Consider the following 174,865-nt stretch of genomic DNA (forward strand, 5'->3'; position numbering starts at 1 on the left):
TGGTATCCAACAGCATAGAGTCCCTTTGTTTATTCCTGCCCGGAAAAAATTTAAAGGGTACTCTAGCTCTTTTTTCAATTTATTCAATCTGTTAAACAAAAATATTTTCCTTAGCCTGACGGCTATGGGCGAAGCGCCCGACCTACGTAGGTAAAATCGGATAGAGTATCTCCCATTTTCGGGCAGAACCTATTTATTTTGCCATAGTGCGATATGAGCGCCAGTGGGATCCACGAGGATCGCGAAGTAACCGATTTCACCCACTGGCGTAACCGGCATTTTTACAGTGGCTCCTAATTCAGTGGCTTTTTCCAGTTTATCTTCAAGATCTTCAACCAGGATATATCCCATCCAGTGAGGTGGAATTTCGTTTTGTCTGTCTTTAGGGATTCCCCATATTCCACCCAGATCGTCGCTTCCCGGGATTTTAATAAAGTTATAAACCATATCGCCGGTTACTTGTTCAGTAAACTGCCATCCTAATAATTTTCCATAGAATTCTTTAGCAGCGGATACATCAGGCGTGGCCAGCTCATTCCAGCAGAAATTTCCAACTTGTGGCTTGTCCATTTTTAATCTCCTTATTAGTGAATGGTAATCGATGCAGCAAGGACGAATGGGATAAGTATAGATTGTTTTAAAACTAAAGATTCAATCTTCATCTCGAGCGGAGCGGCTCATTAATTGAAGAACAGCTTGCTGAGGATTGAGTTCCCCCTTCAAGAGACTGTTTACTACAGTACAGATGGGCATTTCTACCTGATGGCGATCTGCTAAAAGGCAAATTTGTGCGGCATTATGCTTGCCTTCCACGACCTGTCCAATAAGTTTTTCCGCTTCTTGTGAGGAAATACCATGCCCCAGATGCAGTCCAAAACGGCGGTTTCGAGACTGGTCATCCGTACAGGTTAATACTAAATCGCCTACACCAGCCAAGCCCATAAAGCTTTCATCACGTGCGCCCAATACCTTGCCAAGACGGCGCATTTCCGTTAGACCTCGAGTGATTAACGCTGCTTTGGCATTGGCGCCAAAATGCAGTCCATCGCTGATTCCGCAGGCAATAGCAAGAACATTTTTAACCGCACCACACAACTGAACACCAATTAAATCATTGCTGAGATAGACGCGCAGATTCTGATGATGCAGAAGGTTTCGAGTGGATTCCTGGTAGGCAATATTATTACCCGCCAGTGTCAGGGCAGTCGGCAGGCTCTGAGCGACTTCTTTTGCAAAGGAAGGACCTGAAATTGCCGCAACTGAAAATTCCTCGCCCCAATGATTGGCGACAATCTGGCTTAGAAATTGATTACTGGATGGATCAAGCCCCTTGGTCAACCAGGCGATGCCTCTTGCGGGTTTGTCAATAAGCTGAATCAATTCAGAAAAAGAATGAGAGGGAACGGCGATAATAACTTCATCAGCCGATGCAGAACATTCATGAAGATTATCAGTGACTTGCAAGCTGTCAGGTAATTTGATGCTGGGCAAATAACGTTGATTGCAGCGAGTGGTCTGCATGGAAGCAACATGCTGCGGGTTACGCGCCCACAGCATGACGTTTCTGCCTGTATTCGCTATATGGATAGCGATTGCGGTTCCCCAGGAACCGGCTCCCAATATAGCAATTGTTTTTTGAACATTCATTATTAATGAGTAGTTTCTGTTTCGTCTGCTTTGGATTTGCTTTGCTCTTCCAGTTGCTGCATATACAGGGCATCAAAATTAATGGGTGCCAGTACCAGCTGAGGGAAGCTGCCGCGGATAACTTGTGAAGTAATTGCTTCGCGGGCATATGGGAAAAGAATACTTGGGCAGAAACTTCCGAGTAAATGACCTAATTGTTCTTTAGGAGCTCCCTGGATAGTAAAAATACCTGCTTGCTTAACTTCAGCCAGAAACGCCGTAGTGTTTTTATTTTTGACAGTAGCAGTCACGGTAAGAACGACTTCATACACGTTTTTTTCTAATTCAGTATTTTCTGTATTCAGATCCAGCGTTAACTCAGGTTCCCATTGTTGCTGGAAAACAGCAGGAGTATTAGGCGTTTCAAAAGAACTGTCTTTCATGTACACCCTTTGAATCATAAATTGAGCTTCGTTCGCTGGATTTGTAGTGGCTTCGTTCATTATTTTTCCTAGTTATTGTAAAAGTTCATTTAGCTTACCCGCATCTTCGAGTGCATATAAATCATCACAGCCGCCGATATGCTGTCCATCAATAAAAATCTGGGGCACCGTTCTGCGTCCACTGCGGGCAATCATTTCATCGCGTTTTCCCGGTTCTTCATCAACGCGGATCTCCTGATAACTGACCTTTTTGCTATCAAGCAATTGCTTGGCTCTTAGACAATAAGGGCAGTAACTGGTGCTATACATAATTATGCTTGCCATAGTTTATTTTCCTTTTACCAGAGGTAAGTCTGCGTTTTGCCATGCACTTATTCCGCCTGCCAGAATCATCGGCGCGGTGAATCCCTGTGCACGCAATTTAGCAGCCAATGCCGTAGATTGTAAACCTTTAGCACAAACCAGGATAATAGGTTTGTCTTTATATTTATCCAGTGATTGCTGTTCAAAGTCCTCTACACTGGCACGTACTGAATTAATAATATGGCCCTTTCGATAAGTTTCAAGATCACGCAGATCAATTACTACCGCATCGTCTCGGTTAATAAAGTGAACAGCCTGTTGCGGCGACACTTCCTTGGCACGTTTTTTCTGCGATTGAATTTCATTAATTAAAATGAGCAGTAAAATGAGAATTAAGCCTAACCATAAAGCCCAGTGATTAACAATAAATTGCCCAAGTTGTCCCATACAATACTCATGATAATTAAAATACTAGGACTGAATTATCCTTAGAATATCCTGCTAACGCAAGTGATTAAAAGCCGCCGCGCGCCATTTCCTGTAATCTTGCAATCCGGTCAGCAGTAGGCGGGTGAGTTGAAAAGAGGGCGGTCAGACGTTGGCTGGTTAATGGATTGACAATAAATAAATTGGCGGTGGTTGGATGTCTTTCTGCCGCAGGAAATTGACCCTGCTGATTGGCCATTTCCAATTTACCCAATGCGCTGGCCAGCCATAAAGGGTGACCGGATAGTTTAGCTCCGCCTATATCGGCCTCGTACTCTCTTGAGCGAGAAACCGCCATTTGAATCAGGCCTGCTGCCATCGGCGCTAAAATCAGCATTAATATCGCGCCGATTGGATTACTTCGCTCTCCATCAGAGTCATGGCCCATTGGTAAAAACATGAACATATTAGCGATACCGCTAATCGCACCTGCCAGGGTAGCGGCAATGACGCTGATTAGTGTATCCCGATGAGTCACGTGAGAAATTTCATGAGCGAGCACCCCTGTCAGTTCTTCCTGACTAAGTCTCGATAATATTCCAGTCGTTACGGCAACGCTGGCATGTTCCGGACTTCGTCCTGTAGCAAAGGCATTGGGTACGGGGGTATCAACTATATAAACTTTGGGTACAGGAATTTGTGCTCGATTGGCAAGTTGGGAGACAATAGAGTAAACCGGATGGCTTTCATCCAGTGGTTGTGCTTTATACATTCGCAATACAATCTGATCTGAAAACCAGTAGGCGCCAAAATTCATAACGACCGCAAAAATCAAGGCAATCATCATGCCGCCATAGCCGCCTAATAAACGGCCAATTACCATGAGAAGGGCTGTTAATGCAGCCAGAAGAATTAAAGTTTTCAAATTATTCATTTTAACCACCATTCCTTGGTATTGAACCGATCTTTTTGCGAGCCTGGCGATTTGAATCTTTATCGTCAGGCTCGCAGTGAAGCGATAAGCGATGAATTGAGCTTCTTATTTATTAATTAGCCATAAATTATCGCTTTTCAAGCTTTATTGTCATAAAAACGCGTTACCTCCGCTAAAGGCTGTCCTACGGCGGCAGAAGGCGATTTGATGGCCAGCACCGCTGCCAGAGTAGTGGCAATGTCTGTTGTATAAACAGGACGAGTAATCGTTTGCGCCTCAAATTGAGCATTCACAAAAAGAAGCGGCACATAACTGTCGTATTGCCAGGGCGTTCCATGATCGACTTTCTGGCCTTCCTGATCTTCACTCAATTGATAAGGAGGCGGCACCAGATAAAGATCGCCTGCGCGGCTTAAATTAGCCATACGAATCACCTTATCGCTAAGCCAGTCGTGTTGAGTATTGGCTAAGGACAGCGCATAAGCCTGAAAGACACCGGGGAAATTGCCCAGTGTTTCAACCAGGGTCGCGTTTACCTGATCAATATCCATACTATGAGAGCGGATGACTTCATGATTGAGATACACATAGGGAGGCATAATCGCTTGCAGCGAGTTAGCAGGCAGCTGGAACCGCTTAAGTAAAGTTTGCTCTATTTTTTGACGTAGTTCACCCTCATTTAAAGCATTGGCCTGTGGCATATGGTGTTCAGAAAGATAGCTTGGCGAGTCACTAACTCCATGATCTGCCGAGAGTACGATTAGAGTATTGGCAAGTCCCACCTGAGCATCAATCGCTTTGAGTAATTTGGCCATCGTCTGGTCAAGGCGTAGCAAATTATCTTCTGACTCCAGACTGTTTGGCCCAAACTCATGACCCACTGCGTCGACAGCAGAGAAACTAATGCCTAAATAATCGACTGTATTGGCCGTTATACCTAATTTTTCTTCTTTAAGCAGGTGAATGGCAAAATCAGCGGTTAATTCATCCGCTTTGGGAGTCATCGATAAAAATTCGTAATATTCCTCATTACCCGGTTCGCCAGTATGGTGCGGGAATCCTTTGCCGAAGTCCTTGGAGGAGCGGTTAGGGAAGCCTGCCGATTTGGCGAAAGTATATTGATTGACTGGTCTACTTAACGACCAGGTTTCATTCTGATCCTGATAATCAGCATTCCAATTGATGACCCACTGCGGGTATTGGGTCAAATAATAACTGCTGCTGACAAAACCGCCATTGCTTCGATCAAACCAATAGGCCTGACCCGCATGGCCAGCAAGAGTGATTGCCGCGCGATCCTTTAAGGAAACGGCGAATGCCTGGCCTTTTTGAGCGAGCACTAATTCATCACTGAGAGTGGAGGCCAGCAATTGGCGCGGGGAACGTCCTGGCAATTCTTTTTTTGTGTGAGAGGTTGGAATAATTTTGCTGTTTAAATCTTCCATGCAATAAACAGACTGACCTGTCTGACGATCGATCCAGTCATTGGCCACAACACCGTGAAGAGCCGGGAAGCTGCCAGTCGCAATAGTCGCGTGACCAACACAGGTTACGGTATGCGCATGGGGGTGATGGGCATTCTGGTAATTGATGCCATGACTCAGCAGGTAGTTAAAACCCTCCGTGCCAAATTTGCTTTTATAGCGTTCCAGCAGGTCCCCTCGAAGCTGATCCACCACAATCTGAACAACCAGCGCAGGTGGTTTGGTTTCTGCCCAGGCGATACTGGTGAGCAGCATCAGGGGTACACTAAGGTATTTCTTCATTTGATTTCCTTTCTGTTGAAGCAAAGCGTCATCCTAAAGCAGAGGCGAAGAGAAATAAAGATTTTTCATCAGAGTTTTTCCTAAACCTGATGTAAAAACAAGAGGTTGTAATTTAGTTAAGTCGTTTAAAGAAAAGTCATGACGAACGGAAATAATTAGTTTACACTGGGTATCGTGAGGAAAGCCCTCACTTTTGGAATATGGAGTTTAAGGAGAAAATTATGGCTTATACAATCCCAAGTTGGACTAAACTTTTAGAGGCTTGGAACGAACAACGTTATCAGATTAAGACCGATAAAACTGTAAATGACATTCAAAGCTTGGAACGCTATGGTTATGTCAAATTCATCGATACCTATATCGAGCATTTGAATAGTATAAGTGTGAATTATGAGGATAATCAAAAAGCTGATATCCTGGCAGGGGTTATGTTAACCGTACGACACGTCATTGGGCAAGAATATCATCATCTGAATCCAAAAGGCGGACTTCTAAACAAAGGCAGTTCCGTGTTTCGTGCTCTTGACGCCATTTTAAAGCCAGAAGATCCTGCTAATCCAATTGATATACAGACATCCTTCAGAGTCTATGACATTGCTCTGGAATCATTTGCCAATGAAGTGTATGAAAAGCCTCTTGAACTTCAGGGTAAAAAACCTGAGCACAAGTTTGTTATCAGAGATGACAGAGAAGGGAAAAAGGAAGACAAGGAAGGAAAACCAGCAGTAATTTTTGATCATATCCAATTTTGTAGCACTCTAATCCTCTTGCAGAGCGATGCCAAGATAAAGAACGATGCCTACCAAAATGATTCAATTAAAAAGGCACATGAAGCTGCGGAAAAGGCAAAGAAAGAAGAAGAAAGAAGAGCCAGAGAAGAAGCGCTGAAAGCAAAAGGCGGCAACTCAGGCTTTTTATCCAGTATCACAGGTGGCGTATCACATATGTTGTTTGGTGGTGGAAAAGCGTCAGCCTCTTCGTCAAAGAGCGCGGTAGCTGAGGAAGAGTTCGTTCCTGAAAGCGGTCCTTCCTGATATACCCCCACAGGTATAGGCTCACTGCTATTAAGTTACGGATATTTTACTATTACATGTAGGTTGGGCCCTTGGCCCAACATTGAGTTCTGTCGTGGCTCAACCCTTTTGTTGGGCCAAGGGCCCAACCTACAATAATTCCTTTACCTAATGGCAATGAGGTATAAGCTGGGCTTCCAAGCCCAGCACATCCTTATTTCTCTATCGGATAACCCGCCATACTCCAGCCGGCAATTCCACCATTGACTGAATATACTTCCTGATAGCCCATTTGCATCAGCGTATCAGCTGCAGCCAGCGACCGGACTCCACCCTGACAGTGCAGATAAATGGGTTCAGCCCTGTCGGCTACTTCGTCAGTAATGCGTGCGGCCAATTCCCCTTTGGGAATGTGAAGGGCTTCTCGAATGCGATAGTTCTGCCACTCATAGTCTTCACGAACATCAATCAGGCAAAGCTTGCTGTTTTTTTCCATCCGTTGTTTTAATTCGTGGACATCGATTGTGGCAATATTATGTTCGTTCATGGCTTTTCTCTCTCAAAGTAGGTCGTGTTAGTGTGGAGTGGTGAATAAACCAGTAAATTGCGGCAGTGATCACGCCGCCAAGCAGCGTCGCAAAAGCCCAGGATGCTGCAGAAACCAGAGCAGGCCGCTGGCCCAACTGATAGAGGCTGCCGGCATCACGGGCTACCGCGCCGGCAAATAACAGATGCAGCAGGGCATTAATTAAAACGAGTAAGTATTGAAAAGTGTCGATTTGTACTGCATATTGTTCTATTAATTGATTAAGCATAATTGTATTGCGTCTATTCGGATGAGTAATCATAACAGAAATGCAGTATCGCTGTCTTTCTCAGGGGTAAGGCAATTCATTGACCCTCTATGCAAATAAATGATTAATGTCTTGCGTCTAAAAACCTGGATGCGCTACGCTTATCGAGTCTATGCAAACAATCTGCTTCTTATTTTAAATAATAATAATTAGAAAAACCTGGCTGTCTCATTAGGCTTGAGTTTAATCGCTGAGGAGTATTCTCATGCATCACTACGATGTACCGGTACCCAGTTTATTTACGGCTCATTGCGGCCCACTGTACCATGTGGAAGAAGTGATACTGAGCCGGATCGCTGATATTGAAGACTGGTTCAGACAACAATGGCGAATGACTCCGCCCCCTCTGACCTCATCTGTTGATCTCAGACATGCCGGTTTCAAGATTGCTCCAGTGGATACCAATTTATTTCCTGCTGGATTCAATAATCTAAATCCTGATTTCTTACCGCTTTGCGTGCAGGCGGCTCAGGCGGTATTAATTGATTATCTGCCGACCTGCAGGCGTATACTGATTCTGCCTGAGAGCCATACGCGTAATCGCTTTTACATGCAAAGCCTGGCTGTTTTGAGAGATATTTTGATGCAGGCAGGATTTAATGTCCGAATTGGCAGTCTGGATCCTGATTTATCCGGTCCTGTTGAAATTGAACTGGAAGGGAATAACAGTTTAGTGATTGAACCCCTGATACGACACGAGGATCGGGTCGGCCTGCATGATTTTGATCCCTGCTTCATTGTATTAAACAATGATCTGTCCACTGGCGTTCCTCCCATCCTCGATGGCATTAAGCAGCGTATACGTCCCACGGCCAAACTCGGTTGGTTTTCGCGTTTAAAATCCAGCCATTTCGGTTTTTTTAATGAGGTTTCGCGCGATTTCTGTGAATTAATCAATCTGGATCCCTGGCTGATTAACCCGTATTTCACCGCGGTGGATGGGATTGATTTTATGGCTCAGGAAGGCCTGGAAAATCTGGCTGCAGCAGCCGATATGCTTTTAAAACAAATTGAGGACAAATACCGAACTTATGGTATTGCCGAAAAGCCATTTCTGGCTGTTAAAGCGGATAATGGTACCTATGGCATGAGCGTTATGATGGTGCATGATGCGAATGAACTGCGTCAGCTGAATCGTAAGCAGCGTACCCGTATGGCGGCTAGTAAAGGAAGCCAGAAAGTTGAGCGTGTCATTTTGCAGGAAGGTGTCTTTTCCTTTGAAACCATGCCCGATGGAGCCGTTGCCGAACCAGTAGTTTATATGATGGGTCAATTTGTAGTCGGTGGTTTTTACCGCGTGCATCAGGGGCGTGGCAGTGATGAAAATCTGAATGCGCCGGGCATGCATTTTGAGCCTTTGGCTTTTTCGCAACCCTGCAACATGCCAAGAGGTGATTTACCACCTGTTGAGTACCCCAACCGTTTTTACGCCTATGGCGTCATCGCACGGTTAGCGGCGCTTGCGGCAGCAAGGGAAATCGCTGCAATTGGAGGCGAATAATGAAGCTGGCTGTTTTGATGGATCCTCTGGATTCAATAAAGGCGTATAAAGATTCTACTGTCGCCATGCTGCAAAGCGCTCAGCAACTGGGATGGGAGTGTTATTATTTTACCCCTGCCGATATTTCCTGCAAACAGGGTCAGGCTTTCGCACAGGTCGCCTCAATCAGGGTAGGGGATGAGCACTCTGGCAACTGGGCGGAGGTGAGTGAAAGAGCCGAGCGCTCGCTCAATGAGTTCAATATTATTCTGATGCGAAAGGATCCTCCTTTCGATATGGAATATATTTATGCGACTTATGCTTTGGAGCTTGCAGAAAAGGCCGGGGTGCTGGTGGCCAATAAGCCGCAAAGTTTACGCGATGCCAATGAGAAATTTTTTACCCTCCAGTTTCCACAATGCTGTCCCTTAACTCTGGTGACCAAAAATATTGACCGCTTGTACCAGTTCTGGGAGCAGCATCAGCAGGTGGTATATAAGCCTCTTGAAGGCATGGGGGGAAATGCCATTTTCCATGTCGATGAAAAAGCCAGTAATTTATCGGTTATCCTTGAGGTGTTGACCCGAGATGAAACAGTAACCATTATGGCACAGCGTTACATTCCGGAAATCAAAACCCTTGGTGATAAACGCATTTTGTTAATTGATGGTTCTCCTGTTCCCTATGCTTTGGCCAGAATTCCTGCAAAGGGGGATATTCGCGGCAATCTGGCTGCAGGGGCCAGAGGTGAAGTAGTCGAGATAAACGACAGAGATCGCTGGATTTGCGAGCAGATTGCGCCGACTCTGCGTGAAAAAGGCCTGTTTTTCGTAGGTATTGACGTGATTGGCGATTATCTGACTGAAATTAATGTAACCAGCCCCACTTGCATCAGAGAAATAATGCAGGTATCTGGTCTGGATATCGCAGGAGAGTATATGCGCTGTCTGGAGAAAAAATTAGCACCATAATCTGGTGCTAATCTTAGATTGAAAGCTGAGCAAACCGGTTTCTATGCTGACACAGCTTTGAGAATGAATGAAAGGAATAATCAGGCTTCAACTGGTGCTGAGTCTTTGTTTCAGTTAAACTATTTGTCTTCAAATTGCTGAGCCTGATATGCGTTCCTTTTCCCGTGAAATTCTGATTACGTTTGCGGTAAAAATTGTCCTTCTGACTGCTTTGTGGTTCTTTTGCTTTCATCACATCGAAAAGCCCCAATCGTTCAAGCAATATCTATTTGGTTCACCGGTGACTATGGAGGCTATCGCAGAACATTAATTCTTTGATCGAACAAGGGCTTTGTTTTTTTAACTTCAGTTACTAAGGTGAGCTATGATTCCTGCCAGTGAAGTTGTCGATTTATCCCGCTTACAATTTGCATTAACCGCGCTTTACCATTTTCTTTTCGTTCCTTTAACTCTCGGATTGTCTTTGCTTTTGGCCATTATGGAAACTGTCTATGTAATGACAGGGCGTGATATCTGGCGTCAAATGGTTAAATATTGGGGGCTGTTATTCGGTATCAATTTTGTGTTGGGAGTGGCCACAGGATTGACGATGGAATTTCAGTTCGGTACCAACTGGGCGTATTACTCTCACTATGTGGGCGATGTGTTTGGCGCTCCTTTAGCGCTGGAAGGGCTAATGGCCTTTTTTCTGGAAGCTACCTTTGTTGGCCTGTTTTTTTTCGGTTGGGATAAATTATCGAAATTTCAGCATATGTGCTGTACCTGGCTTTTGGCTTTAGGAACCAACTTATCGGCGTTATGGATCCTGATTGCGAATGGCTGGATGCAAAATCCGGTTGGCGCCACATTTGACTACCAGACGATGCGTATGGAAGTGAGTGATTTTGCCGAAGTCATGTTTAATCCGGTTGCCCAGGCTAAATTTGTTCATACAATCAGTGCGGGTTATGTAACCGGCGCCATTTTTGTTTTAGCTATCAGCGCTTATTTTATACTGCGCGGGCGCCATATTGATATGGCCAAACGTTCGATGACAGTCGCGGTTTCTTTTGGCCTGGCATCGGCTTTGTCGGTGGTAGTTCTCGGAGACGAGAGTGGGTACGTCGCCAACAGCAATCAGAAAATGAAGCTCGCTGCAATTGAAGCGATGTGGCACACCGAAAAAGCGCCGGCGGGTCTGACGGTTTTCGGTATTCCAAATGAAAAAACACAGACCACCGACTATGGCTTTGAAGTGCCCTATATGCTTGGATTAATCGCCACACGCTCTATTAGTGAGCCTTTGCAGGGTATCTCAGAGTTAATTGATGAAGGAAAACAGAATATTCGTGAGGGAATGCTTGCCTATAAAGCCCTGGCGGTGCTTCAGCAAAACCCGCAGGATAGCCAGGCAAAAGCTGAGTTTGAAGCACATCGTCATGCTTTAGGCTACGGGCTTTTATTGAAAAAATATACGGAAAATGTAAGCGATGCCACGGAAGAGCAGATCAACTCGGCGGCAAATGATCTCAAGCCGAAAGTGATGCCTCTGTTTTTCTCATTTCGCATCATGGTTGCCTGCGGCTTTTTCTTTATTTTACTGTTTGCAATGGGATTTTATTTGTCTATAAAACGCAGGCTGCACACCACTCGCTGGTATCTCCATGTGGCTTTCTGGTCGCTTCCTTTGCCCTGGATTGCCGCTGAACTGGGCTGGATAGTTGCTGAATATGGGCGGCAACCCTGGGTTGTACAGGGAATTTTACCCACCTACATTGCCACCTCGTCAGTCAGCTTTTCTCAAGTAGCGACCTCTCTGGCCGGTTTTATCATTTTTTACACGATACTGGCGATTATTGAGGTTTATTTAATGGTTAAGGCCATACGCCTTGGTCCTGACAGCCTGATACATGGAGAGTAAGATGATTATCGATTACGAAATGCTGCGAGTAATATGGTGGATTCTCTTAGGACTTTTATTAATTGGGTTTGCGGTGATGGATGGCTTCGATTTGGGCGTGGTGATGTGGTTGCCCTGGCTCGCCAAAGACGATACTGAAAAGAGAATCCTGATCAACAGTATTGCTCCAACCTGGGAAGGCAATCAGGTGTGGTTCATTCTGGGGGGCGGGGCGATTTTTGCCGCCTGGCCCGCATTGTATGCGCTATCGTTTTCCGGCTTTTACCTTGCGATGCTGCTGGTGCTGCTCGCATTGATTTTGCGGCCAGTCGGATTTAAATACCGTTCCAAGCTGCCATCAATACGATGGCGAAATAATTGGGACAAGGCGCTTTTTATCGGCGGAGTAGTGCCAGCGCTAATCTTCGGTGTGGCAATGGGAAATGTATTGCAGGGGGTTCCTTTTTATTTTGATACGAGCCTGCGTCCTTTCTACACAGGCACTTTCCTGGAGTTATTAAATCCCTTTGCTTTGTTATGTGGGGTATTGTCGGTCGCCATGCTGGCTATGCATGGAGCGTTTTTCCTGACAGTCAAAACAGCGGGGCCTGTGCAAAACCGTGCAACAGTGGCTGCGCGAGCCAGTGCTATGCTGGTAATTCTTTTATTTGCAGCGGCCGGCGTCTGGATTTACCTGGGAATTGACGGCTATGCGTTGGCGCATCCGATTCCACAGGATGGGCCCTCTAACCCTCTTTATAAAACGGTAGTCAGGCTGCCGGGCGCCTGGTTTTTTAACTATTATCAGAAACCCTGGACCTTGCTTGTTCCTGCTGCCGGGCTGCTATCGGCTTTACTGGCTATCTTATGTTCTAAAAAACAGAAAATAGCTTTTTTATTCAGCGCACTGACTGTTGCATGCATTATTGCTACAGTGGGAGTCAGCATGTTTCCTTTCATTCTGCCTTCTGTCAGCAATCCCTCACAAAGTTTAACGGTATGGGATAGCTCTTCGAGTGCTTTGACTTTAACAATTATGCTGTTTGCGACTCTGATTTTATTGCCGCTGGTTCTTTTATATACGGCCTGGGTTTATCGCGTCCTTAGGGGTAAGGTGACCACAGAAACCGTTAACAATAATTCCGCAATGGGCTATTAGGAGGCATTATGTGGTATTTTTCCTGGATTTTAGGTACAGGTCTGGCCTGCACTTTTGCAGTATTAAACGCGATGTGGCTGGAGTTGCGGGTCAGTGATTCCAAGCAGGCCCTGAATGATATCTGAAAAATGAGGTTCATTAGTCTTCGAGTCGAAGCTTCCTCTCGAAGACTATGCTTACCGGTGGTATAAAATTCAAACAAAGTTTAATTGCCGCCAGGCTTCATAAAGAATAATAGCGACCGAGTTAGAAAGATTTAAGCTGCGGCTGTTTTCCTTCATCGGAATGCGAATGGCACTGTAGCGCTCTCTTAATTCAGCGGGCAAACCACGAGTCTCCGGTCCGAATAGTAATAGATCGTCATCCCGATAGGTAATTTGGTTATAGGGTACACTGCCTTTGGTGGAGCAGGCAAAAATACGCCGACTGCTATTTTGATTAACAAATGCCGTTTCATTCTCATAGTGAATGACATTGGCCCATTCATGGTAATCCAGACCCGCTCGCCGCATGCGCTTGTCATCCATTTCAAAACCAAGAGGATGAATCAGATGCAATTGCGCACCGGTATTGGCGCACAAACGAATAATATTGCCGGTATTGGGAGGAATCTCAGGCTGGTAAAGCGCAATATGCAACATATAAAACTTAGATCAATGAAGATGAATGGCCCAATTCTACCTTATTCATCGACATAATCACTACCCAGTGAGGAATTGCTGCTTATTTCCTCTCCATTTTCTTCAACATACAGAGACTCTGAGTCACCAGTTTGTCCTTGTTCGCCAGTAATTCGATAATTACGGTGCTGTAAGTAAGCGTCGCGGATAAAGGCATATTTGTCCAATGCTTCATCCATAAGCCGTTCAGTTTCGAATAATTGCGAGCGTAGATCAACATATCTCACTCCAATGAGTGTATTGGTCAGAACAGTGCTGTCCAGATAAGGATATGGCGTTAGCAGCGGGTATTCAAACAGCATGCCCATACCATCGCGGAAAGTGCTTGGACCGAGAAATGGAATCACAATATAGGGGGATTCTTTGTTACCCCATTTTGCAAAAGTAAGGCCCAAATCATTACTGTGCGGCGGCAATCCCATTCGGCTGGCAGGGTCAAAAAATCCGGCGATACCCAAGGTGGAGTTAATCAGGAAGCGCCATGTGTCTTTGCCTGCCTGACGTAATTCTCCCTGCAGCAAGTCATTGCCTACTGTTGGAATCATATTCACATTTTCATAGGCATTGTTAATGCTGGCGCGAACAGGTCCTGGTAAAACCGCTTTGTAAAGGCGGGCTGGCGGTTTTAAAAACGTGGCATCAAATGCCATATTGAACTTGTGAGTCTCGCGATTAATGGATTCATAAGGGTCAACAGGATTCGGGCCTTTATGGATACAGGAGGCAAGCAGGAATGAGCTTGCACAAGTCGTTAAAACTGCCATTAAACGCATGATATTTCAATTATTCCGAGTCATGGAAAGTTCATGTTACCACTATCTCTGGATTCGCCACAATATGAAAAAAATTCTAACTCCCCAGGTTGTGGATAAGTTTGATTTTAATTCAATCAAATCGTATCAACGTCATCCTGAACGCAGTGAAGGATCTCCTGAGTCTGGCTCAGTTCTAAGCAGTTTGAGTTCCTTCTCTACACTCAGGAGACGTACCTGGAGAGTTACAAAAAATTTTTAAAAACCCATGACAGAGCATAACCGTCAGCATGCGTCTGATCTCTGGCGAGACATTTCCTTGCTTGCGCATATTAAGGCATCAATAATTCCTGCCTCCCTGTCTGAATGGCCTGCATCGCGCACAATGCTTAAATTGGAAGCGGGCAGAGCCTGATGCAAGGTCAAGGCACCCGATAAAGGGCATACCATGTCATAACGTCCATGGATTATATATGCCGGGATATGACGAAGTTTGCTGGCATTCTTGAGTACCTGATTCTCTTCAATAAAATAGCGATTGTTAATATAATGAGTTTCGAGGGTAGCAAGGGTCAGGGCAAAATGCGGGTCGCTATACTGATCAATCAGGTTTTGATGAGGTTGCAGGCTGCTGCAGCGAGCCAGCCACAGTGTCCAGTTTTTTGCCGCGGACATACGCCCTAATTCATTAAGCCCCTGCAAGCGGCTGGTATAATAAGCGGGCACTTTATCAAGCTGGGTTTCGGGAATGAGATGAGTAAATTCCTGCCAGTAATCGGGATAGATCAAATTAGCGCCCTGACGATAAAACCAGTCAATATCCTGTTGTCTGCCTAAAAAAATACGATGTAACAATAAGCCGCAGATTTGCTGAGGATAGAGTTCGGCATAGAGTAATGCCAATAAACTTCCCCAGCCTCCGCCTGACAAAACAAAGCGCTGAAGCCCCAGGTAATCCCGAATAGCATCGATGTCGTCCAGTAACGACTGTGTCGTGTTGTCGTTAAGCTCAAGATGCGGGGTGGAGCGGCAGCAACCGCGCTGATCGAATAGAATGATGCGATAAACCTGCGGATCAAAAAAGCGCCTGAGATAGGCGTCACCTCCAGCCCCTGGCCCTGGATGCAATACTATAACCGGCAAACCTTCGGGATTTCCTGTTTCCTCAACATACAATACATGAGGGTGCGCAACGGGGAGCTCATGGACATAGTAGGGTTTAATGGGTGGGTATAGGGTATGCATAGTTTTGCTCATCTTCCTTTTTACTAATCATATACTTGTTTATCTGAATTGGAAAACATTCCATAAATATTGCTTTAACTCCACTAAATTTAAGATAATAGCTCATTTTTTGAAGTGGGAGTCATGCATGACGGTAGAAGCATTAACAAAGGGTTTGAACCAAAAACAATATGAAGCCGTCACTGCTGCTTTAAAAAATGTTCTGGTTTTAGCAGGTGCTGGCAGCGGTAAAACTCGAGTACTGGTAAGCCGGATAGCATGGATGGTTTCACATTATAACATGCCCTTTTCCTCTATTCTGGCCGTGACCTTTACGAATAAGGCTGCTGGAGAAATGCGCAGCCGGCTTGCTCAGATTTTTAACAGCCCGGTTCATGGTTTATGGGTAGGTACATTCCACGGGCTCTGTCATCGTATGTTGCGCCGCCATTATGAAAGAGCGCGCCTTCCGGAATCTTTTCATATTCTCGATAGTGATGATCAGGCTCGTCTGCTGAAGCGCGTGATTGCTTCACTTAATCTTGATGAAGAGCAATGGCCAGTAAAGCAGGCTCAATCCTTTATTAACGGTAAAAAAGATGAGGGCCTGCGCCCTTCGCATATCCATGCACAAAGCTATGGGCCTACCCGTACTCTGATTCGCATTTATGAGGCCTATGAGCAAGCCTGTCAGAACGCAGGCGTCATTGATTTTGCCGAGATCCTGCTTAGAACGCATGAATTGCTGCGTAATAATCCGGATATCCTTGAGCACTACCGCCAGCGATTTAACGCCATTCTGGTGGATGAGTTTCAGGACACCAATACCATTCAATATGCCTGGATACGCTTATTAGCCGGTGAGCAGGCAGTGGTTATGGCAGTGGGGGATGATGATCAGTCGATCTATGGCTGGCGGGGGGCGAAAGTTGAAAATATCGCTCAGTTTGTCAGGGATTATCCCAATACGGAAACGATTCGTCTGGAGCAGAATTACCGCTCCACGTCGACCATCCTTGAAGCAGCTAACGCCCTGATTACCAACAACAAGTCTCGAATGGGTAAGGAACTGTGGACAGAAGGGCGAGCTGGTGAAAAGATTGTCGTTTACAGCGCTTTTAATGAGCTGGATGAAGCACGCTTTATCAGTGATCGCATTAGCCTTGCATTGAGCCAGGGACGCAGCGCCGATGAGGTGGCGATTTTGTATCGTTCCAATGCGCAATCCCGTGTTTTGGAGGAAGCACTGCTGCATGCAGGAATTGCTTATCGAATTCATGGGGGGCTGCGCTTTTTTGAACGAGCAGAAATTAAGGATGCCCTGGCTTATATGCGATTGATGGCCAACTCAAACGACGATACCGCGTTTGAGCGAGTGGTTAATTTTCCGACACGCGGCATAGGTGAAAAAACATTGGATGAGCTGCGCCATTTGGCTAAAACAGAGCAAATCTCGCTTTGGCAGGCAGCTGAACTGTTAATTAATAATTCCACACTGACTCAGCGGGCAAGCAGTGCCCTGGCCCGTTTTCTGGATTTAATAAAAGATCTTCAACAGCGAATCGCAGGGCTTGAACTCGATGAACAATTCAATGAAGTCATTAATTTAAGCGGCCTGTATGCTCATTTCGCGAAAGTGAAGGGGGATAAATCTGAATCGCGTCTGGATAACCTGCAGGAGTTAATCAGTGCTGCCAAACAGTTTCGCTATGAGCAGGATGATTATGATGGGGAATTGCCTTTACTGGTGGCGTTTTTAGCTCATGCTTCGCTTGAAGCGGGCGAAATGCAGGCGGCAGAGCATGAGCGTTATGTCCATCTGATGACCCTTCATGCGGCGAAGGGTCTGGAGTTTCCGGTCGTGTTTTTAAGCGGAATGGAGGAAGGAGTTTTTCCCGGTAAGCAGTCTATTGAGGAACCTGGACGGCTCGAGGAAGAAAGAAGACTATGCTATGTTGGGATGACTCGGGCAATGGAAGAGCTTTTTCTGACTTATGCGGAAGTCAGGCGGCAGTATGGTCGTGAAGAGTATCACCGTCCTTCTCGCTTCCTGCGTGAATTACCCTCAGAGCTTTTGCACGAATTAAGGGTAAAAACGCAATTCCAGAAGCCAGTCACTCCCAAAGCCATGACCGCCAGTTTGGCGGAAGATGCCGGATTGCAATTGGGTCAGGCAGTTTCTCATGCCAAATTTGGAACAGGCGTGGTTATTTCTGTGGAAGGAAACGGGGCTCATACGCGTGTACAGGTTAAATTCAAAAGCCATGGAGTAAAATGGCTCGTGCTTGCTTACGCCAATCTGACACCGCAAGAGGTTTAAAATTAACTTGAAATTAAAATCTGCTGATGCTACGGTTCATCCGGAAAATTGAAACGGGTGGCTCCACAGTTCATGTGATGGAGCACCAGCAATGTGGACTATAAATTAAGGGGATTTTCGTGAAATTTTCAGGACTGTTAACAGCTGGCGCATTAATTACTGCAATGTTTTCTCCAATGGCTATGGCAGATAGCAATACCGCAGCAGACACTGCCGCAACCGCTTCCATACCCGACGCGCAAAAGAAAGCGATGGAGCAGGTCATTCATGATTATTTGGTTAATAATCCCGAAGTGTTGATTGAAGCTTCCCAGGCATTGCAGCAAAAACAACAGCAAAACATGCAGCAACAAGCTCAGGCTGCAATTCAAACCAATGCTAACGATTTGTTCAACGACAAATTAACTGTTTTGGGTAATCCCAATGGCAATGTCACCCTGGTTGAATTCTTTGACTATCAGTGTATCCATTGCAAAAAAATGGCGCCTATCGTTGGTGGATTGATACAAAAAGATCCTAATCTGCGTGTTATTTACAAAGAATTTCCTATTTTTGGAAAAAGCTCTGAACAGGCCTCCCGTGCTGCTTTAGCGGCTGCGATGCAGGGCAAATACAAAGCGATGCATGATGCCTTGTTTAATCAGGATCAGAAAGTTACTGATCAAAGCATTAATGATGCGGCGAAGGCGGCTGGTCTGGATATGACCAAGTTTGCTGCGGATATGAATAGTCAAACAGTAACAGATGCTTTGGAAGCGAATCGCCAATTAGCTGAAAAACTGCATTTGATGGGAACACCCGCATTTATCGTTGCATCGACACCCAACGGCAGCTTTAAGGCCGGCAGTGAGCCAGCGTTCATTCCGGGAGCCGCCAGTGAAGAGGCATTGATTGATTTAATTAAGAAAGCGGGAAGCAACTAAGCGTTCTTGCTATTGTTAACCTGTTCTTTTATTAAGGGCAGGCTGACCTATGAAACAATAAATTGATTTATATCAGGGTTGTCCTACGTCTCGCGACTTGTTTTATAGGTATCTACACCTCACCCCCACGCCCTGCGGCTTGTCCGCAGGGTCCAGTGTTTTTCTATGAGATTCCTGGATCCCTCGGACAAGCCGAGGGACGTAGAAGCGAGGAGCAGACTCCGTTTTCAGAGATGTGTAGATACCTATGGACTTTTCGCGCGATCCATGAGTCCGCCTGGTTCCCTGGATTCTGCGACCAAGCGGCAGAATGTAGAAGTCAAGAATTGCTTTAGAAGAACGACTTCTTTTAGTAATGTCATATTTGCTACACTTTGCTGAAACATAGAGTAAATGAGATAAGAATGAATAAACCATCGACTTTCCAGGACATTATTTTGACCTTGCAACAATTCTGGGCCAATCAGGGATGCGTGATATTACAGCCCCTGGACATGGAAGTCGGTGCCGGCACCTTTCATCCAGCGACATTCCTGAGAGCCATTGGCCCGGAGCCCTGGGCTGCGGCCTATGTCCAGCCATCCAGAAGGCCGGCGGACGGGCGCTATGGTGATAATCCCAATCGCGTACAGCATTATTATCAGTTTCAGGTGATTCTGAAGCCGTCTCCACTGGATATTCAGGAAAAGTATCTTGATTCGCTGCGCGCTCTGGGAGTTGATCCCTTAACCCATGATATTCGGTTCGTAGAAGACAATTGGGAGTCTCCTACCTTGGGTGCCTGGGGATTAGGCTGGGAAGTCTGGCAAAATGGGATGGAGGTTTCTCAGTTTACGTACTTCCAGCAGGTGGGCGGCCTAAGCTGTAAACCAGTCACTGGCGAGCTCACTTATGGTCTTGAGCGTATCGCCATGGCAGTTTTAGGCGTAGATAATCTTTTTGATTTGCCCTGGTGCAAGACTCAGGACAAAACAGTGACTTATGGCGATGTGTTTCATCAGAACGAAGTGGAAATGTCAGCCTATAATTTTGAACAAGCTAATGTGGAGGCCTTATTCAGTCAGTTTGATTATTACGAAACTGAAGCTGAAAAATTAATCGCACTGGGCTTGCCTTTACCCGCTTACGAAATGGTTATTAAAGCGTCACATGCCTTTAATTTACTGGATGCGCGACATGCCATTTCGGTGACTGAGCGACAGCGCTATATTCTGCGTGTGCGCCAATTATCAAGGTCGGTTGCACAGGCTTACTATCAGGCACGCGAAGCCCTGGGCTTTCCTTTATTAAAGGTGTAAACATGGTCAATGATTTTTTATTTGAATTGGGTTGTGAAGAGTTGCCTTCCGGCTCTGTTTTGCCTCTGTCTAAAGAACTAGCCTATAACATGAAGGATGCTTTAGAAAAAGCCGAAATTGCTTATGATGAAATTAAATCATTTGCTACGCCAAGGCGCCTTGCTGTCCTGATAAGCAATGTGGCCAAAGAACAGCCCTCTCAAACCTCAGTCAAAAGAGGTCCGGCAGTCGCTGCGGCTTATGATGCGGAGGGTAAATTCACTCCTGCGCTTCTTGGGTTCGCGCGCTCCTGTGGAGTAGACGTTGAACAGCTTAGCCGCAGCAAAACCGATAAGGGCGAATGGTTTGTTTATGAAAGTCATTCACCTGGAGCACCCAGCGAAACTCTACTGCCTGCACTGGTCCAACAGGCACTGGCTAATTTGCCGATACCAAAACCCATGCGCTGGGGAACAGGTGATGATGAATTTTCACGACCTGTTCACTGGGCTGTCATGCTTTGGGGTAAGCAAATCATTAAAGCAAGCATTTTTGGTATGGCGACAGGACGCATCACCTACGGACATCGTTTTCATCATCCCCACGCTGTTCAAATAGACCAGCCTGCCGATTATGAACAAGCTTTACATAGTGCGTCGGTTGTTGCTGACTTTGGCAAACGCCGTCAATTAATAGTTGATCAGATTGAAAAAACAGCAGCAGAGGCCAGAGGAACGGCCATCATGCCTGAAGAGCTGGTGGATGAGGTGACCTCAATTGTTGAATGGCCACAGGCCCTGTTAGCCAGTTTTGATCAGGCTTTTCTGGATGTGCCTCCCGAAGCATTAATCGCTTCTATGCAATCACATCAGAAATGTTTTCCACTAAAGGATGAAAGCCAGCAGTTGATGCCCTTGTTTATTGCAATTTCAAATATTGAAAGCAAAAAGCCGAAGCAGGTGATCACGGGTAATGAAAAGGTTATGCGCGCGCGTTTAAGTGACGCGGCATTCTTTTTTGAGCAGGATAAAAAGCAGACACTTTCCAGACACCTTGATTCACTTTCGAAAGTAATTTTTCAGGCAAAACTGGGTAGTTTGCTCGACAAATCGCTCCGCATTCAAGGGATTATGGAACATCTCATAAAGCCTCTGGGTTTAGACAGAGAACAGGCAATGCGTGCAGCAGAACTTGGCAAGTGTGATTTGATGACCGGTATGGTGGGTGAGTTCCCGGAATTACAGGGCCTTATGGGATACTATTATGCCCGGCATGATGGTGAAAAGCTGGACGTTGCTGTCGCTCTTAATGAACAGTATCTGCCGCGCTTTGCGGGTGATGGTCTTCCTCAGTCTTCTCTTGGCCTAGCCCTGTCTTTGGCTGATCGCCTGGATACCCTGGTCGGAATTTTTGCAATTGGGCAGAAGCCGACTGGTATGAAAGATCCTTTCAAGCTGCGGCGACATGCTTTAGCCATTGTGCGTATGCTGGTGAGTAATAACACCGAGCTTAATCTTTCTGAATTAATTGAGGCCTCAATCAGCGCTTATGGCCGTCTGATTGATGCGAATGAGCCGGCTTTGAAAGAAATTCAAGCCTTTATTCTGGAACGCTTGCATTCCTATTATCAGGCGCAAGCTATAAGCAATGATATCGTGCTGGCTGTTCGTGCCCGCCAGGCTGACAATCTCTATGACTTTGATCAACGAATTCAGGCATTACTGCAATTTATTAACTTGCCCGAAGCGAGTTCACTATCGGCGGCCTGTAAGCGTGTCAGCAATATTCTGCAGCAGCAAAGCAATGATAACCATGTGGATTCCAGCCTGTTTTCCGAAGTTGCTGAGCAGCATCTTTATGCTTCACTTCTCGAAGTTGAGGAACGATCTAAAAGTTGGCAGGAAACTAAAAAATATTCGCTGATATTAAATCAACTAGCCGGTTTAAAAACCGCGGTTGATGCATTTTTTGAGCGAGTGATGGTTATGGTCGACGAGGAAAAAATCAGGGCCAATCGCCTGGCTTTGCTCAGTCGTTTACAGGTACTGCTCCAGAGTGTAGCAGATATTTCGGTATTACAGACGGTATCATGAATAAAGTGATTTTGCTGGATCGGGATGGAATTATTAATTCCGATTCAATCAACTATATTCGCTGCGAGGATGATTTTAATTTCTTGCCAGGCAGCAAAGAGGCTATTGCCAGGTTGACCCGCTCAGGTTATTTGCTGGGTATTGCCACCAATCAGTCCGGCGTAACGCGCGGTTATTACACTGAACAAACGCTGGAGCGGATACATCAGAAAATGCTTGGTGAGCTACAGGCGGTTGGGGGTGAAATAGCTGCCATCGAATATTGCATTCACATGCCGGATGAGGGCTGTTCATGCCGCAAACCAGAGCCTGGTTTATTGCAACGCTTGGCAAAAAGGTTTTCCTGTTCTCTCGAAGGGGTTCCTTTCGTTGGCGACAGAGTATCCGATATCCAGGCAGCAATGGCAGCTGGCGCCACCCCTGTTATGGTGCTATCGCCAATGACTGATCGAGTAGGGCTGATGAATTATCCGGAAGTTCCTGTTTACCACTCCTTGCTGGAATATGTGGAAAGTTTGCAAGGACAGGGATGATTGAAAATTTATCCATTGTCTATGAAAACGATCTGCAGTATTCGCAAGCGGAAGAGTTGTCAAAGCGCTTGAATTTGCCCATCAATTTATCAGCAAAGAACCAGTTGCTTGTCGCCAGCAAGGGTTTATCACTCAAAATTGGTCCTTTTACAGCCCAGCAGGCGAATTTTGATCCTGGCTATTGGCAAGCTCGCAAAAACGAGGGCAAAAAGCAGGGTCTGGTTCGGGCATGCAAACCACAAGCCGGTTTGCACATAATCGATGCCACAGCAGGCTGGGGACGGGATGCGGCTGTCCTTGCTTCTTTTGGAGCCAGCGTTCTGATGCTGGAGCGAAATCCGGTGATTGCGGCATTATTAGAGGATGCCTTAATGCGCCGTGATCAAGTGTCTGAAAATGCCCTCCATTTAACAGTTCTGCACTGCGATGCAATTCATTTTTTGAATGAATTAAAGGAAGAGGAGTATCCTGATATCATTTATATCGATCCCATGCATCCGGTGCGGCAAAAATCAGCGCTGGTAAAAAAAGATTTGCAGGTGCTGCAGCAGCTGATTGGCAGTGATTACGATGCAAATCAGTTATTGCAGATTGCCAGGAAAAGAGTCCGCAATAAAGTGGTTGTAAAATGGCCGCAATCCCTTCCTCCCTTGTTTCCGGCGAATTCTAATATCCCAGGCAAAACCATCCGTTTCGATGTGTATCTTCCAGTTCCCTAAAAACGGTTTGACAAGAAGAGCAATAAAAATGATATAATTGCACGCAATTTGATCATTTAGTATCCCGGCATGACTCCTCAAACCTTAATTGAACTATATATTAAACAAAAAAATAAAGCCCGTTTTTCTACAAGCAAGGTTTTTTTGGAATGCTATGAAAATGCGTTTAGAGAAGCAACTGCTGGCATTGAAATTATAGCCAGTGATGAATTTGCTCCTCCTTTATTTGAAGGTCAGCCTCCAATTCCCTTTGTGCTGTTCAAACCAAAAACTGTCAGTGCTGAGCATCCAGCGCCATTAATTATTCATACACATGGCGGTCCAAATGTATACATGTCAAAGGAAAATCTACATGCTGAAATAGCCTATTTTCTAACGCATGGTTTTGTTGTCGCCTGCCCTAATTATCGAGGGAGTACCGATTATCCAATCGAGGGTAAGGAAAAAGAGGATTGGCTTAAATGGAAGGACTCGGCTAAAGACAAGCATCATATTTATGGACCGCAGGATATTTACGCAGTGACTCAGTACATGCTTTCAATGGGCTTTATCAGTAGTCCTAAGGCAATTCTCAGAGGGGGTAGTTTTGGCTCCTTCATCAATGCGCACTTGTTAGCACAGGTAAAAAAAGGCATTTTTGAAAATCTGTTTAGCGGCGCCCATTTTAGCGGCGGCGTTAAATATCCACATGCCAGTTCGATGCCAACCGATATTCCCATTCTGATAACACATTCAGAAAAAGACGATATTGCTCCCTATTCTGATGCACAAATCTTTATGGAACATTTGTTATTACAGCATTTATCCATTCAGATCGAGAATAGAGATACCGCAGCCCTGCAAACCTATGTCGCCACAAGAGGCGACCATCATATGATTGATCCGGATCTGGGAGTGGGGCTTATTTCTAATCCGACGTCATTAGCAGAACTGACTAGCTACATCAATTATGCTACTTCTTTCGTTCATTCACTAGTTGACGGTAAAACGTTCCAGAATGTAGATTGCTATGATCAATACAAACAATTAATGTCAAACCGTGCTGAAAAACCGGAAGACCAGGCGTATCTGATAGTGAATCAGGCCCGCATTGTTGAAAGATTACGGGCAAGGCCTTTTGCAGAAGAGCTGCCGCAACCGGAACCTGCTCCTGCTGATGAACTCCCTCCAGCTTCACCCTATACACCCACGACAGGCTTGTTAAAACTATATTTGGGTAATAATTACACAGGGAATGTCAAAGCGGATTTCAGCTATTTTTTGAAACATTGTTTCCGGCCCATTAATTGGACAATAACCAAAGAGGTGCTGCCTGATGCGGGTAAACAAATGCTGGAAAACGAACAGTTTGTCGCTCAGATAGTGACCATGATTGAGCGAGAGAAAAGTTTTCTGGCTGAGCATCCGGATTATGTACCGCTTTATCACACCGCTGAATATTCCAGCATGCAACTCTATTGCTTTATTAATTTGTGGATCAAGACCTTGAGGGGAGAATTAACCAATCGTTTATCCACTATCACTGAAATGCGTTTAGTTAATTTTATCAAAAACAGTATTGATAGCATTGATATTTTTCTTCTGAAATGGCGGCGTTTACACAATAATGGCGAGACCTTCAACAATATTTTGGGCGCTCCGGACAGAATAGCCGCTTGTAATCCTTCTACCATCTCCAATTCACACAGTACCGCCTCTTCCTCCCTTTGGTGGTATTTTAAAGCAGCCTATGGGGAGCGTACCCCATTTGATGAACTGTTTGGTGATTTTTTCCGTATATTAGATATTTACTCTCCGCAGCGTTGCGCACGCTATAAACAATTTTTTGAAAGAGCCTATCATGGGTTACAGGGAAAACCGCAGGCTCTGATGCAGCAAATATTCCTCCCTAAAGAACTTGCTCATAAAAAATCGTATATGTGTCAGATATGGGGAGAAGAGTTTTCCCATAATGATATGGAGCTTTCCTCCCCCAACAGCCTTGAGTTATTAAGAAGGGACCCTGGACAATTTGAAATGAAGCTTCGTGAACAGAAGCATGCTTTTCAAAATTTTGGAAATTGTCCTGGATTTGGTGACACAGATAATGGGTTCAACTACGCCGGTTTGCTGCAAAATCGTTGGATGGCCGGTGAGCTTGAAGGCGTAGTGATATATTCACATTTTCGAGATGAACAACAACACCAGGCTTTTGTAGCCGAATTAAGTGAGCTAGTGCTGGAAGACTTTTCCGATTTTCTTGCCAATGCCACCGACTTGCACGACTCAGTGATCCCTGGCTCTTATCAAACCAAGCCTCGGCTTTACGAGGAATGGGGTTTATTTAAGAGGCCTACCCGAGTAAGCGATCATTTATTCTATAAACAACAGCTGCAGCTTTTCAGGGGAGAGGTCGAGAATCCGCAGGGTAAAATATTTGAATTGATTTTCCAGGTTGATAGAGACTCCAAGATTAAAATGCAGGAGCGTTTAAGGCAAACGAATGGCGGCGATCCTGGCAGCAAGCATGTTTTCATTTACTCCCTTTGCCGGTATTTGAAAGGTTATACCTATTATGAACTTCTGGAAGAAATAGCGAAGAAGACAATTCTTGAACCGGAAGAGAATTTGAAGAAAAAATATCCGCCAGACTATTTACGCTTCGCACCAAATAATTACCCATATTTTATGAGCATGGTTCAGCAGTTTAGTACACCGGATGCAGTAGAGGCCTATGATCTCAGTTCCAATGAATATCATGAGTTTTACAAGTTATGCCAGGATAAAATCAGAGGGTTTTCCTATCGTCGTAGTGGTAAAGACGAAAGTGATTTTTTTCTTGAGACTTCCAAAGGTACTTGTTATGCGGTGGACCTATGGGATATGGAATTATGGACTGCTATTGAATGTGCGCAAAGACACGCCAGATTGTGTAAAGAAAGGAATAACGGTCACGATGTTCGGTCGAGAGTGGAACTACTTTACTGATTTTAAAAGAAGACTTAATCGAAGTAGAGTTTTAGTTCTCACATTCTTGAATGTGAGAACTAAAAAGGAAATTATGCAGACATCGCTTTGATACGAGCACTCAGACGGCTTTTAATACGGGCTGCTTTATTTTTATGAATCAGGCCCTTGCCAGCCGCTTTGTCAATAACAGGTTGTGCTTTGGCATAAGCTGCTTTAGCTGCTTCATGGTCACCTGTTTCAACGGCTTTCAGTACATTTTTAACAAAAGTACGGTACATTGAGCGCGCACTGGCATTATGTTGGCGCAATTTAATGTTTTGACGGGCGCGTTTAATTGCTGACTTAATATTTGCCACTTAAAATCTCCACTGAGTAAGACAGCAGCCATTCGTTCTATTCAGGCTACGGACTATATATCAAAAGATGCAGATCATGCACAATGCACTCGATTTTGTCAATATTTATGAAGTTTCAAACAGGGATAATTTTGATATTCCTGAAATGGAGTCTCTCCGGCCTGCATTTGACGAATTAATTTAAGGTCTTTGTGTGCTTATTATAATCACGATGGCAATAATGTGTTATAATGGTGCATTTTGTTTCCCTTAAGTCCAGCATGAAAGTAAAATTTGAGAATTTCCAAAAATACACCATTTCTGTTTCCCTTGATGAGGGGCGGTTGCAGTTTAAGTTGCGCACATCAAGTGAGTCCTTTAGAACCAATGATTACCAGTTAACTGAGTCATTTAAGTCTTTGTCGACTTTTCCGGCTTCTCAGAATAACGAGCAGCTTCTCTGTACATTCATTCAAGAGCAGTTTAAGACGTTGAACCCCAGGCAGGTGGAAGTCGTTGATGTGATGCCTTCAGGGAAAAAAGTCGTTATTGGTGTATCTTATGGCCTGATGGGCGGCGTCACTAGTAACCAGATACTTAAATTGACATTTTCAGGGGTTCAGATGGTTGCTGCTGTGGCAGTGGGGACTTTAAATCCTGTCGCGGGAGCTGTATTAATGAGCTCAGCGACTGGAACTGCCATAAAAGTGCTACAGGATAAAAATTGCAGTACACGTGACTATTTTAAAACAGCTCTGATTAATGGAACTGCGACTCTCGCGGGTGGTGGTCCTGCGGCTCTGGTTGGAGAAGGGTATAAGGCCATAATTTTGGCAGGTGCCTTGAGTCGACCTACTGCAAAAGTCATGGAGGCAGTAGTGGATAATAAGAAGCTGCCTTCTGGGAAAGAATTGATAGGTGAGGTGGTAGTTGGTGGAATTACGAATGTTGTGGGTAATAAAACGTCCGAATGGACCTCGAAGGCATCTCAACTTGTACTGAGTAAATTGATTAATCCTGCCAGCTCAGCGCTCAAAGCGGTTGTTAACCAGTCACTTACCGCCGCGACAGCCGCAACCAGCAGCCAGGTGACTTCAACGCTAACTGAAAACATAATTCTTCAGCAGCCTTTGGGTAAGAACCTCGAGCCTGCTACTCTTGTTGCTACCGCACTGGCTTCAGGAGCTGCAGGTGGTATCCATGCCTATATGAATCATCAGGACAAAAGGGTCAAATTAACCGTGCAGGATGATGATGGCAATGAGCGCGTTCTGTGGAGCGGCAGTGAGCAGGATTATGAGGATTACGACATTGCTGAGAAGGTCAAAGAATGGCAGGAAGTGATGGATCTCGATCAACTGACAGAGAGACTGGCAGAAATAACTGGCGAAAAAAGCTCAGGAAAAAGAAAAGCAGATGATGATGGCGATGAAATATCCCGAGTTAAAAGAGCCAGAGTTGAACCGCTTGTTCCTTTTGAAAAATGGGATGACTCACTGACTGCGGAGAAATTAGTTAAGACCGAGCGGCATGCCGGAGGAGGCATACAGGCTATTGCTCAACGAATGGCTGATACTTTGGCCTGTAAGTTTTGGGGCGGGGATCCTGCCTATCATGATAGCGCTGCAAAAGAAGCGATGCGTGTACAGTTTGAGAAAGATCAGGAGGGTAGTTCAAAAAGGCATGAAAAACGCCTGATCCGCTCGGCAACCCGATACATGGAATCCAATAGAGCTGAACCCGCTGCCAAAGCCTTGCTCGCTCAATACGAATCTCAAAAACCAGTCACTGTACAAACGGTTAAATATTTAAATAGCGTGCCTCAAGCCAACCTCATAGTACAGGTTTTTATAGAGAAAATTGACAAGGAATTCAAAAAAGCCGGGTATTCGCCTCTGAATGGACAACAAAAAACGGAACTAACGATGATTTGCAATCAACATCTGGAAACCACTGCAACTGACAGACAAAGGGATTCTTTTATTAACGCCTGTTTTGCAACAGCGGGAGGTAATTTTCCCCCAAAAGATATTGCGAAGGGCAGAGAAATATTTGCACTGGCTCAGGAAACTGCTGTAAAGATAGGGCGGCGTCAATTTGGCGGTTTAGACGAGGTGAAACAGGAGCGTGTACATAAAAACAGAACCAAGGTCTTAAAGAGTGTGGTAAGAGTGGGCGAACAAGCCGTTAAAGAAGTATTTAAAGGCGGTGTGGGAGTTGGCGTGCAAACGAATGGTCAGGATGTGAAAGCAACGGTTGGAACGGCCAAACAGCCTGATGCCATCCCTGTATATAACTCAGGAGAGAAAGGACAGTTCAGCAAGCAGTTGGATGAGGCAGTCAATAAGCCTGCTCCTGCTCGAGAGCAGCCTGTATCAATGGATATCGAGGAAACAGTGCTTTTACAGAAATCGGCTCTGCCTGCAACATTGCCCTTATCGCTGAAAAGACCGGCTCTTCCTGAAAAAGCAAAGAATACTCCCCCTCAAAAGAAAGTGGCTAAAGAAAAAACAAGCGCTTCTTCGAGCAAAGCTGAACGTACCAAATTGACTATACCTACTAAAGAAAAACAGAAAGAAAAAGATAAGAAAGACAACACACGCTGGCGTGATCCCAAGACGGGTCGATATACCACTGCCCCTCAGAAACAAATTCCAACTGGCGGTATTGGCTTTTTTAATAAACCAGGCCTTAGCATCAGAGACGCTGATAGAACAGCAGCTGTTTCGAACAGTGTTTCCTTTGTGGAGCCTGTGAAGCTGAGCGAAAATATACAAGTGGAATTGACGAAGTCGACCAGTGTGTCGGCTGTCCAGGTCACTACGGAAAGCGGCATACCCTCAGTCAGTGTTGCAGCTTCCACCCGTCTCGAGGTTTTAAAAACCGAGGGTGGCAGCCGCGTGGATTTGTTTACTGGCGATGTCACTGGCAATGTATCCTCTGAGGGGTTTAGTGTGGGTGCCCGGGTTTCTGCGGCAAAAGGACAGACTTTTTTCCGGTCGAAGCCAAGTTGCAATCAGGATACCTGTACAACAGTGACCGTAGTAGGTGAACTGAGCCTTCTCAGCGCGGGAGGAGAAGTGGGATTTTCGAATAAAGAAAATAAAACCAGTGTCAAGCTTGGTGTCGGGGTTGGGCCAATCGGTGCATCCACACAGGTGATTGTTGAAAAAAGCAAAAATTATACGAACGGTTCAGTAGAGGGTCCGGAGATGTCGGATATGATTGTTAAGACAAGAATGAAATAAATTTACCTACGTCCCGTGGTTTGCTCCATGGGTATCTACACATCTCAGAAAACACTGTCTGCTCCTAGTCTCTACGTCCCTCGGACAAGTGTATAGCCGAGGGACGTAGGGGAGTAGGGGTAAAGCCTTAAGTACGTGACATTAGGCCATATAGCTAATTGCAAAATTTACGCAGGTTAATGGTAGTGAGCGTTAGACTCATTTGGTAATTAATGGGATAATCATTCTTTCTTTTAAATCTGAATAATCATGTCTGCGACTGAGATAATGCTTCCAAAACAACAAAGTCTGCTGCGCTCAACCACACTGGTTTCCGTGATGACATTCATTTCAAGAATGACCGGTTTTGCCCGTGATGTGGTCATCGCCCAGCTTTTTGGCGCAGGGGCCGGAATGGACGCCTTTTTTGTAGCGTTTCGGATCCCCAATTTTATGCGGCGCTTATTTGCCGAAGGCGCATTCTCACAAGCTTTTGTTCCGGTTTTGGCTGAATACCAGCAAACTCAGTCCGTTGATGATGTGCGTCTGTTTATCGCGCGCGTTTCAGGCCAATTATCCGCAGTGCTCTCGGTAGTCACTCTAATCGGTATTCTGGCCACGCCGCTGATTATTTTTATTTTTGCTCCCGGTTTTGGAGAGGGGAGTCCGCGCAGTTTGCTGGCTACTGAAATGCTGCGTATTACGTTTCCCTATCTGATGTTAGTTTCGCTAACCGCAATGGCGGGGGCTGTGTTGAATACCTATGGCTATTTTGCCATTCCGGCAATAACCCCGGTTATGTTAAATCTGAGCATGATCCTGGCCGCCTGGTATTTAAGCCCCCTGTTGCCTCAGCCGGTTGTCGCACTGGCCTGGGGAGTATTTATTGCCGGTGTCGCCCAGTTTCTGTTTCAGCTGCCTTTTCTTTATAAAAGAACCTTATTGGTAAGACCCCGTCTGGCGCGAAAGGACGAAGGGGTTAAGCGGGTGATGAAATTAATGATTCCGGCGCTTTTTGGCGTTTCCATTGCCCAGTTAAACTTAATGGTCGACTCAATTTTTGCCTCTTTCTTAAAAGTAGGTTCCGTTTCCTGGCTTTACTACACGGATCGCCTGACTGATTTTCCTCTTGGTGTTTTTGGTGTGGCAATTGCCACGGTTATTTTGCCTCATTTGTCACGCCGGCATGCCGAGCAAAACAATGAACGCTATTCGCGGGCGCTGGACTGGGGATTAAGGCTTATTTTATTAATTGGCTTGCCCGCAGGTATTGGCCTGGCTGTTTTTTCCATGCCAATGATTGCCTGTTGTTTTTCCTATGGCAAATTCAACTTAAATGATCTTCTGCAAACTCAGAAAAGCCTGATTGCATTAGGCAGTGGCGTGCCTGCTTTTATGATGATCAAGGTACTCGCCTCAGGGTTTTATGCTCGTCAGGATATTAAAACGCCGGTAAAAATCGGAGCCATCGCAATGGTGGTTAACAGTATTCTTTGCGCTGTATTGATATGGCCCCTGGCCCATGCAGGCCTGGCGCTTTCTTCGACCCTTGCGGGTTATGTAAATTGCGGATTGCTTATTTTTCTGCTTTTGCGTAAAAAAATTTACCATCCGGCAAAAGCTTGGCTAAAATTTATAATGCAGTTGTTGTTTGCCAATACATTAATTGCCGTTTATCTCTATTATGCCAGTGGCGATGTCCAAACGTGGTTGCATCTTTCATCGGTTATGAGGCTCATGCTGCTGTTCGCTCATGTGGGTGCGGCAATTCTTATTTATTTTTCAGCACTGTATTTAACCGGTGTAAAACCCCGGCAATTTCGCGGACTAACTAAGGAGTAGGCTATGCAGGCAGAATTATTTTATAAACACCAAGGTCAGGATATTGTTCCTGTTTTTCTGCTTGCTAAACAGGATTGGGCCTCGGGAATGCCGGAGCTGATTGCCTCTGAAAGAAACCAGTTTTTTACCCAGCGCTTCAAGGGAAATGCGGGCGATATTTGCATTATTAGCGGCGACAATGGTAAATGTCAGAAAGTTTATCTGGGAGCTGGGGAAGCTAACAATTATTCCCTGTCGCTGGCTATTGCTGCTTCCCGCCTGCCAGAAGGGAATTATCAGCTGCAGCAGGATTTGAGCAATGCAGATATCATTTTCTGGGGATTAGCCCAATATTGCTATGACCGTTATAAAAAGCAGGAAATACAGCCGCGAGTTTTGATACTTAAAGATAATCTGAAGGATATTATTCAGGATGTGGATGCCGCATTTTTAGTCCGAGACCTGATTAATGCACCCACTAACTGTATGGGGCCTGAGGATTTGGCGGATGTTGTAAAAGCGATGGCCACTCGTTATGAAGCAAGTTTTCAGGAGTGGGTTGGTGATGAGCTTCTCACAGCCAATTTTCCTGCCATACATGCAGTGGGAAGAGCCTCTGTTCATCAGCCGCGCTTATTAAACTTAAACTGGGGAAAGGAAGATCATCCCAAGGTTTGTCTGGTTGGAAAAGGAGTTTGTTTTGACAGCGGCGGTCTGGATATTAAACCTTCTAACTTCATGCGTCTGATGAAAAAAGATATGGGTGGAGCAGCGCAAGTGCTAGGTCTGGCTCAGTGGATTATGGATAAGCAACTCCCGGTCAGACTGCAAGTGTTAATCCCCGCTGTAGAAAATGCTATCGGTCCGGACGCCTATCGTCCTGGCGACGTGTTAACGATGAGAAATGGTCTTACTGTGGAAGTGGATAACACTGATGCGGAAGGACGATTAGTTCTTGCTGATGCGCTTGCTCTGGCGGGTGAGGAGAAACCAGAGCTTATCATTGATTTTGCCACCTTAACCGGAGCTGCGAGAACTGCAGTAGGTACCGAGATTTCAGCCTTGTTCTGTAATGACGATGCATTGGCGAATGAGCTCTACGATACGGCAGTGAGGGTCAATGATCCGGTATGGCGTCTGCCGCTTTATGCACCTTACGCGCCTTTGCTGGATTCTTCAATTGCAGATTTATCCAATTGTTCCGCGGCGCCTTATGCCGGAGCAATTGTTGCCGCTTTATTTTTACAACGCTTTATTCCCGCAGACACTCCCTGGCTCCATTTTGATGTGATGGCCTGGAACACTTCCTCCAAACCAGGAAAACCCGAAGGCGGAGAGGCGATGGGTATTCGGGCAGTAGGTGAATATTTGCTTGCACGATTCAGAAGCTCTTGATTAAGCGCTTATAAATTGCAAAGATAGGTCCACGATGAACAGGCAATGCCATGTTCATCACCTATTTGGACCATTCAACGATAAGGATATTAATCTTGAATATCTTGCAAGAAAATCAGTCAGCTATTTCGCAAGCCTCATTTCTGAATGATGAAACGAAAACCAGAGCCAGTGGAAAAACAGCCCGTTTCAGCGCTTTAGATATACAGCGCGGTCTGATTATGATGATGATGGCTTTTTCTCACGGCCGCGAATACATTGGGTCGGATAGTTATTCCAATTATCATATGGATGCTTCTCCTGCATGGAAGGGTGATTTTTGGGTCGATTTTTTCCAGCAAGTGGGTGTATCGTCCATTGTCGCAGGTGGATTCTTTATGATGATGGGCATCGGAATTCACTTTCTATGGCATTCTCGTCTGAAGGAAGGTTACCACCCAAATGAAGTTTGGCGATACTTGCTAACCCGTGGGGCAGTGATGGTAACCGTTCAGTTTACTATCATGGCTTTCTTTGAAACCATTTCCTCCGAGCATTTTTATTTATACGTAGGTGTTCTTTATGCCTTGGGCATATGCATGATGTTAGCGGCTTGTTGCTTAAGATTAATTGAAGCCATAAAACAAACTGCCTGGGGTAAAGCACATTCTGCTATCGAATATTGGCTGCCGTTAATGATTGGCGTCGGAATAATAATTATCAACCAGTTACTGGTGTTTCAGATTCAAGCCTCGGATATTTCTCCCACCTTGGGCAAAATTCTGTTGTTACTAGGGGGAGGCTATGACATTCACGGGATTCATGTGGATTTTGATTTTATGCCCTTTCCCTGGTTCCCTGCAGTCGCCTTTGGACTCATTATTGGCAAGATCATTTCTCGTCGAGATGGGAAAAGCATTAAACTTTTGCAGTGGATAGCATTGGCTTTGCTGGCAAGCTGGTTTTTGATAAAAACTGCCTATTTACAGGGAATATTTTCCTGGGGTGATTATAAGTTACTGGTACCTGGTGAACATCTGGATTGGCGTGCGTATTTCTGCTCCAGTAAATACCCTCCCAGTCTTTCCTATTTCCTTTTTGCCTGGGGCATTAACCTGACAGGAATTCTGCTGTGGCTAAAACTGGAAAACCGTATCGGACACATACCCGTTGTTCTGCAGCCCTTGAAAACCTTTGGCCAATGCGCGTTGTTCTTTTTCATTTGTCATTGGTATCTCTATTATATAATTTCCATACTGTTACCCGCTAAACTCAGCTCGGCAAGTGGACTCCTGGGTTTCTGGCTAATGGGATTAATGCTCATGTATCCTGCCTGTTATTTTTATCGCAATTTCAAAATGACAAAATCCAAAGAGTCCTTATGGAGAATGTTTTAAGCCACAAGCTTAAATGCCGATAGAACTTGTAGTTCGTATGGCTGGACTTTGTCGTCCAGCCTCGATAATAGTTTGCATCTGACGTGAAAAAGCGCATAATAGTTGGTTTTTGACGAAATGAATTAAGCCAATGAAACTGACTGTCGAAAATTTGCTTACTGATGCGATTCACTCCCTGAAAGCCTCTAACATTATCCCACAGGACGTTGAGGTTGAGATTAAAGTAGAACGCAGTAAAGACACTTCACATGGCGATTTTGCCAGCAATCTAGCCTTGATATTGGCAAAGCCCTGCCGTCAGGCTCCTCGTCAGCTAGCCGAGTTATTGATTAAAGCAATAGGCCAACCGGAGAGCATTGCAAAAATTGAAATTGCAGGCCCCGGTTTTATCAATTTTTTTATGCAAAAAGATAGCTTGTCACAGGTGATTGCGACTGTTTTGGAACAGCAGGAACATTATGGTCACAGTGATCTCGGCAAGCAGCAGTCTGTATTAATTGAGTTCGTGTCGGCCAATCCCACGGGGCCTCTGCATGTAGGTCATGGCCGTGGAGCCGCGTTTGGCGCCACGCTGGCGAATCTGCTAAGTGCTGCGGGCTATAAAGTGAGCCGCGAATACTATGTGAATGACGCCGGAAGGCAAATGAATATTCTGGCTGTCAGTGTCTGGTTGAGGTATTTGACGCTGACCGGCGAGACGATTACATTTCCGGCCAACGGTTATCGTGGGGAATATGTTAATGATATTGCTGCTGCAGTATTTGAAGAGCATGGCGATGAATATAGAAAGGCCTGGACTTTAATCAGGGAAAACCTGCCTGCCGATGAGCCCGAAGGCGGTGACAAGGAACTCTATATTGATGCGATTATCGAACGCTGCAAGCAATTACTGGGTCTTGATGGGTTTAAATATTTTCATAAAGCAGCGCTTGATTCTGTTCTGGATGATATTAAAGACGATCTGGAAGACTTTGGTGTTCATTTTGATTGCTGGTTCTCAGAACAGCATCTGCTGGAAGACGGTTCGATTGAAAAAGGGATCCAGGCTTTGAAAGATGCCGGGCACACCTATACCAACGAAGGCGCGCTATGGTTTAAGGCGACCGATTTTGATGATGAGAAGGACAGAGTGTTAGTCCGCGCTAATGGTCAAACGACCTATTTTGCCTCAGATGTTGCATACCACTGGAATAAATATGATCGCGGTTTTGACCGTGTAGTTGATATTTTTGGCGCCGATCATCACGGTTATATTTCTCGAATCCGCGCAGCGGTTAATGCTTTGGGCCATGATGACAGTGCGCTGGATGTGTTACTGGTACAGTTTGCTATTTTATACCGTGGCGGGCATCGTGTTCAGATGTCTACCCGAAGCGGCTCTTTTGTGACTCTGCGTGAGTTGCGAGAAGAGGTGGGTAAGGATGCGGCTCGCTTTTTTTATGTTATGCGTAAACCGGAGCAGCACATGGACTTTGATTTGGATTTGGCCAAATCCCAGTCCAATGATAATCCAGTCTATTACATTCAGTATGCTCACGCGCGCATTAGCAGTGTATTAAGGCAATTAAAGGAAAGAGGTTTAAGCTGGAGCCAGGAAACAGGCCTGGCGAATATTTCAAAACTGACTGAACCTCATGAACTGGCTTTGATGACTTTGATCAGTCGATATCCCGAAGTGATTGCTTCAGCAGCTGCTGTTTGTGAACCGCATCAGATTGCCTATTATCTGCGTGAACTCGCAAACGGGCTTCATAGTTATTACAATGCCGTGACTTTATTGTGTGAACAAGATACTCTACGTTCTACAAGATTGTGTTTATTGACTGCTGTAAGGCAGGTCTTAAGGAATGGTTTACAATTATTGGGCGTATCATGCCCAGAGAGCATGTGATGGCAAAGGATTACGTAAGAAAGCGACAGTCACGACAACGAAGCAATGCGCCCCGTCAATTGCTATTGTTGCTGGCCTCTTTTTTGGGCGGTTATCTTACCGCCACGATTTTCGATTTTACCAGCTTGAGCGCATGGCTGAATAAACATGTGCTTGCTGCTCAGGAAATTCATCCCGAGGCAACAGTACCTGCTAAAAAGGCCGAAGCCCCAAAACCAAAATTTGAGTTTTATACCCTGTTGGCAAAAGATTCCAGTCCTCAGGTATTGGCTAACCGGCCAGGAGCCGGCACACCCCGTGCGATTCCCTCTACAAATACTCTAACCGCGCAACAAGCTGCACAACAGTCTTCTCAGGTAGCCCGCGTATCGACAGCGCCGGCAACTACCGCTAAAACGCCAGCCCCGGCAGCACCACAAGCAGTAACTGTTGCAGAAAGCAAACCAGTGATAGCTCCGGCAGCCAAAAATACGAAAGAGTATTACCTGGTGCAAATTGCTTCCTTCAATCGACGCCCGGATGCTGAACAAGTGAAAGCCAATCTGGTATTAAAAGGGTTTGATGTAATGATAACCTCTGCTCCACAGGGACAGGTTACCTGGTATCGGGTACTTCTTGGTCCCTATCGTTCTAAAGCGCTGGCAGAGAAAGCGCAGGCCGATGTGGCTCGCAGCGAGCATATGAAAGGAATGATTCGCAAAATGGATGCGTAAACCGTTTAGCATGTATTCCTTCGCGAAAGCGAAGGGTTTAATGGAAATGGATAATGTCAGGCCAGGGATGAATCACTTTCTACAAAGGGCAATTCATGACCATTATTTATCAATTTTCTATTCCTGATGTAACCTGTAGTGCCTGCACCCAGCCGATCGAAAACCGTCTGAAAGCGGATTTTAACCCAAAATATGAATATTATGCCGACCCGGCAAGCAAAACGCTTAAAGTGATTGTATGGGAACATAATGAAGAGGATGTTGAGCTGGGCGGCAAGATTTGTGGTTTTCTTGATGAGGAAATGTGTGTTACTTGCAGGTTTATGGAAAGCTATTCTCTAAGTTTTCAAACATTACCCAAAACCGGAACGACAGCGAAGCCTCAATTGCCTGCACTGGAATCAAATATCGAGGACGAAGACCAGAGCACGTTCTGGAAGCAGTTAAAGAATGGCTTAATTTCACACTGGTTTCAGGGCAGTGTGGGGGTTACTGCCGGATTTGTCTTAATGATTCTATGTATTCTTTCAGGCGGACTCCCTCTGGCGGCCATGATTGCAATAGGCGGAATCAGCAGTTTACTGACATTTCTGATAGGCTTTTCAACATTCAAACAGGCTTATCTGGATATTTTCAAATCAAAAAAATTGAGTATGGATACTTTATTTGCAATAAGTACCCTGGTGGTTTTAGTGGTTTCGCTGGCCTCATTTTTTATTCCCTGGTTTTCCATGATGTTTGAAGCGGCCTTATTGATTCTTGGATTCCGTCATATAGGTCAGGCGATTAAAAACTCCCTGACCAGACAGTTAATTACCGCGCAAGCCTTTGAAGATGATCTTCCTGAGTTTGTTCATGTCTATGAAAATGAACAATTGACAGAAAAACCACTGGAAGAGATTGAGAAGGGGGAGATTCTTTGTATTTTTCCAGGAGAGATAATCCCTGTGAATGGAATCTGCCTGACGGAAGGCTGCGAATTTTATACAAGGGAGATCAATGGTTATCCCTTGCCAAAGAAACTCAAACAGGGTACGGAGTTACTTTCAGGAATGCGTCTTACAAAATATCCCTCTCCCTTGATGATGCGGGTCAGTCATACAAAAGCTGAATCGCATCTTGCACATATGGATCATGCTTTAAAGATTGCAGAGATTTCCAAAGCACCGATTCAGCATACAGCAGACAGGCTTATGCAGTATTTCATCCCCTCGGTGTTTGCCATCGCAGCGCTGACTGGTCTTATCATTGGTCTTTTTTTTCCTCCCGTTCTTGCTATTCAATGCGCAGTTTCAGTACTGGTTTCTGCCTGTCCCTGTATTTTGGGCTTAGTTGTTCCTACGGCAATGAAAATAGGAATCCATAAAGCAGCCCAACATGGGGTTCAGTTCAGCAGTCCTGAGGCCCTGGAAACCGCCGCAAGAGTCACTGCAGTCGTTTTTGATCTCCATGGGACTTTAACCACCGGCATTCCGGTAGTAGAAAAAGTACAGTTTCTGGATCCTGTTCTGAATCAGAAGCGCATATTTTCTTATATTGCCGCCCTGGAAAAAAAGGCGGAGCATTTTATAGGTGAGGCCTTGTTTGAGCACACTGCGGCTTTTGGAGAAGAGTATAAGTCTTTGCAGATTGAAGATTTTAATAACAGGGATCACTCGGGAGTCAGCGGGATCATTGACGGGCTTGAGATCTGTATTGGTAATGAAGATTTTATGCGAAAACATAAGGTTGCTGTCGATATTAATCCGAGTGTCCTCGATGATGCGGATTCTGTAGCCTATGTCGCCATTAACGGAAAACTGCAGGTTTATTTTAAACTGGTCGATCCTTTGAGAGAAGATGCATTCCGTACTCTGGAGATTATGAGAGCCAATGGTATCGAAGTATTCATCAGCACTGGTGCCTGTGAAGAAACTGCAAACCGTTACGGTAAACGCCTTAAGATCCCAACTTCTAATATCTGGGCAGGCAGAGTTGCCTTGGCCGATAAAGACAAGGACCATTCTAAATCACAATTAATTAAAGAGTTGAAAGACTTGGGCTATGTCGTGGCAATGGTGGGTGATGCGGCGAATGATTCAGTGGCGGTCACTGATGCTGATTTTGGCGTGGGTGTTCAATCGCAATCCTCTCATGTGCTGACATTGAAAAAAGCGGGCGCTATTATCCAGAGCGGTTCGCTTTTACCCATTGCAACTATTTTTACTGTCGCTCGGCAAACGATGAGTAATATTACTCAAAATCTGTATTTTACTCTGGGTTATAATCTGTTTGCGGTGCTGCTTGCCAGCACTCTATTGATTGCTGCAGGTTTTGTACTCAATCCTGGAATAGGTGCCAGCCTGATGATTTTGCAGATGGGTTTGGTTTTCTGCAATCTTTGGCGCTTCAAAAAACAGTCGATACCCCATTTGGAGTGTTGCGATTCACAGTTTGACAGTCAGAACGACCGCGATTCCTATGCTGATTTACAGCAAATATTTAAACCCAATGATTTGGCTTTGGAAGAGTTGGTTGAGCCAGATGCTGGTGGCCTCAATTTTCATTCATACAAAGGGTATCAGCAGGAAGAGAAAATTAGCGCAGCTGTTGGGAAGGGGATGAGTTGCTGTTAGAAGTGATTACTGGCAGGCGCTGCCACTAAGTTAATGAATTTTTTGCTATTCCTGAGCCTGCGTTGGTGTAAACGTAAGAGAAAATCCCCTCTCCCAAGTTTGGGAGAGGGCTAGGGTGAGGGTTGATTTTTAACCCCCTCTCTCTCTAACTCTCTCCCCTGAGGGGCGAGAGGATTTTGTAGAGTACGAGCTCCGATATGCAACGGAGCTTAACTTAATGACAGTGCTGCTGCCAGGAACATTTATTTATTTCCCTGTTCTTTCATCATCTTTTCCATTCTCCGCTGGGTTTCTTCTTCTGAAACGTCCTCGATATGAGTGCCAATGGACCAGATGTGCCCGAAAGGATCAGTGAAAGTGCAGGTACGATCCCCGTAGAATTGATTTTCTAAAGGACGAGTAATCGTGGCCCCTTCTTTTTCTGCGAGTTTAGCCACTTCATCCACGTTTGGGACATAGACGTATAAGCCGACTGGCGAGCCGCCATAACTTGCAGGGCTTTTGGCCTGGGCTTCTTCGCATTCGTCAGCAAGCATAAATTTGGAATCACCGATACGAAGCTCAGAGTGCATAATGCGGTTGTCGGGACCATCCATACACATGACAACTTCTGCGCCAAGTACCTTTTTATAGAATTCCAAGGCCTGACGCGCCTCTTTGGCAATGAGATAAGGGGTGATGTGATTGTAATCATTTGGTTTATAATTAACGCTAGAAATCATAGCAGCTCCTTTGTCTATGACTGTAATTGGAATTAACATACTAATAGAATTTTCGGTATTTGTCTTATATGAAAAAAATTGAACGTGAATTTTACGCCCGGGATACGACAATTGTGGCACAGGATTTACTGGGAAAATATCTGGTTCGCCACATTGGTAATGAACAGAAAATAGGGCGTATTGTTGAAGTGGAGGCTTATTTGGGGCAGCATGATCTTGCCGCGCACTCTTCAAAAGGCCTGACTCCAAGAACACGTGTCATGTTTGGACCAGCGGGCCATGCCTATGTGTATCTGATTTATGGGATGTATTACTGCACCAATATTGTCACTGAAAGGGAGGGGAAGGGCTGTGGCGTTTTGTTGCGGGCACTCGAGCCCATCAAAAATATCTCAGAGCGTACTCAAGGTCCTGGCTTGTTATCAAAAGCAATGGGGATCACCAAAGAGCATTATGGACAGGATCTCTTAAGCGATCACTTTTATCTTCTGCAGGATGAGCCAGGACAAACCCCATTTTCGATTGTTAAAACACCAAGAATTGGTGTTCATTACGCCAAGGAATGGGCAACCGAATTGCTACGCTTTTACATCAAGGATAATCCCTTTGTTTCAAGAAAGTAACTATCATGAGCTTCGAAAATCCCCGGTTCTGGGATCGCGCTCTTTGTTATCAAGGCGTCCTTCGTCCTGTTCGGTATCCAATTTTTTATCATCGGCTGACTCGACCGCTGTCGGTTCTCCAGTTTCGCTGCTTTTATCGGGAGAGTCTTTAGGTTGATTCATTGCAAAATTCCTCGCTTGTTAATTTTCAAAGCGTCGTCTATCTTTAAATAGTTTTCTTTAATTATAGGATAGACAGAAGCCAGAGCAGTAATTGGACTCAGTCGTTTTATCTCTTCCAGGAAGGAGCAGATAATGAAAACATTGATATCTACAATGATTATTGCTTTCTGGTTTTCAATTTTTGCCTGCACAACGACGGAAACGACTCGCAGGGAAATGTCCGGGGTTGGTCATGAAAGCAGTAAAAATACAAAAACCGAGGGGCATGTGCATTCAGCCCAAGCCGCTATAATCGATGATCCAGGTCAGAAATAGTTCATCTAATATTAAAAATGTTATATTATTGTGCTCATTGATAGATTTATTGGGAAGTCGGTGAGCATTATTAATAAGATTGCGATGGGCCGGATCCCCAAAGCTTATCGCAGTGTAATGGGCTACTATCCTGATGTAATTCTTTATGAATGCAGTCAGAATCAATTTGAAAGCAAGTGGCAGCAATTAGCAAGAGCCAATTATATTTATACAGATGGTTATAAACTGCGCCCTGCGGGACAATGGCGCTACTATTTTGAATCGTTTAAGGGCTGGTTAGGGTTCACTAATCATTGCGATGAACACCTGGTGCAGTTATCACTGCGCAAGTTTGCTTATTATGGTTATTTAAAAGGATATCGGCCTCATGAGACGATAATAAAATACCCTTTGCCTCATCGTTTTCAGCAGTTGGCTTGCCAAAATCGGAGCTCTGAGGTTTCCACTGAATTGCAAAAAGACTTGCTCCTTTATTATCGAAATCACTCCTTTTATTTTCCTCAATTTAGCTCCGGGTGGGGAATATCTCCTCCGTCTTATTTTGGAAAAAGTTTCGCCGATCTGAATTTATGGGATTTAATTCCCAGCCTTGACCCTCAGGATAGTCACATCATTACTCAAACAAGAGAAAATCTTGAGCCTGCCTTTTACCAGCGCTATTCTTTTCTGAATGGCAGTCATTATGCAAAGGCAGTTGCAAAAGATTATCTGGATAAAGCGAAACAGGATAAGCAAAGCCTGTTCTATGGTTTTACTCCTGTTAATTTGTTCATGGAGAATCCAAAGGTTAAAACTCAGAGAAATCTGGAACATGCCTTGTACTATGATCCCGAAATCTACCTGCAGGATTTGGAGATTTATATAGAGTATTTTCTGGAGAAGAAAAATTTCGCCAGTGCCGTTGACCTGATTGTTAAATTGAAAGATCTCAAAAAAGCCTGTGCTTATTTAATCAAACACTTTAGTGCTGACCAACACATGGCCCTGGTGAATGCAGGCAGCATTTTGGCGATTGAATTGGCAAAACATTATCTAAGAGATGCAAGGAATATTGGCAATATTCGGCTGGCAATGAAGCTCGATCCCGAATTAGCTAAAAGAGAACCGGCAGTAGTGTTTCGTGTGCTGGCGGCAGATCAACAATTTGAGGATGCGTATACACTTTATCAGAGATGTTCTGATGGAATTAATTTCGATCGGAATTGCTGTTCACTGGCTTCCACCTATTTTCATCAGGAGTCAGAAAAGAAATTAAAAACAGGTCGTGATTTCAGAGGATCGACTGACTGGGAAAAGGCAGCTTCCCTTTATTCGCAAGCTCTGACAGCCAGCAGAAAGGCTTATGAACTCAATCCGTGCGATGACAGGAATGAGCATTATACCAGTTCAAAACGATTCTATGCCCAAATTCTCGTCGATGCGGATGAAGCCGAAAACACTGATATCTCAAAATGCAAAATTGCTCATATTATTTATGCGATTAAACTGCTCAAATCCTCTCAGCCAACAGACAGCATTGAAAAGGAATATCACCGCAAGGCTCTGGTTAAAGCCCTGATGAGAAAAGTTGATTATTTTTGTGAGCTAATTCGCGTGCCGGCAACCTACTCGGCGAATTTGGATGTTCAGAAAGAACACCTTGCAGAGCATACAAAAAATTTTAAACGGATCCTGGAGTCCTTGAAGGAAATAGTGAATTTATTAGAAGGAACAAAGGACCGGGAGCAGAAACTAATACTGGGAAAAGCGTATTTTCTTTTGGGTGATATTAATTATTTTTTTGATTTAAATGAAAATAATCTGCAATATTTTAGAAAAGCAGTCGATACCGTACCGCTTAATCCTTTTTATAATTTACGCTATTACGAAAGGCTGGTTGTTAAGCAGGAAACCTACAGGGATAAGGGTATTGAAAGGCTTAAAGAGCTGGGATTCGAAGTTTTTGACTGGCTTGACTGGGATAAAGAACGCTGGGATCAAAATTTTCGCATTAGTAATATAAAGCAGATTCATTTGCTTGAAGAAACCGCAAAACCTTCGGGATGGTTCTCCTCTTTTAGTTTTGGCTAGTAAAAAGCAAATCCTCTGCTTTTCAGAGGATAGATTGCCAGTTAAGTGGGCACTCCATCGTCTGGTGCCGGGGGAACTTCAGCAGGTGCGGATGCGGGTGACGGTGGTGACGGAGGCGAACTTCCTGCCAGACTGGATACAACTTCTGAAGAAAAAACACTGGCACCTATAGCCATTTTCGCTCCTGCAAGAGCGTTTAGTGCCACGCCAATAATTCCTGTGGCAGTACTGGCAGCAGCGGAGGCTGCACCTGCAGCAGCCCCCGTTGAGCCGGCAGCTGCGGCTCCAGTGGCGACGGCAGCCACAGCCCCGGCTCCAGCAGCTCCTGCTCCAGCAGCTGCCGGACTCGGTATCCCAAGGCTTACCAGTGCACCGCCGATTGTGACATTACCTGTTACCCCAAACTCCGCACTGGCAAACGCGGTAGCAGCTGAAACCACATTAATAGCAGGGCAATTGATTGTTAAATTAGGCGCTACAATTTGGATGCCTGAGTCATCAAGGATAATCGCGGAACCTCCTACCTGAAGCATGATCATGCCAAGGGCCTGCTGCAATATGACCGGCGATGTATGCATGCTTATCGCCGAGTCGTCTGTGTACCTGAATCCCGTGGTCACGTGCACTGTAAAGGGGCCCAGATACTGAACGGAACCTCCCATAACCGATTTAATATCAATTCCTGTGGTATCTGCAATATGAGCGCCAGTATAACTATGAATGGTTGCTCCCAAATGATAGCTCCCGGTGTATCCTTTTACCGAGGTAATATGGGTTCCTAAGACATGTAAAGCACAATTACCATTAACCTCAGTAACCATGGCATTTCCAATAGAGTTCATTAGATTCTGATCGATATAATTGTATTGGCTCTGATTAATTTGTACGGTTTCATTGCCTTTGACCTGATAGTTTGTATCCTGATGGCAAACCATTGTGGCGTTGCCTTTGACAAAACGGGTGTAATCTTTGTCAACACTAAGGTTTTTACTTTGTTTGATAGTAATATTGGCATCTTTTCCAATATAGGAGTTGGAGTGACTCAGGGTACTTAAATAGTAGCCCATATCCTGTTGGGATTGAAAAATATCATCGGTTCCCAGAACAATGGTGGTATTGTTGTGAGGAGTACGCAGCTTTATCCCCTGAGTTTTTCCTTTCTGTTCATTAATAAAGAAAACGTTTTTCTCTTTAGTTTGCAGTCCCATGTATTGCTGATTATCACTGGCAATCAGATTTCGATGCGTTGAATTATCGATAGCTCCCAACAGAATGGGTAAATCCGGATTACCAAAATGAAAGCCGATAGCGACTTCCATTCCCTTGCGCATGGGCAGACTGAAAGCGTATTTGTCGCCAATATAACTTTCCAGTTTACGAACCCAGCGGGAACCCTTTCCCGGACCATCGTCGCTGATGGCAATGCGAAACTTGTAATGTCCTTTGTCATTGATTTGAACGGTATCTTCGCCTCCTTCATGATCAACGAAACCAGGAAGAACGCCGCTGATACGCGGCAACGGGGTTTGAAGGACGGAACGAAAGGGGATTGCCTTATCGATTGAACGGTAGTCGCAGGAGAAATGATCCTCGGGTGCGTCAATAGCCACTGAATGATAGGAAAAAAACGATTTTTTCTGCGAACCGCTATATTTGGCGTGGATGATCAACATCGGCTTATTTAAATGACCGAGCTTAAAATGCTGGTGTTGTATAAAACTGCCGGGATTGATCAATGCCGCACTGGCGGTGCCATTGAAAATCTCTTTTTGCCACTTGAAGCTCTCGGCGATCTGATTGGCGATGCGCTGATTTTCTTCCTGACTATGAACGTTTTCAGCCCAGTAGACAATTTCTCCGACCCCTTGCGGATCAATGACCGCAGTGGAATCATAAGATTTGGAGGATTGTTGATAATTATAGGATTTAACTTTGACTTCGGCCGGTTGTGAGGTAGTGGAAAATTCAAAATCATAAATCAGATTGGCCATGGGGTCGAATTCACTATCCGTTGTATAGCCGTGATAGAATAATCGATTGATGTCCTTATTCAGTTGTAATGTGGAGTTACTGTCGGTAATCACCAGAACTTCATTATCAGCCGTGTGTTCAAAAAAATAGAATAATCCTTCGTGTTCCATCCAGCGAGTCACAAACTGCCAGTCGAGTTCATTGTACTGGAATACGAATTCGCGTACAGGATGAGAATTCACAAGGTCAAATCGGACATGATTAATATTATTTCTCTGAAAAACATGCCGCAGAATTTCCTCAATTCTTTTTTCGAGATAAACATGGGTGCGTCTGGTTTTTTGCAGGCGAGTCACTTCAGGTTGAATAATCATCTGGTATACATAGTATTCATCGAGACTGTCTGTATGGCTGAAGTAATTGACGCGGCCGTGCAGAGGGCTCTCGGTTCCCGCTTTGGTCGTAAAAGTCATCTTGGCAGGATGATTAATAATTTCATTACCGTGAATGAGACTTTTGGATGCAAGCTCGACACGAAACTCATAAAGTTCTGATACCCCCATCGTCCCTTCAAACTGCAATATTTCGGTGTCACTGCCTTCAAAATGCGGTCCGTGCATTTTGGGCATAAGAATCTGATTTTGCATGCAATTCTCCATAATACGTCATTAACAACAATAGCTATTGAGTTATAGACTGTCAACTGGCTATGGGGGAAGTTGGTAATAAGCCTTGCCAGTAAAGCAGATTGCGGGTGGTTTATCTGTCATCATTAAATGAAGCGGGCTTAAGCGAATGCTTTAATAATCTGGTTTGCTGCTGTTAAATTTTTGAAAAGATTCTGAATTGGCAGAAAAATTAATAATTTGTGCTATGGTTAACTTATAAGTCCACCAGTGGACATTCTTTTTGGAACAATGGAGAGGAAAATGGCACGCAAAGATCAGTCCGTGGCCCCAAAAGAACGGGTCAATATTGTGTACAAGCCCAGCATCGAGGGGGCGGAAGAAATAGTTGAGCTTCCCCTGCGACAGCTGGTGTTAGGTGAATTTACTAATAAACCGTCCAAACTTCCTCTGGAAAAAAGACAGACAGTCAGTATCAACAAAGACAACTTCAATCAGATTTTAAAGCTTCACGATATCAGAATAACCACAAGAGTTCCCAACCGCTTAAGCAATGATAAGAATGATTTTATTCCGCTGGACCTGAAAATTCAGTCTCTGCATGATTTTGAACCTGATCATCTTGTCAAACAGGTTCCAGAGTTAAGAAAGCTGATGGAATTGAGAAATGCTCTCAAATCCCTGAAAGGGCCTTTGGGTAACACTCCGGAATTCAGAAGAAAGCTGGATGCCATTGTTAAAGATCCCGGCTTGCGAGATAAATTATTAAAAGATTTGGGTATCGAAGAGAAAAAAGATCAAAAAGATCACTAATCAACAACCCATTTTTTAGGAGATAATGATGGCTGATATGAAAGAAAATCCGGGCAAGGGCCAGGATAAATCAATAGTTCATGATTTGTTGTCAGGGATTGAAATTTCCCCGGAAGAAGAGCGGTATGAAGTAACCAAAACCGGGATTCGCGCGTTCATCGATCGTATTGTTGAAGAACATCGAACTGATGAAGCGGTGACTTCGGCGATGGTTGATGATGTGATTGCTGATATCGATGCCCAGTTGTCTGTACAAATGGATGAAATCCTGCATAACCCGGAATTTCAGAAGCTTGAATCGGCCTGGCGGTCATTAAAATTCCTGGTTGATCAAACCAACTTTCGTGAAAACAGTCAGGTAGACTTTATTAATGTGACCAAAGAAGAGTTGTTTGAAGATTTTCTGGACTCCCCTGAAATTGTGAAATCAGGCTTGTTCAAACAGGCATATAGCTCAGAGTATGGCCAGTTCGGTGGTAAACCTTATGCTGCCATTATTGGAAATTATACCTTTGGACCTTCACATAAAGATGTGGCCCTGCTTCGTAATATTGCCGCAGTCAGCGCTATGGCGCACGCTCCCTTTATTGCAGCAGCAGGTCCTGAGTTTTTTAATATCAAATCAATGACTGATTTGCCTACATTGAATGATATCGCAGCCATTTTTGAAAGCCCTGTTTATGCGGAGTGGAATGGTTTGCGTGAGTCTGAAGATGCGCGCTATATCGGTTTAACCCTGCCGCGATTCATGCTGCGCATGCCCTATGATGACAGAAGTTATAATCTTCGCACTTTCAACTACAAGGAAGATGTCAGTCATGGTGATGATGGCAGTTTCCTGTGGGGTAATGCGGCATTCGCCTTCGCAGGACGCTTAGCCGACAGTTTTGCCAGATACCGTTGGTGTGTGAACATTATCGGTCCTGAAGGCGGTGGTACGGTTGATAATCTGCCCTGCTATTTCTTTGATGCAATGAAAGAAGTGCAAAGCAAGATTCCCACCGAGCTGTTAATATCAGAGCGACGTGAATTTGAGTTGTCTGAGCAAGGGTTTATCCCATTAACCATGCGGAAAAACAGTAACAATGCCGCTTTTTTCTCTGCTAATTCCATCCAAAAGCCAAAAACCTTTGTCGATGTCAGCGGAAACAAGGAAGCGGAAGCCAATTATAAACTGGGAACTCAATTCCCTTATATGTTTATCATTTGCCGCCTGGCTCACTATTTAAAAGTTATGCAGCGTGAAAAACTGGGTATGCATAAAGAAAGAGTGGACATGGAGCGCGAGCTGAATGAGTGGATTGGCAGTTATGTGGTGGATATGGAAAATCCAGTTGCCGAAGTAAGAGCAAAAAAACCGCTGCGTTTTGCCAAAGTCACAGTGGAAGATGTTGCCGGGGAACCAGGATGGTATAAATCCACTTTAATTGTCAGACCTCATTTTAAATATATGGGCTCCTATATTACTCTACAGTTAGTAGGTAATTTAGAAACCGCCGCTTAAGGAGAAAATGGCTATGCAACAACCGGAACTTAATGTCGTACCCTTGCTGCCGGAAGGCGAAGTGGTACGCACCCAGTATAAGCTGATGGCAAGAATAACAACGACTGCGGCTGGCGTTATCAAGGGCAACAGCTCCGTTAAAGGCTATGAGCAATGGGTACAGGCGGTGGACTTTAAAACATCAACTGTCAGAAATTTCGACGCTCAGGATCAGCTGATTGGTGTTCCTGATGCTAAATTTTTCCGACTGACTACTCTCTGGGATGGCGGTGGTATTGTTCCTTTAACGCAAAGTATTTTCACAGGAGAAGATGTAACGACCTGTGATATTCACTGCCTGCGTTCAGGTCCTCAGGGAGAAGTACAACCTGCTGTGCTGATTACTCTGAGTCAGGCGAAGGTCCTTGAGGTGGATTATGTTTACTCTCATGTGGCAGGCCCCCTGGTGATTGTTGATTTGCATCCTGTATCATTTAAGATAGTTGACAATCTCAATCGTTATGAATTTAGCTGGAACTTAAGCCGATTGTCCCGCGAAGCTTAAAGGCGCGGCCTGATTAACTGAGCCATGCTTAAATCACTGTGACCCGGCTGCCTGCAGCCGGGATTTCTATTTAAGGAGAGCCTTGTGAGAGGGGAGCGTTTAACCGAGCGATTAAGGCGATGGGCCAGAAAAGATTCCAGGTCTCTGGATCAGTCTGAACCTGAAATATTAGTCGAGTCAATAAGAAAACATATCGAGCAAATCCTGTCGACCCGCCAGGGTAATGCGCCGATTGATGACAATTATGGCTTATCTCAGTCTCCTGCCCTTGTTGAAGATTATTCTCTGGCTCGCAAGGAAGAACTGGCAGAGCATTTAAGTCATCTGATTAAAACCTACGAGCCCAGAGTGGCCCAGGTTAGAATAAGCAACCTAATCATTAATCCTGATAAACAGTTAATCACTTGCCATATTGATGGAACCTTAAAAAAACCTTTTGAAGAAATATCGGTTTATTTCACCACGATTCTGACAAGTCATGGTAGAGTAATAGTGAGACTATAGTGTCTGAAATTGATTATTAATCATTTCCCAGGTTTTACATGCTGAAGGATAAGCCATGATTCTCGATTACTACCAATCCGAACTGAGCAAGATAAAAAAACTGGCCAAGGAATTCGCTTCTGCCTATCCTGCTATAGCACCGATGCTGAGGGAGCAGAGCACTGATCCCGATATTGAAAGGCTTCTTGAAGGGGTTGCATTTTTAACCAGCCAAATCCAGATTTTGCTCGATGATAATTTGCCGGATATGGTAGATGATTTAACTCAACTTTTCTTTTCCCAGTATTCCAGAGCCTTGCCCAGCACTTCCATCATCCAGTTTGTTCCCAAACCCAATCTGGGAGAAGCAATCCACGTTAAAAAGGGAACGGAACTGGCCTCAATTCCTATAAATGGTACGCAGTGTCTGTTTCGTACCGTAGTGGATGTTGAGGTTGAACCGGTATTGATTGAACAAATTATATTTAAAGAGTCGCTTCAGGGGGATAGTCTTCTGGAAATCAATTGCCAGCTTTGCGGTGTTACCTTGCAAAACTGGAAAGGCAAAGAACTACGCTTTTTTATAAAACAGCCCTGGGAAGAGGCCTGCAATACATTTTATATGCTGCAGCGCTATGTAAAACGGATTATTTTGCGGGCTGACAATGAAAAAGAGTACATCCTCCCGCTTGAAAATCTGGTTGCCTGCGCTTTGGAGTCAGATGATCCCTTATATCCTCTGGCATTTAAAGACGACAATACGCATTGCATTCTGCATCAATACATTAACCAGCCTTATAAATTTCTGTTCTTTAAATTAAAGGGATTTGAAAAATGGATAAGAGAAACGGATGCCACGAATTTCAGGATTTCGCTCGAGTTTAAAGACATCCCTGTCTGGTTTTCTCCTCCAGAAACAGGCAATCTGATTTTGCATACTGTTCCGATTATTAATCTCTTTGAACACCATGCCGAACCTATTCAACTCGATCATAAAAAGCCCGAGTATCGCGTTATCCCCAGTGATAATGCCGATCAGCATTATCAGATTTATGAAGTAAAGCAGGTGATTGGATATCGCCAGCGTGAAAAAAGACAGATAGTGTATGATCATGTCTTAAATTTTAATGATGAGCTGGATTTAAACAAAAAATATACAATTCATAATCGCCCCTCGATAAGCGGCAACGGGCGAGATATTTATGTTGGCTTCTTTTACAATTTTGGACAGGAGTATCCGGTTGATGAAACCCTTTCAGTGACTTTAACCTGTACCAATGGAGATTTGACTACCCTGCTCGATGAAGGGGATATCACCCGTTTTACTGACAGTTCGCCTGAGAATCTGAGTTTCACCAATATTATACCGCCCTCGTCCAACATTCCGCCGGTTCATAATCAGGCCTTGATCTGGAATTTCCAGTCCTTACTGGTCTTAAATTTTATTCAAATACTGGATAAAAGTTATCTAAAACAAATTGTTAATCTTTATCTTTATGAAAAGGGCGAAAATTATCACCTGAACATGAGCAGAATTCAGGGCGTTGAGGATATTCTGGTGGAAAAGAGCAGGCGTTTGTATCTTGCTGAAATGATTGCCGGCGTAAATATTACATTAGTATGCGAACCGGATCATTTCAAAAGTATTGGGGATATGTATTTGTTTGGCTGTATCCTGGATATTTATTTTTCACAGAACTCACCGATGAATACGTTCACCCAACTGAGTTTAAAAAATTCACGTACTAAAGAGACCTGGAAATGGACACCAAGATTGAACAATCCTCACCAGAAATAGTTAAAAAGCTTTTAGCTCAGCCGAAAACTTTTAATTTTTATCAGGCAATCCGTTTACTCGGTCACGAAATTGAACAGGAAAGGCTGCAAGGAATTCCCGCAAGTCTTGATATCGTTCCCTGGCTAAGCCTTGCTTTTCCTGAAACCGATATTGAAGATATAAAAAAAAATCAGAATAAATATATTTTAACCGCAACTTTTTTAAGTTTGTTTGGTACTACCTCTCCACTGCCAACCTTCTATACAGAGCAGCTTATTCAGGATGAATTTTATGAAATAGGCGAGGTGAAATATTTGCTGAACATTATACATAAGCGATTATACGAGCTGATGTATGGCGTCTGGTCTAAAAACAGGATAATTGAGCAGTTTGTTGAACATCATAACCGGCAAGTAGAGGATGCACTTTTTGGTCTGATTGGGTTGGCGCTTACAGAGGTTAGGGAAAAAATTCCTCATTATCTGCGCCTGTTAAAATATTCCGGACATTGGATTAATACTCATCGCAGTTTGAATGGCTTAAGAAATTTTCTGACTGATTTTTTCAAGGTTCCTATTGAGGTGAAATCCTTTTTTCTTGCCATGCAATCGATCCCCTATGATCAGCGCTGCCATATTGGACATAGCAATAATCAGTTAAATCGTACTGCCTATCTTGGCAGCAGGATTAGAGCTAGCAGTAATAATGTGCTGATTCGCATCGGTCCATTGAATGCTTCCGTATTCCCTACTTTTTTAATCGATAGTCCCAATATTAACTTAATGAAATTATTACTTAAACTGTATGTCCGTGAGCCTTTCAATTACATGATGGAAGTGATTCTTGATCGAGGCTCACTCCAGGGGATGCAATTATCGTCAGGTATGTATCCTTTAGGGGTAGCCAGCTGGCTTGCTCCTGAAAAAGAAATTGAATCCTTCACGGTTAGGTATTGGCTTAATAGCAGGCTGTCATGAGGAAATGCCAGTCTTGGTTCAATCGTTCTGAAAACAGCGGCAGGTAATCATGTTAACCGTCAATTTAAAAGCTTTACTGGAGCGTCTGAATGACTATACCGCTCTGACACTCGAGCAGTCAGTTAATCTATGTATGCAGAAAACGCATCGGGAAGTTACTATTGATCATTGGTTGAGTGAATTACTCTCCAATCCTCGCAGCGATATCAGTCTCATTCTTGAGCAACAAGCCCTGGTGCCAGACAGCATTCGTTTTGATATTCATTCCGGTATTGATAAATTAAAACAGGGGCACAGGGGAAAACCCAGTTTCTCGGTTTCTCTTTTTGACTGGATGCAGGACGCCTGGCTCATCGCAACTTTAGAGCAAAAAGTAGAGAAAATACGTTCAAGCTCTTTGTTATTTGCTTTGATTAAAAAGCACAAACATTATCCCACCCACATTGGAAATGAAATTTTCGAGCTTCTGCCTCTGGAAAGTCTAATGGGTCATTGGCAGGCGGATACAATGGAGTCTGTCGAACGGGATATATCGCAGTTAGGTTTAAATGCGGATTCACCTGAGAATAAATCCCGTCTTGGGGAGTCCCTACAGCAGTTTTGTATCAATTTGACCGAAAAAGCCCGAACCGGACAAATAGATCCAGTGTTCGGGCGAGAACGGGAAATTCAGCAAATGGTTGATATCCTGGGGCGGAGGCGTAAAAATAATCCAATTTTAGTGGGTGACCCTGGGGTCGGGAAAACTGCACTGGCGGAAGGGCTAGCTTTGGAAATCAGCAAGGGGAATGTTCCTGATTTTCTAAAAAATACCAGTATTCTTGCTTTGGATTTAGGCTTGCTGGAAGCTGGCGCGAGTGTAAAGGGCGAGTATGAAAGACGCTTGAAAGCGGTGTTGAAAGAAGTATCCGCCGCCAAATTTCCAATAATCTTATTTATTGACGAAGCGCATACTCTGATTGGTTCAGGGCAACAGCAGGGTGGACTCGATGCTGCCAATATCCTGAAACCGGCTCTTGTTCGCGGCGAATTATGTACTATCGCAGCAACAACCTGGCATGAATACAAGAAGTATTTTGAAAAAGACGCCGCCCTGGCCAGACGATTTCAGCTGATTAAATTACAGCAGCCAGACATCGAGGATACCATTCGTATTTTGCGAGGATTACAGCCGATATATGAAAAAGCGCATGGTGTAAGCGTTCGTTCTGACGCCTTGGAAGCAGCAGCAGAACTGTCTACCCGCTATATTTCCGGACGGCAGCAGCCCGATAAAGCGATTGATCTGATAGATACCGCAGCAGCGAGAGTAAAGATAAATCTGAGTGCGAAACCGGCCGAGGCCAGTGCTATGGAAAATCAAATTGCAGCACTTGAGCAGGAGTTGGGCAGTCTAAGTAAAGATAAAGAACAAGGCCAGTCCATTGATCCTAAAAAATTAAAAGCATTGAAGCAGGAAATTAAAGAGAACACAGCAAGGCTTGATGCAATTCAGAACGATTGGGCGAAGGAGAGTGCTTTAATTAGTGAGCTACTGGCTATTCGTGAAGAGATTTCAAAAAAACCAAAAAAAAGCAGCAGCTTTCAGAAAAGGCAACAGGAGTTGCTCAACACCATGGATGAGCGAAATATCTCCTTGATTGATCATGAGGTTTCACCAGAAGTTGTTGCAAAAGTTGTTTCAGACTGGACCGGCGTGCCTTTAGGTAAATTGCTCAAAAACGAATATTCCGCTCTGCTTACGCTCGAGCAAAGTCTTGAAGAGCAAATCAAAGGCCAGCATGAAGCCCTTGAGGTGATTGCACAACAGTTGAAAGCTGCGAAAACCGGTTTAAGCTCTGTCGACAAGCCTTCCGGTGTTTTTCTACTGGTAGGACCAAGCGGCGTTGGCAAAACTGAAACTGCATTGACCATCGCAGAGCGTGTGTTTGGGGGACGTCAGTATTTAACAACTATTAATATGTCCGAATTTCAGGAAAAACATTCCGTCAGCCGCCTGATAGGATCACCCCCGGGTTATGTGGGATTTGGTGAAGGGGGTATGTTAACAGAGGCGGTGCGCCAGCGTTCGTATTCAGTAGTTCTTCTGGACGAAGTCGAAAAAGCGTCACTGGATGTCATGAATCTGTTTTATCAGGTGTTTGATAAAGGCAGCCTGACTGATGGAGAAGGCGAGGAGGTCAATTTTAAAAATACAGTCATTTTCCTGACCAGCAATTTAGGCAGCGATTTGATTCTTCGCTCTGATAATTTGTCACAGGAGCAATTAACAAAACTAATCTGGCCCATTTTATCCGCGCATTTTCAGCCTGCATTGCTTGCCAGAATGACTGTCGTCGTTTATCGTGCATTGTCGCGGGCAACGCTAAAAGACATCACTCGCCAGAAACTTGAGGCGTTTAAAATGCAACTGGTGCGCACGCATGCCATCAAGCTCCAGTTTAAAGAGGAAATCATTGATTATCTGGTAGACCGTTACAATGAACCTGAGCTAGGGGCAAGAGAAATTGAATTAACCCTGCATGCTAAAATAATGCCTGCCCTGGCGAAATATATTCTTGAGGCAATGACAAATAACAGGGAATTGAATGCCTTAAATCTTGAAATTGTGGACAATGAGATAGTGATAAGGGAATAGCCTGGGAGCAAGTTGCTTGCTATTTCAGATATTCTATTGATATCATTGAGTTGTCTAGCATTACCTGCAAATAATTATAATAAGAAAGGGAATGTCGGTGTTTAAGAAAATATGGTTACTCTCTGTGGTATTGCTAACTGCCTGCACAATGGGCGGCAATACGAAACAACCCCAATTGGCAGATTCCTATCAGGACAATGCTATTCTCATGCGTATTGAGGCTAGTAAAGATCTCAATCTATACAATGATCAGAAACATACGTTGAAGCTTGTAATAATACAGGTAGAAAAAGTTGAGGATGTTCAAAAGCAGTTGATGTCTTCTGATTCGATTGCCAAACTTCTTGATAGCGCTGATGATTCTGAAGACTCCAAGAACAAGGCAGGGGACAAACAAGTTTATATGCATACCCTGTTTATCACCCCCGGCAGCAAGAAGGTGTATACCTTCCCCCGTTTGGCTGGTGCAAGACGAATCATTGTAGTTGCCGGTTATTATGATCTGGTGCCGAACCAGGTGGTGCGAGTATTTGAAATCCCTGTATTTGAAAACTGGAAGCCTGTAACCTTCTGGGAAATGAATCGTAAAATGGGGCGTATAGCTATCTGTTTGATGCTCGGAGCTAAAGGAATTAATTTTACCGACAGCACTTCAAAAGAAACGACCAGTGAATCTTTGAAATAGGATGATCCAAAAATGGTTTGGAAAACAGCAGTTGATTGGGAACATGGACTTTTTTTACAACCACAACATTTTCAATGTTCTGAGTTACATCAACAGTTTTTATTAAATCAGGTAATGCGCTATGTCACTCCTTATTTCTGGGGATTTGCTGAGTTAAAACTGAATCATCAGGCCTTGAAGAATGGCCGTTTTGAAGTGGATAAAATGGCCTTGTTCCTTCCAGGCGGTGAATATGTTGAAGTTGACTCTAACGCGGTTTTTTTACCCCGCTCATTTTTAAAAGACTGGCCCGCCAATTCTGACTCCATGAAAGTCTATGTGGGGGTGAAGGATTTGTCCTTGTCCAAAAAGAATGTGACCCCTGTCAATCAGCTGGAAGACCTGACTGGAGTTACAACCCGCTATATCAGCTATGCCTCAGGTGTTGAAACCGCCGATTTTTATCATCAGGAATCCCAGGCACAGCTTAAAACCTTACAATTCGTTGTTAAATTATTCTGGGAATTTGAACTGGAAAATACCCATAATTATACCTTAATACAAATAGCTGAATTAAAACGCATTGATAATGAAATTAAAAATAACCCGGTATATATCCCTTCCTGCGTTAATATCGCCGCAGCGGAAAATTTGTTTGTAGGCATGAGAGCGATGCTTGAAAATCTGATGGGGGTTCTCAGCCAGCTGGAAAAGTTTAAACTGCCAATTGACTGGTATGCCAGCCATATTGATAAAGCGAATTTCGGGCGTTTGTTTTCTTTGCGATCCCTGCTTCGGAGCGTGCCGGTCTTAAAGCAGTATGTAAAAACGGGTAATGTACATCCCTGGCATTTATTTACCTTGCTTGAAACCATCGCCTGTGAGTTAAGCTATTTTAGTACAGAGGTTAATCTGTTTAGCAGCAGCGAGCAAAATACGACTATTTTACCCGATTACAATCACCAGAATCTTACGGCATGTTTTGCTGCGGTCAGGACTCTGTTACAGAAATTAATTATCACAATCGTAGCTGATCCAGGTCGAATCCACAGAATGACCAAAGAGCATAACTACTATTATGCCGATTTGGGCCCTTATTTTATACGACCAGAGAGAAGATATTACCTGGTCATTTATGCAGAAAATAATCAGGAAGAAGTGGCAAGCGTCGTTAAAGATTCAAGTAAACTCTGTGCCTATTCAGATATTGTTACTTATATTGAATATGCTTTGCCCGGCGTTCCCATTACCAAATTGAGCGCTGCACCAGAAGGTATACCTCGCGGCGCAAGCTGTCTGTATTACAAAATTGATAACCAGTCTTCAATGTGGCTGAAGATAGAGCGTGAATTAAAAGTGGCCTTATACATGGGTAAAGCGCCAATCGATGTTGTCATTGATATAGTTGCTGTGGGAGCATAAATTGAATCTCCAATCATTATTTTATGATTTGTTCCACTATGTGAGCGAATTAAAAGACAGCGAGTTCTCTACGGTCAGCTTTAACGAGTTTAGGGAGGAAGTCCTTATTCGCATCAAAGAGATCCGGAATCGTAGTGGATCACTGGATAAAGATCAGGTGAATACGGCTTTATTTGCTGTAGTCGCATGGATTGATGAGCTAGTACAGAACTCCATGTGGGAAGGAAAAAAAGAGTGGCAGCATCGTTTTTTACAAACTGAATTTTTCAATACCACTGACGCAGGAAAGGAGTTCTTCATTTATTTATCCAAAATTCCGCCAAAGCAGGTAGACTTATTCCGAATTTTTTACCGCTGCCTGACCTTGGGCTTCAGAGGAGAATATCACAGTCCTCTGGATAAACCGGATTTAATCAAATACAAGGCATACGCGTTGGAACATATCACTCCTGATCATGAAATGGTGGATAACGTGGAGCACTTTATCGCGTTTCCTGAGGGATATGAATGCAAGGTCGGTGGAAAAATGCAAGTGGGCCGTTCGCCCTGGAAACGATGGTTCCTATGGCTGATACCCATTCCTGTCTTGCTGTTGATTTATTTCTTTTTCTATTTTGTTATCAACAACACTGTTGATAATTATTTACAAATGATCAAATAACCGAGAGATTAAATGAGGTTAATCGGGCAAACAATTTTCTGGATGGTCACGCTCCTTGTCTTCGGATTTTTATCTACACTTTTAGTTGTAGGTCATGATCTTCCAATCTGGATAGGCCCCCTGATTTTTATAGGGATATCACTGCTTTTTTATCTGCTTACCTCGATGAGTTATGGCTTGGAGAAGTGGTGGAGAAATCGTAAAAATGAGAAGCAGAAGGCTGTAGGTGAAAAGGTCGAGACCGGCGGATTAAGTCTTACTTTGCATAACGCGGTTAACTATATTCATCAAAATTCAGTGGCTGGTGGGGTAAAGCGTTTTTGGCATATGCCCTGGGTCCTTTTCTTCGGTAGCCCCAAAGCCTCACAAATGAATGTGTTCAAACTCCATACTCATTTTAGTGTGGGGGATACCGATGATATTGAATTACAAAGAAACAAAGCAGTGATCCTGGAGGATTACGTCATTTGGTATGTAGATGATACCTTGCTTCAGACCAACACACCCAGAAAAATTGAGCGTCAATGGCAATCATTCCTTGAAACAATCCGAAAAGGTAAAAAGAAACAACCCGCGGTCCAGCAAATCGTAGTGGAAATACCTGCTTCTCTTTTAACAGGGGGTAATAAGGGGGAGTTATCTTTTTATGCCCGCTCACTAAGGGACCGAATTAACCAGGTCAGTAATATCACAGGATATCGTCAACAGATTCTCTTTATTATTACAGAATGCCAGCACCTGGAAGGATTTGACTCCTATGTGCAGATTGTTCCTGAAAATATGTTTAATCAGGCAATGGGTTATGTGGTCGATGATCCGATGCGCAATTCCTCGTCCAGCAAACCTATCCAATATTTAAGTGAGCGCGCACAAGATGTGATTGATATCATCCTGTTTAACCGCGAGAAGCAATTTGATTCCAAAGTATACCGGTTCCCGCTGTCTATTGCCGACTTAAGAGAACAGTATACTGTCTTTAGCGAAATATTTTTTTCAGCAACCTCCTACAGTGAATCCCCGGTGTTGTTGGGTGTTTACATGACAGGAACAATAGTCAATAAAGGAATTGAAGACCAGGCTTTTGCCTATGATTTAATTGACAAAATACAAACACGGCTAATGTGCCCGATGATGCCGCTGAAAAATGAGCTGGCCAGGCAACAACGCCGTGAGTATGTAAGACTTGGGCTTTGGTATTTACTCTGTTTCGGTCTGGCGGGTTATTTGTATTATGTCTACACGCAAACTTCCAAGCGCTTGCTTGATTTGGTTCAGTTATTACCCGCGGAAGAGGTTTATGGAACCAGTCTCGAGGCAAATCTGGTCGAATTCAATGAGTTCCATATTTTAATGAATGCCGTCGATCGTTTTAAAAATCAGTGGCAAATTAAAATTCTTCCTTATCGAGGCGGGCTGGACAGACTATATGATTTTTTTGGTGATCTGTACGTTACGCAATTCAAATCGCATGCCCTGGATATCCTGGATGGCAAAATTCTGAACTTGCTGCGCCAGGGCGATGCAGTTACAGATCGCCAGAAAGCTTATCTGGTGCAAAATATGGTAACGCGGGTAAATGCGGTTCAGGCTAAATTGGGAGGTTCTGATCGACAGGCACTGATGAGTATGCCCAATCCTGAAATCCGGTATCTTGGGTATAGTAATATTTCTGAAGACATACAAAACGCGTTTGGCGTTTTATATAAAGATTATATCTACTGGAACTCCAATACCGAGGGATTACGCCTTGAATCGATAAAATTATTACGCTGGCTTGAAGATTCCCGTTATTTAAATTCCAATTTGCACTGGCTGGTAGAATGGGGAAATACCCGACCAGGGGCTTACAGTATTGGTCTTAATGATTTCTGGCCTGGCAGTATCAGTATCCATGAATATGATGTTCAACCTGCATTTACCATTCAGGGTCATCTGGCAATAGAGCAATTGCTAGAGCAGATTGAATATGCACTGCCTGTTTATATTGACATTTCTCGTCAGGAAAGTAATTTCAAAGTCTGGTACGAAGAAAATCGCGTTAATAAATGGGAACAGTTTTCCTTTGATTTTTCAAAAGGACAGAGAACCCTGGCTTATCAGTTCGAATGGGATCAAACCTTCGATAATATGATGACTCCCAATGGAGTTTATTTCAGTTTGATGGATCGTATTAATAATGAATTTTCTCATAAATTGTCCATTAAAAATCCGCGATGGATTGAGATGATTCATCAATTTGCGGGCTTGCTGAATTACCAATATGAAAGTACTGAAGGTGTACAGCTTAAAGAGCTGTCTAACACGTTGGCAAAATGGGGTGAAGTACTTAATGCACGACCTTCGCAAATCAATCAGCCTGTGCAGACAATAAAAACAACTCAGACCAGTCAGCCAGTGTCCAACGATGCCTCGCCTGATGAAATTAAGGCAGTCAGTAACAAGTTGAGTTTTAACAATCAGGTTGATGCTGCCAAAGCCTTCCTTACCTACCGTGGCTTATTGAGAAGATTGTATGCCAAACCTTTTGTGCAATCGGTTAAAGCCTATGCAAGCGCCAAGAGTTTATATGAAAGCCAATCGAGCCTCAGCCGCGATACTTCTAATGTAATTCAGGCTTATCAGGCATTACTCGGCATTCGTCGTACCCTGGATCATTATGATCAGCTGGATGAAACCAATGCGTTCTGGGTATTGATGCGTGGCCCTCTTGATTTTTATATTGATTATACAAATCGCTATGCGTCTTGTTATATTCAGCAAAAATGGCTGGATGAAGTCTATTTGCGAACAGCGACAATTGAAGGGGAAGACTTAAACGATCTGCTCTTTGGTAAAGCCGGTGTAGTCTATGCCTTCCATGAAAAATACACTAAACCGTTTATCAAGCAGGTAGGCAACAACTTCGTACCCATTTATGTATTAAAACATAAGTTTCCTCTCTCCATTGAGTACTACCAATTCCTGAAGTCAGGATTAAATCTCGATACGGGGGATAACAGCCTGGTTAAAATCAAGAAAGAGCTGGATGCGAAACTGCCCACTGATATTACCATCAGAGCCAAACCAGTTAATTTACAGTTGGGATCAACCGCTTTGCCTTATAAAACAGTACTGAATGTCAAATGCAATGATGATATGGTTTCACTGGAAAACTTCAACTATCCCTCCCAAAGAACAATTCGCAAATGGACTTTGGAGTCTTGTGGACCGGTTGAAATCGATATTTATTTTCCTGCGGCAACCCTAACTATTCAATACGCGGGTAATGACGGTTTCCTTAGATTTTTGCAGGATTATAGTAAAGGCATTGTAACTTATCCGGTAAGTTTATTTCCGGATCAAGCGAAATATTTGAAGGCTAATCGAATCAATGCCATTCATGTTTACTATAGTTTAAGCGGAGCAGACGACGTCACCTGGCAAATTGGACAATATTTATCCGCCCTGAAACAAATCAAGGTTGATAAAGTGAAGTTGGATCAAGTGGTGAAAGTGCCGCGTGTGATTACTGATTGTTGGGAACAAGAGTCATAATATGCTTGAACTTGATCAAATCGCCGGATTAGTCGCCAAGCCTATAACAGATAGTGAACCTGCCGGGGCAAACTGCCAGGACGATGACAAATACATCAGCCTGCGTAATGAAATGCAAAAGCTATCCCGGGCAGGTCAGTCCAGCGGCATTGAGTGGAATACTGTCAGCAACAATTCACTTTATTTGCTGATTGAAAAATCCAAGGATTTTCAGGTTGCATGTTATCTTGCCTATGCTCTTTTTCATCAGTACCAATATCCAGGTCTGAAAGTTGGAGCGAATGTTCTGACCAATATGCTGGAACGATATTGGGATAGTTCTCATCCTCAGGACCGACCTCGTGTTAAGGTTAATTTCTTAAACTGGTATGCTTCCCAGTGTTTTAATTACATTCAATATATTAAGCCTGTCGACAACGTGAAGGATATTCAGCAATCGATAAAATATTTTAACGAAATCAGAGATTTTCTGAGCGAACGGGAACTGGAGTTTGATGCGTTCAGCAATCTGATAGCTACGCTGAATGAGTATCTTCGCCAGTTGGATTTTAAAATGGTTGAACCTCAAAAAGAGGAAAAACCTGTCAAGTTGGAAGATAGCGTCAAAACCATTCAGCAAGATGAGAATCTGCCGCTTGAGCAAGGCTTTCTGACCTTGACTCGGGGAGCCCGCGATTTGATGAAGGCAGATTTGACGCTCCCTTATCCCTATTATTTAAATCGGCTCGCTGCCTGGGGAAGTATTGCCGTACTTCCGGACGTTGAAGATGGTGTAACCGGCATTTCCCCCCCCGATTTTTTTAGTGTAAAAAGAATTAATACGATTCAGGATGGGCATGATCCTCTCGAAGTTTTAAGATTGGTTGAAGAAATTATTCCCGATGAGCCATTCTGGCTTGATCTGCAAATTCTCAGTCTCGATATGTTGAAAAAGCTCGGGGAACGTTACGAAGAGGCATTCGCTGTGGTCAAGCGCGAATTCATTCAGTTTCTCCAGCGTTTTCCTGGTATTGAGAAATTAAAATTCAATAATAATAGTGCCTTTCTAAGTGATTGGGCGCAAGATCAGCTAAACGAATTAAGGACAACAAGTTCCATGAGTTTTACTGATCGAATGAGTCATCTGTCATCGGTTGAACAACAGCAGATTGATGAGATTAAAACTCTTTGCAAAGCATTCAGTAGAAAAAATATAGAACTGGAAATTGTCCAGCTGGAGCAGATAAACAAGCAGGCGATTTCTGAGCGTGTACGTCTGACTGCTTACATGGCGATTTGCGAAGAGTTATTGAAAGCGGGAAATCGAACAATCATCAGGCCTTATTTATTATTCATCCTTGAGATTATTGATAAACATCAGCTGGGAACCTGGGATTCTGTTTTAACACTGGATGCCTTGAGTCTGGTGTATCGGGGGATGAAATCTATTAGAAATAAAATCAGTGATGATTTATTTGAACAGGTTATTCATAGAGTCGCTCGAATTGATTCAAAAATGGTATTGGAATTAAGTAAACTTTAAAAGAGTGCAATGCAAATACTACGTGATCCAACTCACACATTAATCCCTGTTTTTTATCGTCGTGAGAATAAAGATAAGCTGGCTGTGACCCTGATGGCCATGTTCTCCTTCAGCCAACCTAAAGTATTCCTGAGCTTTCAGGAGTTCTGGACCATTGTTAAAAAGAATTTTTCAGACAATGAAATGCTCGATTTCTATCTTCCAAAGCTTAGGGCCGAGTATTTTGTGAAGGGCAGTTGCTTTGCCTATAATCCTGAGACACGTCGATCTGAAGTAGAAGTGATTCTCGACTCGTTTGAAAAGAAGTTACTAGTTTCTGGTGATCGCTACTGGATTATTAATGGCTTGGTAAAGCAAGCATCACAACCCGCTGTATTTCAAATAATGCCCGTATCCTATGAAAATGCATTTGGTGGAGAAGGCAACATTTACAACCCCAGAGGGAAAGGCGACAGGAGTTCCAGTAACTCTGAACAGTCTACTGAACTACCCAATATAGAAATGTCTGATACCCAGTTTATGGATGAGACAGACAAGCCTTTACCGGCTTTGCTTCTACCGTATTCATCTGATTCTCAGGCCAATAATTCAAAGCTGGGAACCTTTGACCGGGAATGGTATGAAAACGAAAGACCGTTTTATCCCAAGAATATTGACTGGACTTATTTTAATCGTGCGCTTCCCGATCAGCAGCGTGAGGGGTATTTTAAAGGGAATGAAAGCTTCATGATCAAAAATATGCATCCAGGTAAAAAATTGCTGACTGGCAATTTGCCCGGTATGCGTACCCGCTGTTTTTACCAATATCAGAATCCAGAAGCAAAACTTGAAGAAATTTCGCTTAATCTCGATACAGTATGGCTTATACCCGAGTTCGAGAAAGGAATTTTAATCTGGCATGGGCAGATTGATTTGATTCAGGGTAAAAAGCCAGCCTTCCTTCATAGTGCTCATGAAGCACTTGATGAACCGAAAAAAACGCTTGATTTTTATTCTAATCGATTAAAAAATCCGACTATCGAACGCCCTGTTCCTGTCTCCCAACCTAAAGAAAAAAGCCCTCCACAGCAGGGTATTGCGGATGATCTCGGCGAACAATTAAAAAAGATACGGATTCAGAAAGAGGAGGACCCTGAAACAACAAAGCTTCGCGTACAGCTGAATACACTTTTGAGCGGATTATCGCCAGGGGCCAAAATGACTGCTGCGAAAGCGTTTTCGAGTCAGATTCCTAAAGATTCAAAATTGAATGGAGCGCAGCCATCTCCGCATGCGACCAGGCAATTATTCGAGTATATTTCCAAATATAAAGAAGAAATTGCCAATGGGAATCATTCCAGTAAGGAGAAACAGCAATTATTGGACGAAGCGGTCATACTGGAAAAACGACTTGGCATGCTTGATTCCACTGGAAAAATGGCGCAGTATCGTCTTGAAACGGCTAGTCCCTCAGTGTACACGCGAGAGGATGTTATCAGGGCTTATCAGGAAAAAACAGATCTTAAATATGAAAACCTGGCCGGGATTGACTTGTCTGAACTGGATTTGTCAGGGATTGACTTGAGGGGCTGTAATTTGAGCCATTGTTTATTAGTCAATACCAAATTAAATAAGGCGAATCTTGAGCAGGCCACTTTAATCGGTACCCGGTTGGATAAATCAGCTTTGCTGGAAGCAAATCTGACTTCTGCTCATATTAAAAATTGCTTATTCTGCAATGTGGAAGGAAGGCTTGCAAATTTTTCAAAAGCTGAATTGGTCGATTGCAAGCTTGAAAACTGCAATTTCCCGCAAATCAATTTTTATTATGCAAAAATTAGCAAATCCAGTTTTGAACAGTGTAAATTAACTCGCTTAAACGCTGAGGGTTTGATAATGACTGAGAGTTCATTAAAAGCCAGCGATTTGAATCAATCCATTTTGAAATACAGTCATTTAGAGCGCTGTATTTTTGACCATATTGAACTATCAGAAGCGGATTGGGCTTACACCGATTGTCGGCATAGCCAAATTGAAGGCATCAGTATCAATCGATTGAAAGCCAAACTAACGGTGATTAGACATTGTAAACTGACTAATTGTCTATTTGATTATTGCGAATTAACCTCTTTGGAACTGACTAATTCTCATTTCGAGAAAAGCAGATTTTTACATTGTGATTTGGAGAAGGCAACATTTGCTGGTACCACGATAATCAATAGCCGAATTGCCCACTCCAATATGAAAAACTGGCGCACCAATGCTGAAACAATCATTAGTAAAACGAAATTTATTAATACAGACTTAAAACAGTCTGCTTTGCTTGGCGGTAATTTTGATAATATTTCCTGGGTAGCCTGCAGCATGGAAGCGATGCAAGTCACTGATAATATTTGGCTTAACTCAGAAATCACTCAATGTAACGCCCGGCAAATACGAGTTTCAGGCAGTGAAATGAAAAGGGTTGATTTTAAAAATACCAATTTGCTTCAGGCAACTTTTGCTCAAAGCCGTTTTATTGAGTCCGAATTTAATCATTCTAATTTATATGGAACAACCTTTAATAGTTGCACATTAATTGACACTCAAAAACAGCATTGTCTTGAACAGCAAAGTTATTTTGACAAAATAGAAGGCTAGTAATGGATTTAGCGCAGTTAAAGAACGCATTGTCAGAACGAAAAGTAATTGAAGATCAGACCTTTGATGGTACTTTAATTACGGAACTGGATATATTCAGACCGATCTTTTTAAACAGTCATTTCAAGAAATGTGTTTTTAAAAATATGAAATTCAAGGCTGCAATTTTTGAGAACTGCCGCTTTGATGAGGTTTATTTCGAGAAAGTCGAGATGACTATCAATACATTCACTGCCTGCACCTTCAACAAGGTCCATGTTGTACATAGTGATTGGAAAAGTGCTGTATTCAACCAGAACAAGATTGATGGTCTAATTATCAGTGACTCCAATCTTGCACTAAGTGATTTCAAGGCAGAGGTATTGGAGAACTGCCAATTCCTTAATAGTGATTTAAGTCAAAGCAGTTTTTCACAATGCCGATTAATTGCTGTACAAATGCAAAATATACAATGGTCGCGTTCAACAGCAACTGAGGCGTCGTTTGAACGTGGAAATTTCTCAAAGGTTGATATGACCGCCTGTAACTTTACCGGTAGCAGGCTTTCCGGTGTACACTTTAAACAATGCAATTTTTTTCACTGCTTACTGATTAAAGCGAAAATTGATAAAGTCGCTTTCCAGGATCCTGCAGATATCCGGCATATCAATTGCCTGCAAGCGACTCTTAACCAGCTCTCACTGGAAAAATTAACTTTTTTTGCTGCTGTTTTTCAGGAAGCGAAACTGACCGCTGTGGATTTTAGCCAGGCCCAATTAAGTACCGCTAACTTTGTCAGTGCAACAATAGAGGATTGTCTTTTTAATCGCTGCCAATTAAACAATGCTAACTTTGAGTCTGCGATTATTAAGGACTGCGATTTTCAACATAGTTCCTTAAATGCTGCCAGGTTTAATTATAGTCAGCTGAGTCATTGCGATTTTTCACAATCGGAAATGAACAGCGCATCCTTACATGACACCAGAGAGCATCAGGTGAACTGGAATATCAAAAGCGGTGAATATATGAAAAAAACCGATCCGGATTTATTAAGAGCAGAGCAGTGGAGCACATGATTTAAGGTTTATGAATAAGATCAAAATGTCTCCCTTCCATGACTTCGAGGAGCGGAGAGTTACTGAGAGGACTGGATTCTTTTATTTTATATCGGCATAAATCCGGACGAGGGGAGCACTATGTTAAAAGAAAATGAAATAATGCGATTGGCCGGTACCGGGGGATGTTATCCCGCTACGATAAAATTTATCGAAGGCGATAATTTTCATTTAAAATTTTCATTCAGCAACTCCACCATTAAAGCAAAAAAAGCGTTTTCCTGCCTGTTGGAGCCCCTGGCTGATGATGAAATCATGGCTTATCTGGGAGAGGAGGAGGTTTATGTTTTAGCGATTTTGAATCGAAGAAGTGAAAATCATGCATGCATTAATATGCAGCATGGGCTTGAAGTTAATGCGTCTTCAATTGGTTTAAATTCCACTGAGCTGGCAATAAATTCTGAAAAAGCCCGCCTGAATTTGCAACACAGCCGACTTGAGGGACAAGAATGCAGTTTTCATTTTGAAAGGTTGAAATTCATTGCCAAAACCATTGAAAAAATCTGCGACACCTTGAATCTGCAGACTATTCGCCTGTTCCAATGGGTAGAGGATTTGGAGCATCAGGTGTTGGGGCGTTTACGAAGCAGGGTAAAAAAGAACTATCGACTGGATTGTGGTGAATTGACCATAATTACGGAAGACGACGCAAAAATAAAGGCGAAACAAATTCATTTAGGATAAATACTATGACTATGGCCTGTATGCTGGGCGGTTCGGTTACAACAACGGGGAATACGGATGTTTGCCTCGTTCCGCCTGAGGTACCAACCCCCTTTCCCAATATGGCGACCTGGACAAACAGTATAGGTTTTGTACCTGAAATTCTGATCATTATGTCGCCAAGTTGCAATATACTGACCTCTATCAGTATCTCCACTGGTGATGAGCCTGGAAAAGAGGGAGGAGTAAAGTCGGGTACCACCCAGGGAGTGTTTCAGCCACTCACAGGTCTGCCGAATGTGTTACTCAATGGATTGCCTGCCTGCAATGTTGGCATAACGAATGGTACGTCCAATACAACCAACACCACATCTATTTATACCATCCCATCACAAACTGTAGTAGTTGCGGCCTAGGCATCAATCCAAGAAGATCACTCTCCCAAGTTGGGAGAGGGCTAAAAGAGGGGTGAGTTTAAACTCAAGGTTTAATCACAGGGCTCTATAAGTTTCTTTTTCGCCGAGCGATAACGCTCTGCCTTTTCAATATCAATATAGCGATCGGTTGTTGCACTTGAACTGTGACCGGCATCATCTCGCACATGTTCCCGCGGCCGTGTTTTAACATCTTCGGAAATACCGGTGTGCCGAAGCCAATGCACGGTGGCCGCTCCTAAACCATCGGCCTCTTCTATAAAATGATCGCGGCGCAGCTTTTCAGCAGCGAGATCAAAGCAAGTCTGGACGAGACGACGGAGGGGGGCAGTGTCGGTCATAGGACCATTACCGCGTATTTTGGGGATCAGAGGCGTATTATCGGCGGGAGTGGGTAAATTGCTTAAACCTAAAAAGCGTCTCCAGCGGCTCAGACTATCCAGCATTGCATCACTTACCGCCACCTGACGCTCTTTGTTACCCTTACCGATAGTTGTAAACCACCAGAACCCATTACTATCCTTGCTGAAATCATTCATGCTGGGAACCCAGCGATCACTTGCGGCAAGCTCTGAAATACGCAAATACATTCCAAAAAGCATACTCAGAATAAAGCGGGTGCGTTCATGTTTTTCAGGATTATCTGCGGCTAAAGTCTCGGCGGCATCGAGAACCGCCTGCCACTGCAAGAGGCTAAGTCTTCTAACCGGCGCATTTTGCTGCCTTTTGCGGATAAATTTGCTTTTCTGGCGGATTAAGGCAACTGGATTGGAAAACAAGTATTCTTCTGCAATTAAGAAATTAAATAAAGTACTTAAAATTGCGAAAATTTCCTGAATAGCACCCTGAGATAATGAGAACTGATTGATAGCAGGTTCATGCCCCTGTTTGCGAGCCAGCTTACTGACAGTTGCTACAAATGGGCGCCATTCGTTATTGGGCTCTCGTTTACCTTCTTTTTCAATGAATCGGGGAACTTTTTTCAGACTAATCCAGCTTGCAGGAGGATGCTGGCAAAATCGTATAAAGGCTTCAATGTCTTCTCGTTTTAATTGCGGCAAGCGGCAATCTCTGACTAACCAGCACCACTGCAAAAGACGCTCAGCTTCTCTCCGATAACTATTAAATGTGCCCAGGCTGCCGCAATAACTTCTTAAAAAATTTAATACATGGATGAAATCGGCATAACAGTCTGGAGAAGGCAGTATGACGTGATCTGAATTCTTACTTAATTGATCCAGGCTATCGAACAGCGGCAACAACAGTTTTTTCATGACTTAAACCCGAAAGCATTCCTGATTTATGTTAACTTAGCGTCAGTCGGCTGGCAATTTGAATTTATGAGTTATCATTGCCTGTTTATCAGGAATTGAGTGCGGGATTTAAAAATGATCTATATATTTGAATCAAAGACAGTTTGAGTTGAATTGGTTCACTTAATCTATGGGTTTTTCAATCAATAAAAAATTAGTTCTCGAATATATTGACCTTAGGAAAAGCAAGCGGTATTATCTGCGCTCTGTCCTAGGACGGGTTTGCGGGGTGTAGCGCAGTCTGGTAGCGCGTCTGCTTTGGGAGCAGAATGTCGGGGGTTCGAATCCCTCCACCCCGACCAATATATTTGCGCCCGTAGCTCATCTGGATAGAGCATCGGCCTTCTAAGCCGAGGGTAGCAGGTTCGAATCCTGCCGGGCGTGCCAGCCTTTGTGCAGTATTCCGATATGGTGAGCGTAGCTCAGTTGGTAGAGCCCCGGGTTGTGATCCCGGTTGTCGTGGGTTCGAGTCCCATCGTTCACCCCATTTAAAACATCAATGAGTCTGAGTTGGTTAAGTAGATTATGCTGAAAAACGGCTATAATATATAGTCGAAACAATTTTTTGGCTATATTCAGAATCCAAAGTCTAAAGATTCGCATCTCGAGTCTTTACAACCAAGTCATACTGTTCGATAATTCCACCCTGTTTTGCGAAAGTGGCGGAACTGGTAGACGCGCTGGATTTAGGTTCCAGTGGGGTAACCCGTGAGAGTTCGAGTCTCTCCTTTCGCACCATTACATGACAAAAATATCCAAGAGGTGACTAGATGCAAATTTCTGTTGAAGCCCTGAATGGTCTGGAGCGTAAGATTACCATTAGCGTACCTACCGAAAAAGTTGAAGATGAGGTCAAATCGCGTTTGCGTGATCTTGCACGTAAAGCCAAAGTTGCCGGTTTTCGACCAGGAAAAGTCCCTATGGATGTAGTCAAGAGCCGCTTCTCAAAAGGTGTACGTGAAGAAGTTGCCCGTGAGATGGTGCAATCAACTCTATATGAAGCCCTGAAAAACAATGAGTTGGTTCCAGCCGGTTCTCCCTATGTTGAGCCAGAAGAGCTCGAAGAAGGTAAAGACTTTAAATTCACCGCAACTTTTGAAGTATTCCCTGAAATTAAAATTACTGAGCTGAACGGCCAGGAAATTGAAATTATCAAGTCAGTGATCAGTGATGCTGATGTTGATGAAATGATTAGCAAGTTACGGGATCAAAACAAAGTTTGGAAAGATGTTTCTCGTGCTGCTGCAGAGGGAGACAAAGTCAGTATCGATTTCAAAGGCTTCATTGATGATCAGCCTTTTGAAGGCGGCAGTGCTGAGAAATATGAAATTGTTCTTGGTTCCGGTTCTATGATTCCTGGTTTTGAACAAGGAATTATTGGCGGCGAAATTGGCAAATCCTTTGATATTAATGTTGCCTTCCCTGAAGACTACGGCCACAAAGAATTAGCCGGCAAAGATGCCGTATTCCAAATCACCATCCATAATGTGTGGGAAGGTGAACAGCCTGCACTGGACGATGCTTTTGCTGAAAAGTTTGGCATTAAGGAAGGCGGTGTCGACGCACTCAAAAAAGACATCCGGGAAAATATGACCCGTGAGCTGGAGCGTCGCGTCAGCGCTACTAATCGTGAGCGTATTTTCAATCAATTGATGTCTGTTAATAGCTTCGATTTACCTGCAGCTCTGATTGATCAGGAAATCGAACATCTTAAACATGATATGTATCATCGCCTTTTTGGGCATGCACATCATGAGAATGAAAAGATTCCTGACTTTCCAAGAGAATTATTTGAAGAGCAAGCCAAACGCCGAGTTCATTTGGGTCTGTTATTCTCAGAATACGTCAAGGCACATGAATTAAAAGCGGATAAAGATCGTGTTGATGCGATGATTGAAAAGTTTGCCAGTGCTTATGAGAACCCGGACGAGTTACGTAACTGGTACCGAAATAGCAAGGAACGTACTGCTGAGGTTGAAGCCCTTGTTATGGAAGAAATGGTTGCAGAAAAAATCAGTGAAAACGCTAAACTCATCGAAAAATCAATGAGCTACGATGAAGTCATGAATCCCAAAAAGGAAAACACAGAGAAAGGAGAGTGATAAATGGCAGGTCATCCCGATAACCTGATTAGAAATGCCAGCGGCCTGGTTCCAATGGTTATTGAGCAAACGTCAAGAGGAGAGCGCTCCTATGATATTTACTCAAGACTTTTGAAAGATCGCATTATTTTTCTATTAGGTGAAGTTGAAGACCATATGGCTAACCTGGTAGTGGCGCAGCTCCTCTTTCTTGAATCAGAGAACCCGGATAAAGATATTTATCTGTATATCAATTCGCCTGGAGGCGTTGTTACAGCTGGCTTGGCAATTTATGACACGATGCAGTTTATTAAACCGGATGTAAGCACTCTCTGTATTGGCCAGGCTGCCAGTGCAGCTGCTTTGTTGCTTTGTGCCGGCGCTGACGGCAAGCGCTTCTGCTTGCCCAATTCCAGGGTAATGATACATCAGCCCTTAGGCGGATACCGTGGTCAGGCGACTGATATCGAAATCCATGCCCGTGAAACGCTGGCTGTACGTGAGCGTTTAAACAGCATCATGGCAAAGCATACCGGCAAAACGCCTGATCAAATCATGCGTGATACGGAAAGGGATAACTTCATGAGTGCGTCTCAAGCCAAAGAATATGGATTAATAGACAAAGTGCTTTACGATCGTAATGCATTTACAACTGCAGAATAATTCAGAGTTCAGGACTCTTGACTCAATGGCCTCTTAAAAAGAGGCCATTATCCACTTGGCTTATTTTTATTGATTGTCTAAAATTTTACTAGGTTCTGTCAATTATCATGTCACAGGCGAAGTTGAGGATAGTCATGCGGAGCACTATACAGGATATAGATAAGAGAGTTTGGCAGCAAAAATTGTTTTGAGGTCAATTCCAATAAATTTAAAATTGCATTCCTTATGAGGAATCGGCACGAGAGGGTTTGTTGATGAGTAAAACCGGTAAAGGTGATGGTGAAAAAGTTTTATATTGCTCATTTTGTGGCAAAAGCCAGCATGAGGTAAAAAAATTAATCGCAGGTCCTTCGGTTTTTGTATGCGATGAATGCGTTGAATTATGTAATGATATTATTCGTGAAGAAACGCAGGAGACAATTGAGGATACCGAAACCCATTTGCCGACACCAAAGGAAATTTCAAAGTTTCTTGATGAATATGTCATAGGGCAGCCTCATGCAAAAAAGGTGCTGTCTGTTGCTGTATATAATCATTACAAGCGTTTGCAGCACAAGCCACAGGATGGTGTTGAGCTGGGTAAAAGTAATATTCTGCTGATAGGCCCGACAGGCAGCGGCAAAACCTTGCTTGCTCAAACACTTGCCCGATTACTCAACGTTCCATTCACCATCGCAGATGCTACTACTTTGACTGAAGCAGGCTATGTAGGTGAAGATGTTGAGAATATTATCCAGAAGTTATTGCAAAAATGCGATTACGACGTGGATAAAGCGCAGCAAGGTATAGTTTACATTGATGAAATTGATAAAATTTCCCGTAAATCAGATAATCCATCGATCACCCGGGATGTCTCTGGCGAAGGGGTACAGCAAGCACTGCTTAAGCTGATTGAAGGTACAATCGCTTCAGTACCGCCGCAGGGTGGGCGCAAACATCCGCAACAGGAATTTTTGCAGGTTGATACGTCCAACATATTGTTCATTTGCGGAGGCGCCTTCGCTGGTCTGGAAAAAGTAATTCGCGATCGAAGCGATAAATCCGGTATCGGCTTTGCCGCACAGCTCAAAAACTCCAAGGATAGTAAAGTCAATGAGAAAATACTGGATGGGCTTGAGTCAGAAGATTTAGTGAAATATGGATTAATACCAGAGTTCGTTGGCCGTCTTCCTGTAGTAACAACACTGCACGAACTGGATGAAGATGCCCTGGTTGATATCCTGACTCGTCCAAAGAATGCTTTAACCAAGCAGTTTCAAGCTTTGTTCAAAATGGAGTCAGTTGAGCTTGAATTTCGTGATGACGCTTTACGGCAAATCGCTAAAAAAGCATTGGAGCGAAAAATTGGTGCTCGTGGTTTAAGAACGATCCTTGAAAATCTTCTTTTAGACACCATGTATGAATTACCGTCACTCGAGGGAATCAAAAAGGTTGTTGTAGACGAGAGTGTAGTCAGCAACACTAATAAACCGCTTATGATTTTTGAAGAGAGAGACGATAAGCACTCTGCTGCTGGTGGTGGAGATTAATTCCTGAGTATGGGGTTGGCAAACGTCAGCTTCATATTTGTCAATTAAGCAGGTTGATGGCATGGTTCATGCTTCAACTTCCTTAATCAATTACGAACCAGGCGGGTAAATACGACCTGATGTTTCAAAAGCTATCTGCTAGCCTGCATTGAATGTTAGTATTAGATTCAGAAGATTTAAATTGTATTTTCCAGCGGTTTGCAAATTCTGCAGGCCAAGGGAATAAACGGATTGTAGTCTGAATAAGGGCTTATTATGTCAAGTGAAAACGAACTGATGCCATCCCCGGAGAATGATGAGTTCTCTTTTCTACCAGTCCTGCCTCTTAGAGATGTCGTAGTGTATCCCCATATGGTGATTCCATTATTTGTCGGGCGGGAAAAATCAATCAAGGCATTGGAAGCTGCAATGGTTGATAACAAACAGATTTTTCTGGTTGCCCAGCGCAAATCATCCAACGATGACCCGTCGCCAGCTGATGTTTACAATATTGGTACCGTTGCGAGTGTCTTACAGCTTCTTAAACTACCCGATGGTACTGTGAAAGTTCTTGTAGAAGGCGAGAAACGTTCACGTGTCAAAGAATATAAGCAAGAACAGGGTTTTCTTGAAGCCCGACTTGAAGAGGTTGAAGAAGTCGTTGGGGAAGTTGATCCTCAGGAAATTGAGATATTAATGCGCTCATTGATGTCACAATTCGAGCAGTATATTAAGTTAAATAAAAAGATACCGCCTGAAGTACTCAGTTCTCTGGCTGGTATTGAAGAGCCGGGCCGCCTGGCAGACACCATTGCTGCTCATCTAACCTTAAAAGTCGATGATAAACAGGATCTTTTAGAAACATTAGTGATTGGCACACGCCTTGAGCGCTTAATGGGAGCAATCGAAGGTGAGATTGATTTGCTGCAGGTTGAAAAACGAGTTCGCGGCCGCGTGAAACGCCAGATGGAAAAAAGCCAAAGAGAGTATTATCTCAATGAGCAGATGAAGGCGATACAAAAAGAATTAGGTGAAATGGGCGAGGAAGGAAGCGAAATAGAGCAGCTTGAAAACTCTATCAAGAAAGCCGGAATGCCCAAAGAAGCCAAAGAAAAATCCTTATCGGAATTGCACAAGTTAAAAATGATGTCGCCTATGTCGGCTGAGGCTACAGTCATTCGCAACTATCTCGACTGGATGCTAAGCGTTCCCTGGAAACGTAAAAATAAAATTCAATTTGACCTGCGCAAAGCTGAAAACTTATTGAATAAAGAACATTATGGTCTTGAGAAGGTCAAAGAGCGCATCATAGAATACCTGGCAGTACAGCAGCGGGTCAAACGAATGAAAGGACCTATTCTTTGTCTGGTTGGACCTCCTGGGGTTGGTAAAACTTCTCTTGGACAGTCGATAGCAAATGCGACAGGAAGAACATTCATCCGTATCGCCCTGGGAGGTGTTCGGGATGAAGCTGAAATCAGAGGGCATCGTCGCACCTATATAGGTTCCATGCCGGGAAAAATCATTCAGAAGCTATGTAAGGCAGGGGTCAAAAATCCACTTATTATGCTTGATGAAGTCGATAAAATGGCAATGGATTTTCGTGGTGATCCCGCTTCCGCCTTGCTGGAAGTGCTTGATCCAGAACAGAATCATACCTTTAGCGATCATTATCTGGAAGTGGATTATGATTTGAGTGATGTGATGTTTATCGCCACCGCTAACTCATTGGAAATACCAGCGCCTTTACTTGACCGGATGGAGGTGATTCGCCTTGCCGGTTATACCGAGGATGAAAAGATAAATATTGCTGAAACCTATCTTGTTCCCAAACAGACTATTCTTAATGGTCTTAAAGAAAGTGAGTTAACTATTAATGAAGGTGCAGTGCGCGAGATAATCCGTCACTATACTCGAGAAGCTGGGGTGCGTAATCTGGAGCGCGATATCGCCAGTATTTGCCGTAAGGTAGTTAAAGATATTCTCAGCAATAAGAAAACAAAAAAAATAACGGTTTCAAAAACCAATATTGAAAAATATCTTGGGGTTAAGAAGTTCCGTTATGGACTTGCTGAGGAGTTTGATCAGGTCGGACAGGTAACTGGCCTGGCCTGGACCAGTGTAGGCGGGGAACTGCTGACAATTGAAGCGTCTATGATGCCTGGTAAAGGAAAAACAACTCATACCGGTCAGTTGGGCGAGGTGATGCAGGAATCGATTCATGCTGCAATGACAGTAGTCAGAAGCAGGGCGAAATCGTTTGGCGTTCCCGATGATTTTTATGATAAGAATGACTTTCATGTGCATGTACCAGAAGGGGCTACTCCAAAGGATGGACCCAGCGCAGGTATTGGAATGTGTACGGCCCTGGTCTCGGTGGTTACTCATATTCCTGTCCGCGCTGATGTTGCTATGACTGGAGAGATTACCCTGCGGGGGCAGGTGCTTCCAATAGGTGGATTGAAAGAGAAGCTCCTGGCAGCTCATCGTGGTGGGATCAAGCATGTCATTATTCCTGAGGAAAATCGCAAGGATCTTGAAGAAATCCCTGATAATGTCCTGAAGAAGTTAAGCATTCATCCTGTGAAGACTATAGAGCAGGTTTTAGAGCTGGCATTGCAGCGTAGTCCCCTTGCTGCAGCACCTGATTCTGAGAATTCAGAAGCCAAAGATGTAGTTTCTGAAAAAACTGCAAAAAAAAATGAAAATAAGGATTTACATACCCATTAATACCGAGTATAGTTCACTCCGTTGTCCGCTACTGGCGGGCAACCCAAGGAAGTGACTGCTTGACTGGGGCATAAGAATCTGATTAAATTCGCCTCATGGAAGGATGAATAACTGATAGGGGAAAAGATGAACAAAACTGAATTGGTAGAAGCAATTGCAAGCGGTTCTGGTGTTACTAAAGCCGACGCTGGACGAGTTCTTGAAGTGTTTATGTCTACCATTATTGATGCACTGAAAAGTGGTGATCAGGTGGTTTTACCAGGATTTGGATCTTTTTCAACTGGTAACCGTTCTGCCCGTGTTGGAAGAAATCCACAAACTGGCGAACAAATTGAGATTAAAGCGTCAAGAGTTGCCAAGTTCAAAGCAGGCAAATCTCTTAAAGAGGCTGTACAAGAAGCGTAAGTTTTCGGGTGCTTAGCTCAGCTGGGAGAGCATCGCCCTTACAAGGCGAGGGTCGCAGGTTCGATCCCTGCAGCACCCACCAAGAATTGGAGTGGTAGTTCAGTTGGTCAGAATACCGGCCTGTCACGCCGGGGGTCGCGGGTTCGAGCCCCGTCCACTCCGCCAAATTAACGCGCCGTATGGCGCGTTTTTTTTATCTGTTTTTAGCGTATTAATTTCTTGTAAACTATCAAAAATGGAACTCCAATAATGTTGCAGAAGCTGAACGAACGTATACAAGGTCTTGTGGCCTGGATAGTTATAATTCTGATTGCCGTAACATTTACATTATTCGGAGTCGACTACTACATGCAATCACACCAGGCTTCTGACGCAGAAGTAACGGTAAATGATCAGCCCATTAGCAAACAAGCTTTTGAACTCAACTACCGACGTGCCCGTCAGCAACGCGATCCGTCCGAAATGTCTACTGAAAGTGATGTGGCATTGAAAAAAGAAGTACTGGACGGGATGGTGATGAATGAAGTTACAGTACAAGCTGCACAGGCCGCTGGCTTTGGAGTCAGTATCGAGCAGGCGAATGCTGCAATTCAGAGTATCCCACAGTTCCAGCAGGACGGTCATTTTTCGGCTGAGCGCTACCAGCAGGCTTTAAGCGGAGCCATGTTTACTCCGGAGTCTTTCCAAAAGGAAGTCCGTCAGGGGATGTTGCTCAATCAGCAGCGTTTTGCTTTTATCGGTACCGCATTTGCCTTGCCCAGCGAAGTGAAGCGTTTTGTGAAGCTATACATGCAAACCAGGGATTACGATTACCTGCAAATTTCTACCAGGCTGTTCATGGATAAATCTCAAATTACCAATGATCAGATAGAGACTTATTATAACAGTCATAAAAAAGAATTTATCGCACCAGAAAAAGTAGTTATTAACTATGTCCGTCTTTCAATGCAGGATGTTCGTAAAAACCTGAAAATTAATGATGAAGAGGTCAAACGCTACTACGAAGAAAACCAGAATAATTTTCTGACCCCCGCTCAGTGGAAGGTAGCCCATATTCTGTTTGCCATCCCCGCGGATTCCTCTGATGAAGCGGCTGAACAGGTTAAACAAAATGCAGAGGAAGCTTACCAGGCACTCCAAAATAATCCAACGCAGTTTTCGCAATGGGTTAAGACAATGTCTGCCGACAAGTTATCAATCAAGAATGAGGGTGTTTTACCCTGGATAGTTGCAGGGCACACCCAGTTCGATAAAGCCCTGTCTGATTTAACGACTCCAGGACAGATCTCAGCTCCCTTTCGCAGCGGAAACGGTTTTGAAATTTTCAAATTAATTGATTACAAACCTGCGCAGTTAAAACCTTTTGAACAAGTCAAAGCGCAGATTGCCGATCAAATGATAACCGAGTTATCACAAGCCCGTTATGCACAATTATTGGAACAACTCACTGACTTAAGCTATCAAAGCCCTGATTCCTTATCGCCTGTTGCTGATGAATTAAAATTGACTATTGAGAAATCTGAGCCATTAACACGGGGCGGAGATGATACCGAAATTGGCAAGAATAAACAGATCGTTAATACTGCGTTTAGCCATGATGTGATGGAGTTGGGGAATAATAGCGAACCAATCCAGTTGGATAGTGATAGTGTGATTGTCTTGCGTGTTAAAAAACATACAGCGGCCAGCGAAAAACCTCTGAATGCGGTTCGCGATGAAATAATCGAACGCCTCGCTTTGGAAAATGCAACGAATAAGGCCAAAGCATTAGGTACTAATCTGTTATCTACCAAGCTGGACTCTTCTGAAGATGAGAAGCTCATCGCCGCAAATCAGTTAAAATGGCAAGAGATTGATAATGCCACTCGTGATACTGACAAAGCCGAAGCAATGATTAATGATCTTGCTTTCAGCCTGGCCAAGCCGAATAGTGTCGATGGTAGAAAATTAATGAATGGTGATTTTGTAATCGTTCGGTTAAAAAAGATTTCTGATGGCAAACTAAAGAATTTGGATAAAGAACAACAAGCCAGTTTGGCGCAGCAAATAGAAGCAAATTATGGATTAATGGATTACGATCTTTATGTCAATCAACTGGTTGCCAAAGCCAAGGTTGACAAACATTAACCTATAAACAATACCCGAGATACGAAACCAGGGAGGAGTATTTTATCTTAGGCTAAAGTTTACTCGCAATGTGAGGTAAGTTTATGGCGGTATTTACCAATAATGATATGGCGAAGTTGTATTTGAATTTATCAGGAGATTACGAGCAACTTAAAAACCACAGCTATCCGCGTTTGAACCAGCAGCAAATTTTCTCTGAGTTGGCCAGACGTGTTTATCAGGCTGTGAATGCACCAAACAGCCCCTGGTATACCCTTCCTCCAGAGGAAAAAAATAAAGTCTTTCGCGTTCTATACTCATTTTGTAATTCCCTTCCTCAATTCGCCAAGTTAGACGATGAATATCGCAGGCATTATTTTAACTACGCAACCTACCCGGTATTTCTGCAAATCAATGTCTATGATCGACACCATAACTACGATTGTTATTATGCACGTCATAATGATTTTCTGTTTACCTGGTTGATGTGGGACGCCATGCTAAATCATCACAACCATCATGGTGGTGTAGATGGATGCTGTGGACATAATCATGACCATGAAAATAATGGTGAAGCATGGGCAATGCTTCTGCTGATATTATTGGCAGTGATTGCTGCAGTATTGACTTTTATTGCGTTATATTACCTGTTGCAAAAAATATGTAGTAATGTTGAGCGTCTTCTTTTTAATGAAGGATGGCTGCAAGCGACTATTTCTTTGGCCAGCATGCTCGCTGGTGCTGCCGTAGGTGCCATTGTAGGTACTTTTTTGTTATCTACTCCCTTAATGTGGCTGGCGTTCACTGCAGGAATTAGCAATCCTATTGGAATAGCAATCACCGGAATCGTTGTAATGACTATTCTCGGAGCTGCAGGGGTTGCTTTTATAAGCAATGCTATTCAAGAGTATTACATTAGTAAAAACAATCCTCATGCCGCTGACCGTGCAGATCCATTCAGGATACGTGCTGAGTTAACTGATGAAGAAGCCAATAAGCTTATCACAAAAGGAATCGATCCCTTCGAAATTACTCAGGCGATTATCGCAGTACGGCATGAAATGGCAGCCCTTGATAAGAAACATTCCGGATCAAATCATAAAAAAATCCCTTCAATCTGGGCGCGATGGTTTACTGAGGCCGGGCGTGAAAGTGACGCGCTTATGAATACTATACGAGATTTGCGCGAGGGACGCTTGATTTATGTGAAAATAGGCGACGACAAAATCAGAAATCTCATGCACCTGCATGGTCTGACTGATGAAGAAAAACTTGATTTAATTAGGAAAGGATTAAACCCTGATTCAGTTGAAAATGCTTTAAAACATGTGTTTGCACAAATTGAGAAGCGAATCGCAGCGTTTCGTGATGACTCTCTCCATTACGCCAAACCGACCCAGGACGATTATTTGCGTGATCAGGATATTTTCCTCGAAAAAATAAGCCGTTTGCGTAATGGTATAGATCGGGTGTTTGAGTTAGATGGGTTCATTTATACTCTGGAGTATCCTCGAATGCACAGTCATCCCGGCGCCTACCATCATGGCTATTCGTCGCAGCAATACACTGATTATTCCAATCAATATCAGTATCAGCACCAACACACGGGCGGAGCTGGTTTCTTTGGTGGTCAGCAACAAGCCCCTCAATATGGTTTACAAGCCTCGAATGAGCCAACGCTTTATGCTTATACTCCTTCTTCTTCCTTGTATCCTAATCTATATGGTGAAGTTGCACCTTCGGCACCGCCAATGGAAGTTCCTCAGAAGTAAAACTTTTAGCTGTTGGTTGGGCTTATGCCCAACTGACCCAGCTTGATAAGGAAGTTGTCACCTATGTCTCTGCAACAAAAGTTCTCAATCTATAGTGAACAATGCCCATCAAGAAATGTCTTTGAAAAAATTAGTGACAAATGGTCAATTTTGATAATTAATTGTCTATTGGATGGAACTTGCCGGTTCGGAGAATTGAAGCGGAAACTTGAGGGGATTTCCCCCAAAATGCTCACTCAGACATTAATCAAATTAGAGCGCCTTGGTTTTGTAGCCAGAGAATCCTTTCCTGTGCTCCCTCTAAAAGTGGAGTATTCATTAACTGCATTGGGGAGTGAATTAGGTAAAATTCTTGGAACTTTAAGGGAGTGGACTGAGTCTAATATGGAGGCAATAATGCTTTCCAGCAGTCAGTTTGATGAAACAAGGAAGCTCTAGCTATTGTTTAAACCATTTAAGCAATGTCTCCTCACCCAAATTATCATAGATATAAGACAAATAATCTGAGAGTTCCCGCTCATAATTGTCGCTGCTTATATTTTCTTCTCCAATGATCGGCTCATGGTGAAAGAAAACACCATTCAGGTATTCATTGCAGAAATGCTGATAATCTTTAGTGAATAAGAGGAAAGTGTGCCACATGTTATCAATATCCGACATTTCCGAATGAATGACACAGGAAAAATTTAATAAATCATTGTTCGGATTCATCTGCTTTTCTGCTTTGTGTTTCAGGCAAAGCCAGATATATTTCATCAATTCTTTCAATGCATCTTCTGCTTGTAAGCTTGCTTCAGGATAGTCTCTGGTGTATCGGGAAATAATTTTATTATTTTTGTAATTGATCAGTACATTCAATTCTGGCATACGCATAATACTCTTCCTTAATTTTGCATGCACCATTTTTTAACATGGTGCATGCGCTATTCCTAGCCAGCACAGGTGCCAGGCCCACACCATCCTTTACTAATATTTGCCAGTTTCGCCTGAATAATCTTATTGATAATAGCTTCCTTCATGGAACTCTCCTGTTTGTTGAAATCGTTATTGAGAGTATAAAAGTCTTATTAATCAGTCAATTAGTTACCAGATGGTAACTAAGCAAGAGGAATCTTAACAGAAGTCGATTCTCTCATCAGCATGTAGTTGGACCCTTGGCCCATAGCCGTCAGGCTAAGAAGTAATGTTATCCCCTCTCCACCGCGCGCAGCGTGGGGGAGAGGGTAGGGTGAGGGGGTTAAAAAATTTATCACGTTAGTGATTCCATCTTGTTGTGGCAATAAACCATAACCACAGAAATAGGATTAATGAATCGCTACGCGACCTGGTTTATAGCCCCCTCACCCTAACCCTCTCCCCCGCTGCGAGCGGTGGAGAGGGGATCAGATATTTTTAGCCTATCGAATGTCTAATCCATGAAGGCCAGCGTTTAACGGCCTGAATGACCTGCTTTATTTTAGGTGAGAAATAATTGTACTGGATTTTATGAATGGCATGTTTAGGTAATAAAAGCCAATAACGGCCCTGATTCTTCATGTGCTCGCCAAGATAAGCGGCTTTCTTACTGGCTCCCCAGTAAATATCGCCTCGTACCAATCCACGAATAGCGCCTCCCGTATCCTGAGCAATCATCAGGCGTTTAAATTGCTTCTGCGGCTCATTTTGTACAGGAACTTTGGTAACCAGCCAGAGGGGAGCGCCCAGCGGAATCCATTGACGATCGATTGCCAGGGAATAACCCGGCGTTAAAGCCATTCCCTGGGCACCCAGTGCCGCTGGTTTTTTCAGGTTCTGGAAAAAGACAAAGGATTTGTTCTGGTGAAGAATTGGGTTTACTTTTCCGGGATTATTTGACAAATAGTGCTTAATAGCTGTCTTGGACGCATTATCTTTATTCATAATGCCTTTTTTGATTAGAACGCTGCCAATTGACGTATAAGGCGCGCCATTTTCCCCTGCATAGCTAAGATAGAGATCTTTACCGTTCTTTAGTCTGACAACAGCAGCTCCTTCAATTTCCAGAAATAAGCGATCTACAGGGCTGTTGATCCAGGCAATAACAGGAGCTTTATGGTTTAAAACCCCTTTATCAATTTGTTCGCGGGTATAAGAAACGCTTCGCTTGGCCGGCATTCCATAAATAGGCGTATTGTAGACTTTAGAGCGAGTCAGGCTGCCTTTAACCTGCGGTGTGTAATAGCCGGTAAAAACACCTTTGCTAGGCTTTTTCTTGCCGAATTCAACAGGATAAAACCATTTTTCAAAAAATTGTCTGGCTTCTTCCTCATAGACATTATTCATGGAGAGCGCGGCTTTACATGCCGGCTGCCAGTCTTCAGCTTTTAGATTAATTTGCTTTGACCCTACTGGATGATCAGGATCTTTTTTCAGAAATGTTTCGCAGGATTTTCTGAAAGCAAACAAGGACTGCTTAACATCCGCTTCCTGCCAGCCTGGCAGCTCGTAATAGGGAATCTGTTTAAGTGTCAGCTGATTAACTACTATTGGGGCAGCGGGTTTTTGATTAACCATCGCTTTGGCCAAAGGCGCTTTGATAAGGGGTAAATGTCCAGAGCTCTTAGTGTATGGTATGGATGGGATTTCGCTTACCAAAGCATTCAGCGATGGAGCTTGCAACTTTTTTTGGGGTAAAAAACCCAGCGCGCTACTAAAAATACCAATGGTGGCGAGAATTATGTAAACTACTTTTCTTTTCATCGGTGTAATTTTACACAATATGGAATTAAATACAACATTTATTTTAAATTGTCTGAATGCTGTGCATAATGCACAGCACCTGGCAGGGGGGAATAATACAATTAACGCAATTACTCTTCGAGATTCGACATGGAAACGGCATGATAACCTGCATCCACATGAATAACTTCGCCTGTAATACCTGAGGAAAGGGAAGACGCTAGAAATGCTGCGGTATTACCCACTTCCTCAGCGGTCACATTCCGCTTTAAAGGCGTTGTATTCGCATAGGCATTCTGCATTTTACGGAAATCTTTAATGCCTGCTGCTGCCAGCGTTTTGATGGGGCCGGCAGAAATCGCATTCACTCGTAAACCGCGGCGTCCCAGGCTTGCAGCGAGATAGCGTACCGAGGCTTCAAGGCTTGCTTTGGCTATGCCCATGACATTGTAATTCGGAACTGCTTTTTCAGCGCCGTAATAGCTGAGTGTGATCACAGAGCCTTCCGTGCCTTCCATCATTGGCAAAGCCGCTTTGGCAAGGCCAATCAGACTATAGGCACTGATATCGTGGGCAATGTGAAACCCTTCACGGTTGCAGGATTCAATAAAATCACCGCTTATCTGATCGGCTGGTGCAAAGGCTACAGAATGAACCAGAATATCCAGTTTATCCCAGTGAGTACCCAATTGTTCAAATACCGCATTCACCTGCATATCATCAGCAACATCACAGGGGAAAGTCAGTTGTGAGTTAAATTCAGCCGCCATTGATTCCACACGACCTTGCAGTTTTTCACTTTGATAAGTAAAGGCAAGTTCCGCGCCTTGTTCATGGAATGCCTTGGCAATTCCATAAGCTATGGAGCGATTACTGGCAAGACCAACGATTAATGCTTTTTTGCCGTTTAAGAAACCCATAAGACTCTCCTTTATTCATTGTTATGCATGGCCAGAAGCTCACGCATTTTTGCCTGAATCATATCAATCGCAATTCGATTTTCACCGCCACGAGGAACAATAATATCGGCATAGCGGCTTGATGGTTCGATAAACTGCAAATACATTGGCCGTACAGTGGTCTCATATTGATGCACCACAGACTCAAAAGAGCGATGACGCTCTACCACATCTCGTTTTAGGCGGCGAGTAAGGCAAACGTCAAGAGGCGTTGACATAAAGATACGAATATCCATAATCTCACGCAGTGCCTTGTCGGAGAATAATAATATGCCTTCGAGAACAATAATGGCGTGCCGGCCGATTGAGCGGGTTTCTGGTAAGCGGAGATGTTTTGAGTGTGAATAAATGGGAATGTTAACAGATTCGCCGCGACGCAACAGTTTTAAATGTTCACAAAGCAAGGCATGATCAAAAGCGTCCGGATGGTCGTAATTGATTTTTTCACGTTCGGCAAAAGGAAGATGACTATTATCTTTGTAATAGGCGTCTTCGGAAATGACGACAACTTGCTGAGAACCGAGTTCGTTAACAATGGTATTTGCAAGCAGGCTTTTACCGGAAGCTGAAGGTCCGGAAATGCCAATAATAATGGGTTGTTTACTCATGATGTCAGGCTTTATAACTTTGGGCCTGATGGTAAGCGTTTATCAATCGAAATTCAATGTTTATAGCTTGAAATTAGTGTATTAATTTTGAGGACTCATAGCTCCGTTTTTATTTTTTTCAACAAAACATACACTGCCCCATTGCCGCCGTCTCTCGCTAAAGCGCTATGAAAAGCAAGGACTTGAGATAGTTGTGGCAGCCAGTAATTAACCAGATTTTTCAATATAGGCTTTTCTCCCCTTAAGCCGCCTTTTCCATGGATAATCAATACACAACGATGACCGGCTAAGGTTTCTTCGCTGATGAAATGAATAAGCGCTTCACGGGCTGAATCCGGGCTCTTGCCATGTAAATCGAGTCTCGCCTGAATGTGGATAAGCCCGGTTTTTAACTCGCGCATCCTTTTTGACGGAATTGGATGAGCCGACCAGGATAAAACAGAATCGCTTTGCAATTCGTCACGATAGGAATCAGATAAAAAAATCGTTGGCCGAGGAGGCTGGGCTGAGGCTGCCCTTTTGGAAACATACGGCAGGGGCTTTGCAGGATGTTCGGCTATTTTGTTCGATTGGCGAAGCGGTGTAACCGATTGCATTGCATTTCTAAATAATGCTTTATCTTCATCGGATAAATTGTCTTCAGCCATACATTAAGCCTCGTAAATATTACTTCTGGAAATCAGCGCGCTTGCCATGTAAAAGCGACCAAGAGTATTCTTAAACCCATCTCTTTAATTATACAGGGTTTATATGACGAATATTAATATTGTTTTGGATCTTGAGCCCTCTGAGCAGAATAACGGTATCCTGAGACGCGGAATTATTGATTTCAATGTTGCTCATCTGGGAGAAAAAGCTCACAACTGCAGTGTGTTTGCGCGTGATGAGAATGAGAATATTATTGGAGGGGCAACTCTCTGGGTGCATAGCGACGCGGCTTACATCGATATTTTGTGGATTGAGGAAGCGTTTCGCCAGCAGCGTATTGGCTCTGCAATCATGAAGGTAGTTGATGATTATGCCAGAAAACAAAAGCTGTCAGCCTTGTTTGTTGATACCTTTGATTTTCAGGCTCTGGATTTTTATTTAAAACAGGGGTTTCAATTAGTGGCCGAGATTAAAGCCTATCTGCTAAAGCATGATCGCTATTATTTACGCAAGGATTTGGCGAATGAGGGGATCTAACCTTGGAGCTAATGTCAACTGAGGAATGGATTCTCGCATTCGCGGGAAGGCATTGTTGCGTAAATAGAACCAAGCAGCCAACCTGTCGTCTTTGCGAACAAAGTGAAGCAATCCAGATCGAAACTTGAACAAAGCAAGGAGCTGGATTGCTTCGCAAACGCTCGCAAAGACGGTTTTTTGTGCACCTATCTTCATTTACGCAACAATGCCTCGCGGGAATGCGAGAATGTTTGTAACCTAGCAGGACATCGCGCGAGTGCTGGAGATTGGGAGAGATTCATTCAGTGCTATCAGAGCCGCGTCTTCTTTGTGTTCTGCTTTATTGTTCTGAGTTTTCATAAACTGCTGGAATACAGGATTATCGGCGGCTTTTTTCCCCAGATAATTACGAATTCTGGGATTAGCTCCCGCATCCACTAAATGTTTGATAACTTCAGTTTTCTTTTTGCCCTGCAAAGCGAGATGAAGAGGCGTATTTCTCTGTTTATTCATGACATCTACTTTTGCTCCTGAGGCAATCAGAAACTCAACGATATCATCCAGGCCCAGGCGCGAGGCATGATGTAGTACGGTCATGTGTTTCTTGTCTCTGATAGAAAGATCGGCGCCTTCACGAATACAGATTTCCAGTAAATCTTTTCGCTTAAGCCGGACAGCATAATGAGCGGCTGTTTCTCCCATATTATCCTGGAAATTCACATCGGAGCCTGCTTTCAATAAAAGACGCATACAGGTGGCTTGCGTTTTAATCACAGCCCAAAGCAAAGCCGAGCGCCCAAAGCGTTCATCGGGTTCATCTAATTCGTCATTGTGAGCTTTTGTTCTCTGAATCAATACTTTTAATTCAAAAACCATACCTTTTGAAGCTGCGCGACGTAAGGCTTCATCTGGATCAGGATACTCTGACTCTCCCCGTTTCAGCAGGCTAACACAAACTCGCAGGTACTTTTGTTCCAGCTCCTGAAGCGCATGTGGGTTGTCCTGGTTTATAAAACCAAGTAATCGGGTAGCTAGACGCCCTTGGGCTGTTGCTACAATTTCGGCGTTTGCCTTTTGCATGACTCGACAGAGTGATGGTTTCTCTATACAGGTTTTAAGATATTTTCTATCCGCTTGCCCAAGAGGTTTTTCTGCAAATAATAGCTCAGCGAATCGAATCATTATTTGACTGGCCTGAGGCGAAGCGCTCAGCCTTAATGCTACTAGCGACTTAAGTGTTTCAAGATAGGAGTCAACAAAATCAGCATTGTGTAGTGTATATTGATAAAATGGCAGTTTTTGATCTACGAACGCTTCCAGAGTGCTCTGGGTACCTGTGGTAACAATCAAATCGCCGGTAGACTGAGACATCAATTGTCTCATCAGTTGGTTTTTCACCGTGGCATGGTGATGAATGACGGCCGGTTCAATATTACCCTGCGCCCATAAAATTTCGTTCATTTTCCCTCGTAGAAACTCGATCTCCTGCGTTGAAAAATCACCTAGTAGCATTAATTGATGCTGACCTGTGATTTCGGTGTAATTCGTAATTGCTTTCCAGCTTGCATTAAAATTATGATTATTTACATAGGCAAAACTATAAGCAGTGTTGGGAATTAAAGCCGCCTGTTCTGCATTTAAAAGAGGCAACTGATCAAGTGGTGTTATTGCGGTGATACCTAGTCTGTCCGGGCCAAGACCTGTGGAGCTGAAGAATTTTTGTGAAGGTGGAAGGTAGAAGAACAATTCAGGCTGGTCTAAATAATTCTGAAAATCAATCTCCTGTGTCATCCATTCTTCGGAGAAATCGGGTGCATTGGGTGCTCCTGCAAAAATGTATTTAGTATCAGGAGAAAATGCTGCGAGCATCAGCTCACCATCTGCCGGCTTACAACGGTTTGCATCAATAAATGCAAGCATGGTATTTTGCTCATCAGTCAGGTCCTCAAGAGCAATAACAAATATCCCTAACTCAGTTAAGTGAGAACCGCACAGCGTTTCGTAGTGATGCAGGTTTTCGCGAGTTGAGGTTAAGACCAGCTGGATGTCCTCCGGATTATTATTTACCAAGGCTTGTTGTAAGCTTTTGGCAATCTGTATCGCCAGCATGTAGTCACCTGCGGCGATAGGACTTTGGCATTGAGCAAAAACGGCAATGAACTTAGACATTGTTTTGAGATTTTAATAAACAGGGCGACAATTTACAGTACAAAGCTTAAGAGAATATTATGTGAAATTGGGGAGAGTTTACTGGATTTTCTGGATCCCGCGAACAAGTCGCGGGACGTAGAGAGTAGGGAACGCAGAGCCTGGGAACTTTTCTTAGAAGTGACATTATCTATTCTTCAAATTAACAGGCAGTTCAATATTTTTTTTATTAACGATCAAATCCCGTATTACCTGGCTATCAAACTCAGGAGGATGATCCCCTTTAATATAAAGATATAAGGCACTGTTAAAAATGGCATTAAAGGTGGTATTTACAATCAGCCATAATCCAATAAAAATCAGAATGAACGCCATGCTATACTCGTTAGCCACTGCCTGAATCTGTGGCTTAAGCAAATTGGCGATGAGGCAAAAGACGGCCACAATAGCGGCTATAATCAGAAAAAGAATGAAATTAACAATCAGGAGCTTGCGCCATCCTTTACCGAGCATTCTGACCGAGTGCTTAATTGCCGTGATCGGCCCGACATTTTCAGCAACCATCACCGGCATGACAAAATAAGTAATCACTGACCAGGAGAATCCGAAAATCGCACTGAGAATATCAGCAACCGTACTATGGCTTCGTTCAAGGTAGTGAAAAAAGGTGGCGATGGTGGCGCTGATTAAAGTCCAACCCAGTAATGGAACCGTTTTTTTCAATGTACTGCCCATTGCCTGGAAAATATTCATCTTGTGACCTTGCAGGCGATGAATCACACAAGTAATTAAAGAAGCATTGAAAAATATGGTGATGAAAGCCAGTAAAAAATAAAAAGCGAGAATAACAATAAAGAACAGAGGTTTTTGGTACTGGTAGAGGTGCATAATATTGTTAAACTCAAAAAATGAACCCACAAACAAACCTGCCACCGCAATAATTACCGCCAGCATGCTGAGAATGGGCAATATAAGCAAGGCCGGGTTTTTCATTAGAAAACGAAAGCAGGATACGAGAAATTGCCAGCCCGCATGAAAACGTTGCGCGTAAGACATAAGCGTTCTCCACTATGAATTGGAATTAAACGGTTTAACTAAGGGAATCAGTAAATGACTGTCATATTCTTCTCCGCCATAAATGCGGCATAAGCCTGTTTGACTCGGTTCATATTTACCCAGTTGGGATAAGAAAATGTTCTGGGAGAAAAACCATTTTCCTCGCAGTTCCAGCCGCAATTGATCACCCTGTTTAAAGAAAGTGGCGGAGGGAAGCAGTGAAAGTTCAGCCAAGACAATCTCGCCTGATTTCAGAAACTGCTGCTCCTCAAAGCGATGTTCCGGTTTCCAGAAAACACTTTCTGTTTTGTCAATTTTACGCAAGGATACTTTTTGCCAGCCTTTGCTCACAATATCAAAGCCAAATCCATAACTTCCTTCAAAGTAAACTTCCTCATCCTGATAAAACTTGCGAATGCCTGCAAAAAGGTTCATATCCTGAGTATCGATCAGCTCTAGCCACAATTTAAGTTTCATCGGGCCAATAATCTGTAAGTCAAAAGGGCAGGTAAAAGTGAATCGCAAGTTATTATCAGGCAGAGAGAAATCCTGATGATTCTTTTCAACGGAAAGATTTTCATTTAAGGTCTGAGTTTCGGGATGCAAATACAAAGGAAGCCATTGGGTGTCAGGCAAAGGCCAGGTATTGTGGTAGCTGGTACTATGTATCTGATCACGGTTTTCACGAACTTCCAGGCGAACACCTGGTGTTGATAGCCAGTTGTTTTCCTTGTCTTTAAGAAAAAAGTCAAAAAAATGCAGCTGAGTTTCAAGTGCTTCATCACTGTAATAACTGGACCATTTACCCCCTCGGTGGGTATACAGCCATTTATGTTTTGACCGAATCTGTTCATACACACGAAATGAGCCATTCGTATGCAGACATTGATCTGAAAAGCTTCCGCAGATAAGCGCAGGCACTTCAATCGCCTTTAGATCAGGTACCCTGGCTTGCCACCAGCTATCTCTTGTAATGCGTTGCATTTGCTGCGTTCGCAGTTCAGGGTTTATCATGTGCGTCCAAAATGCATAAAAGCCATCTTCACGAATTCCGCCCGGGCGTGCCAGGTCTTTATATACATCACTGAATCCCTCCCAGGGGCAAATCGCGGCCAGGTGGGGAGGATGCAAGGCTGCGACCCGATATTGACTCAATGCCAGATAGGAAACGCCGTTTAAACCTATTTTTTGATTGGACCAGGATTGCTCTGCAGCCCATTCGATAAGTTCATAATAGTCCTGCGCTTCGGTATCACTGAGTAAATCAAGTTTTCCCTCTGATTTTCCGGCGCCGCGCATATCCCCATTGATGACTGCATACCCATTTTTGACCCAGAAATCGGGATCGGGGGCTTCCCAGCCAGTTAAAGAGGAGAAATGCAAAGGGCTTGGCTGACGCATGAATCGATAGGCTTTTAGAGGCTTATAACGCCCAAATAATGATTTTTTGGGTAACTGGTCTTTGTCATAGGGATGAAAACAAATCACTACCGGATGCTTTAAATGGTCATTTGGACGATACAGATTAACACTGAGCAAAATCCCGTCTCGCAGACGTATTTTCACGTCCTTATCAATAATCATGGGGATTTTGGGCGCATAGATATCAGTAGGCGGAGAAATAAAATATCGAATCCGTTTTAAAATATAAACCAGTCGAGATTCACTCATGAGGTTTTACTCTGGGGCGCTATATCTTAATGGTTGACTATAAAACGATTTTTTTCAACAAGTAGCCTTGTTTTTACAAGTTTTGACACAAACCAGATTGGCTAAGCCTATATGGGTCTGGTTTGCTCTGATTATACTTAAAAATTCATGACCTCAGGCTGTTTTTTCCATAGGCTTTGCCTGTTCAAACAGCTCTAATTTTCCAAAGTCGCTGACTGTCAGATTCTCCAGGTTATTTTCAAACCACTCAAGATAGGCTTGCGCCTCTTGCTCGTGTTCCAGGCGTAAACGCGAAAGCTGACTGACAATAAAATTTTTCGTCACATAATGGGTGGCCTGATAATATTGTTTGATCACTCCTCGATATTCATCGCTGATTTTGATTTCCAGAGAGGCCTGGCGGTTATCGATTTGTCCGAAAAATCCGCGACTGGACTGAGTGTTACGTACATCAGCAAGACTGTCCTTTTTCATCTGATCTACCTTATTCTATGATGTTCAACTTTTCAGTTTGGACCAATATAAAAGGGCTGACAAGTCCTGAATTGTACTCGGCCGGCTGTTTTCTCAAAATTGGTTTACAATTAACAAAAAGACAGGAAAAACAATCATGAACGAAGTGGATATTTTAAAAATGTTTTACGACGAAATGGTTGCCAGAGGGGTCACTCGCGAACAGGTATTTCTTGACCTTGAAGAAGAGGCTGCCAGCAAATTGAGTGACAAACTTGGAGAGCCCGTCTCAGTAGAAGCGATGCAAAAGCTGGCGGATGCCTGTATCGCCAATGAATGGCTTGAGCGTACTACTATTGATCCCGGTTATAAATTCTTATCGCTGACGGCTGCTGGTTTACAAATTGTATTGAATAATGAATATATCTGAGGAAGCCGCCCGCTTCCTCTACACATTGTGGGTGTTTATTTCGCAATTTGCGCTCCGATACTGGCGAAAATGAGAACGACTTAGTGTTTTAGCCTGCTCCTCATCAACAACCAATTCAATCACGCGTTTGAATTTTGGGAAAAAGCCTGGAATTTCATCGGACAGATTCAGCAAAATATCATGAAACCCCCGCGGCTCCTGCTGATAGCCAATTTGAATAACCGGCGGAGGCTCAGGACCTTCGCCCTGTAGATTGTGAGGAATGAAGCTGTCATCCTTAAAAGTCCACAGCAACTCGTCAAGGCTTTCTGCTTCTTGCCGGTTATTGCAAAAAACAAACACCTGATGACCTCGTAAATAGGCTTTTTCTAACAGACGGCAAGCAAACTGCAAAGCAGCTTGCTTGTCACTGCTGCCTAATAAATAAAAATCAACGCGAACTGGCGACATGGCGTAAGAACTGAATTAATAAAGGAACGGGCCGGCCGGTTGCGATGCGCTTTTTGCCGGAAACCCAGGCCGTGCCTGCGATATCCAAATGCGCCCAGCGGTATTTTTTAGTGAAACGGGAGAGAAAGCAGGCTGCGGTGATGCCTCCGGCGCTTCGGTCAAATGAGGCGTTGATCATATCCGCCAGCGGGCTATCGAGAGCATCCTGATATTCCTCATCGAGAGGCATGCGCCAGCATTTGTCGCCACTTTGTGATGAGGCGGCAATAATTTGTTCTGCCAATGCTTCATCGGAAGTCATAAACCCGGTAGTGATCGTGCCTAATGCAATAACCATCGCACCAGTTAGTGTGGCAATATCAATGACCAGTTCGGGATTAAACTGTTCAGCATAAGTGAGGGCATCCGCCAGTACCAAACGGCCCTCGGCATCAGTATTTAAAATCTCCACGGTTTGCCCGGACATGCTGGTCACAATATCGCCAGGTTTGACAGCGCTGCCGCTTGGCATATTTTCAGCGCTAGCAATTAAACCAATCACATTAATCGGCAGTTTCAGCATTGCACAGGCTTTCAGGGTACCAAGAACACTGGCTGCTCCCGCCATATCGTATTTCATTTCGTCCATTGCATTAGCGGGTTTAATTGACAGTCCGCCAGAGTCGAAAGTAATGCCCTTGCCTACCAGAACAACAGGGGCCTGATTGCCATTGCCATTATAAGCCAGTTCTATAAGGCGAGGCTCTTCAGTACTTCCCTTACTGACGGCCAGCAAGGCACCCATGCCCAGCTCAGTCATTTCGGGAATACCAAGAACACGCGTTTTTATCTGTGAATAGTCTTCGGCCAGTTTCTGAGCCTGCTCTGCCAGGAAGCTGGGAGTGCAGTGATTGGCCGGCAAGTCGGCCAGACGACGGGTTAACCGGATGCCTTCAGCAATTGATTGCGCAGTCGACAATGCAGTATCACTGGTGTTTGGCAGGTAAAAATCAATCGCCTCCAGGCTATGCGGTTTTTTTTGCCGGGTTTTATAATCAGTTAACTGATAGCAAAGGCTGTCCACTGCAAGCAGCATCTGGGTCAGCTGCCAGTCAGCATCCTGTTTGTTAATTGCAGGCAGGGCTATACAGGCTTTTTTGATTTTCTGCTTTAACAGTGCCATTGTGATTTCTTCAACACGTCTTCGCAGTGAAGAGGCTTTAAACTCAGCCTGCTTACCGCAATGCAGCAGCAATAAGGAGCGGCCGTTGATATCGCTTTGCCAGACACTGTCAGCTGCTTCGTTAATTTTAGTCATAAGCCGAGGCAGCAAGGCGAGCAGCTCGGCATCATCGATAGTGGAAAATTCATCGGCTCTGCTTTCCGAAAAAACACCGAGCACCAGGCATTCATCTGACGCATCCTGCAATGATTGGATTAATCCGTAGTTCATTTGACTTCCTATAAGACGCAAAAACTGGTAGTTTACCCAATCTTGGATATCATTCAAATGGTTTTAATTATTCGAGACCAGGCATTAAATTGCAGCCTGCCGCAGAGCAGGAATTCGTCTCAGTAATATGCTTAATTAATATAGAGACCGAAGGTCGTGCTTATATTCCGTTATCTGGCAAAAGAAGTTTTTATTACACTGGCATCACTTACCAGCATTTTAATGCTCATTTTCATGAGTAATCAGTTTGTCCGTTATTTAAATCGCGCTGCCAGCGGGCAAATCCCGATTGTCATCATCATGAAACTGATGATGCTTGAATTACCTAATCTGATGGGATTGCTTCTGCCATTGGGCTTTTACGTAGCACTGCTTGTTGCTTATGGCCGCCTTTACGCGGAGAGTGAAATGACCGTTTTGCAGGCTTGCGGATATGGGAATTCACAATTATTGAAACACAGTTTCATTCTGGCAATTATTGTCACCGTCATTGTCACCGCGCTGACCATGTGGGTGAGTCCTGTAATCGCCACAGAAAGAGGAAAGTTACTGCGTACAACTGGAATACAAACCTTAATCCAGACGATTGTTCCCGGGCGTTTTCGCGGTATTTCCGGCGGCAAGGAAGTGTTTTATGTGGAATCAATGAGCCGTGATCACAGCAAGGCAAAAAATATCTTTCTGGCCAGGCAGGTCATTAAGGATTATCAATTTCAATGGGATATTTTATGGGCAGAGCAAGCCTATGCACAGACCGATCCCGAAACCCTGGAAGATTATTTAGTTTTGCAAAATGGCAGTATTTATCAGGGGCAACCCGGTCATGCGGATTATCAGGTTGCTGAGTTTAAGGAATACAAGGCCAGACTGCCGCATCCTGATATTAAAATTGACAATGACATGCGTACCGCAACGACTGCTTCCTTATTCCCCTGGTTTAATTCCGATCCCAAAAAAGCGGCTGAGCTTCAGTGGCGGATTTCCATACCGCTGATGGTGCTGACATTAACGCTGGTTGCAGTGCCTTTAAGCCGCGTCAATCCGCGTTCGGGGAAATATGCCAAACTCTTACCCGCTATTGTACTCTTTATTATTTATGCCAATTTCATGTTTGTCGCCCGTGACTGGATTGCCGCTGGAAAATTACCGATCTGGGTAGGGATGTGGTGGCTGCATTTGATTGTGGCTGCAATTGGTTTGTTGTTAATCTGGCGAAACAGGGTGAAGCTGGCATGAAATTACTGGATCGCTACATCGCTAAAAATGTTCTGCTGGCTATTGGCCTGGTCACGCTGCTACTCGCGGGTTTGCAAATCTTTATTCTTATGGTCAACCAGCTTGAAGATTTGGGCCGCGGGGATTTCGGAATTATTCAGTCGGCCATTTATGTGTTATTGCAAATGCCTTATCAGGTCTATCTTTTTTTCCCAATGGCAAGCTTATTAGGATCATTGATTGGGCTTGGGGTTATGGCCAACAATCGTGAGCTGGTGGTAATGCGGGCGGCAGGGATGTCGATTGGCCAGATTACAATGGCAGTTCTGAAAGCGTCGCTCATCCTGATTGTTCTGGTCACACTTATTGGCGAAACCATAGTGCCAAAGCTTGCTTACTATGCGAATGATGTCAAAGTGCAGGCCATTAGCGGCGGACAGGCTCTTAGAACCTCTCACGGCGTCTGGCTTCGTTATCAGAATGATTTTATTACCATTGGAACTGTGCAGCAGGATAATACGCTGGTTGATGTGAGACAGTATCATTTCGACGAACATCACCAGATGGTTTTTGCACGTCAAATCTGGACGGTAAAATTTTATGATAATAGCTGGTGGGCAGAGAATATCTCGCAGACCTTGATTAGTAAAGATCATACAGTGATTCAGCATATCGATAAAATGCCCTGGGATGTCGCTGTCAAACCGTCTATTCTCAATGTCAGCAGCAGTGAACCGGATGAGATGACCTTGAAGGAACTCCGGCAATATCTGCGGGCTCAGAAACAAAATCATCAGACGGCATTAAATTACCAACTCGCCTTCTGGCAGCGAATTATTCAGCCTTTCACCACTGTGGTAATGATGATTCTTGCCATTCCCTTTATCTTTGGGCCGCTGCGCTCTTCAACAATGGGGTCAAAATTACTGGCGGGAGCAACTATGGGCTTTGGTTTTCATATCATTAACCGTTTTTTTGGTCCGGTGAGCCAGGTACTCCAATGGCCTCCTGTGGTAGCGGCACTTGGACCAACAGTTTTATTCGCCTTTTTAGGCCTGTATCTGATGAAACGAGTTAGATAATGGTTATTCGTCATTTGATTGAAGCAGTGGCTAATCCATTTTTTTTATTGATTTTATTCTTTGCTTTTTTACTTTATAAACTGGGAAAATCGACTGAGTCACGGCGTCTTTTTATTGGATTTAGTATTTTTTTTATTCTTTTGCTAGTGATAAGCACCGGCTGGTTGCCGCAGTTTCTTACCCAGTCGCTCGAAAAACAATATCCCCCGGTTAAGAAAATTAACCCGGAAGTCCAATGGATAGTGGTGCTTAGCGGCGGACAGACCGAAATCGAAGGCTTACCGCAACAATCCTTACTATATTCGGCCTCGGTCAAACGTGTCCTTGAAGGCTTGCGTTTGTGGCGGCAAAGCGCTTCCATCAATCTGCTGCTCTCAGGCGGGGGCTATGGTCAGGAAAAAGCCGAAGCGTTTCGCATGCGTAAACTCGCATTGCTATATCCAGTGGATACCAGCAGGCTGCAGATAGAAACAGGCTCATTGAATACTGCCGATCAGGCTGCCGCCATAAAAACCTGGGTCAGGGATAAACCCTTTTATCTGGTAACCTCGGCTATTCATATGCCAAGAGCAATGGCACTTTGCAAAGCCCAGGGCTTGCATCCTATTGCCGCACCTACCGATTTTACCTTGTATTGGGGAGATGAGCGCTGGCAAAAAACAATTATCCCAAATGCGCAGAATATGGTGTTTCTCAATATTGCCTTGCATGAACTGATGGGACTGGCCTGGGGGAAGTTCAGAGGTTTATTATAAAAATAAAGATAAGATAGGATCTTTTAACTAAAATCGTTAGAATAGGTCACTCAAACCGTTTTCTAAGTTGTCATGCCAAAACGTACAGATATTAAATCCATTTTGATTCTCGGTGCAGGCCCAATTGTAATCGGTCAGGCTTGTGAATTTGACTACTCAGGTACGCAGGCTGTGCGTGCTTTGAAAGAAGAAGGCTATCGCGTCATTCTTGTTAATTCCAATCCAGCAACCATAATGACCGATCCGGAACTGGCCGATGCAACTTACATTGAACCTGTCCTATGGCCGGAAGTGGCCAAAATTATTGAAAAAGAACGGCCCGATGCACTCTTGCCCACTATGGGTGGTCAGACCGCTTTAAACTGTGCGCTTGATTTGGCGAAACACGGTATCCTCGAAAAATACGCTGTTGAAATGATTGGTGCGACCAAGGAGGCGATTGATCGCGCCGAGGACCGTGACCGTTTTCGTCAGCTGATGAAAAAAATTGGCCTGGAAATGCCAAGATCGGCAATCGCTCATAGCATGGAGGAGGCGATTCAGGTTCAGGCTCAATTAGGTTTTCCAACCATTATCAGACCCTCATTCACTATGGGCGGCAGTGGCGGCGGTATCGCCTACAACCGTGAGGAATTCGAAGAGATTTGTACGCGCGGTCTGGATATGTCGCCTACGCATGAGTTATTACTCGATGAATCCGTTCTCGGCTGGAAAGAATTCGAGATGGAGGTTGTGAGGGACAAAAACGACAATTGCATTATCGTCTGTACTATTGAAAATTTTGATCCAATGGGTGTGCATACCGGGGATTCTATCACTGTCGCTCCTGCGCAAACATTGACCGATAAAGAATACCAGCGTATGCGTGATGCCGCCGTTAAGGTATTAAGGGCGGTGGGTGTGGACACTGGAGGCTCGAATGTCCAGTTTGCCATCAACCCTGAAGACGGCAGAATGCTGATTGTTGAAATGAACCCCCGGGTTTCCAGAAGCTCGGCTCTCGCCTCAAAAGCAACCGGTTTTCCAATTGCTAAAATTGCGGCAAAACTGGCGGTTGGTTATACCCTGGATGAGTTGGATAATGAAATTACTGGCGGCAAGACGCCAGCTTCCTTTGAACCCAGTATTGATTACGTGGTAACTAAAATTCCGCGCTTTAACTTTGATAAATTCCCCCAGACCTCAACAACCCTGACCACTCAAATGAAATCAGTCGGTGAGGTGATGGCGATTGGCAGTAATTTTCAGGAGTCATTGCAAAAAGCAATACGTGGTCTGGAAATTGGGCGCAATGGTTTAAACAGTCTGTTTAAGAAAGGGGAAGATTTAAGCCGGCTTAGAGGGCATTTACGCGAGCCTACTCCGGATCGCCTATGGTATATTGCCGACGCATTTCGTCAGGATTTAACGCTGGAAGAAATTCAGCTGGAAAGCAAAATAGATGCCTGGTTCCTGTACCAGATTCAGGATCTGGTTATGCAGGAGCGGGCAATTTACGGAAAGACGATTACTGATCTCGATCAACAGCAGCTTCTGCAATTAAAACGGCATGGATTTTCTGATGCGTTTCTTGCGAAAATTTTATATTGCCGGGAAGAGCAGGTACGTCAGCATCGGCTGGCTTTAGGGGTGAAACCGGTTTACAAGCGCATCGATTCCTGTGCGGGCGAATTCCCCAGTTCCACCGCCTATTTATATTCATGCTATGAGGACGGCTGTGAAGCCCGGGCTGAATCTGATGCAAAAAAAGTGATGATTCTCGGAGGGGGACCCAATCGAATTGGTCAGGGAATTGAATTCGATTACTGCTGCGTCCACGCGGCGATGGCATTGAGGGAAGAAGGTTACCAGACCATCATGGTCAATTGTAACCCGGAAACGGTTTCCACCGACTTTGATACCTCGGATCGTCTGTATTTTGAGCCCCTTACTCTGGAAGATGTGTTATCCATAGTGGATGTTGAAAAACCCATGGGTGTTATTGTGCATTACGGCGGCCAAACCCCTCTAAAACTGGCAAGGGATCTGGAAGCGAATGGTGTACCCATTGTAGGAACATCACCTGACGCTATCGACATGGCGGAAGATAGAGAGCGTTTTCAGAAAATGGTAGCGGAGCTTAATCTGCACCAACCAGCCAATGGCACAGTACGCAGTACGGAAGAAGCTCTGGAAGTTGCAAAACGCATCGGCTATCCATTGGTGGTAAGACCATCTTATGTTTTGGGTGGGCGGGCAATGGAAGTCGTCTATCAGGAAGAGGACTTACGCTATTATCTCGAACACGCTGTAGCGGTCTCCAACGATTCTCCGGTATTGCTGGACAAATTTTTAAATGATGCCATTGAAGTAGATATTGATGCCGTCTGTGATGGGCAGGACGTTATGATTGGCGGGATCATGGAACATATTGAGCAGGCCGGTATTCATTCCGGTGATTCAGCCTGTACTTTACCGCCTTTTAGCCTGAGTTCGGTAGTTCAGCAGGACTTGATTGAACAAATCAGACAAATGGCTCTGAAATTAGGGGTAGTTGGCTTGATCAATGCGCAGTTTGCTATTCAGGCCGATGATATTTATGTGCTGGAAGTGAACCCAAGAGCCTCTCGAACGGTCCCCTTTGTTTCCAAAGCCACCGGCCTTCCTCTGGCAAAAATTGCAGCGCGCTGCAAATTAGGGCAAACTCTAAGGCAGCAAGGATTGAGTCAGCATTATCCGATGCCGGCTTTTTACTCCATTAAGCTGCCTGTATTTCCGTTTATTAAATTCTCTGGGGTTGACTCCATTTTGGGACCTGAAATGAAATCGACAGGCGAGGTGATGGGAATTGCCAGGCGTTTTGGACAGGCTTATGCGAAAGCACAGCTTGGAGCTGGTGGTAACATCGTTAAACGACGCCGTGCCTTTGTGTCAGTGAGGGATGCGGACAAAACCCGAATTGGTGAAATTGCAAAGCGTTTAATTCAATTGGGGTTTGAAATTATTGCAACTCGGGGTACAGCCCTGGTATTGCATGCAGCAGGGATTGACTGCCGCAGAGTATATAAAGTGGCAGAAGGAAGACCGCATGTGGTGGACTTCATTAAGAATAATGAAATTGATTTTATCGTCAATACCACAGAAGGAAAGCAGGCCGCCGCCGACTCCTTTGCAATTCGTCGAAATGCCTTGCAACATAAAGTGAGCTATACGACGACTTTGTCAGGTGCCGAGGCAGCTTGTCTGGCAATGAAATATGAAGACCGTGAAACGGTTACTCGTTTACAAGATTTACATTAGAGGTGGATATGCATAAGCATCCAATGACAATTGCAGGTGCAGAGGCACTGAAGAAGGAATTATCTCATTTAAAAAGCGTTGTGCGCCCGCAAATCATCGAGGCGATTGCAACTGCCAGAGCGCTTGGCGATTTAAAGGAAAATGCAGAGTATCATGCAGCGCGTGAGCAGCAAAGCTTTACAGAAGGACGTATCAAGGAGCTTGAAGCCAAAATTTCTCATGCTCAGATTGTGGATATCAGTAAGCTTGAAAATAATGGCAAGGTAGTTTTCGGCGCTACTGTAACGATTTGTCATACAGAGACAGGTAATGAACTCAGTTATCAGATAGTCGGTGAAGACGAAGCTGACATTAAATCGAATAAAATTTCCTACAGCTCTCCCATCGGCCGGGCGTTGATTGGCAAACAGATTGACGATACAGTGGTCGTGGAAACACCTGGGGGCAGGGTGGAATATGACATTATTGAAGTGGATTATTTAAACTGAACGTTTGAATAAAATCTATTAGGATCGTGCCAGAAAATTGATTCCCGCCTGCGCGGGAATGACACAGGTTGCATAGAATAGCTAAGTTCTGCGAATAAAATATATTGTCATTTCCGCGCAGGCGGAAATCTATACATGGTTTGGCACAGCGCTCTATTTGAAATGAGATTTCGCCTGCGCGCGCCCTGGCCGATGTTTATCTCAGCTCGTTAACCGCGGACTGATTCCTTTCTGTTTCCTCCATTGCCATTTTCTTCGCTTTTCTCCCGGATGACCTGGTTGAGTTCTTCTCGCTGAATAATCCCTCCGTGAGCACAGGAGACGGGGTTTTCTTTTGCAAAGTCTCTTTTAATTTCTCAATTAAGACTGCAATGCGTTTCTCCACAATCGGCAGGAGCTGCGCTTTATCCGGGCGCTCGCTAATTATTTTGAGAACAGAATGGCTGCCTTGTCCGGAAATATTTTTCAAAGCGATCCAGGGGCATTCCAGTATGGCTTCAAGTTGCTGGGCGGAACAGATCTGCAGTGTGCGATAGATATAGGGTTTATCAGTCTTTGGGTTAATTTCAGTGAGAAATTTTGTGTGTTTGCTTTGTAAAAAAAGCTTTAACAGATCCAGGTTCAGAATAGCGATTAGATTTTCAAAAAAGTACTCTTCCGGCGGGAAGAGTTGGGTAGCGGATCGCCTGCTACTGTCTCTTCTGCCTGATTCAAGATGGGTTATCAGCAGCGTAGTATCGAGCATGTGCAGGACTTCCTGTCTGTGAGATAGAATGACATTTACCAGTCTATTGCCCGTTTCGCTGCAAAATCCAAACATCAATATACCGCCAAAAGAACGAGGCATTGATTTCTTTGGATTGGGAATATGAAAATGACTATTGCCTATAAAAGAAATTAACTCTGGGCGATTATGAAGAAGACAATATAAAGCACCTTGACTTTCTATATTCATAAATAAGTGATGAAAGACAGAGACGTCATGATGGCTATTTGTAAATAAATCCTCTTTCGTTATAGTGGCCTGAAACTCAGGGACCGAGAGCATGCTAAACAACATACGACCGGCTGGAAAAGAAATCATGTGATAGAATAAATTGCTGCCGTGATACGCCACATAAGGCATATACCCTATTTCGGATTTAGGCGTTTGCAGCGCATTTTTACAAGGGTACTTCTTCCTTAACCGCTCCATCGACAGTGTCAGGCTGGGATATCTTGCCGCCCAGTTAAGCACAAGATCTGCGCCAATGTTATAATGAAAAAGCTGTGCAAGCAGATGCCCTTGTTCAGTGCCTGTAAAAATTGATCTGAGATAGCCTTCATCCCATTCCAGTTCCGCATATCCCTGGAGAGCATGCAAGGTATAAATACCATAGGCATCTTCGCAAAGTTTGGGAAAGAGGGGAGGCTGCTTTTTAGGGATTTGAGGAAATAGCATTTTCATATCAAGATAAACATGTAAGGGCCGCCCATTGATGACATCAGGATACCCAAGTAGATCAAGCTGTTTCCTGGTCTCTTCGTTTTTGCATAATAAAGGAAAGACGGGGCTGACCAAATGAGGTTTGCAGCGAAGCAGGACCAGAAAGATACCAATAGCTAATTGATTGTTGTGTGTAAGCATAAGCGATGCAATTTTCAATACCAATTCATCTGGAAGCTCGACTGCATGCTCAATCGCATCCGGAGTTATAATGGGATAGCTTTCCGGATCCTTTATTACCACGGGAAAATAATCATAAAGAAGACTGTGCATTAAAGGTTTGGAAGAGAGAATACTCTCTAAGAAATCCATATTCGTCTTTTTTCCATCATGGGTCAGTAGCTGAGTGCAGTGCGGATGAGAAAATATATTTTCCCAGAGGCTATACAACTCCTCCCCAGCCCGCCACTTAGAGGTTGCAATAGGTGCCAGCTGGTTCAATCGTCTCAGATAACTTTCTCTGTATAAAGAACATAGTTCGTTGAATAGTGTCAGCGGTTTACCACGAAGCAGGATATTAAGAATCTCAACGACTTTGAGATCTTTATGGTTTATCATCAGGGGGGCTATTTTGAGAATAAGCGCGTCTGAGAAGTGGTCCTTTCGCTCTGTCGCCGTCGGACTCAGAGCAGATGTATCATCATCCTTTTCTATCCGGGGAAAATAATTAAACAAGCTGCTAACTAAATACGAAGAGGAAAAAATGTCTTTCAGAAATTTCATATCCTCTTCGGTCAGTAGCTGCATCGATTGGGGATGGGTGAAAATTTCATTCCACACACAATCCATGGTCTCCTGATTTTGCTCTGCTGTTTTTTCATCAGGAGCAAGACCTTTAAGGCAATTTAAATAATTCTGACGAAGTGTCTTTATTTCTTGAGCAAGCAGTAAACTGTTAATGACGTTATCAGTATTGATGCGCTCCTCTTCGAGCTCTTGATTCACCAAAGAAGATTGTATGACGGCTGCTTCCTTTGAGTTTCCCTCTGGCACCTGGTTTGGGATAATATTTGATGGGCTTGGTGAAAATGCGAGAGAAGCGGGCCCGGGTTTTGGTCTATCCCAACTGAGCAGTATGAGCTTTGCCTTCTCTTCAGAATAGTTTAATTCTTTCGTCAAGACGGAAAGGGCCGATAAATATTCATTCTCTGAATGATAAGCCTTAGCTTGAGTCAGCCACTCTTCCTCGGTGGAGGCGCTATGGTCTTTAATATTGAGGCTTTCATTTTCTGCGAGCCGCCGCCCCAGTTTGTGCATGGGCGAAAGTAATTTCGCTAGCTTTTTATTACCAGAGCGCAAAACAATGATATTGGCGGTCGACCTTGAGAATAAGACCACCAGTTTATGCATGGGAGCGCTAAATTCTGGATCGCCACTGTTCGGAGCGGGCCGGTTAAATTGTTGTTGATTCTCATCAAATTCAAAATCGCTCGGCAAATTTTTACTGATTTTCTCATAAACCTCTTCTGAAAAAGGTTCAACCAGTAAGGTGGTGGTATACTCCAGGCCTTTACTCGCCTCAGGTGAAATAAAGGTGGAGCCGGGAAAATGCTTCTCCAGCATGGGTTTATGAACATCATCTGCAATAATACAGAATTTATGCGATTTTTTAAGCTCATTGATCTCGCTGATTAAAAGCGGGCTTAGGTGATCAACCCAAATCAATTCGCCTTCCGCAGCGTCTTCTGCAGATTTAATAAAACTGTTTTCATTCTTCTCGCCGATACCGCCAGTTAATTCATATTTGATTTGTAAGAGTAAATTTAAAAATTTACTATGAAGTTTGGCGCTGCGGTGCGTAGTGGATAATTTCAGGATATTGAGATGATGCCCTAATTTCTGAGCCTGTGCTGTGATAAGCCTCGCATTGGATTTATTGCCGTCGAGCTTTTGATTGCCATCACCTAAAAAGACTACATCACCTTTAGAAATGTCAAAAATATTGGCCAATTGTTTGCCGGTTAAATCATTGCATTCGTCAACGGCTATAAATGAAGGTTGAATTCCAATATTGAGAGAAGAAAAATGCGGATGGATTTTATCTTTGGGAATAGCGGCTTCAAATTTTCTATAATGCTGGAAAAAGGCCTCACGAAACTCCGCGGAGACTTCGCTTATCCGTTTGGCTTTATCGGTATACTGAGTTTTTGTATAGCCTGAGATTAATTTGAATTCATTATAAAGTCTGACCGGATCAGCGATGAATGGATGCAAACTCTGTTGATTCGCTTTTGCCAATACCTTTTGTTCGGCATAGAACGTGTCGTACCAGCTTTTAAAGAATTTATCCGCTTCTTTTTCAGTAAATAAAGTTCGCTTTGGTGCATTTTCATCGGCTGGTACATCCAGTGCGGCGAATTCTTCATAGGTCATGACCCAGACGGGAGGGAGCTCGGGATCAGTATTATCAATTAACTCCGATAATTTATCTCTGACCTGATTAACAAGCGCCGCTGATTTGGCAAGATAAATAATGGGCTGTTGCGACCCTCTGTTTTGCCAGCGCTTTTCTCTGATAAAGGTTTCAGCCAGAATCGTTTTACCGGAGCCAGGTATACCCTCTACATGAATTGGGGTTTGAAGCTCAAAGACAGATTGCTGCAGCTCGCTTAACTCGATAAATCGGTGATGATATTCCACCGGCTTGAATCTTGGGTTTTCAGGAATCAATTCTTCCAGACCGGTCCTTTCCAAATCCTCAGCCTTTACTTTTTCCCAAAGCTGATCTTTGTGGTTATGCAAATAGTTTTTTAAGATCTGGGATTTTAAAAAACGTGAGGTTTCATATTTATGATTAAGAATAACTTCTAAAACAAGCAGGCGGGGTTTGGCATTGAGTATTTCGGTGGTTAGCAAGAGCCTGTCGGAGTGGTTCATCCGAACGCTGTAGATTTTGGGATTAGTACCGGCCAGTACTTCCAGATCGAGTGCCGCCCATTCCCTGTTTCTGATTTTTGCCAAAGTATTATCAAGAATGGCAACATCCCGGTGGTTTTTCTCAAGAACCCCGTAAGTTGTTTTGTGTAAGGTGAGCATACTTGCCCAAATAAAGATTTCATTACCTTCCTTGGCTTTCTCAATTGGGGTTGAACGGGTTTTTATAGTTTTTGCTCTAGTATTTGTCTGAAGTTGGCGATTGCGTTTTTTATGAGAATGTTTTCTGGTCATAAACGTTATGGATTAGACGAAGCGGAAGAGGGGGAATATAGCATTTGGTAAAAAAATAATCAATGTGAGTAAATTATTTATTTGTGAGTTGATGTTTCAATGCATCCTCCAGATCAGGATATTGAAACTGATAACCATTATCCATCAGGCGGTTAGGAAGCACTCTTTGTCCGCTGAGCAGAAGGCATTCCCCCATTTGACCAAAAAGCAGTTTGATAACCCATGCCGGGATCCGAAATAAAAGAGGGCGCTTCAGAACGCGTGCCAATGTTTTTGCAAAAATCTCCTGAGTAACGGGCTCGGGAGAGCAAATGTTCACCGGACCCGTTATGCCTGGATTCGCGAGGAGGAATTTATAAGCCCCAATAACGTCCTGCATATCGACCCAGGAAATTACTTGCTGGCCTTTGCCTAAAATACTTCCAATCCCCAATTTAAAAACCGGGGCAAGCTGACTTAACATGCCGCCATCAGGCGATAGGACCACCCCAAAGCGGGTGATGGTCACGGGTATATCTGCTTCAATGGCTGCCTGTAAAGACTGTTCCCAGCGGATGCCCACCTCGCTTAGAAAATCATGAGGTGTTTCATCATCAATAGCGCTGTTTTCGTCAAAGGCCTGGCTGTCATTTTGTGATTGTGTACCATAAATTCCAACGGCATTGGCGCAGAAGTAGTGGGGATGTGCCTGATATTTTAATAGCCAATTGATCAGGATGCGATTGGATTGAACGCGTGAATTAATGATGTCCTGCTTAATGGTATTATTCCATCGAAGGGATGAGATATTTCTACCGCAGAGATTAATCAGGCTATCAAAGCTATTCGGATCCACATTATCGAGCTGTTCCCAGGACAAGTGTTTAACTGAATCGGGAAATTGCATCTGCAGAGTTTTCAGATTACGACCCAGTACAGTGATCTGATGCTCGTTACAAAAAGATGAAACCAGCTTTTTTCCAATAAGCCCGGAAGCTCCTGCAATCAGTATATTCATGTTGATCCTTAAGCCATTAATGACAGACTTTGAAGAATGCCTGCTGTCATGGGAGTGAACACTAAATCATTCCCTAATTCCTTTTTTAGTAATTCTATACTTAATCGCCTGGAGCTTTGCATGATTTCCCGTTTCATGTCACTGGCAGTTTCCCAGATCTCATTCCAGGCTTGAAAAGAGGCCGCTGGATAATCGAGATGGTGAGCCACCAGTTGCTGCAATGCGCCCATCTTTTTGGGATGCCCGTCTGCGATGTTAAAAATACCCTGCACATTGCTTTTGGCAGCAAGCTGTGAGGCAATTTTAACTAAATCGGTGACGAGTATGTGATTAGTATAAGGGGCTTGTTGTGGGAATAAAAGGGGGCTCTGGCTGCGCGCTGCTTCTATTGGCAGTCGATTAGGTCCGTAAATTCCGGCAATACGCAGCACAACATACGCTGCCTTGTTTTTTCTGGCAAAGCGTTTCCATTGCTGTTCCGCATCCAGGCGTCTTAGTTGCCTGTCATGCTGTATACGACATTTAGCACGCTCACCCACCCATTTACCCTGATGGTTGCCATAGACAGCGCTGGAACCGAAGTAAACAATTTTAGTGGGCTTTAAGCTTGTAGTACTTAAAAAGTCCTGAAGAAGCGAGTCATAATCTCCAGAGGGAGGAGGAGGAATAAGATAATAGACGGTCAACTCTTCTTTCTGCTCGATATCGAGATCGAGCAAATCGCCGGCTACATGCTGTAAACCAGGAAGGTATAATGCAGGATCGTAATGTCTGGAAACCGCGGTGACTTCCCCATGCTGTTTTAATAAATGCTGCGCAAGATAGAATCCGCAATAGCCATAACCGAGAATTAGATGATGCATAATGACTTGGAAAATAAACCTTTCATTATTCAATAAAAATTTAAAAAATCAATAGATTATGTTCGCTTTATTGAACGATTTCTAATTAAAACAGCCAATTTGGTTGTAAATTTACACAATTTGATATTTAATGAAAAAGAACACATCGATGGAGTAAGGGAATGCCTGTCAGTGATCTGTGCCGTAAATCATTTGAAGAAATGATTCTGAATTATCAAAAAATTGGTTTGGAAGATAGGGACTTTGAAAATCTTCATCGCCATCTAAAGCAGTGGCTATATCGAATCAGTGTAGATGACAGCGAATATAATGACGCCCGGTTTGTCATGGAAATAGCTCACAACGTTCACCTTCTGAACGACCGAAATTCAGGGTTAATAGCTGCTTATCATCAATTTACCAAAGATTATTTCAGGAATACCTCGCAGGCTCAATTATTTGTGAAAGGAAATGGAGATGTTGTAAGTAATTGGCCGATCACGCCTGAGCCGCTATCGAGGTCTCCTGCAGTTCCTTCAAGTGCTGCAACTACCACATTATTTACCAAGCTCATTCAGGAAACAGCAGAACAGTTTGCTGAAAGACGTAAAGACCGGGCACTAAATGAGATTAATAAAAAATTCACCATTCTTCCTACTGAAAACTCTCCGGAGGTCACTTTGAAATAGTATCGACTTTCCGTTTATCCCAAGCATTCTAGCTCCTACGTACCGCGACTTGTTCGCGGTATCCAGCTCCAAACCGGCTGATAAAATTAGAACCTTTTACAAACATTCCTGGATACCGCGAACAAGTCGCGGTACGTAGGCGAAGGTTCAGCGGTACGTAGGCGGGGTTAATGTAATACCTTAAAAAGATGCTTTTTGAAAGAGGGGCGAAGCCCGTCCTGAAGGTTCATCACCTTGTTCAGGATGAAGGCTACCCAGCTCAATACATTATTTGTTAGAATACCAGACTGTGCCAGGATTGTTCCCTCCATTACGAGAAAAATGTGAAACCTTATTTCCCAAATTCTATTGAATTAAATGCTATTGGCGTTGCGAAACATCAAAATGGTTTAATGCTTTATAACATGGAAAATAAAAGCCCTGAACTGCTGCTCAGTTTCGCTGATTTATTTGATCTTCCCTACAGTGTCTATTTGCTGGATGCCAGAGGCGCCACAGTTAAAATCAATGAAATAGGGGCCGCAGTTTGTGGTTACAAGTCACCCGAGCAGGCAGTGGGGAAAACAATTTTCGATGTATCCACAGACAGTGCCAGACATTTGCTGGATAATTGTGAATCGATTTTAAAACAGGAGACCATTCAATTTTTTGATGAGTTTAATACGCGTCTGGATGGTAAATCACTGCAGTTTTTATCCGTAAAATTTCCCTGTTATGACTCAGCCTGTCAATTACAGGGTACGTTGGGAATATCGATTGTTTTAGGTGAGCATTCACTGGCGGATGCCATCATGCGCCTGACCGATGCAGGTCTTTTGCCTGAAAAAACCTCTGATAACCCAGCGATTAAACTGAATCTGGAAGATGCCTCATTAACGCCGAGAGAACAGGAGTGTCTGGAATATACTGTGAAGGGATTTACAGCCAAGGAGATTGCCAGAGTACTCTCGATTTCACCACGTACTGTAGAGGAGTATATCAATCAGGTTAAAATAAAACTGGGTGTCAGTACTAAACGCGAGATGATTCAAAAAGTGCTTGATGTGTAAATGACCTGACAACCCCGTATCCAGGACGGAGTGCATTAAATCTCCGAGATTATTAACATGACGTTATTCAATCATGAGGAGACAAGCATGCAACCTTCCGTTAAAACCCCTGTTAATACTGATGGACAAGCTATTTCGGCTTTACCTGTGCATAATGAAAACCCTGAAGGGGATACGCAGGAATTTACTATCAGCCGCTTATTGAATCTTAGTAATAATCGTCCCATCAAAAATTTTGCTCGTCGCGGAATCTTTTTTCCTGTTGCGAAAACATTGTCCAGCAAATTTATTAACTTTTATAATCATGGCTGTCCAGTAGAAGCATGGAATATTGACCCCCAAAAAGTCGCGCGTAACCAGTTCAAAGTATTTTCAACCGGTGACGCATTCTCTATTCTATCCCCGAATGTTGCCATTCGCGGTGAGAACATCAATATCCATGTCGGGGTGTCCTCGGGTACCTATTCGAAGTCAGTCTTACTTCATGAAGCATTGCAGCTTTGCCGCGCAATACATGAGCATGGCGCCGAGCGAATAACCCTTGCATTACCCGAGCAATTTCATCCAGTGCTATATCCTGATGATTTTAATCTGCTATTGATTAAATTATTCAAGGCAAGCGGTGCCAATAAGCTTTATTATTATGATAAGAATTATCAGGGTATTCTGGATGAAAATCATATTGACGCAAATATCACTTTTAAAGTATCCCAACAATCAAAGCCTGAAGAATATCAGGTCAGCAAAAGCGAACTATCCTCTTACCTGGAGTTACCCGCTAACCAGACTAGCGAGTCAACTATAGACGCTAAAGTACTTCATTTTACTCGACGAAGTTATTTAAATGCCGTTTGGTCAAAACTCAATTTATCTCATAGTAAGCTCATGGAGAGGGTCTGTGAGGGTGCGCCGGTAAGTCTTGAGGTTCCTGAAAAAAAACAGGGACATGTATTAATTTGCTGTTCAGCCAATCGGCCTTTAGCTGAAGAAATCGCGGAACATCTTCGTCAGAATGGTGAGGAAATTAAACTCTACTACATCAATGGAGCTGGAATCGGGGCCACAATTCCTGAGGTGGCTGTTATCGCCGGCTCGGTAGTGACTATTGTGCAATCCACACGCCCCAATCCTGATGATTTTACGGTGTCGGCCGAATACGAGAAAAATGGCGCTTCCCCCTGCTTTTTTGAAGCTGCGATGATTGCAAGGCAGGCACATTTACGCGGCGCCCTGCATATCAACCTGATTAATCCCTACCAATTTAGCGCCAGATCGGATAAGGCAGAGGATAATCCAAAGGGAAAAACTGGCGCTTATGTTCAGCATAATGGAAAACTGTTTGAGGCGGCAGGGGTAAATAATGTGGTTACCGCGGAGTGTCATGATAATCACACTTTATCTGGAACATACACAGGCAAAGAAATAAGAGGCTCGGCAGTACCCGCACTGACCATTCTTGCTACCCGGGTTGCTACAGAATGGCTCAATAATCCAGGACAAGGTCAGTTACGTCTGGTGACCCCGGATGCTGGGGCGGCCAAACGAACCAATGAACTGACTCAGCACTTGCAAAGCATTTTGGGTGATAAATTGTGCTCATCACGCGTGCTGGGTGAAAAGCAGCGGGATTCTCATCAGGACACAAGTGCTTTGATCAATAATATGAATGCGGGTGAGCTGGGTATTAATGCACAGGACAGGTATTTAATTACTGATGATGAAACCGCGACTGGCAATACCCTGTGCCAGGCCATTAGTAACTTAAAGAAGCAGGGCGCTAATAATATATCGGTTATCGTGGTTCATAACAATATGCCTTTGAACTGGTTGCAGCGACAGCTTTGTTTATCTCGATTCCTGTACATGGGTGTGAGTGATTTGCATTTCAGTAATACTCAGGAAATGGGTAGTCTGGCAACTGGTTATGATGATCTCATCCAGACCTATGCTAAAAAAGCAGGTTTAAGCGAAACTCAAGTGAAAGAGCAGGTTTCAGAATGGTTTAAAAAGAATATTGCTGAAAGCTTTCCTGATCATTCACCCCAGTATTTAAAGGAGGAATTTGACCGATTTACCTCTCAGTTTGAGCAGCTGAAGAGCAAAGTCATCGTTCACTCCCTGGCGGATGAATTTGCAAAAAGGGTTCATATTCAGCCTTCTAAAGTGAGTGTATTTGAAAATACTCCGGGTGTTTCGATGGGGTATAGCTCTGATAAAAGAAATCCGCTATTTGCGTACATACCCCAGGCCCTGTCAACGGATGTTACTGTAAATACTCTGCCGCAGACTTTAGGCAGCGCCATTAGCAATTAATTGTAGCAACTGTCTTGAATTAAAAATTCAAGACAGTTGCTACAATAGCAGGGTAGCTAGAGGGCTTTCATAAAGCTGACCAGATCTTTCTTTTCCTGATCATTGAGTTGCAGTTTCAATATCAGATTAAAAAACTCCACGCTGTCATCCAGGGTCAGCAAGCGGCCATCATGCAGATAGGGTGGAGAGTCCTTAATACCTCTCAAAGGAAAGGTTTTAATCGGTCCGTCACCCACTGCCATCATGTTATTAATCATAACCGGTTTAAAGAAGCGCTCTGTTTGCAGATTGTGCATAGTGTTATCAGTGTAATAGGGTGGCGTATGGCAAGTTGAACATTGTGCCTTACCAAAAAAGAGCTCCTGGCCGCGCAACTCTTCTGCAGTTGCTTTGGAAGGATCCAGTTTCCCATCTACTGCCAGCTTTGGAGCGGGTGGAAAATCCAGGATTTCCTGAAACTCTGACATAAAGTGAACCTGGCTACCGCGCTCGAGAATATTCACCCCTTTCTTGGTAGCAATCACCGGATCCCCGTCAAAATAGGCTGCTCGCTGTTCAAATTCGGTAAAATCCTCCACCGTTTTTAACGCTCTTTGCGAGCCAAATAAACGCTGGATGTTGACGCCGCGCAGACTGGGCGTGTTAATCCGATGTCTGAATTCCTGAGGTCTGATATCACCCACCAGGTGGGTCGCTTTATTGGTATGGCCGTTTGAATGACAGTCAAAACAGGCAACGCCTCGGCTAGGAGCCACTGTTCGTCTGTCTTCTGTCTGATTAAATTGCTGCTGCGGGAAAGGGGTTACCAGCAATCGCAATCCTTCCAGTTGTTTTGGATTTAAAAGACCATTAAACAATTCATAATAGTTATTGATATTGACCAATTTTCCTTTGGAAACATCGCCAAGATCGGGACGGGTTGTCAGAAAAATCGGTGCAGGAAAAATGGGTAGAAAATGATCGGGAATATCGAAATCCAAATCAAAGCGGGTTAAATCACGTTGTTCCTGTTTATTGAATTCATCAATAACAAATTTTGGAAATAGCATCCCGCCTTCCGGGTGATTGGGGTGGGGCAGTGGCAGAAAACCCAGAGGGTATACGCCTTTTTCCTTAATCTCTTCCGGGGTCATTTTTGCCAGAGCTTCCCAGGTCAGACCAGCGGGTAATTTAACCCGGACTCCTTCCTGGATCGGCTTGCCGCCAGTCATGGTGGTGCCGGTTGCCGGTTTATTACTCAGGTCATAACGCTGTTCGAGCAAATCAGCATGTTTTTTTTCAACCGCTTCTTTCTGATCAACCATTCGCTTCATAATCGACTGAAAGTCTTCTTTAATATCGACTGGCATGTAACTCGAGGGATGGTCAGAATACGCGGCTGTTCCAAATCCGACAAGCAAAGGGAAAAGCCATTTGGCAGAGGTGCGCATCAGATAAAATCCTTTTCCAAAAAATCAAAAGCTTAAAAGATAAATCAAAGACTTGCAATAGGCGCAGGATAAGCGCATCTAAAGGCATATTCCTTCAAAATGCCTACGTTCCGCGCTTTATGCGCGGAATCCAGCTTAAAACTGTATGGATGCCGTGCATAAAGCACGGCACGTAAGCGAAAAGGGGGGGGTAATATTCAGGCTTTAACGGTGGTTAATCCGGCAAAGCGAGGCATAGTTACACTGCTGACAGACCGAACGATTAACAGGCTTTGGAGGGCAGAAACCTTCTGCAAACTCTTTGGCCAGTTGTTCGAGAGACTCTTGCCAGCACGCTCTCGCTTCTGCCCAGGAGCGTTCTTCGGAAAGACTCTGGATATTTTTCAGTTCATAATCGTTCTCGCTTAAGCCTTTACAGACATGCTGTCCTTCTTTGAGTGCCGAGAAAATCAGGGTATTGATGGCCTGATCCAGCAGAGCGTACACCAAAAGCTGTGGTTCGCGCGGCCGTTCTTCATTCCAGGGAAGGCTGGAGGGTATACTGGTTTTGTAGTCAATAACCCATTTGCTTCCATCAGCCAATTGGTCTATTCGGTCTACACGCAAATTAAACTCAATACCTTGCAGGGTTAAGCTAAAGCCCTTTTCAAGAGCCTCCACTTTAAACTCAGGACGCTCTTTTTCCCATTCGAGGCACTGAGACAGCAAACGGTGCAGCCGTTTAATCTCTACTTGCTGTATCAGCGGTGAAAAAGAATACACTCTCTGTCGCCGATAAGGTTCAATGGCAGAGTCAATGGAATTGGTAATTAATGTGTCGAGTTCCTCTTCGCTTAAAGCAAGTAAACGTTCCTGATCGATAACCTGTTGCCAAAAATACTCAAGAGCCTTATGAGTTAACTGCCCGCGCTCCAGTGGATTTAAGCCATCAAAGGCAGCCTGGCCTTGCTGAGCATGAAGACGATGAGCTGCGAAAGCCTGGAAAGGGCATTTGGATTGTTTAGCCAATAAAGCAGTACTTCCTTTGATTTGTGGCTTGCTATGAGGAATCTGATAGGTCTCCTCCATCTTTTCAAGTTTAATCCGAGACCTGGTATTATTAACGCCCTGACCGGTTCTTTGTACCGTGTCTTTTATCAAAGGAGAAAGAAGCTGGGGTTTGTCTTCATCAATAGAGGCATAGCTGAAGACAACCAGCGGCGCATTTCGCAGAAATGAGTCAAACTGCTTTTCCGCCAGATTCAGGGCATAATCTGAGCTTGTGTAAATTCTTTGATATTCCAAGGGGATAAAGGCAGAAGGTTTAATTTTCTTCGGCAGGCATTCATCGGTCATACCAGTCACCCATAGCGCATCAAAATGGGTCCCAGAGGATTCCAGTACACCCATTATATGCAGGCTGCTTTTTTCCGCTTTGGGTTGAAAAATAGTATTGGAGGCTATGGAATGCAATGCCTCAAGTGCTTGCGTCCCGCTTAAACTGGAGCTAAAAAGCTGCAATTGTTTCAATTCAGAGAAGAGATGAAGCAGTTTTTGCAGGCACTGATAGGTTTCCGAATCCAGTGCCTGATCACCCGGAAATCCCATATCATTCAGCCTGTTCTGAAAATGCTGCAGCCACTGAGAAGGGGAGGCTGACTGAGGATACGTCTTGATTGTAGAAAGGATTTTATATAATCCTGGCGTCTTGTACTGAAGTTCGTTTAAAAAGAAATGCCAGTCTATCCTCTCTTCCTGAAGTGAAACGCTGTTCTGTATGAACTGAGCCCGCTTAAGAAATTCTTTACTGGATTGATGTAAATAAGGTGAATATAACAGCAATCGAGCCTGATGGTTGCTAAGCGTCTGGCAATCCAGTTTCAGCCATTGCATGGCGTGCCCAACAAGTGGATATTCACTTAAGGGCTTGCCCAGCGAAATGCTAAAAGGTACATCGGGCAGTCTGTTCTGAAGCAGCCGCTGCAGTTTTCTGCCTTCAGTCTCCAAAGAGGGTACAACAATCCCAATTCGCCTTGCTTCAGAAAGCCGGGTTTTTGCCCAGGCAATCATTTCCTCATATTCATCGCTTGTATTTTTGGCCTGATAGAGACTGGTGGCGCTTGTGGCGGGGTTTAATATGGTATGAAGCACATTACAGCCCAGCCTCTCCAATTTAATCTGTAAATTCTTTTGTTGGAGAGTGTATTCCTCAAAGCAAACCCAGATGCTGGCTGTATACTGGACGTTTTTAAGAGCCAAGGCCAGATAATCCGCCAATTGCTCATCAACGATAGCCGGGATTTTATCCAGAGCTTGCTGAAACAGGAGAGACCATTTTGCAAAAGCTTGAGTCTGCGCAGTCTGAGAAAATGTGCTGAGATTGATATCAAGTTTCCAGCGCTGACATTTGGCCCATGCGTCTTTAACCGCATCAATCAGGCCTGTGTGCAGGGGAATTTCAGTCTGCTGTTTCAGAATATCTAACCAAAGATAATCGTATTGGGTCTTATTCAATAATAAAGGATGAGCTTTTTCAGAATTATCAAAACACATTCTGTTATATTGCATGCGCAGAAAATCCTGATAAGGCATACAAAGTGGTTTTTTTAATGTGTTGCTGGTATGAAACTGAAAGTACTGCTCTAAAAGTTCAATCGAAAGACGCTTGGTCGGCGTTATAACCACAGCGCCGTCTGCCATCAGGGCAAACAGTTTGTCTTTAGCAATCATCCGCTTCAGAGTTCCTTGTGTCGGCGCTTGTCCACTGCGCGTAAACCGGGAAAGAAGTGTTTATTAAAATACACTGCTGCCAATGCGGTAACCGGAATTAACCAAAGTCCGATAATCAGGGTGGCTGACAAATAAATTGCGCCAAAAACAACCATATAGTCTTTGACTGAGAGCCTGGCGAAATTAGGATCATTCCAATAGGAATTGACCAGAACGGCAATGCTGATAATGAGTAGATAAACGATGGCTAACAGAATTCCAAACAAAAAAGGCCTCCACCAGCGAGAAGGTTTGGCCAGTTGATTTCCAAACAAAGCGCCCAGCAGAATACCGATAAAAGGGACAACGATTAAGGCATATCCTAAGGGAAAGCCCTGGCTGGCTTTTAAGGGAAGCAAAGTATATCGAGTAAATATCAGAAATAGAAAGGCAAAAATGCCAAAGAAAACAGCGGCTGCAAAACGAGCGCTGATTGGTTTTTGTTCATTTGTTGAGTTCATAATCTTTTTTGTCTGCTTATCGTTTTTCTTTTCAGCCGGAAATCACGCTGTTCCATTTCGCTATGCAGGATAATGTATACCAGATGACCACGCAAATACACCGCTGCAAATCCGGATAAAATCGCCAGCCACCATCCTACTATGATAATGCTGTTCCTCAAAACAAAAAAATAGATACTCATCCAGTCGGGAGAATGGGGAACAATACTGAAATAGGTATCATATTCTTTAAGAAAGTAGAGGAAAAGAAAATCATAAAAGGGCATTGCTGCGAATACCATAAGAAAGCCATACAGAAATACTTTCAAAGGATAGGGCCTTGGGCAATGCACTATTCGTTTGCCAAATAGAAATCCAAAGACGCAGGCGATAAAACCTGCCAGAGCTACGGCCAGAAAAACAGGCAGGATTTGCTCAAATCCTATTAAAAACAGAAACGCATCAATCAGGATGGTACCGATAACAGCAAGGAATGCGTAATAGGAAGCGCATAGCAATCTGGGATTATGTAATGATAGCGCATCGTCTTTGCGTTTTTTCATTAGCATGTCTCCTGTATTAAACCTGATGACAGCCAAGGTTTGAAAAACCGAGACAAGTTAATTAGTTAAGACTGAAATTAACGACAGCCTACTATTTAATTTTAGACTAGATTGGTTAAATTCATTTCATTTATCTACAATTAAAATAATAAAAAAAGAAAAAAATCGGATGAATATGGATATCACACCTTTTTTCAAACTGATGGTTGAACGCGGCGCTTCAGATTTATTTTTTAGTGTGGGCGCTCCCCCTCATATCAAGATTGAAGGCATCACATCCCCGATTGGTCAATCGCCTTTGAAATCTCAGCAAATGTCTGAAATCGCCTCCTCGATCATGAACGATGAGCAACGAAAGGAATTTGATGCCACTATGGAACTGAATATGGCAATATCTCTTACCGGAGTTGGCCGTTTCAGAATTAATCTGTTTCGTCAGCGCGGTGAAGTCGCTATGGTGGTGCGCTATATCAAAGGAATTATACCCAGCATCGAAGAGTTACAATTGCCTGCCATTCTTCAATCGATCATTCTTGAAATGCGCGGCTTGATATTAGTTGTGGGTTCCACCGGGTCTGGGAAATCGACAACACTGGCGTCAATGATTGACTATCGAAATGACAATCATAGAGGTCATATTCTGACCATTGAAGATCCCATTGAATACCTGTACCGCCATAAAAAATCGATCGTTGATCAGCGTGAGGTGGGGCTTGATACCCTTAGTTATGAATCAGCTCTTAAGAATGCCATGCGCGAAGCGCCTGATGTAATTTTGATTGGGGAGATTCGCGATCGTAACACAATGCGGCATGCGATTGCCTATGCGGAAACCGGACATCTGTGTTTATCGACCCTGCATGCGAATAATGCCAATCAGGCTCTGGATCGCGTCCTTAATTTTTTCCCTGATGACGCGAGGCAGCAGTTACTCCTTGATCTCTCGCTTAATTTAAGAGCGGTAATTTCTCTTCGCCTCGTTCCCGGTATTGAGAAACAACGCGTTCCTGCTGTCGAAATCCTGCTCAATTCTCCTTATATTGCTGATTTAATTGAGAAAGGGAAAGTGGATGAAATCAAAGAGGTGATGGGCCGAAGCAGGGAACAGGGAATGCAGACCTTTGACCAGGCCTTATTTGATCTTTACAAAGCAGGAAAAATCAGCAGAGACAATGCCATACGCTTTGCTGATTCCAAGAATAATGTGGGATTACAAATTCGCCTGACCGAGGAGAAAAGCCTCGATGACATTCAGGATTTAACCATCCAGGAAGATTTTCCCGAGGGTTCCTGACTAAGCGGAGTTCAATAAATATCTATAACTTTCTTCATCTTGTCTGCCGCTCATCTTTCAATTTTGCTCAATCCGAAAAATGCTTACGTAGAATAGCTACGCGCACATTTTTCTTCAATCACAAAATTGAAATCTGAACGCCATACAAGCGAATAAAGTTATAGATATTTATTGAACTCCGCTTATCTAATGAGTCTGCATCTCGCCCAGGCGAAATGGATAATCAACCCGGCATTGTTCATAGGCTCTATACATGCGCGCAGGATTCGGATAATAGCCATAGTGTTCGGCTTCATAGGCGCAGCAAGGCAGCCGGCTTAAAAAGCATCCTCGCTTGGCATTCCAGACAAAGCCTTTGCCGGTGCAGCTAAGAGAGCGCCCGTCAATGCAGACATAACGCGCCTTAGAAGGGGGATTGCCAATGATACAGCCTTGCGCCAGGCTCATAGAGGGGATTAAAACAAGTAAAAGAGCTGTTGTTTTCATTCTTATTTGATCCATTCACTTGCTATACTGATAAGAATAGTTGATTTTAGTAAAAATGTAAGACGGCCCGGTGACTTATCTGCAGGCCTTGGCTTACAGCAATTAAAAAATACGATATTAAGGACTTCTTAAGCTTTTATAGTTAAAATGACGGAAGAATTGCGATTGGAGTATTCACATGCCTCAGAATCAGACATTACAAGATGCCATAAATAAACTACAGCATAACAATAACAAAGAAAAACATGAAAAAGCCCAGCGAGCACTTGATGCCATCTTTGCGGCTGACCCAAATGATGCAGTCGCCTTTAAGGCGGCAGTTAAGGCTCATAAGGACTTTTGGAAAGAGAATGGCTTAGTTGATGAGGTTGATGATCTTGATAATAATGGGGCTCCCAATTTTGTTGATCTGTACAAGCAGGTTGCCAAACAACGGGTGATTAGCCGTTTAGGGATACATGAAAGCCATCTGGTAAAATTCATTGTCGATCCTGTCGAATTACGAAGACAATTAGTAGTAGACCCTTATAAAAATCACTTTGGTGATCTGACCAAATCAAAATTGCCCTGGGATGCCAGCAATGAGGCGGTCATTTCCAATGCTGCAGCTGCGGAAATCAGCCTGGCTGCCCAGACTTATTATCTCGAATCCAAACTTAGAGCAGCAAATGACTCTCAGCAACTGGATGACTTGCTGCAGGCAATCAATGACGGTAATGATGTGGCGTTCAAGGGCCTGCTTCAGGGCTGGCAAATTCCTCAGCCTGCTCTTGACAAGATGACGGCAGAGGGAGTTGGTGCTCAAATTGCACACTCTCTCGCACTTAAAGGGCTTGAAGTTAAAGCACGGCTTTTGGCAAGCCAGCAAGCTCAGCATAATAATCTGCTTGCTATGATTCAACGAAATAATGATGCCGATTTCGCTGCTAATCTTGGTGCTCCTTATGATGGAGTCGTAGTTGAAGAAGATGCCAAAGCACTTCGAGGCGTGATGGGGGGAGAATATCTCAAAGCGAGACTGAACGCGGAACAGAGAGAGGATACTTTGTTGCAGCTCGCGGGAATGACCATACTTGGCGATCTGCAAGCGGCATTGGCGAATGAATACGGCAGCCAGGCAGGTAATAAAGAGGCCTTGAATCAATATATTGGCGAAGCAGTCACCGAGAGCAGTATAAACAGCTTCCGACAAGTCGCAGCCAGCAAAGCTCTGGGCAATAAAATTGCGGCGATGAATGATGTGGCGGCTCTTGAAGCGTTAGCCAGAGCAAAAACGCAGAAGGACTTCTCCCAGGTATTGGAGACCGTATCGGCTTTTGGTTTAAATACCCCTGCTAAAAAATCCGTCCGTGAAGCATTTACCAATCCGGAAGAAATTAAAAAACTGAGTACAATTGCTCATGTTCGCAGTAATTTACTACCTAAAACACCGCAGACTGACCAGGACTGGGAGCAGGCCAGAGTACATGCTGATCGTTTAGCCACCTTAATTGACCCGGACTATACCTCTGCCAATTATGCTGCGCAGTTCTTACCCGCCAATCCTAAACCCGAGGAGTTGCAATCTTTCAAGGATTATTTTAATGATCCGGCCCGCTTAATGGAGGCACGCAAAATGGCTTTGGCCGGTTTAATACCGGCTGTTCTGAAGGATGCTGATCCAGGGCTATTAAATGGAATCACAGCCGCAAATGATACTGACCAATTGAAAAGAGCAGTTGCCGCGGTATTGGGACATGATAAAGCCAATGATTTAATCGAAAACGATATCGATTCTGCCTATAACCTAAAAATTCGTGCCTATGCACAGCTTTATCAAATGCCGCAGTTTCTGGCCACACAGAACTATAATGAGTTAACAGCTATTGTAGAAGCAGACGGGTGGGAGGGCTTGCCGGATCTGATGCAGGAGGTTCTTCCCAGCTTGAGTCAAAACGATACGCAGAATCTTGAAGCTGAGCTGATTCAAGGTTTACTCAGGCAATACCCTGCTAATGCTGATTTGAATCGGTTGGTTAATTTAACCAAACCAGGTATTTCAGAGGCTGAGTTTAAACAAGCCTTAACTGCCCTGAATATTAATCGCCAGGACTGGGTGAATCCAGCTCGTATGCAGGCGGTTCAGAAGGTTGCTGGTGAACGAGCGATGATTATCCGAGCCGAGAATGTCCTCGGGATTCCGCTTGATCAAAGACCGGAACTGAAGAAAGTCATGCTGAATCTTTCTCCAGCCAAACAGGCTTCTCTTGCTGCCAATGCTGAACTGATTTCATTATTGGCTAGCCGGACCGAAGCTGAAAAAATCAGGGATCTGCTGAATGATAAACATCTGAATGTCGATGCATTGGTTCAGGAAAACACAAATCTTGGCCTTTTCCACAAGATTCATAATTCCGCTATTGCGAATACCTTAAAAAGGCTCAATGTTAAACTTGACCCCAGTCTGGTGCGCAATATTAATACACATATTGATTCTAAAACAACGGCTGAGCTTTCCGGACAGCCACAGGCATTTGCTGATTCAGTAAAACAACTTTGGGAAATTCTGGGTAGAGCTAATCGTCATATTGAAGAAGCCGCTTTTAATCAAGCCTTTGGCTATAATGACGATAGAAGTGCTCTGAATCGACACGATCAGAAGAACGGCATTTCACAACAGCATGATCATAATCAAGAGTTACGCACTTTTATTAATGCTGCAAATCCCGCTGGTAAGAAAAGAGTTGCTGATTTTATGCTGGGCTTATCCAAAAACCAGCCATTTACAGCTATTCAGCTGCAGGAATTGTGTAAGCATCTGGGAACAGCAAAGGATCGGACTGAATTGCTTCGTTTGATCACTAATGATGCTACTTTAAACGGAGTAATGCCCCCTGAGTTTAGTCGGCAATTAACGGAGAGTATCTATAGTTTCCTGACCCAGGGTATCAAGAGTGATAAATTCAAAGACATGAGCCTTGAGGAGCTAAGCACTGCCATAGACGCTGGCCATCTTGAAGTTCAAAAGAATCTGGATAAGCTTCATAATTTACAGAAAGAGTCCGGTCATTCTCATTTAAAAACCTTCAGTGAGTTACAGGAAGCTCTCTGGCTTGATCCCGCATTTGAAGGCTTGTCTAAAACCAATGCGGTGCGAATAGAGGAGGATCTGATAAACACTAAAAAAATGTGTGATATTGTGATCCCTGCACTTAAAGCACATTTGGCCCTGATCGAAGAGCAGCTCAAATCATTACCAGACAATGATCTTAATAGCAAAAAAGCCAAGGCAATCGCGAAGGAAAAAGCCTTTCTTACCAAGGCGTATAATGAGATTAAAGCCGAATTAGATATGTATCTCAAAATAGAGGATGTATTGAAGGGTAACCCCAATGCCTCTGACGAACGCATGCAAAAAGGATTGCTGGCAGCCGTTGAGGAAGCGAAAAAAGGGGAGCATACCATCCGGTTTACTGAGTTTAAGGTAAAGGTCGGCAAAGACGAAGATATCGCTGCTTTTGATGATTTGATTAAGAAGGAAGACGGACAAAGAAAACAGGCCACCTATAACCAGGCTTTACAGCTTGATATCGGGGTGGCGGTCAAGGATTATGAAACAGAGAAAAAGGTTCCGGTAGGCAAAGTCCGGCCCTATATTCTGGAGCATCAGACCAAAGGCACTGATGGTACGGTCACCATCACTACCAGTACTGTACTTGAAAGACGCCATTCGCAGGATATGGCCCCTAAAACCAGCAAGGGAGAGGAAGCCTATAATCCTTCAAAATCACTGACTTTAGTTCCTAATAAGAAACGTACAGAAGATCAGATGGCGAAGGATGCCATATTCATGGCTATGAAGGCGCTTACCGGTTTGGCGAAAGCCCCGGATAAGGATCATCCGTTTCTGCTAACCGGGGATAATGCGGATGAGGTCAGATTATTGTATGGTGCTTTATTAGCTGTCGGTGAACTTCATCCTCGATTTAAAATCAGTGAAGAATGCATTCGTATGGGCACTACCGCTTATGTTCCTCCAAGATCGAGTGTCTGGAGTGACCCCAATTATAAAATAATAAAAAACCACCCTGAATTTAAAGCTTTGACCCAGGGGTTTAGTAAGATGGTAAGCCAGCAGGAAAAGGCGCAGGCTGATTTGAAGCGTGTGGAAAAGCAGGTCACTAATTCTGGTAATATGTATAAAACGGCTATTCAGGATGGACGTGCGCTTAAGGACTTAGAACAAGAGAATGCCAATCGGCCTCAAAGCCCTTCGGTTGGTTCTCCATAACAAGAGCAATTAAGGACAACATGAATAATAATAATTTGCCAGTCGGTGTATTCGACTCAGGGATGGGCGGACTGACCGTTTTGCGAGCCTTGAAAAGCTTATTACCCAGAGAGTCTTTCATCTATCTGGGGGATACAGCCCGTTTGCCTTATGGAACGAAAAGCGCGGAAACTGTGCAGCAATATGCTGTGCAGATGGCAAGATTATTGATAGCCAGACGAATCAAGGCGCTAGTGATTGCCTGTAATACAGCAACCACTGCCGCCTTGCCGTATTTGCAGGCCATGTTTACGGAAATACCAGTGATTGGAGTGGTTCGGCCAGGAGCGGGAGCGGTGGTTGCTGCCACGCGTAACCAGCAAATTACTGTGTTTGCTACCGAAACCACTATTGCTTCCAATGCGTATCAACGCTTAATTACTGAACAGCTTCCCCAGGCGTCTATCAGTGCGCGTGCCTGCAGCGTTTTGGTAGCGCTTGCGGAAGAGGGGATGGTGAATAATGCGGTAGCACGCGAAGCGCTGCTCTATTATCTGTCTGAATTCAAAAACGAGGATACCTTACTGCTGGGCTGTACACACTTTCCTGTGTTTCGTCCCTTGCTTGCGACACTGCTGCCCGAATCAGTCGCGGTGGTTGATTCTGCCGAGGCAACTGCCTACGCGTTTCAAAAGCTATTGTATTCGCACCATCTGCAAACAGACTCTGGTTCTCCAGGGAATATTGAATATCTGGTTACTGACTCTATTCGTCGTTTCCAGACGGTAGGAGAGATTTTTCTGGGTGAAGTTCTGAAAGATCACCATATTGAACTGGTAGACGCCTGTCTTCCAGTAGAGGCTGATAACTCAACTCGGGCTGCTTAGGGGGAAAGAGGTGTGGAAGTTGCAAATCCACATCCTTGTGGACCAGCGCGTCCTTGCGCTGTTTCCTTATTCCTGGAACTTCCTGTTCCTGAATTTGCAACTATCCTTACCCTAAAGTGTAGCTTTGACTTGGCAATTGATCATTAAGAAACTGTATGCGCGCCACTTGAGAAATATCTCAATTTACAAAAAGAGCGCCCTGCGACTCCACATTTTCTTAAAGAGATTCCAAAGCAACATAGCTAAATGGTATTCTTGATGGATGTATCCTGGATGTGATACCCAAAGAGTCCCTTCAATGAGAGTTAAATTATTTACATGGTTAAAATCACTAACCAAGCTTGTCTTTTTATCCCTTTTAATATTACTAGGGCTAAGAATATTTGAGCTACAGCGGGGTCCTGCCTTGGAGCTATGGCATACTTATGTACCAAAGGAAAAGCATGCTAAAGAACTGGATAAGCTCAACTGGTTACAATACACCGACACAGAAAACTCTCTTTTTGATGCCGTGCGCGTCGAAGTTACTGAAAAATTAACTAGTAAACAGCATACCCCCGGTAATCGATATTTCTCCGGCAGCCCGGTTTATCCCGAAAAATTTTCTACTGACTGGAATCGCTCCTATATACTTGAACCCAAGGGTCCAGCTGTCGGCGCTGTAGTCTTATTACATGGGTTGACTGATTCGCCTTATAGTCTGCGTCACATAGCCAGACGATATGTCGCTCATGGCTATGTTGCAATAGCGATTCGACTGCCAGCTCATGGCACAGTACCGGCTGCCTTAACTGATGTGAAATGGGAAGATTGGTTGGCGGCCACCCGGTTAGCAATACGTGAAGCACGAAGACGCATAGGTCCATCGCAGCCTCTCCATCTTGTGGGTTTTTCAAATGGCGGTGCACTGGCATTAAAATATGCGCTTGATTCTCTTGAAAACAAAGAATTAACAAAACCTGACAGGATAGTTTTAATTTCACCAATGATTGGCATTACCCGCTTCGCGCGTTTTGCGGGATTTGCTGCACTGCCCGCGATTTTGCCCCCCTTTGCAAAAGCAGCCTGGCTCAATATACTTCCTGAATTCAATCCATTTAAATACAACTCTTTTCCGGTTAATGCGGCAAGTCAGTCTCATCGTTTAACTACAGTATTACAACAGCAAATCATACGCCTTGCCAAAGAAGATCGACTAATTGAACTGCCTCCTGTATTGACCTTCCAGTCTGTGATGGATTTTACAGTCAGTACGCGCGCGATAATCCGATCGTTTTATGCGAATCTTCCAGCAAATGGTAGTGAATTAGTATTATTTGATTTGAACAGGGCTTCAAAATTGGGTCTTTTATTACGTCGTTCAGCTGATACTGCAGTGGAAAGGCTACTAAATGCTCCTCCGCGAAACTACCGCAGCGTCATTATCACTAACGCGAATAATGACAGTGTTGATGTGGTTGAGCGCGTTACTAATGCTGGAACTGTCAATGAACGTGTTCTTCCTCTAGGATTGACTTATCCGCGTGATGTCTATTCTTTGTCACATGTTGCACTTCCTTTTCCAATGAACGATAGTCTGTATGGTCTTTTTCCTGATTCAATGGACTATGGTGTTCAATTAGGAACCATTGCTTCGCATGGTGAACGGCAAGTGCTTATCGTCAGTCTGGACTCAATTCTTCGACTTTCATCCAATCCATTTTTTCCCTACATGATTAAACGTATAGAAGAGCAGCTCCCTAAGAGGAGCTAATCTTTTTCTTTATTAAGTTCATAACCTGTCGTCTTTGCGAACTTAGTGAAGCAAGATCGAAACTTGAACAAAGTAAGGAGCGGGATTGCTTCGCTAACGCTCGCAAAGACGGGCTTTTTGTGTATCCATCTTATCTGATCCCGCTATAATGCCAACTAAGGAATGACAAACTGTTGGTCAGCGCTCAGCAAAATAATCAAGCACCGCTTGATTCCACTGCTGCGGTTGTTCCAGACTGGCCAGATGGCCGGCATTCTCAATTATCACCAATGCGCTATTTCTGGCGATCTCATGCAGATTCTCACTTTGCCGGGGTGGGATGACCGAATCGTATTCTCCACTAAGAATTAACACAGGGATTTCCGCACTTGCAAGAATGGAGGAAGTGTCTTCTCGCAGCGCCATTCCGCGTAATGCCGATGCCAGGGCAGTGGCTTTCTGGGATTCGAGAATTTCGAGAAGCTCTGCCTTTATTGGTTCTGACGCCTGCGAGGAAAGTGCTTTGCTGATAAAGGCCTGGATAAATGACGAAGTGCCATTGCTTAAGATTTCCTGGGCTGCAAGCTCGCGCTGTGTTTTTGTGTCTTCGTTATCTGCAATGGATTGCGTGCCAGATAAGAGCAGGGAATTAACGCGTTGGGGATATTTTTTTAAAAAAGCCAGTGCAACATAACCACCCATTGACTCACCGCCAACAATCGCATTGGAAAGTTGCAAGTGATCAAGAATCATCCTGATTTCCTCGGCATATTCATCCATAGAGACTGGCTTACCATTAACCTCACCAGACTGACCAAAGCCCCATAAATCCACGGTGATCACACGAAATCTGTGCTTTAGTCCTTCTCTCTGGGCTTTCCAGATGTCCTGGTCGGCAGGAAAAGGATGAATTAATACCAGCGCAGGGCCTTCGCCAACGTCAGTATATGAATAAAAATTACTCTGGGCTGCTGCATTCTGAAATAACAAGCAGAAAACCAAGCATTTTAAAAATCGGATCATCTGATTTCTTCCATGAAAAAGGGACATACAGCTTAAGGCAAATAAACGCATTTTCATAATCAATAATTTTTATCAAAATCATAGATAAAATTGATAATAAACCACAACTTAATCGATGAAGGGATAATTCCGGCTTGAGAATTATCCCTGTCTGATTTTAGCTGCTCTTAATCAGCCGTTTTTCGATTAAAAACATGAACAGACCGATGGCTAAAAAATATAAGGGCATTGCCTGCAGTGTGCCATTATGAAAATATCCCATCCCCAGAGTAAAGACGGAAATTAAACAGTAGTAAAAGAAACCAAACACACTGGATGCGGTGCCAATACACCATTTAAAGTCAGTCAGAGCGAGCGCCAGGGCGTTGGTCGTGACCATGCAAACACCAAACATAATACTCATTTGCATTACCAGGCTCAGAATAATCATCAGCATTGCAGAAAGATGCAGATAAACAGCGATAAAGCTGTATATTATCGTCGCAATCAAAATAATCATTAAGCCGTATTGCATGATTTTGCCGGAAGAACGATAGGCATGCAGATATTTGGACAGGAGACCGCCTGACATGGTGCTTATGGCAATGGCAATGAAACTCATACCAAATTGACTGGGTGACAAACCTAGGATTTTGATGAAATAAAAAGGTCCTTCAGCAAAATAACTAAATGAAATGCCATTACAACCTGCCACCAGAAGTGCGAATCCCATCACTTTTTTGTTACTCAGTAATTGGATAGCCACTTTGGCAATTGAAATCCGGGCGCGTTGCTCCGGCAGATGCGTTTCAGGCAGTTTTCTCGCTACCAGAATGATTAGCAGCAAGCTAAAAAACGTCAAAGCCGTAAAAATGCTTCGCCACCCAAGATTTTCTGCGATAAGCCCACCCACGACAGGACCTACCGCAGGGAAAACTGCCAGTGCACTGCCGACGACAGAATAGACTTTACCTAAGGCACTGCCTTGAAAGGCATCCCGGCAAATTGCCTGTCCCAGAACACTGCCGATACTTCCGCCAAAGGCCTGAACAAAACGACTGAGCATTAACCCGCTGATGGTTGTCGAATAGTAACATCCCGTACAGCCTATGATAAATATCAGCAGTCCCAGTAGAATTCCCGGTTTTCGCCCAAATCGATCGGAGAATTTTCCCCATACCAGCGTGCCAATGGCAAAGCCGAATAGATAAATGGTAAGCGTATATTCCATCATTGACGCAGAGGTATGCAGGCTTTGCGCGATGACAGGCAGGGAGGGCGTATAAACTGTTTCAGACAGTTGGGGTAAACCCGCGATAAGTACAATCAGCCACACAGGCGGCATAATAAAATTCATAAAAACCTCGAAGTTTTAGAAAATAAAAAACAAACCCGCTTTTTTAAAAAAGCAGTTCATTGTGAAAATGAATTGGTTTTCTCTTAAACTACGACGATCTTTTTCATTTCATAACACCTGAAGCAAAAAGTAGAACGACTATTATACAGTAGAAAGGAGAAGGATGTCATTAGCTTATCAATATCATGTAGGTCGGGCGCTTCGCCCGACATTTCCTTGGATAAGTGGTTGCCTCGAATTTGTTCATTTGGATGAAAAAAAGAACGTCGGGCGAAGCGCCCGACCTACGCGCTCCAATACATTCAAAAGATTAAACTTCCGCAGGGGTTTCACTTTGATTGATTGCATTTAACACCCATTGAACCTGGCTGGAGAGGTCAATGTCAATGTAGGAAAGCTCTTCATAGCGATGATCCTCATAGGGATTAGACTCGGGATCCTCTGCTTTGATACGAGCAATTTGCTTATCTCTTTCCTGGTGCAACCAGATAATCTGAGGTTCAAATAAATGAAGCATGCCTTCAACCCATTGATCCAGAATCATCCAGTAGGGGTCATCTTCCAGTGTCATTTCATATTTTTTGATGAAACTGGAAACGTGTTTTGCATCATACCAAATCTCGGAGGACACCCACCGGTTTACGGTAAAGAGGCGTATTGGCTGACCAAGGCAATTCATGGAAATAGCCACGATATGGGTCATCGGGTTATCCATATTTTTATCCCAATCGGATAAGGGAGTAGGAGTAATTTTGGCTGGGATCCCTTTATAGCGCAGGAAACAATGAAAATGGCCATGCTCCATGCTTTCATAATCTTCACGATGGCAATGATAAAAATACTGAGCTCCCGTTTGGCGATCAATACGATCTCCCTTGGGATAATGGCTCATCGACTCATGACGACGCTTCTTTTGTAAAGTGTAATGAATAATGTTTTTTCCTTTGGCAGTGGTCATCTGTTGCTGGGCTTCCAGAATCTGAGATGCATAGGCCAAAAGGCGGGATTGTTTCGTTTTACTCAAATAAGGTAATGAAAATTCAGACATAAATACACGCTGGAAAAAAAAGGAAGCGTTTCCGCTTCCTTTAAAAATATTAGCTACCGCTGCAGCCGCCACAACCTTTGCAGCCATTGCAACCTTTGCAACCTTTGCAACCTTTGCATCCGTTGCAGCCTTTACAGCCTTTGCAACCAGCGCAGCCACTTGCTTGAGTAGTAGTTGAATCAGCGTAGGCAGCAGGAACAACAGAAGCAGCTGAAAGGGCAGTCAGTAATGCGGCCACGGCTAAAGTTGATTTTTTCATGATGAATCCTTCCTTTGAAAAAGTTTAGAATTTGAAACACAGTTAAGGACCAGAAACAGTATCTGGCAACATTTACTCCTTCGGAACTTTGTGAGCCGCAGTTAAAGCTTGCTTACAGTTTCAAAAGGTCAATTTAATTATATTAGAGTGGCGCATTTGATCAAGCTATGTTCTTCATATTTTTGAAAATTTTTGTCGCCAAAGGTTTCATTATGATTAAGAGAAATTCACATTGGCAATTTATGGCAGGTCAAAGTTTTAAGCCTGAACCTTCATTGGGTATACAATCATCTTTCATCTCGCTTATCCTCTGTCTGAACTGATGCGATTTGCTTATTGTTGCCAGGGAGTTGACAGTAGGCGACTGGCTTAACAGATTGCCTATGGGTTGCCACCATGTGGAGGTGCAATATTCGTGTTCATTTTTTTGAAGAGAATTTGCAAAAGCGGCTAAAGCCTCACTTGCATGCGGAATGGTTTCTAACTTGTCAATTAGCTGATTAATCCGATTGATTTCAATAAGATTACCGGGCTGTTCTTTAACAAGCGCACTGGATTGGAACTGGGATTTATAATTTTCCAGGGTTTTGAGTAGTTCATCACGCAGGGCGAAATCTTTTAAATCGATCATGAGATCCTGCAGTAATACTTCTATTTGGGAGTTGGGCACAACTTTTGATAGATCATCCGTACCAAATATTATCTGGCTAATTGCATCAAGTTCAGCTTGTCGAATATGGGGGTTATCTTTGCTCAACTTATTAATAATTGTATGAATCCCCGTGATCGCATTATTAACCCAGTTGATTTCAGGATGATAGGCTCTATGCTTAGCTTCATATATACGTATTGATAAATCATCGACAATTTTCCTGATTAACTCAGCTTCTTGGGGAAACCTGATCTGCTCAATGTTCTTATACAGTAAGCTAATTTCAGGGTGAGTTTCTTTAATATTTTTTATCAGATTTTCAGGATGAAAAGGGTTTCGACCCGTGACAGGGATTTTCGTTTCAATCCAGAACTTGTCAAGATCAGCGGCGCTGTTTATATCAATAGCGACTAGTTTACTATTATTCTGGGCGATTACATCATTCACCTGCTTCAATTGATCATCAAACAGCAGGCCAATGGCGTCATTATGTCCCTCCTGATGATATAATTGAAGAATTTCAGCCATTTTATGGCCTTTAAGGCCTGCCGGCGCACGTACTATTTCAACATTATGTACATCATAGGCTTCAAGAATATTGACAATTTCATTGGTGGGTTTTGTTCCTAAATAGCTACTTAAAGCCTGCAATCCTCTATCCACAAAGCCAGGTCTGGCAGTCAATATCAGAATATCATAGCCTTCTTTCTGAGCTCTGCGAACATATTCCAATAATACCTGTCTCATATGACTCTGCTTATTGCGAAGACCATAGAGAGGATTCTTGTCAATTTTTTCTACTAAAGTAGTTCCGTCTATATCAATTGCGATGAAGCCTTTGGATGATCGGGGCATGTAAATTCATTGAGTAAATTGCTTACTATTTATTCTAGTAGAAAATAAATTAACTTCCCACGTCATCCCGAGCCCAGCGAGGGAGCTCCCCAATCCTGGTTTGTGCCAGCATTCGGAGATCTCTCACTGTGTTCGAGATGACGGCGTGCCTGTGAGTAATGACATAGTTTAATGAACACTCTCGAAATCTTTGCCAAAAGCGTTGTAATGATTTTGCAACATTTTATTGTCTGCAACTGCAGGGAGATCCCTTGCTGTGCCCGGGATTACGTAGGGATTTACAAATAAATTGCTTTATTATAGACGGGGCTGTTTTTAAAATGTTACTTAAGTTATAATATTAGGCATCTAGGTAAAAATAAGGTCAATCATGTCTCAGCTAAGTCGCTTTAAGAAGTCGTCAAATAAAATTGAATTTTTAAATGATCCTTATCTGGATAAAGGATTCTATGAGGAATTATGCGCAATGCCGAAACTCGAAAGAGAGGCATTCGCCAGTGAAATTGCTGAGCAGCTCTCGCCAGACAATCTCTCCCAGTTCCTTACTCGTATGACAGATCTTTGTTTTGAGGCCAAAGGTCATGAATTTATTAGAGCTGCCAGCGGAGATTTCTTCGCCGGTGTATTATTTAGGCTGATCAAAAAGCTGGATGTAGATAATACATTTAAAACGGCTTATCAAAATAGCAACAATAAACATGTCTATCCCCAAGCACATGTGTTTGATCAAAAAACGGTAGAAATACTGAACATTATTAGAAGTGTTGCTGCAAGGAAAGGCGTAGAGCATCAACAAAATCTATATAGTAATTTGGCCATCAAAATATTTAGTCCCTTGATTACTGACGATATCGCTGATCCTCAGGAGTTAATGGCAATTTCTGTTGATTTACAAAAGGTAATTACTAACAAAACTGCATTGAATGAGTATTTCAGCACGCGCCTTCCTGATGCAGAAGCTCCTGGCGTAGAAGCTTATTTTGAAGAGCGAACACAAGCCCTGGACGAAAAGCAGGAATTGCACAATAATGCGGTTCAGAACATCAAGCAGTTAATTCGCAGCAAACCCTGGAGCATACCAGGTTTCTTGTTCATTCGAGGCGGGGTTGATATAAATGTCGACGGTAGAACATTGAGAGTACCTCACCGAGTCGCTGAAATGGCAAGAGCCATTGATACTTATGAAGCCAAACAAAACAAAACGGAAAATGATTTATACGACCTGTATGAGCATATAAAGGATATCGCTCAGGAAGCACTGGATAATCCTCGGCAGGGCCGCCAACCTTCAACTACAAAGTTTTATAAAGATGTGCTTGAAAATGTGTATCGGGCTGCAGATGCTGGTCTGGCAAATACTGATGAGGATGAAAGGGCCCGTTTTTTAGGTGTGGATTAATAAGTAATCGTTGCGCAATGGTTTGAGAACGCGCCAGCATTTTTCATTTGACGTTCTCCCCTATAGTATTTGGCTAAAAGCGCTCAGGATCTGCTTTTAGCCAGTGTTTTTTGAAGCATTCAGGGATTTCTTCGCCAAGCAATTGTCCGGGTGTTAAATAATCATAGATTTCGTTAAAGGGTTTAACACAGTCGGCACTGACCCGTCTCATCAGATATTCTGGCGATAAGTCACTGGGATTACATAATCCCATAGCACCTACCATCTCAAGAAAACTCCTGACGGTATTATTATGAAAATTCAATACACGGTATTGTTTCTCATCAACAACCAAACCCCGTTGCAATCGTAAATTTTGCGTGGCGACTCCGGTAGGGCAGGTATTGGCATTGCATTGTTTTGACTGAATGCAGCCCACCGCGAACATCATGGCGCGTGCCGCGTTACACATGTCGGCTCCCATCGCAATATTGGCGACCAGATCAAAGCCGCTGGCTACTTTTCCACTGGATATAATTCTGATTTTATCTCGTAAATTAACGCCTACCAGAGCATTATGGACAAAAACCAAAGCTGCCTCCAAAGGTTCCCCCACTCGATTGGTATATTCAACTGGAGCCGCTCCCGTACCGCCTTCAGCGCCATCAACTGTAATGAAATCAGGAGTAATGCCGGTTAAAAGCATTGCCTTGCATATACCCAGAAACTCATGACGTTTGCCTATACAGAGTTTAAAACCTACAGGTTTGCCTCCGGATAATTGTCGTAAATGTTTTACAAACTCCAATAATGTACGCGGGGAATCAAAGGCTGTGTGGGCTGGCGGAGAAAGAATATCGCCTCCAATTTTAATTTTTCGCACCTTCGCTATTTCCGGAGTCACTTTAGCTGCTGGCAAAATCCCGCCATGCGAGGGTTTAGCGCCTTGCGAGAGTTTGATTTCAATCATTTTGACTTCTTCGCGAGTCGACTCTGCGACAAACTCCTTTTCATCGAAATTGCCATTGTCATCCCGGCAGCCAAAATAGGCAGTTCCAATCTGGAATATAATGTCGCCGCCTTGCAAATGATAGGGACTTAAACCACCCTCACCGGTGTTATGAGCAAAATTCCCCAGTTTTGCTCCTTTATTAAGCGCCATGATGGCATTAGGCGATAAGGAACCGTAACTCATTGCCGAGATATTCAGGCGTGAGGCACTGTAAGGTTTGCTGCAGTCAGGCCCGCCGACCACAATTCGGGGTTCAACTTCTGACACATGTTTGGGAGAGAGCGAGTGTAAAACCCAGGTATAACCGACCTGAGTAATGTTACGGCTGGTGCCGAAGGGAATCGTATCACGAACATTTTTTGCGCGTTCATACACCATGCTTCTGATTTCACGATTATAGGGAAGCTCTTCCTGATCATCCGCAATAAAATATTGCTGAATTTCAGGCCTTAAAAATTCCATAATGAACCGGAAATGGCCTAATACCGGAAAGTTTCTAAGAACGGAGTGTTTGGTTTGTATCAGATCGTAGATTCCCACGATAATGATGGGTACCAGAAAGACAATGCACCAGATGGTATCGTGCATCATGATCAGGAAAAAAGTAAAGCTTAGCAGGATGAGCCCGAATCCAATATACCACTGGCGCCGCATAGTTAAATCCTCTTAAAAAAACGGTGGGGAATACAAACCCTAAGGCTTGTATTCGAGATGAAATTACTTCGTAAATACCTCATACTCAGGGTACCACATGGTTTCTTTTATCGCTGTTTCAATTTCCGCATCACTGATTTTATCCGCGTGGTTTTCCTTAATAGCCTGTAAAATCACTGCCTTGGCAATGTGCCGGCTTACATCGCGAATGACTCGGAGATCGGGCAGAAGAGCGCCTTCCCCCTTAATCATGGCCGGAGACAGATCGCTTAATGCCATTGCAGCGGCCATCATCATTTTATCGGTGACGCGACGCGCCTTTCCGGCGACAACGCCCAGGCCAACGCCTGGGAAAATATAGGAGTTATTGCACTGGGAAATTTCAATGGGATGAGAACCAATTAAAACCGGATCAAATGGACTTCCTGTAGCAACCAGGGCCTTACCCGCACTCCATTCCAGAATTTGCTGTGGAGTCGCTTCAGCCCGTGAAGTGGGATTGGAGAGTGGGAATACAATAGGGCGATCGCAGTAGCTCGCCATGCTGCGTATCATTGGCTCGCTGAATTGCTGCGGCTGTCCTGAAACGCCGAGCAGGATAGTCGGTTTGGCATTGTTAATTACTTCAAGAAGATTTATCTGCTGTTTGTTTTGGACCGTCCAGGTTTTTAATCTGTTTTTGGATTGAACAAAGCCTTGTTGGAAGGGCAGAATATTCTCCAGACCTTCCTGCAGTAAACCCATTCTGTCGACCAGATAAAAACGAGATCGTGCTTCGGATTCGCTAAGTCCCTGATTAATCATTGCCTGAACCAATTGCTCGCTGATGCCGCAGCCAGCTGAACCGGCACCGAGCAGGGCGATACGATGGTCTTTTAATGGGACACCCGAAACACGCGTTGCAGCAATGATAGCTGCTACTGCAACTGCGGCTGTTCCCTGAATATCATCGTTGAAGGTACAGAGCTGATCACGGTACTTTTCAAGAATCGGATAGGCATGCTGTTGCGCAAAATCTTCAAATTGCAGTAGTACATTGGGGAAGCATTTTTTGACCGATTGCACGAACTGGTCAATAAACTGATCATACTCTTCGCCAGTAATACGAGAATGACGCCATCCCAAATATTCAGGGTCATTAAACTTTTCCTGATTATTGGTACCTACATCCAATACAATAGGTAATGTATGCGCTGGATGGATACCTCCGCAAACGGAGTAAAGCGATAATTTACCTATTGGAATGCCAAGGCCGCCAGCGCCCTGATCACCCAATCCCAGAATTCGTTCGCCGTCAGTGACAACGATCACATCAATCCGTCGATTTTTCGCAACAGTCGAAAGAATCTTCTCCATTCTATCCCGCTCAGGATAGCTGATGAACAAACCGCGGGGTTGACGGTAAATGCGATGAAACTGCTGACAGGCCTCACCTACTACAGGGGTATAAATTATGGGCAAAACTTCCAGTAAGTTGTCCAGGACAAAACGATAAAAAAGGACTTCATTGCGATCCTGCAGCGCTCTTAAGTAGATATGTTTTTCCAGTGGAGTATCTTTTGCATCGTAGGCATCGCGGCTGCGTCTCAATTGTTCGAGAATACTCTCAGTATTGCAGGGAAGAAGTCCATGCAGCTCAAACAAGTCTTTTTCAGCTTCAGTAAAAGCGGTGCCTTTATTTAATAAGGGGTCTTTTAATATTTCCTGGCCGCGTGCAGTAATTTTGGAACTCATAACCACTCCCTGGTAACTGTAATTTAAAATGCCAAATGGACATTATGCTAGTTCATTCTTGAGAATCAAGATCCTCGTTGCAATATTTATCAAGTTTCTGATTCCAGGTTTCACACTGGAGTTTAACCACCTGATTCAGAGAACCACTTTCTTTGAAAACCTTTCTCAGCAAAAAAGCATCATTGATTTTGTTAAGAATATCATTTTGGAGGAGATTCATAAAATATTGATTATTCAAAAACTCAATTTGCGGTCTTATTTTTTTTAGCGTATTGAGAATATCATCCTGAAGCAGATAATGCTGACCATTATCGGAGTCAATGATGTCGCCCTCAAAACCATAACGGCTTGCCTGGAAGCGGTTATAACTGTATAAAAAATAAAGATCATGACTGACTTGAGTGGGACGTTCTTCGAGAAGATACAGTGACAGACTTTGTAAATAAGCCGCAATTTGAATGGCTTTACCAAGGCTTAATGGCGTATCGCATACTCTGACTTCCACCGTGCCGAACTCAGGTTTGGGGCGAATATCCCAGTAAAAATCTTTCATGCTGCCGATTATTCCCAGTCTTCGAAATTTATAATAATACTCAGACAGTTCATTCCAGTTAATTAAGTAAGGAATTACACCGCTTAAGGGAAAGGCGCTAAAGATACTGGAGCGGGAGGAGCAATAGCCGGTGTCAACACCCTGGTAAAATGGAGACGATGCCGCTATTGCGATGAGTTGCGGAACATATCGACCCAAGGCATGTGTCAGATACAAAGCATCCTCGGGGCTGGTGCAGCCGATATGAATATGCTGACCAAAAATAGTAGCTCTTTTTGAAAGGTAACGGTATTTTCTGGCCAGATTTTTGTAACGTTTCGCTGGAAAAATTTTTTGCTTTGACCAGCGTTCATAGGGGTGAGAGCCACCGCCACAAATATAGGCACCGACTCGTTCGGCTTCCTGTAAAAGATATTGCTGCAGTTCCGAAAACTCGTCAAGCATGGTCTGAGCCGATTGATGCACTGAGGAGTTAATTTCAATCATGCTCTGAGTAATTTCCGGAACAATACGCGTTTCAAAATTACTTCCGTGCACATCCCGGATGATGTCTTTTGAGCAAAATTTGTGACCCCAGCTTCTCGGATTGACTAATTGAAACTCAAGTTCTATTCCAATCGACACCAGAGCTGATTTTTTGAAGGGTAATCGTCGCATTGTCGTCCTGTTATTTTCTGCAATCCATTGCACGGGAAATTCGATACAAACCTATAGTCAATTATAATCTGTAAATGCAAAATGTTCTAAAAATAATCACATGGATTGTCAATTAATCCTATTCTCAAATGACAGCGTGTCTGTGAGTAATGACACAGTTTAATGAACACTCTCTTTAATTCATTCAATCCTAAGGCTAATCCAAAATATGTCGATATGAATCTTAAATGTCATTCTGATTATCATTTGGGCATCCGCTGCGAGCCTCGGAACGCATTCTGTATTAAAGGATTAAAATAACAACAAGGAAGAAAACATGAGCCCGGAAAAGATTTCATACTTTGTATTAATGGGGGACAGCCTGACCGACCGTGGCACTATTGCGAATAAATATTTATGGGGTTGCATTCCTATGAGCTGGATAACTGGTTTGGACAAAAAATCACCAGATGGACGCTTCACCAATGGCTATGCCTGGAGTGATCATCTGAGCGCCGGCATTGCTGAAGATTTCATCATCAAAGAGGTGGGTAAAGAGTATAAAATGGATGCGACAGACATCAGCGACGCAGTGATTGCCCATGATAGTAAGGTTCGAGCACATGTTCAGGATAGTTATGATTTGGATGATGATCTGGTAGTCCGCTATAAAGGAGTTGATTTCGTTAGAAATTACAGCGAAGGAGGATTAAGCGCTCATGATTATAGCTGGGTTCCAAGCTCAAGTTTAAGCCGTTTCTTTAATCGAATGGTGGTCTCTACGCTGGAAGAAATGCGGGAGAAAATGATTAAATATGACGAAACTCATCAGGTATCGGATACACAGAAAAAATCAACCCTGGTTATTGAATGGTCTGGAGCCAATGATTTAATCACGGTGAATGAGCGCCCAACCATAGGCGAAGCCAAAAAAGCATTAAAAGCCAGAGTTGAAAATGTCGAGGAACTGATAAAAAAAGGCTACTCCAATTTTATTTTATTTAATCTGCCGGATTTGTCATTTACTCCCATGTATCAGCAAAAAAGTGAATATGAGAGAGATAATGCTCAATCCTGCTCGCTTTATTTTAATGAACGGTTACGGATAGCCTGTAATGAATTAAAGATTCGCTATCCCAATTGTTCAATTGAATGCTTTGATATCAATTCACTGTTTACAGATATAATTCAGCATCCTCTGAAATGGGGATTTGATCCGGAGAAGGTGAGTACACCGTATTATGGCTCCGAGGATTTTTACAATGAAAACGGCAGCTCTCCGGCAAAAGGTTACATTTTCTGGGATACTATTCATCCTTCAGCCGATATGCATGCTCTTCTTGCCCATCATTTCTATCTGAAATATCAATTTAAATACAATTTCATTGCGCCTGATTTTTTGGGCGAAAGCCAGCGAAAAGAAGCCAGCTCCACTATCAGTGAATTACGGCGTCAGTTCATCCAGGAATACGGCACACGTCTGGCTAAAGATAAAAACAGCTTTTTTGGCAGCTTGTACCGTTCCAATATTGATTATAAAAATGCCAGTCTCGAAGAGATTTTTCGCCACGCACTGTATGAAAAAGGCTATAGAACGCGAGCCAGCATCACGCATTTAAACTGGATAGACAAGAAGGGAAATATCACCTTGAAAGTGCCGCCTTTGGAAACTGCAAAAATGGTTGTGGAAGCGAAGGAGGGGATAAGGAGGGATCCTCCTGAAGAAGAAAGAATATCGAAAAGAATCTGAGATATGACCGGCCTCTTTCCCAAACTTGAAATGGGGCCGGATACTTGAAGTACATGCAGGTTATTTTTCAGCGTTTGACTGTCACTCTTATATCGTTGGCGTGGGCTACAGAATGTGGTTTGCTTACGCTAACGACTACCTGTTGGAGCTTAAATTCTTTTTTAATTAAAGCAGCCACACGGTCTGCAACCGTTTCAATTAATTGAAATGAATTGGATTCAACATATTCAGTAACGCTTCGGCAGAGCGCGTCATAATCAATCGTTTTATTAATATCGTCATTACATTGACTAAAGTCGCCGGGAATGCTGATATCAATAAACAGATTTTGCTTAATTTGCTGTTCCCAGTGATGAACTCCAATGCGAGTGGCAATTTTTAACGCTTTAACTTCCAGAATATCCATTTTTTGATCAACGAAAACAAAAAGGGCAGGGTAGCAAAGTTTGAAAATTTATACAATCTTAACCTACGTCCCGACCATACCCCCCTACCACTGCCATTAAGTTAAGGAAATTTGTCATTCCCGCGAAGGCGGGAACCCATTCCTCAATTGGCATTATAGCTAGCTCAGAGGTGGATCCCCGCCTTCGCGGGGAGGACAGTTTAATATACTACTGAGCTTAACTTAATGGCAGTGACCCTACGACCCACGACGTGTTCGGGGGACTCAGAAAACTCATAAAGAAACACTGGACCCTGAGGACAAGCCACAGGGCGCAAGAGATGGTAGATACCTACGGATTTGTTCGCGGGATCCCAAGGAATCCTTGCCAAGATTCCTGGATTCTGCGAATAATCACAGAACATAGGAGCTCTCTGAACTATGCTGACTTCTGCAGACTAATTAATTCTTTTATTCCGGTTTCAGCCAAATCCAGCATGCCGTTTAATTGAGCGCGGTTGAAACTGTTTTCCTCTGCGGTGCCCTGTATTTCAATAAAGTCACCGGCCTCATTCATAACGACATTCATATCCGTTTCAGCCAGCACGTCTTCTGCATAGTCCAGATCCAGCACGGATTGCCCGCGGTAAATGCCTACAGACACTGCTGCGACATAGTTGAACGCCGGCATTTTTCTAATTTTCTCCCGGCTAACCATCCAGTTCAGCGCGTCTCTTAATGCAAGACAAGCTCCTGTAATGGCGGCTGTTCTTGTGCCTCCGTCAGCCTGAAGCACATCACAGTCGATGGTAATGGTATTTTCACCCAGCACTTTAAGATCGAAACAGGCGCGAAGCGAGCGGCCAATCAAACGCTGAATTTCAAGGGTTCGGCCGCCTTGTCTGCCTTTACTGGCTTCCCGGTCAGAGCGGCTGTGAGTGGCTCGGGGCAACATTCCGTATTCTGCAGTAATCCAGCCTTGATTTTTTCCCTTGAGAAACCGTGGAACACCGTCTATAACTGAAGCATTACAAATAACTCGAGTCTGGCCAAATTCTACCAGTACAGATCCTTCAGCATGCTGCGTATAGTTGCGGTGCAACTGAATAGATCGAAGTTGATTGGGTTCACGATTGCTGGGGCGCATGGCTTGCTCCTCGATAAAATTGCAAAGTATACCCCTTTCTTCTTAATGATGCACGCAGACTTGCATTTGTACAAATTTAGTTTATAGTCGGCCATCCTCAGAAAGAATTAGTAGTAAACTCGATTATGACTAATAGTATGACCGCTTTTGCACGCGAGCAGATTCAAGTAGACGGCATGATTTTTTGCTGGGAAATTCGTTCGGTAAATCATCGATATATGGACGTTTCCTTTCGCTTGCCAGAAGCCTGGCGTTTTCTTGAAAATGACCTGCGAACAATGCTTAGAGGGCAGATTAGCCGCGGTAAACTCGAGTGTCAGTTAAAACATCAGGATAATTCCGGTGTTGAAAAAATGATTGCAGTTAATGAGCCATTATTGAATGCTTTAGTGAGTACGGCTGAAAAACTATCCAGTGATAACCATCTGGCCAATGATATGAGTTTGTCAAAGGTGCTGGCATGGCCTGGAGTTGTAAACATAGAGCAACCTGTTCTTGAGCAATATTCGGCTTCGATTTTAGACCTGTTCAATCATACGTTAAAACGACTGCAGTTAATGAGATCTGCGGAAGGAGCGGCACTACATCAACATGTACTGGATAAACTTTCACGGCTAAAAACCGAGACTGGGAAAGCCCGCGAGTTTGCTGAGAAGAACAGCTTGCTTGCCCGCGATAAACTGCTGACTCGATTGCAGAGTCTGAATCTGGAAGTGGATAGCAGTCGAATTGAACAGGAACTGGCGATTCTTTTAAGTAAAATGGATGTAACCGAGGAACTGGAACGATTGTCGGTACATATCCATGAAGTGAATAACAGTCTCAATGCAAAAGAGCCCGCGGGACGACGGCTCGATTTTTTAATGCAGGAATTAAATCGCGAGGCAAACACACTGAGCTCAAAATCTGATTCCATTGAAATGACGCAGTCTGCGGTAGAAATGAAAGTATTAATCGAGCAAATGCGAGAACAAATTCAAAATATAGAGTAAAGATAAATGGCGAATGATGGCACAGGAAATTTATTTATTGTAGCGGCCCCTTCAGGCGGGGGAAAAACCAGTCTCGTGAAAGAGCTTGTTAACAGCATGCCTGATATTGAGGTATCTGTTTCGCATACTACCCGTTCCATGCGTCCGGCCGAGAAAAATGGCGTCGATTATTTTTTTGTTTCGGAAAGCGAATTTCTGCGCATGATTGATGACTCTGCTTTCATTGAATACGCAAGAGTTTTCAACCATTATTATGGTACTTCAGTGATTCAGATTAAAGACCGACTGGCTTCTGGCATCGATGTGGTACTGGATATCGACTGGCAGGGGGCGCAGCAAATCAGAAGACTGTTTCCTGGGTCTGTCAGCATATTCATCATCCCGCCCTCGCTGGAAACTCTCAAACAAAGGCTTCAAAACCGTAAGCAGGATAATGAAGCGGTGATTGGGAGCCGAATGTTACAGGCACAGGAAGAATTGAGCCATTATTCTGAATTTGATTATCTGATTGTCAATGACAGTTTCGAGGTCGCGGCCGAAGAACTGAGGTCTATTGTGCTTGCCAATCGCTTAAACATACAGCGGCAATCAGTAAAGATTGCAAAATTACTTTCCTTCTTATTGGCATCGAAGTAAAATAGATTATTTTGGTTATAAGCTTAAGATCATGACTGCGGGCCTTTGTGAAATGGATTCAGGCTCACTATTTCGTCTGATGCTATAACTTAATACTTGTATTGTGGGGGTTCTAATGGCACGTGTCACAGTTGAAGATTGTTTGGAGCATGTTGCGAATCGCTTTGAATTAGTGATGGTTGCAACCAAAAGAGCGCGTGAAATTGCTGTTCGCGGCGAGCAGCCTTTAGTGGAGTGGGAAAACGATAAACCGACGGTTGTGGCTTTAAGAGAAATTGCGGCTGGATTAGTAAAACCAGATATTCTGGATAAAGATTAATTCAAATCGGCAGTATCAGTTGCAATACAATTTTTCAGCTTTAAGCGAAGGGAGTGCTCTGTGAGCTACTTTAAGGAGTTACACGAAGAGCTTCAACATTATCTTGAGCAACAGCAGGTTGAAAAGTGCCATCAGGCCTATCTGGTTGCGGAAAAAGCGCATCATGGGCAGATGCGCCGATCGGGTGAACCTTATATTACCCATCCAGTAGCCGCTGCGCTGATACTTGCCCGGATGCGTCTCGACTATCAAACTATCATGGCAACCCTGTTGCATGATGTGGTCGAGGATACCTCCATCAGCAAGGAAGAGCTAAGCCAGTTGTTTGGTGAGGAAGTCACTGCCCTTGTAGATGGTGTCACCAAACTGACTAAAATCAAGTTTGAGTCCCGCGCGGAAGCCCAGGCTGAAAATTTTAGAAAGATGGTTCTGGCAATGGTGAAGGATATTCGCGTCATCATTGTCAAGTTGGCTGATCGCTATCACAATATGAAGACTCTCGGGGCGATGCCTTCGTCCAAGCGTCGACGCATTGCAATTGAAACCCTTGAAATTTATGCGCCTATTGCTAATCGGCTGGGGATGCATGCTATTTATGTGGGCCTGGAAGATTTAGGTTTTCAGGCGCTCTATCCCATGCGATTTCGCGCAATCAAATCAGCCGTTGAGAAGTCAAGGGGCAATCGCCGTGAACTCACACAAAAAATAGAACATGACCTGGAAGAAGCCCTCAGACAGTTAAATATTCCTTACGAGCATGTATTCGGCCGCCAAAAACATTTATACAGTATTTATCGAAAGATGCGCCAGAAAAAAGCCTCTTTTACTGAAATCACTGATGTGTTCGCTTTCCGTGTAATCACCGAAGATATCGACGCCTGCTATCGTGTGATGGGGGCTTTGCACCGCACTTACAAACCTGTTCCGCAACGATTCAAGGATTATATTGGTATTCCCAAAGCGAACGGCTATCAGTCCTTGCATACCACTTTGTTCGGCCCATTTGGTGTTCCTCTGGAGGTACAAATCCGTACGCGGGATATGGATAAAGTAGCAGAAAACGGGGTGGCGGCGCACTGGATTTATAAATCCGCTGGTCTGGAAGTGAACGAGGCACAGCTTCGTGCCCGCGAATGGGTACAGCGGTTATTGGAAATGCAGCGAAGCACCGGGAGCTCTCTTGAGTTTATTGAAAACGTTAAAATTGATTTGTTCCCGGATGAAGTTTATGTATTTACCCCCAAAGGCCATATCATGGAGCTTCCCAAAGGAGCCACTCCGGTTGATTTCGCTTATACAGTACATTCTGGTGTCGGTAATAGCTGTGTGGCTGCCAAGGTCAACCGCCGTCTGGTGCCTTTAAGCATTCCTTTGACGAATGGGCAGACAGTAGAAATTATCACAGCTCCAGGGGCTCACCCCAATCCAGCATGGCTTAATTTTGTGGTTACCGGGAAAGCGAGAAGCAATATTCGTCACTTCCTTAAAAGCCAGCAGCATAATGAGTCGATTGTGATGGGGAAACGCTTATTGGAGCAGGCACTTGCGGAATTGTCTTCCGATTATGCCAAAGTACCTCCCGAATCCCTGCAGGCAATACTCCATGATTTAAATTATAAATCCGCTGAAGAATTACTTTATGCTATTGGTATTGGCAATCAAATGCCGATGGTCATTGCAAAACGTCTGGTGGTTCGCCCGGAGCCTGCCGAGCTCGATAAAAATGGTAAAAGCCGCCCTCTGGCCATTAAGGGAACCGAGGGAATGGTGGTTCATTTTGCCGAATGCTGTCAGCCCATTCCAGGTGATAGCATCGTCGGGCGCTTTCAGCAGGGACGGGGAATCATCGTACATGCCAGCGATTGCCCACTGATTCATCATGTCCGCAGTCCTGAGCAGTTCATTGCCTTACGTTGGGATGAGCAGGTTGAGGGTGAGTTCTGGGTGGATATTACCGTTGAAGTGGCCAACCAGCGAGGTGTTCTCGCCGCCTTGGCAACCGCGATAGCCGAAGCGGAGTCCAATATTGGAAATATTAATGTGGATCCTCGCGATGGGCGCCACAATGCTGTTACTTTTTCTATCAGTGTGCGTGACAGAACGCATTTGGCGCGTGTGATGAGAAGGCTTCGTTCCAACAATGTCGTCATGCGCCTTTATCGAAAAAAACAAGGGGAATGAGAATGCAATCAATTCATAGTGAACAGGCTCCGGCTGCTATTGGAACTTACAGTCAGGCTATCCGCTGCGGCGACACAGTTTATCTTTCTGGTCAAATCCCATTGGATCCCGCGACCGGTGTTTTATGTAGTGACGAAATTCGACTGCAAATAGATCAGGTATTAAATAACTTAACCGCTGTTTGTCAGGCCTCAGGCGGCAGCTTGGCTAATATCGTCAAATTGAATGTCTATCTGACCGACCTAAATCATTTTCCTCTGGTAAATGAAGCAATGAGCCGCTTTTTTGTCGAGCCTTATCCTGCTCGCGCTGCTATTGGCGTGTCAGCATTGCCGCGTAACTCCCAGGTCGAAATGGATGGCATAATGGTGCTTGACAAGTCTGTTACAGGATAATTCAGTGGATAATAATCAGTACGCCCAAACCGGGCGTCGGATGTTTATTATTACCTGGATTCTCCTTTTTGGTTTGCTGTTTATATTTTTTTATTACCATGGCCAATCTGACAAAGGGCGTGTCGAAAGCCATCCAGGCAAGGTAATCATCAAGGCAGATGCGCAGGGGCATTATCGCATCGATGGCGCAATTGATGGTCAACCTGTCCATTTTATCATTGATACAGGGGCTACACTCTTAGCTATACCAGAAAAAGTTGCGCGGGAATTAAATTTAAGCGGGCGCTATCCAATCCGTATGCAAACCGCAAAAGGAACCGTTGAAGGCTCCCTGACACGCGTAAATAAACTCTCTTTCGGTAATTTCACTTTATATGATGTTAAAGCTGTCATTATTTTAGGTGCCGAGGATGATATGTTGTTGATGGGTATGAATGTGTTATCGCATTTTAGCCTCACACAGACAAACAAGACATTAGTGATTAAGAAATCGGATGAGCAGTAAGGCATTTCCCCACGGCTTAGATTTATAAAACGAGAAATACATGAGCATTGTGACATTAAATAAAGTCATCTTGAATGTGGGTGGCAACAGGCTGCTTGATGAAGCCGATTGGCAAATCCAGCCCCAGGATCGTGTCGCCCTGGTGGGGCGAAATGGGGCAGGCAAATCCTCTTTGCTGCGCTTATTGCAGGGTGAGATGCTGCCCGATAGTGGACAGATAAACCGTCTTAGCGGTCTTAGAGTTGCCGGATTAACGCAGGAAGTTCCTGTGCATGATAATGAAACAGTGTATCATTTTCTGGTAAAAAGTCTGGGAGAAACGGGTGAGGTGTTAGCCGAATTCTACCAGTTGTCTCAAGGCGAGGACTTATCGGCTTTAGCTCGTTGCCAGCAGCAAATGGACAATTTGCATGCCTGGGATCTTTTGCCTCGAGTCGACACAATGGCTTCACGTCTGGGTATTGATCCTTCTGCAAGAATGGACAAATTGTCTGGAGGGATGAAAAGACGGGCATTGCTTGCAGCGGCACTGATAGCCAATCCTGATCTCTTACTGCTAGACGAACCGACCAACCATCTTGACGTGGAAGCCATTGAATGGCTGGAATCTTATCTGAAAAGCTATCAGGGAGCCGTTTTACTGGTAACTCACGATCGGGAGTTTCTTAGCGCTGTCTCCAATCGCATAGTGGAAATTGATCGCGGCAAACTCTACACCCATGAATGTGATTATGAAACCTATCTGGACCGGCGTGAGGCAATGCGGGTGACCGAGCAGCGTCATAATGAATTATTTGATAAGCGTTTAGCGGAAGAAGAGGCCTGGATTCGTACTGGTATCAAAGCCAGACGTACTCGCAATGAAGGCCGGGTTCGTGCTTTAAAAGCGATGCGGGAACAGTATAAAGCACGCCGAAACCAGCAGGGTAAAGTCAAAGGCATTAATCTTGAGATTGCTCATTCGGGGAATGTGGTCATTGAAGCAGAGAAGCTTAATTATCAGATAGGCGGCAAGACGATTCTACGCGACTTCTCGCTGCTGCTTTCCCGCGGTGATAAATTGGGTATTATTGGACCTAATGGCTGTGGTAAAACCACACTTGTTCGCCTGCTTCTTGGTGAATTGACCCCCGATTCAGGTCGAGTGAAACAAGGCACATCGCTGGCGGTCGCCTATTTTGATCAGCTCAGAAGGCAATTGGACGAGCAACAGACCGTGATGGCAAACGTTGCGGATGGGGCGGATCATGTCAGCATCAATGGCAAGCAAAAACATGTTGCCAGTTATCTGAAGGATTTTTTGTTCCCCTCGGAGCGTTTCAATCAGCCTGTTTCCAGTTTGTCCGGAGGCGAGAGAAATCGTCTGTTATTGGCGAAATTACTGGCTAAACCGGTCAATTTTCTGGTCATGGACGAACCAACCAATGATCTCGATATAGAGACCATGGAGCTTTTGGAAACCATGCTGGTAGATTACCCCGGCACCTTAATTTTGATTAGCCATGACCGCGCATTTATTAATCAGGTGGTGACCAGTGTGCTGGTATGGGAAGGCGAAGGGCAGTTTAACGAGTATGTAGGTGGATACGATGATTACCAGATGCAAAAGAAAGCTCAGCGACAGTCTGCCTCCGCTGTATCCTCAGCCAAGGCCTCGCCAAAACGGACGAATACTTCGAGTAAGCTAAGTTTTAATGAGCAACGTGAGCTTTCGCAATTGCCGCAGCAAATTGAAACGCTGGAGGCAAGAATTGCTGAAGCGCAGTTAAAAATGACGGAAGCTGATTTTTACCAACAGGATGCCCAGGCGATTGCCTTATTTGGTCAGCAGCTTCAAGCAGATGAAGCTGAGCTCACAAAATTATATTCTCGATGGGAGGAGTTGGAGGGTTAGCTCCAGAAAGATCAATTGTGTAGAGGGTTGGGGACATTGCCATTAAGTTAAAGTTAATGAATTTTTGTTATTCTTGAGCCGGCGTGGGTGTAACGTAAGAGAAAATCCCCTCTCCCAAGTTTGGGAGAGGGCTAGGGTGAGGGTTGATTTTAACCCCCTCTCTCTAACTCTCTCCCCTGAGGGGAGAGAGGATTTTTTTCATACACTCTAATGTCAAGAAAAACTTAAGGCTAATTGAAAAAACAAGTCGCGGTACGTAGCGGGTTAGGTGATCGTGCGACGACAATGATCCTTGATAAGCAAGCCGCATCGGAGTTATAGTTGATTAATATCAATTTTCCATCGTTTTGGAGAAATGCACTGTGTTATTAACCTTGGCACTGGTTGTGTTTTGCTCGGCAATAATCGTTTTTTTTGCGGAGGAGTTTGGCGGCGTCGTTAAGAAAATTTTCGCAATTCCTGGTGTTAAACTCATCCTGCCCTTGTTAATTGCTTCATTCATCGTAGCCCTTTATGAAGATTGGATCGTCTGGATATTGCTGATCAATAAATATGCATTTCATAGCGCTATGAGTTTTATCGCATCCTTTTTTCCTTTTGAACAGTTCGCGGCTGAAACTGTACAGATTTTATTTCTTCTCATTTTAACTCTCCTGCCTCCATTTATTTTTATCACTTTACGCAAGCGTAAAACAATACTTCCCTTTCGTTATACCTGGCTGATTTGTCTGCTGCTTTGGCTATTTTTCAGTATTTTATTCACAGTTAAATAATTTTAAGTAAATATTTTTTGGATTTCATTTCAAATGCTTATAAGCCTCCTATAATTTATTTAGACAAGCTCAGTTCACTTTGAGGGGCTATGAAAATTTCAGGCAGGCTTTTACAAAAAGCAGTCGAGGCAAAAATCATCGATGAAAACCAGGCGAGTCGTTTACTGGAATTTATCAAGGCAGAGTCCGCACACGAACCCCATTTTGATTTCACCAATGTTCTTTATTACCTGGGCGGCTTAATCGCTATTGGGGCCATGACCATTTTTATGAATGTCAGCTGGGAACACTACGGCGGTATGGGTATATTTTATGTTTCATTGCTCTATGCAGCAGTCGGTCTGGGGTTGGCCCATATACTCGCCCAAAAGAACTTTCCGATACCAGCGGGTATTTGTGCAACCTTTGTTGTCGCTCTAACCCCGCTGGCTATTTATGGGCTGCAGAAAGGCATGGGATGGTGGCCTGATGACAGTGTATATAATGAATTTCATTACTGGGTTCAATGGCATTGGATTTATATGGAAGCAGGCACATTAATTGTGGGAATTATCATGGCCTGGCTGTACCGTTATCCTTTCATGATTATGCCCATCGCCGTAACCCTGTGGTATCTCTCGATGGATGTGGCGGCATTGATTGTTGATCCGCATTCTATGGATTTTGAATTCAGAGCCATTATTTCCATGTATTTTGGACTGGTTATAGTTTTGATTGCTTTCTGGGTAGATGTTCGTTCGCGTCATTCAGCGGATTATGCATTCTGGCTTTATATTTTTGGTGTCATTGCTTTTTGGGGAGGTCTCACCTGCCAAAGTTCCGACAGCGAGCTGTCGAAATTCTTCTATCTCTGTATTAATTTGGTGATGATCATTATTGGTGTTGTTCTGAACCGTAAGGTATTTGTGATTTTCGGAGGCATCGGTGTGGCTTTTTATCTGGGGCATCTGGCATCGAATGTGTTTAAAGACAGCCTGGGATTTCCTGCGGCTTTGGCCTGCATTGGACTTCTGATTATTTACCTGGGAACTTTATGGCATAAAAACGAAGATAGATTACGAATAAAACTCCAGTCCCTGCTCCCGAAACCTTTGCAGGAGCTGTTGCAGGCAAGAGACTAAGAAACATGCAAGAACGCTGACTTAAGGACTTTTTATATTGTTTAGTGTAATCCTTATAGCTAGAATGCCTAAAAATAAGTAAGCAAGCGGTTATAAGGATGAATCATGTTTCGCAGATTTTTAGGTTTTTTTAAACCCACTCAAGAAAATAGCTATTCTAAAATAGATGTGGAAAATCCAGATATAAAACCTGAATTACCGCCTGTTATCCCAATCTCTGAAAAACAGGATTTGCTGACACGTGTTGAAAAATTACAACAACTTAAAGAAGAGATTTTGGAAATGGAGCGTGCCTATGAAAAATCCTTTTTCAGATGGCAAGCTTCAACTGTGTTGGGCAGCCTTGCTTTAACTGCTGTATGGGGAGGGTTAGTCGGTCGACTAAATCATAAGTTTTTTAATCCTTACTGGGAAGACAATAAACTTTTATATAGGAAAAGATTCGATTTTATGGCACAAGATGATGATGGATGCACGCCTGCTTCTTTTGGGTGTGTGGGTTACTATCCCAACTTTCTTAATTTTGGTTCCAAGTCCCTGGCTAACTGCACTCAAGCAGGTTATTCGCCTCTGGAAAATTTGGTATGCCCAGATCTGTATATTCAGGCATGTTTAAATATGATGGATACAATGTGTGATATTTTAAACTCAACGACCTATCAATATGTTGATGATGAAACAAACAGACATAGTTTAAACAACGCTTTCGGCACATTGATGACACTTAGTTTTATAACACCACTTATCGGATGGTTAGTAGTAGCGCTGCTAAATGAGTATAAAAAGAAAAGGCCTGCCGATCTTGTTCCTGTTTCAGCTTTGCAAAAAGATAAACTGCAAGATTACATCAGTCAAATCGGTAGCGGTATTCATCTTAATATAAGCAAAAAAGGGTTTGGTAATGAATATATTAATAGCGCAGAATTATATTCTCAAATTGATCGAGAAATCGCTTTAGCTAACGCCACACTGCTTGTAAATAATATCGATCAGGATAAGAACAATCGAGCGAGCTTTTTTCAACCGGATAAGGATGAGCAGCAAACAGGTATTAACCTCCCTGACGAAGCGGTTTATTCAGCCTGAGCGGAACTGCGTTGTTGCGTGAATAGAACCAAGCAACTAACCTGTCGTCTTTGCGAACGAAGTGAAGCAATCTAGATCGGAATTTGAACAAAGTAATGAGCTGGATTGCTTCGCTAACGCTCGCAAAGACAGTTTTTTGTGCACCTATCTTCATGAGTTGGAACAGTGCTCGTTATGAAATAGAGTCTAAAAATAAATTGGGTTCACAGAAACTAATCTTCCTCTAATATTTTAGCGGAAGCATTTTTCTTCATCACAATGATGCTGATGCGTCGATTTTTGGGATTTAGCGGCTCCTTTTTATCCAGCAGAACAGTTGAGGCATAGCCTGTAACCCGCATTACTTTATCTTCCTTTAACCCCGCTTTCAGCAGGGCACGCCTTGCTGTATTGGCGCGTTGCGTTGACAGCTCCCAGTTGGTTTGTTCCAGATCTTCCGGATTATGATAGGGATGGGCGTCAGTGTGCCCCTGGATGGTTACTTTATTGGGAACAGAGTTTAGCAAAACGGCGATTTTCGCAAGGATCTGTGCCATCGCTGGATCAATCTCATCGCTGCCTAACCCAAACATAGGCTTATCGTCATTATCAATCAATTGTATCCGCAGGCCTTCCGAAGTCACGTCCATTAGCATGCGATCTTTTAATTCTGTTAAAGCAGGATCATTTTCGATACTCAGCATGATGTTGGATTGCAGCTCCTTCAACTGCTTCATTTCTTCCTGTTTGAGATTGCCGGCGGTGGATTGCTGGCCTGACTTGGCTGGTTGATTGTTACCGGAAATCTGGCCATCTTTCTTCTCTAAATTATCACCGCCGCCTTTTACGGTTATTTCTCGGGAACCCATGCTATCCCCGCTTATAAGCGATATCTTTAAAGGCTGCTTAAAATATTCGGCTAAGCCATCTTTCTGGGCTTTGTTCAGTGATGCCAATAACCACATGAGCAGAAAGAAGGCCATCATCGCGGTAACGAAATCGGCGTAGGCAATTTTCCAGGATCCCCCATGATGCCCATGACTATGCCCATGACGTTTCTTTATAATAATGGGTGGGGTTTCTTCTTTGTTAGCCATTTAGGTAATTTTTCCGAATTTAAGCTGTTTTAGGAGTTTTGATTTCCTCGCTCAACTCATTAAATGACGGTCTGTCATTATTGAATAGAACCTTTCGCCCAAACTCCAGTGAAATAATAGGGGGGTTATTATGCAGGCTTGCCAGAATGATTACTTTAATGCAATTCAGCATAATTTGTGTTTGATTGGCACGCTGCTCCATTGCTTGTGCTACAGGCCCGATAAAACCATAACCCAGCAATATACCGAGAAAAGTACCTACCAGCGCCTGCGCGACCAGAACCCCTAGCTGCGCGGGGGGAAGGTTGATCGATTCCATCGTGTGCACTACGCCAAGCACGGCGGCAACAATACCAAAGGCGGGCATGCCATCTGCGAGCTTGGTAATCGCATTCACCGGGATCATCTCTTCCTGGTGATGCGACTCTATCTCAGCATCCATCAGTGATTCAAGTTGGAAAGGCTGCAGGTTGGAAGTGATTATCAAACGAAAATAATCACAGATAAAACTGACAATGTGGTGTTTCGCCGCAATTTTCGGATAATTACTAAAAATTGTACTGTTCTGTGGATCGTCAATATCCGCCTCGAGTGACATCAGGCCTTCCTGCCGGGCTTTATTGAGCAGCGCATACATCAAACCCAATAAATCCATGTACACTGCTTTAGGCGCTTTCTGGCCTTTAAATGCAGCAGGAAGGGCTTTACCAATCGATTTCAACACTGCCGGGCTGCTTCCCACAATCAACGATCCAATCGCAGCACCGGCAATAATCAGTAATTCAATCGGCTGAAAAATTGCCTTTAAATGACCACCAGCCATCGCGAACCCGCCAAAAACACTTGCCAGAATAATCAGATATCCAACTAAAATCAGCATATAGTTCCTTATTTCAGGTAATCGTATACCACTTTCCCGTAAGGTAATACCAAGTCACTCAGAATATGTACTGCATTTACGACTTTCTTTACCGGTAATAAGGCGATCGGTGCCAGGGCATGATGGAATAGTTCCAGCTGAGCAGGTCCTGACCAGGCCCCTTTGATAACTACATCCTGCAGTTCATATTCAACCAGTTCACAGATTCGTGTAGTACCATCCACATGCGGAACGAGTTTCAGCAAATAGTTAGGACTGACCATTGAACTATGAATTTTCTTATGGTCAAGGCTTTCATATTTATAACCCATAGTGGCCGTTGCGATACGAGTAGTTTCATAGTCAAGAATTCCCATTAAGGTTTCCTGGACTACATACAATTTGGGATTAGCGAGTTTCTTTGGAAAGCCCCATATTTCGCGTCCGGCGGCGATTGGCGGCAAATCATCAAGATACATGGCATGGGTGTATCCGCCCTTTTTGCCTTTGAAGCTAACCGGAATGACCTGTCCTGATTCAGTATAATCTCCAAATCCTGTAGAGTCAGGCATGCGGATAACTTCAAATTTAACCAGCGGCTCGGTTACTTCAAGAGGGGCCGGTACTACTTCTCTTAACAGATCAATATCCGTTTCATAAGTAATAATTAAATATTCACGATTATTAAATCGATAAGGTCCACGCGGATAGGCGGGGCTCGCTAAAGGCATTGCAAAGGCCTTGTCTCTTACTTCAGATTCCTTCATGTTAAACTCCTTTTACTGTAAGGGCTTACTCCATAAACCAACCATGACTGACTACAATGGATTGACCGGTCAGTGCGTTTGTTTCAAATGCCGCAAGGAAAAGAGCCGTATTGGCAACGTCATCAACAGTTGTAAACTCCCCATCGACGGTTTCTTTCAGCATGACATTTTTAATCACTTCCTGTTCGCTGATTCCTAACTCTTTGGCCTGTTCCGGAATTTGTTTATCCACCAGCGGGGTTCTCACGAAGCCTGGGCAGATGACATTAGAGCGAACACGATAGGCAGCGCCTTCTTTGGCCACGACTTTGCATAAACCCAATAGGCCATGCTTGGCAGTCACATAAGGTGCTTTTAATTTGGAGGCTTCTTTGGAATGGACCGAGCCCATATAAATAACACTGCCACCCTCACCTGAAGCATACATGTGTCTCAGGCAGGCACGGGTGGTTAAAAATGCACCGTCCAAGTGGATGGCCAGCATTTTTTTCCAATTGGCCAATGATAATTTATCGACTGATTCAATAATCTGAATACCGGCATTGCTTACCAGAACGTGAATCTTGCCAAATTTTTTGACAACCGATTCAATTCCTTCATCGACTTGCTGCTCATTCGTTACATCCATAGCGACTGCCATTGCTTCGCCGCCTTTGGACTTTATTTCGCTAACGACCTGCTCTGCCTGATCCAGATTTAAATCGGCGATGACTACTTTTGCGCCTTCACTTGCATAAAGCAGTGCGATTTCTTTTCCAATTCCGCTGGCGGCCCCGGTAACAACAGCAACTTTATTCTGAAGTTTCATAACACAATCCTTGTAAAATGGTCTGTGAAGAAGTATAGCAGTAATTTGAATTAGCGCATCCATTCAATAACTTAATTTGTTAGCCGGATTGTAGTGACGCCATGGCTTATGTTAAAACCAATGATGTAATTGAATGATTAATCAGGAGTACAAATGGACTGGATGATGTTTATGGGACACATCAATGAGGATCAGGCTTATTTATACATGGTAATCCGTGCCGCTATTCTTTTCCTTATCAGCACAATTGTCCTGCGCTATGGAAATCGACGTTTTAATTTGCAAACTTCGTTTGACTATCTTCTATTAATCATCCTGGGGGGATTAATCAGCAGAGGTATCAATGGATCAGCTACTTTGGTGTCTACTCTGGTAGCAACATTCAGTCTGATGCTGCTGCACCGGATTATCGCCATGCTTACCTTAAATTTTGAAGCCTGTGAACACGTTCTGAAAGGGCGCTGTTATCTGCTCTTTAACCAGGGCGAGTTTCAAACGGATACCATGAACAGGCTTCATATTACCCAAAATGATTTGATAGCAGAAATGCGCCGACAGTTAAACACTGAGGATTTTGCCCGCATTGAAAAAGCTTATCTTGAAAGAACGGGCTCAATTAGTTTTGTATGCAGGAATTCTGCCGCCACAAAGAAGAGTTGAATATCTGTGAAAGCAGGTTTAAATTTCAAACAACCGTCTGCTTTCACAGATCATAGCGAAACTGTTAAGGCCGTGTCGTGACAAACAGTTGAACTAACTCTTCATTCTACAATCGTATTAGTAGTAATAATAACGGTTATAGTAATAGCGTCGATCCTGTTCACGGCCTATGTGATGTCCTACCAGAGCGCCCGCACCTGCTCCAATGGCAGTTCCCCAGGCATCTCCACCTGAGACGGCATAACCGATACCTGCTCCCGCAGCGGCTCCGGTTGCGGTTCCTACTTCAGTGTTAGTACAGGCTGTCATAAAGGAAGAAGCTCCTGCAAACACTAGAATGGGTAAGGTTTTTTTCATGATGTTTCCTCATCTTTTTAGATTCCTTCTTTATCATAATAGCTCAATTTTAATCATCTTGATTAAAAATTACCTTTTGAGCTGATTGAAGAAATCTTGAGAAAAACTAATTCCCCCAGTAGTATTGGCAGAATTATTCCTAAAAAAATGAGGATATTATGTTTCGAGGTAGTATAGTTGCTTTGACCACTCCCTTGCTTGACGACAAGGTCGATATAAAAGCCCTGCGCGAACTGGTTGAATTTCATATTGCCGCAGGAACCCATGCCATAGTCGCAGCAGGCACCACCGGAGAATCGGGTACCTTAAACAAAGAAGAAAAACATCTGGTGATTAAAACGGTAATTGAGCAGGCACGTGAGCGCATTCCGGTTATTGCGGGAACCGCTGCCAATGCCACTCGAGAATGCATTGAACTGACACGCATGGCAATGGAGTGCGGTGCTCATGCTGCCCTCATTATGACACCGGCGTATATCAAACCGACACAAGAGGGTCTGTACCAGCACTATCGCCATGTGGCTGAGAATGTTGCCATTCCTATCATTCTTTATAATGTTCCCGGGCGTACGGCCTGCGATCTTTTGCCAGAAACAGTGGCCAGACTGGATAAAATATCGAATATCATCGGTATTAAAGAAGCCACTGGGCAAATGACCCGTCTGCAGCAGATTCTTCGTTTGTGCGAATCTCGCATGGATGTCTACAGTGGCGATGACGAAACTGGCGCGCGCTGGATGCTGGCTGGCGCAAAAGGGGTTATTTCAGTAACGGCCAATGTTGCTCCGCGGTTAATGGCTAAAATGTGTGATGCTGCTTTTGATGAAGATCAGGCAGCTTGCCTTCGCTATAATGACCAGCTGATGCCCTTACATAAATTATTATTCTGTGAAGCAAACCCGATTCCTGCCAAATGGGCCTTAAGCAAAATGAATTTACTCAAAAATGAATTGCGCCTGCCATTGACCCCTCTGTCTGAAAGTTATCATGAGGAGCTGGAGAAAGCGCTTCAGGAGCTTCAGTTAATTTAAAATGAGGTTAGGGTGTGTTACTTTTAAGTATCAAACAGGCTACACTAATCGCTGACTCAAAAAATGTAACCGCCTGTCCTGATATTTGCGTTTATTGATTGTACGTAGGTCAGAAAGTTCAAAAATTGTTGTTTTTTCTTTAAGTTAATGGGGATAGTTGTGAAAAAATGCTTTATAGTTATGGTAATAATGGTGCTGCTTTCTTCTTGCTCACGCTATGCCAGTAATGGTGAAAGTTTGTATTTAAGGAGTCAAAATGGACCATCACTTAACGTACCATCGCCCCTGACCAGTGATAATATCAGTCATTTTTATGATTTGCCTGATCAAAAGCAAAATGCAGTAGTCAGTATTGTTCCGCCAATTGACGCAGGTGCACAAGCAGGCTAACAGAGAGGGTTGACGAAATGTCCAGTGAATCTAGCGAATTAACAGTGATCCAAGAGCTGTCCAAGCGTATGGTGGAAGCACAGCGTAAAATTCGTATCCTGGACAGTATCAAATGGGATGACACGATCAAAAGGGAGTTTTTTGAAAATAAAGCCCGAAAATTGCCTCTGGTTGATAAAACCTACTATGATAACAAGCCGCTCCCCTTTGATGTGCAGGAAAAAAAAGAAGAGTTCCGGCTAATCTTGCGCGACTCCAATAATAGCCTGGGTCAATATTCTCCTGTAACTCGATTAATCAAACGCCAATGCGAAGAATACAGCCGCGCGGTGGAGATGCTGGCGGTGCGAGGCACCCCGGCCTTCAGTGAAATTGCGATGGAATTATATGGCAGCCCCAATGATGTGTTTTATTCAGGCGGGCCGCGTCTGTCCGAACTGGGTACTTTGCTGTTTGATGTGTTAACCGCTCTCGATGTTCAATTACAGTCTGATGCGGATTTAAAGCGTCATACACCATTCCAGGCTCAGCAAATCCTGGAAGCCCGTTTAGGCTCTTATTTTGATCAGCATCCTGGCAAAGTGACGGTGGTTGTCAGTGACGATATGGTCGCTGATGCCTCAGCGGGCGCCGACAATATCAAATTAAGCCAGCACGCCATGTTCAGCGACAGGGATTTGAAATATCTCGAGGTGCATGAAGGCTGGGTGCATGTCGGTACTACCCTGAATGGCTCCATGCAGCCTTATTGTTTTTTCCTGTCCAAGGGATCTCCTTCCAGTTCGGTTATTCAGGAAGGACTGGCAGTTATTACCGAGATCGTGACATTCTCTTCTTACCCTGGGCGGGTACGCAAGATTACCAATCGGGTAATCGCGCTGGACAAAGTGCGTCAGGGTGCTGATTTTCTTGATATTTATCGTTATTTTCTCGAGTGCGGCCTGACAGAAGAGGATAGTTATAATCATGCCGTGCGGGTGTTTCGCGGCAGTACGCCCACTGGCGGACCATTTACCAAGGATTTATCCTATTCCAAAGGCTTTGTTCTTATTTATAATTTTATCCGTTTTGCTATCAGCCAGCAGCGGGTTGACGCAATTCCGCTGTTATTTTGCGGCAAACTGGTTTTGGACGATATCCCTCTGTTGAGAGATTTACGGAATCATGAACTTTTAGCCCCTCCGGTCTATCTGCCGCCGCCTTTTCGGGATTTGGCCGCTTTAAGTGCCTGGATGAGCTTTTCATTGTTCCTAAATAAATTCAGTCTGGCGGAAATTTCCAAGGGGTTCAGCTTCTTGCTGGGCTAATAATTATCAAGGAGATTACTATGGGATTATTAGTAAACGGTCAGTGGCAGGATCAATGGTATGACACCAGTAAAAATAAAGGTGAGTTCAAGCGCGAGAATGTTAAATTTCATCAGGTGATTAGTCCTGATCCAAAGGCTGAATTTCCCGCCGAGGCAAAGAGATATCATTTATACGTCTCTTTAGCATGTCCCTGGGCTCATCGAACACTGATTTTCCGGAAGTTAAAAAAACTTGACTCCCTGATTGAGGTGTCGATAGTTCATCCCCATATGCTGGAAAATGGCTGGGAATTGAAAAGCGGCCTGGGTGCTACGGGCGACCGCTTATATAATCTCAAATTTCTTCATCAACTCTATACCAAGGCTGTTCCAGATTATACTGGCCGGGTTACAGTACCGGTACTTTGGGATACCCAAAAAGAAACGATCGTTTCAAATGAATCCGCAGAAATCATCCGTCAATTTAACAGCAGCTTTAATGCGCTGACAGGGGATCCGCAGGATTTTTATCCTCAGGCCCTTCGTGCTGATATTGATCAAATCAACGAACGCATTTACCACACAGTCAATAATGGCGTATATCGCTGCGGCTTTGCCACGTCACAAGATGCTTACAAGCAGGCATTTCTCGAGTTATTTGATACGCTTGATTTTTTGGAGTCGCATTTATCAGGCCGCGATTATCTGATTGGTGAACAATTAACAGAAGCGGATTGGCGGTTATTTACGACGCTGATTCGTTTTGATGCCGTTTATTTTGGGCACTTTAAAACCAACCGTCAGCGGATTATGGATTATCCTCATTTATTTGCCTATCTTAAGCGCCTGTATCATTATCCTGGAATTGCCGAAACGGTGAATTTTGAACATATCAAGCAACATTATTATTACAGTCACCGCATGATTAATCCGACCCAGATTGTGCCTGAGGGCCCGCTTCTTTATCTGGATTAATTCGTAAGTTCTATGTTTTAATAAGCATCATTTTTATTGAGAGACGAGAAATGACCTTCGTAATTACTGAAAGCTGTATCAAGTGCAAGTACACAGATTGTGTTGAAGTTTGTCCTGTGGATTGTTTTTATGAGGGCCCCAATTTTCTTGTGATTAATCCTGATGAATGCATCGATTGTGCGCTTTGCGAGCCGGAATGTCCTGTGGAGGCCATAAAGTCTGAAGATGACCTGGCGGATGAAGAAAAAGAGTTCAAGGAATTGAATGCCGACCTATCCAAAAAGTGGCCTAATATTACTGTGAAAAAAGATGGTCCTCCAGATGCAAAGGATTGGGAAGATGTGAAAGATAAGCTTCAGTATTTACAAAAAGACTGGTGAGTACTATTTCGATTAACAGCGATCCGATTGCTCATTGTCGACGGCTTTTTAGTGAAAATGGCAGATTAACAACTGCCATTCCCGGCTTTGTGGCAAGAACGGCGCAAATAGATCTGGCCGTTGCTATTGCAGAAAGTATCGAAAAAAGCTCGATACTGATTGCTGAGGCGGGTACTGGAACAGGAAAAACCTTTGCCTATCTTGTTCCCTGTCTGTTAAGCGGTAAAAAAACACTGATTTCTACAGCCACCAAAACACTGCAGGATCAATTATATCAAAAAGATTTGCCCAACCTGATTAAAGCCTTAGGTCTATCGCTGCAGGTTCAGAACTTAAAGGGACGAGCCAATTATATATGCCGGCATCGAACCGAATTGCATGCTCAGGAAGGACGTTTTTCACATCCGCAGGCGGTACATGATTTAATCTTTATCCGCGAAAAGCTGCCCTTACTACAGTCTGGCGAACGTTCTGAATTACCAGAAATTAACGAGGATGCCGCCGTCTGGCCCTATGCGACATCAACAGCGGATAATTGCCTGGGCAGTGAATGCGAATACTATAAAGACTGCTTTTTAGTTAAAGCCAGAAAAAAAGCATTGGATGCTGATTTGGTGGTGATCAACCATCACCTGTTTTTTGCTGATTCGCAACTGAAAGAAGAAGGCTTTGGCGAACTGCTGCCAGGAGTAGAGGTGGTCGTTTTTGATGAAGCGCATCAACTCGCTGAAATAGCCGCTTTGTTTAATAGTGAGCGATTTAGCACCAGACAATTAATTGACGCAGCCAATGAGTTGATGCTTGAATGGCCGGTTCTTGATCTGCCCAATCAGCCTTTCAAGGAACTGACTATTGAACTGGATAAAACAATTGATCAATTGCTTTTAGCCATTGCCAGGGAAGACGAAAAAATGCCTTGGGAGCAGGTTATCAGGCAGCCGCTCTTTAAAAAATCCTGGGATTCTCTGATGACCATTCTGGATGATTTCATCACGGCGATTGAGAAGTCCGGGAGTCAGGAGCAGAAAGGAATTGGCAATTGTCTGATGCGATTAAAAGAGTTTAAGTCGCTCATTCTGCGTATCAGTGATAGCAACCAGCCATTTATCCGCTGGATTGAACGATTTAAACACAGCCTCACCTGCCATGCGACTCCTTTTGAAGTAGCTAAGTCGTTTAGGAAATTAATCAGCCGGCAACAGGCGGCTTATATTTTTACTTCGGCTACCTTAACGCTTGAGTCTTCGTTTAACTGTTTTCTTAAACCGCTGGGATTAGAGAATGCTGAAACAATGATTCTACCCAGTCCATTTAATTATCAGGAACAGGCTTTATTGTATTTACCCAGGGATTTGCCCGATCCAAAACATAGTCGTTATTATGAGTCTTTGCTGGAAAAAGCATTGCCTGTTATCAATGCTTGCAAAGGCCGCTGTTTCTTTCTGTTTACCAGTCACCGAGCGCTGAAAATGGTTGCTCAGTTGCTTGGCAATACATTAAACTACCCGCTGCTCATTCAGGGAGACGAGGCCAAACCAATACTATTGGCCCGCTTTCGCCAATTGGGCAATGCCGTGTTGTTAGGTACGGCCACTTTTTGGGAAGGGGTTGATGTGAAGGGCAGTGCGTTGTCCTGTGTTATTATTGACAAATTACCTTTTGCCAGCCCTACGGATCCGGTGATTCGTGGCAAGATGGCTTACCTGAAATCACAGGGCTTATCCGGTTTTGATGAGCTCTCACTTCCCAATGCGGTACTGGCATTGAAGCAGGGCGTAGGAAGGCTAATCCGCGATATTGATGATCGAGGGGTGTTAATGATAGCCGATCCTCGTCTCACAGGCAGGGATTATGGCAGGCAAATATTTTCCAGTTTGCCCAGTCTTCGTAAAACTCGCGATGAGCAAACCGTATTAAGTTTTATTGAACAGTTGGCATTAGATGAAGAAATTATTGAGCATTGATACGTCCACTACCCATGCGTTTGTAGCACTCAGCATTGACGGAAGTGATGCCGTAATTGAACAAAGCGTTCAACGAAAACATGCTCAGACTCTGCTGCCTATGATTCAGCAATTGCTTGCTGAACATGAGTTCAGCCTTAATCAGTTAGATGGTATTGTGTTTGGACAGGGGCCAGGAAGCTTTACCGGCTTAAGAATTGCCTGTGCAATAGCCAAAGCTTTAGCTTATGCTCATGATCTGTCTTTATTTCCTGTAAGCAGTCTCCAGGCCATTGCCTGGAATGTACGTCATTCTGGAGTGCTTGACAGTCAATGCCCGGTTTTAGCGATGATTGATGCCAGAATGCAGCAGGTTTATTGGGGGTTTTTTAAGGAGGAGTCGGCGGCAGAGGAGCAGGTTTCTGACCCTGGTGAAATCTATCTGGATTCTGAAACCCCAGTCGTTATAGCAGGTATTGGCTTTGAGCCCTATTTGCCTCTTATGCCGGAAGCCACTCGTAAAATTATTAGCAGGCAGGTTGAAGCCTATCCTGATGCCTTGTCAATGATTCATCTGGTTCAGGCGGGAAAGATTGTGCCAGTGGATGTCGCCACAGCAGCCCCGGTTTATATCCGTAACAAGATTACTCAGTAAGGAGTCTCAATGGATAAACGTTTGCTTGAAATTCTGGTTTGCCCCTTATGCAAGGGCAAACTGATTTTGAAAGATGAGGAATTAATCTGCGCTTTTGATCGAATTGCCTATCCTGTCCGCGGAGATATACCGGTTATGCTAGAGCAGGAAGGGCGGTTAATCCCCCTGGAAGAAAAGGAGCAGTTGTGAATCCTGATTATCATGTCATTATTCCCGCACGGTATAGCTCATCAAGGCTTGCAGGTAAACTGATGCTGGAATTGGCCGGTAAAACTATTATTCAGAGAGTGTACGAGCAGGTGCTTCTGGCACAGCCTCGTTCTGTTATTATCGCCACAGACCATGAGTTAATTGCCAATCATGCGTCTGGTTTCGGAGCTCGGGTGATGATGACTGATAGTGCTCACCCAACGGGCACCGATCGCCTTGCAGAGGTAGTTAAAAAAAATAATTATCAGCCTCAGGATATCATTGTGAATGTGCAGGGGGATGAACCCTTCATTCATCCTGAGTTAATAAAACAGGTAGCCGCCAGTTTACAACAGGCTGAAACGCCAATGGCGACTCTTTGCTGGCCGATAGAAACCAGCCAGCAATTAAATAATCCCAATGTGGTGAAAGTCGTTCGCGATCAATTTAATAACGCCCTGTATTTTTCGAGAAGCGCGATTCCTTTCAACAGGGATAATCAGGATTCATTGGAGCATGTGTTTCGCCACATTGGCTTATATGCCTATCGAGCTTCCTTTATTCTTGATTATGTCAAATGGCAGCCTGCTCCTCTGGAAGTGGCGGAGTCACTAGAGCAGCTACGTGTTTTGTGGGCGGGTCATAAAATTCGCATAGAGCAGGCCTGCGTAAAACCCAGGCAGGATATTAATACCCGAGAAGATTTCGATGCAGCCTGGCTGATGCTTGAATCAGAGTAACTTCTCCCCTTATGTATCGTGATGTACACAACCGTCTTTGCGAGCGTTAGCGAAGCAATCCAGCACTAACTTTATCCAGGTTTCAACCTGGATTGCTTCACTTCGTTCGCAAAGACGAGAGTTTAGTTGCTTGGTGCTATTTATCCAACAATACCAGTCAGGCCGCGGGAGCTGTTGCTGCCAGCTCCGAGGACATTTCATTGCCCAATGCAATCAGGTTTTTCTCAGTCTCGCAAGCGCCGGGAGTCGCATAGAAGAATTGGTGCTTATTGTCTCGTTTGGCAAAATAATCATAGGTACCAATTGCGGTGGTTTGTAGTGGCCTGAGCACATAAGTTCTAATCCATTGCGTGAAATAGTGACGTTTGCCGTCAGAATAATGTTCCATATTGCCATTATGAAGGTGGTCATTCACATGTTTTATTAAAGCCTCTCTGTATTGGGTATGATTCGTCAGATGAGGGTTGATGCTGATGTAGCTATTATTTTCCTTAATAAAGAGTAAGCGAATATTAATTAATTTCATGATACGGCGATCGATTTTGTCATACATGATGCTCTCATCATCACTGAATTCTTTCTTTTCAAGACACAAAGCAGGATTTTGAGCGAGGTCAGCCAGCATGGATTGCTCCTCTTCATTGCAAAAATTCCGCATTTTAGGGCTGTATTTTTGCAAAAGACGAATAATCTCTTTATCCAGGGCATTAATGATTTTAATGGAAGCCTGATAAGCAGGATGCTCCAGGCGTTGCTGGATAATTTTCGCCTGACGCTCCAGAGAATTTCTATACTGGATATCATAATACAGTTCATCACGATGCGATTGGAGACTGCCAAGCCAGGCTCGTATTTCAGCACCCCCTGTTGTTTCCAGTTTCCTCCAGTGCTTATCCAAACTCCTCTTCTGTCGGGCCATTGCCAGATAGTGCTGCTCGAGTAATGGTTGACAGGGGTTAGTTTTACTGTACTGGGTGTAACCGGAATGAGGAGCATAATATGCCTCATAAAGCTGCTGAAGATCTGGCTGCCATTTATTCTTAATCAGCTGTTTTACGGCACTTACCTCCTTCTCTAATTTGTTTGCAATGTACTCGGCATGCATTCTTAGCGCATAGAGTGGTTGTTGTTGCTGCAAAATTTTCTCGCAAAATGAACGGGCTTCTGAAAGTTCGAAATCGACCGTTACTTTATCCCTGATTACTAATAAGGCTTGATTCGTCTCTTGAATGCTTTGACTAAGCTTATGAAAAAGCAGTTTCTTTTGAGATTCATACTCAAGATTAAGCTTTTGTTTGAGCATCGAGTGTTCTGGCCGGTAGTGCTCCATCAGTCTCTCAATATTCTGAAGCGCCTGTATACAGATTTCCTGCTGTTCGCAAATGGATTGCAATCGTTCTAATGCGGATAGCGATGGCGCTAGCTGACTGCATTGCTGCTGATAGGTTGCCAGAATGGCATCGACTTGATTTGACCATTCATTCAATAGAGGCCGCTTTGTTCTGGCTTTAGCAATAATCGGTTTTTCGCTGTCTTCACTGCTAAAAAGTCTGAGCCGCTCATTCAGGTCCCTGGAAAACTCACTGAGTTCTGCGGGTAATTTCAGGGCATGCGCTCTAATCGTTTGTTCATTTTGTTCAGTGAGTTGGCTTAGCATGTCAAATTCCTTAATAGCGTGAAGAGGAAAAGCAGCAATTTTAGTGTTCAGATGATGCAGCGCGACTAGCTGCTTTTTTAAAGTGACTATGGATTCCTGGCCTTGCCAGTAAAACAGATTGGTAATCAATTCACTGGTGTTTTGAGAGGCTGTTGTTTTCATAAACCAGCTCTTTACTCCAAGATGAGCATAAACTGCACGCTCTAATGTCTTGACAGTTTCCATATTCAAACCGGTAGTTTTGTCTTTGAGTAAGAGAAAGGTATCATTCAGAAAATTAATCAACTCTTTGGTAAGTTTGATACTGGTCGAATCTTTTTTATTCCCGATCCTGAGTATAAAAATGCTTGGAAAGAATTTGTCCAACTGCTTTTGAAGCGCTTCGGCTGCCAACTCTCTATGAACCTGCAGTTCATCAATATTATTGGTATCAGGGAATACTTGCGCGAACCGCTGCTCTATTGCATTCTGCAGGCTGGTACGCTGGATTGCCATTTTCTGTAATTGAAGGATGGTCTCAGTGATTTCTTTGATGAGAGACTGATGGTAGGCAGGATGATCAATTCGGTTTCGATAGTGCATCAGGATTTGTTCAATGAGGCTATTGGCTTTGGCTGTCATTTTCTGAAAGGCAGTGACGTACTGATTTAAACTGAATTCTCTATCAGCCACCCTGGAAACAGCATCTTCCAGCTTAAGATTCCTATGTATTTTTGCAAGGGAGTGGAACTGCTTCATTAATTCATCAATTTCAGCAGATTGGCTGTAGTTTTCTTCGGTATCAGGGGAGAGAATAATGACTTGTCTTGGTTTTTTGGAGTTATGTCTGCGCATTTGGAAGCTCAAGACTCATTCAAGTAATCCCAAATTACCATTCGATTCTTAAGAAAATATTAAAGAAATGTAACTGAAGTGTAAATTATTGAGATCGAATCGATCATTTCGCGATGGGATTTTTGCATAAGAAGAAAGGGACTAACTGTCGTCTTTGCGAACGAAGTGAAGCAATCCAGATCGATACTTGGACAATGTTAGGAGATGGATTGCTTCGCTGACGCTCGCAAAGACTTTTCAAACCGGTCATTTTTGCGAAGGCGGAAATCTATTTATGGTTTGTCACAGTGTCATCTTTGCATGACTTCACTCGCTTTGGCAAGCAGGATTCGCCGTCTCAAATAAAGAATGAAAGCAGGAAAGATCATTAGTAATATTCCACAGCTGAAAACCAGGCGAAAACGATCTGCACCGCCAATATCCATACTGTTTTCAGGAGGTATAAAACCTACGACCAAGGTAATGAAGCAGCCGATTAAACCCAGGAGGCAAGTCGCATAAAAACCTGCTTTACCGCCAGGAATCTGAAAGGTTCTCGGCATGCCTGCAGCTTTACTTTTTAAACGCCAGGCGGCGATAAACATGAACACGTACATCAGAATATATAATTCAGTGCTTAAGTCCGTGAACAGCCAATAGATGGCATTGACACTCGGAAATAATAAAAACCCACTGCACAATAGGGTGACAAGAATCGCTTGCAGAATCAGAATTCGGGAAGCAATCCCATGTTTATTCAGCCGATAAAGCCAATGAGGCAGAAAACCGTTATCAGCGGCCAGTAACAGGCCTTTGGCGGGCGAAATAATCCAGTTCACCATTCCGCCGAGACTGCCTAAAAGCAGCATGACGATAATCAGCGGCATTAGCCAGGTCATGTGGTAAGCCTGAAAGAAATTATTAAATGCCTGCATAACACCATCGACAAGACTGATTTGGTCTTGCGGCAATACAAAGGCAATCGCCAGGGAGCCAAAAATCATGGTAGACAAAATCAGCAACACTGAAAAAAACATGGCTTTAGGAAAATTATGTTGAGGCGATTCCACATTTCGGACATGGACTGCAGCTAGCTCCATCCCCAGAAAAGACGTCATGATAGCCGTTAGTGAAACCCAGGATTGAGTATCTCCCCAGTGAGGAAGAAGATGAGCAGGGCTTAAATCAACCGCAATCGGCTGGCCTTTAATTAGCCAGATAATTGCCAGCAGAATTATAAAGGCCATAGGAATAATCATTCCAAAAATGGCGCAAAAACTGGCAAAACGGGCAGAGGCTTTGAGGCCGCTTAATCCCAGCAAGGTAAGAGACCAAAACACTGTTAGAATGACTGCGATGAGATAGTATTTATTTTGAGCCAAAGCAGGATTAACCAGATAGGCCAGCGTGCCGGCGATAAACGAAAGAATGGTCGGATACCAGACCATCGTATTGATCCATTGCAGCCAAATGGTGAAAAAAGCGAGAGTTTCTCCAAAGGCATGTTTTACCCAGGAAAAAACCCCGCCTTCTTCTTCTGACCAGGTCGAGGATAATTCGGCGGATACCAGTGCCACCGGAATTAAAAATACAATAGCTGAAAAACTGAAAAAGAATATCAGGCTGGAGCCAAAAAGGGCTGTTGCGGGTAAGTTACGAATACTATCGATCGCTCCTGTAATTAAGAGTACAAGTGCTAACACAGATATTTTTTCGGAGGACCAGGCTTTCATTAAAAAAAGTTCCAACAACAGAGATTGACAAAAAGATATACATTATAGGGGATTGAGCCTTTTGAAGAAACTGATTTTATTTAAAATTCCATATAAAAAACTTAAATCCGAATGCTTGTATCTCTTTTTTTCATGATGTTTAATGGAGGTTCTATATTAACAGGAGTTCAACATGTCTGGTTTTTTTAGTGCAAATAGTTCCTGGCGGGCCGCCTTGCAGAGACTCAACCTTGCAGCAACAGTAGCCGCTGCAGTCTATCTGCTAGCCAGTGAAGATGCGAAGGGCAGCGAATTAGCCTTTAAAATGCTGGTGCAATTGGTTACTGCGATGGGTCTTCGCGACAATAACAGTACGCTGGCTTATATTTCAAGCGTCATATTAAATGGAATGGCGCTGGGAACTGATTACTCCGCATTAACAATGTGCAGCAGCCTTCCTGACAGCGTCAATTATGTACTGAGCGTAATGGATGGAGTAAATCTGGGGACTGCTATTTTAAATACGCCAGAAGAGGAACAGAAGCAGGCTGCAGAATTAAAACCTTCCTGATTTTATGGTCTTGCTAACAAAGTAAGCAATTGTAAGTTCGCAATTACACTTAAATCAGCTTAGCTGCCCTGAATGGTCACTATTAATTGGCGAGCACCGGCCTGATTCCGGTGTTCACAAAGGTAAATTCCTTGCCAGCGACCAAGCAATAACCGCCCGTCCTTTAGTGGAATGGTAAGGCTTGAGCCAAGCATCACATTTTTAATATGAGCCGGCATATCGTCTGAACCCTCAAGAGTATGACGAAACAATTGATCATCGTCAGGAATCAAGCGATTAAAATGGGTTTCCAAATCTAATGGTACATCCAGGCAGGTATTTTCGCTTATCGCCAGCGAAGCGGAAGTATGTTGAAGGAAGAGATTGGCCAGGCCAGTTTTAATCCTCGGTGCCGCCTGCATCGATTCAATGACCTCGTTTGTAATCAAATGAAAGCCGCGCGATTTGACTGGAAGTTGAATGCCGGTTTGCCAGTAAATGGATTCAGCCATGCTTGAATCCTCCCCGACAATGAGGAGAATTGCTTGTTTCCCCTTGTCGTTCTTTCCATTCATCCTCAGTGAATAAATGCATACTAAGCGCATGCAGACCCTGGCTAAACTCTTCAGCCAACAGTTTATTGATTAAACGATGCCGGGCGATTCTCGATTGGCCTTTGAATGAATCAGAGACCAGAACAAGCTTAAAATGAGTTTCTGCTCCCTCTGGTACATGATGCTGGCTGGATTCATCCAAAACTTCCATGTGATAAACAGGAAGCTCCCGATTTAAAATAGATTCAATACGAGTTTTACGATTCATTGTTGCCAGTTAAAAAAGGGGGTGCAACAATTATAATCCATTTACGTCTGAAAACTATGTCATTTAGTGACTGGATTGGTCCATTTTTATAAAAAATTATTGCCAGATTTCCATTTGACAAGTTGCTCTACATTTGAATTAATAATAGATGTTTGAAATATCAATCATTTTTTAAGACTGGCATTTAATTTGCTTAGTTAAATCAGAATGCTGAAATTAATCGAAGGAGAGTAGCATGAAGCAAAAAGGTTTTACATTAATCGAGTTGATGATCGTAGTAGCGATTGTCGGTATATTGGCGGCGATTGCAATCCCTGCCTATCAGGATTATACCATTCGTGCTCGCGTAACTGAAGGACTCAATCTGGCCGCATCGGCTAAACTGGCTGTCTCTGAAACGGCAATTTCCAATAATGCCTTGCCGGCTACACAAGCTGCTACAGGATATGTTAGCCCTGCGGCAACAACGAATGTACAGTCCATTGCCATTGGCGCCAACGGAATAATAACGGTTACCTACACTGCTGCAGCGGGTGGAGGAACAATTATTCTGCAACCAACCCTGCAAGCGAATGGGGATGTGACATGGACCTGTACTGGCGGAACTTTACTCGCTAAATACCGTCCTGCAAGCTGCAGAGCCTAGTGACTAGCTTATATTGGCGGGAATCTTCGAGATTCCCGTCTGCATTTTCAGGATCCTCCGTTTTATTGGATAGGGAGTTTGGTATGAACAACAAAGAAAAAGGTTTCACACTAATCGAATTGATGATTGTCGTAGCAATTGTCGGAATTTTGGCTGCCATAGCGATTCCTGCCTATCAGGATTACACAATCCGTGCCAGAGTAGCTGAAGGATTAAGCCTCGCGTCCTCTGCAAAACATGCAGTGTCAGAAACCACTCAAACTCGCAATGCTTTACCGGCAACACAGGCTGCAACAGGCTATGTTTCTCCAGCAGCAACTGCGAATGTCTCATCAATTGCTATTGGAAATAATGGTCTGATTACAGTGACATATACACCTGCTGCGGGTAATGGAACCATTATTTTACAACCAACCCTGCAAGCCAATGGCGATTTGACCTGGACTTGTACTGGTGGAACATTATTAGCCAAGTACAGACCTGCCAGTTGTCGATAGTATTGTCATTCCCGCGGATGCGGGAAATCTATTTCATCATGAGCACAGTACCAAATCATTGATGGATTTCTGCCTTTGCGGAAAAGCATGTTGCGTAAATGAGATTGGTGCACAAAAAAAAGTCTTTTCGAACAAAGTGAAGCAATCCATATCCTGGCTTTGTTCAGGTTTAGATCTGGATTGCTTCACTTTGTTCGCAAAGACGACATGTTTGTTGCTTGGTTCTATTTACGCAACAATGCCTCGCGGAAATGACAGTATACCTATGCAATTCACTGCAACCGCCAGAAGTTGATTTTTACATTATACTTATATGATTGAATATCGATCAATTGGGTGTAAAAATGGCTAGTGTAAAAGAATATGATGATAGAATCCGGGCAAAACAGAACGATATTTCTGCAAAAGAAAAAGAGTTGAAACAACAAGATGCGTTTCTGTTAGGAAGAAGAAGGGATCTGAAAGGCTTAGAAGAGACTCTTGATAATGTTAGAAGCAAACTGGCGAGAGTGGATTCAGAGTTTAATAAAGAGGATGCTGTTCTGGAAAAGAGAAAATTACAGTTTGAATATGATCAAATTGAGGAAAGCCAGAAAAAGCAATCTCTCTCTTGTGACGAAGCATCGGCGGCTCGCGGTAAAATAGCTGAGGACCTTGTAAAATTAAAAGCAGAAATTGTTGAGTTAAAAAGTGCAAGAGAAAAACAGGCAGAGCTTGAAGACCTGGAGGCAGGAAAATTGCAGGCTGAAGCAGAAGCAGAGGCTCAGAGAGTCAAGGCAGAGGCTTTGGAAGCAGACAAAAAAGCTTTGGAAGCAGAGAAAGAGGCTGCCAGACAGAAACTAGAAGAATCTCACTTGGAAATTAACTCCCTTTTAAAACCAATTGAAGATGCACTGACAACTTTAAAAGAAGAACTGGCTGCCATTGATCAGAAAGCGCAGCCAGAGGCGTTTAAAGCCGCAAGCGTTCTAATACAAAGCCTGGATGATGCTTTTAGCCAATACCAGCAAGCTTTAGTTAGTGCTGTGGGTGCTAATCACTCTAAGGAACTAATCAATGATGCGGGGAAAACATTCAAGCAAAGCTGCAAGAATGCAATAGAAATTGCCAGTCCAAAACTTGGAATTGGCTGGGGAGAACAACTCAAAAACTTTTTCAGAGCTATCGGCAATGGAATAAAATATGTTGCTAGTAAATTGGGAGCCGATGTTAATTATTACGAATACAAGCAAAGCAAGTCACTCGGAGCAGTCGGTGTTTTCAAAACTGCTACGAAATTAGATAAAGAGGAGCCTGCGGAGCTGGAGAAGGGGAGAAGTATTACTCCTGGGCAGGGTGAGTAATTCGAGACGCTTGTGTTACCAGATCAAACCAGCTGATATATTTGTAATCTCCTTAGAAACATTCCTGCGTACTGCGCCAAGCCGCAGTACGCAGGCACGGTGGTAACTGGTTATAACTTTTGCTCAACAAGCTGGTTCTTTAATCGAACATAAACAGGCAGACCATTATTATAATGAGGATAGGCTTCACCCTGAATCAACGGACTCAGATAACGCCGGCAGGCCTCGGTAATCTCGAAACCGTCTTCACTGATAAAGTCCGCAGGCATGGCTTTTTCCTGATTGGCCACTTCACTTAATGGAACATGACTGATTGACCAGCGATAGGGTGAATCCTGTTCTCTTTTAACGATTGGCATAATGGCATTGTGCCCGCTAATTGCGAGTTCAACAGCAGCCTTGCCCAAGGCATAAGCATGTTCCAGATCCACCTGGGATGCGATGTGACGCGCTGCGCGTTGTAGATAATCAGCGACCGCCCAATGATATTTATAACCCAGATTGCTTTTTATCAATTGCGCAATCACAGGAGCAACCCCGCCTAGCTGGGCATGTCCAAACGCATCGCGAAGACCTGCGTCACTCAGGAACTTTCCTTCCTTATTCTTGATTCCTTCCGAAACCACGACTACACAATAGCCATATTCTTTAACGCAGGCGTCTACTTTAGCAAGAAATTTCTGTTCATCGAAAACGTTTTCCGGGAATAAGATAATATGGGGCGGCTCGCCTTGCTTTTGTGAAGCCAGGCCGCTGGCGGCTGCGATCCAGCCAGCATGACGTCCCATGACTTCAAGAATGAACACTTTTGTCGAGGAAGCGGCCATTGAGGCAACATCAAAACCTGCTTCCATCGTTGAAACAGCGACATACTTAGCGACAGAACCGAAGCCCGGACAGTTGTCTGTGAAGGGTAAATCATTATCTACTGTTTTGGGAATGCCGACACAGGTAATGGGATAATTCATCTCTTTACTCATCCTGGCAATCTTATTGGCCGTATCCTGAGAATCGCCCCCCCCATTATAAAAGAAATAGCCAATATCATGCGCCTTGAACACTTCGATCAGGCGCTCATATTCCGAGCCGCTGTCTTTCAGTTTGTAACGGCATGAGCCGAAAGCGCCGGCTGGTGTAAACATTAACCCGGCGATAGCTTCATCGCTTTCAAGTGAGGTGTCGATTAATTCTTCGTTCAAAGCGCCAATGATACCGTTTTTGGCGGCAAAGACTTTCCCGATTTTTTCTGGATGCTGGCGTGCAGTTTGAATGACCCCGCAGGCCGATGCATTGATAACTGCGGTAACCCCCCCGGATTGTGCATAAATTGCATTTTTCACTGACATTAGGACTCCCTAAATAATTGACGTGTTAAGTGGCGTAAAGGCTATCATATTCATCGATGACTTCATCAATATTACGGATTAATTCAGCGAAAGTGGTTTTCATTTCATCAATTTTTTTCGCTTCTTTAGCCTGTTTTTCCAGTTTGGAGACCTGAGTTTGCAGATGAGGTACGCCACAAAAGCAGCAGGCTCCGTATAGTTTATGGGCTGCATTCTGTAAGCCCTGGATATTCTGTTTGTTATATAGCTCAAAAAACTCGACACGGCTTTTGTGCAGCTCCTCCACAAAGCGATTTAAAAATTCTTCAGCCAAAGCCTGATTACCGGATACCTTTTGTACGCATAATTGCCAGTCAATTGCCTGGTTTTTTGATTTTTTCAGTAAACGCAGCAGATGAGTTAATAATTGCTTTTCATCAATAGGTTTTTGCAGACAAAGGTCTACGCCTGCCTTTTTCATTTTATCTTTATTCATGTCATTGCCGCTGGCACTGATAACTACAATGGGTGTTAGCTTATTCAACATGGATTGCTGGCGTATCTGCTGTGCGGCTTCCAGTCCGCTAAGCTGTGGCATTTGCAAGTCGAGAAGCAAAAGATTATAGCGTTTGCTATTACAGGCTCTCACTGTTTCCTTTCCATCTTCAACCGCCTCAATATTACTTAACTCGCTAAGAAGTGAATTTAACAGCATGCGGTTGACTGGATTATCTTCGGCAATCAATATTTCAGGATGAATCAAACGCAATTGCTTGCGCAAATTGTCGAGTTCCTGATCCATCGCAACAGGAGCGGTGGTCTGACTTGAGAGCTGCTCGATGACTTCATGGAGTTTCTGAATGCTGATTGGCTTGAACAGAAAGCCATTGGCTCCCAGTGACTGTGGATTGTGGATAAGCCACTTGGAAATCAGGACACTGGGCATTTTTTGTTTGCCAAGAATTTGTGCCACCTGTTTTTCGCAGCCTTCATTCACATTAATAAAAGCAATGGTGCAATCCCGGTGTGTGCTGAATGCTTTCTCCAGTTGATTAAAGGAAGTGACTGGCACGCATTCAATTCCCCAATAACCCAAGCCATTACACAATGCCTCCAGCTGCAGGCTGTTATCATCAAAGCAAAGCGCTTTTATGTTGTTAAAGCGGTGGCTTTGATTTTTCTCCACTTCATAGGCCGATAATTTTTCAAGTTTAATATACACTGAAAAGGTAGAGCCTTTGTTAAGCTCACTGTTAAGCACAATGCGCCCTTGCATGGCTTCAACCAGCTTTTTGCAGATCACAAGCCCAAGGCCTGTGCCGCCATAACGTCGGGTGATAGAAGTATCTGCCTGATTGAAGGCATTGAACAGACGGGTTTGATCATCGGGGGAAATGCCAATACCAGTGTCAGTCACTGAGACACAGAGCATATAATCTTTGTCTGATTCCTGTTCAATGGAGGTACGAACCAGCACATAGCCATGATCAGTGAATTTCACCGCATTACTAACCAGATTGGTCAGGATTTGCTTGATTCGCAGAGGGTCACCAAGCACTGTTTTAGGTACATTAATCTGGGTTGAGGGGATTAGGTCGATTCCTTTCTTATGGGCATTGGGTGCGGCCAATGTCAATACCTCATCAATACAGCCTCTCAAATCGAGTGGAATGCAATCGAGATGGAGTTTTCCAGCATCCATTTTGGAATAATCCAGAATATCATTGATGATGGCCAGTAAATCCTGGGCCGATGACTTGATTGTTTTAACGTAATCAAGTTGCAAGGCATCCAGCTTGCTTTCCAGCAATACATTGGTGAAGCCGATAACGCCATTCATGGGGGTGCGGATTTCATGGCTCATATTGGCAATGAATTCGGATTTTTGCCGGCTTTTTTCTTCTGTTTTCTTTTTCTCCAGAGATAACTGGATATTTTTTTCTTCAAGCAGTTCGAGACCTTGCTGTAAATCGGCTGTAGCCACTTCAATGTGATGATTGAGTTCTCGTACAATATTCAGATATTGTTTTTGCAAATGCGCGCAGCCCCGTTCAATTTCCCCAAGTTCCCCAGGACTTGAAACGGTAATTTTTGTCTCAAATTCATTGCTGAGAATTTGTTTCATACTGCGGCGAAGACGAGATATCGGCTGATAAATCTGTTTGGAGAGAAAATAATGAATGGTCAAACTGATAAGTAAGCCGAGTAAGGTAATAAATATGGTAATGATGTACATTTTATACTGCTTAATCAGAGTCGATTGAGTATCGATATCGATTGAAAGCCAGCCTAAAATATCGTCAGCCTGCAGAGGAATATAATCTGAAGGGGCTCTGAAAGGAGTCGTCGCGTAAAGATTATATTTCGGGATAGTAATTGGTGCGACAAAATTAATAGAGTAGGGGGTGATTTGCTTACTCTCAATATAATCCCCGGTATATTCTGGCGGTTTAAATGGCTTATGAATAGAATGCTTGCCCCCGCGGTAGGCAACCAATTGTCCTTCAGCATTATAAAATGCCAGCGCCTGAACCTCTGGATTGACGGTGGAGGCATTAATTAAACCCTGCAGCGTTCGACGGTCATTACGCATCATTGCCAATTGGGCTGCTGGCAGTAGTTGTCTGATATAAGCTTCGCCCAGACGGGACATGTGTTGATGTAAATCTTTACTGAACTGGCCGTTATAAAAAACAGCAAAAAGAAGAGCGACCAGAAATACTGGAATTAAGGTGGTTAGCCTGAGTTGGTATTTAATACCAATTCCCTTCATGTGGGAATCCTGTTTTTGTGCATAAATAATAAAAAAGAAAAAATTTGGAAAACAATACAAAGTTTAGGTGAAAACATCAATCAATTCCCGCATTTTATTTTAACTATTAGTAACCAGAACTCTTATCATGCCTTACTGCAGTGACGGTCATTGTGCCGGGTGTCTAAACTGAGCTATGATAGCAGGTTATTAGTAACTCCCCGCGTACGTCATCCTGAACGAAGTGAAGGATCCCATACTGCTTAGAACTGAGCCAGATTCAGGAGATCCTTCACTTCGTTCAGGATGACGTGCCTGGGGAGTTACGGTTTATTATTGACTAATTAATGGAGAGCCTGATGGTTGTCAGAACAAGGTTTGCCCCAAGCCCGACAGGGCTGCTTCATGTAGGCGGTGTTCGCACTGCTTTGTATTCATGGCTTTACGCCAGGCATCATCAGGGTGAATTTATACTTCGGATTGAAGATACGGATCAGGAGCGTTCGACCAAAGAATCAGTACAGGCCATTCTCGATGGTATGGCATGGCTTAATCTCCACTCTGACAAGGGACCTTTCTACCAGTCAGAGCGTTATGAACGTTATGAAGAAATTGCCAGCCTGTTGCTAGAGCAGGGCATGGCCTACCGATGTACTTGCTCAAAAGAACGTCTCGAAGCCTTGAGAGAAGCGCAGTTGGCTGCTAAACAAAAGCCTCAGTATGACGGGCATTGCCGGGAAATGAATCTCGCGCCTACTGATGAAGCGCATGTGATTCGCTTCAAAAATCCGAAATCGGGAGTGGTCAGTTTCTCTGATCAGGTTTATGGTGATATTCACGTGGATAATGCTGAACTGGATGATTTGATCCTTGTCCGTTCGGATGGCCATCCAACTTACAATTTTGCCGTGGTTATTGACGATCTGGATATGGAAATTACTCACGTTATTCGTGGAGATGATCACATCAACAACACTCCGCGCCAAATTAATCTTTTCAAAGCCCTGAATGCGCCAATTCCTGTTTTTGCTCATTTGCCAATGATCCTCGGTGATGACGGAAAGCGTTTATCAAAACGTCATGGTGCGGTCAGCGTCATGCAGTTTAAAGAGGAGGGGATATTACCTCAGGCCTTGTTGAATTATCTGGTTCGTTTAGGTTGGTCACATGGCGATCAGGAAATATTTTCTCTGAAAGAGATGATTGAGTTTTTTGACTTAAAACATGTCAGCCGCGGTGTATCAAGCTTTAATTATGAAAAATTATACTGGCTTAATCAGCATTATCTGAAAGAACAAGACCCTGCTCAAACGGCAAAAGCGCTTGCATGGCATTTTGAAACACAGGGCATCCACACAGAAAAAGGGCCCGAGCTTTCGAATATCGTCGCGCTTCAGGCGGAACGTTGTAAAACGCTGGTGGAAATCTGTGATAAAAGTCGCTATTTTTTCGAAGACGAAATTGCTTATGATGAGGATGCAGTTAAAAAACACCTGCGGCCTGTCATTCTCGAGCCTTTAGAAAAACTGTATAGCAGTTTGCTTGAACTCTCCGATTGGAATGCGGAAAAAATACATGAGTCGATTGACAAAGTTTGCAGCAAGTATGAAATTAATATGGGTAAGCTGGGCCAGCCTCTTCGTGTTGCAGTGACTGGTACTGGAATGTCACCTGCGATTGATCAAACACTGTTTTTAATCGGAAAAGAAAAAACTCTTGCTCGTTTGAATTATGCTCTCGAACGTATTCGGGAGCGTGCTGCGGCAAGTGGCGGCTGAGAAAGCCATGTAGGTCGGGCGCTTCGCCCATAGCCGTCAGGCTAAGGAAAATATTTTTGTTTAACAGATTGAATAAATTGAAAAAAGAGCTAGAGTACCCTTTAAATTTTTTCCGGGCAGGAATAAACAAAGGGACTCTATGCTGTTGGATACCA

At 43.8% G+C, this 174,865-nt stretch carries 145 protein-coding genes and 6 tRNA genes; 95 read left to right on the forward strand and 56 right to left on the reverse strand.

Annotation, left to right across the window (positions count from 1 at the left end; genetic code table 11):
- Window positions 1-189: 189 nt before the first annotated feature.
- From B1207_RS11930 to B1207_RS11960, 7 genes are all read right to left on the reverse strand, one after another.
- A complete protein-coding gene (locus B1207_RS11930) occupies window positions 190-570 on the reverse strand; it encodes a VOC family protein (RefSeq protein WP_112220195.1) in 381 nt (126 codons plus the stop codon).
- Window positions 571-651: 81 nt separating this feature from the next.
- The gene (locus tag B1207_RS11935) at window positions 652-1,647 is read right to left on the reverse strand and encodes an NAD(P)H-dependent glycerol-3-phosphate dehydrogenase (RefSeq protein ID WP_112220196.1); all 996 of its coding nucleotides are present in this window, start codon (window positions 1,645-1,647) and stop codon (window positions 652-654) included.
- A gap of 2 nt (window positions 1,648-1,649) precedes the next feature.
- A complete protein-coding gene (gene secB / locus B1207_RS11940; protein WP_058507721.1) occupies window positions 1,650-2,129 on the reverse strand; it encodes a protein-export chaperone SecB in 480 nt (159 codons plus the stop codon).
- Window positions 2,130-2,141: 12 nt separating this feature from the next.
- Entirely contained in the window at window positions 2,142-2,393 is a 252-nt protein-coding gene (gene grxC, locus B1207_RS11945; RefSeq protein ID WP_112220197.1) for a glutaredoxin 3, read from the reverse strand.
- A 3-nt stretch (window positions 2,394-2,396) separates the two neighbouring features.
- Window positions 2,397-2,819, reverse strand: a complete 423-nt coding sequence (locus B1207_RS11950) for a rhodanese-like domain-containing protein (RefSeq protein ID WP_112220198.1) — start codon at window positions 2,817-2,819, stop codon at window positions 2,397-2,399.
- A gap of 67 nt (window positions 2,820-2,886) precedes the next feature.
- Window positions 2,887-3,732 carry a zinc metalloprotease HtpX gene (gene htpX / locus B1207_RS11955; protein ID WP_112220199.1) on the reverse strand — a complete coding sequence of 282 codons (846 nt, stop codon included), beginning with the start codon at window positions 3,730-3,732 and terminating at the stop codon, window positions 2,887-2,889.
- A gap of 137 nt (window positions 3,733-3,869) precedes the next feature.
- On the reverse strand, window positions 3,870-5,498 hold the full coding sequence (locus B1207_RS11960; RefSeq protein WP_112220200.1) for an alkaline phosphatase family protein: 1,629 nt from the start codon (window positions 5,496-5,498) through the stop codon (window positions 3,870-3,872).
- A 221-nt stretch (window positions 5,499-5,719) separates the two neighbouring features.
- On the opposite strand from B1207_RS11960, the gene B1207_RS11965 reads away from it, so the two are divergent.
- A complete protein-coding gene (locus tag B1207_RS11965; protein WP_172458295.1) occupies window positions 5,720-6,532 on the forward strand; it encodes a hypothetical protein in 813 nt (270 codons plus the stop codon).
- Window positions 6,533-6,725: 193 nt separating this feature from the next.
- Here B1207_RS11965 and B1207_RS11970 read toward each other — a convergent pair whose 3' ends face one another.
- Window positions 6,726-7,058, reverse strand: coding sequence for a rhodanese-like domain-containing protein (locus B1207_RS11970; protein WP_112220202.1), 333 nt, complete (start codon window positions 7,056-7,058; stop codon window positions 6,726-6,728).
- The gene (locus B1207_RS11975) at window positions 7,045-7,326 is read right to left on the reverse strand and encodes a hypothetical protein (RefSeq protein WP_112220321.1); all 282 of its coding nucleotides are present in this window, start codon (window positions 7,324-7,326) and stop codon (window positions 7,045-7,047) included. The genes B1207_RS11970 and B1207_RS11975 overlap by 14 nt, the downstream gene beginning before the upstream one ends.
- A gap of 244 nt (window positions 7,327-7,570) precedes the next feature.
- Between B1207_RS11975 and gshA the strand changes: the two genes are divergently transcribed.
- From gshA to cydX, 6 genes are all read left to right on the forward strand, one after another.
- The gene (gene gshA / locus B1207_RS11980) at window positions 7,571-8,866 is read left to right on the forward strand and encodes a glutamate--cysteine ligase (protein WP_112220203.1); all 1,296 of its coding nucleotides are present in this window, start codon (window positions 7,571-7,573) and stop codon (window positions 8,864-8,866) included.
- Entirely contained in the window at window positions 8,866-9,816 is a 951-nt protein-coding gene (gene gshB / locus B1207_RS11985) for a glutathione synthase (RefSeq protein WP_112220204.1), read from the forward strand. The genes gshA and gshB overlap by 1 nt, the downstream gene beginning before the upstream one ends.
- Window positions 9,817-9,964: 148 nt before the next feature.
- On the forward strand, window positions 9,965-10,126 hold the full coding sequence (cydP, locus tag B1207_RS15990) for a cytochrome oxidase putative small subunit CydP (RefSeq protein ID WP_172458296.1): 162 nt from the start codon (window positions 9,965-9,967) through the stop codon (window positions 10,124-10,126).
- Window positions 10,127-10,180: 54 nt separating this feature from the next.
- Entirely contained in the window at window positions 10,181-11,716 is a 1,536-nt protein-coding gene (locus B1207_RS11990; RefSeq protein ID WP_112220205.1) for a cytochrome ubiquinol oxidase subunit I, read from the forward strand.
- 1 nt (window position 11,717) lies between these two features.
- Window positions 11,718-12,854 carry a cytochrome d ubiquinol oxidase subunit II gene (cydB, locus tag B1207_RS11995; RefSeq protein WP_112220206.1) on the forward strand — a complete coding sequence of 379 codons (1,137 nt, stop codon included), beginning with the start codon at window positions 11,718-11,720 and terminating at the stop codon, window positions 12,852-12,854.
- A gap of 5 nt (window positions 12,855-12,859) precedes the next feature.
- Window positions 12,860-12,979, forward strand: a complete 120-nt coding sequence (gene cydX / locus B1207_RS12000; protein ID WP_216362467.1) for a cytochrome bd-I oxidase subunit CydX — start codon at window positions 12,860-12,862, stop codon at window positions 12,977-12,979.
- A gap of 69 nt (window positions 12,980-13,048) precedes the next feature.
- Here the strand turns inward: cydX and trmL are convergent, their stop codons facing one another.
- From trmL to pip, 3 genes are all read right to left on the reverse strand, one after another.
- Window positions 13,049-13,495 (reverse strand): tRNA (uridine(34)/cytosine(34)/5-carboxymethylaminomethyluridine(34)-2'-O)-methyltransferase TrmL, encoded by a 447-nt coding sequence (trmL, locus tag B1207_RS12005; RefSeq protein WP_112220208.1) that lies wholly within the window; start codon window positions 13,493-13,495, stop codon window positions 13,049-13,051.
- Between the two features lie 41 nt (window positions 13,496-13,536).
- Entirely contained in the window at window positions 13,537-14,307 is a 771-nt protein-coding gene (locus B1207_RS12010; RefSeq protein ID WP_112220209.1) for an MlaA family lipoprotein, read from the reverse strand.
- 264 nt (window positions 14,308-14,571) lie between these two features.
- A complete protein-coding gene (pip, locus tag B1207_RS12015) occupies window positions 14,572-15,531 on the reverse strand; it encodes a prolyl aminopeptidase (RefSeq protein ID WP_112220322.1) in 960 nt (319 codons plus the stop codon).
- A gap of 127 nt (window positions 15,532-15,658) precedes the next feature.
- Here pip and uvrD point away from each other — a divergent pair, with 127 nt between their 5' ends.
- From uvrD to B1207_RS12050, 7 genes are all read left to right on the forward strand, one after another.
- Window positions 15,659-17,830 (forward strand): DNA helicase II, encoded by a 2,172-nt coding sequence (gene uvrD, locus B1207_RS12020; protein WP_112220210.1) that lies wholly within the window; start codon window positions 15,659-15,661, stop codon window positions 17,828-17,830.
- Window positions 17,831-17,949: 119 nt separating this feature from the next.
- Window positions 17,950-18,753 (forward strand): DsbA family protein, encoded by an 804-nt coding sequence (locus B1207_RS12025; RefSeq protein WP_112220211.1) that lies wholly within the window; start codon window positions 17,950-17,952, stop codon window positions 18,751-18,753.
- A 404-nt stretch (window positions 18,754-19,157) separates the two neighbouring features.
- The gene (gene glyQ / locus B1207_RS12030; RefSeq protein ID WP_112220212.1) at window positions 19,158-20,051 is read left to right on the forward strand and encodes a glycine--tRNA ligase subunit alpha; all 894 of its coding nucleotides are present in this window, start codon (window positions 19,158-19,160) and stop codon (window positions 20,049-20,051) included.
- Window positions 20,052-20,053: 2 nt separating this feature from the next.
- Complete coding sequence (glyS, locus tag B1207_RS12035; RefSeq protein WP_112220213.1) at window positions 20,054-22,123, forward strand: glycine--tRNA ligase subunit beta; 2,070 nt, start codon at window positions 20,054-20,056, stop codon at window positions 22,121-22,123.
- Window positions 22,120-22,656: a D-glycero-beta-D-manno-heptose 1,7-bisphosphate 7-phosphatase gene (gene gmhB / locus B1207_RS12040; RefSeq protein WP_112220214.1), complete on the forward strand. Its 537-nt coding sequence runs from the start codon at window positions 22,120-22,122 to the stop codon at window positions 22,654-22,656. The genes glyS and gmhB overlap by 4 nt, the downstream gene beginning before the upstream one ends.
- Window positions 22,653-23,375: a class I SAM-dependent methyltransferase gene (locus tag B1207_RS12045; protein WP_112220215.1), complete on the forward strand. Its 723-nt coding sequence runs from the start codon at window positions 22,653-22,655 to the stop codon at window positions 23,373-23,375. The genes gmhB and B1207_RS12045 overlap by 4 nt, the downstream gene beginning before the upstream one ends.
- A 69-nt stretch (window positions 23,376-23,444) precedes the next feature.
- Window positions 23,445-26,342 carry an alpha/beta hydrolase family protein gene (locus tag B1207_RS12050; protein ID WP_112220216.1) on the forward strand — a complete coding sequence of 966 codons (2,898 nt, stop codon included), beginning with the start codon at window positions 23,445-23,447 and terminating at the stop codon, window positions 26,340-26,342.
- Between the two features lie 71 nt (window positions 26,343-26,413).
- Here B1207_RS12050 and rpsT read toward each other — a convergent pair whose 3' ends face one another.
- Window positions 26,414-26,680 (reverse strand): 30S ribosomal protein S20, encoded by a 267-nt coding sequence (gene rpsT, locus B1207_RS12055; protein WP_058507698.1) that lies wholly within the window; start codon window positions 26,678-26,680, stop codon window positions 26,414-26,416.
- Window positions 26,681-26,940: 260 nt separating this feature from the next.
- Between rpsT and B1207_RS12060 the strand changes: the two genes are divergently transcribed.
- From B1207_RS12060 to B1207_RS12090, 7 genes are all read left to right on the forward strand, one after another.
- The gene (locus B1207_RS12060) at window positions 26,941-29,907 is read left to right on the forward strand and encodes a hypothetical protein (protein ID WP_146740069.1); all 2,967 of its coding nucleotides are present in this window, start codon (window positions 26,941-26,943) and stop codon (window positions 29,905-29,907) included.
- A gap of 249 nt (window positions 29,908-30,156) precedes the next feature.
- On the forward strand, window positions 30,157-31,728 hold the full coding sequence (gene murJ, locus B1207_RS12065; RefSeq protein ID WP_112220218.1) for a murein biosynthesis integral membrane protein MurJ: 1,572 nt from the start codon (window positions 30,157-30,159) through the stop codon (window positions 31,726-31,728).
- Between the two features lie 3 nt (window positions 31,729-31,731).
- Window positions 31,732-33,102 carry a leucyl aminopeptidase family protein gene (locus B1207_RS12070; protein WP_112220219.1) on the forward strand — a complete coding sequence of 457 codons (1,371 nt, stop codon included), beginning with the start codon at window positions 31,732-31,734 and terminating at the stop codon, window positions 33,100-33,102.
- A 95-nt stretch (window positions 33,103-33,197) separates the two neighbouring features.
- Window positions 33,198-34,478 (forward strand): heparan-alpha-glucosaminide N-acetyltransferase domain-containing protein, encoded by a 1,281-nt coding sequence (locus B1207_RS12075; RefSeq protein WP_172458297.1) that lies wholly within the window; start codon window positions 33,198-33,200, stop codon window positions 34,476-34,478.
- Window positions 34,479-34,608: 130 nt separating this feature from the next.
- Window positions 34,609-36,369 carry an arginine--tRNA ligase gene (gene argS, locus B1207_RS12080; protein ID WP_112220221.1) on the forward strand — a complete coding sequence of 587 codons (1,761 nt, stop codon included), beginning with the start codon at window positions 34,609-34,611 and terminating at the stop codon, window positions 36,367-36,369.
- Window positions 36,369-37,082, forward strand: coding sequence for an SPOR domain-containing protein (locus B1207_RS12085; protein ID WP_165483127.1), 714 nt, complete (start codon window positions 36,369-36,371; stop codon window positions 37,080-37,082). The genes argS and B1207_RS12085 overlap by 1 nt, the downstream gene beginning before the upstream one ends.
- Window positions 37,083-37,177: 95 nt before the next feature.
- Window positions 37,178-39,697, forward strand: a complete 2,520-nt coding sequence (locus B1207_RS12090) for a heavy metal translocating P-type ATPase (protein ID WP_112220223.1) — start codon at window positions 37,178-37,180, stop codon at window positions 39,695-39,697.
- A gap of 242 nt (window positions 39,698-39,939) precedes the next feature.
- Here the strand turns inward: B1207_RS12090 and B1207_RS12095 are convergent, their stop codons facing one another.
- Window positions 39,940-40,419, reverse strand: a complete 480-nt coding sequence (locus B1207_RS12095) for a VOC family protein (RefSeq protein ID WP_112220224.1) — start codon at window positions 40,417-40,419, stop codon at window positions 39,940-39,942.
- Window positions 40,420-40,487: 68 nt separating this feature from the next.
- Here B1207_RS12095 and B1207_RS12100 point away from each other — a divergent pair, with 68 nt between their 5' ends.
- Window positions 40,488-41,042: a DNA-3-methyladenine glycosylase gene (locus tag B1207_RS12100; RefSeq protein ID WP_112220225.1), complete on the forward strand. Its 555-nt coding sequence runs from the start codon at window positions 40,488-40,490 to the stop codon at window positions 41,040-41,042.
- A gap of 3 nt (window positions 41,043-41,045) precedes the next feature.
- Here the strand turns inward: B1207_RS12100 and B1207_RS15995 are convergent, their stop codons facing one another.
- Window positions 41,046-41,204, reverse strand: coding sequence for a hypothetical protein (locus B1207_RS15995; RefSeq protein ID WP_172458298.1), 159 nt, complete (start codon window positions 41,202-41,204; stop codon window positions 41,046-41,048).
- A gap of 132 nt (window positions 41,205-41,336) precedes the next feature.
- Here B1207_RS15995 and B1207_RS12105 point away from each other — a divergent pair, with 132 nt between their 5' ends.
- Entirely contained in the window at window positions 41,337-41,519 is a 183-nt protein-coding gene (locus B1207_RS12105; RefSeq protein WP_112220226.1) for a hypothetical protein, read from the forward strand.
- A gap of 60 nt (window positions 41,520-41,579) precedes the next feature.
- Window positions 41,580-43,589, forward strand: coding sequence for a hypothetical protein (locus tag B1207_RS12110; RefSeq protein WP_112220227.1), 2,010 nt, complete (start codon window positions 41,580-41,582; stop codon window positions 43,587-43,589).
- A 41-nt stretch (window positions 43,590-43,630) separates the two neighbouring features.
- Here the strand turns inward: B1207_RS12110 and B1207_RS12115 are convergent, their stop codons facing one another.
- The gene (locus B1207_RS12115) at window positions 43,631-46,207 is read right to left on the reverse strand and encodes a type VI secretion system Vgr family protein (RefSeq protein ID WP_172458299.1); all 2,577 of its coding nucleotides are present in this window, start codon (window positions 46,205-46,207) and stop codon (window positions 43,631-43,633) included.
- A 282-nt stretch (window positions 46,208-46,489) separates the two neighbouring features.
- Here B1207_RS12115 and tssB point away from each other — a divergent pair, with 282 nt between their 5' ends.
- The 16 genes from tssB (at window position 46,490) to B1207_RS12195 (ending at window position 67,517) form a co-directional block, all read left to right on the forward strand.
- Window positions 46,490-46,999, forward strand: a complete 510-nt coding sequence (gene tssB, locus B1207_RS12120; protein WP_112220229.1) for a type VI secretion system contractile sheath small subunit — start codon at window positions 46,490-46,492, stop codon at window positions 46,997-46,999.
- Between the two features lie 25 nt (window positions 47,000-47,024).
- A complete protein-coding gene (gene tssC / locus B1207_RS12125) occupies window positions 47,025-48,503 on the forward strand; it encodes a type VI secretion system contractile sheath large subunit (protein WP_253255861.1) in 1,479 nt (492 codons plus the stop codon).
- 7 nt (window positions 48,504-48,510) lie between these two features.
- Complete coding sequence (locus B1207_RS12130) at window positions 48,511-49,047, forward strand: type VI secretion system tube protein Hcp (protein WP_083499222.1); 537 nt, start codon at window positions 48,511-48,513, stop codon at window positions 49,045-49,047.
- 84 nt (window positions 49,048-49,131) lie between these two features.
- Window positions 49,132-49,551: a type VI secretion system baseplate subunit TssE gene (gene tssE / locus B1207_RS12135; protein ID WP_165483125.1), complete on the forward strand. Its 420-nt coding sequence runs from the start codon at window positions 49,132-49,134 to the stop codon at window positions 49,549-49,551.
- A gap of 55 nt (window positions 49,552-49,606) precedes the next feature.
- Window positions 49,607-51,328 carry a type VI secretion system baseplate subunit TssF gene (gene tssF, locus B1207_RS12140; RefSeq protein ID WP_112220232.1) on the forward strand — a complete coding sequence of 574 codons (1,722 nt, stop codon included), beginning with the start codon at window positions 49,607-49,609 and terminating at the stop codon, window positions 51,326-51,328.
- The gene (gene tssG / locus B1207_RS12145) at window positions 51,292-52,284 is read left to right on the forward strand and encodes a type VI secretion system baseplate subunit TssG (RefSeq protein ID WP_112220233.1); all 993 of its coding nucleotides are present in this window, start codon (window positions 51,292-51,294) and stop codon (window positions 52,282-52,284) included. Before tssF ends, tssG begins: the two co-directional genes overlap by 37 nt.
- Before the next feature lie 49 nt (window positions 52,285-52,333).
- A complete protein-coding gene (gene tssH / locus B1207_RS12150; RefSeq protein WP_112220234.1) occupies window positions 52,334-54,922 on the forward strand; it encodes a type VI secretion system ATPase TssH in 2,589 nt (862 codons plus the stop codon).
- 91 nt (window positions 54,923-55,013) lie between these two features.
- Complete coding sequence (locus tag B1207_RS12155) at window positions 55,014-55,607, forward strand: type VI secretion lipoprotein TssJ (RefSeq protein ID WP_112220235.1); 594 nt, start codon at window positions 55,014-55,016, stop codon at window positions 55,605-55,607.
- 12 nt (window positions 55,608-55,619) lie between these two features.
- On the forward strand, window positions 55,620-57,008 hold the full coding sequence (tssK, locus tag B1207_RS12160; protein ID WP_112220236.1) for a type VI secretion system baseplate subunit TssK: 1,389 nt from the start codon (window positions 55,620-55,622) through the stop codon (window positions 57,006-57,008).
- Between the two features lies 1 nt (window position 57,009).
- On the forward strand, window positions 57,010-57,669 hold the full coding sequence (locus B1207_RS12165) for a DotU family type IV/VI secretion system protein (RefSeq protein ID WP_172458300.1): 660 nt from the start codon (window positions 57,010-57,012) through the stop codon (window positions 57,667-57,669).
- A 165-nt stretch (window positions 57,670-57,834) separates the two neighbouring features.
- Complete coding sequence (locus B1207_RS12170) at window positions 57,835-61,203, forward strand: type VI secretion protein IcmF/TssM N-terminal domain-containing protein (protein ID WP_172458301.1); 3,369 nt, start codon at window positions 57,835-57,837, stop codon at window positions 61,201-61,203.
- A gap of 1 nt (window position 61,204) precedes the next feature.
- Window positions 61,205-62,725: a TssA family type VI secretion system protein gene (locus B1207_RS12175; RefSeq protein WP_112220239.1), complete on the forward strand. Its 1,521-nt coding sequence runs from the start codon at window positions 61,205-61,207 to the stop codon at window positions 62,723-62,725.
- Window positions 62,726-62,734: 9 nt separating this feature from the next.
- Window positions 62,735-65,344 (forward strand): DUF2169 family type VI secretion system accessory protein, encoded by a 2,610-nt coding sequence (locus B1207_RS12180; protein ID WP_112220240.1) that lies wholly within the window; start codon window positions 62,735-62,737, stop codon window positions 65,342-65,344.
- A 2-nt stretch (window positions 65,345-65,346) separates the two neighbouring features.
- Window positions 65,347-66,399 (forward strand): pentapeptide repeat-containing protein, encoded by a 1,053-nt coding sequence (locus B1207_RS12185; protein ID WP_112220241.1) that lies wholly within the window; start codon window positions 65,347-65,349, stop codon window positions 66,397-66,399.
- A 120-nt stretch (window positions 66,400-66,519) separates the two neighbouring features.
- Window positions 66,520-67,122 (forward strand): DUF3540 domain-containing protein, encoded by a 603-nt coding sequence (locus B1207_RS12190; protein WP_112220242.1) that lies wholly within the window; start codon window positions 66,520-66,522, stop codon window positions 67,120-67,122.
- 5 nt (window positions 67,123-67,127) lie between these two features.
- On the forward strand, window positions 67,128-67,517 hold the full coding sequence (locus B1207_RS12195) for a PAAR-like domain-containing protein (RefSeq protein WP_112220243.1): 390 nt from the start codon (window positions 67,128-67,130) through the stop codon (window positions 67,515-67,517).
- A 71-nt stretch (window positions 67,518-67,588) separates the two neighbouring features.
- On the opposite strand, the gene B1207_RS12200 is transcribed toward B1207_RS12195, so the two are convergent.
- Window positions 67,589-68,809, reverse strand: coding sequence for a tyrosine-type recombinase/integrase (locus tag B1207_RS12200; RefSeq protein WP_112220244.1), 1,221 nt, complete (start codon window positions 68,807-68,809; stop codon window positions 67,589-67,591).
- 264 nt (window positions 68,810-69,073) lie between these two features.
- On the opposite strand from B1207_RS12200, the gene B1207_RS12205 reads away from it, so the two are divergent.
- The 14 genes from B1207_RS12205 to B1207_RS12270 all read left to right on the forward strand — a co-directional run bounded on the left by B1207_RS12205 (window position 69,074) and on the right by B1207_RS12270 (window position 80,551).
- Window positions 69,074-69,150 (forward strand) — tRNA-Pro (locus B1207_RS12205).
- Window positions 69,151-69,158: 8 nt separating this feature from the next.
- Window positions 69,159-69,235: transfer RNA gene (locus tag B1207_RS12210), tRNA-Arg, on the forward strand.
- Window positions 69,236-69,259: 24 nt separating this feature from the next.
- Window positions 69,260-69,335 (forward strand) — tRNA-His (locus B1207_RS12215).
- 166 nt (window positions 69,336-69,501) lie between these two features.
- Window positions 69,502-69,586 (forward strand) — tRNA-Leu (locus B1207_RS12220).
- 32 nt (window positions 69,587-69,618) lie between these two features.
- Window positions 69,619-70,950, forward strand: coding sequence for a trigger factor (tig, locus tag B1207_RS12225; RefSeq protein WP_112220245.1), 1,332 nt, complete (start codon window positions 69,619-69,621; stop codon window positions 70,948-70,950).
- 3 nt (window positions 70,951-70,953) lie between these two features.
- The gene (clpP, locus tag B1207_RS12230) at window positions 70,954-71,592 is read left to right on the forward strand and encodes an ATP-dependent Clp endopeptidase proteolytic subunit ClpP (protein WP_058507666.1); all 639 of its coding nucleotides are present in this window, start codon (window positions 70,954-70,956) and stop codon (window positions 71,590-71,592) included.
- 254 nt (window positions 71,593-71,846) lie between these two features.
- Entirely contained in the window at window positions 71,847-73,121 is a 1,275-nt protein-coding gene (gene clpX / locus B1207_RS12235) for an ATP-dependent Clp protease ATP-binding subunit ClpX (RefSeq protein ID WP_112220246.1), read from the forward strand.
- Between the two features lie 255 nt (window positions 73,122-73,376).
- Window positions 73,377-75,830 (forward strand): endopeptidase La, encoded by a 2,454-nt coding sequence (gene lon / locus B1207_RS12240; RefSeq protein WP_112220247.1) that lies wholly within the window; start codon window positions 73,377-73,379, stop codon window positions 75,828-75,830.
- 126 nt (window positions 75,831-75,956) lie between these two features.
- On the forward strand, window positions 75,957-76,235 hold the full coding sequence (locus B1207_RS12245) for an HU family DNA-binding protein (RefSeq protein ID WP_058507663.1): 279 nt from the start codon (window positions 75,957-75,959) through the stop codon (window positions 76,233-76,235).
- Between the two features lie 6 nt (window positions 76,236-76,241).
- Window positions 76,242-76,317, forward strand: a tRNA-Val gene (locus B1207_RS12250).
- Window positions 76,318-76,323: 6 nt separating this feature from the next.
- Window positions 76,324-76,400: transfer RNA gene (locus B1207_RS12255), tRNA-Asp, on the forward strand.
- 84 nt (window positions 76,401-76,484) lie between these two features.
- Window positions 76,485-78,362: a SurA N-terminal domain-containing protein gene (locus B1207_RS12260; RefSeq protein WP_112220248.1), complete on the forward strand. Its 1,878-nt coding sequence runs from the start codon at window positions 76,485-76,487 to the stop codon at window positions 78,360-78,362.
- An 83-nt stretch (window positions 78,363-78,445) separates the two neighbouring features.
- Window positions 78,446-80,113, forward strand: coding sequence for a hypothetical protein (locus tag B1207_RS12265; protein ID WP_112220249.1), 1,668 nt, complete (start codon window positions 78,446-78,448; stop codon window positions 80,111-80,113).
- A 63-nt stretch (window positions 80,114-80,176) separates the two neighbouring features.
- Entirely contained in the window at window positions 80,177-80,551 is a 375-nt protein-coding gene (locus B1207_RS12270) for a winged helix-turn-helix transcriptional regulator (protein WP_112220250.1), read from the forward strand.
- On the opposite strand, the gene B1207_RS12275 is transcribed toward B1207_RS12270, so the two are convergent.
- From B1207_RS12275 to B1207_RS12295, 5 genes are all read right to left on the reverse strand, one after another.
- Window positions 80,552-80,986: a hypothetical protein gene (locus B1207_RS12275; RefSeq protein ID WP_112220251.1), complete on the reverse strand. Its 435-nt coding sequence runs from the start codon at window positions 80,984-80,986 to the stop codon at window positions 80,552-80,554. It abuts the gene before it with no gap.
- A 519-nt stretch (window positions 80,987-81,505) separates the two neighbouring features.
- On the reverse strand, window positions 81,506-82,831 hold the full coding sequence (mltA, locus tag B1207_RS12280; protein ID WP_112220252.1) for a murein transglycosylase A: 1,326 nt from the start codon (window positions 82,829-82,831) through the stop codon (window positions 81,506-81,508).
- Between the two features lie 110 nt (window positions 82,832-82,941).
- A complete protein-coding gene (locus B1207_RS12285; protein WP_112220253.1) occupies window positions 82,942-83,730 on the reverse strand; it encodes an enoyl-ACP reductase FabI in 789 nt (262 codons plus the stop codon).
- Window positions 83,731-83,741: 11 nt separating this feature from the next.
- On the reverse strand, window positions 83,742-84,377 hold the full coding sequence (gene udk, locus B1207_RS12290) for a uridine kinase (RefSeq protein WP_112220254.1): 636 nt from the start codon (window positions 84,375-84,377) through the stop codon (window positions 83,742-83,744).
- Between the two features lie 95 nt (window positions 84,378-84,472).
- Window positions 84,473-85,024, reverse strand: a complete 552-nt coding sequence (locus tag B1207_RS12295; protein ID WP_112220255.1) for a Smr/MutS family protein — start codon at window positions 85,022-85,024, stop codon at window positions 84,473-84,475.
- A 103-nt stretch (window positions 85,025-85,127) separates the two neighbouring features.
- Between B1207_RS12295 and B1207_RS12300 the strand changes: the two genes are divergently transcribed.
- Entirely contained in the window at window positions 85,128-85,562 is a 435-nt protein-coding gene (locus tag B1207_RS12300; RefSeq protein WP_112220256.1) for a GNAT family N-acetyltransferase, read from the forward strand.
- Between the two features lie 237 nt (window positions 85,563-85,799).
- On the opposite strand, the gene ankY is transcribed toward B1207_RS12300, so the two are convergent.
- From ankY to B1207_RS12320, 4 genes are all read right to left on the reverse strand, one after another.
- Window positions 85,800-87,710 (reverse strand): Dot/Icm T4SS effector AnkY/LegA9, encoded by a 1,911-nt coding sequence (ankY, locus tag B1207_RS12305; RefSeq protein ID WP_112220257.1) that lies wholly within the window; start codon window positions 87,708-87,710, stop codon window positions 85,800-85,802.
- Between the two features lie 165 nt (window positions 87,711-87,875).
- A complete protein-coding gene (locus B1207_RS12310) occupies window positions 87,876-88,745 on the reverse strand; it encodes a DUF6159 family protein (RefSeq protein WP_112220258.1) in 870 nt (289 codons plus the stop codon).
- 12 nt (window positions 88,746-88,757) lie between these two features.
- Window positions 88,758-90,416, reverse strand: coding sequence for a CocE/NonD family hydrolase (locus B1207_RS12315; protein WP_112220259.1), 1,659 nt, complete (start codon window positions 90,414-90,416; stop codon window positions 88,758-88,760).
- A 153-nt stretch (window positions 90,417-90,569) separates the two neighbouring features.
- A complete protein-coding gene (locus B1207_RS12320; protein ID WP_112220260.1) occupies window positions 90,570-90,890 on the reverse strand; it encodes a hypothetical protein in 321 nt (106 codons plus the stop codon).
- A gap of 136 nt (window positions 90,891-91,026) precedes the next feature.
- Between B1207_RS12320 and B1207_RS12325 the strand changes: the two genes are divergently transcribed.
- Entirely contained in the window at window positions 91,027-91,299 is a 273-nt protein-coding gene (locus tag B1207_RS12325; protein ID WP_112220261.1) for a hypothetical protein, read from the forward strand.
- An 18-nt stretch (window positions 91,300-91,317) separates the two neighbouring features.
- On the opposite strand, the gene B1207_RS12330 is transcribed toward B1207_RS12325, so the two are convergent.
- Both B1207_RS12330 and B1207_RS12335 read right to left on the reverse strand, forming a co-directional pair.
- Window positions 91,318-91,749, reverse strand: a complete 432-nt coding sequence (locus tag B1207_RS12330; RefSeq protein WP_112220262.1) for a DNA polymerase III subunit chi — start codon at window positions 91,747-91,749, stop codon at window positions 91,318-91,320.
- Window positions 91,730-93,181, reverse strand: coding sequence for a leucyl aminopeptidase (locus B1207_RS12335; RefSeq protein WP_112220263.1), 1,452 nt, complete (start codon window positions 93,179-93,181; stop codon window positions 91,730-91,732). The genes B1207_RS12330 and B1207_RS12335 overlap by 20 nt, the downstream gene beginning before the upstream one ends.
- Window positions 93,182-93,337: 156 nt before the next feature.
- Between B1207_RS12335 and lptF the strand changes: the two genes are divergently transcribed.
- The 5 genes from lptF (at window position 93,338) to greA (ending at window position 100,000) form a co-directional block, all read left to right on the forward strand.
- The gene (gene lptF, locus B1207_RS12340) at window positions 93,338-94,417 is read left to right on the forward strand and encodes an LPS export ABC transporter permease LptF (RefSeq protein WP_112220264.1); all 1,080 of its coding nucleotides are present in this window, start codon (window positions 93,338-93,340) and stop codon (window positions 94,415-94,417) included.
- The gene (gene lptG, locus B1207_RS12345; protein ID WP_112220265.1) at window positions 94,414-95,478 is read left to right on the forward strand and encodes an LPS export ABC transporter permease LptG; all 1,065 of its coding nucleotides are present in this window, start codon (window positions 94,414-94,416) and stop codon (window positions 95,476-95,478) included. The genes lptF and lptG overlap by 4 nt, the downstream gene beginning before the upstream one ends.
- Window positions 95,478-96,233, forward strand: coding sequence for a YdcF family protein (locus tag B1207_RS12350; protein ID WP_253255862.1), 756 nt, complete (start codon window positions 95,478-95,480; stop codon window positions 96,231-96,233). Before lptG ends, B1207_RS12350 begins: the two co-directional genes overlap by 1 nt.
- Window positions 96,234-96,305: 72 nt before the next feature.
- Window positions 96,306-99,512: a carbamoyl-phosphate synthase large subunit gene (gene carB / locus B1207_RS12355; RefSeq protein WP_112220267.1), complete on the forward strand. Its 3,207-nt coding sequence runs from the start codon at window positions 96,306-96,308 to the stop codon at window positions 99,510-99,512.
- A gap of 8 nt (window positions 99,513-99,520) precedes the next feature.
- Window positions 99,521-100,000 (forward strand): transcription elongation factor GreA, encoded by a 480-nt coding sequence (greA, locus tag B1207_RS12360; RefSeq protein ID WP_058507908.1) that lies wholly within the window; start codon window positions 99,521-99,523, stop codon window positions 99,998-100,000.
- Between the two features lie 196 nt (window positions 100,001-100,196).
- Here greA and B1207_RS12365 read toward each other — a convergent pair whose 3' ends face one another.
- The 3 genes from B1207_RS12365 to B1207_RS12375 all read right to left on the reverse strand — a co-directional run bounded on the left by B1207_RS12365 (window position 100,197) and on the right by B1207_RS12375 (window position 106,514).
- Window positions 100,197-104,654: a hypothetical protein gene (locus tag B1207_RS12365; protein WP_112220268.1), complete on the reverse strand. Its 4,458-nt coding sequence runs from the start codon at window positions 104,652-104,654 to the stop codon at window positions 100,197-100,199.
- Window positions 104,655-104,727: 73 nt separating this feature from the next.
- Window positions 104,728-105,651 (reverse strand): TIGR01777 family oxidoreductase, encoded by a 924-nt coding sequence (locus B1207_RS12370; protein ID WP_112220269.1) that lies wholly within the window; start codon window positions 105,649-105,651, stop codon window positions 104,728-104,730.
- An 8-nt stretch (window positions 105,652-105,659) separates the two neighbouring features.
- Window positions 105,660-106,514 carry an SDR family NAD(P)-dependent oxidoreductase gene (locus tag B1207_RS12375; protein ID WP_112220270.1) on the reverse strand — a complete coding sequence of 285 codons (855 nt, stop codon included), beginning with the start codon at window positions 106,512-106,514 and terminating at the stop codon, window positions 105,660-105,662.
- Between the two features lie 161 nt (window positions 106,515-106,675).
- Here B1207_RS12375 and B1207_RS12380 point away from each other — a divergent pair, with 161 nt between their 5' ends.
- The 3 genes from B1207_RS12380 (at window position 106,676) to B1207_RS12390 (ending at window position 110,544) form a co-directional block, all read left to right on the forward strand.
- On the forward strand, window positions 106,676-107,182 hold the full coding sequence (locus B1207_RS12380) for a hypothetical protein (protein WP_112220271.1): 507 nt from the start codon (window positions 106,676-106,678) through the stop codon (window positions 107,180-107,182).
- Window positions 107,183-107,505: 323 nt separating this feature from the next.
- Window positions 107,506-108,231, forward strand: a complete 726-nt coding sequence (locus tag B1207_RS12385; protein WP_112220272.1) for a helix-turn-helix domain-containing protein — start codon at window positions 107,506-107,508, stop codon at window positions 108,229-108,231.
- A gap of 87 nt (window positions 108,232-108,318) precedes the next feature.
- On the forward strand, window positions 108,319-110,544 hold the full coding sequence (locus B1207_RS12390; protein ID WP_112220273.1) for a phosphoribosyltransferase family protein: 2,226 nt from the start codon (window positions 108,319-108,321) through the stop codon (window positions 110,542-110,544).
- Window positions 110,545-110,600: 56 nt separating this feature from the next.
- On the opposite strand, the gene B1207_RS12395 is transcribed toward B1207_RS12390, so the two are convergent.
- From B1207_RS12395 to B1207_RS12410, 4 genes are all read right to left on the reverse strand, one after another.
- A complete protein-coding gene (locus tag B1207_RS12395) occupies window positions 110,601-111,974 on the reverse strand; it encodes a cytochrome B6 (protein ID WP_112220274.1) in 1,374 nt (457 codons plus the stop codon).
- A gap of 204 nt (window positions 111,975-112,178) precedes the next feature.
- Window positions 112,179-114,683, reverse strand: coding sequence for a PD-(D/E)XK nuclease family protein (locus tag B1207_RS12400; protein ID WP_112220275.1), 2,505 nt, complete (start codon window positions 114,681-114,683; stop codon window positions 112,179-112,181).
- A gap of 5 nt (window positions 114,684-114,688) precedes the next feature.
- Window positions 114,689-115,183: a hypothetical protein gene (locus B1207_RS12405; protein ID WP_112220276.1), complete on the reverse strand. Its 495-nt coding sequence runs from the start codon at window positions 115,181-115,183 to the stop codon at window positions 114,689-114,691.
- Entirely contained in the window at window positions 115,180-115,725 is a 546-nt protein-coding gene (locus B1207_RS12410) for a hypothetical protein (RefSeq protein ID WP_112220277.1), read from the reverse strand. The genes B1207_RS12405 and B1207_RS12410 overlap by 4 nt, the downstream gene beginning before the upstream one ends.
- 175 nt (window positions 115,726-115,900) lie before the next feature.
- Between B1207_RS12410 and B1207_RS12415 the strand changes: the two genes are divergently transcribed.
- Window positions 115,901-117,019, forward strand: a complete 1,119-nt coding sequence (locus tag B1207_RS12415; protein ID WP_112220323.1) for a PilT/PilU family type 4a pilus ATPase — start codon at window positions 115,901-115,903, stop codon at window positions 117,017-117,019.
- Between the two features lie 186 nt (window positions 117,020-117,205).
- Here the strand turns inward: B1207_RS12415 and B1207_RS12420 are convergent, their stop codons facing one another.
- Complete coding sequence (locus tag B1207_RS12420) at window positions 117,206-117,520, reverse strand: hypothetical protein (RefSeq protein ID WP_253255863.1); 315 nt, start codon at window positions 117,518-117,520, stop codon at window positions 117,206-117,208.
- Window positions 117,521-117,683: 163 nt separating this feature from the next.
- On the opposite strand from B1207_RS12420, the gene B1207_RS12425 reads away from it, so the two are divergent.
- From B1207_RS12425 to B1207_RS12435, 3 genes are all read left to right on the forward strand, one after another.
- Window positions 117,684-121,775, forward strand: coding sequence for a hypothetical protein (locus B1207_RS12425; RefSeq protein ID WP_112220279.1), 4,092 nt, complete (start codon window positions 117,684-117,686; stop codon window positions 121,773-121,775).
- Window positions 121,776-121,795: 20 nt separating this feature from the next.
- Window positions 121,796-122,641, forward strand: coding sequence for a glutamate racemase (gene murI / locus B1207_RS12430; protein WP_112220280.1), 846 nt, complete (start codon window positions 121,796-121,798; stop codon window positions 122,639-122,641).
- Between the two features lie 298 nt (window positions 122,642-122,939).
- On the forward strand, window positions 122,940-124,394 hold the full coding sequence (locus B1207_RS12435) for an alpha/beta hydrolase (RefSeq protein WP_112220281.1): 1,455 nt from the start codon (window positions 122,940-122,942) through the stop codon (window positions 124,392-124,394).
- A 177-nt stretch (window positions 124,395-124,571) separates the two neighbouring features.
- Here the strand turns inward: B1207_RS12435 and B1207_RS12440 are convergent, their stop codons facing one another.
- From B1207_RS12440 to B1207_RS12460, 4 genes are all read right to left on the reverse strand, one after another.
- Window positions 124,572-125,453: an alpha/beta fold hydrolase gene (locus B1207_RS12440; RefSeq protein ID WP_253255864.1), complete on the reverse strand. Its 882-nt coding sequence runs from the start codon at window positions 125,451-125,453 to the stop codon at window positions 124,572-124,574.
- A 100-nt stretch (window positions 125,454-125,553) separates the two neighbouring features.
- The gene (locus B1207_RS12445; RefSeq protein WP_112220282.1) at window positions 125,554-126,732 is read right to left on the reverse strand and encodes a multidrug effflux MFS transporter; all 1,179 of its coding nucleotides are present in this window, start codon (window positions 126,730-126,732) and stop codon (window positions 125,554-125,556) included.
- Between the two features lie 310 nt (window positions 126,733-127,042).
- On the reverse strand, window positions 127,043-127,780 hold the full coding sequence (locus B1207_RS12450; protein WP_112220325.1) for a DUF6969 family protein: 738 nt from the start codon (window positions 127,778-127,780) through the stop codon (window positions 127,043-127,045).
- A gap of 509 nt (window positions 127,781-128,289) precedes the next feature.
- Window positions 128,290-129,546, reverse strand: a complete 1,257-nt coding sequence (locus tag B1207_RS12460) for a hypothetical protein (protein WP_112220284.1) — start codon at window positions 129,544-129,546, stop codon at window positions 128,290-128,292.
- A gap of 370 nt (window positions 129,547-129,916) precedes the next feature.
- On the opposite strand from B1207_RS12460, the gene B1207_RS12465 reads away from it, so the two are divergent.
- The gene (locus B1207_RS12465; RefSeq protein WP_112220285.1) at window positions 129,917-130,945 is read left to right on the forward strand and encodes a hypothetical protein; all 1,029 of its coding nucleotides are present in this window, start codon (window positions 129,917-129,919) and stop codon (window positions 130,943-130,945) included.
- A 73-nt stretch (window positions 130,946-131,018) separates the two neighbouring features.
- On the opposite strand, the gene B1207_RS12470 is transcribed toward B1207_RS12465, so the two are convergent.
- The 3 genes from B1207_RS12470 to B1207_RS12480 form a co-directional block, all read right to left on the reverse strand.
- Window positions 131,019-132,590: an FMN-binding glutamate synthase family protein gene (locus B1207_RS12470; protein WP_112220286.1), complete on the reverse strand. Its 1,572-nt coding sequence runs from the start codon at window positions 132,588-132,590 to the stop codon at window positions 131,019-131,021.
- A 63-nt stretch (window positions 132,591-132,653) separates the two neighbouring features.
- Complete coding sequence (locus B1207_RS12475) at window positions 132,654-134,324, reverse strand: NAD-dependent malic enzyme (RefSeq protein ID WP_112220287.1); 1,671 nt, start codon at window positions 134,322-134,324, stop codon at window positions 132,654-132,656.
- Window positions 134,325-134,376: 52 nt separating this feature from the next.
- On the reverse strand, window positions 134,377-135,534 hold the full coding sequence (locus B1207_RS12480) for a YbdK family carboxylate-amine ligase (RefSeq protein ID WP_112220288.1): 1,158 nt from the start codon (window positions 135,532-135,534) through the stop codon (window positions 134,377-134,379).
- 316 nt (window positions 135,535-135,850) lie between these two features.
- Here B1207_RS12480 and B1207_RS12485 point away from each other — a divergent pair, with 316 nt between their 5' ends.
- Window positions 135,851-137,263 (forward strand): SGNH/GDSL hydrolase family protein, encoded by a 1,413-nt coding sequence (locus tag B1207_RS12485; RefSeq protein WP_112220289.1) that lies wholly within the window; start codon window positions 135,851-135,853, stop codon window positions 137,261-137,263.
- A 67-nt stretch (window positions 137,264-137,330) separates the two neighbouring features.
- On the opposite strand, the gene folB is transcribed toward B1207_RS12485, so the two are convergent.
- Window positions 137,331-137,669 carry a dihydroneopterin aldolase gene (gene folB / locus B1207_RS12490; protein WP_112220290.1) on the reverse strand — a complete coding sequence of 113 codons (339 nt, stop codon included), beginning with the start codon at window positions 137,667-137,669 and terminating at the stop codon, window positions 137,331-137,333.
- 418 nt (window positions 137,670-138,087) lie between these two features.
- Window positions 138,088-138,795, reverse strand: a complete 708-nt coding sequence (gene rph, locus B1207_RS12495; RefSeq protein ID WP_112220291.1) for a ribonuclease PH — start codon at window positions 138,793-138,795, stop codon at window positions 138,088-138,090.
- Window positions 138,796-138,920: 125 nt separating this feature from the next.
- On the opposite strand from rph, the gene B1207_RS12500 reads away from it, so the two are divergent.
- The 10 genes from B1207_RS12500 to B1207_RS12545 all read left to right on the forward strand — a co-directional run bounded on the left by B1207_RS12500 (window position 138,921) and on the right by B1207_RS12545 (window position 148,697).
- A complete protein-coding gene (locus B1207_RS12500; RefSeq protein ID WP_112220292.1) occupies window positions 138,921-139,787 on the forward strand; it encodes a YicC/YloC family endoribonuclease in 867 nt (288 codons plus the stop codon).
- A 6-nt stretch (window positions 139,788-139,793) separates the two neighbouring features.
- Complete coding sequence (gene gmk, locus B1207_RS12505) at window positions 139,794-140,423, forward strand: guanylate kinase (protein ID WP_112220293.1); 630 nt, start codon at window positions 139,794-139,796, stop codon at window positions 140,421-140,423.
- A 115-nt stretch (window positions 140,424-140,538) separates the two neighbouring features.
- Window positions 140,539-140,742 carry a DNA-directed RNA polymerase subunit omega gene (gene rpoZ / locus B1207_RS12510; RefSeq protein WP_058507616.1) on the forward strand — a complete coding sequence of 68 codons (204 nt, stop codon included), beginning with the start codon at window positions 140,539-140,541 and terminating at the stop codon, window positions 140,740-140,742.
- Window positions 140,743-140,802: 60 nt separating this feature from the next.
- Window positions 140,803-142,923 carry a bifunctional GTP diphosphokinase/guanosine-3',5'-bis pyrophosphate 3'-pyrophosphohydrolase gene (gene spoT / locus B1207_RS12515; protein ID WP_112220294.1) on the forward strand — a complete coding sequence of 707 codons (2,121 nt, stop codon included), beginning with the start codon at window positions 140,803-140,805 and terminating at the stop codon, window positions 142,921-142,923.
- 2 nt (window positions 142,924-142,925) lie between these two features.
- Window positions 142,926-143,318, forward strand: coding sequence for a RidA family protein (locus B1207_RS12520; RefSeq protein ID WP_112220295.1), 393 nt, complete (start codon window positions 142,926-142,928; stop codon window positions 143,316-143,318).
- A 4-nt stretch (window positions 143,319-143,322) separates the two neighbouring features.
- Window positions 143,323-143,823: a retropepsin-like aspartic protease family protein gene (locus tag B1207_RS12525; RefSeq protein ID WP_253255865.1), complete on the forward strand. Its 501-nt coding sequence runs from the start codon at window positions 143,323-143,325 to the stop codon at window positions 143,821-143,823.
- Window positions 143,824-143,863: 40 nt separating this feature from the next.
- The gene (locus B1207_RS12530; protein WP_112220296.1) at window positions 143,864-145,717 is read left to right on the forward strand and encodes an ATP-binding cassette domain-containing protein; all 1,854 of its coding nucleotides are present in this window, start codon (window positions 143,864-143,866) and stop codon (window positions 145,715-145,717) included.
- 362 nt (window positions 145,718-146,079) lie between these two features.
- Window positions 146,080-146,490 (forward strand): hypothetical protein, encoded by a 411-nt coding sequence (locus B1207_RS12535; RefSeq protein ID WP_112220297.1) that lies wholly within the window; start codon window positions 146,080-146,082, stop codon window positions 146,488-146,490.
- Between the two features lie 89 nt (window positions 146,491-146,579).
- Window positions 146,580-147,611 carry a DUF2157 domain-containing protein gene (locus B1207_RS12540; RefSeq protein WP_112220298.1) on the forward strand — a complete coding sequence of 344 codons (1,032 nt, stop codon included), beginning with the start codon at window positions 146,580-146,582 and terminating at the stop codon, window positions 147,609-147,611.
- 105 nt (window positions 147,612-147,716) lie between these two features.
- Complete coding sequence (locus tag B1207_RS12545) at window positions 147,717-148,697, forward strand: hypothetical protein (protein ID WP_112220299.1); 981 nt, start codon at window positions 147,717-147,719, stop codon at window positions 148,695-148,697.
- A gap of 212 nt (window positions 148,698-148,909) precedes the next feature.
- On the opposite strand, the gene motB is transcribed toward B1207_RS12545, so the two are convergent.
- From motB to B1207_RS12565, 4 genes are read right to left on the reverse strand one after another with little or no spacing between them, the layout of a single operon-like run.
- Entirely contained in the window at window positions 148,910-149,773 is an 864-nt protein-coding gene (gene motB / locus B1207_RS12550; RefSeq protein ID WP_112220300.1) for a flagellar motor protein MotB, read from the reverse strand.
- Window positions 149,774-149,792: 19 nt separating this feature from the next.
- Window positions 149,793-150,653, reverse strand: a complete 861-nt coding sequence (gene motA / locus B1207_RS12555; protein ID WP_112220301.1) for a flagellar motor stator protein MotA — start codon at window positions 150,651-150,653, stop codon at window positions 149,793-149,795.
- Between the two features lie 8 nt (window positions 150,654-150,661).
- Complete coding sequence (locus tag B1207_RS12560; RefSeq protein WP_112220302.1) at window positions 150,662-151,399, reverse strand: acetoacetate decarboxylase; 738 nt, start codon at window positions 151,397-151,399, stop codon at window positions 150,662-150,664.
- A 25-nt stretch (window positions 151,400-151,424) separates the two neighbouring features.
- Complete coding sequence (locus B1207_RS12565) at window positions 151,425-152,207, reverse strand: 3-hydroxybutyrate dehydrogenase (protein ID WP_112220303.1); 783 nt, start codon at window positions 152,205-152,207, stop codon at window positions 151,425-151,427.
- A 153-nt stretch (window positions 152,208-152,360) separates the two neighbouring features.
- On the opposite strand from B1207_RS12565, the gene B1207_RS12570 reads away from it, so the two are divergent.
- Window positions 152,361-152,867 carry a YetF domain-containing protein gene (locus tag B1207_RS12570; RefSeq protein WP_112220304.1) on the forward strand — a complete coding sequence of 169 codons (507 nt, stop codon included), beginning with the start codon at window positions 152,361-152,363 and terminating at the stop codon, window positions 152,865-152,867.
- 117 nt (window positions 152,868-152,984) lie between these two features.
- Here the strand turns inward: B1207_RS12570 and B1207_RS12575 are convergent, their stop codons facing one another.
- The gene (locus tag B1207_RS12575) at window positions 152,985-153,224 is read right to left on the reverse strand and encodes a glycine zipper domain-containing protein (RefSeq protein WP_058507602.1); all 240 of its coding nucleotides are present in this window, start codon (window positions 153,222-153,224) and stop codon (window positions 152,985-152,987) included.
- Between the two features lie 158 nt (window positions 153,225-153,382).
- Between B1207_RS12575 and dapA the strand changes: the two genes are divergently transcribed.
- From dapA to kdsB, 9 genes are all read left to right on the forward strand, one after another.
- A complete protein-coding gene (dapA, locus tag B1207_RS12580) occupies window positions 153,383-154,255 on the forward strand; it encodes a 4-hydroxy-tetrahydrodipicolinate synthase (RefSeq protein ID WP_112220305.1) in 873 nt (290 codons plus the stop codon).
- 159 nt (window positions 154,256-154,414) lie between these two features.
- Window positions 154,415-154,645 carry a hypothetical protein gene (locus B1207_RS12585; protein WP_407927356.1) on the forward strand — a complete coding sequence of 77 codons (231 nt, stop codon included), beginning with the start codon at window positions 154,415-154,417 and terminating at the stop codon, window positions 154,643-154,645.
- Between the two features lie 17 nt (window positions 154,646-154,662).
- A complete protein-coding gene (locus B1207_RS12590; protein ID WP_112220306.1) occupies window positions 154,663-155,952 on the forward strand; it encodes a flavohemoglobin expression-modulating QEGLA motif protein in 1,290 nt (429 codons plus the stop codon).
- Window positions 155,953-155,972: 20 nt separating this feature from the next.
- The gene (locus tag B1207_RS12595) at window positions 155,973-156,908 is read left to right on the forward strand and encodes a glutathione S-transferase family protein (RefSeq protein WP_112220307.1); all 936 of its coding nucleotides are present in this window, start codon (window positions 155,973-155,975) and stop codon (window positions 156,906-156,908) included.
- A 50-nt stretch (window positions 156,909-156,958) separates the two neighbouring features.
- Window positions 156,959-157,288, forward strand: a complete 330-nt coding sequence (gene fdxA, locus B1207_RS12600) for a ferredoxin FdxA (protein ID WP_112220308.1) — start codon at window positions 156,959-156,961, stop codon at window positions 157,286-157,288.
- Complete coding sequence (locus tag B1207_RS12605; protein WP_437178503.1) at window positions 157,285-159,252, forward strand: ATP-dependent DNA helicase; 1,968 nt, start codon at window positions 157,285-157,287, stop codon at window positions 159,250-159,252. Before fdxA ends, B1207_RS12605 begins: the two co-directional genes overlap by 4 nt.
- Window positions 159,230-159,886 carry a tRNA (adenosine(37)-N6)-threonylcarbamoyltransferase complex dimerization subunit type 1 TsaB gene (gene tsaB / locus B1207_RS12610; protein WP_112220309.1) on the forward strand — a complete coding sequence of 219 codons (657 nt, stop codon included), beginning with the start codon at window positions 159,230-159,232 and terminating at the stop codon, window positions 159,884-159,886. Before B1207_RS12605 ends, tsaB begins: the two co-directional genes overlap by 23 nt.
- Window positions 159,887-159,895: 9 nt before the next feature.
- The gene (locus tag B1207_RS12615) at window positions 159,896-160,075 is read left to right on the forward strand and encodes a Trm112 family protein (protein ID WP_058507595.1); all 180 of its coding nucleotides are present in this window, start codon (window positions 159,896-159,898) and stop codon (window positions 160,073-160,075) included.
- Window positions 160,072-160,815, forward strand: coding sequence for a 3-deoxy-manno-octulosonate cytidylyltransferase (gene kdsB / locus B1207_RS12620; protein WP_112220310.1), 744 nt, complete (start codon window positions 160,072-160,074; stop codon window positions 160,813-160,815). Before B1207_RS12615 ends, kdsB begins: the two co-directional genes overlap by 4 nt.
- A gap of 157 nt (window positions 160,816-160,972) precedes the next feature.
- Here the strand turns inward: kdsB and B1207_RS12625 are convergent, their stop codons facing one another.
- Window positions 160,973-163,306: a hypothetical protein gene (locus B1207_RS12625; RefSeq protein ID WP_112220311.1), complete on the reverse strand. Its 2,334-nt coding sequence runs from the start codon at window positions 163,304-163,306 to the stop codon at window positions 160,973-160,975.
- Between the two features lie 290 nt (window positions 163,307-163,596).
- Complete coding sequence (locus B1207_RS12630) at window positions 163,597-165,018, reverse strand: APC family permease (RefSeq protein WP_112220312.1); 1,422 nt, start codon at window positions 165,016-165,018, stop codon at window positions 163,597-163,599.
- A gap of 172 nt (window positions 165,019-165,190) precedes the next feature.
- On the opposite strand from B1207_RS12630, the gene B1207_RS12635 reads away from it, so the two are divergent.
- Window positions 165,191-165,568, forward strand: coding sequence for a hypothetical protein (locus B1207_RS12635; RefSeq protein WP_112220313.1), 378 nt, complete (start codon window positions 165,191-165,193; stop codon window positions 165,566-165,568).
- A 59-nt stretch (window positions 165,569-165,627) separates the two neighbouring features.
- Here B1207_RS12635 and B1207_RS12640 read toward each other — a convergent pair whose 3' ends face one another.
- Window positions 165,628-166,059: a secondary thiamine-phosphate synthase enzyme YjbQ gene (locus B1207_RS12640; protein WP_112220314.1), complete on the reverse strand. Its 432-nt coding sequence runs from the start codon at window positions 166,057-166,059 to the stop codon at window positions 165,628-165,630.
- Complete coding sequence (locus tag B1207_RS12645; RefSeq protein WP_112220315.1) at window positions 166,052-166,369, reverse strand: BolA family protein; 318 nt, start codon at window positions 166,367-166,369, stop codon at window positions 166,052-166,054. The genes B1207_RS12640 and B1207_RS12645 overlap by 8 nt, the downstream gene beginning before the upstream one ends.
- A 235-nt stretch (window positions 166,370-166,604) precedes the next feature.
- Between B1207_RS12645 and B1207_RS12650 the strand changes: the two genes are divergently transcribed.
- From B1207_RS12650 to B1207_RS12660, 3 genes are all read left to right on the forward strand, one after another.
- Window positions 166,605-167,015, forward strand: coding sequence for a pilin (locus tag B1207_RS12650; RefSeq protein WP_058507588.1), 411 nt, complete (start codon window positions 166,605-166,607; stop codon window positions 167,013-167,015).
- Between the two features lie 83 nt (window positions 167,016-167,098).
- On the forward strand, window positions 167,099-167,512 hold the full coding sequence (locus B1207_RS12655; RefSeq protein ID WP_112220316.1) for a pilin: 414 nt from the start codon (window positions 167,099-167,101) through the stop codon (window positions 167,510-167,512).
- 344 nt (window positions 167,513-167,856) lie between these two features.
- On the forward strand, window positions 167,857-168,855 hold the full coding sequence (locus tag B1207_RS12660) for a hypothetical protein (RefSeq protein ID WP_112220317.1): 999 nt from the start codon (window positions 167,857-167,859) through the stop codon (window positions 168,853-168,855).
- A gap of 110 nt (window positions 168,856-168,965) precedes the next feature.
- On the opposite strand, the gene B1207_RS12665 is transcribed toward B1207_RS12660, so the two are convergent.
- Both B1207_RS12665 and letS read right to left on the reverse strand, forming a co-directional pair.
- Window positions 168,966-170,201 (reverse strand): 6-phosphofructokinase, encoded by a 1,236-nt coding sequence (locus B1207_RS12665; RefSeq protein WP_112220318.1) that lies wholly within the window; start codon window positions 170,199-170,201, stop codon window positions 168,966-168,968.
- Window positions 170,202-170,226: 25 nt separating this feature from the next.
- The gene (gene letS, locus B1207_RS12670) at window positions 170,227-172,953 is read right to left on the reverse strand and encodes a two-component system sensor histidine kinase LetS (protein ID WP_112220319.1); all 2,727 of its coding nucleotides are present in this window, start codon (window positions 172,951-172,953) and stop codon (window positions 170,227-170,229) included.
- 338 nt (window positions 172,954-173,291) lie between these two features.
- Here letS and gltX point away from each other — a divergent pair, with 338 nt between their 5' ends.
- On the forward strand, window positions 173,292-174,710 hold the full coding sequence (gene gltX / locus B1207_RS12675) for a glutamate--tRNA ligase (RefSeq protein ID WP_112220320.1): 1,419 nt from the start codon (window positions 173,292-173,294) through the stop codon (window positions 174,708-174,710).
- Window positions 174,711-174,865: the final 155 nt, after the last annotated feature.

Source organism: Legionella quinlivanii (assembly GCF_003265995.1).
GTDB lineage: Bacteria > Pseudomonadota > Gammaproteobacteria > Legionellales > Legionellaceae > Legionella_C > Legionella_C quinlivanii_A.

Excerpts from the sequence above, each read along its gene's own strand:
- B1207_RS11930 (WP_112220195.1), bottom strand. The coding sequence starts at position 570 with ATGGACAAGCCACAAGTTGGAAATTTCTGCTGGAATGAGCTGGCCACG.
- B1207_RS11935 (WP_112220196.1), bottom strand. The coding sequence starts at position 1,647 with ATGAATGTTCAAAAAACAATTGCTATATTGGGAGCCGGTTCCTGGGGA.
- secB (WP_058507721.1), bottom strand. The coding sequence starts at position 2,129 with ATGAACGAAGCCACTACAAATCCAGCGAACGAAGCTCAATTTATGATT.
- grxC (WP_112220197.1), bottom strand. The coding sequence starts at position 2,393 with ATGGCAAGCATAATTATGTATAGCACCAGTTACTGCCCTTATTGTCTA.
- B1207_RS11950 (WP_112220198.1), bottom strand. The coding sequence starts at position 2,819 with ATGGGACAACTTGGGCAATTTATTGTTAATCACTGGGCTTTATGGTTA.
- htpX (WP_112220199.1), bottom strand. The coding sequence starts at position 3,732 with ATGAATAATTTGAAAACTTTAATTCTTCTGGCTGCATTAACAGCCCTT.
- B1207_RS11960 (WP_112220200.1), bottom strand. The coding sequence starts at position 5,498 with ATGAAGAAATACCTTAGTGTACCCCTGATGCTGCTCACCAGTATCGCC.
- B1207_RS11965 (WP_172458295.1), top strand. The coding sequence starts at position 5,720 with ATGGCTTATACAATCCCAAGTTGGACTAAACTTTTAGAGGCTTGGAAC.
- B1207_RS11970 (WP_112220202.1), bottom strand. The coding sequence starts at position 7,058 with ATGAACGAACATAATATTGCCACAATCGATGTCCACGAATTAAAACAA.
- B1207_RS11975 (WP_112220321.1), bottom strand. The coding sequence starts at position 7,326 with ATGCTTAATCAATTAATAGAACAATATGCAGTACAAATCGACACTTTT.
- gshA (WP_112220203.1), top strand. The coding sequence starts at position 7,571 with ATGCATCACTACGATGTACCGGTACCCAGTTTATTTACGGCTCATTGC.
- gshB (WP_112220204.1), top strand. The coding sequence starts at position 8,866 with ATGAAGCTGGCTGTTTTGATGGATCCTCTGGATTCAATAAAGGCGTAT.
- cydP (WP_172458296.1), top strand. The coding sequence starts at position 9,965 with ATGCGTTCCTTTTCCCGTGAAATTCTGATTACGTTTGCGGTAAAAATT.
- B1207_RS11990 (WP_112220205.1), top strand. The coding sequence starts at position 10,181 with ATGATTCCTGCCAGTGAAGTTGTCGATTTATCCCGCTTACAATTTGCA.
- cydB (WP_112220206.1), top strand. The coding sequence starts at position 11,718 with ATGATTATCGATTACGAAATGCTGCGAGTAATATGGTGGATTCTCTTA.
- trmL (WP_112220208.1), bottom strand. The coding sequence starts at position 13,495 with ATGTTGCATATTGCGCTTTACCAGCCTGAGATTCCTCCCAATACCGGC.
- B1207_RS12010 (WP_112220209.1), bottom strand. The coding sequence starts at position 14,307 with ATGCGTTTAATGGCAGTTTTAACGACTTGTGCAAGCTCATTCCTGCTT.
- pip (WP_112220322.1), bottom strand. The coding sequence starts at position 15,531 with ATGCATACCCTATACCCACCCATTAAACCCTACTATGTCCATGAGCTC.
- uvrD (WP_112220210.1), top strand. The coding sequence starts at position 15,659 with ATGACGGTAGAAGCATTAACAAAGGGTTTGAACCAAAAACAATATGAA.
- glyQ (WP_112220212.1), top strand. The coding sequence starts at position 19,158 with ATGAATAAACCATCGACTTTCCAGGACATTATTTTGACCTTGCAACAA.
- glyS (WP_112220213.1), top strand. The coding sequence starts at position 20,054 with ATGGTCAATGATTTTTTATTTGAATTGGGTTGTGAAGAGTTGCCTTCC.
- gmhB (WP_112220214.1), top strand. The coding sequence starts at position 22,120 with ATGAATAAAGTGATTTTGCTGGATCGGGATGGAATTATTAATTCCGAT.
- B1207_RS12045 (WP_112220215.1), top strand. The coding sequence starts at position 22,653 with ATGATTGAAAATTTATCCATTGTCTATGAAAACGATCTGCAGTATTCG.
- B1207_RS12050 (WP_112220216.1), top strand. The coding sequence starts at position 23,445 with ATGACTCCTCAAACCTTAATTGAACTATATATTAAACAAAAAAATAAA.
- B1207_RS12060 (WP_146740069.1), top strand. The coding sequence starts at position 26,941 with ATGAAAGTAAAATTTGAGAATTTCCAAAAATACACCATTTCTGTTTCC.
- murJ (WP_112220218.1), top strand. The coding sequence starts at position 30,157 with ATGTCTGCGACTGAGATAATGCTTCCAAAACAACAAAGTCTGCTGCGC.
- B1207_RS12070 (WP_112220219.1), top strand. The coding sequence starts at position 31,732 with ATGCAGGCAGAATTATTTTATAAACACCAAGGTCAGGATATTGTTCCT.
- argS (WP_112220221.1), top strand. The coding sequence starts at position 34,609 with ATGAAACTGACTGTCGAAAATTTGCTTACTGATGCGATTCACTCCCTG.
- B1207_RS12085 (WP_165483127.1), top strand. The coding sequence starts at position 36,369 with ATGGCAAAGGATTACGTAAGAAAGCGACAGTCACGACAACGAAGCAAT.
- B1207_RS12090 (WP_112220223.1), top strand. The coding sequence starts at position 37,178 with ATGACCATTATTTATCAATTTTCTATTCCTGATGTAACCTGTAGTGCC.
- B1207_RS12095 (WP_112220224.1), bottom strand. The coding sequence starts at position 40,419 with ATGATTTCTAGCGTTAATTATAAACCAAATGATTACAATCACATCACC.
- B1207_RS12100 (WP_112220225.1), top strand. The coding sequence starts at position 40,488 with ATGAAAAAAATTGAACGTGAATTTTACGCCCGGGATACGACAATTGTG.
- B1207_RS15995 (WP_172458298.1), bottom strand. The coding sequence starts at position 41,204 with ATGAATCAACCTAAAGACTCTCCCGATAAAAGCAGCGAAACTGGAGAA.
- B1207_RS12105 (WP_112220226.1), top strand. The coding sequence starts at position 41,337 with ATGAAAACATTGATATCTACAATGATTATTGCTTTCTGGTTTTCAATT.
- B1207_RS12115 (WP_172458299.1), bottom strand. The coding sequence starts at position 46,207 with ATGCAAAATCAGATTCTTATGCCCAAAATGCACGGACCGCATTTTGAA.
- tssB (WP_112220229.1), top strand. The coding sequence starts at position 46,490 with ATGGCACGCAAAGATCAGTCCGTGGCCCCAAAAGAACGGGTCAATATT.
- tssC (WP_253255861.1), top strand. The coding sequence starts at position 47,025 with ATGATGGCTGATATGAAAGAAAATCCGGGCAAGGGCCAGGATAAATCA.
- B1207_RS12130 (WP_083499222.1), top strand. The coding sequence starts at position 48,511 with ATGGCTATGCAACAACCGGAACTTAATGTCGTACCCTTGCTGCCGGAA.
- tssF (WP_112220232.1), top strand. The coding sequence starts at position 49,607 with ATGATTCTCGATTACTACCAATCCGAACTGAGCAAGATAAAAAAACTG.
- tssG (WP_112220233.1), top strand. The coding sequence starts at position 51,292 with ATGGACACCAAGATTGAACAATCCTCACCAGAAATAGTTAAAAAGCTT.
- tssH (WP_112220234.1), top strand. The coding sequence starts at position 52,334 with ATGTTAACCGTCAATTTAAAAGCTTTACTGGAGCGTCTGAATGACTAT.
- B1207_RS12155 (WP_112220235.1), top strand. The coding sequence starts at position 55,014 with ATGTCGGTGTTTAAGAAAATATGGTTACTCTCTGTGGTATTGCTAACT.
- tssK (WP_112220236.1), top strand. The coding sequence starts at position 55,620 with ATGGTTTGGAAAACAGCAGTTGATTGGGAACATGGACTTTTTTTACAA.
- B1207_RS12170 (WP_172458301.1), top strand. The coding sequence starts at position 57,835 with ATGAGTTATGGCTTGGAGAAGTGGTGGAGAAATCGTAAAAATGAGAAG.
- B1207_RS12175 (WP_112220239.1), top strand. The coding sequence starts at position 61,205 with ATGCTTGAACTTGATCAAATCGCCGGATTAGTCGCCAAGCCTATAACA.
- B1207_RS12180 (WP_112220240.1), top strand. The coding sequence starts at position 62,735 with ATGCAAATACTACGTGATCCAACTCACACATTAATCCCTGTTTTTTAT.
- B1207_RS12185 (WP_112220241.1), top strand. The coding sequence starts at position 65,347 with ATGGATTTAGCGCAGTTAAAGAACGCATTGTCAGAACGAAAAGTAATT.
- B1207_RS12190 (WP_112220242.1), top strand. The coding sequence starts at position 66,520 with ATGTTAAAAGAAAATGAAATAATGCGATTGGCCGGTACCGGGGGATGT.
- B1207_RS12195 (WP_112220243.1), top strand. The coding sequence starts at position 67,128 with ATGACTATGGCCTGTATGCTGGGCGGTTCGGTTACAACAACGGGGAAT.
- B1207_RS12200 (WP_112220244.1), bottom strand. The coding sequence starts at position 68,809 with ATGAAAAAACTGTTGTTGCCGCTGTTCGATAGCCTGGATCAATTAAGT.
- tig (WP_112220245.1), top strand. The coding sequence starts at position 69,619 with ATGCAAATTTCTGTTGAAGCCCTGAATGGTCTGGAGCGTAAGATTACC.
- clpP (WP_058507666.1), top strand. The coding sequence starts at position 70,954 with ATGGCAGGTCATCCCGATAACCTGATTAGAAATGCCAGCGGCCTGGTT.
- clpX (WP_112220246.1), top strand. The coding sequence starts at position 71,847 with ATGAGTAAAACCGGTAAAGGTGATGGTGAAAAAGTTTTATATTGCTCA.
- lon (WP_112220247.1), top strand. The coding sequence starts at position 73,377 with ATGTCAAGTGAAAACGAACTGATGCCATCCCCGGAGAATGATGAGTTC.
- B1207_RS12245 (WP_058507663.1), top strand. The coding sequence starts at position 75,957 with ATGAACAAAACTGAATTGGTAGAAGCAATTGCAAGCGGTTCTGGTGTT.
- B1207_RS12260 (WP_112220248.1), top strand. The coding sequence starts at position 76,485 with ATGTTGCAGAAGCTGAACGAACGTATACAAGGTCTTGTGGCCTGGATA.
- B1207_RS12265 (WP_112220249.1), top strand. The coding sequence starts at position 78,446 with ATGGCGGTATTTACCAATAATGATATGGCGAAGTTGTATTTGAATTTA.
- B1207_RS12270 (WP_112220250.1), top strand. The coding sequence starts at position 80,177 with ATGTCTCTGCAACAAAAGTTCTCAATCTATAGTGAACAATGCCCATCA.
- B1207_RS12275 (WP_112220251.1), bottom strand. The coding sequence starts at position 80,986 with ATGCGTATGCCAGAATTGAATGTACTGATCAATTACAAAAATAATAAA.
- mltA (WP_112220252.1), bottom strand. The coding sequence starts at position 82,831 with ATGAAAAGAAAAGTAGTTTACATAATTCTCGCCACCATTGGTATTTTT.
- B1207_RS12285 (WP_112220253.1), bottom strand. The coding sequence starts at position 83,730 with ATGGGTTTCTTAAACGGCAAAAAAGCATTAATCGTTGGTCTTGCCAGT.
- udk (WP_112220254.1), bottom strand. The coding sequence starts at position 84,377 with ATGAGTAAACAACCCATTATTATTGGCATTTCCGGACCTTCAGCTTCC.
- B1207_RS12295 (WP_112220255.1), bottom strand. The coding sequence starts at position 85,024 with ATGGCTGAAGACAATTTATCCGATGAAGATAAAGCATTATTTAGAAAT.
- B1207_RS12300 (WP_112220256.1), top strand. The coding sequence starts at position 85,128 with ATGACGAATATTAATATTGTTTTGGATCTTGAGCCCTCTGAGCAGAAT.
- ankY (WP_112220257.1), bottom strand. The coding sequence starts at position 87,710 with ATGTCTAAGTTCATTGCCGTTTTTGCTCAATGCCAAAGTCCTATCGCC.
- B1207_RS12310 (WP_112220258.1), bottom strand. The coding sequence starts at position 88,745 with ATGTCTTACGCGCAACGTTTTCATGCGGGCTGGCAATTTCTCGTATCC.
- B1207_RS12315 (WP_112220259.1), bottom strand. The coding sequence starts at position 90,416 with ATGAGTGAATCTCGACTGGTTTATATTTTAAAACGGATTCGATATTTT.
- B1207_RS12320 (WP_112220260.1), bottom strand. The coding sequence starts at position 90,890 with ATGAAAAAGGACAGTCTTGCTGATGTACGTAACACTCAGTCCAGTCGC.
- B1207_RS12325 (WP_112220261.1), top strand. The coding sequence starts at position 91,027 with ATGAACGAAGTGGATATTTTAAAAATGTTTTACGACGAAATGGTTGCC.
- B1207_RS12330 (WP_112220262.1), bottom strand. The coding sequence starts at position 91,749 with ATGTCGCCAGTTCGCGTTGATTTTTATTTATTAGGCAGCAGTGACAAG.
- B1207_RS12335 (WP_112220263.1), bottom strand. The coding sequence starts at position 93,181 with ATGAACTACGGATTAATCCAATCATTGCAGGATGCGTCAGATGAATGC.
- lptG (WP_112220265.1), top strand. The coding sequence starts at position 94,414 with ATGAAATTACTGGATCGCTACATCGCTAAAAATGTTCTGCTGGCTATT.
- B1207_RS12350 (WP_253255862.1), top strand. The coding sequence starts at position 95,478 with ATGGTTATTCGTCATTTGATTGAAGCAGTGGCTAATCCATTTTTTTTA.
- carB (WP_112220267.1), top strand. The coding sequence starts at position 96,306 with ATGCCAAAACGTACAGATATTAAATCCATTTTGATTCTCGGTGCAGGC.
- greA (WP_058507908.1), top strand. The coding sequence starts at position 99,521 with ATGCATAAGCATCCAATGACAATTGCAGGTGCAGAGGCACTGAAGAAG.
- B1207_RS12365 (WP_112220268.1), bottom strand. The coding sequence starts at position 104,654 with ATGACCAGAAAACATTCTCATAAAAAACGCAATCGCCAACTTCAGACA.
- B1207_RS12370 (WP_112220269.1), bottom strand. The coding sequence starts at position 105,651 with ATGAATATACTGATTGCAGGAGCTTCCGGGCTTATTGGAAAAAAGCTG.
- B1207_RS12375 (WP_112220270.1), bottom strand. The coding sequence starts at position 106,514 with ATGCATCATCTAATTCTCGGTTATGGCTATTGCGGATTCTATCTTGCG.
- B1207_RS12380 (WP_112220271.1), top strand. The coding sequence starts at position 106,676 with ATGCCTGTCAGTGATCTGTGCCGTAAATCATTTGAAGAAATGATTCTG.
- B1207_RS12390 (WP_112220273.1), top strand. The coding sequence starts at position 108,319 with ATGCAACCTTCCGTTAAAACCCCTGTTAATACTGATGGACAAGCTATT.
- B1207_RS12395 (WP_112220274.1), bottom strand. The coding sequence starts at position 111,974 with ATGCGCACCTCTGCCAAATGGCTTTTCCCTTTGCTTGTCGGATTTGGA.
- B1207_RS12400 (WP_112220275.1), bottom strand. The coding sequence starts at position 114,683 with ATGATTGCTAAAGACAAACTGTTTGCCCTGATGGCAGACGGCGCTGTG.
- B1207_RS12405 (WP_112220276.1), bottom strand. The coding sequence starts at position 115,183 with ATGAACTCAACAAATGAACAAAAACCAATCAGCGCTCGTTTTGCAGCC.
- B1207_RS12410 (WP_112220277.1), bottom strand. The coding sequence starts at position 115,725 with ATGAAAAAACGCAAAGACGATGCGCTATCATTACATAATCCCAGATTG.
- B1207_RS12415 (WP_112220323.1), top strand. The coding sequence starts at position 115,901 with ATGGATATCACACCTTTTTTCAAACTGATGGTTGAACGCGGCGCTTCA.
- B1207_RS12420 (WP_253255863.1), bottom strand. The coding sequence starts at position 117,520 with ATGGATCAAATAAGAATGAAAACAACAGCTCTTTTACTTGTTTTAATC.
- B1207_RS12425 (WP_112220279.1), top strand. The coding sequence starts at position 117,684 with ATGCCTCAGAATCAGACATTACAAGATGCCATAAATAAACTACAGCAT.
- murI (WP_112220280.1), top strand. The coding sequence starts at position 121,796 with ATGAATAATAATAATTTGCCAGTCGGTGTATTCGACTCAGGGATGGGC.
- B1207_RS12435 (WP_112220281.1), top strand. The coding sequence starts at position 122,940 with ATGAGAGTTAAATTATTTACATGGTTAAAATCACTAACCAAGCTTGTC.
- B1207_RS12440 (WP_253255864.1), bottom strand. The coding sequence starts at position 125,453 with ATGAAAATGCGTTTATTTGCCTTAAGCTGTATGTCCCTTTTTCATGGA.
- B1207_RS12445 (WP_112220282.1), bottom strand. The coding sequence starts at position 126,732 with ATGAATTTTATTATGCCGCCTGTGTGGCTGATTGTACTTATCGCGGGT.
- B1207_RS12450 (WP_112220325.1), bottom strand. The coding sequence starts at position 127,780 with ATGTCTGAATTTTCATTACCTTATTTGAGTAAAACGAAACAATCCCGC.
- B1207_RS12460 (WP_112220284.1), bottom strand. The coding sequence starts at position 129,546 with ATGCCCCGATCATCCAAAGGCTTCATCGCAATTGATATAGACGGAACT.
- B1207_RS12465 (WP_112220285.1), top strand. The coding sequence starts at position 129,917 with ATGTCTCAGCTAAGTCGCTTTAAGAAGTCGTCAAATAAAATTGAATTT.
- B1207_RS12470 (WP_112220286.1), bottom strand. The coding sequence starts at position 132,590 with ATGCGGCGCCAGTGGTATATTGGATTCGGGCTCATCCTGCTAAGCTTT.
- B1207_RS12475 (WP_112220287.1), bottom strand. The coding sequence starts at position 134,324 with ATGAGTTCCAAAATTACTGCACGCGGCCAGGAAATATTAAAAGACCCC.
- B1207_RS12480 (WP_112220288.1), bottom strand. The coding sequence starts at position 135,534 with ATGCGACGATTACCCTTCAAAAAATCAGCTCTGGTGTCGATTGGAATA.
- B1207_RS12485 (WP_112220289.1), top strand. The coding sequence starts at position 135,851 with ATGAGCCCGGAAAAGATTTCATACTTTGTATTAATGGGGGACAGCCTG.
- folB (WP_112220290.1), bottom strand. The coding sequence starts at position 137,669 with ATGGATATTCTGGAAGTTAAAGCGTTAAAAATTGCCACTCGCATTGGA.
- rph (WP_112220291.1), bottom strand. The coding sequence starts at position 138,795 with ATGCGCCCCAGCAATCGTGAACCCAATCAACTTCGATCTATTCAGTTG.
- B1207_RS12500 (WP_112220292.1), top strand. The coding sequence starts at position 138,921 with ATGACTAATAGTATGACCGCTTTTGCACGCGAGCAGATTCAAGTAGAC.
- gmk (WP_112220293.1), top strand. The coding sequence starts at position 139,794 with ATGGCGAATGATGGCACAGGAAATTTATTTATTGTAGCGGCCCCTTCA.
- rpoZ (WP_058507616.1), top strand. The coding sequence starts at position 140,539 with ATGGCACGTGTCACAGTTGAAGATTGTTTGGAGCATGTTGCGAATCGC.
- B1207_RS12520 (WP_112220295.1), top strand. The coding sequence starts at position 142,926 with ATGCAATCAATTCATAGTGAACAGGCTCCGGCTGCTATTGGAACTTAC.
- B1207_RS12530 (WP_112220296.1), top strand. The coding sequence starts at position 143,864 with ATGAGCATTGTGACATTAAATAAAGTCATCTTGAATGTGGGTGGCAAC.
- B1207_RS12540 (WP_112220298.1), top strand. The coding sequence starts at position 146,580 with ATGAAAATTTCAGGCAGGCTTTTACAAAAAGCAGTCGAGGCAAAAATC.
- B1207_RS12545 (WP_112220299.1), top strand. The coding sequence starts at position 147,717 with ATGTTTCGCAGATTTTTAGGTTTTTTTAAACCCACTCAAGAAAATAGC.
- motB (WP_112220300.1), bottom strand. The coding sequence starts at position 149,773 with ATGGCTAACAAAGAAGAAACCCCACCCATTATTATAAAGAAACGTCAT.
- motA (WP_112220301.1), bottom strand. The coding sequence starts at position 150,653 with ATGCTGATTTTAGTTGGATATCTGATTATTCTGGCAAGTGTTTTTGGC.
- B1207_RS12560 (WP_112220302.1), bottom strand. The coding sequence starts at position 151,399 with ATGAAGGAATCTGAAGTAAGAGACAAGGCCTTTGCAATGCCTTTAGCG.
- B1207_RS12565 (WP_112220303.1), bottom strand. The coding sequence starts at position 152,207 with ATGAAACTTCAGAATAAAGTTGCTGTTGTTACCGGGGCCGCCAGCGGA.
- B1207_RS12570 (WP_112220304.1), top strand. The coding sequence starts at position 152,361 with ATGGACTGGATGATGTTTATGGGACACATCAATGAGGATCAGGCTTAT.
- B1207_RS12575 (WP_058507602.1), bottom strand. The coding sequence starts at position 153,224 with ATGAAAAAAACCTTACCCATTCTAGTGTTTGCAGGAGCTTCTTCCTTT.
- dapA (WP_112220305.1), top strand. The coding sequence starts at position 153,383 with ATGTTTCGAGGTAGTATAGTTGCTTTGACCACTCCCTTGCTTGACGAC.
- B1207_RS12590 (WP_112220306.1), top strand. The coding sequence starts at position 154,663 with ATGTCCAGTGAATCTAGCGAATTAACAGTGATCCAAGAGCTGTCCAAG.
- B1207_RS12595 (WP_112220307.1), top strand. The coding sequence starts at position 155,973 with ATGGGATTATTAGTAAACGGTCAGTGGCAGGATCAATGGTATGACACC.
- fdxA (WP_112220308.1), top strand. The coding sequence starts at position 156,959 with ATGACCTTCGTAATTACTGAAAGCTGTATCAAGTGCAAGTACACAGAT.
- tsaB (WP_112220309.1), top strand. The coding sequence starts at position 159,230 with ATGAAGAAATTATTGAGCATTGATACGTCCACTACCCATGCGTTTGTA.
- B1207_RS12615 (WP_058507595.1), top strand. The coding sequence starts at position 159,896 with ATGGATAAACGTTTGCTTGAAATTCTGGTTTGCCCCTTATGCAAGGGC.
- B1207_RS12625 (WP_112220311.1), bottom strand. The coding sequence starts at position 163,306 with ATGCGCAGACATAACTCCAAAAAACCAAGACAAGTCATTATTCTCTCC.
- B1207_RS12630 (WP_112220312.1), bottom strand. The coding sequence starts at position 165,018 with ATGAAAGCCTGGTCCTCCGAAAAAATATCTGTGTTAGCACTTGTACTC.
- B1207_RS12635 (WP_112220313.1), top strand. The coding sequence starts at position 165,191 with ATGTCTGGTTTTTTTAGTGCAAATAGTTCCTGGCGGGCCGCCTTGCAG.
- B1207_RS12640 (WP_112220314.1), bottom strand. The coding sequence starts at position 166,059 with ATGGCTGAATCCATTTACTGGCAAACCGGCATTCAACTTCCAGTCAAA.
- B1207_RS12645 (WP_112220315.1), bottom strand. The coding sequence starts at position 166,369 with ATGAATCGTAAAACTCGTATTGAATCTATTTTAAATCGGGAGCTTCCT.
- B1207_RS12650 (WP_058507588.1), top strand. The coding sequence starts at position 166,605 with ATGAAGCAAAAAGGTTTTACATTAATCGAGTTGATGATCGTAGTAGCG.
- B1207_RS12655 (WP_112220316.1), top strand. The coding sequence starts at position 167,099 with ATGAACAACAAAGAAAAAGGTTTCACACTAATCGAATTGATGATTGTC.
- B1207_RS12660 (WP_112220317.1), top strand. The coding sequence starts at position 167,857 with ATGGCTAGTGTAAAAGAATATGATGATAGAATCCGGGCAAAACAGAAC.
- B1207_RS12665 (WP_112220318.1), bottom strand. The coding sequence starts at position 170,201 with ATGTCAGTGAAAAATGCAATTTATGCACAATCCGGGGGGGTTACCGCA.
- letS (WP_112220319.1), bottom strand. The coding sequence starts at position 172,953 with ATGAAGGGAATTGGTATTAAATACCAACTCAGGCTAACCACCTTAATT.
- gltX (WP_112220320.1), top strand. The coding sequence starts at position 173,292 with ATGGTTGTCAGAACAAGGTTTGCCCCAAGCCCGACAGGGCTGCTTCAT.